This window comes from Kutzneria viridogrisea DSM 43870 (assembly GCF_000525635.1).
In the GTDB taxonomy this organism is placed as follows: Bacteria; Actinomycetota; Actinomycetes; order Mycobacteriales; family Pseudonocardiaceae; genus Kutzneria; species Kutzneria viridogrisea.
Genome location: NZ_CP007155.1, coordinates 227494 through 454853, shown reverse-complemented (window position 1 = coordinate 454853; position 227360 = coordinate 227494). Strand labels below are relative to the sequence as shown.

General features: G+C 71.0%; 219 protein-coding genes, 4 tRNA genes, 1 other RNA gene and 1 pseudogene (2 of these 225 only partly in view). 90 read left to right on the top strand and 135 right to left on the bottom strand.

Features of this window, described 5'->3' with window-relative positions; all coding sequences use genetic code 11:
• Window positions 1–61, top strand: partial view of a hypothetical protein gene (locus tag KALB_RS49010; RefSeq protein ID WP_236650154.1) — the 3' end only. Its footprint begins 107 nt before the window's first position; the window shows 61 of its 168 coding nt (coding positions 108–168); its start codon lies off the left edge, out of view; it ends in the stop codon at window positions 59–61.
• On the opposite strand, the gene KALB_RS02230 is transcribed toward KALB_RS49010, so the two are convergent.
• The 5 genes from KALB_RS02230 to KALB_RS02210 form a co-directional block, all read right to left on the bottom strand.
• On the bottom strand, window positions 45–545 hold the full coding sequence (locus KALB_RS02230; protein ID WP_025354094.1) for a GNAT family N-acetyltransferase: 501 nt from the start codon (window positions 543–545) through the stop codon (window positions 45–47). The genes KALB_RS49010 and KALB_RS02230 overlap by 17 nt on opposite strands.
• A gap of 43 nt (window positions 546–588) precedes the next feature.
• Complete coding sequence (locus KALB_RS02225; protein ID WP_025354093.1) at window positions 589–1851, bottom strand: aspartate kinase; 1263 nt, start codon at window positions 1849–1851, stop codon at window positions 589–591.
• A 1-nt stretch (window position 1852) separates the two neighbouring features.
• Window positions 1853–3199 (bottom strand): aspartate aminotransferase family protein, encoded by a 1347-nt coding sequence (locus tag KALB_RS02220; protein ID WP_025354092.1) that lies wholly within the window; start codon window positions 3197–3199, stop codon window positions 1853–1855.
• Window positions 3199–7068, bottom strand: coding sequence for a Pls/PosA family non-ribosomal peptide synthetase (locus KALB_RS02215; RefSeq protein WP_081789154.1), 3870 nt, complete (start codon window positions 7066–7068; stop codon window positions 3199–3201). The genes KALB_RS02220 and KALB_RS02215 overlap by 1 nt, the downstream gene beginning before the upstream one ends.
• Window positions 7069–7773: 705 nt before the next feature.
• Window positions 7774–7849, bottom strand: a tRNA-Thr gene (locus tag KALB_RS02210).
• 319 nt (window positions 7850–8168) lie between these two features.
• On the opposite strand from KALB_RS02210, the gene KALB_RS02205 reads away from it, so the two are divergent.
• The 5 genes from KALB_RS02205 to KALB_RS02185 all read left to right on the top strand — a co-directional run bounded on the left by KALB_RS02205 (window position 8169) and on the right by KALB_RS02185 (window position 15195).
• Entirely contained in the window at window positions 8169–9569 is a 1401-nt protein-coding gene (locus tag KALB_RS02205) for a threonine/serine exporter family protein (protein ID WP_025354090.1), read from the top strand.
• A gap of 96 nt (window positions 9570–9665) precedes the next feature.
• Window positions 9666–11093 (top strand): alpha,alpha-trehalose-phosphate synthase (UDP-forming), encoded by a 1428-nt coding sequence (locus KALB_RS02200; RefSeq protein ID WP_025354089.1) that lies wholly within the window; start codon window positions 9666–9668, stop codon window positions 11091–11093.
• A 65-nt stretch (window positions 11094–11158) separates the two neighbouring features.
• Window positions 11159–13693, top strand: a complete 2535-nt coding sequence (gene otsB / locus KALB_RS02195; RefSeq protein ID WP_025354088.1) for a trehalose-phosphatase — start codon at window positions 11159–11161, stop codon at window positions 13691–13693.
• Between the two features lie 40 nt (window positions 13694–13733).
• Window positions 13734–14477, top strand: coding sequence for an alpha/beta fold hydrolase (locus tag KALB_RS02190; RefSeq protein ID WP_025354087.1), 744 nt, complete (start codon window positions 13734–13736; stop codon window positions 14475–14477).
• A gap of 19 nt (window positions 14478–14496) precedes the next feature.
• Complete coding sequence (locus KALB_RS02185) at window positions 14497–15195, top strand: hypothetical protein (RefSeq protein WP_148309326.1); 699 nt, start codon at window positions 14497–14499, stop codon at window positions 15193–15195.
• Here the strand turns inward: KALB_RS02185 and radA are convergent.
• Both radA and KALB_RS48410 read right to left on the bottom strand, forming a co-directional pair.
• Window positions 15189–16565 carry a DNA repair protein RadA gene (radA, locus tag KALB_RS02180; protein ID WP_025354085.1) on the bottom strand — a complete coding sequence of 459 codons (1377 nt, stop codon included), beginning with the start codon at window positions 16563–16565 and terminating at the stop codon, window positions 15189–15191. The genes KALB_RS02185 and radA overlap by 7 nt on opposite strands.
• A 52-nt stretch (window positions 16566–16617) precedes the next feature.
• Complete coding sequence (locus KALB_RS48410) at window positions 16618–17289, bottom strand: hypothetical protein (protein ID WP_025354084.1); 672 nt, start codon at window positions 17287–17289, stop codon at window positions 16618–16620.
• A gap of 256 nt (window positions 17290–17545) precedes the next feature.
• Here KALB_RS48410 and KALB_RS02170 point away from each other — a divergent pair, with 256 nt between their 5' ends.
• The 12 genes from KALB_RS02170 (at window position 17546) to KALB_RS02115 (ending at window position 28572) form a co-directional block, all read left to right on the top strand.
• Window positions 17546–18034: a CarD family transcriptional regulator gene (locus KALB_RS02170; RefSeq protein ID WP_025354083.1), complete on the top strand. Its 489-nt coding sequence runs from the start codon at window positions 17546–17548 to the stop codon at window positions 18032–18034.
• Between the two features lie 34 nt (window positions 18035–18068).
• On the top strand, window positions 18069–18755 hold the full coding sequence (ispD, locus tag KALB_RS02165; protein WP_025354082.1) for a 2-C-methyl-D-erythritol 4-phosphate cytidylyltransferase: 687 nt from the start codon (window positions 18069–18071) through the stop codon (window positions 18753–18755).
• Complete coding sequence (ispF, locus tag KALB_RS02160; RefSeq protein WP_025354081.1) at window positions 18752–19228, top strand: 2-C-methyl-D-erythritol 2,4-cyclodiphosphate synthase; 477 nt, start codon at window positions 18752–18754, stop codon at window positions 19226–19228. Before ispD ends, ispF begins: the two co-directional genes overlap by 4 nt.
• A gap of 99 nt (window positions 19229–19327) precedes the next feature.
• A complete protein-coding gene (locus KALB_RS02155; RefSeq protein WP_025354080.1) occupies window positions 19328–20761 on the top strand; it encodes an alpha/beta fold hydrolase in 1434 nt (477 codons plus the stop codon).
• A gap of 33 nt (window positions 20762–20794) precedes the next feature.
• A complete protein-coding gene (locus KALB_RS02150; RefSeq protein WP_025354079.1) occupies window positions 20795–21190 on the top strand; it encodes a PPOX class F420-dependent oxidoreductase in 396 nt (131 codons plus the stop codon).
• A 370-nt stretch (window positions 21191–21560) separates the two neighbouring features.
• Window positions 21561–22850 carry an MFS transporter gene (locus KALB_RS02145; RefSeq protein ID WP_025354078.1) on the top strand — a complete coding sequence of 430 codons (1290 nt, stop codon included), beginning with the start codon at window positions 21561–21563 and terminating at the stop codon, window positions 22848–22850.
• Between the two features lie 9 nt (window positions 22851–22859).
• Window positions 22860–23546, top strand: coding sequence for an HAD family hydrolase (locus tag KALB_RS02140; RefSeq protein ID WP_025354077.1), 687 nt, complete (start codon window positions 22860–22862; stop codon window positions 23544–23546).
• Between the two features lie 76 nt (window positions 23547–23622).
• Window positions 23623–25014 carry a cysteine--tRNA ligase gene (gene cysS, locus KALB_RS02135; RefSeq protein ID WP_025354076.1) on the top strand — a complete coding sequence of 464 codons (1392 nt, stop codon included), beginning with the start codon at window positions 23623–23625 and terminating at the stop codon, window positions 25012–25014.
• Window positions 25014–25982, top strand: coding sequence for a 23S rRNA (guanosine(2251)-2'-O)-methyltransferase RlmB (rlmB, locus tag KALB_RS02130; protein ID WP_025354075.1), 969 nt, complete (start codon window positions 25014–25016; stop codon window positions 25980–25982). The genes cysS and rlmB overlap by 1 nt, the downstream gene beginning before the upstream one ends.
• Window positions 25983–26056: 74 nt before the next feature.
• Window positions 26057–27481, top strand: a complete 1425-nt coding sequence (locus tag KALB_RS02125; protein WP_025354074.1) for an MBOAT family O-acyltransferase — start codon at window positions 26057–26059, stop codon at window positions 27479–27481.
• A 204-nt stretch (window positions 27482–27685) separates the two neighbouring features.
• Window positions 27686–28198, top strand: coding sequence for a hypothetical protein (locus KALB_RS02120; protein ID WP_148309325.1), 513 nt, complete (start codon window positions 27686–27688; stop codon window positions 28196–28198).
• Window positions 28195–28572, top strand: a complete 378-nt coding sequence (locus KALB_RS02115) for an NUDIX hydrolase (RefSeq protein ID WP_030109619.1) — start codon at window positions 28195–28197, stop codon at window positions 28570–28572. Before KALB_RS02120 ends, KALB_RS02115 begins: the two co-directional genes overlap by 4 nt.
• Window positions 28573–28732: 160 nt before the next feature.
• On the opposite strand, the gene KALB_RS02110 is transcribed toward KALB_RS02115, so the two are convergent.
• From KALB_RS02110 to KALB_RS02095, 4 genes are all read right to left on the bottom strand, one after another.
• Complete coding sequence (locus KALB_RS02110) at window positions 28733–29527, bottom strand: class I SAM-dependent methyltransferase (protein WP_025354072.1); 795 nt, start codon at window positions 29525–29527, stop codon at window positions 28733–28735.
• 32 nt (window positions 29528–29559) lie between these two features.
• Window positions 29560–30123, bottom strand: a complete 564-nt coding sequence (locus tag KALB_RS02105; RefSeq protein WP_025354071.1) for a DUF1707 SHOCT-like domain-containing protein — start codon at window positions 30121–30123, stop codon at window positions 29560–29562.
• A 110-nt stretch (window positions 30124–30233) separates the two neighbouring features.
• Window positions 30234–30434 (bottom strand): helix-turn-helix transcriptional regulator, encoded by a 201-nt coding sequence (locus KALB_RS02100; RefSeq protein ID WP_025354070.1) that lies wholly within the window; start codon window positions 30432–30434, stop codon window positions 30234–30236.
• 6 nt (window positions 30435–30440) lie between these two features.
• The gene (locus KALB_RS02095) at window positions 30441–30827 is read right to left on the bottom strand and encodes a hypothetical protein (RefSeq protein ID WP_025354069.1); all 387 of its coding nucleotides are present in this window, start codon (window positions 30825–30827) and stop codon (window positions 30441–30443) included.
• Between the two features lie 58 nt (window positions 30828–30885).
• Between KALB_RS02095 and KALB_RS02090 the strand changes: the two genes are divergently transcribed.
• Window positions 30886–32196: an alpha/beta hydrolase gene (locus KALB_RS02090; RefSeq protein ID WP_025354068.1), complete on the top strand. Its 1311-nt coding sequence runs from the start codon at window positions 30886–30888 to the stop codon at window positions 32194–32196.
• On the opposite strand, the gene KALB_RS02085 is transcribed toward KALB_RS02090, so the two are convergent.
• The 9 genes from KALB_RS02085 to KALB_RS02045 all read right to left on the bottom strand — a co-directional run bounded on the left by KALB_RS02085 (window position 32118) and on the right by KALB_RS02045 (window position 40894).
• Window positions 32118–32999 carry an endonuclease/exonuclease/phosphatase family protein gene (locus KALB_RS02085; RefSeq protein WP_025354067.1) on the bottom strand — a complete coding sequence of 294 codons (882 nt, stop codon included), beginning with the start codon at window positions 32997–32999 and terminating at the stop codon, window positions 32118–32120. The two genes, KALB_RS02090 and KALB_RS02085, sit on opposite strands and share 79 nt — an antisense overlap.
• Before the next feature lie 44 nt (window positions 33000–33043).
• Window positions 33044–33907 carry a metal ABC transporter permease gene (locus tag KALB_RS02080; RefSeq protein WP_025354066.1) on the bottom strand — a complete coding sequence of 288 codons (864 nt, stop codon included), beginning with the start codon at window positions 33905–33907 and terminating at the stop codon, window positions 33044–33046.
• Window positions 33907–34740 (bottom strand): metal ABC transporter ATP-binding protein, encoded by an 834-nt coding sequence (locus KALB_RS02075; protein WP_025354065.1) that lies wholly within the window; start codon window positions 34738–34740, stop codon window positions 33907–33909. Before KALB_RS02075 ends, KALB_RS02080 begins: the two co-directional genes overlap by 1 nt.
• Window positions 34737–35654: a metal ABC transporter solute-binding protein, Zn/Mn family gene (locus KALB_RS02070; protein ID WP_025354064.1), complete on the bottom strand. Its 918-nt coding sequence runs from the start codon at window positions 35652–35654 to the stop codon at window positions 34737–34739. Before KALB_RS02070 ends, KALB_RS02075 begins: the two co-directional genes overlap by 4 nt.
• A 105-nt stretch (window positions 35655–35759) precedes the next feature.
• A complete protein-coding gene (locus KALB_RS02065; protein ID WP_158510700.1) occupies window positions 35760–36302 on the bottom strand; it encodes a VanZ family protein in 543 nt (180 codons plus the stop codon).
• Between the two features lie 326 nt (window positions 36303–36628).
• Window positions 36629–37723 carry an ABC transporter ATP-binding protein gene (locus KALB_RS02060; protein ID WP_025354062.1) on the bottom strand — a complete coding sequence of 365 codons (1095 nt, stop codon included), beginning with the start codon at window positions 37721–37723 and terminating at the stop codon, window positions 36629–36631.
• A 113-nt stretch (window positions 37724–37836) separates the two neighbouring features.
• Window positions 37837–38724: a sugar ABC transporter permease gene (locus KALB_RS02055; RefSeq protein ID WP_148309324.1), complete on the bottom strand. Its 888-nt coding sequence runs from the start codon at window positions 38722–38724 to the stop codon at window positions 37837–37839.
• On the bottom strand, window positions 38721–39638 hold the full coding sequence (locus KALB_RS02050; protein WP_025354060.1) for a carbohydrate ABC transporter permease: 918 nt from the start codon (window positions 39636–39638) through the stop codon (window positions 38721–38723). Before KALB_RS02050 ends, KALB_RS02055 begins: the two co-directional genes overlap by 4 nt.
• Window positions 39638–40894 (bottom strand): extracellular solute-binding protein, encoded by a 1257-nt coding sequence (locus KALB_RS02045; RefSeq protein WP_025354059.1) that lies wholly within the window; start codon window positions 40892–40894, stop codon window positions 39638–39640. Before KALB_RS02045 ends, KALB_RS02050 begins: the two co-directional genes overlap by 1 nt.
• Before the next feature lie 200 nt (window positions 40895–41094).
• On the opposite strand from KALB_RS02045, the gene KALB_RS02040 reads away from it, so the two are divergent.
• Together KALB_RS02040 and KALB_RS02035 are read left to right on the top strand one after the other, a co-directional pair.
• Window positions 41095–42135: a LacI family DNA-binding transcriptional regulator gene (locus KALB_RS02040; protein WP_025354058.1), complete on the top strand. Its 1041-nt coding sequence runs from the start codon at window positions 41095–41097 to the stop codon at window positions 42133–42135.
• A gap of 119 nt (window positions 42136–42254) precedes the next feature.
• Window positions 42255–43355: a LacI family DNA-binding transcriptional regulator gene (locus KALB_RS02035; RefSeq protein ID WP_025354057.1), complete on the top strand. Its 1101-nt coding sequence runs from the start codon at window positions 42255–42257 to the stop codon at window positions 43353–43355.
• Between the two features lie 65 nt (window positions 43356–43420).
• Here the strand turns inward: KALB_RS02035 and KALB_RS02030 are convergent, their stop codons facing one another.
• The 3 genes from KALB_RS02030 to KALB_RS47415 all read right to left on the bottom strand — a co-directional run bounded on the left by KALB_RS02030 (window position 43421) and on the right by KALB_RS47415 (window position 45928).
• A complete protein-coding gene (locus KALB_RS02030; protein WP_025354056.1) occupies window positions 43421–44281 on the bottom strand; it encodes a hypothetical protein in 861 nt (286 codons plus the stop codon).
• Between the two features lie 119 nt (window positions 44282–44400).
• Window positions 44401–45129 carry a hypothetical protein gene (locus KALB_RS02025; protein WP_025354055.1) on the bottom strand — a complete coding sequence of 243 codons (729 nt, stop codon included), beginning with the start codon at window positions 45127–45129 and terminating at the stop codon, window positions 44401–44403.
• A 100-nt stretch (window positions 45130–45229) separates the two neighbouring features.
• On the bottom strand, window positions 45230–45928 hold the full coding sequence (locus KALB_RS47415) for a hypothetical protein (RefSeq protein WP_025354054.1): 699 nt from the start codon (window positions 45926–45928) through the stop codon (window positions 45230–45232).
• Between the two features lie 151 nt (window positions 45929–46079).
• Here KALB_RS47415 and KALB_RS02015 point away from each other — a divergent pair, with 151 nt between their 5' ends.
• The 4 genes from KALB_RS02015 to KALB_RS02000 are packed head-to-tail and all read left to right on the top strand — an operon-like array spanning window position 46080 to window position 48332.
• Window positions 46080–46571: a beta-class carbonic anhydrase gene (locus KALB_RS02015; protein WP_025354053.1), complete on the top strand. Its 492-nt coding sequence runs from the start codon at window positions 46080–46082 to the stop codon at window positions 46569–46571.
• Window positions 46572–46595: 24 nt separating this feature from the next.
• Complete coding sequence (locus KALB_RS02010; protein WP_025354052.1) at window positions 46596–47468, top strand: HhH-GPD family protein; 873 nt, start codon at window positions 46596–46598, stop codon at window positions 47466–47468.
• 45 nt (window positions 47469–47513) lie between these two features.
• Window positions 47514–47771: a hypothetical protein gene (locus KALB_RS02005; RefSeq protein WP_025354051.1), complete on the top strand. Its 258-nt coding sequence runs from the start codon at window positions 47514–47516 to the stop codon at window positions 47769–47771.
• A gap of 33 nt (window positions 47772–47804) precedes the next feature.
• Complete coding sequence (locus KALB_RS02000) at window positions 47805–48332, top strand: 2'-5' RNA ligase family protein (protein ID WP_025354050.1); 528 nt, start codon at window positions 47805–47807, stop codon at window positions 48330–48332.
• A gap of 82 nt (window positions 48333–48414) precedes the next feature.
• Here KALB_RS02000 and KALB_RS01995 read toward each other — a convergent pair whose 3' ends face one another.
• Complete coding sequence (locus tag KALB_RS01995) at window positions 48415–49170, bottom strand: alpha/beta fold hydrolase (protein WP_025354049.1); 756 nt, start codon at window positions 49168–49170, stop codon at window positions 48415–48417.
• Window positions 49171–49203: 33 nt separating this feature from the next.
• Between KALB_RS01995 and KALB_RS01990 the strand changes: the two genes are divergently transcribed.
• On the top strand, window positions 49204–50622 hold the full coding sequence (locus tag KALB_RS01990; protein ID WP_030108454.1) for a M1 family metallopeptidase: 1419 nt from the start codon (window positions 49204–49206) through the stop codon (window positions 50620–50622).
• Between the two features lie 38 nt (window positions 50623–50660).
• Entirely contained in the window at window positions 50661–52085 is a 1425-nt protein-coding gene (locus tag KALB_RS01985) for a M1 family metallopeptidase (protein WP_042220113.1), read from the top strand.
• Between the two features lie 378 nt (window positions 52086–52463).
• On the opposite strand, the gene KALB_RS01980 is transcribed toward KALB_RS01985, so the two are convergent.
• The 3 genes from KALB_RS01980 to KALB_RS01970 all read right to left on the bottom strand — a co-directional run bounded on the left by KALB_RS01980 (window position 52464) and on the right by KALB_RS01970 (window position 57535).
• A complete protein-coding gene (locus KALB_RS01980; protein WP_148309322.1) occupies window positions 52464–53570 on the bottom strand; it encodes a WD40/YVTN/BNR-like repeat-containing protein in 1107 nt (368 codons plus the stop codon).
• A gap of 78 nt (window positions 53571–53648) precedes the next feature.
• Complete coding sequence (locus KALB_RS01975) at window positions 53649–54635, bottom strand: endonuclease/exonuclease/phosphatase family protein (protein ID WP_025354045.1); 987 nt, start codon at window positions 54633–54635, stop codon at window positions 53649–53651.
• A gap of 359 nt (window positions 54636–54994) precedes the next feature.
• Entirely contained in the window at window positions 54995–57535 is a 2541-nt protein-coding gene (locus tag KALB_RS01970; protein WP_025354044.1) for an ATP-dependent Clp protease ATP-binding subunit, read from the bottom strand.
• 298 nt (window positions 57536–57833) lie between these two features.
• On the opposite strand from KALB_RS01970, the gene KALB_RS01965 reads away from it, so the two are divergent.
• Window positions 57834–58637: a (2Fe-2S)-binding protein gene (locus tag KALB_RS01965; RefSeq protein WP_025354043.1), complete on the top strand. Its 804-nt coding sequence runs from the start codon at window positions 57834–57836 to the stop codon at window positions 58635–58637.
• A gap of 36 nt (window positions 58638–58673) precedes the next feature.
• Here the strand turns inward: KALB_RS01965 and KALB_RS01960 are convergent, their stop codons facing one another.
• The gene (locus tag KALB_RS01960) at window positions 58674–59048 is read right to left on the bottom strand and encodes a MarR family winged helix-turn-helix transcriptional regulator (RefSeq protein WP_030109440.1); all 375 of its coding nucleotides are present in this window, start codon (window positions 59046–59048) and stop codon (window positions 58674–58676) included.
• Window positions 59049–59230: 182 nt separating this feature from the next.
• Between KALB_RS01960 and KALB_RS01955 the strand changes: the two genes are divergently transcribed.
• Window positions 59231–60559, top strand: a complete 1329-nt coding sequence (locus KALB_RS01955; RefSeq protein WP_236650153.1) for an MFS transporter — start codon at window positions 59231–59233, stop codon at window positions 60557–60559.
• An 83-nt stretch (window positions 60560–60642) separates the two neighbouring features.
• Here KALB_RS01955 and KALB_RS01950 read toward each other — a convergent pair whose 3' ends face one another.
• The 3 genes from KALB_RS01950 to KALB_RS01940 form a co-directional block, all read right to left on the bottom strand.
• Window positions 60643–61443 (bottom strand): ABC transporter ATP-binding protein, encoded by an 801-nt coding sequence (locus KALB_RS01950; protein ID WP_025354041.1) that lies wholly within the window; start codon window positions 61441–61443, stop codon window positions 60643–60645.
• Entirely contained in the window at window positions 61440–62507 is a 1068-nt protein-coding gene (locus tag KALB_RS01945; protein WP_025354040.1) for a FecCD family ABC transporter permease, read from the bottom strand. Before KALB_RS01945 ends, KALB_RS01950 begins: the two co-directional genes overlap by 4 nt.
• Window positions 62508–62601: 94 nt before the next feature.
• Window positions 62602–63624, bottom strand: a complete 1023-nt coding sequence (locus tag KALB_RS01940; RefSeq protein WP_025354039.1) for a FecCD family ABC transporter permease — start codon at window positions 63622–63624, stop codon at window positions 62602–62604.
• A gap of 76 nt (window positions 63625–63700) precedes the next feature.
• Between KALB_RS01940 and KALB_RS01935 the strand changes: the two genes are divergently transcribed.
• Window positions 63701–64675: an ABC transporter substrate-binding protein gene (locus tag KALB_RS01935; protein ID WP_025354038.1), complete on the top strand. Its 975-nt coding sequence runs from the start codon at window positions 63701–63703 to the stop codon at window positions 64673–64675.
• 51 nt (window positions 64676–64726) lie between these two features.
• Here the strand turns inward: KALB_RS01935 and KALB_RS01930 are convergent, their stop codons facing one another.
• Together KALB_RS01930 and lysS are read right to left on the bottom strand one after the other, a co-directional pair.
• Window positions 64727–65080, bottom strand: coding sequence for a histone-like nucleoid-structuring protein Lsr2 (locus tag KALB_RS01930; RefSeq protein ID WP_025354037.1), 354 nt, complete (start codon window positions 65078–65080; stop codon window positions 64727–64729).
• 127 nt (window positions 65081–65207) lie between these two features.
• The gene (lysS, locus tag KALB_RS01925; RefSeq protein ID WP_236650310.1) at window positions 65208–66632 is read right to left on the bottom strand and encodes a lysine--tRNA ligase; all 1425 of its coding nucleotides are present in this window, start codon (window positions 66630–66632) and stop codon (window positions 65208–65210) included.
• 128 nt (window positions 66633–66760) lie between these two features.
• Between lysS and KALB_RS01920 the strand changes: the two genes are divergently transcribed.
• A complete protein-coding gene (locus tag KALB_RS01920; protein ID WP_025354036.1) occupies window positions 66761–67510 on the top strand; it encodes a class I SAM-dependent methyltransferase in 750 nt (249 codons plus the stop codon).
• 10 nt (window positions 67511–67520) lie between these two features.
• Entirely contained in the window at window positions 67521–68027 is a 507-nt protein-coding gene (locus tag KALB_RS01915) for a 2'-5' RNA ligase family protein (RefSeq protein WP_025354035.1), read from the top strand.
• Here the strand turns inward: KALB_RS01915 and KALB_RS43565 are convergent.
• The 8 genes from KALB_RS43565 to KALB_RS01875 form a co-directional block, all read right to left on the bottom strand.
• Window positions 68014–69147, bottom strand: a complete 1134-nt coding sequence (locus tag KALB_RS43565) for an MAB_1171c family putative transporter (protein ID WP_025354034.1) — start codon at window positions 69145–69147, stop codon at window positions 68014–68016. The two genes, KALB_RS01915 and KALB_RS43565, sit on opposite strands and share 14 nt — an antisense overlap.
• A complete protein-coding gene (locus KALB_RS01905) occupies window positions 69144–69638 on the bottom strand; it encodes a hypothetical protein (protein WP_025354033.1) in 495 nt (164 codons plus the stop codon). Before KALB_RS01905 ends, KALB_RS43565 begins: the two co-directional genes overlap by 4 nt.
• 176 nt (window positions 69639–69814) lie before the next feature.
• Window positions 69815–70240, bottom strand: a complete 426-nt coding sequence (locus KALB_RS01900) for a helix-turn-helix domain-containing protein (RefSeq protein WP_025354032.1) — start codon at window positions 70238–70240, stop codon at window positions 69815–69817.
• 223 nt (window positions 70241–70463) lie between these two features.
• The gene (locus KALB_RS01895; protein WP_025354031.1) at window positions 70464–71237 is read right to left on the bottom strand and encodes a type III pantothenate kinase; all 774 of its coding nucleotides are present in this window, start codon (window positions 71235–71237) and stop codon (window positions 70464–70466) included.
• A 6-nt stretch (window positions 71238–71243) separates the two neighbouring features.
• On the bottom strand, window positions 71244–71711 hold the full coding sequence (gene panD / locus KALB_RS01890; protein ID WP_025354030.1) for an aspartate 1-decarboxylase: 468 nt from the start codon (window positions 71709–71711) through the stop codon (window positions 71244–71246).
• A gap of 12 nt (window positions 71712–71723) precedes the next feature.
• Window positions 71724–72614 (bottom strand): pantoate--beta-alanine ligase, encoded by an 891-nt coding sequence (gene panC, locus KALB_RS01885; protein WP_030109286.1) that lies wholly within the window; start codon window positions 72612–72614, stop codon window positions 71724–71726.
• Window positions 72611–73504, bottom strand: coding sequence for a Rossmann-like and DUF2520 domain-containing protein (locus tag KALB_RS01880; RefSeq protein WP_025354028.1), 894 nt, complete (start codon window positions 73502–73504; stop codon window positions 72611–72613). Before KALB_RS01880 ends, panC begins: the two co-directional genes overlap by 4 nt.
• Before the next feature lie 121 nt (window positions 73505–73625).
• A complete protein-coding gene (locus KALB_RS01875; RefSeq protein ID WP_025354027.1) occupies window positions 73626–74741 on the bottom strand; it encodes a PrsW family intramembrane metalloprotease in 1116 nt (371 codons plus the stop codon).
• A 206-nt stretch (window positions 74742–74947) separates the two neighbouring features.
• Between KALB_RS01875 and KALB_RS01870 the strand changes: the two genes are divergently transcribed.
• Window positions 74948–76090 carry an NADH-quinone oxidoreductase subunit D gene (locus tag KALB_RS01870; RefSeq protein ID WP_025354026.1) on the top strand — a complete coding sequence of 381 codons (1143 nt, stop codon included), beginning with the start codon at window positions 74948–74950 and terminating at the stop codon, window positions 76088–76090.
• A 180-nt stretch (window positions 76091–76270) separates the two neighbouring features.
• On the opposite strand, the gene KALB_RS01865 is transcribed toward KALB_RS01870, so the two are convergent.
• From KALB_RS01865 to ftsH, 6 genes are all read right to left on the bottom strand, one after another.
• The gene (locus tag KALB_RS01865; protein ID WP_025354025.1) at window positions 76271–77893 is read right to left on the bottom strand and encodes a DUF6779 domain-containing protein; all 1623 of its coding nucleotides are present in this window, start codon (window positions 77891–77893) and stop codon (window positions 76271–76273) included.
• 58 nt (window positions 77894–77951) lie between these two features.
• Window positions 77952–78407, bottom strand: a complete 456-nt coding sequence (locus KALB_RS01860) for a DUF3180 domain-containing protein (RefSeq protein WP_030109568.1) — start codon at window positions 78405–78407, stop codon at window positions 77952–77954.
• The gene (gene folK, locus KALB_RS01855; RefSeq protein WP_025354023.1) at window positions 78407–78895 is read right to left on the bottom strand and encodes a 2-amino-4-hydroxy-6-hydroxymethyldihydropteridine diphosphokinase; all 489 of its coding nucleotides are present in this window, start codon (window positions 78893–78895) and stop codon (window positions 78407–78409) included. The genes KALB_RS01860 and folK overlap by 1 nt, the downstream gene beginning before the upstream one ends.
• Window positions 78892–79272, bottom strand: a complete 381-nt coding sequence (gene folB, locus KALB_RS01850) for a dihydroneopterin aldolase (RefSeq protein WP_025354022.1) — start codon at window positions 79270–79272, stop codon at window positions 78892–78894. The genes folK and folB overlap by 4 nt, the downstream gene beginning before the upstream one ends.
• Window positions 79265–80071, bottom strand: a complete 807-nt coding sequence (gene folP, locus KALB_RS01845; RefSeq protein ID WP_025354021.1) for a dihydropteroate synthase — start codon at window positions 80069–80071, stop codon at window positions 79265–79267. Before folP ends, folB begins: the two co-directional genes overlap by 8 nt.
• Window positions 80072–80204: 133 nt before the next feature.
• Window positions 80205–82442 carry an ATP-dependent zinc metalloprotease FtsH gene (gene ftsH, locus KALB_RS01840; RefSeq protein WP_025354020.1) on the bottom strand — a complete coding sequence of 746 codons (2238 nt, stop codon included), beginning with the start codon at window positions 82440–82442 and terminating at the stop codon, window positions 80205–80207.
• 477 nt (window positions 82443–82919) lie between these two features.
• Between ftsH and KALB_RS01835 the strand changes: the two genes are divergently transcribed.
• On the top strand, window positions 82920–84626 hold the full coding sequence (locus KALB_RS01835) for a substrate-binding domain-containing protein (protein WP_025354019.1): 1707 nt from the start codon (window positions 82920–82922) through the stop codon (window positions 84624–84626).
• Here the strand turns inward: KALB_RS01835 and hpt are convergent, their stop codons facing one another.
• From hpt to dacB, 4 genes are all read right to left on the bottom strand, one after another.
• Entirely contained in the window at window positions 84627–85175 is a 549-nt protein-coding gene (gene hpt, locus KALB_RS01830) for a hypoxanthine phosphoribosyltransferase (protein WP_025354018.1), read from the bottom strand.
• A 39-nt stretch (window positions 85176–85214) separates the two neighbouring features.
• Window positions 85215–86180 (bottom strand): tRNA lysidine(34) synthetase TilS, encoded by a 966-nt coding sequence (gene tilS, locus KALB_RS01825; RefSeq protein ID WP_025354017.1) that lies wholly within the window; start codon window positions 86178–86180, stop codon window positions 85215–85217.
• Between the two features lie 254 nt (window positions 86181–86434).
• Window positions 86435–87517 carry a zinc-dependent metalloprotease gene (locus KALB_RS01820; protein ID WP_025354016.1) on the bottom strand — a complete coding sequence of 361 codons (1083 nt, stop codon included), beginning with the start codon at window positions 87515–87517 and terminating at the stop codon, window positions 86435–86437.
• 45 nt (window positions 87518–87562) lie between these two features.
• On the bottom strand, window positions 87563–89329 hold the full coding sequence (dacB, locus tag KALB_RS01815; protein WP_025354015.1) for a D-alanyl-D-alanine carboxypeptidase/D-alanyl-D-alanine endopeptidase: 1767 nt from the start codon (window positions 89327–89329) through the stop codon (window positions 87563–87565).
• Between the two features lie 322 nt (window positions 89330–89651).
• Between dacB and KALB_RS01810 the strand changes: the two genes are divergently transcribed.
• Window positions 89652–90170, top strand: coding sequence for an inorganic diphosphatase (locus tag KALB_RS01810; protein WP_025354014.1), 519 nt, complete (start codon window positions 89652–89654; stop codon window positions 90168–90170).
• A 57-nt stretch (window positions 90171–90227) separates the two neighbouring features.
• On the opposite strand, the gene KALB_RS01805 is transcribed toward KALB_RS01810, so the two are convergent.
• The 3 genes from KALB_RS01805 to KALB_RS47410 form a co-directional block, all read right to left on the bottom strand.
• A complete protein-coding gene (locus tag KALB_RS01805; RefSeq protein WP_025354013.1) occupies window positions 90228–91928 on the bottom strand; it encodes an MDR family MFS transporter in 1701 nt (566 codons plus the stop codon).
• Window positions 91928–92449, bottom strand: a complete 522-nt coding sequence (locus tag KALB_RS01800; RefSeq protein ID WP_025354012.1) for a MarR family winged helix-turn-helix transcriptional regulator — start codon at window positions 92447–92449, stop codon at window positions 91928–91930. The genes KALB_RS01805 and KALB_RS01800 overlap by 1 nt, the downstream gene beginning before the upstream one ends.
• A gap of 103 nt (window positions 92450–92552) precedes the next feature.
• Entirely contained in the window at window positions 92553–93008 is a 456-nt protein-coding gene (locus tag KALB_RS47410; protein WP_025354011.1) for a MarR family winged helix-turn-helix transcriptional regulator, read from the bottom strand.
• An 84-nt stretch (window positions 93009–93092) separates the two neighbouring features.
• Between KALB_RS47410 and KALB_RS01790 the strand changes: the two genes are divergently transcribed.
• Window positions 93093–93488, top strand: coding sequence for a nuclear transport factor 2 family protein (locus KALB_RS01790; RefSeq protein ID WP_025354010.1), 396 nt, complete (start codon window positions 93093–93095; stop codon window positions 93486–93488).
• Window positions 93489–93517: 29 nt separating this feature from the next.
• Entirely contained in the window at window positions 93518–93970 is a 453-nt protein-coding gene (locus tag KALB_RS01785) for a DUF4442 domain-containing protein (RefSeq protein ID WP_025354009.1), read from the top strand.
• A gap of 188 nt (window positions 93971–94158) precedes the next feature.
• Here the strand turns inward: KALB_RS01785 and KALB_RS01780 are convergent, their stop codons facing one another.
• The gene (locus KALB_RS01780; RefSeq protein WP_025354008.1) at window positions 94159–94584 is read right to left on the bottom strand and encodes an uL11 family ribosomal protein; all 426 of its coding nucleotides are present in this window, start codon (window positions 94582–94584) and stop codon (window positions 94159–94161) included.
• Window positions 94585–94707: 123 nt separating this feature from the next.
• Here KALB_RS01780 and KALB_RS01775 point away from each other — a divergent pair, with 123 nt between their 5' ends.
• Window positions 94708–95373 carry a VC0807 family protein gene (locus KALB_RS01775; protein ID WP_025354007.1) on the top strand — a complete coding sequence of 222 codons (666 nt, stop codon included), beginning with the start codon at window positions 94708–94710 and terminating at the stop codon, window positions 95371–95373.
• Between the two features lie 5 nt (window positions 95374–95378).
• Here KALB_RS01775 and KALB_RS01770 read toward each other — a convergent pair whose 3' ends face one another.
• Window positions 95379–96188: a C1 family peptidase gene (locus KALB_RS01770; protein WP_025354006.1), complete on the bottom strand. Its 810-nt coding sequence runs from the start codon at window positions 96186–96188 to the stop codon at window positions 95379–95381.
• Window positions 96189–96360: 172 nt separating this feature from the next.
• On the opposite strand from KALB_RS01770, the gene KALB_RS48405 reads away from it, so the two are divergent.
• Window positions 96361–96897: a hypothetical protein gene (locus KALB_RS48405; protein ID WP_201771878.1), complete on the top strand. Its 537-nt coding sequence runs from the start codon at window positions 96361–96363 to the stop codon at window positions 96895–96897.
• 316 nt (window positions 96898–97213) lie between these two features.
• A complete protein-coding gene (locus tag KALB_RS01760; protein WP_148309321.1) occupies window positions 97214–99346 on the top strand; it encodes an ATP-binding protein in 2133 nt (710 codons plus the stop codon).
• On the opposite strand, the gene KALB_RS43560 is transcribed toward KALB_RS01760, so the two are convergent.
• Window positions 99343–99933 (bottom strand): hypothetical protein, encoded by a 591-nt coding sequence (locus KALB_RS43560; protein WP_025354003.1) that lies wholly within the window; start codon window positions 99931–99933, stop codon window positions 99343–99345. The two genes, KALB_RS01760 and KALB_RS43560, sit on opposite strands and share 4 nt — an antisense overlap.
• Before the next feature lie 143 nt (window positions 99934–100076).
• Here KALB_RS43560 and KALB_RS43555 point away from each other — a divergent pair, with 143 nt between their 5' ends.
• Window positions 100077–100733, top strand: a complete 657-nt coding sequence (locus KALB_RS43555) for an Rv1352/Rv1906c domain-containing protein (protein WP_025354002.1) — start codon at window positions 100077–100079, stop codon at window positions 100731–100733.
• A gap of 359 nt (window positions 100734–101092) precedes the next feature.
• On the opposite strand, the gene KALB_RS01745 is transcribed toward KALB_RS43555, so the two are convergent.
• A tRNA-Thr gene (locus KALB_RS01745) sits at window positions 101093–101169 on the bottom strand.
• Window positions 101170–101284: 115 nt separating this feature from the next.
• On the opposite strand from KALB_RS01745, the gene KALB_RS01740 reads away from it, so the two are divergent.
• Window positions 101285–102892 (top strand): hypothetical protein, encoded by a 1608-nt coding sequence (locus KALB_RS01740; protein ID WP_030111164.1) that lies wholly within the window; start codon window positions 101285–101287, stop codon window positions 102890–102892.
• Between the two features lie 40 nt (window positions 102893–102932).
• Here KALB_RS01740 and KALB_RS01735 read toward each other — a convergent pair whose 3' ends face one another.
• Window positions 102933–104126 (bottom strand): glycoside hydrolase family 88 protein, encoded by a 1194-nt coding sequence (locus tag KALB_RS01735; protein ID WP_025354000.1) that lies wholly within the window; start codon window positions 104124–104126, stop codon window positions 102933–102935.
• Window positions 104126–105691, bottom strand: coding sequence for an L-lactate permease (locus KALB_RS01730; RefSeq protein ID WP_025353999.1), 1566 nt, complete (start codon window positions 105689–105691; stop codon window positions 104126–104128). The genes KALB_RS01735 and KALB_RS01730 overlap by 1 nt, the downstream gene beginning before the upstream one ends.
• A 146-nt stretch (window positions 105692–105837) precedes the next feature.
• Here KALB_RS01730 and kduI point away from each other — a divergent pair, with 146 nt between their 5' ends.
• The 3 genes from kduI to KALB_RS01715 are packed head-to-tail and all read left to right on the top strand — an operon-like array spanning window position 105838 to window position 108121.
• Window positions 105838–106665 carry a 5-dehydro-4-deoxy-D-glucuronate isomerase gene (gene kduI, locus KALB_RS01725; protein ID WP_025353998.1) on the top strand — a complete coding sequence of 276 codons (828 nt, stop codon included), beginning with the start codon at window positions 105838–105840 and terminating at the stop codon, window positions 106663–106665.
• Window positions 106665–107402 carry an SDR family oxidoreductase gene (locus tag KALB_RS01720; protein ID WP_025353997.1) on the top strand — a complete coding sequence of 246 codons (738 nt, stop codon included), beginning with the start codon at window positions 106665–106667 and terminating at the stop codon, window positions 107400–107402. Before kduI ends, KALB_RS01720 begins: the two co-directional genes overlap by 1 nt.
• Entirely contained in the window at window positions 107399–108121 is a 723-nt protein-coding gene (locus KALB_RS01715; protein ID WP_025353996.1) for an IclR family transcriptional regulator, read from the top strand. Before KALB_RS01720 ends, KALB_RS01715 begins: the two co-directional genes overlap by 4 nt.
• 331 nt (window positions 108122–108452) lie before the next feature.
• Here KALB_RS01715 and KALB_RS01710 read toward each other — a convergent pair whose 3' ends face one another.
• The 5 genes from KALB_RS01710 to KALB_RS01690 form a co-directional block, all read right to left on the bottom strand.
• A complete protein-coding gene (locus KALB_RS01710) occupies window positions 108453–109649 on the bottom strand; it encodes a DNA polymerase III subunit delta' (protein ID WP_025353995.1) in 1197 nt (398 codons plus the stop codon).
• Window positions 109633–110901, bottom strand: coding sequence for an MFS transporter (locus tag KALB_RS01705; RefSeq protein WP_025353994.1), 1269 nt, complete (start codon window positions 110899–110901; stop codon window positions 109633–109635). Before KALB_RS01705 ends, KALB_RS01710 begins: the two co-directional genes overlap by 17 nt.
• Before the next feature lies 1 nt (window position 110902).
• On the bottom strand, window positions 110903–111280 hold the full coding sequence (locus tag KALB_RS01700) for a hypothetical protein (RefSeq protein WP_025353993.1): 378 nt from the start codon (window positions 111278–111280) through the stop codon (window positions 110903–110905).
• Window positions 111281–111299: 19 nt separating this feature from the next.
• Window positions 111300–114143, bottom strand: a complete 2844-nt coding sequence (gene topA / locus KALB_RS01695) for a type I DNA topoisomerase (protein ID WP_025353992.1) — start codon at window positions 114141–114143, stop codon at window positions 111300–111302.
• 477 nt (window positions 114144–114620) lie between these two features.
• Window positions 114621–116909, bottom strand: coding sequence for a sodium-translocating pyrophosphatase (locus KALB_RS01690; RefSeq protein WP_025353991.1), 2289 nt, complete (start codon window positions 116907–116909; stop codon window positions 114621–114623).
• Window positions 116910–117114: 205 nt separating this feature from the next.
• Here KALB_RS01690 and KALB_RS01685 point away from each other — a divergent pair, with 205 nt between their 5' ends.
• On the top strand, window positions 117115–119559 hold the full coding sequence (locus KALB_RS01685) for a DEAD/DEAH box helicase (protein WP_081789151.1): 2445 nt from the start codon (window positions 117115–117117) through the stop codon (window positions 119557–119559).
• Here KALB_RS01685 and KALB_RS01680 read toward each other — a convergent pair.
• The 8 genes from KALB_RS01680 to ssd all read right to left on the bottom strand — a co-directional run bounded on the left by KALB_RS01680 (window position 119526) and on the right by ssd (window position 125199).
• The gene (locus KALB_RS01680) at window positions 119526–120161 is read right to left on the bottom strand and encodes a bifunctional DNA primase/polymerase (RefSeq protein ID WP_025353989.1); all 636 of its coding nucleotides are present in this window, start codon (window positions 120159–120161) and stop codon (window positions 119526–119528) included. The genes KALB_RS01685 and KALB_RS01680 overlap by 34 nt on opposite strands.
• A 320-nt stretch (window positions 120162–120481) precedes the next feature.
• The gene (locus KALB_RS01675; RefSeq protein ID WP_025353988.1) at window positions 120482–120868 is read right to left on the bottom strand and encodes an Rv3654c family TadE-like protein; all 387 of its coding nucleotides are present in this window, start codon (window positions 120866–120868) and stop codon (window positions 120482–120484) included.
• Between the two features lie 35 nt (window positions 120869–120903).
• Window positions 120904–121248 carry a TadE family type IV pilus minor pilin gene (locus KALB_RS01670; RefSeq protein ID WP_025353987.1) on the bottom strand — a complete coding sequence of 115 codons (345 nt, stop codon included), beginning with the start codon at window positions 121246–121248 and terminating at the stop codon, window positions 120904–120906.
• On the bottom strand, window positions 121248–121430 hold the full coding sequence (locus tag KALB_RS44760; protein WP_025353986.1) for a DUF4244 domain-containing protein: 183 nt from the start codon (window positions 121428–121430) through the stop codon (window positions 121248–121250). Before KALB_RS44760 ends, KALB_RS01670 begins: the two co-directional genes overlap by 1 nt.
• A 14-nt stretch (window positions 121431–121444) precedes the next feature.
• The gene (locus tag KALB_RS01660) at window positions 121445–122161 is read right to left on the bottom strand and encodes a type II secretion system F family protein (protein ID WP_025353985.1); all 717 of its coding nucleotides are present in this window, start codon (window positions 122159–122161) and stop codon (window positions 121445–121447) included.
• Entirely contained in the window at window positions 122158–122973 is an 816-nt protein-coding gene (locus KALB_RS01655; protein WP_042221523.1) for a type II secretion system F family protein, read from the bottom strand. The genes KALB_RS01660 and KALB_RS01655 overlap by 4 nt, the downstream gene beginning before the upstream one ends.
• Before the next feature lie 2 nt (window positions 122974–122975).
• The gene (locus KALB_RS01650) at window positions 122976–124133 is read right to left on the bottom strand and encodes a TadA family conjugal transfer-associated ATPase (protein WP_025353983.1); all 1158 of its coding nucleotides are present in this window, start codon (window positions 124131–124133) and stop codon (window positions 122976–122978) included.
• On the bottom strand, window positions 124123–125199 hold the full coding sequence (gene ssd, locus KALB_RS01645; RefSeq protein ID WP_025353982.1) for a septum site-determining protein Ssd: 1077 nt from the start codon (window positions 125197–125199) through the stop codon (window positions 124123–124125). The genes KALB_RS01650 and ssd overlap by 11 nt, the downstream gene beginning before the upstream one ends.
• 396 nt (window positions 125200–125595) lie before the next feature.
• Here ssd and KALB_RS01640 point away from each other — a divergent pair, with 396 nt between their 5' ends.
• On the top strand, window positions 125596–126402 hold the full coding sequence (locus KALB_RS01640; protein WP_025353981.1) for an HAD family hydrolase: 807 nt from the start codon (window positions 125596–125598) through the stop codon (window positions 126400–126402).
• A gap of 466 nt (window positions 126403–126868) precedes the next feature.
• Here KALB_RS01640 and KALB_RS01635 read toward each other — a convergent pair whose 3' ends face one another.
• Window positions 126869–127999 carry a S1 family peptidase gene (locus KALB_RS01635; RefSeq protein WP_201771877.1) on the bottom strand — a complete coding sequence of 377 codons (1131 nt, stop codon included), beginning with the start codon at window positions 127997–127999 and terminating at the stop codon, window positions 126869–126871.
• Between the two features lie 153 nt (window positions 128000–128152).
• Here KALB_RS01635 and KALB_RS01630 point away from each other — a divergent pair, with 153 nt between their 5' ends.
• The 5 genes from KALB_RS01630 to KALB_RS01610 all read left to right on the top strand — a co-directional run bounded on the left by KALB_RS01630 (window position 128153) and on the right by KALB_RS01610 (window position 134864).
• Window positions 128153–129928: a glycoside hydrolase family 3 protein gene (locus tag KALB_RS01630; RefSeq protein ID WP_025353979.1), complete on the top strand. Its 1776-nt coding sequence runs from the start codon at window positions 128153–128155 to the stop codon at window positions 129926–129928.
• Window positions 129925–131163 carry an exo-beta-N-acetylmuramidase NamZ family protein gene (locus tag KALB_RS01625; protein WP_025353978.1) on the top strand — a complete coding sequence of 413 codons (1239 nt, stop codon included), beginning with the start codon at window positions 129925–129927 and terminating at the stop codon, window positions 131161–131163. Before KALB_RS01630 ends, KALB_RS01625 begins: the two co-directional genes overlap by 4 nt.
• Window positions 131164–131170: 7 nt before the next feature.
• Window positions 131171–132847: a serine hydrolase domain-containing protein gene (locus tag KALB_RS01620; RefSeq protein WP_025353977.1), complete on the top strand. Its 1677-nt coding sequence runs from the start codon at window positions 131171–131173 to the stop codon at window positions 132845–132847.
• 200 nt (window positions 132848–133047) lie between these two features.
• The gene (locus KALB_RS01615; RefSeq protein ID WP_025353976.1) at window positions 133048–133932 is read left to right on the top strand and encodes a MurR/RpiR family transcriptional regulator; all 885 of its coding nucleotides are present in this window, start codon (window positions 133048–133050) and stop codon (window positions 133930–133932) included.
• Entirely contained in the window at window positions 133932–134864 is a 933-nt protein-coding gene (locus KALB_RS01610; protein ID WP_025353975.1) for an N-acetylmuramic acid 6-phosphate etherase, read from the top strand. Before KALB_RS01615 ends, KALB_RS01610 begins: the two co-directional genes overlap by 1 nt.
• A 140-nt stretch (window positions 134865–135004) precedes the next feature.
• Here the strand turns inward: KALB_RS01610 and KALB_RS01605 are convergent, their stop codons facing one another.
• Window positions 135005–135736, bottom strand: coding sequence for a Fic family protein (locus KALB_RS01605; RefSeq protein ID WP_025353974.1), 732 nt, complete (start codon window positions 135734–135736; stop codon window positions 135005–135007).
• 92 nt (window positions 135737–135828) lie between these two features.
• Here KALB_RS01605 and KALB_RS01600 point away from each other — a divergent pair, with 92 nt between their 5' ends.
• Together KALB_RS01600 and acs are read left to right on the top strand one after the other, a co-directional pair.
• Window positions 135829–136401 carry a GNAT family N-acetyltransferase gene (locus KALB_RS01600; protein WP_025353973.1) on the top strand — a complete coding sequence of 191 codons (573 nt, stop codon included), beginning with the start codon at window positions 135829–135831 and terminating at the stop codon, window positions 136399–136401.
• 165 nt (window positions 136402–136566) lie between these two features.
• Window positions 136567–138537, top strand: a complete 1971-nt coding sequence (gene acs / locus KALB_RS01595) for an acetate--CoA ligase (protein WP_025353972.1) — start codon at window positions 136567–136569, stop codon at window positions 138535–138537.
• A 49-nt stretch (window positions 138538–138586) separates the two neighbouring features.
• On the opposite strand, the gene KALB_RS43550 is transcribed toward acs, so the two are convergent.
• Window positions 138587–139024, bottom strand: coding sequence for a hypothetical protein (locus KALB_RS43550; RefSeq protein ID WP_025353971.1), 438 nt, complete (start codon window positions 139022–139024; stop codon window positions 138587–138589).
• Between the two features lie 134 nt (window positions 139025–139158).
• Between KALB_RS43550 and nhaA the strand changes: the two genes are divergently transcribed.
• From nhaA to KALB_RS01575, 3 genes are read left to right on the top strand one after another with little or no spacing between them, the layout of a single operon-like run.
• Entirely contained in the window at window positions 139159–140349 is a 1191-nt protein-coding gene (gene nhaA / locus KALB_RS01585) for a Na+/H+ antiporter NhaA (RefSeq protein WP_025353970.1), read from the top strand.
• Between the two features lie 14 nt (window positions 140350–140363).
• Complete coding sequence (locus KALB_RS01580; protein ID WP_025353969.1) at window positions 140364–140876, top strand: phage holin family protein; 513 nt, start codon at window positions 140364–140366, stop codon at window positions 140874–140876.
• Between the two features lie 23 nt (window positions 140877–140899).
• Complete coding sequence (locus KALB_RS01575) at window positions 140900–141769, top strand: alpha/beta fold hydrolase (RefSeq protein WP_236650152.1); 870 nt, start codon at window positions 140900–140902, stop codon at window positions 141767–141769.
• On the opposite strand, the gene KALB_RS01570 is transcribed toward KALB_RS01575, so the two are convergent.
• The 4 genes from KALB_RS01570 to nth are packed head-to-tail and all read right to left on the bottom strand — an operon-like array spanning window position 141746 to window position 144964.
• Window positions 141746–142924 carry a MarP family serine protease gene (locus tag KALB_RS01570; RefSeq protein ID WP_025353967.1) on the bottom strand — a complete coding sequence of 393 codons (1179 nt, stop codon included), beginning with the start codon at window positions 142922–142924 and terminating at the stop codon, window positions 141746–141748. The two genes, KALB_RS01575 and KALB_RS01570, sit on opposite strands and share 24 nt — an antisense overlap.
• A complete protein-coding gene (locus KALB_RS01565) occupies window positions 142921–143613 on the bottom strand; it encodes an NUDIX hydrolase (protein ID WP_030109704.1) in 693 nt (230 codons plus the stop codon). The genes KALB_RS01570 and KALB_RS01565 overlap by 4 nt, the downstream gene beginning before the upstream one ends.
• Window positions 143610–144251 (bottom strand): TlpA family protein disulfide reductase, encoded by a 642-nt coding sequence (locus tag KALB_RS01560; protein ID WP_042220105.1) that lies wholly within the window; start codon window positions 144249–144251, stop codon window positions 143610–143612. Before KALB_RS01560 ends, KALB_RS01565 begins: the two co-directional genes overlap by 4 nt.
• Window positions 144248–144964: an endonuclease III gene (gene nth, locus KALB_RS01555; protein ID WP_081789797.1), complete on the bottom strand. Its 717-nt coding sequence runs from the start codon at window positions 144962–144964 to the stop codon at window positions 144248–144250. Before nth ends, KALB_RS01560 begins: the two co-directional genes overlap by 4 nt.
• A gap of 179 nt (window positions 144965–145143) precedes the next feature.
• On the opposite strand from nth, the gene KALB_RS01550 reads away from it, so the two are divergent.
• The 3 genes from KALB_RS01550 (at window position 145144) to KALB_RS01540 (ending at window position 147845) form a co-directional block, all read left to right on the top strand.
• A complete protein-coding gene (locus KALB_RS01550; protein ID WP_025353963.1) occupies window positions 145144–145404 on the top strand; it encodes a hypothetical protein in 261 nt (86 codons plus the stop codon).
• A 63-nt stretch (window positions 145405–145467) separates the two neighbouring features.
• Window positions 145468–146142 carry a Crp/Fnr family transcriptional regulator gene (locus tag KALB_RS01545; RefSeq protein ID WP_025353962.1) on the top strand — a complete coding sequence of 225 codons (675 nt, stop codon included), beginning with the start codon at window positions 145468–145470 and terminating at the stop codon, window positions 146140–146142.
• A gap of 455 nt (window positions 146143–146597) precedes the next feature.
• A complete protein-coding gene (locus KALB_RS01540) occupies window positions 146598–147845 on the top strand; it encodes an MFS transporter (RefSeq protein ID WP_025353961.1) in 1248 nt (415 codons plus the stop codon).
• Here the strand turns inward: KALB_RS01540 and KALB_RS01535 are convergent.
• Window positions 147832–149331, bottom strand: coding sequence for a CehA/McbA family metallohydrolase (locus tag KALB_RS01535; RefSeq protein ID WP_025353960.1), 1500 nt, complete (start codon window positions 149329–149331; stop codon window positions 147832–147834). The two genes, KALB_RS01540 and KALB_RS01535, sit on opposite strands and share 14 nt — an antisense overlap.
• A gap of 444 nt (window positions 149332–149775) precedes the next feature.
• Between KALB_RS01535 and dnaN the strand changes: the two genes are divergently transcribed.
• Entirely contained in the window at window positions 149776–150867 is a 1092-nt protein-coding gene (dnaN, locus tag KALB_RS01530) for a DNA polymerase III subunit beta (protein ID WP_025353959.1), read from the top strand.
• Here the strand turns inward: dnaN and KALB_RS01525 are convergent.
• Genes KALB_RS01525 through KALB_RS01515 form a run of 3 tightly spaced genes read right to left on the bottom strand, consistent with a single transcriptional unit; the run spans window position 150806 to window position 153029 of the window.
• Window positions 150806–151345 carry a GNAT family N-acetyltransferase gene (locus KALB_RS01525; RefSeq protein WP_025353958.1) on the bottom strand — a complete coding sequence of 180 codons (540 nt, stop codon included), beginning with the start codon at window positions 151343–151345 and terminating at the stop codon, window positions 150806–150808. The two genes, dnaN and KALB_RS01525, sit on opposite strands and share 62 nt — an antisense overlap.
• 41 nt (window positions 151346–151386) lie before the next feature.
• On the bottom strand, window positions 151387–152169 hold the full coding sequence (locus KALB_RS01520) for an MBL fold metallo-hydrolase (RefSeq protein ID WP_025353957.1): 783 nt from the start codon (window positions 152167–152169) through the stop codon (window positions 151387–151389).
• The gene (locus KALB_RS01515; protein ID WP_411931183.1) at window positions 152166–153029 is read right to left on the bottom strand and encodes an NUDIX hydrolase; all 864 of its coding nucleotides are present in this window, start codon (window positions 153027–153029) and stop codon (window positions 152166–152168) included. The genes KALB_RS01520 and KALB_RS01515 overlap by 4 nt, the downstream gene beginning before the upstream one ends.
• 31 nt (window positions 153030–153060) lie before the next feature.
• Between KALB_RS01515 and KALB_RS01510 the strand changes: the two genes are divergently transcribed.
• The gene (locus KALB_RS01510; protein ID WP_030109020.1) at window positions 153061–153963 is read left to right on the top strand and encodes a Gfo/Idh/MocA family protein; all 903 of its coding nucleotides are present in this window, start codon (window positions 153061–153063) and stop codon (window positions 153961–153963) included.
• 4 nt (window positions 153964–153967) lie between these two features.
• Here the strand turns inward: KALB_RS01510 and KALB_RS01505 are convergent, their stop codons facing one another.
• The 4 genes from KALB_RS01505 to KALB_RS46235 form a co-directional block, all read right to left on the bottom strand.
• The gene (locus KALB_RS01505) at window positions 153968–155008 is read right to left on the bottom strand and encodes a hypothetical protein (RefSeq protein WP_025353954.1); all 1041 of its coding nucleotides are present in this window, start codon (window positions 155006–155008) and stop codon (window positions 153968–153970) included.
• A gap of 13 nt (window positions 155009–155021) precedes the next feature.
• A complete protein-coding gene (locus KALB_RS01500) occupies window positions 155022–155618 on the bottom strand; it encodes a hypothetical protein (protein ID WP_025353953.1) in 597 nt (198 codons plus the stop codon).
• Window positions 155619–155712: 94 nt separating this feature from the next.
• On the bottom strand, window positions 155713–156168 hold the full coding sequence (locus KALB_RS01495) for a RidA family protein (protein WP_025353952.1): 456 nt from the start codon (window positions 156166–156168) through the stop codon (window positions 155713–155715).
• Window positions 156165–156329, bottom strand: a complete 165-nt coding sequence (locus tag KALB_RS46235; protein ID WP_148309320.1) for a Sp36 family protein — start codon at window positions 156327–156329, stop codon at window positions 156165–156167. The genes KALB_RS01495 and KALB_RS46235 overlap by 4 nt, the downstream gene beginning before the upstream one ends.
• A 56-nt stretch (window positions 156330–156385) precedes the next feature.
• Here KALB_RS46235 and KALB_RS01490 point away from each other — a divergent pair, with 56 nt between their 5' ends.
• From KALB_RS01490 to bagB, 3 genes are read left to right on the top strand one after another with little or no spacing between them, the layout of a single operon-like run.
• Window positions 156386–156637, top strand: coding sequence for a hypothetical protein (locus tag KALB_RS01490; protein ID WP_025353951.1), 252 nt, complete (start codon window positions 156386–156388; stop codon window positions 156635–156637).
• 48 nt (window positions 156638–156685) lie between these two features.
• Window positions 156686–157699: an ATPase BagA gene (gene bagA, locus KALB_RS01485; RefSeq protein WP_025353950.1), complete on the top strand. Its 1014-nt coding sequence runs from the start codon at window positions 156686–156688 to the stop codon at window positions 157697–157699.
• Window positions 157699–158823 (top strand): ATPase BagB, encoded by a 1125-nt coding sequence (gene bagB, locus KALB_RS01480; protein ID WP_025353949.1) that lies wholly within the window; start codon window positions 157699–157701, stop codon window positions 158821–158823. The genes bagA and bagB overlap by 1 nt, the downstream gene beginning before the upstream one ends.
• A gap of 101 nt (window positions 158824–158924) precedes the next feature.
• Here bagB and KALB_RS01475 read toward each other — a convergent pair whose 3' ends face one another.
• Window positions 158925–159227 (bottom strand): WhiB family transcriptional regulator, encoded by a 303-nt coding sequence (locus KALB_RS01475; RefSeq protein WP_025353948.1) that lies wholly within the window; start codon window positions 159225–159227, stop codon window positions 158925–158927.
• Between the two features lie 256 nt (window positions 159228–159483).
• On the opposite strand from KALB_RS01475, the gene KALB_RS01470 reads away from it, so the two are divergent.
• Window positions 159484–161862 (top strand): penicillin-binding protein, encoded by a 2379-nt coding sequence (locus tag KALB_RS01470; RefSeq protein ID WP_025353947.1) that lies wholly within the window; start codon window positions 159484–159486, stop codon window positions 161860–161862.
• A gap of 139 nt (window positions 161863–162001) precedes the next feature.
• Here KALB_RS01470 and KALB_RS01465 read toward each other — a convergent pair whose 3' ends face one another.
• The 4 genes from KALB_RS01465 to KALB_RS01455 form a co-directional block, all read right to left on the bottom strand.
• Window positions 162002–162925 (bottom strand): transposase family protein, encoded by a 924-nt coding sequence (locus KALB_RS01465; protein WP_025353946.1) that lies wholly within the window; start codon window positions 162923–162925, stop codon window positions 162002–162004.
• Between the two features lie 669 nt (window positions 162926–163594).
• Window positions 163595–163927, bottom strand: coding sequence for a hypothetical protein (locus tag KALB_RS46230; protein ID WP_148309319.1), 333 nt, complete (start codon window positions 163925–163927; stop codon window positions 163595–163597).
• A 131-nt stretch (window positions 163928–164058) separates the two neighbouring features.
• Window positions 164059–167709 (bottom strand): SGNH/GDSL hydrolase family protein, encoded by a 3651-nt coding sequence (locus KALB_RS01460; protein WP_158510699.1) that lies wholly within the window; start codon window positions 167707–167709, stop codon window positions 164059–164061.
• A 595-nt stretch (window positions 167710–168304) separates the two neighbouring features.
• Complete coding sequence (locus KALB_RS01455; protein ID WP_025353944.1) at window positions 168305–168775, bottom strand: GatB/YqeY domain-containing protein; 471 nt, start codon at window positions 168773–168775, stop codon at window positions 168305–168307.
• Between the two features lie 80 nt (window positions 168776–168855).
• Here KALB_RS01455 and KALB_RS01450 point away from each other — a divergent pair, with 80 nt between their 5' ends.
• The 5 genes from KALB_RS01450 to KALB_RS44985 all read left to right on the top strand — a co-directional run bounded on the left by KALB_RS01450 (window position 168856) and on the right by KALB_RS44985 (window position 173959).
• Window positions 168856–169818, top strand: a complete 963-nt coding sequence (locus KALB_RS01450) for a metallophosphoesterase (protein WP_025353943.1) — start codon at window positions 168856–168858, stop codon at window positions 169816–169818.
• A gap of 21 nt (window positions 169819–169839) precedes the next feature.
• Window positions 169840–169913, top strand: a tRNA-Pro gene (locus KALB_RS01445).
• A gap of 282 nt (window positions 169914–170195) precedes the next feature.
• Window positions 170196–171662, top strand: coding sequence for a hypothetical protein (locus KALB_RS01440; protein WP_148309317.1), 1467 nt, complete (start codon window positions 170196–170198; stop codon window positions 171660–171662).
• A gap of 31 nt (window positions 171663–171693) precedes the next feature.
• A complete protein-coding gene (locus KALB_RS01435; RefSeq protein ID WP_025353941.1) occupies window positions 171694–173529 on the top strand; it encodes a S9 family peptidase in 1836 nt (611 codons plus the stop codon).
• 49 nt (window positions 173530–173578) lie between these two features.
• On the top strand, window positions 173579–173959 hold the full coding sequence (locus KALB_RS44985; RefSeq protein ID WP_025353940.1) for a helix-turn-helix transcriptional regulator: 381 nt from the start codon (window positions 173579–173581) through the stop codon (window positions 173957–173959).
• 30 nt (window positions 173960–173989) lie between these two features.
• Here the strand turns inward: KALB_RS44985 and KALB_RS01425 are convergent, their stop codons facing one another.
• The 4 genes from KALB_RS01425 to KALB_RS01410 all read right to left on the bottom strand — a co-directional run bounded on the left by KALB_RS01425 (window position 173990) and on the right by KALB_RS01410 (window position 176889).
• Window positions 173990–174472, bottom strand: a complete 483-nt coding sequence (locus KALB_RS01425) for a MarR family winged helix-turn-helix transcriptional regulator (RefSeq protein ID WP_030109517.1) — start codon at window positions 174470–174472, stop codon at window positions 173990–173992.
• Window positions 174473–174512: 40 nt separating this feature from the next.
• Entirely contained in the window at window positions 174513–175604 is a 1092-nt protein-coding gene (locus tag KALB_RS01420; protein ID WP_025353938.1) for an IS630 family transposase, read from the bottom strand.
• Window positions 175605–175815: 211 nt separating this feature from the next.
• Window positions 175816–176238 (bottom strand): organic hydroperoxide resistance protein, encoded by a 423-nt coding sequence (locus KALB_RS01415; RefSeq protein ID WP_030108898.1) that lies wholly within the window; start codon window positions 176236–176238, stop codon window positions 175816–175818.
• Window positions 176239–176337: 99 nt separating this feature from the next.
• Complete coding sequence (locus KALB_RS01410) at window positions 176338–176889, bottom strand: NADPH-dependent FMN reductase (RefSeq protein ID WP_030108897.1); 552 nt, start codon at window positions 176887–176889, stop codon at window positions 176338–176340.
• Window positions 176890–177098: 209 nt separating this feature from the next.
• Between KALB_RS01410 and KALB_RS01405 the strand changes: the two genes are divergently transcribed.
• Window positions 177099–178229, top strand: coding sequence for an alpha/beta hydrolase (locus KALB_RS01405; protein ID WP_025353937.1), 1131 nt, complete (start codon window positions 177099–177101; stop codon window positions 178227–178229).
• 103 nt (window positions 178230–178332) lie between these two features.
• On the opposite strand, the gene KALB_RS01400 is transcribed toward KALB_RS01405, so the two are convergent.
• A complete protein-coding gene (locus tag KALB_RS01400; RefSeq protein WP_025353936.1) occupies window positions 178333–179781 on the bottom strand; it encodes a catalase in 1449 nt (482 codons plus the stop codon).
• A complete protein-coding gene (locus KALB_RS01395) occupies window positions 179778–180254 on the bottom strand; it encodes a Fur family transcriptional regulator (RefSeq protein ID WP_025353935.1) in 477 nt (158 codons plus the stop codon). Before KALB_RS01395 ends, KALB_RS01400 begins: the two co-directional genes overlap by 4 nt.
• A gap of 114 nt (window positions 180255–180368) precedes the next feature.
• Here KALB_RS01395 and KALB_RS49005 point away from each other — a divergent pair.
• Window positions 180369–181493, top strand: a pseudogene (locus KALB_RS49005) (MFS transporter); the annotation flags it as partial.
• Window positions 181494–181532: 39 nt separating this feature from the next.
• On the opposite strand, the gene KALB_RS01380 reads toward KALB_RS49005, so the two are convergent.
• From KALB_RS01380 to KALB_RS01370, 3 genes are all read right to left on the bottom strand, one after another.
• The gene (locus KALB_RS01380) at window positions 181533–182978 is read right to left on the bottom strand and encodes a gluconokinase (protein ID WP_025353932.1); all 1446 of its coding nucleotides are present in this window, start codon (window positions 182976–182978) and stop codon (window positions 181533–181535) included.
• Between the two features lies 1 nt (window position 182979).
• The gene (locus KALB_RS01375; protein ID WP_025353931.1) at window positions 182980–184050 is read right to left on the bottom strand and encodes an aspartate-semialdehyde dehydrogenase; all 1071 of its coding nucleotides are present in this window, start codon (window positions 184048–184050) and stop codon (window positions 182980–182982) included.
• Window positions 184051–184123: 73 nt separating this feature from the next.
• Window positions 184124–185389 (bottom strand): aspartate kinase, encoded by a 1266-nt coding sequence (locus KALB_RS01370; RefSeq protein WP_025353930.1) that lies wholly within the window; start codon window positions 185387–185389, stop codon window positions 184124–184126.
• A 100-nt stretch (window positions 185390–185489) separates the two neighbouring features.
• On the opposite strand from KALB_RS01370, the gene KALB_RS01365 reads away from it, so the two are divergent.
• Entirely contained in the window at window positions 185490–186683 is a 1194-nt protein-coding gene (locus KALB_RS01365) for a glycosyltransferase family protein (RefSeq protein ID WP_236650151.1), read from the top strand.
• 2 nt (window positions 186684–186685) lie between these two features.
• Window positions 186686–187300 (top strand): nitroreductase family protein, encoded by a 615-nt coding sequence (locus tag KALB_RS01360; RefSeq protein WP_025353928.1) that lies wholly within the window; start codon window positions 186686–186688, stop codon window positions 187298–187300.
• Window positions 187301–187304: 4 nt separating this feature from the next.
• On the opposite strand, the gene KALB_RS01355 is transcribed toward KALB_RS01360, so the two are convergent.
• From KALB_RS01355 to KALB_RS01345, 3 genes are all read right to left on the bottom strand, one after another.
• Complete coding sequence (locus KALB_RS01355; protein ID WP_025353927.1) at window positions 187305–187625, bottom strand: hypothetical protein; 321 nt, start codon at window positions 187623–187625, stop codon at window positions 187305–187307.
• 51 nt (window positions 187626–187676) lie between these two features.
• Window positions 187677–187973 carry a hypothetical protein gene (locus KALB_RS01350; RefSeq protein ID WP_025353926.1) on the bottom strand — a complete coding sequence of 99 codons (297 nt, stop codon included), beginning with the start codon at window positions 187971–187973 and terminating at the stop codon, window positions 187677–187679.
• Window positions 187974–188060: 87 nt separating this feature from the next.
• Entirely contained in the window at window positions 188061–188348 is a 288-nt protein-coding gene (locus KALB_RS01345; RefSeq protein ID WP_025353925.1) for a hypothetical protein, read from the bottom strand.
• A gap of 189 nt (window positions 188349–188537) precedes the next feature.
• On the opposite strand from KALB_RS01345, the gene leuA reads away from it, so the two are divergent.
• Entirely contained in the window at window positions 188538–190322 is a 1785-nt protein-coding gene (gene leuA / locus KALB_RS01340) for a 2-isopropylmalate synthase (RefSeq protein ID WP_025353924.1), read from the top strand.
• 189 nt (window positions 190323–190511) lie between these two features.
• Here leuA and KALB_RS01335 read toward each other — a convergent pair whose 3' ends face one another.
• A complete protein-coding gene (locus KALB_RS01335; protein ID WP_025353923.1) occupies window positions 190512–191162 on the bottom strand; it encodes a DedA family protein in 651 nt (216 codons plus the stop codon).
• Between the two features lie 138 nt (window positions 191163–191300).
• On the opposite strand from KALB_RS01335, the gene KALB_RS01330 reads away from it, so the two are divergent.
• A complete protein-coding gene (locus KALB_RS01330) occupies window positions 191301–191906 on the top strand; it encodes a DedA family protein (protein WP_025353922.1) in 606 nt (201 codons plus the stop codon).
• On the opposite strand, the gene KALB_RS01325 is transcribed toward KALB_RS01330, so the two are convergent.
• Window positions 191886–192536: a class II aldolase/adducin family protein gene (locus KALB_RS01325; protein ID WP_025353921.1), complete on the bottom strand. Its 651-nt coding sequence runs from the start codon at window positions 192534–192536 to the stop codon at window positions 191886–191888. The two genes, KALB_RS01330 and KALB_RS01325, sit on opposite strands and share 21 nt — an antisense overlap.
• Window positions 192536–193303 (bottom strand): type I methionyl aminopeptidase, encoded by a 768-nt coding sequence (map, locus tag KALB_RS01320; RefSeq protein WP_025353920.1) that lies wholly within the window; start codon window positions 193301–193303, stop codon window positions 192536–192538. The genes KALB_RS01325 and map overlap by 1 nt, the downstream gene beginning before the upstream one ends.
• A gap of 32 nt (window positions 193304–193335) precedes the next feature.
• Here map and KALB_RS01315 point away from each other — a divergent pair, with 32 nt between their 5' ends.
• Window positions 193336–193581, top strand: a complete 246-nt coding sequence (locus KALB_RS01315; RefSeq protein WP_030107970.1) for a helix-turn-helix domain-containing protein — start codon at window positions 193336–193338, stop codon at window positions 193579–193581.
• Here KALB_RS01315 and KALB_RS01310 read toward each other — a convergent pair.
• Window positions 193578–194408: a helix-turn-helix domain-containing protein gene (locus KALB_RS01310; RefSeq protein ID WP_051912901.1), complete on the bottom strand. Its 831-nt coding sequence runs from the start codon at window positions 194406–194408 to the stop codon at window positions 193578–193580. The genes KALB_RS01315 and KALB_RS01310 overlap by 4 nt on opposite strands.
• Window positions 194409–194540: 132 nt before the next feature.
• Here KALB_RS01310 and KALB_RS01305 point away from each other — a divergent pair, with 132 nt between their 5' ends.
• Together KALB_RS01305 and KALB_RS01300 are read left to right on the top strand one after the other, a co-directional pair.
• Window positions 194541–195119: a bifunctional DNA primase/polymerase gene (locus tag KALB_RS01305; protein ID WP_025353919.1), complete on the top strand. Its 579-nt coding sequence runs from the start codon at window positions 194541–194543 to the stop codon at window positions 195117–195119.
• The gene (locus KALB_RS01300; RefSeq protein ID WP_025353918.1) at window positions 195104–195307 is read left to right on the top strand and encodes a hypothetical protein; all 204 of its coding nucleotides are present in this window, start codon (window positions 195104–195106) and stop codon (window positions 195305–195307) included. Before KALB_RS01305 ends, KALB_RS01300 begins: the two co-directional genes overlap by 16 nt.
• Window positions 195308–195364: 57 nt before the next feature.
• On the opposite strand, the gene KALB_RS01295 is transcribed toward KALB_RS01300, so the two are convergent.
• From KALB_RS01295 to KALB_RS01280, 4 genes are read right to left on the bottom strand one after another with little or no spacing between them, the layout of a single operon-like run.
• Window positions 195365–195814, bottom strand: coding sequence for a hypothetical protein (locus tag KALB_RS01295; protein ID WP_025353917.1), 450 nt, complete (start codon window positions 195812–195814; stop codon window positions 195365–195367).
• A 7-nt stretch (window positions 195815–195821) separates the two neighbouring features.
• On the bottom strand, window positions 195822–197015 hold the full coding sequence (locus KALB_RS01290; RefSeq protein ID WP_025353916.1) for a hypothetical protein: 1194 nt from the start codon (window positions 197013–197015) through the stop codon (window positions 195822–195824).
• Window positions 197015–197767 (bottom strand): WXG100-like domain-containing protein, encoded by a 753-nt coding sequence (locus KALB_RS01285; protein WP_025353915.1) that lies wholly within the window; start codon window positions 197765–197767, stop codon window positions 197015–197017. Before KALB_RS01285 ends, KALB_RS01290 begins: the two co-directional genes overlap by 1 nt.
• Before the next feature lie 6 nt (window positions 197768–197773).
• Window positions 197774–198403, bottom strand: coding sequence for a YbaB/EbfC family nucleoid-associated protein (locus tag KALB_RS01280; RefSeq protein ID WP_081789143.1), 630 nt, complete (start codon window positions 198401–198403; stop codon window positions 197774–197776).
• A gap of 374 nt (window positions 198404–198777) precedes the next feature.
• Between KALB_RS01280 and KALB_RS01275 the strand changes: the two genes are divergently transcribed.
• Genes KALB_RS01275 through KALB_RS01260 form a run of 4 tightly spaced genes read left to right on the top strand, consistent with a single transcriptional unit; the run spans window position 198778 to window position 201789 of the window.
• Window positions 198778–199089 (top strand): hypothetical protein, encoded by a 312-nt coding sequence (locus KALB_RS01275; protein WP_025353913.1) that lies wholly within the window; start codon window positions 198778–198780, stop codon window positions 199087–199089.
• 3 nt (window positions 199090–199092) lie between these two features.
• Entirely contained in the window at window positions 199093–199698 is a 606-nt protein-coding gene (locus KALB_RS01270) for a DUF3558 domain-containing protein (protein ID WP_025353912.1), read from the top strand.
• Between the two features lie 53 nt (window positions 199699–199751).
• Window positions 199752–200996 (top strand): PPE domain-containing protein, encoded by a 1245-nt coding sequence (locus tag KALB_RS49735; protein WP_025353911.1) that lies wholly within the window; start codon window positions 199752–199754, stop codon window positions 200994–200996.
• Window positions 200997–201000: 4 nt separating this feature from the next.
• Window positions 201001–201789, top strand: coding sequence for an ESX secretion-associated protein EspG (locus tag KALB_RS01260; protein WP_025353910.1), 789 nt, complete (start codon window positions 201001–201003; stop codon window positions 201787–201789).
• Here the strand turns inward: KALB_RS01260 and KALB_RS01255 are convergent.
• Genes KALB_RS01255 through KALB_RS01235 form a run of 5 tightly spaced genes read right to left on the bottom strand, consistent with a single transcriptional unit; the run spans window position 201786 to window position 207495 of the window.
• The gene (locus KALB_RS01255) at window positions 201786–202856 is read right to left on the bottom strand and encodes an ABC transporter ATP-binding protein (protein WP_025353909.1); all 1071 of its coding nucleotides are present in this window, start codon (window positions 202854–202856) and stop codon (window positions 201786–201788) included. The two genes, KALB_RS01260 and KALB_RS01255, sit on opposite strands and share 4 nt — an antisense overlap.
• Window positions 202853–203827 carry an ABC transporter ATP-binding protein gene (locus KALB_RS01250; RefSeq protein WP_025353908.1) on the bottom strand — a complete coding sequence of 325 codons (975 nt, stop codon included), beginning with the start codon at window positions 203825–203827 and terminating at the stop codon, window positions 202853–202855. Before KALB_RS01250 ends, KALB_RS01255 begins: the two co-directional genes overlap by 4 nt.
• Before the next feature lie 6 nt (window positions 203828–203833).
• Window positions 203834–204760 carry an ABC transporter permease gene (locus tag KALB_RS01245; RefSeq protein ID WP_025353907.1) on the bottom strand — a complete coding sequence of 309 codons (927 nt, stop codon included), beginning with the start codon at window positions 204758–204760 and terminating at the stop codon, window positions 203834–203836.
• 10 nt (window positions 204761–204770) lie between these two features.
• Window positions 204771–205778, bottom strand: a complete 1008-nt coding sequence (locus KALB_RS01240; RefSeq protein ID WP_025353906.1) for an ABC transporter permease — start codon at window positions 205776–205778, stop codon at window positions 204771–204773.
• A 34-nt stretch (window positions 205779–205812) separates the two neighbouring features.
• Window positions 205813–207495 carry an ABC transporter substrate-binding protein gene (locus KALB_RS01235; protein ID WP_025353905.1) on the bottom strand — a complete coding sequence of 561 codons (1683 nt, stop codon included), beginning with the start codon at window positions 207493–207495 and terminating at the stop codon, window positions 205813–205815.
• Between the two features lie 217 nt (window positions 207496–207712).
• Between KALB_RS01235 and KALB_RS01230 the strand changes: the two genes are divergently transcribed.
• Window positions 207713–210742 (top strand): AfsR/SARP family transcriptional regulator, encoded by a 3030-nt coding sequence (locus KALB_RS01230; RefSeq protein WP_052360421.1) that lies wholly within the window; start codon window positions 207713–207715, stop codon window positions 210740–210742.
• A 131-nt stretch (window positions 210743–210873) separates the two neighbouring features.
• Here the strand turns inward: KALB_RS01230 and KALB_RS01225 are convergent, their stop codons facing one another.
• The 3 genes from KALB_RS01225 to KALB_RS01215 are packed head-to-tail and all read right to left on the bottom strand — an operon-like array spanning window position 210874 to window position 212278.
• The gene (locus KALB_RS01225) at window positions 210874–211335 is read right to left on the bottom strand and encodes a uridine kinase family protein (RefSeq protein WP_338033845.1); all 462 of its coding nucleotides are present in this window, start codon (window positions 211333–211335) and stop codon (window positions 210874–210876) included.
• Between the two features lie 11 nt (window positions 211336–211346).
• Window positions 211347–211943 (bottom strand): recombination mediator RecR, encoded by a 597-nt coding sequence (gene recR / locus KALB_RS01220; protein ID WP_025353902.1) that lies wholly within the window; start codon window positions 211941–211943, stop codon window positions 211347–211349.
• An 8-nt stretch (window positions 211944–211951) separates the two neighbouring features.
• Window positions 211952–212278 carry a YbaB/EbfC family nucleoid-associated protein gene (locus KALB_RS01215; RefSeq protein WP_035970789.1) on the bottom strand — a complete coding sequence of 109 codons (327 nt, stop codon included), beginning with the start codon at window positions 212276–212278 and terminating at the stop codon, window positions 211952–211954.
• 81 nt (window positions 212279–212359) lie between these two features.
• On the opposite strand from KALB_RS01215, the gene KALB_RS01210 reads away from it, so the two are divergent.
• A complete protein-coding gene (locus KALB_RS01210; protein WP_025353900.1) occupies window positions 212360–214129 on the top strand; it encodes a S9 family peptidase in 1770 nt (589 codons plus the stop codon).
• A 73-nt stretch (window positions 214130–214202) separates the two neighbouring features.
• Here the strand turns inward: KALB_RS01210 and KALB_RS01205 are convergent, their stop codons facing one another.
• A complete protein-coding gene (locus tag KALB_RS01205; protein WP_025353899.1) occupies window positions 214203–216275 on the bottom strand; it encodes a DNA polymerase III subunit gamma and tau in 2073 nt (690 codons plus the stop codon).
• Between the two features lie 149 nt (window positions 216276–216424).
• Window positions 216425–216519, bottom strand: an RNA gene (gene ffs / locus KALB_RS44755) — signal recognition particle sRNA small type.
• A gap of 73 nt (window positions 216520–216592) precedes the next feature.
• On the opposite strand from ffs, the gene KALB_RS01200 reads away from it, so the two are divergent.
• Window positions 216593–216853, top strand: a complete 261-nt coding sequence (locus KALB_RS01200; RefSeq protein ID WP_025353898.1) for a DUF8847 domain-containing protein — start codon at window positions 216593–216595, stop codon at window positions 216851–216853.
• A gap of 4 nt (window positions 216854–216857) precedes the next feature.
• Here the strand turns inward: KALB_RS01200 and KALB_RS49730 are convergent, their stop codons facing one another.
• On the bottom strand, window positions 216858–216989 hold the full coding sequence (locus KALB_RS49730) for a hypothetical protein (RefSeq protein ID WP_268872235.1): 132 nt from the start codon (window positions 216987–216989) through the stop codon (window positions 216858–216860).
• A gap of 121 nt (window positions 216990–217110) precedes the next feature.
• Window positions 217111–217311 carry a cold-shock protein gene (locus tag KALB_RS01195; protein WP_025353897.1) on the bottom strand — a complete coding sequence of 67 codons (201 nt, stop codon included), beginning with the start codon at window positions 217309–217311 and terminating at the stop codon, window positions 217111–217113.
• 198 nt (window positions 217312–217509) lie between these two features.
• Between KALB_RS01195 and KALB_RS01190 the strand changes: the two genes are divergently transcribed.
• Both KALB_RS01190 and KALB_RS01185 read left to right on the top strand, forming a co-directional pair.
• A tRNA-Ser gene (locus KALB_RS01190) sits at window positions 217510–217596 on the top strand.
• 416 nt (window positions 217597–218012) lie between these two features.
• Window positions 218013–218315 carry a DUF6191 domain-containing protein gene (locus KALB_RS01185; RefSeq protein ID WP_236650150.1) on the top strand — a complete coding sequence of 101 codons (303 nt, stop codon included), beginning with the start codon at window positions 218013–218015 and terminating at the stop codon, window positions 218313–218315.
• Here the strand turns inward: KALB_RS01185 and KALB_RS01180 are convergent.
• Both KALB_RS01180 and KALB_RS01175 read right to left on the bottom strand, forming a co-directional pair.
• Complete coding sequence (locus KALB_RS01180) at window positions 218312–218743, bottom strand: DoxX family protein (RefSeq protein ID WP_025353895.1); 432 nt, start codon at window positions 218741–218743, stop codon at window positions 218312–218314. The two genes, KALB_RS01185 and KALB_RS01180, sit on opposite strands and share 4 nt — an antisense overlap.
• Window positions 218744–218792: 49 nt before the next feature.
• Window positions 218793–219122: a hypothetical protein gene (locus KALB_RS01175; protein WP_148309315.1), complete on the bottom strand. Its 330-nt coding sequence runs from the start codon at window positions 219120–219122 to the stop codon at window positions 218793–218795.
• A gap of 50 nt (window positions 219123–219172) precedes the next feature.
• On the opposite strand from KALB_RS01175, the gene KALB_RS01170 reads away from it, so the two are divergent.
• Window positions 219173–219478 carry a hypothetical protein gene (locus KALB_RS01170; protein ID WP_148309314.1) on the top strand — a complete coding sequence of 102 codons (306 nt, stop codon included), beginning with the start codon at window positions 219173–219175 and terminating at the stop codon, window positions 219476–219478.
• Here the strand turns inward: KALB_RS01170 and KALB_RS01165 are convergent.
• The 8 genes in view from KALB_RS01165 to KALB_RS01130 are tightly spaced (at most 55 nt apart) and all read right to left on the bottom strand, a layout consistent with a single transcriptional unit that may run on beyond the window.
• Window positions 219468–220886 (bottom strand): aminopeptidase P family protein, encoded by a 1419-nt coding sequence (locus KALB_RS01165; RefSeq protein WP_025353893.1) that lies wholly within the window; start codon window positions 220884–220886, stop codon window positions 219468–219470. The two genes, KALB_RS01170 and KALB_RS01165, sit on opposite strands and share 11 nt — an antisense overlap.
• Window positions 220887–220896: 10 nt before the next feature.
• Window positions 220897–221898 (bottom strand): proline racemase family protein, encoded by a 1002-nt coding sequence (locus KALB_RS01160; RefSeq protein ID WP_025353892.1) that lies wholly within the window; start codon window positions 221896–221898, stop codon window positions 220897–220899.
• Window positions 221898–222791 carry a dihydrodipicolinate synthase family protein gene (locus KALB_RS01155; RefSeq protein ID WP_025353891.1) on the bottom strand — a complete coding sequence of 298 codons (894 nt, stop codon included), beginning with the start codon at window positions 222789–222791 and terminating at the stop codon, window positions 221898–221900. Before KALB_RS01155 ends, KALB_RS01160 begins: the two co-directional genes overlap by 1 nt.
• Window positions 222788–224011, bottom strand: coding sequence for an FAD/NAD(P)-dependent oxidoreductase (locus KALB_RS01150; protein ID WP_025353890.1), 1224 nt, complete (start codon window positions 224009–224011; stop codon window positions 222788–222790). The genes KALB_RS01155 and KALB_RS01150 overlap by 4 nt, the downstream gene beginning before the upstream one ends.
• Entirely contained in the window at window positions 224008–224211 is a 204-nt protein-coding gene (locus KALB_RS01145) for a (2Fe-2S)-binding protein (RefSeq protein ID WP_025353889.1), read from the bottom strand. The genes KALB_RS01150 and KALB_RS01145 overlap by 4 nt, the downstream gene beginning before the upstream one ends.
• Window positions 224208–225359, bottom strand: coding sequence for an NAD(P)/FAD-dependent oxidoreductase (locus KALB_RS01140; RefSeq protein WP_025353888.1), 1152 nt, complete (start codon window positions 225357–225359; stop codon window positions 224208–224210). The genes KALB_RS01145 and KALB_RS01140 overlap by 4 nt, the downstream gene beginning before the upstream one ends.
• A gap of 21 nt (window positions 225360–225380) precedes the next feature.
• On the bottom strand, window positions 225381–225974 hold the full coding sequence (locus KALB_RS01135) for a helix-turn-helix domain-containing protein (protein WP_025353887.1): 594 nt from the start codon (window positions 225972–225974) through the stop codon (window positions 225381–225383).
• A gap of 55 nt (window positions 225975–226029) precedes the next feature.
• A protein-coding gene (locus KALB_RS01130; RefSeq protein ID WP_042220093.1) for a DUF8508 domain-containing protein crosses the window boundary here: on the bottom strand, window positions 226030–227360 show its 3' portion. 1153 nt of this gene lie beyond the right edge of the window; 1331 of the gene's 2484 nt are visible here — the last part of the coding sequence; its start codon lies off the right edge, out of view; the stop codon is at window positions 226030–226032.

Below are 227360 nucleotides of genomic sequence, written 5' to 3'. Positions count from 1 at the left end.
GCTGGGCCACGTGGCCAGGACCCTGCAGGGCGTGGCCGAGCGCATCACCCGGCTGCCCTGAGCTCGAACTCGGCGTGCACGGCACCGCCCTCGGCGCGCAGGCGGGCACCGAGCCCGCTGAGCGCGCCGAGGGCGGCGGCGTTGTCCGCGGTGGTCCGCGCGACCACCCGCCGCACCCCGGCACGCTCGGCCTCCGCGAGCAGGGCCGCCAGCGCGGCGGCGCCCAGGCCCCGGCCCCGTGAGCCCCGGCCGAGCCACATGCCGGTCTCCACCACGCCCGGCTCGTCCAGCCTGCTCATCCGGATCATGCCCACGACCGAGTCCTCGGACAGCACGGCGTACATCTGGGTGCGGTGCACGCCGCCCAGCCCGTCGAAGTGCTTGCGGTGGAAGGCCCGGAACGCCTTGTGCCGCAGCGGCGGCCACCCGGGTCCCGCCGGCACGGCGGGCATCACGTCCTCCGGTTCCGCCTCGGCCACGGCGAGCGCCAGCAGTCGCTCCACGAGGTGGTCGTTGACCGGTTCGAGCCGGACGCGAGGTTGCACGCCCGCAGTGTCACCGACCGGGGCGAGCCCGGTCCACCGGGTTTCAGCGCCCGCTGCCCGCGTACACCACCGCCTGCTCGCTGCCGCCGAGCTGGAAGGCGTCGTGCAGGGCGCGCACCGCGTCGGACACCTGGAAGTCCTTGCACAGCACCGAGATCCGGATCTCCGAGGTGCACATGATCTCGATGTTGATGCCGACCGAGCTCAGCGCCTCGCAGAAGGTGGCCGCCACCCCGGGTTGAGCGCGCATTCCCGCACCAACCAGCGAGACCTTGCCGACGTGCTCCTCGTACAGCACGTCCCGCAGGCTCAGCTCGCCCCGCCTGGCCAGCAGCGCGGCCACCGCGGCCGGACCGTCCTGTTCGGACACCGTGAAGGTCAGGTCGGTGCGGCCGGGCTGGGTGCACACGTTCTGCACCACCACGTCCAGCTCGATCTGCTGGTCGGCGAGTACCCGGAAGACCGCCGAGGCGAAGCCGGGGCGATCGGGCAGGCCCGCCACCACGACCTTCGCCACCGACCTGTCGTGCGCGACACCGGTGATCAACGCCTGTTCCACGGTCTGCTCCTCCACTGAGCCGAACACCGTCGTGCCCGGCTCGCCGCCGTAGGCCGAGCGCACGTGCAGCGGAACCCCGTTGCGCCGCGCGTACTCCACGCAGCGCGACATGAGCACCTTCGCCCCGCTGGCGGCGAGTTCGAGCATCTCCTCGTAGCTGAGCCGGTCCAGCCGCCGCGCGTTGGGCACGATGCGCGGGTCGGCGGTGAGCACCCCGTCCACGTCGGTGTAGATCTCGCAGACATCGGCCTTGAGCGCCGCGGCCAGCGCCACCGCCGTGGCGTCGGAACCACCGCGCCCCAACGTGGTCACGTCCCCGGTGGGCAGGTGCACGCCCTGGAACCCGGCGACGAGCACCACCGCGCCCCTGGCGAGTTCCTCGCGGACCCGCCTCGGCCGGACCTCGGTGATCCGGGCCCGGCCGTGCGCCCCGGTGGTGATCATCCCCGCCTGCTCCCCGGACAGCGAGCACGCCCGCAGGCCCAGGTCCTCCAGTGCCATCGCCAGCAGCGAGTTGGACACCCGCTCCCCGGAGCTGAGCAGCATGTCCAGCTCGCGGGCCAGTGGCTCGGCGGTCACCCGCCCCGCCAGTTCGAGCAGGTCGTCGGTGGTGTCGCCCATGGCCGAGACGACCACCACCACCTCGTGCCCCGCCCGCCGGGTGTCGGCCACCCGCCGGGCCACGGCACGGATCCGGTCCGTGCTGTCCACCGAGGAGCCGCCGTACTTCTGCACGACCAGCGCCATGTCAGCAGCCTTCCTTGATGGCCTCGACCAGGATGGCGCAGGCCTTGTCGACCACCTCGGCGGTGACGTTGAGCGGGGGCAGCAGGCGCACCACGCTGTCCTGCCTGCCCCCCAACTCCACGATCAGCCCGTTGCGCAGCGCACGGGCCTGCACGGCCCTTGCGAACTCCCCCGCGGGCCGCCCGTCCACCGGATCGGCCAGCTCGATGCCCCACATCAGGCCGATCCCGCGCACCTCGCGCACCCACGGGTGCTCGGCCAGCACGCCCAGCCGGGCCGCCACCTGCGAGCCCCGCCGGTCCACGTTGCCCAGCACGTCGTCCCGGCGCACCACGCGGATCGCCTCGACCCCGGCCGCGAAGGCCAGCTGGTTGCCGCGGAACGTGCCCGTGTGCGCCCCAGGCGCCCAGCTGTCCAGCTCACGGTCGTACATGATCATCGCCACCGGGGAGCCGATCCCGCTCAGCGCCTTGGAGGCCACGATGACGTCCGGTTCGATGCCGTAGCGCTGGAAGGCGAACCAGGTGCCGGTGCGGCCGCAGCCGGTCTGCACCTCGTCCACGATCAGCGGGATCTCCAGCAACCGGGTCAGCTCCCGCACCCGGCGCACGAACTCCGGCACCGCCGGGATCACCCCGCCCTCGCCCTGCACCATCTCCATGATCACCGCGGCCGGGCGGGGCAGCCCGCTGTTGCCGTCGGCCAGCGAGCGCTCCAGGAAGGACACGCAGTTGGTCAGGCAGCTGTCCTGGCTCAGCCCCACCGGGCAGCGCGTGCAGTACGAGTACGGGAAGAAGTGGATACCCGGCACCCCGTTGGCGACCGGTTGCTTCTGCGCGACCAGCCCGGTCAGCGCCATGGCGGCGTGCGTGCTGCCGTGGAAGCCGCCCTGGAAGGCGATCACCTCGCCGCGACCGGTGGCCGTCTTGCACAGCTTCACCGCGGCGTCCACGGCGTTGGCCCCGGTCGGCCCGCACAGGTGCACCTTCATCCTGTCCCGCAGCGCGGGGTCGAGCATGGACAGCTGGGCCTGCACGAACTCCTGCTTGGCCGGGGTCGGGAAGTCCAGCGCGTGGGTGAGCCTGCCCAGCTGATCGGTCATGGCCCGGACCAGCTCGGGGTGGTTGTGGCCCAGTGAGAGCACGCCCGCGCCGGCCAGGAAGTCGATGAACACGTTGCCGTCGACGTCGCGCACGAAGCTGCCGGACGCGTCGGCGATGGCGATGGGCAGGTGGCGGGGGTAGGTGCGGGCGTTGGACTCGACCTGGGCCTGTCGGCTGAGGTACTCAGCCGAGCGCGGGCCTGGCAGGTCTCCCTCCACGTCCGGACCAGTCAGCAACGGGGTCATCACGACCTTCTCGGTTCGGTGGTTGTCTGGGTGCGGGCGGGAATGCCGCGCCAGCGGGTGTGTTCGGGCAGGGTTTCGCCCTTCATCACCAGGGACATCGCGTCCAGGCTGGCGCCTTCGCCGACGACCGCGTCGTAGAGCACGACCGAGCGCACGCCGACCGAGGCACCGTCGCCGATGCGGACGCGGGACATCTTCATCACGCGGTCCTCGAACAGGTGGGTCTGCAGGGAGGTGAACTCGCCGACCGCGGTGTCGTCGCCCACCTCGACGAGGTCGAACTCGGTCAGGAAAGTGGTGGACAGCCAGGTGCGGCGGCCGATCTTCGCCCCGAACAGGCGCAGGACCGGTGCTGCGAAAGGAGATCCGGTCAGCATCGCCAGGAAGCCGGGCACGACGAGGTTCTCGTACAGCCCGGTGATCAGCTCGGTGCGGCGGACCCAGATGCTCCACAGGGCCTCGGTCCTCGGCCGGTAGCGGCCGATCACCACCCACTTGAGCAGGGCCACGATCAGGGTGGACGCCAGGCCGATGCCGAGCACCAGCGCGGGGCTGACCGCCGCCACGGCCCACGCGGGCCAGGACCTGGCCAGCTGCACCGCCGTGTAGTAGCCAGCCAGCACGGTCAGGCTGGCGATCGTGCCGGGCAGCGTCACCCGGAAGTACTCGATCAGCAGCCGCGCGACGATCAACCACTTCGTCGGCTGGAAGGTGAGCCGGTCCGGGAAGATCTGGCTCGGTTGCCGGGTGGGCAGGAAGATCGCCGGGGAGCCGAGCCAGGTGGTCTCGGGCTCCACCGGCTTGGCCGGTGCCACGGAGTGCACGCCGAGCAGGCTGTTGTCGCCCAGCTTGGCCGCGCCGGGCACCAGCGCGCCGTTGCCGACGAAGGTGCGCCTGCCCACCTCGGCCGGGGACAGCGCGACGCAGCCGCGGTGGAACACCGCCGGGCCGACCACCGCGATGTCGGCCACGAAGCTGCGCTCGCCGATGATCAGCATGTCCGGGTCCACGAAGTTGACCGTGGCCACCTCGGACCAGCGCCCGGTGCGGGCGCCCAGTGCGCGCAGGAACGGCACCAGGTAGAGCGTGGAGTACAGCGCGTGCGTCACGCTCAGGCTCGTGGCCATCATGCCGTCACTGATCCACTTGCGGACGCCGAACCCGCTGCGCTCCTGGTGGATCCCCGGCCTCGGGCCCGGCATGACCGCGCGCTTGACCAGGACCACCAGCACGCAGGTGGTGAACGGCACCAGCGGGCCGCCGACCAGGGTGAGGATCATGCCGTTGAGCAGCCCGTGGTGGTGGGTGGTCAACGCGACCACGAGCACGGTGGGCACCGCGATCAGCACCGGCATCAGCATGAACAGCACGGCACCGGCCAGGTAGCCGAGCAGCACCAGCACGGGCCAGCGCCGGTCCTGGGCGCTGGCGGCCATGGCCGCCAGCAGCGGGGGCGCCGCGGGTTGGCGTGTCGCTGGCGAGCCCGACCAGTGCTCGCCGTCCGGGATCACCTGGTCCGCCGCGACCAGCGACTGGTCGCCGACCGAGGCGTCCGCGCCGATCTCCGCACCCGGCAGCACCACGCAGTTCGTACCCAGGTAGCTGCCCGTGCCCAGGCGGATCGGCGCCAGCCGCAGCCAGCCCGCCTCCACCTGGTAGGGCTGCACCCGCGCGCCGTAGCCGATGCTCACGCCCGCACCGATGTTCACCAGCGCGGGCAGGCCGACCACCGAGGACATGTGGCAGTCCCGGCCGATCCGCGCACCCATCAGCCGCAGGTAGGGCGCCAGCAGCGGAGATCCGGCCAACAGCGGCAGCGGTGCGATCCCGACAACCTTGCCGTACAACCAGAAGCGCAGGTATGTCAGTCCCCACAACGGGTAGCGGCCCGGTTTGAGCCCGGTCATGAGCAGTCGGCCGCCCACGATCGGCAGCAGCAGGTAGGAGGCCGCGAGCCAGCCGAGCGCGGGCAGGATCGCGCTGTTGTCGTACAGGAAGAGCACAAGAGGCATGCCCAGCAACAGGATCCAGCCGTAGAGCAGCACCAGCTGCGCCGCCCCGCAGAGCGCCACGCGCAGGCTGGAGTGCTTGAGCGCGGGCTCGGCCTCGACCTCCGTGGCGGGCTCGCTGGCCTCGATGAACGCCGCGAGGGCGCGGATCGTGGAGTGCGCGTACAGGTCGCCCATGGCAACACCACGCAGCTCAGGTTCCTTGCGCAGCCTGGACATCAGCTGTGCGGCACTCATGGAATGCCCGCCCAGGTCGCAGAAGAAGTCCTCGTCGATGGAGATGTCCGTGCCGCCCAACACCTCCGACCAGAGCTCCGCCAGCTTGCACTGCACGGGGCCGGTCGGGGGCACCAGTGGTGCGGCACTGCGCCCCAGCGGGGGTGAGCTGGGCGCGGGCAGTGCCGACCGGTCCACCTTGTCCGCCGCCAGCAAGGGGAACTCCGCAAGCACTTCCACGAAGGCAGGGATCATGTACGTGGGCAGCCTGCGCCGCAGCACCGCGAGCAGCCGCTCGCGCAACCGCTCGTCCTGTTCCCCGCGCAGGGTCACGTAGCCGACCAGGTCGGTCACCACCCCGTCGCGTTCCAGGGTGGTCACGACAGCGTTTTCCACCGCGGGCTCCTCCCGCAGCACCTGTTCGATCTCGGCCAGCTCGATCCGGTAGCCGCGCACCTTGACCTGCGTGTCGATCCGGCCCAGGTACTCGATCTCGCCGTCCGGGGTGTACCGCCCGAGGTCCCCGGTCCGGTAGACCCTCGGCGCGTGCTCCCGGTCGGCCAGCACGGGGTTGGGCACGAAGCGCTGCGCGGTGAGCCCGGGCCGGTTCACGTAGCCGATCGCCACGCCCGGTCCGCCCACGCAGATCTCCCCGGGTTGGCCCTCCGGCACCGGCCGCAGCTGCTCGTCCAGCACGTACACCCGGTACGAGGGCAGCGGGGTGCCGATCGTCACCGGCCGGTCCGGGCTCAGCTCCCCGCAGGTCGCGGTCACGGTGGACTCGGTGGGCCCGTAGGCGTTGAGGATGCGTCTGCCGGGTCTCGACCAGCGGCGGACCAGGTCCTGCGGGCAGGCCTCCCCGCTGACCAGCAGGCTGCGCAGGGTGGGCAGCTCGGCGTCGATCGTGGTGAGCAGGGTCGGCACGCAGCACAGGAAGGTGATGTCCTGCTCCGCGAGGAATTCGGACAACCCGGCACCAACCCGGCGGTCGTCGCCCGGCCCGGTCACCAGCGTGGCGCCGGCCAGCCAGGCGGGCCAGATCTCCTCCACGGAGAAGTCGAAGGCGATGGACAAACCCTGGTAGACCCGGTCCTCCGCCCGCACCTGGTAGATCGGGGTCACCACGTCCAGGAAGTTCACGATGCTGGCGTGCGAGACCGCGACGCCCTTCGGTTTTCCCGTGGTACCCGATGTGTAGATGACATAACACAACTGCTCGGGCTCGAGGTATACCTGTGGACGCTCGTCCGACATACCGACGACAGATGTACCGTCTATTTCCAGCAACGGGCAGGGCAGATGGCCCACAGCACCGCTGGTACCGGAAGTCGTGACCAACTGGCACAACCCCGCATCCTGGGCAATGAACTCCAGTCGATCTGCTGGAAAGGACGAGTCCAGCGGAACATATGCCGCACCCGATTTCAGCACACCGAGCAGCGCGATGTAGGTGTCGATCGAGCGTTCCACCAGGATACCGACCGCATCACCCTCGGACACGCCGCGCGAGCGCAGCAGGTGAGCAAGCCGGTTGGCGGCCCGGTCCAGCTCTCGATAGCTCAGTTCAACGTTTCCGCAGGCCACAGCAATGGCCTCCGGATGTCGATCACAGGCCCTTTCGAAGCACTGCGGTAGCGACCGCACGGCTGTCTGCACAGCAACCACGGTTTCCCCTCCACACGAACCACCATTTGGCGGGGCGATCCCACCTTTACGTCACGGCAGAAGAAATGACGGCCGACCGGGCCCCCAGTACTGCCCCCGTCGTACAAGCAACGAAAGATAGGGCCAGTCCAGCTCACGGGACAGGGCCATTACGGTGACGCCAGAACCGGTCAACTGTGAAACCCTCAAGCTCCCCGAACAGGCAATTCGTGGGATGTTTTGGACATAACCAGACCGGGTGACGACAAATTTCGACACACAGAAACGCCTTGCTTTGTCGGCCGGGTTACAAGTTTCACGGTTGACCGCACGGAGTGGCTGATCCGACCGGCCGAAGGTGACCTCACCAGAATGGTATGTGTGAAGGTCACGGTCCGTGCCAGTACACCCCCGAATCAGACGAACGGGATCACCCGATAATCGAGCCATCCTCACTCACCGCACTTATTCGCGAGTCCCGCTCACTGTAGGCCGAGTCCCGCTCACACGGGATCGAGTCCCGCTCAGCGCACAGCCCCGGAATCACCCCGGCCTCGGCACAGCGGGATTCGCACGCCCGAGAGCGGGACTCGGGCGCGGCCGAGCGGGACTCACGGGTGGGTGGAACTGGATCTTGGTCCACTCTGCCGGGTGATGCCGCCGCGGCGCGACACGCGCCACGGCGGCACTACTTCCCGTTCACGGTGGAGCCGGCGGCGGGACTCGAACCCGCAACCCCTCGCTTACAAGGCGAGTGCTCTGCCAATTGAGCTACGCCGGCACGGTCGGCCCTGCGGGCCCGCGGCCGTGCTCTCCGGCCATGCTCATCGTAAAGGCCAACAGCGCGTGCCACCTGCGGCGAATGCTCTGCTCAGGGTAGACAGACGTTCCTCCAAGTGGAGGGATGGTCAGCCTGCCGAGTGGGTGTTGACAGATCAACGAGTGCCGTGACCAGCGGCGAAGCACCGCCCACGATGAGTGTCGCGAGTCATTCGAACGGGGTAACCCGGGTGAGCGTGTCCGACAACACGTACGCGGTCGTGCAACGGTCGGGTGAAGCCACCCGATCTGGCCATTGAGAACAACGAGGAGGTAACCGAGTGCGGCGCAGGACCGGGGCGCGGGGCAGGTTCTGGCGCGATCGGGCCGGATTCCTGCCGAGACAGCCCCTGACCAGCGAGGACAGTCCGGTACTCGGGCCGGAGCTACCCCCTGACTCCACCGTCAACCTGGTGCTGGACCTGGCCCTGCGCATCGGTGAGGTGCAACTGGCCAGCGGGGCGGCCGCCGCCGACGTCACGGCCACCCTGCTCACGGTCACCGAGGCCTGCGGCCTGCCGCACTGCGAGGTGGATGTGATCTTCACCTCGATCTCGGTCTGCTGCCACCGCGGCACCGCCGCCTCACCCGTCACCTCCATGCGCGTCGTGCGGTCACGTGGCCTGGACTACACCCGCCTGGCCGCCGTGGAGCGGCTGGTGCGCGAACTGGGCGCGGGCACGCTGACCCCGGAGTCGGCCGCCACCGAGCTGGACCTGATCACCAAGGCCCCGCACCCCTACCCGCGCTGGGTGGCCACCGCCGCCTGGGCGGGCATGGCGGCCTCCGTGGCGCTGCTGCTGGGCGGGAACGCGGTGCTCGCGCTGTTCGCCGCGCTGGTGACGGCGGTGGTGGACCGGATCGGCCGGCTGCTCAACCGCCGCAAGCTGCCGTTCTTCTACCAGCAGGTGGTCGGCGGGGCGGTGGCCTGCGGGGCGGCGCTGGTGGTGACGGCCTCCGACCTGGTGCCGGTCGGCCAGATGGCGCTGGTGGTCGCCGCGGGCATCGTGGTGCTGCTCTCAGGGCTGTCGGTGGTCAGCTCGGTGCAGGACGCGATCACCGGCTACAACGTGACCGCCTCGGGCCGCGCGATGGAGACCCTGCTGATGACGGCGGGGCTGATCGCCGGGGTGGTGCTGGCCCTGCGCATCGGTGTGCAGCTGGGGGTGAACGCCACGCTGGTGCAGTCCGCCCCGCTGGCGTTCAGCGCGGTGCCGATCCAGGTCGTGACCGGCGCAACCGCTTGCGCCTGCTACGCGCTGGCCAGCTACGCCCAGCCGAGGGCCCTGCCGGTGGCCGGACTGGCCGGTGCGGGCGGGGTGGGCTGCTACGCGGTGTTGCAGGCCAGCGGGATAGACATGATCACGGCCACGGCCCTGGCCGCCGTGCTGATCGGCTTCGGTGGCGCCCTGATGTCGCGCCGGCTGGGCATCGCCCCGCTGATCGTCGTGGTGTCCGGCATGACCCCGCTGCTGCCCGGGCTGACCACGTACCGGGGGCTGTACCAGTTGATCGTGCAGGGGGACATGACCGGGCTGTCCACGCTGGTGGTGGCGCTGGGCATCGGGCTGGCGCTGGCCGCCGGGGTGGTGCTCGGCGAGTTCCTGGCGCAACCTGTCCGCAGTGGGCTGGGCAGACTGGAACGCAGGTTCTCCTGGCAGCGGCGTGACCGGTACCACTAGGGGGTAGCCCCGTCGGCAGGACGCGGCCCCGGCCGGGGCTGGCTAGCCTCGACAGGGCTGCGCCGCGTGTTCCACCGACAAGGAGGCGTTTCCGCCTTGAGCACCACGGGCTCGGACTTCATCGTCGTCGCCAACCGGCTCCCGGTAGACCTGGAACGGCTACCGGACGGCACACAGCGCTGGAAGCACAGCCCTGGTGGCCTGGTGACCGCGCTGGAGCCCTTCCTTCGCTCGCGCAGCGGGGCCTGGGTCGGCTGGCCGGGTGTGGCCGACGCCGACGTGGAGGAGTTCGAGGAGGAGGGCCTGCGGCTGCACCCGGTCGGCCTGTCCTCGGCCGAGGTGCGCGACTACTACGAGGGCTTCTCCAACGGCACGCTGTGGCCGCTGTACCACGACGTGGTGGCGCCGCCGGTGTTCGACCGGTCCTGGTGGGAGAGCTACGTCAAGGTCAACCGGCGGTTCGCCGACGCCTGCGCCTCGATCGCGGCCCCCGGCGCGACCGTGTGGGTGCAGGACTACCAGCTGCAACTGGTGCCCCAGCTGCTCCGCGAGCAGCGGCCCGACCTGCGCATCGGCTTCTTCCTGCACATCCCGTTCCCGCCGGTGGAGCTGTTCATGCAGCTGCCCTGGCGCACGGAGATCATCCGAGGACTGCTCGGCGCCGACCTGGTGGGCTTCCACCGGCCGGGCGGGGCGCAGAACTTCCTCTGGCTGGCACGCAGGCTGGTCGGCCTGGAGCCCAGCCGGGGCGCGGTCGGCGTGCGTACACGTCCGGGTGTCGTCCAGGTGGGTGACCGGACGGTCCGGGTCGGTGCCTTCCCGATCTCCATCGACGCCGCCGGGCTGGACGCGATCGCGCGCAGCAGGGAGACCCAGCAGCGGGCCAAGCAGATCCGCGCCGAGCTGGGCAACCCGAAGAAAATCATGCTCGGGGTGGACCGGCTGGACTACACCAAGGGCATTGACGTGCGGTTGCACGCCCTGCACGAGCTGCTTGCCGAGGACAGGCTCTCCGCCGAGGACGTGGTCATGGTGCAGTTGGCCACCCCAAGCAGGGAGCGGGTCGAGCACTACAAGAAGATGCGCAGCGAGATCGAGCAGGTGGTCGGGAGGATCAACGGAGAGTTCTCCCGGGTGGGTCACCCAGCCGTGCACTACTTGCACCAATCGGTGGATCGCAAGGAGCTCTGCGCGTTCATGAGTGCCGCAGATGTGATGGTTGTGACGCCTGTCCGAGATGGTATGAATTTGGTCTGCAAGGAGTACGTCGCCTGCCGGTACGACCTCGGTGGCGCGCTAGTGCTCAGTGAGTTCGCCGGCGCGGCATCGGAGCTCACCAGCGCGTTCCTGGTCAACCCGCACGACCTTGACGGGGTCAAGAACGCTCTGCACGCAGCCCTCACCGTGGACCCGGCGGAGGGGCGCCGTAGGATGCGCGCGCTGCGCCGTCAGGTCCTGACCCACGACGTCGACCGCTGGGCGCGGTCTTTCCTCGAGGCTCTGGGCACGGCGCCAGCGCACTGATTCAATTCAGAGTCTGGCCCACATCTGCATACCCCGACCATCCCCCGAAAGCCTGAGGAGGAGGCGTGACCGCCGAGGCCCTCCCCGCGGAGCTCCGACGCGCGCTCGTCCAGATCGCGCGCACCCCGCGGCTGCTCGTAGCGTGCGACTACGACGGAACGCTCGCACCGATCGTGCAGGACCCCGAGCAGGCCCGCCCGTCGACAGAGTCGGTCGGCGCGCTGCGCTCACTGGCCGGCCTGCACGAGACGACGGCCGCCGTCATCTCGGGCCGCGCCCTGCGCGACCTGGCAGCTCTGTCCAGACTGCCCGGAGAAGTACACCTGGTCGGCAGCCATGGATCCGAGTTCGACGTCGGGTTCGTGCACGCCATCGACGCTGAGGCGAAGGACCTGCACCGCAGGATCCAGTCCAGCCTGGACGAGCTGGTCACCGGTGCCGAGGGCGTGCACCTGGAGGTCAAGCCCGCCAGCATCGCCGTGCACGTGCGCCGGGCGGCCCCCGAGGTCGGCGAACGCGTGCTGGCCACCGTGCGCACCGGCCCGGCCGCCTGGGACGGCGTGCAGGTGACCGAGGGCAAGGCCGTGATCGAGCTGGCCGTGGTGCAGACCGACAAGGGCCACGCCCTGGACGTGCTGCGCCACCAGGTCGGCGCCACGGCCGCGATCTTCCTCGGTGACGACGTCACCGACGAGAAGGCCTTCGCCCGGCTGACCGGCCCCGACCTGGGCATCCACGTCGGAACCGGCGAGACCCTGGCCGGGTACAAGATCAACGACACCACCGACGTGGCCACGGTGCTGGCGTTCCTGGTCGAGGAGCGGCGCACCTGGCTGTACGGCGAGCAGGCACCGCCCATCGAGCGGCTGTCCATGCTGGCCAACGAGCGCTCGGTGGCGCTGGTGACCCCGGACGCCCGGCTCACCTGGATGTGCCACCCCGAGCCGGACTCGGCCGCGGTGTTCGCCGACCTGCTCGGCGGCCCCGGCGCGGGCATGTTCTCGATCAGGCCCGAGCGCAACGGACTGCCGCTGGGCCAGCGCTACCTGCCGGGCACGATGACCGTGGAGACGCGCTGGTCGCGGCTGCTGGTCACCGACTACCTGGACCACTACGCGGCACCGCACCGCACCGACCTGGTGCGCGTGGTGTCCGGTTCGACCAAGGCCGTGGTGGAGTTCGCGCCGCGCCCGGAGTTCGGGCAGGTCCCGGTGCGCATCGCGGTGGAGGCCGACGGCCTGCGCGTGCTGGGCACCACCGACCCGATCGTGCTGCGTGCCCCCGGGCTGACCTGGCAGATCGCCTCCGACGGCATGCACGAGACGGCCACCGCCGTGATCGAGCCCGGTGAGAACGCGCCCGTGGTGCTGGAACTGCGCTGCGGCACCGACGACCTGTCGGCCAACCCGGTCAGCGAGTCCGAGCGGCGCAACCGCGCGGGCAGCTACTGGTCGGAGTGGCTGTCCGGGCTCAAGCTGCCCGAGCTCGAGCGCGACCTGGTGGCCCGCTCCGCGCTGACCCTGCGCGGGCTGTGCCACTCGGAGACCGGCGCGATCATGGCGGCGGCCACCACCTCGCTGCCCGAGGAGATCGGCGGGGTCCGCAACTGGGACTACCGCTACTGCTGGCTGCGGGACGCGGCGCTGACCGCGCAGGCACTGGTCTCGCTGGGCTCCACCAGCGAGGCCGAGGCCTACCTGAGCTGGGTGCACGGCGTGCTGGCCACGCTGCCCGGCCCGGAGCGGCTGCACCCGCTGTACACGATCCACGGCACCACGCTGGGCCCCGAGGCCGTCATCGACACGCTGCCCGGTTACGCGGGCTCGCGGCCGGTGCGCGTGGGCAACCTGGCAAACCAGCAGGTGCAACTGGACGTGTTCGGGCCGGTGGTGGACCTGGTCGCCAAGCTGACCGAGGTGCGCGGCAAGCTCACCGACGACGACTGGCGCATGGTCTGCGCGATGGCCGAGGCGGTCTCCCGCCGCTGGCACGAGCCCGACCACGGCATCTGGGAGGAGCGGCACGCGCCCCGGCACAACGTCTACTCGAAGGTCATGTGCTGGATGACCATCGACCGGGCGGTGCGGCTGGCCGAGACCTACGGCCGCGAGTTCGACCCGTCCTGGCCCGCCCTGCGCGACACGATCGCCGCCGACGTGGTCAAGAACGGCTGGAACGCCGAGGTGGGCGCGTTCACCACCGCCTACGACGGCACCGACCTGGACGCGGCCTCGCTGCACGTGGGCCTGGCCGGGCTGATCGACCCGACCGACGAGCGGTTCCAGTCCACGGTCACCGCCATCGAGGCGGAGCTGCGCAGCGGTGCCACCGTGTACCGCTACCACCGCGACGACGGCCTGCCCGGGGACGAGGGCGGCTTCCACCTGTGCGCGGCGTGGATGGTCGAGGCGTACCTGCTCTCCGGTAGGCGCACCGAGGCCGAGGAGCTGTTCGCGCAGATCGTGGACTGCGCGGGCCCGACGGGTCTGCTGCCCGAGGAGTACGACCCGGTCGCCGAGCGCTCGCTGGGCAACCACCCGCAGGCGTACTCGCACCTGGGCCTGATTCGCTGCGCCCAGTTGCTCAGCGCCAGCAGGTAGTTCGCGCATCAGAGGGCCACCCGGTCGATAGCCTGACCGGGTGGCCCTCTCGTACGACGTGGCCGGTTCCGGCACGCCCGTGGTCCTGCTGCACTCCACCGCCTGCGACCGGCGCATGTGGGACCCGCAGTGGGCGGCCCTGACCGAGCGGCACCGCGTGCTGCGCCCCGACTTCCGCGGCTACGGGCAGACCCCGCGCGGCACCGGGCCGTACACCGACGCCGAGGACGTGCTCGCGCTGATGGACTCGCTCGCCATCGACTCGGCCGCGCTGGTCGGCGCCTCGTTCGGCGGGCGGATCGCGCAGGTGCTGGCCGCCGACCACCCGGAGCGGGTCAGCAGGCTGGCGCTGCTGTGCGCGGGCACACCCGGCGGGCAGCCCGGCCCGGACATGGACGACTACCTCCAGGCCGAGGCGAGGTTGACCGCCGCCGAGGACGTGCCGGGCATCGCCGAGCTGTTCGCGCGGACCTGGCTCGGCCCCGCAGCAGACGACTCCGCCCGCGAGGCCGTGCGCGCCATGCGCCTGAACTCGGCGCGGATGGCGACCGAGCCCGGTACCTGGGGCACGTCGGCGCTCGTGGACCTCCGGGAGATCACGGCGCCGACCCTGGTGGTGTCGGGGCGGCACGACCTGCCCACCTACCAGCGGATCGCCCGTGAGGTGGCCGACCGGGTGCCGGGGGCACGCCTGCTCGAACTGGACTGGGCGGGCCACCTGCCCAGCCTGGAGCGCCCCGCCGAGATCACGGCCCTGCTGCTGGAGTTCCTCGCGGTACCGTGAGAGCAGGGGGGTGGTCGCGATGCAGCTGCGTGATCCTGAGGTGCGACCGGGGCAGTTCCTGTTGCGGGAGACCCACTCGTGGCAACTGTCCAGCGTCATGTCAGTGGACAGGAACGGCTCGCTGCACGACCCGGGTCTCGTCCGGAAGGTCGAGCACCGGTCGCGGACCTGGATACCCGCAGACTTCGAGCAGGAGTGGGTGCAGCTGCGGATCACCACGGGCGCCTACGAGTGGGTGCGCGGGGACGAGCAACGCGGGCGCGAGTTCGGGCTGGACCCGGTCGTACCGGAGACAGCGGTGCACCGCGCACCGCGTGGGGAGTTCTTCGGCGCCCACCCCGGCGGCTGGATGACCCCCAACCCCGAGTGGCTCGCGGCCCTGCCCGCGGATCGCGAGGAGCTGTACCGCAAGCTGCGCGCGGACACCGCGGGACGCGGCAGGGACCCCGACCTACAGGTCGTGGTGTACGCCACCGCCGCACTGCGCAGCGGCATCGTGCCCGCCCCGGTCCGCAGCACCATCTACCAGGCACTGGCCCTGGTGCCCGGCATGGTGGTCACGGAGACCTCGTTCCGGCTCAGCCGGGCCGGGACCACCACGGAGCTGGAACTGGACCCGGACACCGGGCTGGTCGTGGCCGAACACGACCAGAGCGGTGACCTGCCGAGGACCACCACGACCACCCGGACCTCGGTGGTGGACGAGATCGTCTACTGAGCCACGTCGTAGAGCACCTGCAACGCGGCCCCCAGGTCCGGCACGACCAGGGTGCGGATGCCCTCGGGCAGCGGCCCGGCGTCCGGCGGCACGAGGGCGCGGGTGAAACCCAGCCGGGCCGCCTCGGCCAGCCGCCTGCCCACCCCGGTGACCCGGCGCATCTCCCCCGCCAGCCCGACCTCACCCAGCACCACCACGTCGGCGGGCAGCGCCACCTCCCTGGCCGCCGAGGCCACCGCCAGCGCCACGGCCAGGTCGGCGGCGGGCTCGGTGATCCGCATGCCGCCCACCGCCGCGGTGAACACGTCCTGCTCGCTGAGCTTGACCTTGCCGCGCCGCTCCAGCACGGCCTGGATCATGGCCACCCGGCCGGAGTCCAGGTCGCTGACGGCCCTGCGCGGGGAGGGCAGGTGCGACTTGGCCACCAGGGCCTGCACCTCGGCCAGCAGCGGGCGCTTGCCCTCCATGGCCACGGTGACCGCCGTGCCGGGCACCCCCACGTCCTTGCGGTTGAGGAACAGCCCCGAGGGGTCCGGAACGCCCTCGATGCCGTCGTCGCGCAGCTCGAAGCAGCCCACCTCGTCGGCGGGCCCGTAGCGGTTCTTCACCCCGCGCAGCAGGCGCAGCGTGGAGTGCCGGTCGCCCTCGAACTGGAGCACCACGTCCACCAGGTGCTCCAGCACGCGCGGGCCCGCGATGGAGCCGTCCTTGGTGACGTGGCCGACCAGCACCACCGGCAGCGAGTGCTCCTTGGCCAGCGCGATCAGCGCGGCGGCCACGGCGCGCACCTGGGTGACCCCGCCGACCGTCCCGGTGTCCGAGGTGGACTGCACGGTCTGCACCGAGTCCACGATCATCAGCCCGGGCTTGACCGCCTCCACGTGCCCGAGCACCGCGGACAGGTCGCTCTCGGCGGCCAGGAAGATCTCCTGGTGCAGGTTGCCGGTGCGCTCGGCGCGCAGCCGCACCTGACCGGCCGACTCCTCCCCTGTGACGTACAACACAGGCGAGCTGCCCTGCTCGGCCCAGCGGTGCGCGACCTCCAGCAGCAGGGTCGACTTGCCCACCCCGGGCTCCCCGGCCATCAGCACCACCGCGCCGGGCACGATGCCGCCGCCGAGCACGCGGTCCAGCTCACCGACCCCGGTGGGCTGCGCGCGGGTGGTCTCGACGTCGACCTCGGAGATGCGCCTGGCCGGTGAGCTGGGTGCTCCGGCCGCGACCCTGGCCAGCCCTGGCCTGGCGGCGGCCCGCTCCTCGATCGTGCCCCAGGCCTGGCACTCGGGGCAGCGGCCGAACCACTTCGCCAGCTCGTGCCCGCACTCGGCGCAGCGGTAGCCCGGCTTGGCCGGACGTGCGTTCTTCACCACACCGACCACGGTAGGGCCGGGCACCGACAAGTAGCGGCACGGCCCCCGTGGATCAGCCCTCCTTGCCCTCCGGGCGCGGGTCGGCGCTGGCGCCGATCGGCAGCCGCAGGGTCAGCTCCCCGGACACCGCGAAGGTGAAGCGCACGTCCACGGTCTGGCCGGGGGTGAGCTTGTCCAGCTTGAGCCCGGTGAGCACGATCCGGATCTTGCCGACGGGCAGCTTCGTGGTCGGGGCGCTGCTGCCGGTCGCGCTGGCACCGGTGGTGCTGGTGCCGGTGGTCGTGGTCGCGCTGGGCGAGCCGCTGGCGCTGGTGGGCGTCGCGGCGGAGGAGCTCGGCACGGTGGTCGCCGTCGGTGCCGGGTTGTCGTCCAGGTCCTTGCCCGCGACCACGGAGTTGCGGGCGGCGATGGCGGTGGTGCCGCTGATCGTGGCCGAGGCGAACTGCGGGCTGGTCACGGCCTTGAGCTCGTCGCCGAGCTCACCGGAGTTGGCGATGGTGATGATCAGCGGGGCGTTGTCCCCGCGCGAGTAGTACCGGTTCGCGTTGACCGGGAAGGCCAGCTGGGCGTCGCGCACGGCGAGGGTGCCCACGGTGCCGTTCGCGCCGTTGACCCCGGCCACCTGCGTGGAGGTCTGCGTGATCTGCCCCGCCCCGCAGCCGGTGAGCAGCACGGCCGCGGACACGCCAAGCACGGCGGGCAGCAGGCGCAGCTTCGAGTTCACGGTGGCGATCCCTCCTGGATGACTCCTCTGGCAAGCGGAAGCCTAACCACAGCCCGGAACCGCCCGCGCACGCGGTGGTCCCGAGGTGGCGGCGGACACGTCGTCCACTGTGGACTCCACACCCCCGGCCAGCACGGTCGACGCGGGTTTGTCAACCCCCCGTCCAGCCGCTGACCTGCGGTAACGGATCACCGGCGGCGGATGCGGGGATTGCCGGACGTGTTAAGCTTGGGTCAGCGAAAGGGGCAGAGGACACATGGTTTTCAAGGTCGGAGAGACCGTCGTCTACCCGCACCACGGTGCCGCTCTCATCGAAGCGATTGAGACCCGTCTGATCAGGGGCGAGGAGAAGAAGTACCTCGTCCTGAAGGTCGCCCAGGGTGACCTGACGGTCCGCGTGCCCGCAGACAACGCCGAGATCGTGGGTGTGCGGGACGTCGTGGGCCAGGACGGGCTGAACCGGGTCTTCGAGGTCCTGCGTGCTCCGCACACCGAGGAGCCGACCAACTGGTCCCGGCGGTACAAGGCCAACCTGGAGAAGCTCGCCTCCGGCGATGTGAACAAGGTGGCTGAAGTGGTGCGCGATCTCTGGCGGCGCGAGAAGGACCGCGGGCTGTCCGCCGGTGAGAAGCGAATGCTGGCGAAGGCGCGGCAGATACTGGTCAGCGAGCTGGCGCTGGCCGAGGGTACTGATGAGGACAAGGCCGAGGTCATGCTCGACGAGGTCCTCGCAACCGCCTCCTGATTCACCGAACTGAAGACGCCCCGGAGCCGCAGGTATGAGTGTGGTCGCGCTTGTGCCTGCGGCCGGCCGGGGTGAACGTCTCGGCGCCGAACTGCCCAAGGCGTTGGTGCCTGTCTGCGGTGCGCCCCTGCTCGTGCACGCCGTGCGCGGCCTACTGGCCGCCGGGTGCGTGCAGCACGTCGTGGTGGCCGCTCCGGCCGCCCACCTGGATGTCGTCACCGAAGCGCTGGCCGTGTTCGCCCCGGCGGTGCACGTGGTCCCCGGTGGCGGCGAGCGCTCCGACTCCGTCCGCCTCGCGCTCGACGAGGCGATGACCCGTGTCCCCGACGCGAGCGTCGTGCTGGTGCACGACGCGGCCCGCGCCTTCACCCCGCCCGAGGTCGTGCGCGCCGTGGTGGACGCCGTGCGCGCGGGATCGGCCGCGGTGATCCCCGTGCTGCCGGTGGCCGACACCGTCAAGCAGGTAGACGCGGACGGGCTGGTCGTGGCCACTCCGGACCGGTCGGCGCTGCGGGTGGTGCAGACCCCGCAGGGCTTCGAGCCCGCCCTGTTGCGCAGGGCGCACGAGGGCGCCACCGGGGCCACCGACGACGCCGGGCTGGTCGAGCGGCTGGGCGAGCCGGTGCACACCGTGCCCGGTCACCCGCACGCCATGAAGATCACCACCCCGTTCGACCTCGTCCTCGCCGAAGCCCTCTTCACCAAGGAAGCGCACGAGTGAACTCCCTCCCCCGCGTCGGTGTCGGCAGCGATGTGCACCCGGTTGAGCCGGGCCGTGACTGCTGGATGGCCGGACTGCTCTGGGACGGGGTGGACGGCTGCGCCGGTCACTCCGACGGGGACGTGGCCGCGCACGCGCTGTGCGACGCGCTGCTGTCCGCCGCCGGTCTGGGTGATCTCGGCGCCGTGTTCGGCACCGGGGACCCCCGCTGGTCCGGGGCACACGGGGTGGAACTGCTCGCCGAGGTGCGCCGCCGGGTGTCGGCAGCGGGCTTCGTGGTGGGCAACGCCACGGTGCAGGTGATCGGCAACGCCCCGCGCATCGGCAAGCGCCGCGAGGAGGCCCAGCGCGTGCTGTCCGAGGCGGTGGGCGCCCCCGTCTCGGTGTCCGGCACGACCACCGACGGCCTCGGCCTGACCGGGCGCGGTGAGGGCGTCGCCGCGATCGCCAGCGGCCTGGTCGTACCCGCCTAGGTCTCAGGGCTGATATTCCGGTCATTCCGCAGCAGGACGCTCCCGCTGCCCACCCGTGGGTAGAAATGGGGCCGTCCTCGAGCGGATTCGGAGAATCGCATGCCTGTGCAGTGGATCGTCGGCGGAGTGGTCGCCGCGGTGACAGGGCTGGTCGCGCCTGCTCCCACGGTGACGCCGACGGTGCACTGGGCTCAGTGCACGCGCGATGACGTCGGGTCCGAGGTCGAGTGCGGAACCATCACGGTGCCGATCGACTGGGCGAAACCGAATGGCGACACGATCTCGGTGGCGGTGTACCGGCTCAGGGCCGCCAACAGGTCCTCGGTGAAGGGCACGATCGCCAATTTCGCTGACGGTCCAGGCGCCACCGGCGACATCGCGTTCGCCAGCCTGCGCATGCTCAGCCCGGACTACGACCTGATCGCCGTCGACCCGCGCGGTGTCGGTGGCAGCAGTCCCCTCATGTGCGACATCAAGGACCCGAAGAACTTCAAGCTCCCGCCCGTCCTGCCGCCGACCACCGCCGCGGGCATGGCCGGGCTCGAGGCCGACCAGGCGGCGTTCCGCAAGGCGTGCGGCACCAAGCCCGCCGCGGCCCTGACGCACCTGGACGCCGACAGCGTCGCCAGGGACACCGACTACCTGCGCCAGGCACTCCACCTGCCGAAGATCAACATCTACGGCCACTCGTACGGCACGCTGATCGGCGAGAAGTACCTGGCCCGGTTCGGGCAGCATGTGCGCGCCTCCGTGCTGGAGGGCGTCATGGACCCGGCCAAGGACCGGCGCCGGTTCGTCACCACGGCCGCCGCCGAGAGCGAGGCCGGGTTCACCGCGTTCGACCGCTGGTGCGCCGCGAACACCAGCTGCGCGCTGCACGGCCAGGACGTGGCCGCGGTGCTCAGGAAGGCCCAGGCCAAGGCCGAGGCCGGGCAGATCCCCGGCACGTTCTTCGGGCGCGAGTGGTCCGCCGACGGGGTCGTCCAGGCCGTGCAGCTGAACATGGACAGCCACCGGCTCCCGACCCTGGCCACCCAGCTCGCCCAGCTCGCCGAGGGCCGCAACCCCATCCCCGACCACGGCGGCGGCCCGGGCGACCTGCCGCAGTCGGTCCCCTACACCGACCCGATCGTCTGCCAGGACTTCGCGCTGGCCGTGCCCGGTCCCGCCGAGGCCGCGGGCGACCTGGCCGCTGAACGCCGCGCCGCGCCGATCACCGGCTACAACACCAACTCCAGCCAGTACACCGCGCTCTGCGTGGGCTGGCCAGGCACCGCGCCGGGAGCCGGAACCCCTGCCAGGTCAACGAGTTCGACCCCGGCACTGCTGGTGAGCAACGCCATCGACGTGGCGACGCCCACCGACTGGGCGCACTCGGTGGCGGGTCAGCTCGGGGACAAGGCCGCGCTGGTGGTCGTCGACCAGCTGGGCCACGGCGGGAGCATCTCCGTGCCGGGCTGCGGCCAGGACCTGATCCGCCGCTACCTCGACGACCTCGGGGTGCCCGCGGCGGGCACGCGGTGCGCCAGCTGACCTCCGAGCTCGAACAGTCCTAGGCTGAGGATCATGGCTTCCTCTCTGAACGACGCTGGCCGCGCTCTGGTCGACGGCCCGAACTTCGCCACCATCGCCACCATCAACCCGGACGGCAGCCCGCAGACCTCCGTGGTGTGGGTCGCCCGCGACGGCGCGGACCTGCTCTTCTCCACCGTGGTCGGCCGCAAGAAGGACCGCAACCTGCGCCGCGACCCCCGCGTCAGCGTGAGCATCTTCGACATCGCCCAGCCGTACAGCTACATCGAGGTGCGCGGGGAGGTCACGCTCACCGAGGAGGGCGGGCGCGAACTGATCAACTCCCTGTCGCAGAAGTACACCGGCGCCGACTACACCGCCGACGGCCCCGAGGACGTACGCGTGGTCGTGCGGCTCACCCCGCAGCGCGTGGTGGGCACCGCCGCCTGAGGCCCGCCCGCGGTGTCATGAAGGTGCCCTTCACGGCGCGGTGAGCGTGCCACAGCCGCCGCGAAGGTGGCTTTCACTGCGTTGAACGCAGCGAATGGTCCTTTCGCGGCGCGTCTCGGGCACCTTCGTGATGCGGGTCCGGGCCCGGCGACCGCTCCCGTGACGTCCCGAAGGTGCCCTTCACGGCGTCAGGCGTCTGCAACGGCACCTTCATGACGGCACCGCGAGCCCGGCGCGGCGCCACGCCCCGTGCTGCCACGCCCCACTGGCCCCCGCCGCCATGTCCTGAAGGTGCCCTTCACGGCATTAGGTGTCCTGAACGGCACCTTCATGACGCACCCGGAGTGAGCCGCTGCCCTAGTGTCACGGCATGGCCAGCGCACATGGGTCCGCTCGGATCGCGGTCGCGAGTTTCGTCGGCACCGCCATCGAGTTCTACGACTTCTACATCTACGGCACCGCCGCGGCGCTGGTGCTCAACTCCACGTTCTTCCCGAACCTGAGCCCGCTCAACGGCACGCTGGCCGCGTTCTCCACCTTCGCGGTGGCCTTCCTGGCCCGCCCGCTGGGATCCCTGCTGTTCGGGCACTTCGGCGACCGCGTCGGCCGCAAGTCCATGCTGGTGGCCTCGCTGCTGACGATGGGCCTGTCCACGGTGGCGATCGGCCTGGTCCCCGGTTACGACACGATCGGCGCCGCGGCCCCGATCATCCTGGTGCTGCTGCGCTTCCTACAGGGCCTGGGCCTGGGCGGGGAGTGGGGCGGGGCGGCGCTGCTGGCCGCCGAGAACGCGCCCGAGGGCCGTCGCGGCTGGTTCGGCGCCTTCCCGCAGCTGGGCCCCTCGATCGGGTTCTTCGCCGCGAACGGGATCTTCCTGCTGCTCTCGGCAGCGCTGACCGACGAGGCGTTCCGGGCCTGGGGCTGGCGGGTGCCGTTCCTGGCCTCGGCCCTGCTGGTGCTGGTCGGGCTGGTGGTCCGGCTGAAGATCTCCGAGACCCCGGTGTTCGCCGAGGTACTGCGCCGCCAGGAGCGCAGCTCCCTGCCGCTGGTGGAGATGGTCCGGCGGGCGCCCGCCCGGCTGCTGCTGGGCGGCGGCGTGATCATCACCTGTTACGTCGTGTTCTACGTCACGACCACCTTCGGCCTGTCCTACAGCACGACGGGCCTGGGGCTGTCCCGCGGCGCCGCGCTGGGCCTGCAGGTGCTGGCCATCTGGGCCATGGCGCTGAGCACGGTGCTGTCCTGCCTGGCCGTGGACCGGCTGGGGCGCAAGCCGGTGCTGATCACCGGCTGCGTGTTCACCGGCCTGACGGGGCTGGTGATGTTCCCGCTGATGAACACGGGGTCCACCGCGTTGATCGGCCTGGCCTTCGCGCTGGGCCTCGCCGCGATGGGCTGGGTGTACGGCCCGCTCGGCGCGTACCTGCCGGAGCTGTTCGACACCCGGTACCGGTACTCGGCCTCCTCCTTCGCGTACAACCTCGGCGGGGTGCTGGGCGGCGCGCTGGCGCCGACCGTGGCGGCGGCACTGGCCGGGTCCTCCGGTCCGCTGGCGGTCGGCTACTACGTGGCCGCGTCCGCGGTGGTCAGCCTGGTCTGCGTGCTGCTGCTACCGGAGACTCGTCACGTTCGCTTGGGACAGCAGGTCCAGACCACGTAGGTTGCGGGTGTGGAGCTTGACGGCGTTCTGTTCGATTTCTCCGGCACCCTGTTCCGACTCGAACTCGGCGACACCGCGCTCGACGGCCTGATGGACGACGCCGGCGCCCCGCTGGAGCTGGACGACCAGGTCGAGCTGATGCGCAAGCTGACCGCCCCGGTCGGCATCTCCGAGGGCCTGCCGGAGGAGCTGCACGAGGCGTGGCACCGGCGTGACCTGGACGAGCAGGTGCACCGCACGGTGTACGTGGCCGCACTGCGCGCAGCGGGCATCGAGCGGCCGGGCATGGCCGAGCAGCTCTACGAGCGCATGTGCAGCGCCGACAACTGGGTGCCCTACCCGGACGTGGTGCGGGCGCTGCGCGCGGTGCGGGCGGCCGGGCTGCCGATCGCCGTGGTCAGCAACATCGGCTGGGACATCACCCCGGTGCTGGCCCACTACGGGGTCGCCGAACTGGTGGACGAGATCGTCATGTCCTTCCGCGAGGGCCACGTCAAGCCGGACCCGAAGCTGTTCACGATCGCCTGCGAGCGACTGGGCGTCGAGCCCGAGCGCGCGCTGATGGTCGGCGACAGCGAGGAGGCCGACGGCGGTGCCGCGGTGCTGGGCACGGCGGTGGCGATCGTGGACCCGCTGCCCACCTCGCAGCGGCCCGACTCACTGCTCAAGGCGCTCCAGGCACACGGCATCGGCTGAGGTCACGGTTGGTAGAACACGATGACAACCGAGTGCGGCTGAACCTGCGTCAACCGTCAGCCCGTACCATTCTTGCGTGAGCCTCCACCTCTATGACACGTCTACGCGCAGCACGCGGGAGTTCCACCCCGCGCGTACCGGCACGGCGTCGATCTACGTGTGTGGGGCCACGGTGCAGAGCGTGCCGCACATCGGTCACATCCGGGGTGCGCTGAACTTCGACGTGCTGCGGCGCTGGCTGACCCACCTCGGCAACGACGTGCTGCTCGTGCGCAACGTCACCGACATCGAGGACAAGGTCCTGGCCAAGGCCAAGGCCGCGGGCCGCCCCTGGTGGGAGTGGGCGGCCACGCACGAGCGCGCCTTCGAGACGGCCTACTCCGAGCTGGGCTGCCTGCCGCCCTCCATCGCGCCGCGCGCCACCTCGCACGTCACGCAGATGATCGAGCTGATGCAGCGGCTGATCGACGCGGGCCACGCCTACGCGGCGGGCGGTGACGTCTACTTCTCGGTGGCCTCCTTCCCCGAGTACGGGGCGCTGTCCGGGCAGAAGCTGGACGCCGTGCAGCAGGGCGAGTCCGCGGGCGAGGGCAAGCGCGATCCCCGCGACTTCACGCTGTGGAAGACCGCCAAGCCGGGCGAGCCCTCCTGGTCCACCCCGTGGGGTGCGGGCAGGCCGGGCTGGCACCTGGAGTGCTCCGCGATGGCCACCTTCTACCTGGGGCCGGAGTTCGACATCCACGGCGGCGGCATGGACCTGGTGTTCCCGCACCACGAGAACGAGCAGGCCCAGTCCAGGGCGGCCGGGGACGGGTTCGCGCGGTACTGGATGCACTGGTCCTGGGTGACCATGAGCGGCGAGAAGATGTCCAAGTCCCTGGGCAACGTGGTCGCCATCCCGGAACTGCTGACCCAGGTCCGCCCCGCCGAGCTGCGCTACTACCTGGTCGGCCCGCACTACCGGTCCACGATCGAGTTCTCCAAGACCGCGCTGGACGAGGCCGTCGCCGCCTTCCGGCGCATCGAGTCCTTCCTGCGCCGTGTGGTGCAGCAGACCGGCGGCGTGGAGCCGGGGGCGCCGCACCCGGAGTTCACCGCCGCCATGGACAACGACCTGGCCACCCCGTCCGCGCTGGCGGCCGTGCACAACGCGGTCCGCGAGGGCAACGTCGCACTGGACTCCGGTGACGAGGTGTCGGCCCGCGCCGCGGCGGGTTCGGTACGGGCGATGACGGGGCTGCTGGGCGTGGACCCGCTGGCCCCGAACTGGGCGCAGGTCGCGGGCGCGGACAGCGGGGCGACGCGCGCGCTGGACTCGCTGGTCGGCCACCTGCTGGAGGAGCGCCAGCGGGCCAGGGCCGAGCGCGACTTCGGCACCGCCGACATGTTGCGCGACCGCCTGCTCGCGGCAGGCATCACCGTCGAGGACACTCCCGACGGTCCGACGTGGACGTTGAAGGACAACTGATGGCGGGCAATTCACAGCGCCGCGGCGCGATGCGCAAGGCGGGCACGAAGAAGGGCGCCGTCAAGGGGACCGGGGGCCAGAAGTCCAAGGGCCTGGAGGGCAAGGGGCCCACGCCCAAGGCCACCGCGCGGCCGGGGCACCCCGCAGCGCGCAAGGCCACCGCGGCGGCCAACCGCGCGGAGACCCAGCGCCGCCAGCAGAAGAAGGCGGCCACCGCGCCGGAGACGGTGGCCGGGCGCAACCCGGTGGTGGAGTGCCTGCGGGCCGGGGTGCCCGCCACGGCGCTGTACGTGGCGCTGGGCATCGACACCGACGAGCGGGTGGTCGAGTCGGTGCGGCTGGCCGGTGACCGGGGCATCTCCGTGCTGGAGGTGGCCCGCGGCGAGCTGGACCGGATCACCGGCGGGGCCATGCACCAGGGGCTGGGCCTGCAGGTGCCGCCCTACGAGTACGCGCACCCGGACGAGCTGCTCGACGCCGCCGAGCAGTCCGGGCAGCAGCCGCTGCTGGTGGCCCTGGACGGGGTGACCGACCCGCGCAACCTCGGTGCGGTGATCCGCTCCGCCGCGGCCTTCGGCGCGCAGGGCGTGCTGCTGCCGCAGCGGCGCAGCGCGGGCATGACCGCGGTGGCCTGGCGGACCAGTGCGGGCACCGCGGCCAGGATGCCCATCGCGATCGCGACCAACCTGACGCGCACGCTCAAGGAGTGGGCCGAGCAGGGGCTGATGATCGTCGGCCTGGACGCCGACGCGGACATCGTCGTGGACGACCTGGAGCTGGCCACCGGGCCGCTGATCGTGGTGGTCGGCTCGGAGGGGCGCGGGCTGTCCCGGCTGGTGCGGGAGACCTGCGACCAGACCGTGTCGATCCCGATGTCGGCGGGCGTGGAGTCGCTCAACGCCTCGGTGGCCGCCGGGGTGGTGCTGGCCGAGGTGGCGCGCCGGCGCAGGATCGCCGGTCGCGTCTAGCGGGTTCGGGCCACGCTCACCCGTTCGGCGGGATAGGGTCTCGGCCGACCCAGTCCGTGACCTGAGGCAGAGCCGTGTCCTTCGTCAGCCCGCTGTTCCTGTGGTACTTCGTGCCACTGGTGCTGGCCGCCGTCCTGGTGACCCCGCGTGGCTGGCGCAACGCTGTGGTCGCCGTGGCCAGCCTGGTGTTCTACGTGGCGGGCGCGGGCGAGGGCATCCTGCTGCTGCTGGGGCTGATGGCGCTGAACTTCGGCGCCGCCTTCCTGCTGGAACGCGACCGGCTCGCACCGATCGACCGCAGGGCGGTGCTGGTCGGCACGGTGGGCGTGGACCTGTCCTGCCTGGCGGTGTTCAAGTACGCGGGGTTCGCCAGCGCGCAGGCCAACGCGATCGCGGGCTGGTTCGGCGGGGGCGTCGAGGTCGTGCAGATCGCCCAGGTGATCGGCATCTCCTTCTTCACCTTCCACCACATCTCCTACGTGGTGGACGTCTACCGCGGTGAGCGCACGGCCCTGCGCGACCCGGTGGCCTTCATCGCCTACATCGCGATGTTCCCGCAGCTGGTGGCCGGGCCGATCGTGCGCTACCGGGAGATCGCCGACCAGCTGCCCCAGCGCCGCCTGCACCGGCTGGACGACCTCGCGGCGGGCTTCCCCCGCTTCGCGCTGGGCCTGACCAAGAAGGTGGTCGTCGCGGACTCGCTGGGTCCGCTGGTCAGCGCCGCCTTCGACACGACCTCGCAGAACATGACCTTCGCGATCGCCTGGCTGGGCGCCATCGCGTACACGATGCAGCTGTACTTCGACTTCTCCGGCTACTCGGACATGGCCATCGGGCTCGGTCGCATGCTCGGCTTCCGGCTGCCGGAGAACTTCGCGCGGCCGTACTCCTCGGTGACCGTCACCGAGTTCTGGCGGCGCTGGCACATGTCGCTGTCCCGGTGGTTCCGCGACTACGTCTACATCCCGCTCGGCGGCAACCGGCACGGCATCGGCAAGACGTACCGGAACCTGTTCATCGTGTTCGTGCTGACCGGTTTCTGGCACGGCGCCAACTGGACCTACCTGGTGTGGGGCCTGTTCCACGGCGCGCTGCTGATCGTGGAACGCGGCTTCGAGATCGGCAAGGCCCCCGCGGCGCCCTGGGCGCGGATCGCCCGCAGGGCCGCGACCCTGCTGCTGGTGGTGTTCGGCTGGGTGCTGTTCCGCGCCGCCGACCTCGGTCAGGCCCTGGTGATGATGGGGCACATGCTGATCCCCGACGTGCAGGGCCTCGGCGACGTGGTCGGCGTCGCGCTCACCCACCAGCGCGGGCTGATCCTGCTGCTGGCCCTGTGCATCGTGCTGATGCCCGCCCGGCCGACCGGGCCGTTCCTGGAGTCCAGCCGCAGCAGGTTCGCGTTCGGCCTGCGCACCGCGGTGATCGTGCTCGGGCTGCCCTACGCCGCGATCCTGCTGGCCAGCGGCACGTTCAGCCCCTTCCTGTACTACCAGTTCTGACTCCGGACATAGGGCTGCCCCGGACCAGGGGGGTAGGTGCCGGGGCAGCGTGCGCCTACGTCATCAGGGGGGATGGACGACGTAGACATCACAAGGGTAAGGGACGCGGGCAAGTCGTGTGCAACGAGTGGGTCAACACGCTGGGTCGCGGGCTCCACGAACCGTGTGACACCCGCTCAGGGGACTAGTGCAAGAATTTGTGGGGTGACGGCGTTTGACGGTCAGGCGTGGGTGCACGCCGGGCAGATCTACCTGCAGGACGGCACGCCGGGGCTGCCCGACTGGGACCGCTGCTTCACCGCGAACCCGGTGGGCATCATCGGGGTGTACGGCGGGGACGCCATCCTGCTGACCGGCCTGCACACCGGTCACGTCGGCTTCCGGGTGGTGGTGGCCGAGGCGGACCCCGGCCCCGAACTGGCCGCCTACGAGGACGTGGTGGAGATCGACTTCAGCCCGGCGACGGCCACCGTGGCGCTGGTGGAATGGGCGGGTGAGGACGCGCACCCGCTGGGCGAGCTGCCCGCGGGGCCGGGCAACTACCGGCTGCGCTACCACGCGCGGGGCATGGACGCGGGCCACGAGCTGGACACCGCCGAGGAGCACGACGAGGACCCGGTGGACGACTACCTGTTGCAGGTCTGGCCGGCGCCGCCCTCGGCGCCGGGCATCCTCCAGGTGCGCAGTGAGCAGGCGAGGCGGAGGCTGGAGCGGTGATCGACAAGGTGGCTTGGCTGCGCATCGAGGGCGACCGGGTGCTGTGCGCCCGCAGCCACGGCAAGACGGTGTTCTACCTGCCCGGAGGCAAGCGCGAACCGGGCGAGTCGGATCTGGACACCCTGGTGCGCGAGATCCGCGAGGAGCTGGCGGTGGACATCGCCGCGGAGACCGCGCGGCCGATGGGCGTGTTCACCGCGCAGGCGGACCGCCAGCGGGAGGGCGTGCTGGTGCGGATGTCCTGCTACGCGGCCGAGTACTCCGGTGAGATCGCGGCCAGCAACGAGATCGCCGAGGTCGCGTGGCTGACCTACGCCGACCGCGAGCGGGTGGCTCCGGTGGACAAGCTGATCTTCGACGAGTTCCTGCGCTAGTGCGGTGTCCACAGACCCTCGTCGGGTGATTTCGCGATCCAGGTGGATGGATCGGCGTGCCGCACCCGCGTCTCCATACTGGTTGTATGGGGGCGCGGGGGCGGTGCGGCGAGGCGCCGCCTGGGCGCGGAAGGACCGGCGAGGGTTGCTGGACACCGCGCTAGCTGCGGCCCACGGTGAGCAGGTGCGCGGACGCGCCGAGCACCGAGGGTTCGGTCTCGGTCTGCCGCAATGCCCAGAGCAGCCGCTCGCGCTCCCGCTCCTCGCGCAGCCGCGCGTCCAGTTCCGCGTGCGGGATCAGCCAGCCGGTGCCCTCGATGGCGAAGGTGCTCACCTCGGTCAGGCCCGCCGCGCGTGCCTCCTCGGCGGCTTCGGCCGGGTGGTGGAAGTAGGTCTCGGTGAACCAGTCGAACGGGCTGCCCTCGGGTGGCCGGTGCACGCCGGTGGCCAGATCCCGGCCGACCATCTCGCGAAAGCCGTTGTCCGCCAACAGGCCGCGGTGCAGTCCGTCGTGCAGTGCGGCGAACCGGCTGATCGTGGCGGCGGCCACGTGGCCGCCGGGCCGCACGACCCTGCGCGCCTCGCGCCAGGCCGCGGCCCGGTCCTCGGCGGCGAGCAGGTGGTACAGCGGCCCGCACATCAGCGCGAACCCGTAACTGCCGTCCTCCGCGTCCAGGGCACGGGCATCGCCCAGGGTCGCCCGCACCCCGGGGATCGCCGACGCGGCGCTGACGTGCAGCTCGACCGGGTCCACCAGGTACACCTGGTAGCCGTCCCGGGCCAGCCACCTGGCGTGCGCCCCGGTCGCACCGCCGATGTCCACAACGGACGCAGGCGCCTCGGGCAGGTACCGCCGCACGAGTTCCTCGGTGCGCAGCAGTTCCAGCAAGCCAGCACCGGCGCGCAGCCGCGCGTCCTCCTCGCCGCGCGCGTAGTACTCCTGTAACCCGTCCACGCCCTCGACGGTAGCGGCGCCCGCCAGTGAATTCAGCGGCGCCCGTGCCGGATCTTGATGTTGCCCGCGCTGACCCGGCCGCTCAGGTGCAGCACCGGGTAGCCCGGTGAGCCGGGCTCGGTGCGGTTGCTGAAGTTGCCGCTGCCCACCGACATCTCGCCGACCAGCACGGTCCAGCCGCGCGGCACGATCACCTTGATGTTGCCCCAGCCGCACTGGGCGTCCAGCCAGACCTCGCGCTGCTCGCAGATGGCCTGCATGAAGTCGATCTTGACGTTGCCCATGGAGCAGCGGGCGTTGATGTGGCTGGGCACGATCCACTGGCCGACCTGGCGCATGTCCCCCATGCCCGCGCTCAGCTCCAGCGGCCGCTCCACCGGCCTGGCGGGGGTCACGGGGTGCGCGGTGGGCAGGTCGGCGAGCACCGTGCCGAGCTCGCCCCGGGTGCGCGCCGCCGCCGCGATGGCGCTGCGCTCGCCGAACTCGTCGATGGTGATCATCCCCTGGTCCAGGGCGTCCTGGAGCAGTGCGGCGGCGCGCTCCCGCTCCTGGTTGGACACGCGGACCAGCTCGGGGGACACACCTTCGATGCTCATGGCACAACGGTAGCCAGCGCGCCGCGCGGGCGACACCGGGAAAGTCCCGGACCTCGGTCTCAGGGTAGGTACTCAGGGGCCAGCGGCAGCGCGTCCCACTGCGCCCAGCTTCATACCTCCTCCTCGGGCACGAAGACGTCCTCGATGCGGCAGGTGAACGCCGCCGCGATGCGGAAGGCCAGCGGCAGGCTCGGGTCGTACTTGCCCTTCTCGATGGAGATGACGGTCTGGCGGGACACGCCGAGCCGGGTGGCCAGCTGCTCCTGGGTCAGGCCGTGCTCCACCCGCAGGCGGGCCAGGTTGTTGCGCACCGGCGGCTACCGGTACTTGCGGGAGACCAGCAAGGTGATCACCAGCCAGGAGGCCATGCCGTAGCCCCAGACCCACCACAGGGACAGCGGCGGGAACTGGGCGAACGACTCCAACAGGGCGTAGGTGACCACGCCGAGCATCGTCACCACGAAGGCCACACCCAGCGACTCCAGCTGCACGTGCCGCTCCAGGCCCTCACGGCGACCGCCCCAGCGGATCTGGCTGACAACCGCGTAGCCCACGGCCACCACGGCGGGCAGCGCAACGGCGGCGCCCAGCAGCCCGGACGGCCGCCAGCCCACCAGGCCGAGGCCCAGTCCTATGCCGAGCACGTAGACCACGTAGCCGGACATCGCCCAGACGAAGCCCGTGCTCGCTCTGAACTTCTCCATGGGCACATGTTAAGGGTCCTTGACACCACCATGTCAAGGACCCTTAACATCAGCGGCCATGAAGGCACTGCTCGCCGCGCTCGTACTGACCACGAGCCTGCACCTCACACCATCCACCGTGGACTGGAAACCCTGCGCCGCCGACCCCGCTGCCGAGTGCACAACCGTTGCCGCACAAGGAACAACGCTTGCACTGGCCCGACGCAGGGCAGATCCCGCCCAGCGAGTGGGCACCCTGTTGGTGAACCCCGGCGGACCCGGTCTGTCCGGTGTGGACATGGTGCTCAAGCGCCCGCCGTTCTCGGCGGAGCTACTCGCGAAGTTCGACCTCGTCGGCTTCGACCCGCCCGGTGTCGGCGCGAGCCCTGTCGACTCGTGCGGGTTCGTGGACACGCCCCAGTCCATGCCCACGAGCCCGCAGGAGTTCCAGAACCTGTTGGCGGCCAACAAGAAGGCGGCTGCGGCGTGCACGGCCCACCTGAGTGACACCGACCTGGCCCGTGACGTGGAGGCGATCCGCGTGGCGCTGGGCGGTGAACCGCTCAACTGGTACGGCACCTCGTACGGCACGGAGATCGGCCAACGGTACGCGGAGCTCTACCCCACCAAGATCCGGACAATGGTGCTGGACGCCACGATCGACCACAGCGGCTCGGCGCTCACCCACCTGCTGACGGCCACCGCGAGCGCGGAGGACACGTTCAACCGCTTTGCCTTGTGGTGCACCAAGAACACGGCATGTCCGCTGCACGGCCAGGACGTGGCAGCGGTCTTCGAGGCGGCGCGCGCCAAGCTGGCCGGGGACGAGCTCGCGGCGTTCGACTCGGACACCTACCTGGCGCTCTACGCACCGGCGCAGGGCTGGCCCTGGCTGGGCGCCATGATCGCCGCTGGCCACCCGCCCCGCACGGCGGCGCGACCGGCGAGCGCCAACAACGCCGTGCTGGCCGCGATCTGCCAGGACTGGGACTACTCCGTGCACAGCTTCGCCGAGCTGTCGGCGATCCAGGCGGCTGCCGCGGGGTTGGCGCCACACCTGCGCATCGGCGACGTGGACCGGTACCGGCTCATCGGGTGCCAGGGTTGGCCGGTGGCCGACCCGCCGCACCCGCTGAGGGTGCACGGGGCGCCGCCGGTCCTCGTGGTGAACAGCGAGCACGACCCGATCACGCCGTACGCCGGGGCCGTGCACGTGAGCAGGCAGCTGCCTGGCAGCGCGTTGCTGACCTACCGGGGCGACGGGCACACGACGTACACGCAGTCCAAGTGCGTGCGGGACAACGTGGACCGCTACCTCGTGACGGGTGCGGTACCGGCTCGCGGGGCGAGTTGCCCGGACGTGGTGAACCCGGCGACGGCAGCGCGGTGATCACTGCCGTTGGCCGCCGAGGTGGTCGCGCTGCCGGGCGTCAAGCCCCGGTACAGCACGTGGTCGAGTCGGACCACGGGGAAGGCGGCGGGCCAGGTGAAGCCGAATCCGGAGCGCGCGTCCTGGAAACCTTGGAACAGAGCCATTTCCCGGTCCGTGCTCGCGGTGTTCAGATCACCGAGGACCAGCACCGGACCGGACTGGGCCCGGGCCAGTTCGGCGAGCCTGCGCAGCGAGCGGTCCCGGTCCTCGGTGGCGCCGGGCCGCACCGAGCCCAGGTGCGCGACGAACACCGTGACCGGGCCGTGCGGGGCGTTCACGGTGGCGCGCAAAGCCCGGTACCAGCCCAGATCCAGGTCCAGCCGCGCGGAATCGGTGATCGGGTACCGACTCCACAGCGCCACTGTGCCGACGGCGAAGTGGTGCGGGTAGTCCAAGCCGCACTGTGCCGTGACTTCCTGCGCTGCCAACAGGTCCGCCTCGCTGAGCGCCTGCAACGCCTTGCACTGCGCGGGGTTGTCGGCGTCCAGGTTCTGCGTGGCGACGCGGAGGTCGACCGGCCCTGAGGGCAGCGGCACGAGGTCCCGGCCGAACAACAGCGCGAGCACGACGAGCGGGACCAGCAGTGAGATAGCGCCACGGCCGGACTTCAGCACCAGTGCCAGCACGGCGAGCGGGATCAGCGCGAGGCCGGACCAGGGCAGCAGGGCGTCGACCCAGGTGCCGATCCCGCTGGGGATCAGGCCGTGCCCGAGCAGCAGCGCGGTCAGCGCCAGCGCGCCGACCACAACGGGGATGTGCATGTCCCCCAGCGTGCCGACCGTGGATGAGAGTCCAGTGAGGACGCTCAGGCCACGGCCACCGCGGAGGGCCGTCGGCTGCCGATCCTGCGCTGGCGCACGGCGCCGACGGCACGGCACACCAGGTAGATCAGGAAGGACAGGGCCGTGACGAAGGCGCTGACCGGCTTGCCGGGCTCCAGCGAGAGCACGATCCCGCCCAGCACGGCGACCTCGGCGAAGACCACCGACAGCACCGTGGCCAGCAGCGGGCTCGCGGTGACCCGGCAGGCCGCCGCCGCAGGCGTGATCATCAGTGACAGCACGAGCAGTGAGCCGACCGTCTGCACGCCCAGGGCCGTGACCACACCCACCAGCACGGCGAAAACCGGTGACAGCAGGCGGATCGGCACCCCGCGGGCGGCGGCCACCTCGCCGTCCACGCTGGCGAACAGCAGCGGCCGGTAGATGACCGCCAGCACCACCAGCACCGCGATGGCGGAGGAGGTGAGCAGCACCAGGCTGGTCGAGTCCACGCCGACGATCTGGCCGATCAGCAGGCCGAACTTGTTGGTGGAGTTGCCGCCGTAGAAGGACAGCAGCAGCACGCCGAGGCCGAGCCCGAAGGACAGCACGGCGCCGATCACGGAGTCGTGCTCGGAGGTCTTGCGGGTCAGCAGGCCCAGCACCACGGCGGCGGCGATGGCGCCGACCAGCGAGCCGTAGCCGATGTTGAACCCGGCCAGCAGGGCGGCGGCCCCACCGGTGAAGGCCAGCTCGCTGGTGCCGTGCACGGAGAAGGCCATGTTCCTGGTGACGATCAGCGGGCCGAGCACGCCGGCGACCAGCCCGAGCACGGCCGCCGCGATCAACGCGGTCTGCACGAAGTCGTAGCCGAGCAACTCCAACGTGCCGGAGAGGTACTGCCCCATCACGACCCTTCCGGCAGGTGGTGCGCCGAGTTCTGCGCGCCCACGACGACGATCTGCCCGCGCACCCGCAGCACGTCCACCGGGGTCCGGTAGAGCCTGGTCAGGTTCTCGGAGGTCATCACCTCGTCCGGGCTGCCGATCTGGAACCGGCCGTCCACCAGGTACAGCACCCGGTCCACCAGCGGCAGCACCGGGTTGATCTCGTGCGTCACGAACAGCACGGCCGTGCCCGCACTGCGGCGGCGCGCGTCGATCAGCTCGCTGACCACGCGCTGGTTGGCCAGGTCCAGTGACAGCAGCGGCTCGTCGCACAGCAGCAGCTCGGGGTCGCCGACCAGTGCCTGGGCCACCCGCAGCCGCTGCTGCTCGCCGCCGGAGAGCAGGCCCACCGGCTGGTCGGCGTACTCCGTGGCGCCGACCTCCGCCAGCACCCGGTCGACCCGGCGCCTGCGCTCGGCGCGACCGCGCAGGCCGAGGCCCCAGCGGTGCCCGTCCAGGCCGAGCCCGACCAGGTCGCGGCCGCGCAGCACCAGCTGGGAGTCCAACGCGCGCTGCTGCGGGATGTAGCCGATGCGGTGGTTGGCCTTGCCCGCCGGGTGGCCGACCACCTCGGCGCTGCCCGAGGACAGCTGCTGCTGGCCGAGCAGCACACGCATCAGGCTGGTCTTGCCCGAGCCGTTGGGCCCGAGCACGGCGAGGAACTCGCCCGGTCGGATGTCCAGGTCCAGGCCGTCCCACAGCACGCGCTCGCCGTAGGACAGCCGGGCCGAGCGCAGGCGCAGTGCCGCCTCCCGCCTGCGGGCGGGGGCGGCCAGCACGGTCTTGGACGTCATTGCTTCGCCAGGGCGTTCGATAGGGCGTCGACCTCCTTGGAGATCCACACAACGTAGTCGGTCACCCCGGCGGGCAGCGTCTCGGTCACGTCCACCACCGGCACGCCCGCCGTGGCGGCCTTCGCCTTGAGCTGCTTGGTGACCTCGGTCTCCGCCTGGGCGTTGTTCACCAGCGCGGCGACCTTCTTGCCACTGACCAGTTCGGTGGCCTCGCCCACGGCGGCGACCGGGATGTCGCTGCCCGCCTCGACGGCCTTCTCGAACGCCTCCGGGGTGGCGTTGCGCACCCCTGCCGACGCCAGCAGGTAGTTGGCCACCGGCTCGGTCACCAGCACCTGCCTGCCCGGGTGATCGGTGCCGATCTTGGCGGCGCGCGCGATCAGCTCGTCCAGCTTGGTGTCCAGGGCCTTGGCGTTGGCCTGGAAGGTCGCCTTCTTGTCGGCCTGCACCGCGCCGAGCTGCTCGGCGACCTTGTCGGCCACCTTGCGCACCGTGGGCAGGTCGTAGAAGACGTGCTCGTTGGTGTCCTCGGTCTTGGCCTTGCCGGAGACCTCGAAGGCCACCACCGAGGGGGTCTTCGCCGCCGCCGCGCTGACCGCCTTGGCGAAGAAGTCGTCGTAGCCGACCCCGTTGGACACCAGCAGCGCCGCCTTGCTGATCTTGGCTGTGTCCGCGGGCTTGACCTCGTAGTCGTGCGGGTCCTTGCTCGGGTCGTCGATGATCGAGGTGACCTGCACGGCGTCCCCGCCGACCGCCTTGACCACGCTGCCCCAGACGTTGGTCGAGGCGACGACCTCGATCGCACCGCCTGCCCCGCCGCCCGCGGCCTGGCCGGAGGCGCACCCGGTCAGCGCGAGGGCGATGGTGGCCGCACCTGCGGCGGCCAGCAGGGTCGGACGGGAACGGACGGTCATCGGGGCACCCCTCGACAGCGTGACGATCTAGCAATGGAAACCGTTGTCGAGTTCAGCTTAGGTCAGATCAGTGATCAAAAACCACCGACGGAGTGAAAATCGTTATCACCTAGCCAGGGAATAACTGCTGGTAGCCCGCCGTGCACGGTCCGTGCGGCGGCCACCGAACAGGGCCAGCAGCAGCCAGCCCGCGAGCGCGGCCACGGCGGCACCCACGCTGTTGTTGAGGAAGTCCTGCTTCTCGCAGACGCCGAGCTCGAACACCGCCTGGCTGACCTCGATGGCCGCGCTGACCAGGGCGCAGCCCAGTGCCACCAGGATCGGCCTGCGGGTGGCCAGCACGCCGAAGAAGCCCACCGGCATGAGCATGACGAAGTTGAGCAACTCCCAGCTGCCCTTGAGCGAGAACGAGTTCCGCAGGCACACCGACAGCGGGTTGATCAGGTGCGGGGTCGCGTTGGTGAAGTCACCGCGCACCAGGGTGACCGCCAGCGCCAGGGACAGCCCGCAGGCCGCCAGCACCGCGGGCAGCTTGTTCCAGCCGAACAGCAGGGCCGCCAGCAGCGCCAGGAAACCGAGCACCACACAGCCGACCGCCGTGGCGGCCAGCACGCCGGGCTGCGCCAGGATGACCTTCGTCAGGCCCACTTCCGAGTCGTACGCCATACCCGGTAGACGTCCGCCCCTCGGCCCGGGTTGTGCCGCGCGGCCGAGCCCGGGCCACGCGGACCGCACATGTCATGAAGGTGCCCTTCACGACGTTGGGCGTCCCGAAGGGCACCTTCATGGCATCGCCGCGCGACCAGGCGAGCGGCCCGCCACACACCCCTAACGTCCCAAAGGTGCCCTTCACGACGTTGAACGTCTCAAAGGCCACCTTCATGACGCCGCCACGCGGACCCCACCCCCGAACGCCGTGAAGGTGGCTTTCACTGCGCCCAGCGCAGTGAAAGCCACCTTCACGCCACCAGAACTCAGGCCTCCAGGCGGGCGCCGCTCTCCGGGTGGAACAGGTGGATCTCGCCCGCGTCGCGCAGCGCCACCTTGACGGTCTGGCCGAAGGCGGGCGGGGTGCGGCCGTCCACGCGCACGATGAACCGCTCCGGGGTGCCGCCGATGCGCACCGAGCCGTACACGTAGGCGTCGGCGCCGAGCTCCTCGACCAGCTCGACGGTCAGCTCCATGCCCTGCTCGTCGGCACCGGCCAGCTTCAGCGACTCGGGCCGCACGCCGAAGGTGACCTCGGTCAGCCCGCCCACCTTGTCCAACGAGGCGCGGCTGAGCGGCACGGTCAGGCCGTCGAGCTGGGCGCCCTCGGCGGTGATCGGCACGGTCTTGAGGTTCATGGCGGGCGAGCCGATGAACCCGGCCACGAAGGCGTTGGCGGGCCGGTCGTACAGCTCGCGCGGGGAGGCGCACTGCTGGAGCAGGCCGTCCTTGAGCACGGCGACCCGGTGACCCATGGTCATGGCCTCGACCTGGTCGTGGGTGACGTAGATGGTGGTGGTGCCCAGCCGCTGCTGGAGCGCGGCGATGTTGGCGCGGGTCTCCACACGCAGCTTGGCGTCGAGGTTGGACAGTGGCTCGTCCATCAGGAAGACGCTGGGCTCGCGCACGATGGCGCGCCCCATGGCCACGCGCTGGCGCTGACCGCCGGACAGGGCCTTGGGCTTGCGGTCCAGGTACTTGGTCAGGTCGAGCATCTTGGCCGCCTCGGCGACCTTGTCCTTGATCTCCTGCTTGGGCGTGCCACGCAGCTTCAGGGCGAAACCCATGTTCTCGGCCACGGTCATGTGCGGGTAGAGCGCGTAGGACTGGAACACCATGGCGATGTCGCGGCCCTTGGGCGGCACGTTGGTGACGTCCTTGCCGCCGATCTTGATGGCGCCCTCGTCCACGTCCTCCAGCCCGGCGAGCATGCGCAGGGCGGTGGACTTGCCCGAACCGGAGGGACCGACCAGCACGAGGAACTCGCCGTCGGCGACATCGAGGTTGAGCTGGTCAACCGCGCGCACCGGCGGGTTCCCGGTGTAGATCCGGGAAGCACTGTCGTAGGCGACCTCGGCCATGTGTGGTCCCTTTCACTGTGATGCGTGAAACGCCAAGGTAACCCCTGCAAGCGCTCTCGTCAGTACCTTGCGCAACACAAATTGGTTTAGACCTACGTGGAGTGACCGGGTAGTCACCCCTTGACAGCCCCCGCCGCCAGACCGGCCACCAGGAACCGCTGCACCAGGTAGAAAACGATGACAGCCGGGATGGCGACCAGGATGGACGCGGCCGCGAGATGGCCCCATTCGACCCGGTTCTGTTGCACGAACACCTGGAGCCCGACCGCCAGGGTCTTGGACGTGTCCTCGGCGGAGAGGAAGGCCGAGGCGAAGGCGACCTCGCCCCAAGCGGTCAGGAAGGCGTAGAACGCGGTGACCGCGAGGCCCGGCCGGGCCAGCGGCAGCACGAGCCGCCAGAACACGCCGAACGGGGACAGCCCGTCCACCCGGCCCGACTCGTCGATGTCGGTGGGGATCGTGTCGAAGTAGCCCTTGAGCATGTACGTGCAGAACGGCACGGCGGTCGTGCAGTAGACCAGCACCAGGCCGATGCTCGTGCCCTGCAACCCCAGCGCCAGCAGCACGTTGAACAGCGGCACGATCAGCACCGCGAACGGGAACATCTGCACGACCAGGAAGGACACCAGCAGCGGGCGGCTGCCGGGGAAGCGGAACCGGCTCACCGCGTAGCCGGTGGTGGCCGAGAGGAACACGGCGATCACCGTGGTCAGCAGGGCGATCAGCACCGAGTTGGCGAACCAGTACCCGAAGCTGCCCTCCGCCCCGGACACCACGTCCACGTAGTTGTCCAGGCTGGAGTTGTTGACCAGCTGCGGGCTCGGTTCGATGGCCCGCTCGTCGGGCTTGAACGAGGTCACCAGCACCCAGAACACCGGGAACACCGCGATCACGGAGGCGACCACCAGCGCGGCGTGCAGCCCGAAGCTGGCCGCCCGCGAGCGCTGTCCCCGCTTGGCGGCCACCACCGGCTTCGCGGTGGCCTGCAAGGTCATCGTCATACCAGTTCCCCTTGCCTGCGCAGGGCACGCCGGTAGAAGGAGGCGAACACCAGCAGCACCGACAGGATCAGCACGCCGTAGGTGGAGGCCACCGCGTAGTCCCGCGAGGCCCCGGAGAAGAACCGCTCGAAGGCGTAGGTGACCAGGATCCGGGTGTTGGGGTTCTGCCCGGCCACCAGGTAGATCACCGGGAACATGTTGAAGGTCCAGATCACGCCGAGCAGCACCACCGTGCTGGACACCGAGCGCAGACCCGGCAGGGTCACCTCGCGGAACCGCTGCCAGGGCGTGGCCCCGTCCACCTCGGCGGCCTCGTAGAGGTCGGCCGGGATGGACTGCAACCCGCCCAGCAGGGCCACCATCATGAACGGCACGCCCAGCCACACGTTCACGATGATCACCGCGACCAGGGCCAGGTCGCTCTGGCCCAGCCACACCGGCTGCGGCAGGCCCAGCGAGCCCAGCAGCTGGTTGATGATCCCGTACTGGGAGTTGAACATGTACTTCCAGGCGAAGGCGCTGATGAACGCGGGCACCGCCCAGGGCAGGATCAGCAGCACCCGGTACAGCCCGCGAAACCGCATCGGCCGGTTCAGCAGCAGGGCCAGGCCCAGGCCGGTGCCGTAGGTCAGCACCACGCAGGTCCCGGTCCAGATCACCGTGCGCAGCAGCGTGGCCCAGAACGCGCCGAAGCTGGCGTCCCCGGACAGCACGTTGAGGTAGTTGCGCAGCCCGACGAACTCGTAGCTGGCCTCGCGGTCCAGCACCGGGTTGGCGATCGTGGACTCGTTGATGTCGGTGAAGGTGAAGTAGACGCCCTGGACCAGCGGGTAGAGCACCAGCACGGCGATGACCACCACCACCGGCAGCGCCATCGCGTAGGCGTACCAGTACCGCCCGATCGAGGCGCGCATCAGTTCACCGCGTAGTCGGTGACGACCTGGTCCTTGTAGGTCTTGGCGACCTCGTCCAGCGCGGCCTTGGCGTCCTTCTTGCCCGCGAGCACGTCCGCGTAGCCGATCTTGAGCTGGTCGAACAGCTGCGAGCCCGCGGGCACCCACGGCCGGGAGTGCGCCTGCTTGATCACCGGCGCGAAGGCCGCGACCGTGGCCTGTGCCTTGACCTCGGCGTTGTCGTAGGCCGACTTGCGGGTCGGCAGCAGGCCCAGCTCCTTGGCCACGGTCACCTGCGACTCGGTGCTGCTCATGCACTGCACGAACTTCACCGAGGAGTCCTTGGCCTTGGTGCCCTGGCGGATCGCGTAGTCGTGCCCGCCGACCGGGCCCGAGCCCTTGCCCGCCTGCTCACCCGGCAGCTCGGCAACGCCCAGGTTCGCCTTGTCCTTGAACGCGTCGCCCTTGAGCAGGTCCACCACGGCCCACGGGCCGTCCATGATCATCGCGACCTGGCCGGAGGCGAAGGCCGCCTTCATGTTGTTGTACGAGTTGGCCTGGTCCAGTGCGGTCTGCGCGGCCTTGGCGTCCAGCAGGCCCTTGGCCTCGCCCAGCGCGCGCACGTTGTCCGCCGAGTTCACCACGATCTTCTTGTTCGCCACGTCGAGCAGGTCCCCGCCCGCGGCGTAGATGAAGGGCAGCGCGTAGTACGCGTCGTTGTTGATGAACAAGGTCTTCGGCCCGCCCAGCTTCGCCGCGGCGGCCTTGGCCTCGTCCCAGGTCCTCGGCGGCTGCACACCGGCGTCGGCCAGCAGCTTCTTGTTGTAGAGCAGGCCGAGCGTGTCGGTCACCTGCGGCACCGCGTAGGTCTTGCCCTCGTACTTGGTGGAACCCAGCGGGCTGTCCAGGAAGTCGGCGGTGTCCTTGGCCAGGTCGGTGGCCGACAGGTCCTGGATCAGGCCATTCTTGGCCAGCTGCGCGACCCAGGCCACCTCGGAGCGCAGCACGTCGGGGCCCTGCCCGCCCTGCGCGGCCGTCTTGTAGTTGGCCAGCGCCTGGTCGAAGGACACCTGCTGCACGGTGACCGTGTAGCCGCCCTTCGTGGCACAGTCCTTCGCCAGCTTCTCGAACACCGGGTGTTCGTTGGAGCCGCTGGTGTCCCAGAAGGTCACCTGTCCGCTGTCCTTGCCGGAACCGGCCGAGCCGCCACAGGCGGTGAGCACCAGCGCGCCGGCCACTCCGGCGGCCACGGCTGTCACGAGGGCTGTGCGTCGCATCGTTGCTGTCGTCCCCTCACACTGCAAGGATTTGCGCCAAGGTTGACGCGGATTTCATACCCGTGACCAGTGGCCGGTCAAGAGTGACCTGGTAACCAAGCCGTAACGGAGCAGCCGTTGGGCCGAAACGGGGGTGGAGCATTGCAAAAAATTTCCACCCGGTGCAGGCTGTTGCCCGACGTGCCGCCCGAGGAGGACCCGTGCCCGGACTTGCCGAGATCGCCAGGATCGCGGGGGTCAGCGTGTCGACGGTCAGCCGCGTGCTCAACCGCCGCGCCGGGGTCAACGAGGAGACCCGCCAACGGGTGCTCGCGGTGCTCACCGACCTGCCGTACACCCCGCGCGGGCTCGGCGCCCTGCAACGCACCGGCGTGATCGGGCTGCTCGTGCCGGAGCTGTCCAACCCGGTGTTCCCGGCCTTCGCCGAGGCGCTGGAGACCCGCGCCGCCCGCGCCGGCTACTCCTCGCTGCTGTGCAACACGCGCTCGGCCAACATGTGCGAGGAGGAGTACGTGCGCATGTTGCTGGCCAGGGGCGTGGAGGGCATGGTCTTCGTCTCGCCGGAGATCACCAACGTGGAGGTCCCGGTCGGCGAGGCACCCCGCCCCGGCTACTACACCAAGCTGCTCGACGACGGCGTGGAGATGGTGTTCATCAACGGGGCCACGCCCGCGCTGGACATCTCCGACGTGGCCGTGGACGAGCAGCTCGCGGGCTACCTGGCCACCCGGCACCTGGTGGAGCTGGGCCACCGCAGGATCGGCTTCGTCAGCGGCCCCTCTCGCTCGCTGCCCTCACGGCTCAAGCGCGCGGGCTGGTCGGCAGCGCTGGAGGAGGAGGGCTACGAGAGCGCCGACAGCTTCGTGGCGCACGGCCCGTTCGACCCGGCGGGCGGTGCCGCCGCGCTGGGCCGGCTGCTGGACACGGTGGCGCCGACCGCGGTGATCTGCTCCTCCGACCAGATGGCCATCGGGGCGCTGCGCGAGGCGCACCGGCGCGGTCTGCGGGTGCCCGCCGAGCTGTCCGTGGTGGGCTTCGACGACATCCCGTTCGCCTCCTACTGCTCCCCCGCGCTGACCACGCTCGCCCAGCCGATCGAGCAGATGGCCGCGGCTGCGGTGGACGAGTTGTTGCAGCGGCTGGATCCGGACAGCCCACGAAGGCGAGGCGGGTCCTACAGCCGGGTGTTCCGGCCAAGACTGGTGGTCAGGGAGTCGACAGGGCCTGCCGAGAGGTGCTGACTTGGTCTAGACCTACGACTGAATCGGAAAGATTCCCCTGACGTGCCCCGATGGTGCTTTCAGGGGGACACGCATCACCCTGGCTTCACCTATTGGTTCTGGACCGTTACGGTCACTCCATGGCGCGGTCTATGCATGTGCGACGCCCGGCGACGCTGGCCTCCCTCGCCGCTGAGCTGGGGGTTTCCCGGACCACGGTGTCCAACGCTTACAACCGGCCCGACCAGCTCTCACCAGAGCTGCGAAGGCGGGTGCTGGAGACCGCCCGGAGGCTGGGCTACCCCGGTCCGGACCCGGTGGCCCGGTCACTGCGAACCCGCAAAGCGGGCGCGGTCGGGCTGCTGCTGACCGAGAACCTGTCCTACGCCTTCCGCGACCCGGCGGCCATCGGCTTCCTGGAGGGCGTGGCGCTGGCCTGCGAGGACTCCGGTCAGGGCCTGCTGCTGGTGCCCGCCAGCCCGGAGCGCGAGGACGTGGCCGCCGTGCACCGCGCCGGGGTGGACGGGTTCATCGTCTACTCGGTGCCCGACGACGACCCGCACCTGGCCGCCGTGCTGGAGCGGCCGGTGCCCACCGTGGTCGTGGACCAGCCCGAGCTGGACAACGTGGACCGGGTCGGCATCGACGACCGGGCCGCCGTCACGCAGATCGCGCAGCACCTGATCGAGCTGGGCCACCGGCGGATCGGCGTGGTGTGCATGCGGCTGGCCAGGGACCGCAACGACGGGTTCGTCACCGTGGACCGCCAGCACGCCGCGCACTTCCACGTGCAGCGCGCCCGCCTGGAGGCGCTGGCCACGGCGTTCGCGGCGGCCAACGTGGACTGGACGACCGTGCCCGTGGTGGAGCGGTTCGACCACAACACCGCCTGCGGCTCCTCCGCCGCCGCGCAGCTGCTGGACCGGGACCCGCACCTCACCGCGCTGATCTGCACCTCGGACATCCTCGCGCTCGGCGCGCTGGCCGAGGCCCGCCGCCGCGGCCTGCGCGTGCCCCAGGACCTGACGATCACCGGCTTCGACGGCATCCCCGAGGCCGAGCGGGCCGGGCTGACCACGGTGCGCCAGCCGGTGCTGGAGAAGGGCCGCGCGGCGGGCAAGCTGCTGGTCAACGCCGCCGACCACACCCGCCCGCGCACCGTCACGCTGAGCACCGAGCTGGTCATCGGCACCAGCTCCGCCGCCCCCCGCATGAGCGAGGAGCGCTGGTTCGGCCCGTGACATGTCATGAAAGTGCCGTTCGAGGCACCTGACGCCTCGAACGGCACGCGGCAACGACGTGGGGCTCAGGCGGGGAGCAGGCCGCTGACCGGCAGGCGGGGCGTGTGGCCGAGCTTGCCGAGCAGGGCGTTCGCCACGGCCAGGTCACCGCTGGTCGGCACCAGGCTGCGGCCGTCGGTGTGCGCGGGCAGCGTGTGCACGTGCTCCTCACCGGCGATGCCGAGCAGCTCGGTGACCCCGTGCAGGTGGCTCAGGCCCAGGCCGGGCAGCGAGCGCTGCTGGTCCACGGTGGTCAGCGGCAAGTGGGACAGGTCGGGGTGCACCAGGTGCTGCACGAGCGAGGTGTCCACCGGGCCCGCGGCGGTCAGGTCGGGCAGCGAGCGGCCCGTGTCGCCGACCTGGGGCAGCAGGTCGATCGGCATGTTCGGCACCACGGGCAGGTCCTGGGTGGGCACCCCGCTGATGGCGATCTTGCTCGGGTCCAGCGAGCGCTGACCGCCGGCCAGCTGCCCCAGCGCGGGCTTGGGCAGCTTCTGGTCGTTGAACTGGATGTTGCTCAGCGACAGGCCGTCGGACAGCGTGGGCAGGTCACGCGGCTGGCCCGCGGCGGGCAGGCCGGTCAGCTTGGACAGGTCCCCGCCGTTGAGGTGCAGGTTGCTCAGCGACAGCCCGTCGCCCAGGCCCGGCACCGGCAGGGCGCGCTGGTGCTGGCCGATCGGCATGGTCGGCAGGTGGATGTCGGTGGTGCCGGGCAGCGGCGGCAGGCCCTTCTGCTCGACGATCTTGGCGACCTTGCCCACGGTGGGCAGCAGGCCGGTCGGGTCGCCCAGCGGGGTGCTCGCGGCCGAGGCGGTACCCGCGGCGAGGGTCAGCACACTGCCGGCGAGCAGGGCGGCCGGAATTCCGCGTCGCAACCAGGTACGCATGGAAATATCTCCTTCGGGGATTCCCAGAGCGGGGATGAGCAATTCGGGGCGCAGATCACCCCGAGCGGGAAGGGAATTGTTCGAAACGGACAGCCGCACGCGGCGGCCTGCCGTGGAAATCAGTCGGGCGTGACGCCCGGCTGGCGGCCGGTGGCCGCGGGAACGCGCTGACCGAATGCGCTGACCGGACGGGTGATACCCGCACCGGAAATGACCGACGGCCCCTCGTTGAGGCAGCAGCCGGTGGGACCGCCCTGGCCGTCGTGGCCGCAGGAGCTGCCCGGCAGCGGGACGGTGGGCAACGCGGTGGGACCGTGCCCCGGATCGGGCTGTCCCGGGTGCACGGGCGCTGAGCTGGCGGACTGGCGCTGGTCGACGGCTGCCACCGTCATCGGCGCCGGTCGCGTCGCGGTGGGCGCCACCGCGACGGGTGCGAGCTCGGCGGACCGCTCCGCCCTACTGGGGGACTGCTCGTGCGCCGGTGCGGCCGCCTGGGCGGGGGCGGGCACCGGCCTGTGCTCAACGATTCGGGAGAGCTGCTGGTCGACGGAGACGATCGGACTGACCAGACGGTCCGCGCCGACCTGGATCCCGGGGACGACCGGCGCCGTCGGCAGCACGTGCGTGCCTGCCAGCAGCGGGTGGGCGTCCAGCGCGCTGAGCGCGCCGTCGAGCACTGCCGCGACCGAGCCGGTGGCGGGCTGGTCCGGCACCGGCGCCGCGGACGCGGGCGCCGAGGTCAGTAGCCAGGCCAGCGCGGTTCCCGCGAACGCACCGCCGAGCACGGCGACAGCACGCCACAGCAGAGGCCGGAATCGGCCCGCTCCCGTGTTCGGCTGCCTGTCCATGACCGGTAATGGGTTCCTCTCGAACGGCTGTCCGTACGCTGACACCGTATCCGATCGACCCTCGCAATTCTAAGGCGCAGCCACGACACAATCGGGGGAATCAGGTGAGTTTGAACGGCGTGGGTTCACTGGTCAGCTTACCGAGCTTGCCGACCACCACGTAATCACCGGCAGGCACCCGCGCACCGCTGGGCGCACATTGTGGTGCCGAGGTGAGTCCGGCCCAGGCAATGCTGTAGGTGGCCTGCTCCCCCGGTTGCAGCAGCCGCGACTCGGGCGGTGGCTCGTAGTAGCAGTCGGCGCTGGACCACAGCCGCGTCTTGTTGTCCCCGGTGAGCACCACCAGCTCGCGCAGCTTGCGGCTGAGGTCCCGGTTGCAGGCGAGCTTGCCGCTGTTGGTGATCACCAGCGTGAGCAGCGGGGCCTGGCCGACCCGGTAGCTGGGCTGGGCCACCCGCGCGCTGACCGCGACGGACTCGTCCGGGCACGGGCCGGGCGGCGGCGGGCTGGTCGTGGTCGGCGGGGCGCTGCTGGTGGTCGTCGGCGCCGGGGACGGGGAGGGCGAGGCCGAGGAGGACCCGCCCGCGGGCACGATCGTGCCGCTGGTGGGCGGTGAGGAGGAGCTGGTCGAGGCGGGGCGCTGGTCGGCGACCGCGCGCGGGTCGGCGGGGCTGCCCCCGCTGACCCAGGTGGACACCCCGATCGCGAGCAACACGACCAGCAGCACCGAGCTGCCGAGCGCGATCGCACGGCGGCGGCGGTAGACCGAAGCCGGGAGCGGACCGGTTGGCTCGACCATGCGCCGACCGTAACGCCGGGGTGGCATCCGGCGACGGAGGGCGACGGTCACCCGATCCGGTTGTGTCGCTGCTCAACAACCCCTTTTCACAGCGGCTGCGAACAGGTGAAATCAAGGTGCCCACTGCTGACCTGGGGCCAGAGAGGTGGACATGACCGCAATCGATGAACTGCTCGCGCGCAACACCCAACTCGTCGACCGCACCGCGGGCGACCGGTCCACGGCGGTGCCTTCGCTGCACATCGCCGTGCTGACCTGCATGGACGCCCGGATCCGCGTGTTCGAACTGTTCGGCCTGAAGCAGGGCGAGGCGCACGTGCTGCGCAACGCGGGCGGGGTGGTCACCGACGACGTGATCCGCTCGCTCGCGCTGAGCCAGCGCGCACTGGGCACCCGCGAGGTGCTGCTGGTGCACCACACCCAGTGCGGCCTGTCGATGACCACCGAGGACTCGTTCAAGGACGAGCTGGAGTCGGACACCGGACTGCGGCCGACCTGGTCGGTCGAGGCGTTCCGCGAGGTCAAGGACAGCGTGCGGACCTCGATGAACCGGCTGCGGCACAGCGTGTTCCTGCCGCACAAGGACAACATCCGCGGCTTCGTCTACGACGTGCACACCGGTGCCCTGCACGAGGTGGTCTGAACCCGGCTGGGACAATCGGCGGCGATGCCTGCCGCCGACGTGTTACTGAGCTGGTTCGACCGCACCGCCCGCGACCTGCCGTGGCGGGATCCCGACTGCTCCGGCTGGGGTGTGCTGGTCAGCGAGATCATGCTCCAGCAGACCCCGGTCTCCCGCGTGGAGCCGATCTGGCGGGAGTGGCTGGCCCGCTGGCCGGTGCCCTCCGCGCTGGCCGCTTCCAGCCAGGGCGAGGTCGTCCGGGCCTGGGGCAAGCTCGGCTACCCGAGGCGCGCGCTGCGGCTGCACGAGGCCGCGGGCGTGATCGCCGCCGAGCACGGGGACGTGGTGCCCGCCGACATCGACACCCTGCTCGGCCTGCCCGGCATCGGCGCGTACACGGCCCGTGCCGTGGCCGCCTTCGCCTACGGCCAGCGCTGCCCGGTGGTCGACACCAACGTGCGCCGGGTCGTGGCCAGGGCCGTGCACGGCGCCGGTGACGCCGGGCCGCCCGCCACCACGCGGGACATGGCCGATGTCGCCAAGCTGCTGCCCGAGCAGGACGCGGTCGCCGCCAAGTACTCCGCAGCGCTGATGGAGCTGGGCGCGCTGGTCTGCACCGCGCGCAACCCGCAGTGCGCCGACTGCCCCGTGTACGACACCTGCGCCTGGCAACTGGCCGGGCGGCCCGCCTACACCGGACCGGTCAAGGCGGTGCAGAAGTTCGCCGGTACCGACCGCCAGGTGCGCGGCCGGCTGCTGGACGTGCTGCGCGGCGCCACCGGCCCCGTCACCCGCGGCCAGCTCGACGCCGCCTGGTCGGAGGCGGGTCAACGGGACCGCTGCCTGGACTCGCTGCTGGTGGACGGGCTCGTCGAGCAGACCGACAGCGGGCTGTTCGCCCTACCGGGTGAGCACTGACGCCTCGCGGTGCCGCCCCGGCGGGTACCCCGCACCCTGGTGGGCATGGCGACCTGCGATGTCTGCGGCAACGACTACTGGATGGCCTTCGAGATCCGGACCGTCACCGGCGAGAGCCACTGGTTCGACTCCTTCGAGTGCGCGATGGAGAAGCTCGCGCCCCGCTGCGAGCGGTGCAACTGCCGGATCGTCGGCCACGGGGTCGAGGTGGAGGGCATGTTCTACTGCTGCGCCCACTGCGCGCGGCAGGTGACCGAGCTGGGCAACCAGATCCGCGACGCGGTCGGGGCCCTGCCCGGTTAACACTGCCCGGCTGACCCTGCACAATGCGGGGTCATGGCGCAGGCCCTCCAGTTCTTCTTCGACGGCGAGGCGGACACCGCCGTGCGCTCCCTGTGGCAGCGGCTGGACCGGGCCGGTGTGCCCAGTCTGGCCACCCGCGGCCACCGGCGGCACCGCCCGCAGGTCACCTTCGCCCTCGGCAGCGCCTTCACCCGGCAGACCCGCGCCGAGCTCACCAGCGAACTGGGCCTGCTCGTCCTGCCCTCGGTGTGGCTGCACACCCTCGGCACCTTCCCCACCACCGACAACGGGCTCGTGCTCAGCGCCGTGGTGGACACCGAGCTGCTCGCCGTGCACTCCGCCGTGCACGACGTGCTCGCCAAGAAGGTCAAGCACCCCTCCGCGTACTACATGCCCGGTTCCTGGGTGCCGCACTGCCTGCTCGCCCAGGAGCTCGACACGCCCGCGCTGGCCGCCGGGTTCGCCGCCCTGCACCCGGTGGAACCGATCCGCGCCCGGCTCACCGAGGTCGGCATCACCGACACGGCCACCGGCGAGGTGGACGTGCTGGTGACCCGGTGAGTGCCCAGCGGTGCCGTGAAAGTGGCTTTCACTGCGTCCAGCGCAGTGAAAGCCACTTTCACGGCGGCAAGTCGCCCGCGGCTCAGTCCAGCACCGAGGACAGGAAGGCCTCCACGGCGCCGCGGTAGACCTGCGGGGCGTCCACGTGCACGAGGTGGCCCGCGCCGGGCACGAGCAAGTGCTGGGCCCCGTGCACGCGGCGGGCGATCTCGGCCTGCTGCCCGGCGGGCATGGCGGTGTGCTCGGCCTCGATCACCAGCAGCGGGCAGCGGATGCGTTCCACGAGCGGCCAGTAGTCGCGCTCGCCCCACTGCTCGGCGATGCCGTACAGGTCCGCCAGGTCGGCGATCAGGTGGTAGCCGTCGGCCCGCTCCTCCACGCACTCGACGAAGTAGTCGCCGACCGGCCCGAAGAACTGGCGGACGTGGGCGAGGGACTGGAAGGGCACGGGCCAGGTGGCGAAGTGGTCCCGCCACGGCGCTGCGGTGCGGCCACGCTGATCAGGGGCGATGTCCTCGACCACGACCGCGCGGACCAGCTCCGGTCGGGTGGCGGCGAGCACCATGGCGTGCAGCCCGCCCATGGAGTGGCCGATCACCACGGCGGGTCCCAGCCCGGCGCGCTCGATCGCCTCGGCGGCGTCGGCAGCGAAGTCCTCGGTCTGCCAGCCGCCACCGCGGTGCGGGCTGCGGCCGTGCCCACGTGCGTCGAGACCGGCGACACGCCCGTACGCGGTGAGCCAGCGGGACACCGGCCACCACGTCGTCGCACGGCCCATCAGCCCGTGCAGCAACAGGATTCCCGGCCCGCTGCCGCCGAACTCCACGAGGTCAAACACGCACCACTCATATCACCTGGTAAACCAGGCCGCATGCAGGTTCAACGGGTGGTGGCGGCGCTGGCGGCCCTGGTCGTGTTGTCCGGGTGCGGTCAGCCCCCGGAGTCCAGACCGCCGAGAACGGTCGGCGCGGCGGGCACGGCGAGCAGCGGGGACCCGTACTACCCGGACAGCGGCAACAGCGGCTACCTGGCCACCAAGTACGAGGTGTCGATCAGCTACGACCCGGCCTCGCGCCACCTGGACGGCGACACCGTGGTCACCGCGAAGGCCGTGCAGAACCTGAGCGAGCTGAGCCTGGACCTGGACGGCCTGGACGTGCGCTCGGTGCTGCTGGACGGCAGGAAGGCCGAGTTCGGCCGTTCCGGCGGGCACAAGCTGGTGGTCAAGCCCGCCGAGGCGGTCGCGGAGAACACGACCTTCACGGTGCAGGTCCGCTACGAGGGCACGCCCGCCCCGGTGACCACCGGCAGGAACGTGGAGGGTTGGCAGGTCTCGGCCACCGGCGGGGCGTTCGCGGCGGGCGAGCCGCATTCGGCCTCGACCTGGTTCCCGGTCAACGACACGCCCGCCAACAAGGCGCCGTTCCACCTCGCGGCACGGGTCCCGGACGGCTGGAGCGCGATCTCGGTGGGCCGTGAGGGCAGGACGGAGAGCAAGGACGGCTGGACCACCTACCGCTGGGACGAGGCCACGCCGATCGCGCCGTACCTGACCACCGTGGCCATCGACAAATGGGCGGTCGAGCGCGGGCAACTGGCCGACGGCACACCGGTGGTCAGCGCCTTCGCCCCCGGTGCGGAGGACAAGAAGCCGCTGGCCGCACGGCTGCCGGAGATCCTGGACTTCCTGGCGTCCAAGTTCGGCAAGTACCCGCAGGACGCGGCGGGCGGCATCTTCCTCGCCGACGCGCTGTCCTTCTCGCTGGAGACGCAGACCAGGCCCACCTACGCCAAGTGGACCGACCTCACCACCACCGTGCACGAGAACGCGCACCAGTGGTGGGGCGACTCGGTGTCGGTGGACAAGTGGAAGGACGTCTGCCTCAACGAGTGCTTCGCCAGCTACGCGCAATGGCTCTGGGACGAGGCCAAACAGGGCGTCAACCTGGACCAGCGTTACCGGGACACGGTGCGCAAGCACAGCGGTGACACCAAATTCTGGGGCGGCAAGCTGTACGACATGGGCGCTGGCAACGAGTTCGGCGCGGTCTACGACAAGGGCCCCATGGCGCTGCACGCCCTGCGCAGGCTGATCGGCGAGGACGCGTTCAACGCCGTGCTGAAGGGCTGGCCCGCGCTGCACCGCGAGGGCAACGCCTCCTGGACCCAGTTCGAGGACTATGCCACCAAGACCAGTGGCAGGGACCTGACCGGCTTCTTCGGCGCGTGGTTCCGGGGCACGGTTGTACCGCCGGAGCAGTACCTGCTGCCGGGTTCCCTCCGTTCGTAGCTTGTCGGGCGATGTCGTGCATCGGTAGCAACGTGAGCATGAATCAATGGAGTCGGTCCCTGCTCACGGCCGTGGCCGTGACGACAACCGTCCTGCTCACCGGCGGGGTCGCCGCGGCCAGCCCGCCCAGTGCGGGTACGCCGGGTGCACCTGGTGCGGGTGACCCGTACTACCCGACCGACGGCAACGGCGGCTACGAGGTCAGCGACTACCACGTCTCGATCAGCTATGACCCGGTGAGCCACCACCTGGACGGCGACACCGTGGTCACCGCCGCGGCCACCCAGGACCTGAGCAGCTTCAACCTGGACCTCAACGGGCTCACCGTGCGCTCGGTGACCGTCAACGGCGCACCGGCCGCCTTCACCAGGACCGGCGACCACGAGTTGGTGATCACGCCCAAGCGCATGCTGCGCGAGGGCGCCGAGATCCGCACCGAGGTCCGCTACGACGGGACGCCCGCGCCGATCAAGGATCCCCGGCTGGGCAACAACGGCTGGCAGTTCTCCAGCACCGGTGGCGCCTTCGCCGCTGGCGAGCCGCATTCCGCCTCCACCTGGTACCCGGTGAACGACACGCCGACCAACAAGGCCAGCTTCCACTTGTCCGCCCGGGTGCCCGACGGCTGGAGCGTGATCTCCAACGGGCTGGAGCGCGGGTCGAGCAGCAAGGACGGCTGGACCACCTTCCGCTGGGCGGAGCCGAACCCGATCGCCTCGTACCTGACCACGGTGGCCATCGACAAGTGGACCTTCGAGCGGTCGAAGCTGGCCGACGGCACCCCGCTGGTCAACGCCTACGCACCCGGCGCGGAGAACAAGAAGGAGATCGAGGCGCGGCTGCCGGAGATCCTGGACTTCCTGTCCTCGAAGTTCGGCAGGTACCCGCAGGTGGCCGCGGGCGGCATCTTCCTGGCCGACCACATCGGCTTCTCACTGGAGACCCAGACCAGGCCCACCTACGCGCAGTGGACCGATCTCGACACGATCGTGCACGAGAACGCGCACCAGTGGTGGGGCGACTCGGTGTCGGTGGACAAGTGGAAGGACGTCTGCCTCAACGAGTGCTTCGCCAGCTACGCCACCTGGCTGTGGGACGAGGCCAAGAACAAGGTCAACCTGGACGACCAGTACCGCGAGCGGGTGGCCTCGCTGCGCAACTCCCCGTCGTTCTGGGCGGGCAAGCTCTACGACATGGGGCCTGGCAACGAGTTCACCTCGGTGTACTCGAAGGGCCCGATGGCGCTGCACGCCCTGCGCAGGCAGATCGGTGAGCGCGCGTTCGACACCGTGCTCAAGCGCTGGCAGGTGCAGCACCGCGAGGAGAACGGCTCCTGGACCCAGTTCGAGCAGTTGGTGCAGCGGGTGTCCGGGCAGGACCTGCGCGGCTTCTTCGACGCCTGGTTCCACGGCGCGACGATCCCCGCCGACAGGTACCTGTTCCCCGGGGCGTTGCACGCCTGATCCGGTGAGCGCGGGCGGCCCACCCCTGCGGGGCCGCCCGCACGGCCCCCAGCATGCGCTCGTCCTTGCGCGGCAACCATGTCACGCAGGTGCGACCTTGCCGCGTGCCGGGGCAGCGGTCAGGATTTCCGGCAAACCGTTCTGCCCACAGGCATTCCGGGGTCGGGACCTGGAGCAGTGACGAGCGCATTCCTGGGGGACCAACAGCAGGCACCGCGGCCAAGCGGCTGATCGACGCGACGCGGGCGGACACCGCGGCCCGCCTGGACACGGCCCAGCCAGGTGTTCAAGGACGCGGTGAACCCCATGTGGGACCTCTGCAGGAGCTGACGGTCGACCGGTGGCCGCCCCGGGGTGCGGGACGGCCACCGCCACCGATCAGCGCGACCAGAGGTCGTGGTTGCCCGCGAGCAGGATCCGGCCGTCGGAGAGCCGGGTCGCGGCCAGCGGCACATCGGTGCAGCCGAGGTCGGCGGCGACCCAGCCGCCCGCGCCGTCGCCGGTCCACGCCGTGCCACAGGAGCCGGAACTTCCTGCCACCACGGGGTTTCCGGCTGAATCCGTGGTCAGGGCCGAGAGCTGGGCGGTGCCGAACGCGCTGGCGTCGGCGGCGGCCCACCGGGTGCCGTCGGTGCTGGTGAGCACGGCGGGCGCGCTGCCGGTGCCGATGGCGAGCCAGCCCGCTGCGGTCCTGGCCACCGCGACCACCCTGGACACCGTGACCGTTTCGTCCATTGTGGACTGTTGCCAGGACTGGCCGGAATCCGTCGAGTACCAGAACACCCCGGTGCTGCCCGCGGCGACGATCGTGGTGCCGTCGACGGCGAGCCCGGTGATCGAGGCGGCCGCGGTGTCGGTGGGCAGCGCGACCTGGGTCAGGGTCGTGCCGTTGTCGGTGGAGGTCCACACCGCGGAATGCTGCGTGCCGCTCACCGAGCGGTCACCGGCGATCACCAGCGTCTGCCCGGCGCGGACCACGGCGTTGAAGTCCTCGTGCTGACCGTCCGGCGCGGGGAAGGTGGTCGGCGGGCTCACGACTGCGTTGGCGGACCTGCGGTCCAGGAAGCCCTCGGTGAAGTACCCGTCCCCGGTCAGCCGGTGCGAGCCGACGCCGAGCACGGAGCCATCCTCGAGCACGACCCCGTCCCTGAGGGTGAAGTAGTCGGGGTGCGAGCCGTTGTCGTTGGTGGGCACGGGCGGCTTGGGCGAGAGCGCGAGGCTCGTACAGTCCGGCCCGCCTGCCCAGTAGACCGGGACGGTCCGGTAGCCGTTGTCGTAACCGCCGAGGGCGTCGGCACAGGTGCCGACCGGGATCAGCCGCCGCAGACCCGCGGTGGACGGGATCCAGTTCGTGACCGAAGCGGTCGCCACGGCACCCGGGTGGGCGGTGAACCCGGGGTCCGCGAACGCCTCGGTCTGCGCCGCGACCAGACCGGCCGCGGCGAGCAGCGCCACGAGGGCGCCGCGCACGTGAGTTCTCTTCACGCCCTGAGCGTGCAGGAGAAAACCCTTGTCCGCACTGGGTTTTCCGCAACTCGTGGCCCCTTGAACAGGGCAAATGCCCTAACTGATGACAGCGGCGACGAACTGGCTCAGCACCGCCCTGTGGTCCGTGCCCGGCACCGTGAACGCCTCGAAGGTGTCCACCGGGCAGCGCTTGTCCACCAGCACGTGGTCCAGCGGCAGCAGGGCGGGCGGCCACTGCCGGTTGGCGGGCCAGGTCGGCACGAGCCCGGCGCCCGCCTGGGTCGCGGCGTCCACGTAGTTGCCGGACAGCAGGCGGCGCAGGCCCGCGTGGTCGAGGGTGGCGTTGAAGTCACCGGCCAGCACCCTGGCCACGCCCGACCCGGTGTCGGGCAGCCCGGCCAGTTCACGCTTCCAGGTGTCGGCACTGGGGTTGTCGGTGGGCGGCAGGGTGTGCACGGCCAGCACCTCGACCTTGCGCCCCTGCGGCAGCGACACCGTGGCCGACACCTGCGGGAACGTCGCGGGCAGCGCGGGCGACCCGGCCTCCAGCGGGTAGCGGGAGGCGATGCCCGAGCCCCGCGGGCCGTCCTCGGGCTGGAACGTGCGGTTGGGCAGCTCATCTGCCAGCCCGGCCGCGTCCAGTGCCGTGGCGGCCTGCGGGGTCAGCTCCTGCAAGCTCAGCACGTCGACCTTGTGGTCACGCACCAGGCGCACCACCGACTCGGCATCGGCGCTGCCCTGTGACAGGTCCAGGCTGAGCACCCGCACCGTGGGCCCCACACCCATCGGCCGGGCCGCGGAGAAGGCACGGGGCAGCACCGCGGCGCCCAGGCAGGCCGTGAACGCGAGCAGCACCGCCATCAGCGCCCAGCGGCGCAGCAGCAGGGCGAGCAGGACGAGCAGTGCGCCGCCCGCGGCCACGTACGGCGTGCCCGCGAGCACCACGGTCAGGTAGTAGTCCCCGTCGATGCCCAGCAGCCGGATGCCCACCACGGCGATGACCACGGCGGCGGCCAGCACGAGCAGGAAGGTCATCAGACCGCTGCGGCTGCGCGGCTGGTCGTACTGCGAAGCGGCCCCCATGAGATCCATTGAACACGGTCGCGGGGTGCTCGGGTCGCCCGCTGGACTCGCACACCGCGACTCCCGCTCTCCAGCACGCGAGTCCCGCTTTCCAGCACGCGAGTCCCGCTCTGGTGCTGCTCGGGTTCGCCCGCTGGAAAGACGCGGGCTCTCCCCGAGCGGGCTTGGGCGTTCGCTGGGGACGGCTCTGCCCGCTTCGCTCTTGGCGATCCTCCGGATCGCGGCGTCTTCGCTCTGATCCGGTCTCTTCCCTTGTCCCACGATGATCACTGGAAAGAAGTGATCATCGTGGGCCCGCGGTCCAGAGACGCGGGAAGGGCGGCTCCCGTGATCGGGAACCGCCCTTCCGTCCAGTCAACTCAGGCCGACTGCTCGCCCTCGCCCTCGATCGGGGCGGCCAGGTCCACCGGGGGCGCGTCGGGCACCCGCTGCGGCTTGGCCTCGCCGCGGAACACGAAGTGGGCCCTGTCGTCCGAGCCCTCCCCGTCCCAGCCCTCGACGTCGGTGATCACGATCTGGCCGGGCTGCAGCTCCCCGAACAGGATCTTCTCCGACAGCTGGTCCTCGATCTCGCGCTGGATCGTCCTGCGCAGCGGCCGGGCGCCCAGCACCGGGTCGAACCCGCGCCTGGCCAGCAGCTGCTTGGCCAGCGGGGTGAGCTCCAGCGCCATGTCCTTGTTCTTCAGCTGCGTCTCGACGCGGGCGATCATCAGATCCACCATCTGGATGATCTCGTCCTGGGTGAGCTGGTGGAAGACGATGATGTCGTCGATGCGGTTGAGGAACTCGGGACGGAAGTGCTTCTTGAGCTCGTCGTTGACCTTCTGCTTCATGCGCTCGTAGTTCGAGCCCTGCTCCCCGCCACCGGCGAAGCCCAGGCCGACCGCCTTGGAGATGTCCTGCGTGCCCAGGTTGGAGGTAAAGATGATCACGGTGTTCTTGAAGTCCACCGTGCGGCCCTGACCGTCGGTCAGGCGGCCGTCCTCCAGCACCTGGAGCAGCGTGTTGTACACCTCCTGGTGCGCCTTCTCGATCTCGTCGAAGAGCACCACGGAGAACGGCTTGCGACGCACCTTCTCGGTGAGCTGGCCGCCCTCCTCGTAGCCCACGTAGCCGGGAGGGGCACCGAACAGCCGCGAGGCGGTGTAGCGGTCGTGGAACTCACCCATGTCGATCTGGATGAGCGCGTCGTCCTCGCCGAACAGGAAGTTCGCCAGTGCCTTGGACAGCTCGGTCTTACCGACACCGGAGGGACCGGCGAAGATGAACGAGCCGGAGGGGCGCTTGGGGTCCTTCAGACCGGCACGGGTGCGGCGGATGGCCTTGGAGACGGCCTTGACGGCCTCGACCTGCCCGATGATCCGCTTGTGGACCTCGTCCTCCATGCGGAGCAGGCGGGTGGTCTCCTCCTCGGTGAGCTTGAACACCGGGATGCCGGTCCAGTTGGCCAGCACCTCCGCGATCTGCTCCTCGTCGACCTCGGCGACCACGTCCAGGTCGCCGTCCTTCCACTGCTTCTCCCGCTCGGCCTTCTGGGCCAGCAGCTGCTTCTCCTGGTCGCGCAGCTTGGCGGCCCGCTCGAAGTCCTGCGCGTCTATCGCGGACTCCTTGTCCCGGCGCACGTCGGCGATCTTCTCGTCGAACTCGCGCAGGTCCGGCGGCGCGGTCATCCTGCGGATGCGCATCCGGGCACCGGCCTCGTCGATCAGGTCGATCGCCTTGTCCGGCAGGAAGCGGTCGTTGATGTACCGGTCGGCCAGGGTGGCCGCCTGCACCAGCGCACCGTCGGTGATCGAGACGCGGTGGTGCGCCTCGTACCGGTCGCGCAGACCCTTGAGGATCTCGATGGTGTGCTCCAGCGAGGGCTCACCGACCTGGATCGGCTGGAAGCGGCGCTCCAGCGCGGGGTCCTTCTCGACGTGCTTGCGGTACTCGTCGAGGGTGGTGGCACCGATGGTCTGCAGCTCACCCCGGGCCAGCATGGGCTTGAGGATGCTGGCGGCGTCGATGGCGCCCTCGGCGGCACCGGCCCCGACCAGGGTGTGGATCTCGTCGATGAACAGGATGATGTCGCCGCGGGTGCGGATCTCCTTGAGCACCTTCTTCAGGCGCTCCTCGAAGTCACCGCGGTACCGCGAGCCAGCGACCAGCGAGCCCAGGTCAAGCGTGTAGAGCTGCTTGTCCTTGAGCGTCTCGGGCACCTCACCCTTGACGACCATCTGGGCCAGGCCCTCGACGACGGCGGTCTTGCCGACGCCGGGCTCGCCGATGAGCACCGGGTTGTTCTTGGTGCGCCGCGACAGCACCTGCATGACCCGCTCGATCTCCTTGGCCCGGCCGATGACCGGGTCGAGCTTGCCCTCGCGGGCACTGGCCGTGAGGTTGCGACCGAACTGGTCGAGCACCAGCGAGGACGAGGGGGTGCCCTCGCCGCGGCCACCGGTCTCAGCGGGCTCCTTGCCCTGGTACCCGGAGAGCAGCTGGAGAACCTGCTGGCGGACCCGGTTGAGGTCGGCCCCCAGCTTCACCAGGACCTGGGCCGCGACGCCCTCGCCCTCGCGGATCAGCCCGAGCAGGATGTGCTCGGTGCCGATGTAGTTGTGGCCGAGCTGGAGCGCCTCGCGGAGCGAGAGCTCCAGCACCTTCTTGGCACGCGGGGTGAACGGGATGTGCCCGCTCGGTGCCTGCTGGCCCTGACCGATGATCTCTTCGACCTGCTGGCGCACGCCCTCCAGGGCGATGCCCAGCGACTCAAGCGCCTTGGCGGCGACACCCTCACCCTCGTGGATCAACCCCAGGAGGATGTGCTCGGTGCCGATGTAGTTGTGGTTGAGCATCCTGGCCTCTTCCTGGGCCAGGACGACCACCCGCCTCGCGCGGTCGGTGAACCTCTCGAACATATGCACTCCCTGACAGCTGCGCCGGCGGTCCTCCACCCACCTTGTAGTGCACCTCGGTGGGGTCAGCACCTCACTGACCACTGTAGTGGGCGGACCTGTAGCGCTCAGTGCCGCTTGCAGCTGGAGACCCTGCGGGTGTCCTGACACACGACACAACGTGAGTTCTGCCAGGCAGATTCCCACTGTCCGCTGAGCGCGAACAAGCCACCATTCGTCGAATCCGGACCAGTGGCCGGGTGACGTGTGGACTCCGAAGGTAAGGTTAGGCAAGCCTGAAACCCGGCTCCTGGGGGTGTGGATGACCTCGTTCGCGGAGGTGCGCGGCGCCGTCGCGACCCTGGCCGACTCCCTCAAGCATGTGAGTCCGGTCACCACATGGGCTGAAATCCGGTTCGGACTGCCCGAGTGTCCCCCGGATGAGTGGTGGACCTGCTCGGACCTGCTCGCCGAGCCCGCCCGCTTCGACCACTGGCGGTCCGAGCTGGCCAGGTGGTTGGAGGACCGGTACGGGGACGCGCCCGAGCGGACCACCGCGGGCTACGTGCTGGGCTGGTACCTGCTGGTGCCCGGCTACGCCGCGGGCCTGCTGTTCCACGCGGCCCGGCGGGTGCCCTCGCTGCGGCCCGCCGACCTGGCGTTCCAGCTCGGCGAGGACCGGCCCCACCCGGTGGGCATAGCCCTGCTGAGCAGCGAGTTCGCCTGCCTGCCAGAGGACCCGGGCGCGGATCTGCCCGAGGCCACCGCCGTGCGCGACGAGCAGGCCCTCGCGGAGTTGCTGCGGGCCCGGTTCACCGCGCACGCCAACCAGTTCGTGCAGGCGTTCGGGCCGACCACGCGGTTCGGCAGGCGAACCCTGTGGGCCGCGGCCACCGACGCACTGGACAAGGCGGCCTGGATGGCGGGCAAGGCGCTGGGCGACGAGGCCGCGGGCGTGGCCGACTCGGCGCTGCTGCTCCCGGCGCGGATGGCCCCGTTCACCTCGGGGTCCACGCTGCGCCAGGAGCCCGGCGGCTGGACCCGTGACCGCCAGAGCTGCTGCTTCCACTACGCCATAGCCCCAGGTCAACCCGTGTGCTCGACCTGCCCCCGCGCACCCCGCTGACCCGGCGAGTCCCGCCCAGCCGACCGCGAGTCCCGCTCAGGCCAGCTTCGCGGCGAGCACCGAGCGGTGCGTGGCGATGGCCTCCGCGTGCCGCTTGCGGCCGTCCTCGGTGAGCTCCACGTAGATACCGCGCCGGTCCGTGGCGCACATCGCGCGGCTGACCAGCCCCTCGGCCTCCATGCGGGCGACCACCCGGGACAGCGCGCTCTGGCTCAGGTGCACGCTCGCGCCCAGCTCCTGCATGCGCAGCGCGGGCTTGTCGCAGGGCGACTCGGCGAGGTGGTCCAGCACCTCGAACTCGCTGGCCCCGAGCTCGTGACCGTCTCTGAGCGCCTTGTCCAGCGCACACCACGTGTGGTGGTAGCGGCTCAACAGGTCACGCCAGCCCGCGACGAGCTCATCCTCGGTCACGTCCGCATCCTAGCATGCAGCGTCATAAGTTTCCATCACATTAAATGCTCTTGCATTAGATGCAGTTGCATGTAGATTGTGCACCCGTGACCACAACGGCAACACCTGTCCACGCTCCCGCCGCCACGGAGACGACACGCTGGTCCGCTCGTACCTGGGGGGCTCTGTTCCTGCTCTGCGGAGTGCTCTTCCTCGACGGGCTCGACGTGTCGATGGTCGGCGTCGCACTCCCCTCGATCGGCACCGAACTGGGCATGACCACCTCCTCACTCCAGTGGGTGGTCAGCGGCTACGTGCTCGGCTACGGCGGCTTCCTGCTGCTCGGCGGGCGCACCGCCGACCTGCTCGGCAGGCGCTCCGTACTGCTCGTCGCGCTCGGCGTGTTCGCGTTCGCGTCCCTGCTCGGCGGCATCGTCGACGACCCGGCCCTGCTCATCGCGGCCCGGTTCATCAAGGGCGTCAGCGCGGCCTTCACCGCACCCGCCGGCCTGTCGATCATCACCACGACCTTCGCCGAGGGCCCCGAGCGCAACCGCGCGCTGAGCATCTACACGGCCTTCGGCGCCAGCGGCTTCTCCTCCGGCCTGATCCTCGGCGGGCTGATGACCGAGGTCGGCTGGCGCTGGACCTTCCTGCTGCCCGTGCCGGTGGCCCTGGTCGTGCTGGCCCTGGGCGTCAAGCTGATCCCGAACCACCCGCGCCCCGACGTCGCCCACCGCGGCTACGACGTCGGCGGGGCGGTCACCAGCACCGCGGCCCTGCTGCTGCTGGTCTACACGGTCGTGTCCGCACCGGAGGCGGGCTGGACCTCACCGCGCACCCTGGGCTCGTTCGCGCTGGTGATCGCGCTGGCCGTGGCCTTCGTGCTGGTCGAGCGCAGGGTCGCGCACCCGCTGCTGCGCCTGGGCATCCTGCGCAACCGCAACGTGCTGGCCGCCAACCTGTCCGCGATGGCCGTGTTCGGCTCCTACATCGGCTTCCAGTTCATCGGCACCATGTACCTGCAGTCCCTGCTCGGCTGGTCCCCGCTCGGCATGGCGCTGGCCTTCCTGCCCGCCGGGCTGATCGTGGCCTTCGGCGGGCCGCGCACCGGGGCCCTGGTCAACCGGTTCGGCGCCGGCCGCGTGGTGCTCGCCGGGCTGGTGGCGTTCGTCCTCGGCTACGCCCTGTACCTGCGGATCGGCCTGGTGCCGGACTACCCCGCGGTGATCCTGCCCAGCATGTTGCTGATCGGACTGGGCTTCGCGCTGGCCTTCCCGGCGCTGAACATCCAGGCGACCACGGGCGTGCAAGACGAGGAGCAGGGACTCGCCTCCGGCCTGGTGCAGACCTCGTTCCAGATCGGCGGGGCGATCAACCTGGCGGTGGTGACGGCCGTGATCACGGTCGGGGCGCACGCCACGCCCAGCCAGGTGCTGGCCAGTTACGGCCCCGCGCTCGTGCTGGTGACCGGGGTGGCCCTCGCCGGGCTGCTGATCTCCGTCGCGCTGGGCGCCCTGCGGCGTGCCTGAGCGGGACTCGTCCGCCTGAGGACGGGACTCGCGTGCGGCTGAGCGGGACTCGCCGGGTCTGGAGGGAGGCCGACGAGTCCCGCTCAGGACGTGCGGTGGCGGGAGCCGACCGGGACGACGAGCGGGGTGCCCGCGACCGGGTCGGCGATGACCTTGGCCTCCAGGTCGAACACCTCGCGCAGCAGCGACTCGGTCAGCACCTCCCCCGGCTCGCCCTGGGCGACGACCCTGCCGTCACGCAGGGCCACGAGCCGGTCCGCGTAGCGCGCGGCGAGGTTGAGGTCGTGCAGGACCATCACCACCGTGCGGCCCAGTTCGCTGTGCAGGCGGTGCACCAGGTCGAGCACGTCCACCTGGTGGGCCAGGTCCAGGTAGGTGGTCGGCTCGTCGAGCAGCAACAGTTCGGTGCCCTGGGCCAGCGCCATGGAGATCCACGCGCGCTGGCGCTGGCCGCCGGAGAGCTGGTCCAGGGTGCGCTCGGCGAACTCGCTCATGCCGGTCATGGCCAGCGCCTCGGCCACGGCCTGCTCGTCGTCGGAGGACCACTGCCGGTACCAGGACTGGTGCGGGTGCCTACCCCGTGCGACCAGGTCGGCGACCGTCAGCCCCTCGGGCGCCTGCGGGGTCTGCGGCAGCACGCCGAGGACCTTCGCCACCTCGCGCGTTGGCGTCTTGTCGATGCGCTTGCCGTCCAGCAGCACGTGGCCGCCGCGCGGGGCGAGCAGCCGCCCCATGGCCCGCAGCAGCGTGGACTTGCCGCAGCCGTTGGGGCCGATCACGGCGGTCACCGTGCCGCCGACCACGTCCAGGTCCAGGCCGTCCACGACCAGGGTCTCGCCGTAGCCGAGCCGCAGGGACTCGGCACGCAACCGGGCAGTACTCACGCGCGGACCTCCCGGCGCCGACGGATGATCAGGAACATCAGGTACGGGGCGCCCAGCACCGAGGTGACCACGCCCACCGGCAGCTCGATGCCGCCGAAGCCGACGCGGGCGATCAGGTCGGAGACGCTGACCAGCGTCGCGCCCAGCACCGCCGAGGCCACCAGCGGGGGCTGGGCGGTGCCGGACAGCCGCAGGGCGATCTGCGGGGTGGCCAGCGCCACGAAGTACACCGGGCCCGCGGCGGAGGTGGCCACGGCCGCCAGCACCACGGCGACGAGGATCAGCACCGCCCGAGCGGGCTCCACGCGGGCGCCGAGGTTGCGCACGGTGTCGTCGTCGAACTGGAGGGCGCCGAGCACGTGCCCGCCGATCAGCGCGACCGGCACCAGCACGGCCAGTGCCACCGCCACCGGCACGAGGTCGCCCCAGCCGCGGCCGTTCAGGCTGCCGGTGATCCACACCATGGCCCGGCCCGCCTCGGTGACGTCGCCGAGGGTGAGCAGCCAGTAGGTCAGGTTCATCATCAGGGCCTCGACCCCGATGCCGACCAGCACCAGCCGGTAGCCGTCCACCCCGCGCCGCCAGGCCAGGACGTAGACCAGCAGCGCGGCGATCAGGCCGCCCGCGAGCGCGGCCAGCGGCAGGCCGATCGTGCTGGCCAGGCCGGCGACCCCGCCGTAGCTGCCCGCGAGCACCACCACGCCGACCGCCCCCGCCGAGGCACCCGGCGTGACGCCCAGGATGTCGGGGCTGGCCAGCGGGTTGCGCGAGATGGCCTGGGTGATGGCCCCGGCGAGGCCGAACGCGGCGCCGACCAGCAGCCCGGTCAGCGAGCGCGGCAGCCTCAGGTCGAACACGATGTACTGCTCGGTGGGGTCCCCGCCGCCGACCAGCGTGCGCAGCACGTCGCCGACGGACATCGGGAAGTCGCCGAGCCGGATGTTCAGCGCCATGACCAGCACGAGCAGCGCGGCGGCCAGCAGCGGCACGAGCACCAGCCTCGGCCGGAACACCCAGGAGAAGGGACCGACCCGGACCCCGGGCCGCCCGGCGACCGCGGTCACGCGCCCTCCCCCGCCCCACGCTGAGGTGCCATGAAGGTGCCCTTCAGGACGTTCAACGCCGTGAAGGGCACCTTCATGACATGCCGGACCGCGCTCACAGCCGCGTCAACCTCCTCCGGCGCACGATGGCGATGAACACCGGTGCGCCGATCATGGCCAGGACGATGCCGACCTGGAGTTCGCCGGGCCAGGCGATGACCCGGCCGATGATGTCGCTGACCAGCATCAGCACCATGCCGATCAGCGCCGAGTAGGGCAGCAGCCAGCGGTAGTCGGGGCCGGTGATCGCGCGGGCCACGTGCGGCACGATCAGTCCGACGAACGCGATGGGCCCGCAGGCGGCCACGGCCCCACCGGTGAGCAGCGTGATGGCCGCGATGCCCAGCACGCGGGTGCGCCGCACGTGCTGGCCGATCGACCGGGCCACGTCCTCGCCAAGGGACAGCGCGTTCAGGCCGGGCGCGTTGGCGAAGGCCAGCACGGCGCCGAGCAGCAGGAACGGCAGCACCTGGCCGATGATCACCGAGTCGCGACCGGCCACGGCGCCGACCCGCCAGAACCGGTAGGCGTCCAGGCTCTGCTGGTCCAGCACGACCAGCGCGGAGATCAGGCCCTGCATGAGCGCGGTGACGGCGGCCCCGGCCAGTGCCAGGGTCAGCGGGGTGGGCCCGCCGCGACCGGCCGAGCCGAGCAGGAACACCAGGGCGGTGGTGACCATGGCGCCGAGGAAGGCCAGCCACACGTAGGCGTAGAGGCTGGTCAGCCCGAAGCCGAAGATGCCGACCACCACGGCGAAGGCCGCCCCGGAGGAGACGCCGAGCAGCCCGGGGTCGGCCAGCGGGTTGCGGGTGTGGCCCTGGATGAGTGAGCCCGCGATGCCCAGCGCGGCCCCGACGAGCAGGGCCAGTTCGGTGCGCGGCACGCGCAGCGCCCGCACGATGATGTCGTTCTCGCTGCCGCCCGGGGCCACCAGGCCGTGCCACACCGCGTCCAGCGGGATCGACTTGGACCCGATGGCGATGCTGGCCAGGCTCGCGGCCACGACGCCGAGCAGCAGCAGTACCAGTCCGAGCACGCGACGCCGCCGCCGCTCGGTGAGCGCGGTACTGGCGGTCACACCTTGAATCACCGCTGGTCTCCGCTCCGCCACCGTAGTCTCACTGAGGTAAGCCTAACCGAACGGGGGAAAGACAATGCCGAGACGGGCGGTTACCGCTCTCCTGGCCACGGCAGCACTGCTCGGACTGACCGCCTGCGGGCCGGCGTCCACCAGCACGGCCCCCACCGGGGATGGCACGTTCCCGGTGACCCTGACCGACGCCATGGGCCAGGTCAGCATCCCGAGGCAGCCGACCAGGGTCGCCGCGCTGGACGCCAGCTACGTGGACGCGGCGATCGCGCTGGAGACCCAGGTCGTGGCCTACACGAACTACCGGGGCATCACCGGCGGGCTGCCCGCCTACCTCGGCGCCGAGGCGCGGACCTACGGCGGGGACGCGCAGGCGGTCGGCGAGATCACCAGCCCCAGCCTGGAGAAGATCGCCGCGACCCGGCCCGACCTGATCGTCTCGGCGAAGGTGCGGCACGAGCAGGTCCACCCGCAGCTCAAGGGCATCGCGCCGACCGTGTTCAGCGAGACCACCGGCCCGACCTGGAAGGCCAACATCCGGCTGCTGGGCCGGGCGCTGGGCAAGTCCGAGCTGGCCGAGCGCAAGATCAAGGCGTACGAGGACCGGGCCCGGCGGATCGGTGACGCGGTGCGCGCCAAACTGGGCAAGAACCCGACCGTCTCGGTGGTGCGCTTCGCCGGGGAGCAGACCGTGCGGCTGTACTCGCCGAGTTCGTTCTCCGGCACGGTGCTGACCGACGCAGGGTTCGAGCTCAACGCGACCGCCAGGGCCGTGCCCGCGGGCAAGATCAGCGCGGACCTGAGCCAGGAGCGCATCGCCGACCTGGACGCCGACCGGGTGTTCGTGTCCACCTGGCAGGACGACAAGGGCGATTCGGCGAAACAGAAGGGCGTCTTCGAGGCGAACCCGCTGTGGAGCAGGCTCACCGGCGCCCGTCAGGACGTGGACGACCTGACCTGGATGACCGCGGTCGGTTTGCAGGGTGCCGGGGTGATCCTGGACGAGGTGGCGAAGGCATTCGGCGTGCCCGCCAACTGAGAAACGGGCTGGGGCCGCCAATCGCCGGATTGGCGGCCCCAGCCCGTCAGATCACGCCTGCTGGTGGTAGGCGTCCAGCACGTCGGCCGGGATGCGACCGCGGTCGGACACCTTCCTGCCCTGCTTGCGGGCCCATTCCCGAATGGCCTGGTTCTGCTCGCGGTCGGCCGCGGCGGGACGGGCCTTGACCGCGCCCACGGCGGCGAGCTTGCCCACACCGCGCTTGCGACCGCCGGAACGGCGGGCCGATGCGACGAACTCCGCCAAACCGTCGCGGAGCTTGCTCGCATTGTCCGAGGAGAGGTCGATCTGGTAGTTCACTCCGTCCAGACCGAACTCGAGGGTCTCGCTGGCCTCAGACCCGTCCAGGTCATCGATCAGGGCCACGGTGACTTTCTGTGCCATGCTCGACCTCCTTACACCCAAATGTGCGCCGGTGAATGAGGTCCACAGGCGGCGCCGGGGAAAGCCTACGACCGACAGATTAGCCCATATCTGACGGTGAGCGTCAATGCCGAGTCGCAGGTTACCCTCATTCGGGCCGGACCAGCGGGAAGAGGATCGTCTCCCGGATACCGAGTCCGGTCAGCGCCATCAGCAGGCGGTCGATGCCCATTCCGACCCCGCCGCTCGGTGGCATTCCGTACTCCAGCGAACGCAGAAAGTCCTCATCCACCGGCATGGCCTCAACGTCACCGGCTGCCGCCAGGCGGGACTGTTCGACCAACCGCTGGCGTTCCACGACCGGATCCACCAGCTCCGAGTACCCCGTGCCCAGCTCGAATCCGCGCACGTAGAGATCCCACTTTTCGGCCATGCCGGGCCTGCTGCGGTGCTCCCTGGTCAGCGGGGAGGTCTCCACCGGGAAATCGCGGACGAAAGTGGGCGCGTACAGGTGGTCGCCGATCAGGTGCTCCCACAGCGCCTCGACGAGCTTGCCGTGTCCCAGCTTGGGATCGGTCTCCAGCTCGCGCGAATCGGCGTGCTTGCGCAGCAGTTCCACCGGGGTCTGCGGGGTGATCTCGGTGCCGAGCGCCTCGGACAGCGAGTCGTACATCGACAGCGTGGTCCACTCGCCGGACAGGTCGTACTCGGTGCCGTCGGCCAGGGTCACCACCTGCGTGCCGAACACGGACTCGGCGGCCTCCTGCACCAGCTCCCTGGTCAGCACGGCCATCGAGTCGTAGGTGCCGTACGCCTGGTAGAACTCCAGCATCGCGAACTCCGGGGAGTGCGAGGAGTCGATGCCCTCGTTCCGGAAGTTCCTGTTGATCTCGAAGACCTTCTCGATACCGCCGACCACGCAGCGCTTGAGGTAAAGCTCGGGAGCGATCCTCAGGTAGAGGTCAATGCCCAGGGCGTTGGAGGCGGTGACAAAGGGCCGAGCGGTGGCACCGCCGTGCAACGTTTGCAGCATCGGGGTCTCCACTTCCAGGAAACCCCGCTGGTGGAAGGATTCACGCAGGGACCGCACAACACCGGCCCTGGTTCGGACCGTCTCCATCGCGGCAGGTCGCAGGATCAGGTCCACGTAACGCTGCCGAATCCGCGTTTCCTCGGACAGGTCCTTGTGCGCCACCGGAAGCGGCCGAACGGACTTCGCCGCCATCTGCCACGAGTCGGCCATCACCGAGAGTTCACCGCGGCGCGAGGTGATGACCTCACCGTGCACGAATACGTGGTCACCGAGGTCGACGGTGGCCTTCCAGTCGGAAAGGGACTGTTCACCGACCTCGTTCAGGCTCAGCATCGCCTGCAGTTCGGTTCCGTCGCCCTCACGCAACGTGGCGAAGCACAACTTGCCGGTGTTGCGCAGGAACATCACGCGGCCGGTCACCCCGACAAGATCACCGGTCTTGGTGTCCGGGGGGAGGTCCACATGCGATTCGCGCACTTCGCGCAGGGTGTGCGTCCTGGGCAACTCGACGGGGTAAGGCTCAACGCCCCGTTCCAGCATCCGCTCACGCTTCTCCCTGCGGACTCGGAGCTGCTCAGGAAGGTCGTCAACGGCCGGGATCTGTTCGCTCACGGGTTACCAGGTTACGGACACACCCCCGCCGGGCACGAACCGGATAACGTCGTGGCATGGCAGCGGACGAGTCGATCAGCAGGCGGGCCTCCTCCTTCGGCGCCGAGGCCGCGGCCTACGCAACCCACCGGCCCGACTACCCGGTCGACGCCGTGCGCTGGGTGCTGGACCCGGTCTCGGCCGGGGGCCCGCCGCGCGTGCTCGACCTGGGCGCGGGTACCGGCAAGCTGACCGCGGTCATCGCGGGGACCGGGGCCGGGGTGACGGCCGTGGAGCCGGACGGGGCGATGCGCGCCGAACTGGTCCGCGCGCTGCCCGGGGTGCGGGCGCTGGCCGGGTCGGCCGAGCAGATCCCGCTGGCGGACGGTTCGGTGGACGCCGTGCTGGTGGGGCAGGCCTACCACTGGTTCGACCTGGAGCGCGCGCTGCCGGAGATCGGCCGGGTGCTGCGGCCGGGCGGCGTGCTCGGGCTGCTCTGGAACACCGAGGACCAGGCCGACTGGCTGGCCGGGTTCAAGGCGATCTACCAGCCCGCCGAGGACCGGCTGGCCGCGCGCAAGGGGCTGGAACTGCACCTGGGGCCGTTCGGCGAGCACGAGCAGGAGTGGTTCCGGCACAGCCAGCCGCGCACCGCGGAGTCCATGGTGGAGACCGTGTCCACGTACTCGGCGGTGCTGGTGATGGCCGAGCCGGAGCGGGCGCGGACCCGGGCGGAGCTGCTGGCCTACCTGCGCGCGCGGCCGGAGACCAGCGGGGAGTTCGACCTGCCGCTGCGGACCCTGGCGGTGCGCACGCCGAGGGTGTGAGGATGGCGGCGTGCCGACTCCGGGCCAGACCGCCATCGTGCTCCCCGTCCCCGCCGCCGACCCGATCCTCAACGCCGTGGCGCGCAGCCACCCGCATGCCGTGCGTCCGGGCATCTCCGCGCACGTGTCCCTGCTCTACCCCTGGCTCCCCGTGTCCGAAGTGGACGATGCGGAGGTGAGTGCGCTCGCCGAGGTCGTCGGCGGCACACCGCGCTCGGTGGTGCAGTTCGAGGAGGTGGGCCGCGAGCCGGGCTTCGTGTACCTGTCCTCCCCCGGCCTGACCACGCTGACCGACGCGGTCCGCGCGCGCTGGCCGGGGGTGGCCCCGTACGGCGGGCGGTTCGGCCCGAACCCGGTGGCCCACCTGAGCGTGGCGATGGGCGTCACCGACGAGGAGGCCGAGCAGGTCGCGGCCACGGCGCGCGAGCACCTGCCGCTCAAGGCCACCCTGGACGAGGTCTGGGTGGTGGCGCACGAGGACGGCTGGCGGGTGGCGCACACCTTCACGCTGCGCTGAGCTCCGCCCGCCGCAGCGCCCGCGACACCCGGCACAGCCAGGCCGTCTCGGCGCGCAGGTCGGCCGCCTCGGGCAGGCCCGCCTCCGCCGTGCGCCCGTGCCCGGCCGGACGGTCGCCCCGCGGCTGGTACTCGCGCAGCGCGCGCAGCACCGCCACCGCCTCGGCCACCGGGTCGCCCGCCGGCCGGTCCTGCCCGGCCAGGTCGGCGGCCAGGTTCAGGTAGCCGTCCCGGATCTCGATCACCCGCCGGTACAGCCGGAAGCGCAGGCCCGCCTCCTCCCGCGGGGTGTCCAGCACGATCTCCGGCATGCGGCTCACCATGGCCTGCCACAACGGGTGCAGCTGGCGGTAGGCCAGCCACTGGCGCAGCCCGGTGAGGGCACCGGCGATGCGCGGGCCGAGCGCGGGGATCGCGATGCCGAGGACCAGCAGCAGGGCGGCGATCGCCGGGAAGCCGACCGAGGCCGTGCACCCGACCCCGGCGAACGGGCCGGTGCAGAAACCCTCCGCCGCCTCCCCGGTGAACACCTCGCGCGCGACGCTGAACACCTTGTACGCCAAGTAGAGCAGGCCCACGAACAGGCCGAGCACCATCAGCACCAGCCCCACCCGCAGCGCACCGCGGGCCCGGGTCACCACGCTCAGGCAGGCCCAGGAGATGTCCAGGAACACCAGGCCCAGGTAGAGCGAGTAGGTCAGGCTGTAGACCACCAGCCCCGGCTGGCTGCGGTACAGGCCGGTGAACAGGCCCAGCCCCTGCGGCCCGTGGCTGAGGAAGAACGACACCGCGAGCACGGCGACGGCGACCAGCAGGGGCACGAGTCGCGGCCAGGCCGGGCGCGGCGGCCTGCCCGGCCGGGTGGCCAGCGCGGCGACCAGCAGGGCCATGCCCGCGGCGGCGCAGAGCGTGGCCACGTTGGACAGCAGGCGGCCCAGGCTGGGCCAGAGCTGGCTCTCCAGCAGCTGCACGTCCGGGGCAAGGGTGAGGAAGGCACAGCCCACCGCGGCCATGATGATCGTCAGCGGGCCGCGCACCGGGCGCTGGCGGGTGCGCAGGGCCTGCCAGACCGCGGCCGCGAAGCAGATCAGGGCGACGGCCAAGAACAGCGCGGTGATCACGGCCCGAGGATCTCGGTGAACCGACGCAGCCGGGGGTCGGGCTCCGGTTCGGGTGCGGCACGGGCGGCGCGTTCCAGCACCATCGTGGCGAACAGCTCGGCTTCCTGTTCCTCGGCGCTGGAGTACGCCGTGCGACCGAGCACGCGCCGCAGCAGTTCCGGGGAGAGCGTGGGCATCAGCCGCCGCGCCACCTCCTCGGTGACGGCCGTCGTGCCGCGGTGGTCGAGCACCAGGTGGCCCACCTCGTGCAGCGCGATGTGGTCGGCGTGCAGCGAGGAGGTGTTGGTGGCGTAGTAGATGTACTCGGTGTCCTCGGTGCTGATCAGCGTCCCGCACGGGCTGCCGGGCACGTGCCGGATCGGGATCAGCTCGATGGCGGTGCCGCGCTGGGCGGACAGCTCCGCGATGAAGGCCTCCAGCGTGAACGGGCTGGGCACGCGCAGGCCCGCGATGGCCTCGGTGCACCTGTCCCACGCCGCCGCGCTGGCCACGGTGTCCCCTTCCTGGCTGCGCCACGCAAGCCGGCCGCAGCGCGCTGACCCGGGGTCCATCGCGGGCTCAGGCCGGTGTGGACCGCACGATACCGCCGCCGGCGCGGTGTCCGGTGGCTCTCCTCGGGTGATGCCGTGATCCAGGTGGCGGGTTCGTGCCACCGCCGGACACCGCGCTACGCATCGCCGCGCCCGCCCTTGCGGCGGCGGATCGCCTCGATCATGTCGGTGAGCACGCCCAGGTCCGCCGGGTCCAGCTCGGTGGCCCGCAGGGCGAGCTGGCGCACGCCGTTGTCCCGCAGCGCGGCGGCCAGCTCCAGTTCGGCGCGCATCCGCCCGGCCAGCTCGTCGTCGAAGAAGTAGGCCACCGGCACCGTGAAGAACTCCGCCAGCGCCTCCAGCACGTGCTTGGTCGGGTTGTCCCGCTCCCCGTTGCGCAGCTGGGCCACGTACTGGCGGGAGCACGGCTCGCCGGTGCGCCCGGTGACGAACTCCGCCACCTCGGCGTTGGTGTGCCTGCGGCCGTCGCCCGGCCTGCGCACGCTGTCGAACAGCACGATGAGCCGTTCGGCCAGCGAACCGCCCGTCTGGTCCTGTGTCATCCCACCCCCCACTACGCCGAATGTTAGCTTGGTTGACATTAGTCACGGTGTGCCTATGCTGTGACCAGCCAGCGAGTAATCAATGGTGACATTTCTGGGGCGTCGGAGCCACCGGTCGCCCCGTTGCACGGCTCGACCCTGCGTTGCCGGGCGGGCCCGGCCGTCAACACCGCCGGGCGTTACCGGCTGTCAGCGAGGGGAGTGCAGGGCCGAGCCGTGCGTGTCAGCCCTGGTTCTTCAGGTACACCAGCCGCAGCCCGAGCAGGGTCAGCTCCGGCACGTGGTGGCCGATCGTCTCGGACTCACCCACGATCAGCGGGGCCAGCCCGCCGGTGGCGAGCACCGTCACCGGGCCGGGGTGGGACCGCTGGAGCTCCTCGCTGATCCGGCGGACCAGGCCGTCCACCTGGCCGACAAAGCCGTACATGATCCCGGATTGCAGGCACTCCACAGTGTTCTTGCCGATCACCGTCCTGGGCCGGACCAACTCCACCTTGCGCAACTGGGCGGCGCGGGCGGCCAGCGCGTCCACCGAGATCTCGATGCCGGGGGCGAACACCCCGCCCAGGAACTCCCCGCGCGCGCTGAGCACATCGATGTTGGTGGAGGTGCCGAAGTCCACCACCACGCAGGAGGTCGGGAACAGGTGGTGCGCGGCCATGGTGTTGACCAGCCTGTCCCCGCCGACCTCCTTGGGGTTGTCCACCAGCAGCGGCACCCCCGTGCGCACACCGGGCTGCACCACGATCCTGGGCACCCGCGCGTAGTACCGGTCCAGCATCACCCGCAGCTCGCGCAGCACCGCGGGCACCGTGGACAGGGCCGAGACCCCGGTGACCCGGTCGGCGTGCTCACCGAGCAGGCCGCGCACCGACAGGGACAGCTCGTCGGCGGTCATCCGCGCGTCGGTGCGCATCCGCCAGTCGTGCAGCAGGTGCTCGCCCTCGTACAGCCCGAGCGAGATGTTCGTGTTGCCGATGTCGATGCACAGCAGCACGAGTGGTTACGCCTCCGCCTGGATCAGCGCGTCCAGTCGGGCCGCGTCCGAGGTCTCCGCGTGCGCGGTGACCGCCCCGCTGCTCAGGCCGGAGCCCTCCGGCGCGTGGCCGGGGTCCTCGCCCTGCTCCAGCACCTTGTTCCGGTCGTCCACGAAGATCACCTTCGGCCGGTAGGCGATGGACTCGATCTCGTCCATCACCCCGTAGGAGATCAGGATGACCAGGTCGCCCGGCTGCACCAGGTGCGCCGCGGCCCCGTTGATGCCGATCACCCCGGAGCCCCGCTCACCGGGGATCACGTAGGTCTCCAGCCGGGCCCCGTTGGTGACGTCCACGATGCAGACCTGCTCACCGGGCAGCAGGTCCGCCGCCTGCATCAGGTCCTCGTCCACCGTCACCGAGCCCACGTAGTGCAGGTCGGCCTGCGTCACGGTCGCTCTGTGGATCTTGGACTTCAACATGGTCCGCAACATCGCTGACCCCCTCTAGTGGTTCGCCAGCACAGCACCCAGCTGCACCGGGGCGTTGTCGATGAGCCGGGTGCCGCCGACCTTCGCCGCGACCAGCAGCCGCGCGTCTCCGGTGGCGGGGGCCGGCCCCAGGTCGGGAGCACGCAGCTCCAGGTAGGACAGCTCCACCTCGGGCTGGCTGTCCAGCACCGCGCGGGCCGCGGACAGCGCCGCCTCGGCACCCTCGAACCCCGCGTGCTTGCCCGCGGCCAGCGCCGCCGACAGCGACACGGCAGCCGCCCGCTGGGCTTCGTCCAGGTACGCGTTGCGGGAGGACAGCGCCAGCCCGTCGGACTCGCGGATGGTCGGCACGCCCACCACCCGCACGTCGAAGTCCAGTTCCCGCACCATGCGCCGGATCAGCGTCAGCTGCTGGAAGTCCTTCTCCCCGAAGAAGGCCATGTCCGGCCGCACGATGTTGAACAGCTTGGCCACCACCGTGAGCACGCCCGCGAAGTGGCCGGGCCGGTCCGCGCCCTCCAGCTCGTCACCGAGCGGGCCCGGGTGCACCGTCACGGCGGCGCCCTCCGGGTACAGGTCCTCGACCCCGGGGGTGAACGCCAGCTCCACGCCCTCCTCGCGCAGGGCCGCCAGGTCGGCCTCCAGCGGACGCGGGTAACGCGACAGGTCCTCACCGGCGCCGAACTGGAGGGGGTTCACGAAGATCGAGACCACCACCACCGTGCCGGGCAGCCTGCGGGCCCTGCGGATCAGCTCGCGGTGGCCCTCGTGCAGCGCGCCCATCGTGGGCACCAGCACGACCTGCCTGCCCGCGGTGCGCAGCGCCCTGGTCACCCGGCCCAGCTTGTCCGGTCCACTGTGGACGGTGAGCTGCCCGGGCGCGTAGTCGGTCCGGGTCAGGTTCATGACTTGCTCTCCTCATCAAGCACGGACACCACGTCGGTGAAGGCGTCCGCCCGCAGCAGGCCGACGTCCGCGGCGCGGTGTGCCGTGCGGCGGGCCAGTTCCAGGTAGGACGGCACGACCTCGGGCGCGGTCCGGCGCAGCACCGAGACGTGCGCGCGCAGCGTACCGCTGTCCCCGCGCGACACCGGTCCGGTCAGCGCCCGGTCCCCGTGCCGCAGCGCGTTGTCCAGCGAGGCGGACAGCAGCGGGGCGATGATCCGGTCGGCGTGCGCGATCCCCGCGCCCCGCAACAGGTCCGTGCACTCGTTGACCAAGGTGGCCAGGTGGTTGGCCCCGTGCGTCAGCGCTGCGTGGTAGAGCGCGCGGGCCGCCTCGGGCACGCGCACCGGCTCGGCGCCCATCTCCACCACCAGCGCCTCGCCCACGCTCCACGCCGCCTCCTCGTCCGAGGCCGCGGTGACGCCCACGCAGCAGGCCGCGATGCGGTGCAGGTCCTCGGCCCGGCCGGTGAAGGTCATCGCCGGGTGCAGCGCCAGGGTCAGCGCGCCCACCTCGGCGGCGGGCGCCAGCACGGACACGCCGTGCGCGCCGGAGGTGTGCACCACGATCTGGCCCGGCCGCAGCGAGCCGGTGGCCACCAGGCCGCGCACCAGCCCGGCCAGGGCGTCATCGGGCACGGCCAGCAACACCAGGTCGGCGCGCGCGGCCACCTCGTCCGGGCCGAGCAGCGCGGCCTCGGGCAGCAGTTCCTCCGCACGGCGCAGCGAGTCGCGGGACACCCCGCTGGTGGCCAGCACCGTGTGACCGGCGCGGGTCAGCGCGGCGCCGAGCACGGACCCGACCCGGCCCGCGGAGATGATCCCGACGGAGAGCCGGGCGGGGCGGGTCACAGCACTGTGCCCATCTGCGAACTCCTGTCGTGCAGTTCCAGGCCCGCTGTGGTGCGGGTACCGGACGGCGGGCCGAGAGTAGCCGGGGCCGGAGATCCAGATCCGGTCCAGGTGAGCAGTTTCACGACTCGCCGGTCAGCGCGCCCGGTGCCCGCACCGCCTCCTGCCGCGCGCTGAGCATCGCCGACAACAGGTGCCGCTGGCGCTGCTCCGCGTCCGCCCCGGCCCGGCCGCTCTGCACGGCGTCGCGCAGGAACGCCAGTTCCGTGGCGGCCGTCTGGTAGCTGGCCACCGCGCGGGCCGCCTGCGCACCGGCCCGCCTGCGCACCGCGGAACGCCAGCCGCGCCGCCCGGTGAGGCTGGACAGCAGCGACACCTCGCTGTTGGCGATCCAGCCCGCCTCCGCCATGCCCGGCAGCTGGGCCGCCACCACCCGCTGCTCACGCCGCCGCTGCCAGACCACCAGCGCGATCATCGAGGCCAGGATCGGCAGGATCACCAGGAAGTAGACGGTCAGGAAGGCGGTGGCCCCGCCCAGCGTGGCCGAGGAGTTCCACAGCGAGTGCAGCAGCACGGCGCACACGTAGCCCAGCAGCGGGGCGAAGACCCGGACCTTGCCGCTGGTGCTGCGGGCCGCGATGCCCACCCCGATGCCGGTCATCGCGGTGAACAGCGGGTGGGTGAACGGGGCGAGCACCCCGCGCAGCACGAAGGCGGCGATCACCCCGCCCGTGGCGCCCGCGAAGCCGTACTCGGCGAACACCCGGCCGAAGTAGTAGATGTTCTCGGTGAAGGCGAAGCCCGCCGCGGTGAAGCCCGCGTAGACGATGCCGTCGACCAGGCCGTCGAACTCCTGGCGGCGCCACCACAGCAGCCCGATCAGGAACGCGGCCTTGGCCGCCTCCTCCACGATCGGCGCCGAGATCGTGGCCGCGATCGTGTCCCCGTGCCCGTGGCCCAGCGCCAGGTCGCCCAGGGCCTCCGCGGTGCTGTTGATCAGCAGCGAGCAGGCCGTCGCCCCGCAGGCGCCCCAGGCGAAGCTCAGCCACAGCAGCTTGGCCGGCTCGGGCTCCCAGCGGTCCACCCACAGGAACGCCGCCACCACCGGTCCCACCGGCAGCAGGGCGGCACCCGCGCCGACCAGCACGCCCATCGGCCCCACCTTGGAGGCGCCAAGGCCCAGCATGATCAGCGCGGACAGCCCGAGGGCGATCAGGCCCAGCACCGGGGCGAGCACCGTGAGGCTGCGCGGCGCCCGGGGTGGCGGCGAGAGCGAGGCTGCGGTCACAGCACAGAACGATAGGGCTACAGCCGGCGACCAGCCCGCCATGGTCGGCGGTGAGCGTTCACAACCAGGGGCATGTCATGAAAGTGCCGTTCCTGGCGTTGAACGCCAGGAACGGCACTTTCATGGCACAGGCGGGGGCGTGCGAGCATGAACCGGTGCGGGAGCAGATCACGGTGGGGGTGGGCGCGGGGGCCAGGCACCTGGGTGTGGACCACGTAGTGGACCTGGGACCGCTGCACCCCTCGGCGCACGGCGCGTACCGGCTGCGGCTGACGGTGGAGGACGCCACGGTCAGGGCGGCGGAGCCGCTGGTGGGCCACCTGCACCGCGGGGCGGAGAAGCTGTTCGAGGTCCGCGACTACCGGCAGGTGCTCACCCTGGCGAACCGGCACGACTGGCTGGCCGCGTTCTGCAACGAGCTGACCGTGGCCCTGGCCGTCGAGCTGATGACCGGCATGGACGTGCCACCGCGCGCGCTGTGGCTGCGGACCCTGCTGTGCGAGCTCAACCGCGCGATGGCGCACCTGGTGTTCCTGGCGCCGCTGACCCGGGCGCTCACCGGCGAGCACACGGCGGGTACGACCGCGGCGCTGCGCGCCCGGGAGTCGGTGCAGGCGGTCATGGAGCAGGCCACCGGCGGGCGGATCCACTTCATGGCCAACCGGATCGGCGGGCTGCGCGAGGACGTGCCGGCCGGGTGGACCGGTGCCGTGCGCGACACACTGTCCACTGTGGACTCACTGCTGCCCGCGATCCGGCAGTCCACCGTGCAGGACGAGTCCTTCGTGCGACGGCACAGGGGGATCGGGGTGCTGTCCACGCAGGCGGCGCTGGCGCTGGGCGTCACGGGTCCGACCGGGCGGGCCAGCGGGGTGGACGTGGACCTGCGCCGCGACGAGCAGTCGGCGACCTACCGCGAGCTGGAGGTGCGCCCGGTGCTGCGCACCGCGGGCGACGCGCTGGCCAGGGTGGAGTGCGTGCTCGGCGAGGTCGCCCAGTCCACGAGGCTGGCGGGCCAGTGCCTGGACCGGCTGCCCCCGGGCCCGGTCAACCTGCGGCTGCCCAAGGCGGTGAAGGCCCCGGAGGGCTCGGTCTACACCTGGACGGAGGCCCCGCTGGGCATCTCCGGGGTGCACCTGTCCTCACGCGGCGAGAAGACCCCGTGGCGGCTCAAGCTGCGCACGCCCTCGTTCAACAACGTGCAGGCGCTGACCCGGCTGCTGCCCGGCACCGCCGTCGCCGACCTGCCCACCGTGCTCGGGTCCTTCGCGGTGGTCGTCGGCGACATCGACAAGTAGCGGCGACTAGTAGCGGCCAGTGCGGTGTCCAAGACCGTCGTCGGGTGATGTCGTGATCCAGGTGGATGGATCGGCGTGCCGCCCACGTGTCCTCGTACTGGGTGTACGGGGGGCGCGGGGGCGGTGCGGCGAGGCGCCGCCTGGGCGCGGCAGGACCGACGACGGGCGCCGGACACCGCACTAGTCCTCGGCGCGGCGCCGACGACGGCGGGTGGGCTCCTCGTTGCCCAGCGCGGCCAGCAGCTCGCTGACCGACTTGCCCGCGGCGTGCGCACCGGCATCGGCGGGCGGCGGCGCGGCGGGCGTGCTCGCGGCGGGGGGCGGCGTGCCGCCGTTCGACCCGGTGCCGCCCAGGGTGGGCACCGGCAGCTCCAGCGAGTCCGGCACCCAGTCGCCCAGCTCGGGGTCCCACACCGGGCCGTCCGTCGCCGGGGCAGGGGCCGGGTCCGGCTTGCGCCGACGACCGCCCGTTGCTTCCTTGCTGTCGTCCCAGACCTGCGGCTTGGCCGCGGCGGGGTTGCCGGCGCCGTGCCGCGCGGGCGGTTCCTCGGCGGGCCTGGCCGCCGCGGGCTCGGGGGTCGTGCGACGCGACACGTACTGGGTCGGCTCCGGCTCGGGGCGGCGACGACGGCCGGTGGGCTCCTCGGCCTGGCGCGAGGGCTGCGGCGCGGCGGCGGGCTGGCGCGGCTCGGCGGCCGAGGGCGCGGGCGGCGGGCCAGCCGGGCCGCCCAAGCGCATCGCCACGGTCATCGGCTCCTGCTGACGGGGCGGCTCGGGCTGACGCGGTTCGGGCTGACGCGGTTCGGGGCGCGGCTCGGGCTGACGTGCCTCCGGCTGACGCACCTCGGGCGGGCGCACGCGCATGCCGACCACACCGGGCACGGCGGTCTGCCTCGGCTCCGGCTGGCGGCGCTCGGGCTGGCGCGGCTTGTCCGCCCCGGGCGGCGGGGTCGGCCGGGACACGACCTGGGTCGAGGCGGCGGCGGGCTGCGGCTGGCGCTGCTGCGGGCGGACCGGTTCGCGGCGGCCCTGCGCGGGAGCACGCCCCGCCGGCTCGGCGCCCTGCACACGCATCGGCTGGCGGGCCTGCTCGGGACGGCTGGGCTCGGGACGGCGCGGGGCCTCGGCGCGGGCCTCCTTGCGCACCGGGGCGTCGTGCGGGATGCGCTCGATCAGCTCGGTGGGCGCGGTCAGCTTGGCGTCGATCGTCTCCCGCTGGGTGCTCTCCCGCTTGACGCTCTCCTTGCGGGTACCGACGGTGATGCCCTTGCGGTCCTCCTTGGCCAGGATCCGGTCCTCGCCAACGGCCAGCAGCCGGGACTGGTCGGACAGCGAGCGCATCCTGGTGGACTCGGCGCGCAGCGCGACCCGCTCCACCAGCACCTCGCCGCCGAGCAGCGCCTCCAGGTTCTCGCGCAGGGCACGCAGTTCCGAGCGCAGCGCGTCCAGGTCCTCCCTGGACTCCTCCTCGACCTTGCGGCGGGTGTCCGCCTCGATCTCCAGCTCGTACTCGCGGCGGGCCGCGACCTCGCGCTCCAACTCCAGCTCGTACACGGTCTGCAGGTCGGAGACCTCGTCCTCGCGGGCGGCCGCCTCGCGGCGGTACTTCACGGCGAGGAAGGCGCCGACCAGCGCGGCCCACAGGGCGGCGAGCACACCGAGGCGGAGGAACCTCGCGTCGTTGCTCAGCACGAGCACGGCGGTCGCGGCGATGGCGAGTACGAGTACGGCTACCAGGAGTAGCCGACCGTAACCGCGACCATCACCGTGCTCACCATCGGTCAAGCCGCTGCGGCCGGTCATGACCCCTACGGTACCGGTCAGTTACCCGACTGAGACCTACCCGTCGGCGATTCGGCGTTCACAGCGGGCCTGGCTTGTCACGATCGTGCGGAGGATCCGGGGTGCGGCAGCACTGCTCCAGCCACAACGCGGCGCCCACCAGCATCGCCGAACCGATCAGCCCGATCACCGCGGTGACCGAGTCGTTGGCGGCGGCGGTCACCGTGGCGGCCTGCGGGAGCAGGTAGGCGGCCACCCCGCCCCACACCCCGAACATCAGCGCGCCCACCAGCGAGGACGCCTTGGCCAGCGCGACCGCGCGCGCGGCGGTGAGCGGCTGCACCTTGCCCTCGGCGATGCGCGCGCGCAACTGCCAGGCGAAGATCGCCTCCACCACGGCGAGCACCCCGAAGGTGATCGCGGCCAGCTTGGGCAGGGTGGGCAGCACCGAGTACAGGGAGCGCAGGCCCACCCAGGCCAGCACACCGGCGATGATCGCCACGGCAACCAGATCGCGAATCCTGGTGAACTTCATCACGTCTCCAACCGGAGGTCGTCACGACGGTGCACACCCTCGGTGCCCAGACCCGCCAGCACGGCGCGCACCGGGCCGTGTCCCGGCAACACCGCCTCGGGCTCGACGTCCAGCCAGGGCACCAGGACCGTGGCCCGCTCGTGCGTGCCGGGATGCGGCAACACCAGGTCGGGATGCTCGGAGCGCACGCCGTCCACGGTGACCACGTCCACGTCCAGGGTGCGCGGGCCCCAGCGCAGCACGCGCACCCGGCCCGACTCCTCCTCCAGCCGCTGCCCCCGGCGCAGCCAGCCCCACTCGTCCACGCCCTCGGCCTCGACCACCAGCACGGCGTTGAGGAAGTCGTCCTGGTCGGTCACGCCCCAGGGCGCGGTCTCGTACACCGGGGAGACGGCCACCAGCTCCGCACGGAACCCGTCCACGGCCAGTTGCAGGTTCGCCAGCCGGTCGCCGAGGTTGGACCCCAGCGAGAGCACGGCCCTGGTCACGCGGTCCCCCGCCCGGCACGCCGGGACCGGCGGATCGTCACGGTCACGTCGGCGAAGGTCAGCGGGATCGGCGCGGCGGGCTTGTGCACGGTCACCTCGACCGCGTGCACCCGCCCGTCGGTCATCACCTCGTCGGCGACCTTGCCCGCCACCGTCTCGATCAGGTCGTAGGGCTGTCCGCCCACGATGGCGGCCGTGCGCTCGGCCAGCTCCCCGTAGTGCAGGGTCTGCGCCAGGTCGTCGGTGGCGGCGGCGCGGTCCAGGTCCATCCACACCACCACGTCCACCAGGAAGTCCTGGCCCTCGCGGCGCTCGTGCTCGAACACCCCGTGGTGCCCGCGCACCCGCAGCCCGGTCAGCGTGATCCGGTCAGTCATCGGTACCCCCTCGCCGCCAGGCGGCCACCACGGCAACGGCGTCCAGCGAGCGGTCCACGTCGTGCACCCGCACTCCCCAGGCCCCCGCGGCGGCGGCCAGGGTGGAGATCGCCGCGGTGGCGTCCTCCCTGCCGTCCGGTGGCCGCGGCGTGCCCTCCGGCGAGGCGAGCAGCGCGCCGAGGAAACGTTTGCGCGAGGCCCCGACCAGCAGCGGCAGACCCATGCCCAGCAGCTCGGGCAGGGCGTGCAGCAGGGCCCAGTCGTGCTCGGCCCGCTTGGCGAAGCCCAAGCCCGGGTCCAGCACCAGTGCCTCCGCCTCGACCCCGGCCGCCAGGGCCGCGTCCACCCTGGCCGACAGCTCGGCGCGGACCTCGGCCACCACGTCGGTGTACTCGGCCAGCGCGGTCATGTCCTTGCTGTGCCCACGCCAGTGCATGAGGATCCACGGTGCGCCGGAGGCGGCCACCACCTTGGCCATGTCCGGGTCGGCGAGGCCGCCGGACACGTCGTTGATCACCGTGGCGCCCGCGTCCAGTGCCGCGTCGGCCACCCGCGCCCTGGTCGTGTCCACGCTCACCGGCACGCCCTGTGCCGCCAGCTCGCGGATCACCGGCACCACGCGGGCGACCTCCACCTCGGCCGCCACCCGGTCGGCTCCCGGCCGGGTGGACTCGCCGCCCACGTCCACCAGGTCGGCCCCGCGCCGCCACAGGGCGAGCCCGTGGCGCACGGCGTCGGCCTGGTCGAGGTAGCGACCACCGTCGGAGAAGGAGTCGGGCGTCACGTTCAGCACGCCCATCACGACACACCTGCCCGGTGCGGGCAGCGAGGGGTGTGGCACTGGTGTTCCTCGGCTCAGGCGGACGGAACGGGTCCGCAGGCGGTGAGCTGGTGCTCTCCGTCCACGGACCCGTTCCGGTCAGCTGTGCTGGTCACGACGCGTCGTTCGGGTCTTCCTGCTTCGGCTTGCCCTCCTGGCCGCCGGGCTGGTCACCCTGCTGACCCCAGTTCGGGGTCCACGAGCCGTTGGGCGCCGTCGCCGGGGTCCAGCCGGGCGGGGCACCGTAGTTCGGCGGCCCGGACGGGTTGCTCGGCCTGCCCGCGTAGGGCCCCGAGCCGTACGGGGCGGCGCCGTTGGGTGCCGGGCTGCTCTGCTGGGCCTGCGGCAGTTCCCCGCCGCCGGGCACCGTGGCCACCGGGGTGGGCGCGGGCTCCGGCTCGGAACCGGCCGGGGGCCACGGCTCGCCGCGCTCCTTGGCCAGCTCGCCGGGGGTCTTGACCGGGGGCTTGTCCGAGGGGGTGCGGTTGCCGAAGTCGTTGAACTCGGTGATCCGCGGCCGCTTCTGCACCCTGGCGAAGACCCGCTCCAGGTCCTTCTGGTGCAGGGTCTCCTTGTCCACCAGCTCCAGCACGAGGTCGTCCAGCACGTCGCGGTAGGTGTTGAGCACCTGCCACGCCTCGTTGTGGGCCGCCTCGATGAGCTTGCGGACCTCCTCGTCGATCTCGTGCGCGACTTCCAGGGAGTAGTCCGGCGCGTGCGACATCTGCCTGCCCAGGAAGGGCTCGCCGTCGTGCTGCCCGTACTTGACCGCGCCGAGCCTGGCGCTCATGCCGTAGTCGGCCACCATCGCGCGGGCGATCTTGGTCGCCTGCTCGATGTCGTTGGAGGCACCCGTGGTCGGCTCGTGGAACACCAGCTCCTCGGCCGCACGCCCGCCGAGCGCGAAGACCAGCCTCGCGATCATCTCGGAGCGGGTCATCAGGTCCTTGTCCTCCTCGGGCACGGACAGCGTGTGACCGCCGGTGCGCCCGCGGGCCAGAATGGTGACCTTGTAGACCGGGTCGATGTCGGGCATCGCCCACGCGGCGAGCGCGTGGCCCGCCTCGTGGTAGGCGGTGATCTTCTTCTCCTTCTCGGAGATGATCCGGCTCTTGCGGGCCGGACCGCCGATCACCCGGTCCACCGACTCCTCCAGCGCGGCACCGGTGATGATGGTGCCGTTCTGGCGGGCGGTGAGCAGCGCGGCCTCGTTGATCACGTTGGCCAGGTCGGCACCGGAGAAGCCCACGGTGCGCTTGGCAAGGCCGTCCAGGTCGGCGTCCTGGGCCAGCGGCTTGCCCTTGGAGTGCACCCGCAGGATGGCCTTGCGCCCGCGCAGGTCCGGTGCGGACACCGGGATCTGGCGGTCGAAGCGGCCGGGGCGCAGCAGGGCCGGGTCCAGGATGTCGGGCCGGTTGGTGGCCGCGATCAGGATGATGCCGCCGCGCGAGTCGAAGCCGTCCATCTCGACCAGCAGCTGGTTGAGGGTCTGCTCGCGCTCGTCGTGACCGCCGCCGAGGCCGGCACCGCGGTGGCGGCCGACCGCGTCGATCTCGTCCACGAAGATGATGCACGGGGCGTTCTGCTTGGCCTGCTCGAACAGGTCGCGCACGCGCGAGGCACCGACACCGACGAACATCTCGACGAAGTCCGAGCCGGAGATCGAGTAGAACGGCACGCCGGCCTCCCCGGCCACGGCCCTGGCCAGCAGGGTCTTGCCGGTTCCCGGCGGCCCGTAGAGCAGCACGCCCTTGGGGATCTTGGCGCCCAGTGCCTGGTAGCGGCCGGGATTCTGGAGGAAGTCCTTGATCTCCTCCAGCTCCTCGACGGCCTCGTCGGCACCGGCCACGTCACCGAAGGTGGTCTTGGGCATGTCCTTGGACAACTGCTTGGCCCGGGACTTGCCGAAGTTGAGCACCCGGTTGCCGCCGCCCTGGACGTTGTTCATCATCCACATCAGGACGAGCAGGAGCAGCCCTATCGGCACCAGAATGATCAACATCTGGACGAACGGGTTCTCGTTGTTCACGGCGACGTCGTACTTGCCGACCTTGTTCGCCGGGTCCTGCAGCAGCTTGAAGACGTTGTCCTCGGACTGGCCGCCGGGGATGTACGTCATCACCTGACTGCGCCCGTCGAGCGGGTTGGTCAGGTCAAGACGCAGTCGCTGTTCCTTGTCGTCGAGCTGAGCAGCCTTGACATTGCCCTTCGTCACCTGCTCAAGTGCTTGCGACGTGGGCACGAGGGAATAGCCCCGCGTGCTGTCCGTCAGCAGGTTGTAGCCGATGAGCAGTGCAGCTGCCGCCACGATCCAGATCAGCGGGTTGCGGAGAACGCGCTTACGGTCCATTCACCTACGGCCGTCGGGCGGCCTCGACCCTCCCTGACTTGCACAACGAGCGGTGCCTCTACCGCCCGAGGACGGGACACCCCGGTTCACCTAGCGTACCGCCCGCCGCCGACAAGCCTCGGCCGGAAGTTGACAGGTGTCCTGAGCCCGCTCCACCAGCGGCCAACGGACGAGGTCGGCGCGGTGTTCCCGGCGTGACCCGCGCCACGTTGCGCGAAGCTCCCCGATCGGTGATCGCGGTGAACCGCGCACGCCCCCGGCGCGTACCCACGGGGACCCGTCCGCCAGAGGGCGCAGGTACCCGCCTGGCGAACGGTGCGGTGGTGAACACCCGAACAGCCGTACCGGGTGGGCCAGTGGAGCCAACCGGGGCACCCAGGTGCTCCGAACGGTATCGCCGGGGGCCCGTCCGCCGACGATGCCGGGGAGAGCCGCCGCGCCCGCAGTGGACGCCCAGCCGGAGGTGTTCGCAGACCGATGCCCACTCACCTCGACACCAGCGTCCGCCCCCGGCGCAGCGGTCGGCTGCGCCACTTCCTGCTGCCCACCCTGGTCGCGGCCGTGGCCGTGGCCGGGGTGGTCGTGGCCAACGCCGCGAACTCGGTGCGCTGCTCCGGGCAGGTCCCGTTGCGGGTGGCCGTGGCCCCGGCGGTGCAGCCGGTGGCCCAGGCCGTCGCCGACGGCTTCGAGCAGGAGCAGAACGCCGTCAACGGGCTGTGCGTGCGGGTGAAGGTGGTCGCGGAGGGCTCCGCCGACGTGGTGCAGGCGCTGCCGACCAGGCCGATCGACCCGCCCGCGCTGTGGATCCCGGACTCCTCGCTGTGGGTGTCCACCGCCACCGAGGCCGATCGCAGGGACCAGGCCGGTGCACCCCAGCTCGCCCAGCACGAGTCGCTGGCCTCCTCCCCGCTGGTGGTGGTCGCCTCCCCGCCGCGCGCCGCCCAGCTGGGCCTGCCGCGCTCCCCCGTGAGCTGGCAGCGGTTCACCGACGGCAGCATCCCGGCGGTGATCACCGACCCGCTGGTGAACACCGAGGGCGTGGCGACGCTGGCGGTGGCCCAGAGCATGACCCCGGGCGCCGCGGCGGGCGTGCCCCCGCAGGCACTGATCGCGGTGCTGCTGCGGCTGCGCGGCGGCGCCCTGGACGGGGTGTCCAACGGCTTCGACGCGGTCCGCTCGAACCCGGACGCGGCCCCGGTGTTCACCGCGACGGAGCAGTCGGTGGTCTCGTTCAACGTGGGCGCGGGCGGCACCAAGGCGGTCGCGGTGTACCCGGTGGAGGGCACCGTGCTGTTCGACTACCCGGTGGTGCGGGTGACCACCGGCAGCGAGCCCTCGGGCACCGAGCAGGCGGCCGCGGCCTTCGAGAAGGAGCTGCGCTCGGCACGGGCGATGGGGCTGTTCAGCGCGGCGGGGTTCCGCGACCCGCAGGGCACCGCCTCGGCCACCTGGGGCGGCAAGGACGGGGTCAGCGCGGCCACGCCCACCCTGCGGCCCGCCCCGAACGGCACGCAGGTCAGCGGGGTACTGCGGGCCTGGAACGTGATCCACCTGGACGGCCGGACCCTGGCCGTGGTGGACGTGTCCGGCTCGATGTCGGCCACGCTGCCGGACGGGCGGAGCCGGATCCAGGTGGCCCGGGACGGGGCGCTGGCCGGCATGTCCCTGATGCCGGATTCGACCTACGTGGGGCTGTGGGCGTTCTCGATCCAGCAGGCGCCGCCCAACGACTGGGCCGAACTGGTGCCGCTGGGCCCGCTCGGCGGCAAGGCGGGGCAGATCAGCCAGCGGGTCGCACTGCAACAGGCGGCGGCCAGCCTGCCCGGACGGGTGCGCGGCGGCACCGCGCTGTACGACACCGCCTTCGCGGCCTACGAGACCCTGCGGGACGGCTACGACCCGTCGAAGGTCAACACCGAGGTGCTGATCACCGACGGGCGCAACGAGAAGAACGGCGGGCTGGACCTGGCCGGCCTGCTGCGGACCCTGCGCACGCAGGCCGACCCGAGCCGTCCCGTGCAGATCATCGGGATCGGGCTGGGGCCGGACGCGGACATGGACGCCCTGCAACAGATCGCCACGGCCACCGGCGGCAAGGCGTACCAGGCCGGTGACGCGGCGGCGTTCCGCAGCGTGCTGTTCGACGCGCTCAGCCGCAGGCCGTGCGCGACGAACAACTGCTGATCAGCTCGAGTAGACGGCCGGGTCCAGGGTGCCGATGTAGGGCAGGTCCCGGTAGCGCTCGCCGTAGTCCAGGCCGTAGCCGACGACGAACTCGTTGGGGATGTCGAAGCCCACGTAGCGGACCGGCACCTCGACCTTGACCGCGTCGGGCTTGCGCAGCAGGGCGCAGACCTCCAGCGACTTCGGCTTGCGCGAGGCCAGGTTCTTGAGCAGCCAGGACAGGGTGAGCCCGGAGTCGATGATGTCCTCGACGATCAGGACGTCCCGCCCGGCGATGTCCCGGTCCAGATCCTTGAGGATGCGCACGACCCCGGAGGAGGAGGTCGAGGACCCGTAGGAGCTGACCGCCATGAACTCCAACTGGACCGGAACGGGCAGGGCCCGCGCCAGGTCGGTCATGAACATCACAGCGCCCTTGAGCACGCCGACCAGCAAGAGGTCCGAGCCCGCGTCGCGGTAGTCCTCGGCGACCTGCTTGGCGAGTTCGGCGGTCTTGTCGCTGATCTGCTGCTCGGTGATCAACACGGAGGCGATATCGCCCTCGTACACGGGCAGCTTCCCCTCTTCCGGCCTGGGTGCGGCGCCAGGTCATGACTCCGCTCGGTCTAGCCCCAGCCTGCCATGCGCGCGCCCCGCCACCAAGCCGCCACGGAGCCGCACGCCGCCCTGACCTCGCCAGTTGCCGACCAGCTCGTCGACTTCACGCAACTGGGCGTCGGTGAGGTCGGTCACACCCTGATCCGTCAGCCAGGAGCGCACCGCCCTCCGGCGCAGCGCCGCTGGTTCCGCCGCGAGCACCGCCGCGTCCAGGGTTGCGCCGTTCAACGCACGCCCGAGCAGGTCGGCCGCCAGCGCGTCCAGCGCGTCGTTGTCCTCACGCAACTGCGCCGCCGTGCGCGCCAACGCGTCCGCGACCCCGCCCCGCAGCACGTCCTCCAGCAGCGGCAACGCCTCGTGCCGCAGCCGCACCCTGGTGAAGGCCGGGTCCGTGTTGTGCGGGTCCTGCCAGGGCGTCAGGCCCAGCGCCGCACACGCCCGCACCGTCGTCGCCCTGGAGACCGCCAGCAGCGGACGGGCCCACGGCGGGTCCAGTGGTCGCATGCCCGCGATCGACCTCGGCCCCGAGCCGCGCCCGAGCCCGAGCAGCACCGTTTCCGCCTGGTCGTCACGGGTGTGCCCGAGCAGCACCCAGGTGCCCGGCGTCCGCGCACCCCGCAGCGCCGCGTACCTCGCCCTGCGCGCCGCCGCCTCCACACCGCCCGGGCCGGTCACCTCCGTGGTGAGCACGCGCACCTCGTCCAGCCCCAGCCCGCGCAACTGGTCGGCCGCCCGCCCCGCGACCTGGTCCGACCCCGGTTGCAGCCCGTGGTCCACCACCAGGCCCAGCACCCTCAGGTCCAGCCGCCTCGACACGTGCCGGGCCGCCGCCGCCAGCGCCAGCGAGTCCGCACCCCCGGACACCGCCACCGCCACCTCACCCGTGGCCCCAGCCCCCGTGAGCAGCCTGCGCACCGCCGTCCGCACCTGCGAGACCGCTTCGTCCGGCTGCCCCACGGCACGGCCTTCCTCAGTCCAGCCCCCACCCTCTCCGGGGGGCGACCCCAGTTCAAGTCTATCCGCCGGGCACCCACCAGACCCGCACGGCGGCGCATCTGTGGACAGCTGGGGCGCCTGTGGACAAGTCAGCGCGGCGGGGCGAGTTTGCGCAGTTCAGAGCGTGTCAAGAGTAGGTTGGGCCGTGTCATGAAGGTGCCCTTCGCGACGCCCAACGTCGCGAAGGGCACCTTCATGACACCAGCACCAGCACCTCAGCCCAGCACGCGGCGCAGCCACAGGTCCGGGTCGGCGATCTCGGCGCGGGTCGGCAGGGTCTCGGGGCGGTCCCAGACGTGGTTGAAGCCGGCCATGCCAGCGGCGTCCACGACGTGCCCGGTGAACGCGGCACCCTCGGCGTACTGGCGGACCTTGGCCTCCACACCGAGCACGGCGCGCAGCACGCGGTCGAGCAGGCCACCGCCCTTGCGGCGGGCGGAGAACCGGTTGCGCAGGGTGACCACGGAGGGCACGACGGCGGGGCCGACGGCGTCCATCACGTGGTCGGCGTGCCCCTCCAGCAGTGTGGACAGGGCGATCAGCCGGTCCAGCACGGCGCGCTGCTCGGGCGACTGGATGAGCTCGATCAGGGCGACCGGGCTGGCGTCGGCGGAGCTGATGCCACGCAGCCGGTCCTTGGCGGCGCGCACCATGTCGGGGATCCGGTTGGCGGCGCCGATGGCGCTGTCGTCCACGGCGGAGAGCAGGTTGCCGACCTGCTCGGAGAAGTAGCCGCGCAGCCAGGGCACGGCGGTGAACTGCAAGCGGTGCGTGGACTCGTGCAGGCACACCCACATGCTGAAGTCGGTGGCGGGCACGTCCATGGCGCGCTGCGCGGCGACGATGTTGGGCGCGACCAGCACCAGTCGGCCGCCCTCCCCGCCGAAGGGGTCGTACTGGCCGAGCACGCGAGTGCTCAGGTAGGCGAGCACCATGCCCGCCTGCACCCCGGAGGTGCCGGACACGACGGCGGCCAGCGGGCGGGGCAGGGAGGAGGGCAGGGCGTTCTCGGTGAGCACGGACAGGCCCTCGCAGGCGGCCTGCACCCAGCCGCGCCGGTCGACGACCTGACCGTCCAGCAGGGGCAGGTCCTGGCCCAGTCCGGTGACCTCGCGCACGTGCTGCTCGGCGGCGCGGGAGAGCACCCGGAGCTCGCGCACGGCGGCCTCCGCCTCCTCGCGGGGCACTGAGGGCCCGGAGCGGATCAGGCGTTGCGCCGTGGACGCGGCCACCCCCCAGTCGACGGGGGACGGCGTGCCACCGGAGGGCAGGGCGCTGGCTGCGTTTCCCGTGTTCACCCCATCGACGCTACCGGCAGGTGGCGCCGATGGGCAGAAGCCGCACTAGTGACAGCCGCATCCGCGCAGGGTCGCCGCCAGCACGTCCAGTGCCGCCCGTCCGCTGTCGATGTTCGAGCCGTTGGACATCAGCGCGAACACCAGCACCCTGCCCTCGGTGTCGAGCACGACCCCGGCCAGGGTGTTGACGCCGGACAGGGTGCCGGTCTTGGCCCGCACCAGGCCCTTGCCCGCGACCGAGTTGGCGTCCTTGTAGCGGGACGCCAACGTGCCGGTACCCCCGGCGACGGGCAGGCCGTTGAGCAGCGGGCGCAGCTTGGCGGTGCGCGGGTCCCCGCCGTCCGGACCCGCCGCGACGGTCAGGATGGAACTGAGCAGCTTCGAGGTCACCCGGTCGTTGGTGGACAGCCCGCTGCCGTCGACCATCGTCACGCCGGTCAGGTCGAACTTGTTGTCCCGCAACACCTTCAGCACGGCCTGGCTGCCCGAGGAGAAGGAGGCCGGGTCACCCGCGGAGCGGGCCACCTCACGGCCGACCGCCTCGGCGAGCACGTTGTCGGAGATCTCCAGCAGGTTGTCGACCAGGTCGGTGAGCGGGGCGGAGCTGACCGAGCCGAGCACCGCGGACCCGCTGGGCGCGCTGCCCTTGGCCGACTGGGCCGGGTCGGCGCCCAGCCGCTTGGCGAGCTCCTTCGCGGCGTCCAGGTCGGGGGTGGGGGTGCGCGGCGGGTCCTGCTCGGTGGGCTTGCTGCGGCCACCGTCGAGCATCACCGGGGAGATCGGGGACCACGAGCCCCCGGCGATGTCGTTGCTGTCCCAGCCGGGGGCCATGCCGTCCCCGGTGTACCGGCTGGTGTCGACCAGCACCTTGCGCACGGGTCCGCCCGCGGCCTTGCGCACCTGAGCCACCAGGTCGTCCAGGTGGGCGGCACCGGGGTAGACCGACTCCTTGCCCACGGGCAGTGAGGACAGCGTGGGGTCGCCGCCGCCGACCAGCACCACGGTGCCCGGCTCCGACCCGGCGACCACGGTGGTGGTGAACCGGGTCTGCGGGTCCAGGCTGAGCAGTGCGGCGGAGGTGGTGAGCAGCTTGCCCGCCGAGGCGGGGGTCAGCGGGGTCCCGGAGTTGCTGTCCCACAGGGTGCTGCCGGTGGTGGGGTCGACCACGCTGCCGGTGAGCGTGCCCAGTGCCGGGGACGAGGCCGGACCGGCCAGCGCCGCCTTGACCCCGTCCGAGGTGGGGGCCGTGCCCGTGGTGGCGGGTCGCAGCTGCGGGGTGGGCGCCAATGGGGCGGGCGGCGGGACGGTGGTGGTGCTGGGGCCGCCGAGGCCGAGCGCGGTGAGCACGGTGGGACCGCCGAACACGGCGCCCGCGCCGAGCGCGACCACGGCGACCAGCGCGAACCCGAGCAGCACCAGCTTGCGGCCACCGCGGCGTTGCGCGGGCACCTCGACCTCGGGCTGCTCCTCGTGGTGCTCGTCCTCGGCCGGGGCCTCGCGGGGCGGCGGGGGCAGCTGGGGCGGGGGCTGCGGCACGTTCTCGTCCACCTGCGGGGCACCCGCCGCGGGCCAGGGCCGCGCCGGGCGGGGCACCCGCACACGCACCGTGGGCGGGTCCGTGGCCTCCATCGCGGGCATCTGCACGGTGGGCGGGTCCTGCCGGGCGCGGTCGTTGTTCACCGGCATCTTGGTGGTGTGCTCGCTGGGCAGCCGCAGGGTCGGCGGATCGGCGGGCACGACCACCGCGGGCTGGGTCGGCGGGTCCGCGGGCGGCGGCACCGCGGGGCGGGGCAGCTGCTCGGTGAGGTTCACCGGTTCGGAGGATGCCGGTTCGGCAGTGGGCCATCCGGGTGCCGAGTCGTCCCCGTCGGCGGTCGGCCAGCCCTGATTCTCCCCCTGACCAGCGGGAACGCCCTCGTCAGGTGACGAGGTCGGCCATCCCGACGTCGGCTGGCCTGGTCCGGCCACGAGTTCCTCCTCACAGCGGTCCGCGCCGAACACGGACCAAACTCACACTGCTCAGCGGCCACTTCGATACCGACGCCGCACACCTCGTGGTCCACACTAGTGGCGTAACCGGAGTGTCGAGTTGCGCGCGAGGTGCGCGCACGAAGAGGCGAAACGAGCGAGGACTGTGGAGTTCGACGTCACCATCGAGATCCCCAAGGGCGTGCGCAACAAGTACGAGGTGGACCACAAGACGGGGCGCATCCGCCTGGACCGCACCTTGTTCACCGCCACCCAGTACCCCGCCGACTACGGGTTCGTGGACGACACCCTTGGCGAGGACGGGGACCCGCTGGACGCACTCGTGCTGGTGCAGGAGCCGACCTTCCCGGGCTGCCTGATCCGCGCGCGGGCCATCGGCATGTTCCGCATGACCGACGAGAAGGGCGGCGACGACAAGCTGCTCTGCGTGCCCGCCGAGGACCCCCGGTCGGAGCACCTGCGTGACATCCACCACCTCAACGAGTTCCACAAGCTGGAGATCCAGCACTTCTTCGAGGTGTACAAGGACCTGGAGCCGGGCAAGAGCGTGGAGGGCGCGACCTGGGTCGGCCGCACCGACGCCGAGGCCGAGATCCAGCGCTCCTACAAGCGCTACACCGACGCGGTGGCCAACGGCGAGATGGAGCCGTTCGCCAAGCACTGAGCACGAGCGAAGGGCCCCTGCCGGATTCCGGCAGGGGCCCTCACGTTTCGGGTCAGCTCACTCCATGACGGGCATGAGCGTGCGCTCCTCGGCCTCCTCGTCGGCGGAGCGCTGCATGCCGGACTTGCTCGACAGCGGCACCTCCTTGAGGAACCAGACGAGCACGAACGCCACCGCGGTCACCACGCTGCCGACCACGAACACCAGGTCGATCGCCTGGGAGAAGCCCTCCAGGACCGGACGCGCCAGCCGGGCGTCCAGGTGCTCGATGAACTGGGTGTTCTCCAGGTCGATGCCCGTTCCCCCGCCGCCGTTGAGGCTCTTGAGGAAGCCGGCGTTGGCCGGGTCGGCGAGCACCTTCGGGTCGTGCGTGGCCGCCTGGAACTCCGGGGTCTTCGCCGCGTTGCCGAACGCCGTGCCGATCTTGTCCTGCACCACGCCGAACAGGATCGACAGCGAGATCGCGGTACCGGCCGTGCCGCCCATGGAGCGGAAGAACGTGGCCGAGGCGGTCGCCACGCCCATGTCCCTCGGCGCGACCACGTTCTGGATGGCCAGCACCAGGGTCTGCATGCACAGGCCAAGGCCGAAGCCCATCAGGCCCATGATCAGGCAGCAGACGAGCAGCCCGGTGTCCGGGGTCATCTGGCCGAACAGCAGCAGCGCGACGCCCATCGCCGCGGAGCCCACGATCGGCATGAACTTGTAGCGCCCGGTGCGGGCGATGACCTGGCCGGAGCCCAGCGAGGCGATCGTGATGCCCGCCATCAGCGGCAGGGTCAGCAGGCCCGCCGAGGTCGGCGTCTGGCCCTTCACGATCTGCAGGTACAGCGGCAGGGCCGCCAACCCGCCGAACATGCCCATGCCGACGATGAAGTTGAGCACGTTGGCCAGGCTGAACACCCCGTTGCGGAACATGCGCAGCGGCAGCAGTGCGGCGTCGCCCATCTTGTTCTCCACGAACAGGAAGGCGGCGATGCCCAGGCCACCGATCACGTACATCAGCACCGAGTCCGTCGAACCCCAGCCCCACTCGCGGCCCTGCTCGGCCACGATCAGCAGCGGCACGACACCGATGGTCAGGGTGAGCGCGCCGAAGTAGTCCACGCGCTGCTTGACCGGGGTGTGCGGCAGGTTGAGCACCCTGCTGACCACGGCCAGCGCGATGATGCCGATCGGCAGGTTCACCAGGAACACCCAGCGCCAGCCCTCGAAGCCGAGCAGGTTGTCCAGCCCCGCGAAGAAGCCGCCGACCACCGGTCCGGCCACACTGGACACACCGAACACGGCGAGGAAGTAGCCCTGGTACTTGCCCCGCTCACGCGGTGACACCATGTCGCCGACGATGGCGAAGGCCAGTGACATCAGGCCACCGGCGCCCAGGCCCTGCACCGCGCGGAACGCGGCCAGCTCGTACATCGAGGTGGAGATGCCGGACAGCACCGAGCCGACCAGGAAGATCGAGATCGCGGTGAGGTACATCGGCTTGCGCCCGACGATGTCGGACAGCTTGCCGTACAGCGGCGTGGAGATGGTCGAGGTGATCAGGTAGGCGGTGGTGGCCCACGCCTGGATGGTCTGACCGTGCAGCTGGTCGGCGATGGTGCGCATGGCTGAGGCGACGATGGTCTGATCCAACGCCGCGAGCAGCATGCCCAACATCAGTCCGGAGATCACCGAGATGATCTGCCGGTGCGTGAACCCGCCGACGCCAACGCCGGCCGCCACCGGCGTCGCGTTGCCAGCGGACTGTGACATCACTTCTCCCCTCGCGAGTCCACCTTGCCGGTGAACTCGGCAGTAAAGATTGGTAGGAAGCGCTCGTAGTCGCCGATGAACTGGGCGAACAGCGCGGCGAAGCGGGCACGGTCGGCATCGGGCCAGTAGCCGATCATCTCGGCGATGAGCTGGTTGCGGCGGCTGCGTTTGTCCTCCAGCAGCCGCACCCCCTGCTCGGTGGCCGCGAGCACCGTGGCCCTGCCGTCCTCCGTGTCGACCTTGCGCTCGACCAGGCCCTCCTTGACCAGCTGCGCCACTTGGCGGCTGACCGTGGACGGGTCTGCCCACACGGCCTCGGCCAGTGCGTTCGACCGCAGCGGCCCCTTCGCCACCAGGGTGACCAGGAGCATGAACGCGGACCGGTCCATGCCTCCCTTGCCCGCCTGTGCGGCCACGCAGGCGCTCAGCCGCTGCAGTCGGGCCAGTGCCATGCCGATGTCGTCCGCGGTGCGCAGATCGTCCTCGGTGACGGCGCTGGTCTCCCTGATCGGAGCTACCACCACACCCCCCTGTTGCTTGCGGCATCCAATTAGTTGCCGGATACAAGCATGCACTTCATGGAGGTCTCTTAGCAAACGAAATACTCTGTGACCCCGGTCGCAGTCAGCGCCTGCGCTCCGCCAGCGCCAGTACGAACCGCTGGAAGTGCGCCCCGAACTGGGACAACTCCTCGTCCGACCAGTCCTCGACCATCTCCGCGAACAGCCCCACCCTGGCCCTGCGCATCTTGGCGATGACCCGCTTGCCCGCCGGGGTCAGCTCCACCACGGCCGCCCGCGCGTCCTGCGGATCGATGCCGCGACGCACCAGGTCGAGCCGCTCCAACTGGGTCAGGTGCCGGCTGCCGGTGGTCGGCCCGATGCCCGCGGCCGCCGCGACCTCGGCGACCCGGGCCGAACCGAGGTCGGCGACCACGCTGAGCACCGGGTAGACCGCGTCGTCCAGATCCAGGCCGCCCGCGCGCAGCAGCTCCCCGTAGAGGTGAGCCCGGTTGGCGCGCTGCAACAACGCCGTCGCGGACTGCTCGATGGCCTGGAGCGCCTCGTCCCTGTTCGTCACGTGACCCAGAATACCTGCACCTTGCACGCATCTGTTTTTCGGATTAACGTGCGTGCTGCACGCACTTTTTCGAGGAGGAACCCCATGGACGCCAAGAAGTTCGTCGAGAACGCCATGCAGGACGTGCTGTTCGGCGGCATCGAGGATGTGGAGCAGGCAGTGGACACCTACTTCACCCAGGACTACGTCCAGCACACCGACGGGCACGTGCTCGACAGGGCCGCGTTCGCCGACCACGTGCGGCACCTGCGGGCACGCGGCCTCACCGAGGTCCAGGTGCAGGTGCAGGAGATCGCCGTCGAGGGCTCGACCGTGGCCGACGTGCACACCGTGCGCGGCACCAAGCCCGACGGCACGCCAGTCGAGGTCGAGGTCTACATGTTCACCCAGCTCAGGGATGGCAAGGCCGCCAGTATCCGCGAGCTGAGCAGGCTCATCACGGGCGCAGCGGAGGACAGTGATCTGGGTCACGCGCACTAGCTAAGTTACCGTCGAGTAGCATCGTTGCCATGAGCATCGACTACGCGCTGATCGGCGAGGGCATGAAGCAGGCCGTGCCGTGGGTCGGCACGAACGGGGTCCAGTTCGAGCACGTCAGCGGCGAGAAGGTCGTCGCGGTGCTGCCCGACGCCGCCCCGCAGCACAACCACGTCGGTGGCCCGCACGCCGCGATGATCTTCGGCATCGGCGAGACCGCCTCCGGCGCGGTGGTCATGGCCGCCTTCGCCGAGCAGCTGGGCCGGGCGGTGCCGCTGGTCGCCAACGCCGAGATCCGCTACAAGAAGGTCGCGCTCGGGGACCTGCGCGCCGAGGCGGTGCTGGGCAGGGCCGCCGAGGAGGTCATCGCCGAACTCGACGCGGGCCAGCGCCCCGAGTTCCCGGTGCACGTGACGATCTCCAACGCCGAGGGCGTGACCACCACCGAGCTGACCGTGGTGTGGACCCTGCGCCCCAACCGCTGAGCCGCCACGAAGGTGTCATTCAGCCCGTCCGACCTGGCGAATGACACCTTCATGGGGCCCGGGAACCCCCAGTTTGTCCACACCCGCCGAGTTGTCCACAAGTGGATCTCCAGCAAGATCAACCGGGCGCGAGGGCGGGTAGACTGGAACCGGGGTCGCCCCCCGAGGAGTGGTGGGGGACGCACGGGTTAGTCGGCCACCCGCACTCCCATGGAGCGGGCGGTGCCCGCGATGGTGCGCATGGCGGCGGCCAGGTCGGTGGTGTTCAGGTCGGACAGCTTGCGCTCGGCGATCAGCCGCAGTTGCTCCCGGCTCAGCTCGCCGGCATCGACCTGACCGGGCCGGGCCGATCCCTTGCCACCCAACGCCTTGCGGATCAGGAACGCCGTGGGCGGGGTCTTCAGCCGCAGCGTGAACGAGCGGTCCTCGTACACGGTGACGACCACCGGCACGATGTCCCCGCGCTGCCCGGCGGTGGCCTCGTCGTACCCGCGCTTGACCTCCCGCAGGTTCACGCCGGTCTGCCCCAGCATCTTGCCCAGGTCGGCGACCGGGGCCTCGCCCGCGGTCAGCTCCATGGTGACCTCGAAGGTCCTCTTCTTCTGCACAGCCATGGGCGGCGACGCTAGGGACTGACGCTACGTCAGACTCAAACCCGTTTACCGGTGACACCTGTCATGGCCGACAGCGGACGTACGACATGCCCTTGACGCACAACGGATTCCTAGCGTTGGGGCATGACGACGACCAAGCTCCCCGTCAGCGACCAGACCGAGGAGCGCAGGGCTGCCCTGCGCGGACTGCTGCCGCTGGTGGTCGACATCCTGCTGCCGCTGGGCGCCTACTACCTGCTGAGCAACCTGGGCGTGCCGACGATCTGGGCGCTGGCGCTGAGCGGGCTGATCCCGGCCGGGCGCACGATCTGGAGCTTCCTGCGCAACGGCGCACCGGACCGCCTGGCACTGGTGGTGCTGGTCTTCACGGTGGTCGGCATCCCGATCAGCCTGCTCACCGGCTCACCCCAGTTCATGCTCGCCAAGGAGTCGGTCGGCATCCTGCCCCTCGGGCTGCTGGTAATCGGGGCCGGGCTGCGCGGCAAGCCGATGATGGCGGCCGCGGTGAAGCCGTTCCTCGCGGGCAGCAGCGCGAAGGCCGCCGCCTGGGAGCACCTGCTGGCCACCTCCCCCGAGTTCCGCGGGCACCTCGTCACCGCCAGCACCGTCTGGGGCGTGGGCATGGTGCTGGAGTTCTTCGCCCGCCTCGCGGTGATCTACCTGCTGCCCTTCGACACTGCGGTGTGGGCGACCAACATCCCGCTGATCGCCATGATCGTGCTGTGCAACGTGGCGCAGCGGCCCGCGGTGGCGCGGGCCGCTGCGATGCTGGGACAGCACACCGCGTGACCGGCTCAGCTGACGACGCGGATCGTCCAGAAGTCGTCGGACAGATTCGCGTCGGTCAGGTACGCGTAGGGCATCGTGAAGTGGCCGTGCTGACCCCAGCCGGTGCCCCAGGAGTTGCGCACCAGGAAGCGCTGCTGGGAGTCGTCGTAGCCGACCGCGAGCACGGCGTGCCCGCCGAGCACCGACTCCTTCGCGGCGGGCATCGGCACCACCCCGGTCTTCGCGACCTCGCTGCTCTCGAAGCTTGAGTAGACGGTGAACCCGAACACGAACGGGAACCCGGCCGCCAGGCAACCGCGGAACTGGTCGAGGGTGCGGGGCACCCGCTGGTAGGAGGTGGCCCTGTTCTGCAACGCGTGCTGGTAACAGGAGTCCGAGGGCTTGGTCACCTCCCGTGAACCAGCCGGGAAGTGGCCGCTGGCATCGGCCTGCACGGCCTCGTACGGCCACTCCGATTCGGCGCAAACCCCTTGTTTGGCAACGCTCTTGACCCCGTCACGGATCATCGCCCCGGAGTCGGTGCCCACGGTGCCCTCGATGGCCCGCTCGTTGTAGTAGATGAACAGCCGGGAGGGCATCAGGTCGGGCAGTTGCTGTTTGCGCACCGCGAACTGGAAGGCCCCGCCGATGGCGTTGGCCGTGCAACTGCCGATCGGGCCCTGGTCGTAGCTGTCGGGCAGCACCGAACGCAGGTCCGTGCTGGCGGGCAGGTTGGCCACCGCGGCGTGCGGGGCGGCGTAGACGTGGTCGCGGGCGTCGGGCAGGTCGGGCACCCAGCCATAACGCGCCTTGCTCCTGGGTGTGGGACTGGTCATGTCGGATCCCCTCGTCAACCCGCCGAGACATCGACGGGTGCTTCTGATAAGAGCATCGGCAGCGGGACCTGATACGAAAATGCTCCATTCGAGGGGCAGTAACGACTAGCGAGCTCGGTGCGATGTGTCGTGTACCCGAGGCAGGGCAATCGTCACACAGTGCGAGGCGCGCATGTCCGATCCGCATTTCCCAGGCACGTCTCCCACCGGCTTACCGCAGGCCGCAACCCCGTTGTTCCCTGGACCGGAGGTTTCACCGAAATCCAGTCGCGGAATTCTCACTTTCCTGCTCGGCGCCGCGTCCGGCGCGATTGTCGTCGGGCTGACCTGGGCGGCTTTCGCACTGCTCCCCGGGCTCACCACACCGCCCGCCGACAACTTCAGCCTCAAGGGCTCGCTGACGTTGACCAGTACCAGCCTGAGCGGGGTGAACTCGGGCTCGGAGTGCTACGGGACCGGTGGCTACAACGACATCGGCAAGGGCGCCGCCGTCACCGTCTACGGCGCGAGCGGCCAGGTCCTGGCGGTTGGTTCGCTGGTCAGCGGGCAGCAAGGCACCGGATCCCTCAGCTGCGTCTTCGCCTTCACGGTCCCCGATGTGCCGGTCGGCGAGAAGTTCTACCAGGTCGAGGTGTCGCATCGTGGCAAGGTCACCGTGCAGGCGGACCAGGCCAGGACCACCGGGGTGTTCGTGACACTGGGCAACTAGCCCGATCACCGAGAATCAACAACTCTCCCCTAGTCGACCCATTCCCAGATTGAATTATGCCGGGCAGTTCGCGTTCAACCGTTCGTCGCTGTCCAGCGACCGGTCGCCGCTGCGAGCAGCGAACACGGCGCCATTCCATGATCACCTAGGCATCATGTCCGGCATCGGGCGATCGCCGCCCGAATGCGATCAAGAAGCCGGGCGCGCCCGGGATGTGCCTGTCGCCGTCACCGCATTACGAGGGTGACTCGGGTGGCGACCGGTCCGTGTTTTCCCATGCCTGGATCGGGCAGGACTGGCGTCGGGGGTCGCCGCAGTGGCAGAACAACGGAACGAGACCGGGGGCGGTGTGAACGGGGTGCACGCCCCGGTTACCGGGCCGGTGGTGCAGGCCGGGGTCATCTCCGGCGGGGTGTGCCTGCACCACGACCGGCACCACACCCCCGTGCCCAGGCAGCTGCCCGCCGCGCCGAGGGCCTTCACCGGGCGGCTGGCCGAGCTGTCGGAGCTGACCGGGGCGGTGGACCGTGCCGAGGAGGACGGTTCGCAGGTGATCTCCGCGATCGCCGGCGGCACCGGGGTGGGCAAGACCTGGCTGGCCCTGCACTGGGCGCACGCCCACCGCGACCGGTTCCCGGACGGGCAGCTGTTCGTCGACCTGTGCGGCTTCTCCCCCGGTGGCAGGCCGAAGTCGCCGGGCGAGGTGGTGCGCGGTTTCCTTGACGCGCTGGGGGTTCAGCCCGAACGCGTGCCCGCCGACCCCGACTCGCAGATCGGCCTGTACCGCAGCCTGGTCGCCGAACGGCGAATGCTGGTCCTGTTGGACAACGCGCTGGACGCCACCCAGATCACCCCGCTGTTGCCGGGCAGTGCGGCCTGCACAGTGCTGGTGACCAGCCAGCACCACCTGCCCGCACTGCGCATGCACGGCGCGCACCTGCTGCGCCTGCCGCTGCTGCCCGAGCACGAGGCCCGAGAGCTGCTCGTCGGCCAGCTCGGCGCGGACCGGGTCGACACCGAACCCGAGGCGGTCACCGACCTGCTGCACTACTGCGCCGGTTTGCCGCGCGCGGTGGGCATCGTGGCCGCACGCGCCGCCGACCGCCCGGACCTGCCGCTGGCACTGCTGGCCGAGGAACTGCGCGACGCCTCCGCCCGGCTGGACGCCTTCGACGCCGGGGACATCCCGACGAGCCTGCGCACCGTGTTCTCCTGCTCGTACCACGCGCTCACCCCCGAGGCCGCCGAGGTGTTCCGGCTGCTGGGCCTCGCGCCCGGACCCGACATCGGGTTGGCCGCCGCGGCCTCGCTCGCCGCCCTGTCCACGGCACGCACCCGAGCCCTGCTGCGCACGCTGGAGGTCGCCCACCTGGTGCGCCAGCACCAACCCGGCCGGTACCAGGTGCATGACCTGGTGCGGTTGTTCGCGTGGGAGCAGGCGCAGTTGCCGGAGCACCGGCGGTCCCGTGAGCAGGGCCTGCTCCGCCTGCTGGACTTCTACCTGCACACGGCGCACCAAGCGGACCGGCTGCTGGACCCGGACTGCCAGCGCGTCGTGCTCGAACCGCCCGCCCCGGGCTGTGTGCCGCTGGTGTTCGGGTCACGGCAGGCCGCGCTGGAGTGGTTCGGCCGGGAGCACGCCAACCTGATCGCCGCGCAGCAGATCGCGCACGGCAACGGGCTGCACACCCATGTCTGGCAGATCGCCTGGGCGATGCACGCCTTCCACTGGTGGTGCGGGCACCTGCACGACGACCTCAGCGTGTGGCGGCTCGCCCTCGCCGCCGCCGACCACCTCGGCGAACCGCCCGCGCTGGCCCTGGCCAACCAGATGCTGGCCAACGCGTGCTCCCGGCTGGGCATGCACGAGCACGCGCTGGAACACGTGTCGCAGGCGCTGGCGATCGCCGAATGGCACTGCGATCTCAACTACCGCGCGGCCACGCACCACTGCGCCGCCGGGGTGCTGGCGCGGTGCGGCACCGTGCAGCAGGCACTGGGGCACGCCATGGAATCGCTGCGGCTGTACCGGTCGCTGAGCCACCCCGTGCGCCAGGCCTGGGCACTGGCCATGATCGGTGCCTTCAACTCACAGCTCGGCGCGGACGAAGCTGCGGAGTCGGCCTGCCAGGACGCGCTGGCGCTGTTCTCCGAGCACGGGCACCGCACGGGCGAGGCCGCCACGCTGCACCACCTGGGACGGCACGCCCAACGGCTGGGGCGTCCGCGCATCGCGCTGCACCACTACGAGCGGTCCGCCGAACTGGCCCGGGTACTGGGCACCACCTACGCCCAGGCCGACACGCTGGCCAGCATCGGACGCATCCGCCTGACCTTGGCGGAGCTCGGCCCTGCCCGGTCCGCGCTGGTCGAGGCGATGCGGCTGTACCGGTCGCAGCACCGCACGGCGGAGGCCGACCGTGTGCAGCAACTACTTGCCGGGTTCTAGTTCGTGGCCGCCTTCAGCGTCGCGCTCGCGATGATCCCCGCGCGCACCACGTACGAGCCCTGGAAGTACAGCACCGTGCCGCCGCGCTGCCGTGCCGTCAGGTGCAGGTACACCGTCTCCCCGGACACCGCGGTGATCGTCACCGAGTCCTGGTCCGTGCCGTCGAACCCGGCCGCGAACTGCTCGTAGGACTTGCCCAGGTTGCTGCCGCCCAGGTTCCACGCCGCCCGGTAGTCGCGCTTGTTGATCGCGTCGTAGTAGCGCTGTACCACCTGCCCCGGATCGTTCGACACCGTCGAACTCGTCGTCGTCGGCGGGGTGGTGGTGGTCGTCGTGGTCCTCGTGGTGGGTTCCGTCGTGCTGACGGTGGTTTCGGCGACCACCGGCGACTGCGCCACCGGCGTACCCGATTCCCCGCCGCGCAGCAGCAGGAACGCCGTCACCCCGATCAGGAGCAGCACGACCCCTGCCGCCGCGACCAGGCGCCAGTCCAGTTCTCGTTGCCGGACAACGGGTTGGCCGCACCAGATGCAGAACTGCTGCGTCCTGTCCGCCAGGTCGCGCCCGCAGCGCCTGCACCTGCTCACCCCAACACCTGCTTCCCGCCCCGGATGACCACCCCACTATTCGCCCCAGCCCCGCCTTCCCGTTACCGCGCCCCCGGAATTCGCAAGATGGGAAACGGATGGGACCGCGCCCGCGACTGTCCTGGCATCAGTGAGGAGCAGTCATGATGCAACCTAACCCAGTACCGCTCTACCCCGTCCCGCCGCAGGCAGCGCTACCCCGAAACGGCCTGTGCACCGCCGCGCTCACCACCGGTCTGATCGGCGCCCTGCTCGCGATCGTCCCCCTGCTGATGGTGTGGGCGAGCATCCCGCTCGGCGTGCTCGGCCTGGTGTTCGGCCTGGTCGGGATCGGGCGGGTGCGGCGCGGGCAGGCGGATCGTCTCGGGTTCGCCATCGCGGGACTCGTGCTGGGGGTCCTCGCATTGGTGCTGAGCACCCTGTGGATCGCCGCCTTGGCCGCCAGCACGTCTACCAAGCCCGCAGCCTCGCCCACCACCGCACCGGTCGCCGCGGTCGCACCAGCCACGAGCAGTGCCGCACCCACGACCACTACCGCGACGCCTACTGGCCCAGCGACCAGCTTCGGCCCCGGCGTGCACGTAGTCGGCACGGACATCCTCCCCGGCACGTACCGGACGGCTGGCCCCACGGACGGCGCACTGCCCATCTGCTATTGGGCGCGGGAGAAGGACACCTCGGGCGAATTCAGTTCGATCATCGCCAATGACAACGCGAAGGGGCCCACCACGGTCACCATCGCCGCCACCGACGGCGCCTTCAAGACCTCCGGCTGCCAGCAATGGACCAAGGTCAACTGACCCGAGTCCCATCCCAGGGAAGTGCCGCCACCAGCCCCACCGGGAGGTGCAGGAAGACCGCCCGTCTACAGGGGGCCGTAGCGCTGGCCGCCCGTCCGAGCGGGCAGTAGGCGCTGGACCCCCACGCCCGAAGGGCCGTGGGCACTGACACACACCCAACAGGGGCAGGCGCTAGCCGCCCACCCGAGGGGGCCGTGGGGGCCCCGCCCTCACACGGGGACCTGGAGCGAACTCATCCCCACCCACCCGGGGCCGTGGGGGCAGCGCCCCCACACCGGGGGGCGTGGGGGGTCGTCCCCCCACAACAAACAGCGAAAAACCCCCGTCTGCGCTTTCCGCAGACAGGGGTCCTCCAGGTCTGGAGCCGCCTGTCGGAATCGAACCGACGACCTGCTCATTACGAGTGAGCTGCTCTGGCCGACTGAGCTAAGGCGGCGTTGGTTCCCACTATAGCGGTACGCACCGGGCCGTCACCCCACCGGCCCCCTGGTCGTTAGGAGGTACGTGACGCCGGTCTCAGGCTCACGACCGCCCGGAGGAGGACATCGCTGATGCGCAGACGCCCGCCGACCGCCCTGGCCCTGCCAGCAGCAGCCGCGCTGCTCGCGCTCTGCGCAACGCCTGCTTTCGCGGTGCCGACGACCACGCCGGTGCCCAGCCCCGTGAACCCGGGGCAGCCGCCTGCCTCGGCGGCGCTCGGCCCGCAGCCGCTGGGCCACGCGGTGGGTGACGCGGGTGGCGGTTTGGCGGTGATCCGGCTGCTGCCGAACTCGCAGCCCACCGGCTCGATCCTGCCGGACCTGTCCAAGGATCTGCCCAAGCAGCCGCTGGCCGAGGCGGGTTTCGGCCTGTCCAGCGCGCAGGCCAACACCGAGGCGTACCTGGCCTATGAGCGGGCGATCGCGCAGGCCTCGCCGATGGGTTTCGCGGTGGGCGGCAACGCCCCGCAGACCCCGGGCGCCCTGGCTCAGACGGCGCTGCCGGACAACCCGCAGGCCACCACGGGCGGCTTGAACCCGCCGTCGACCCCGCTGGACGCGCTGCTCAAGGTGGGCCTGCTCAACGGCAGCGTGCACGCCCGCTGGAGCGACACGCTGGGTCCCTGCGTGGACACGATCGCCGACGCGCAGACCTCGCTGGCGAGTCTGTCGGTGCTCAACGCGATCCCTTCGCTGCCGAGCAAGCCGGACCTGACCGGTCTGATCAACCCGAGCTCCAAGCTGGACGCGAACACCGCGGGCGAGGTGGTGAACTCGCTGAAGTCGATGTCCGCGCCGTTGAGCCAGCTGGGCGGGCTGCTCTCCGGCAAGCAGACCGAGGACGGCAAGGGCTCGCTGCTCAGCCTGCCGAACACGCTGAGCTCGCGCTCGGTGGTGAAGCTGGTCGACATCCCGGGTTCGAGGAACAAGGCCGTGCAGTCCACCTCCACCTTGCAGGTGGCCAGCGTGAAGATCCTCGCGGGCACCCCGATGGAGATCGACATCAACGTGGTCAGCCAGCCCACCCTTCAGGTGACCTCGGGCGGTGACGAGAAGAGCTCCTCGGTGGCCTACACGGCGCCGGTGTTGCAGGTGGTGCAGGGCGGCAAGACCCTGGGCACGCTGGACGCGGCCAACCCGAAGCTGGACGTGCCGGTGGGCGTGCCGCTGCCGGGCGCCGACCAGCTCGGCAAGCTGCCGATCATCGGTCAGCTGCTGCCGAACGGCTCGGCCATCCCGGACGGGTTCAAGAAGATCGACATCGGCGTGTTGCGGTTGCAGATCGCCGAGCTGGACAAGAAGTCCCAGGCGCTGACCGGCCAGCCCTTCGCCGGGTACCAGGTCGGGGCCACGGCGCGGCTGCTGGACCTGCAACTGCTGCCCACCGACGCGCTGGGGCTGCCGAACCTGCCCTCCGCGCTGGCCCAGGTGACCCTGGGTGAGCAGGTGGCCCGCGCCGCCGCGCCGACCGGCGGCGTGGAGTGCGGCTCCACTCCCGGCCCCGGCGGCTCGACCACGGCGGCCCCGCCCGCCCCGCAGGGCTCGCCCCCGCTGGCCTACACAAACGCCGCGTACGACACGATCCCGCTGTTCTGGACGGGCACGGCCTTCCTGCTGGCCGGTGTGGTCGTGGTCGCCGCGCTGCCGTACCGCAGGGCCAAGCGGCCCACCAAGCAGTGAGCCGTGGGGCCGCGCCCAGCTCGGCGCGGCCCCGCCCGCCTCACAGGTCGAGTGCCTTCTCGACCTGGTCCGGGCGCAGCACCCGGAGCAGGCCCTCCATCAGGTAGTAGTCCCCGTACGGCAAGGAGATCTCCACGCCGTCCTCGCTGGGGCGGTTGCGCGTGCCGCGGGCCAGCACGGCCTCGGCCCGCGTGGACCGGGTCGTCAGGCAGGTGCGGCACAGGGCGTCCAGGATGCGCAGCGCCGTGGTCCGGTACCGGGCGATCCCGGTGGCCCTGGCCAGGTCGAGCAGCCCGCACGCGGTGATCGCGCCCGCCGAGGAGTCCTTGATGTCGTTGGGCGCCAACGGTGACCGGTAGTCCCAGACCGGTACGCCGTCGGCGTCGAGGTGGTCCAGCGCCCAGTCGGCGACCTCGCGGGCGGTGCTCAGGAACTCGGCGCGACCGGTGCGGTGGTGCATGCGCGTGTAGCCGTAGATCGCCCAGGACTGACCGCGCGACCAGCAGGAGGTCGGGCTGTAGCCCTGCACGGTGTTCTGGCCGATCGGGGCACCGGTGGCCGGGTCGAAGTCGAACACGTGGCAGGTCGACCCGTCGGGGCGCACCAGGTGGGCGGCCGTGTTCTGCGCGTGCGCCACGGCGATGTCCACGTACTTGCGGTCGCCGGTGGCCTGGCTGGCGAAGCAGAGCAGGTCCAGGTTCATCATCGTGTCCACGATGACCCGGCCCGCCCGGTCGTCGGTGCCGAGCTTGCCCCAGGCGCGGATGAACCTGCCCGCCGGGTTGTACCGCTTGATCAGTGAGTCGGCGGCCGTGACCGCGCCGTCGCGCCAGGAGCTGTCCCCGGTGAGCCGCCACGCGGTGACCCAGGACGGGCTGAACAGGAAGCCCAGGTCGTGGTCCCCGGTGTCGGTCCGTCTCGGGGCGAGTCGCAGCGCGGATTCCTGTGCCAGCGCGCGGAACTTGTCCTCACCGCTGTCCAGGTAGGCCATCCACAGCAGACCGGGCCAGAAGCCGCCGACCCAGCCGCCGCCCGCGTCGAAGGTCCACTTCTCGAACTTCGTGCCCTGTGGGAAGGACGTGACCGTGGGTGCGACGGCACGCAGCTTGGCCACGGCGTAGTCCAGCGCCTGCCGGTACGAGGCGGGAGCGGGGGCGGCCGAGGCCAGTCCCGGTGCGGCCAGCGCCGCGGCGGCCGTTCCGGCGAACAGGGTGCGACGGGAGAGCGAGGTCATCAGGGCACCATCCAGCCGAGGATCGGGGTTGACTGCAGGTAGACGAGCACGCACATGACCAGCAACAGCAGCAGGCTCCAGCCGAAGACGCGGCGGAACAGCACGCCCTCGCTGCCGACCAGGCCGACCGCGGCGGTGCCGATGGCCAGGTTCTGCGGCGAGATCATCTTCGCCATGACCCCGCCGGAGCTGTTGGCCGCGCCGAACAGGATCGGGGAGGCGCCCAACTGGTGGGCGGCGGCGAACTGGGAGCCGCCGAGCAGGGTGTTGGAGCCGACGTCGGTACCGGTGATCGTCACGCCGAACCAGCCGACCACCGGGGACAGGAAGGCGAAGAACGCGCCGGTGCCCGCGAGCCAGTAGCCCAGGGTGCCGATCTGGCCCGACAGGTTCATCACGTAGGACAGGGCGAACACGGCGAGGATGGCCAGGATCGCCCAGCCGAACTGCCGCACGGTCCGCCCGTAGATGCGGATCGCGGCGCCGAGCCCGACGCGCAGCACCAGCAGCGAGATCAGCCCGGACAGCAGCAGCAACGTGCCGGTCGCGCCGAAGAAGTTCAGCGTGTAGCTGGTGTCCACCGGCTTGCCGTTCGCCCCGGTGATCGACAGCCCCGGCCAGGCGAACTTCCACACCACGGAGTTGAGGGCCGTCTTCACCGCCGGGATCTGCGCCACCGAGAAGACCACCACGATGATCGCGTACGGGCTGAAGGCCGTGAGCACCTCGCGGTGGCCGAGCCCCGACTTGCTCGCCGAGGGCCGCCAGACCCGGACCAGCAGCAGCACCGCGCCCGCCGAGACGATGGCCGCGATGATGTCGCAGAGCTGGTAGGACACGTAGCTGGAGACCAGGAACTGGGTGAGGCCGAAGCTCAGGCCCGCGGTCAGCGCGGCGGGCCACACCTCGCGCAGGCCGCGGCGCCCGTCGGCGATGAACACCAGCACGAAGGGCACCAGCGCGGCCAGGATCGACACCTGGCGTCCGGCCATCGCGCCGAACTGCTCCACCGGCAGGCCGCTGATCGGGCCGAGGGCGGTGATCGGGTTGCCCAGTCCGCCGAAGGCCACCGGCGCGGTGTCCGCGACCAGGGTCAGCGCGGCGGCCTTGAGCGGGTCGACGCCCAGCGCGATCAGCATGACCGAGCAGATGGCCACCGGTCCGCCGCCGCCCGCGAGGGCCTCCAGCAGTGCACCGAAGGAGAACGCGATGACGATGGCCTGGATGCGCGAGTCCTCGCTGACCGAGCTGAACGCGCGGCGCAGCACCTCGAAGTGCCCGCTGCGCACGGTCAGGTTGTAGATCCAGATCGCGTTGAAGGTGATCCACAGGACCAGCAGCACGCTGTTGGCCATGCCGTACGTGCCCGCGTCCAGCGCGGAGCCCAGCGGCATGCCGAAACCGAGCACGGCGATGGCCAGCGCGATGACCAGTGCGGTCAGCCCGGCCCAGTGCGCCTTCCAGCGCAGGCCGCCGAGCAGCACCAGCACCGCGAACAGCGGGATCAGTGCGAGCAGGGCCGAAGCCGTCAGCGACCCGGCGGGGTCGAGCGACTGTCTGAACAAGGTGGCACCGCCTTTCTCCCGTGCGGGAGCCCTGACCCCGGCCCGGCGGCGGTATCGGTCCGGGGGTTGTTCCATGGAACGGAACGTAGTTCCATGGACGGCGGTCATCGTGTCATTCCGGAACGCCGAGCGCCAGGGGGTTGCCCATGCAGGTCCGGCACCAGACGCACCCGTCGCAGGTCAGCGGCCTCGACACCGCAGCGCTGCGTGATCACTACCTGGTCGAGGACCTGTTCCGCGCCGGGGAGGTGCGCACGGTCTACACCCACGCCGACCGGATCGTGCTCGGCGGCGCCGCCCCGGTGCCCGGCACGCCGCTGCCGCTGGCCGTCGAGGCGGAGCTGCGGTCCACCTCGTTCTGCGAGCGCCGCGAGCTGGCCGTGGTGGCCGTGCGCGGGTCGGGCCGGGTCGTGGTGGACGGCGAGTCGTACGAACTCGGTCTGCGCGACTGCCTGTACGTGGGCCGCGGTGCCGTGGACGTCGTGTTCCACGCCGAGGAGGACCAGACCCACTTCTACCTGTTCTCCACTCCCGCGCACGCCAACTTCCCGACCACGGTGGCCCGGTTCGCCGAGGTGGACGTGGTGCGGCTCGGCGAGCAGTCGACCGCCAACGTGCGGGAGATCCGCAAGTTCGTGCACCTGGACGGCATCGGGTCCAGCCAGCTCGTGCTGGGCATGACCACGTTGGCCGAGGGCAGCGTGTGGAACACCATGCCCCCGCACACCCATGACCGGCGCACTGAGTGCTACCTGTACTTCGACCTGCCCGAACAGCACCGGGTCGTGCACCTGCTGGGCGAGCCGGAGCAGACCCGGCACGTGGTGCTGTCCAACGAGCAGGCGGTGATCTCGCCGAGCTGGTCGATCCACAGCGGGGCGGGCACCCACTCCTACTCGTTCGTCTGGGCGATGGCCGGGGAGAACCAGGCTTATGACGACATGGACCCGGTCGACGTGACGGACCTGCGCTGATGTTCCGCCTCGACGGCCGCACCGCGCTGGTCACCGGCGCCCGTACCGGCATCGGCCGTGCCATCGCGATCGGCCTCGCCCAGGCCGGTGCCGACCTCGTGCTGCTCGGCCACGGCGGGGACTTCTCCGAGGTGGTCCACGCCGTCGGCGGCAGGGCCGAGCTGATCACCGTCGACCTCACCGATCCCGCTGCCGCCGCGCAGGCCGTTGCCGAACTCGCCGCTCGCCGTCAGATCGACGTGCTCGTCAACAACGCCGGGATCATCCACCGCGAACCCGCCGCCCAGGTCGGGCTCGCCGACTGGCAGCGCGTGCTCGCCGTGAACCTGGACTCGGTTTTCGCGCTGTGCCAGGCCGTCGGCGCCCAGATGCTGCCCCGTGGCGCGGGCAAGATCGTGAACATCGCCTCGCTGCTGAGCTTCCAGGGCGGCATCAACGTCAGCGGCTACACCGCGAGCAAGCACGCCGTCACCGGGCTGACCAAGGCGCTGGCCACCGAGTGGGCCCCGCACGGCATCCAGGTCAACGCCATCGCTCCCGGCTACATCCAGACCAACAACACCGCTGCGCTGCAAGCGGATCCGGACCGCGAACCGGCCATCCGCGGGCGGATCCCCGCCGGGCGCTGGGGCAGGCCGGAGGACCTCGTCGGGGCCGCGGTCTTCCTGTGCTCGCCCGCCTCGGACTACGTCAACGGGCATGTGCTCGTGGTCGATGGTGGCTGGATGGCCCGTTGAGCGAGGGGGCCGTCGAGAAGGCGCTCGTGGTACTGGAGGCGCTGGCCGAGCACTCCAGGATCACCGAGCTGGCGCGCGTGACCGGGCTGCCCAAGTCCACCGTGCACCGACTGCTGCGCACCCTCATCGAGCAGGGTTTCGCCGTGGCCACCGGCGAGAGCGACTACCGGATCGGCCCGAAGGTGCTGGTGCTGGCCGGGAACGTGTTGCAGCCCGCCGACTCCGTGGAACGCGCCCGTCCCGTGCTGACCCGCTTGCAGGCCAGCACCGGCTGCGCCGTGCACTTCGCGATGCTGCTCGGCGAGGAACTCGTCTACGTGGACAAGGTCGAGTCCGGCAAGCCGTACCGGATGACCTCCCGGATCGGCGGCACGCTTCCCTTGCACAGCACAGCGATCGGCAAGTCCGTTCTGTCCACACGGGACACATCCACTGTGGACACCACTCGCTGGACCCAGTACACCATCACCGATCCCGACCGGCTGCGCGCCCAACTCGCGCGGGTGCGCAGCTGCGGGTTCGCCGTGGACGACCAGGAGAACGAGCTCGGCGTGCGCTGCGTCGGCGCTGCCGTGCGCAACCACAACGGCATGGTCATCGGCGGCATCAGCGTGTCCACGCTCGCACTCGAGCACACCGTCGCCGAACTCATCGCGCTCGGCCCGCACGTGGTGCGCGCCGCCAACGACATCTCCGCCGCCCTCGGCCACCAGCGCTGACCGCCCCTACCTGGTAACAATCCCCCGCCACTCCCTGGGGGGCGTCCCCGTCACCAGTCTACCGCCCACCCCCGACACCTGATCTTGCTCAAGATCCACATGTGGACAACTCGCCGCCTGTGGACAACGCGTCCGCGAAGATCAACTTCGAGAGGGGTGGGCGCGGTCGTGCAGTGAAAGTGCCCTTCGCTGCGCTGAGCGCAGTGAAAGCCACCTTCGCGGCGGACCCGGCGACCCGGCGAGCCCCACCCACATGTCATGAAGGTGCCGTTCGAGACGCCCAACGTCCCAAGGGGCACCTTCATGACACGCCCGTGCCCGCGCCCCCGGCTCAACCCCGGTGCAGGGCGGTGACCATGGCCTCGATGGCGATGCGCGGTTTCACGTTCTGTTGCAACGCATCCCGGCAGGAGAGCACGGCCTCCAACCGGCGCAGGGTGGATTCCGCGGTCCACGAGGCGGCGGCCGTTGTCGCGTCGGCGGCCCGGTCGGGGTGGTTGAGGGCCACCTCGGCCCCGGACTTGGTGACCAGCACGTCCCGGTAGAAGCCCATCAGGTCGACCAGCGCGAGGTCCAGGGAGTCGCGCTGGGTGCGGGTGGCGCGGGACTTCTGCCTACGCTCCAGCTCCTTGAGCGCACCGGCGGCGCCACGGGTGGCCGAAGCGGTGCCCTTGCCGGTGCCGCCAGCGCCCATCGCGGTCTTGAGCGCCTCGGTCTCGGAGGCGTTGCGCGACTCGTTGGCGGTGACGGCCTCGGCCTCGGCGGCCTTCACCAGCGTGTCGGCGTTGGGGAAGATGTCGCTGAACCGGCGCAGCGCCAAGGGGATCGCGAGCACCGACTCGCGACGCTCGCGGGCGGCCTGGTCGGTGGACAGGCGGCGGGCCCGCCCGATATGGCCGCCGCACACCGAAGCGGCCCACCCGGCGAGCTGGGGCTCGACGCCGTCGCGGCGCTCCAGCACCTCGGCGATGGCGGCGGCTGGCGGGGTGCGCAGCGCGATGGACCGGCACCGGGAGCGGATCGTCACCGACACGTCCTCGGGGTGGTCGGAGGGCGCGCAGAGCAGGAACACCGTGCGGTCCGGCGGCTCCTCCACCGCCTTGAGCAGCGCGTTGGCGGCGCCCTCGGTGAGCCGGTCGGCGTCCTCCACGATCACGATCTGCCAGCGGCCCGTGGTGGGCCTGCGCGCGGCGAGCTGCACCAGGGCGCGCATCTCGGCCACGGAGATCGACAGCCCCTCCGGGACGACCACGCGCACGTCGGCGTGCGTACCGGCGAGCACCGTGCGGCAGGCGGCGCAGTCACCGCAGCCGCGAGGACCGCCGGGCGCCACGCACTGCAACGCGGCGGCGAACGCCTTGGCCGCCGTCGAGCGCCCCGAACCGGGCGGTCCGGTGAACAGCCAGGCGTGCGTCATGGCACCCGGGGTGGTCGGCTTGCCCGCGACCAGGTCAGCGGCGGCCTCGGCAGCCGTGCTGAGCACCTGCACGGCATCAGGCTGCCCGACGACGTCAGCCCACACGGTCATGCGGAGTCACCACCTCGGTCACCAGTCCATCATGCCGGTCCGACATCAGCCGGTACGCCCACACCCCGGCCAACCCGGCGAGCACGCCCGCGACCAGCATCGGGGTGCGGGTGCCCGCGAGGGTCACGGCGGCGGGCACCAGGGTGGTCGCCCCGAACAGCACGATCTTGACCACGGCCTGCACGAACGCGTTGACCCGGCCGCGCACCGAGTCCTCGACCCGCGAGCCGATGATCGTCAGCCCGGTCAGGAAGGCCACCCCGGCACAGGCGCCGACCACACCGACGGCGGCCAGCGCGAACCACAGGTGCGGGGCGGCGGCCACCGCCAGCAGCGCCGTACCCGCGGCGAGGATCGCCACCCCGAACAGCCGGTGGTGCGGCAGCCGCCTGGCGAGTGCCGGAGCGAGCCAGACGCCGAGGGCCAGCCCGCTGAACACGGCGATGACCAGCGTGCCGAACGCGGCCTCACCGCCGTGCAGGCTGTTGGCGTACGGCCGGGCCACGGCGAGGACGGTGCCCGCACCGGCGATGGCGCCGACGATGCCGACGACCAGCCCCTGCACCAACCGGGTCCGCGACATGTAGCGGAGGCCCTCGCGCACCATGCCGGAGGGCTGCCGGGCCGGGGCGGCGAACCGGCCGGACACCTCGGGCAGCCGGGCAAGGATCAGCGCGGAACTGAGGTACAGCAACCCGTTGAGCACGACGAGCACCGAGGCGATGCCGAGCCCGCCGTCGTGCACGCCCAGCACGGGGCCGAGGGCGGACAGCACCGAGAACAGCCCGGCGCCGGTGAGCAGCGCGAGGCCGTAGGTGGTGACGAGGCTGAGCTGGCTCGCGGCCTCCACCTGCTCGGGGCGGTGCAGCACGGTGGGGATCGAGGAGTCCTTGGCGGGGATCCACACCATCGAGCAGGCGCCGATCGCGAAGTTGGCGACGAGCAGCCAAGATGTCGTGCCGACCACGGCCACCGACAGGAACAGCCCACAGCGCACCAGGTCCGCGAGGACCATGACCAGCCTGCGGTCGAACCGGTCGGCGAGCCACCCGGCGAGCGGGGCGAGCAGCAGGCCGGGCAGCAACTGGGTGGCGACCACCCCGCTCAGCGCGAAGCTGCGCAGTTCCGCGCTCGGCGTGAGGGTGGCCAGCAGGGAGGACAGGCCGAGCAGGGACAGCCAGTCGCCGACGCAGCACAGGTACGCGGAGGTCCACAGGCGCCGGAACGCCGGGATCGCCAGGACCTCGCGCACGTCAGCGGACGAGTGTGTAGACGACCGCGAAGAACACGACCACGAAGATCACCAGGGTGACCAGGCAGCCGGCACAGCCCGCACCGCCGGACTTGCTCCCGGCTGGGTTCTGGATCGCGGGCGCGGGCGGGATGGGCGCGGGCTGACTCGGCGGGCGCAGCCGGGCCTTGCGCCGCTGCTCCTGGGCCATGGCGGCGCGGATGGCCTCCTGCACGGCCCGTGCGTCGGGCTGCGGGGCCTGCACCGGGCGGGGCGGAGCCGGTGCAGGCTCCGGTACCCGGGGCAGCGACTCCCCGGTGACCAGTCCGGCCACCGGGTCGGGGAAGGCGGGCAATGGCGGCGGAGCCTCGGTGCCGTCCGGTCCGAACTCGCCAGCCATGGCCCCAGCCTAACCCGCGTCAGCCCTTCGTCTTGGCAGGCGCCTTCTTCGCCGCCGCGGGCTTCTTGGCCGCCGCGGTGGACTTCGCCGCCGCCGTCTTCGCGGTGGCCGACTTGGCCGTGCCGCTCTTGGCCGTGCCACTCTTTGCCGCGGCGGGCTTCTTGGCGGGCGCCTTCTTCTTCGGCGCCGGGCCCTTCGCCCGCTTCTCCGCGAGCAGCTCGGCGGCCCGCTCGTCGGTGAGCTCCTCCACGCTGTCGCTCTTGCGCAGCGAGGCGTTGTACTCCCCGTCGGTCACGTACGGGCCGAACCGGCCGTCCTTGACCACCATCGGCTTGCCGGAGACCGGGTCGTTGCCCATCTCCTTCAGCGGCGGGGCCGCGGCGGCCTGGCGGCCCCGCTTCTTCGGCTCGGCGTAGATCTTCAGCGCCTCTTCGAGGGTGACCGTGAACAGCTGGTCCTCGGTCAGCAGCGAGCGCGAGTCCGTGCCCTTCTTCAGGTACGGCCCGTAACGCCCGTTCTGCGCGGTGATCTCGGCACCGGTCTCCGGGTCCTTGCCGACCACCCTGGGCAGCGAGAGCAGCTTGAGCGCGTCGGCCAGGTCCACGGTGTCCAGGGACATGGACTTGAACAGCGAACCGCTGCGCGGCTTGACCGCCTTCTTGGCGTCGGGCTGCTCGGGCAGCACCTCGGTCACGTACGGCCCGAAGCGGCCCTCCTTGGCCACGATCTCGTGCCCGGTGACCGGGTCGTTGCCCAGCGAGCGCCCCTCGATCGGGGTGGCGAACAGCTTCTCCGCCACCTCCGGGGTCAGCTCGTCCGGCGGCAGCCCGTCGGTCAGGTTCGCGCGCTGGGACTCCCCGTCCACCTCGCGCTCCAGGTACGGCCCGTAGCGGCCGACCCGGACCACCACGGTGTGCCCGCCCTCGTCGGTGAACAGCGGGATCGAGTTGACCTGGCGCGGGTCGATGCCCTCGACGCTGGCGTCGATCAGCTTCTTCAGCCCGCCGCCCCGGCCGACCGAGCCCGACGGGCCGACCTCGCCACCGAAGTAGAACCCGGTCAGCCAGTTGGTGCGGTGCTGGTCGCCTGCGGCGATCCGCTCCAGCTCGTCCTCCATGGCGGCGGTGAAGTCGTAGTCCACCAGCCGCTCGAAGTGCTGCTCCAGCAGGGTGACCACGGCGAAGGCGACCCAGGCGGGCACCAGCGCCGAGCCCTTCTTCCACACGTAGCCGCGGTCCTGGATGGTCTTGATGATCGTGGCGTAGGTGGAGGGGCGGCCGATGCCCAGCTCCTCCATCGTCTTGATCAGGCTCGCGTCGGTGTAGCGCGGCGGCGGGCTGGTGGTGTGCCCGTCGGCGGTCAGCTCGTTCGCGGTCACCGCCTGGTCCTTGACCAGCTGGGGCAGCCTGCGCTCGGCGTCGTCGGCCTCGCCACCGGCCTCGGAGTCGATGGCCTCCACGTACGCCTTGAGGAACCCGGCGAAGGTGATGGTGCGGCCCGATGCGGCGAAGGTGCACTCCTCGCCGGAGGCGGCCCTGCCCGCGATGCGCACGCTCATCGTGGTGCCGCGCGCGTCCTGCATCTGCGAGGCGATGGTCCGCTGCCAGATCAGCTCGTAGAGCCGGAACTCGTCGGCGGCCAGCTCGCCAGCGACCTCGCCGGGGGTGCGGAACACCTCACCGGCGGGGCGGATCGCCTCGTGGGCCTCCTGCGCGTTCTTGACCTTGCGGGCGTACTGGCGGGGCTTGTCGGCCACGTACTGGGCCCCGTAGAGCTGCGTGGCCTGGCTGCGCGCCGCGCTGATCGCCGACTCCGACAGGGTCGTCGAGTCGGTACGCATGTAGGTGATGTAGCCGTTCTCGTACAGCCGCTGCGCCGTGCTCATCGTGCGGTCGGCGGTGAAGCGCAGCTTGCGGCTGGCCTCCTGCTGCAGCGTGGAGGTCATGAACGGCGCGTAGGGCCGCCGCGTGTACGGCTTCTCCTCGACGCTGACCACCGACAGCGCGGCACCGGCCAGCCCGTCCACCAGCTGGCGTGCCTCGGCCTCGTTGAGCACGCGCACGCCGGTCGCCGCCTTGAGCTGCCCGTCGGGGCCGAAGTCGCGGCCCGCGGCCAGACGCACCCCGTCCACCGCGACCATGCGCGCGCCGAACTGCCTCGGCTCGGCGTCCGGGCCCGCGTCCAGCTGCGCGCCGATGTCCCAGTAGGAGGCGGTGACGAAGCGCATCCGCTCGCGCTCGCGCTGCACCACGATCCTGGTCGCCACCGACTGCACGCGGCCAGCCGAGAGCTTCGGCATGACCTTCTTCCACAGCACCGGCGAGACCTCGTAGCCGTACAGCCGGTCCAGGATGCGCCGGGTCTCGTAGGCCTCGACCAGGTCGGTGTCCAGGTCACGCGGGTTGGCCGCCGCCGCGAGGATGGCCGGTTCGGTGATCTCGTGGAAGACCATCCGCCGCACGGGCACCTTGGGCTTGAGCGTCTCCAGCAGGTGCCACGCGATGGCCTCGCCCTCGCGGTCACCGTCTGTCGCGAGGTAGAGCTCGTCTACGTCCTTGAGCAGTTCCTTGAGCTCGGTGACCGTGGCCTTCTTGTCCGGGGTCACGATGTAGACCGGCTCGAAGCCGTGCTCGATGTCCACGGCGAGGTTGGCCCAGGGCTCGCCCTTGTACTTCGCCGGGATCTCCGCCGCCTTGCGCGGCAGGTCGCGGATGTGCCCCTTGGAGGACTCGACGACGAAGTTGCGCCCCAGGTAGGAGGCGATCTTGCGGGCCTTGGCCGGTGACTCGACGATCACCAGTCGGCGGTTGCCGGACCCGTTCGTCCCGGCACCGCTCTTGTTCGCCTTAGTCGACCCTGCCACGCCGTCCCGCTCTCTTCTGCACCGCTACTCCAGCCCGCCACTATGCCCCGTCAGCGGGCGCGGACCACCAGTCCCCTGTCCGACAGAGTGACATAACACAGCATTGCCACCCATCGGGAGTAGACCCCAACACCTGCACGGAGGACAATCCGGATCCGCTCGGACGCACGGCTGGAGCCGCTCCGAACAGGTCCGCCAACCGCTCCTGGCAGGGTCCTCCGGCCAGCCGCGGACCTGGCCCTCAGCGCAGCCCTGGCCCTGCTCCCGCCCTGGTCAGAGCCGTGTTCCGCGCTGGCACACCGGCCTGGACCGCAGAGCGGACCGGCCAGGTCGCCCGAACCCGGCGGCGCGAAGTCTGCCGAAGAAGAGGACACCTGGTCCATGCCGGGAGGGTAGAGCACGCCACCCGTTCCGGCGCGGTACCGACAGGCCGGTGGCCCGCCCCGGCAGCAAGCCGGGACGGGCCACCGGGAGTGCTCAGACCCCTGCGCCGTTGCTGACGGCCTCGTCCGCCGGGGTGTCCGCGATCGCGGTTCCGCGACGCTTGGAGACCACGATGGCCGCACCGATGATCACGACCGCGACCAGGGCGATGGCGATCCGGAACGCGGGGTTCACGCCCTCGGCGTAGAACGCCACGATGGCCGGGGCGATCAGCACCGAGACCAGGTTCATCACCTTGATCAGCGGGTTGATGGCCGGGCCAGCGGTGTCCTTGAACGGGTCACCCACGGTGTCGCCGATGACGGTGGCGGCGTGGGCGTCGGAGCCCTTGCCGCCGTGGTTGCCGTCCTCGACCAGCTTCTTGGCGTTGTCCCAGGCCCCACCGGAGTTGGCCAGGAACACCGCCATCAGCGTGCCGGTGGCGATGGCACCGGCCAGGTAGCCGGCCAGCGGGCCGACCCCGAGGCCGAAGCCGACCGCGATCGGCGCCAGCACCGCGAGCAGGCCGGGGGTGGCCAGCTCGCGCAGCGAGTCGCGGGTGCAGATGTCCACGACCTTGCCGTACTCCGGCTTGACGGAGCCGTCCATGATGCCCGGGTTGTCCCGGAACTGGCGGCGCACCTCGAACACGATGGCACCGGCGGCCCTGGTCACCGCGTTGACGGCGAGCCCGGAGAACATGAACACCACGGCCGCGCCGACCATCAGGCCGACCAGGGTGCTCGGGGTGAACACCGCGAAGGCGGCCTGCACCTGGCTCGCGGCCGCGTCCAGCCCCGCCGCGTTGACGTAGGAGCCGAACAGCGCGGTCGCCGCGAGCACGGCGGTCGCGATGGCGATGCCCTTGGTGATGGCCTTGGTGGTGTTGCCCACCGCGTCCAGCTCGGTGAGGATCTTCGCACCATCGCCCTCGACCTCGCCGGACATCTCCGCGATGCCCTGGGCGTTGTCGCTGACCGGGCCGAAGGTGTCCATCGCGACGATGACGCCCACCGTGGTGAGCAGGCCGGTACCGGCCAGGGCCACCGCGAACAGCGCCACCGCCACGCTGCCGGAGAGCAGGAACGCGCCGTACACGGCGGCACCGATCACCACGGCCGTGTAGACGGCGGACTCGAAGCCCACCGAGATGCCGGACAGGATCACCGTGGCCGCACCGGTCAGCGAGGTCTTGCCGACCTCCTGCACCGGCTTGTTCTCGGTGCCGGTGTAGTAGCCGGTGATCCACAGGATGATCGCGGCCAGCACGATGCCGATGATCACCGCGATCGCGGCGACCAGCGCCGGGTTGCCCGCGGTGTTGGCCAGGCCGCCGTGCAGCTGGCCGAAGGTGCTGGGCAGGTACGCGAAGGCCGCGATGGTGCACAGCACCGCCGAGATGACCGCCGAGATGTAGAAGGAGCGGTTGATCGCGGACAGGCCGTTCTCGCCGGGGCGAGCCTTGGTGATGTAGACGCCGATCACCGCGGTGAGCACGCCGATGGCGGGCACGATCAGCGGGAACAGCAGGCCCTGCGCACCGAACGCGACCGAGCCGAGGATCAGCGCGGCGACCAGGGTCACCGAGTAGGACTCGAACAGGTCGGCGGCCATGCCCGCGCAGTCACCCACGTTGTCGCCCACGTTGTCGGCGATGGTGGCGGCGTTGCGCGGGTCGTCCTCGGGGATGTTCTGCTCGACCTTGCCGACCAGGTCGGCGCCCACGTCGGCGGCCTTGGTGAAGATGCCGCCGCCGACACGCATGAACATGGCCAGCAGGGCGGCACCGAAGCCGAAGCCCTCCAGCACCTTCGGGGCCTGGCCCGCGAAGGACAGCACCACGATCGAGGCACCCAGCAGGCCGAGGCCCACCGTGCTCATGCCCACCACACCGCCGGTGCGGAAAGCTACCCGCATGGCCTTCTCGCGACCGCCCTCACCCTCGTTGGCGGCAGCCGCCACGCGCAGGTTCGCGCGGGTGGACAGCCACATGCCGAGGTAGCCGATCGCGGCCGAGAAGATGGCCCCGACGATGAAGAACACCGAGCGCCCGATGCGCTCGCCCACGGTGTCCGCCGGCAGGAAGAACAGCAGTACGAAGACTATGGCGACAAAAAAGACGAGCGTGCGGAACTGCCGGTTGAGATAGGCCGCCGCGCCCTCCTGAACTGCCTTGGCGATCTCCTGCATCTTCGGAGTGCCCTGGCCGGCGGCCAGAACCTCCTTGAGCAGGACATACCCGACAGCAAGGGCGACGAGGGCGACCACGGCGACCACACCGACGACGGTGTAGTCACCCCCGGAGAGCGTCAGGGGGCCCTCCGCGAGTACTTGCCGGGACATCCGTCCTCCTGGTTACTTCAAGCGCGTTTCAGCGTTCAGCGCCAGGAGCCGGCCCTCGTGCGTCGGCCCCGACGCAGCGTGTGCATCCTCACAGTGGATGCAATGCCGGCGGAGTCTATTGGTCTGGCAAGTCAGCCCGACGATCAGTCCCGATCCGTTTACGGTCCGTTATCAACGGGTGTCGTACGGAATCGATCCAGGTCGGATGGGCTTGTCGCACCTGTGTGCGAAGCTGGCCGTTGTGGTCGGAGCCGATGATCAGTCCCAGCGCGGCCGGGCCCTGCTGGCACGCGTCCTGGCAGGCACCCCGGCAGGCGAATCCCCAGTGACGCATGTCACTGACCAGGAGCGGAGGTCCGGCCAGCACGCCGAGTGGCCGAGCTGGGCCGCCGCCGAACTGGTGGGTGCACTGCGCGATTCGGGGGTGCACCGTCCGTGGACGCACCAGGCGCTGGCCGCCGAGCACGCCTGGCAAGGCCGTCACGTCGTGCTCGCCACCGGAACGGCCTCCGGCAAGTCCCTCGGCTACCAACTGCCAGTGCTCTCCCGGCTGCTCGAGCAACCCCGCGCGACCGCCCTGTACCTCTCCCCAACCAAGGCCCTGGGCGCCGACCAGCTCCGCTCGGTGCGTGCGCTCCAGGCCGAGGGCGTGCGCCCGGCCGCCTTCGACGGGGACACCCCCATGTCCGAGCGGGACTGGGTGCGCTCCCACTCGCGGTGGATCTTCACCAACCCGGACATGCTGCACCGGGGCGTGCTGCCCGCGCACTCGCGCTGGTCCTCGTTCTTCCGGCGGCTGGCCTTCGTGGTCGTCGACGAGTGCCACGCCTACCGCGGCGTGTTCGGCTCGCACGTGGCGCTGCTGCTGCGCCGCCTGCGCCGGATCGCCGCCAAGTACGGCGCCTCACCGGTGTTCGTGCTGGCCTCGGCCACCGTCGCCGACCCGGCGGCCTCCGCGCTGCGGCTGTCCGGGCTGCACTGCGAGGCCGTCACCGAGGACGGTTCACCGCGCGGTGAGCGCACCGTGGCGCTGTGGGAGCCGCCGCTGCTGACCGACCTGGCCGGGGAGAACGGCGCGCCCGTGCGCAGGGCGGCCGGTACCGAGGCGGCCCGGATCCTGGCGGACCTGGTCGTGGAGCAGGCCCGCACCCTGGCCTTCGTGCGCTCACGGCGTGGCGCGGAGCTGACCGCGCTGATGGCCCGGCGCATCCTCGGCGAGCTGGACGAGGACCTGGCCAACCGGGTCGCCGCCTACCGCGCGGGCTTCCTGCCCGAGGAACGCCGTGCGCTGGAACGCGCGCTGTCCCAGGGGGAACTGCTCGGCGTGGCCACCACCAACGCGCTCGAACTCGGTGTGGACATCGCCGGGCTGGACGCCGTGGTGGTCGCGGGCTACCCCGGCACGCTGGCCTCGTTCTGGCAGCAGGCCGGACGCGCCGGGCGGGCCGGTGACGGCTCGCTCGTGGTGTTCGTGGCCCGCGACGACCCGCTGGACACCTACCTGGTGCACCACCCGGCCGCCGTGCTGGACCGCCCCGTCGAGGCCACCGTGCTGGATCCCGCCAACCCGTACGTGCTGGCCCCGCAGCTGGCCTGCGCCGCCGCCGAGCTGCCGCTGACCGAGGACTGCCTCGCCGGGTTCGGTGGTGACGTGGCCAGGTCGGTGCTGGACGAGCTGGTCGCCGACGGGGTGCTGCGCAAGCGGCCCACCGGCTGGTACTGGACCTCGCACGAGCGGCCGCACGCCAGTGTGGACATCCGCGGTTCCGGCGGTGAGCAGATCGCCGTGGTCGAGGGCGACTCCGGCCGCATGCTGGGCACCGTCGACCCCGGATCCGCCTGCTGGTCGGTGCATCCCGGCGCGCTCTACCTGCACCAGGGCAGCTCGTACGTGGTGGACCAGCTCGACCTCGAGGGCGGCCTGGCCCTGGTGCACGCCGAGGACCCGGAGTGGACCACGCAGCCGCGCAACGTCGTGGACATCTCGGTGGTGCGCACGGTGGAGGAGAAGCGCTTCGAGGGCGGGGTGTCGGTGTGCCTGGGCGAGGTGGACGTGACCTCACAGGTCGTCGGCTACCTGCGCAAGCTGCCCTCGGGCCGGGTGCTCGACCAGGTGGCCCTGGACTTGCCGGAGCAGACCCTGCGCACCAGGGCCGTCTGGTACACGGTGAGCGAGGAGTTGTTGTGCGGCAGTGCGCCGGGGGGCGCCGGGCTCGTTCCGGCGCGCGTCCCCGGCGCACTGCATGCTGCCGAACACGCGGCGATCGGCCTGCTACCGCTGTTCGCGACCTGCGATCGATGGGACATCGGGGGCGTGTCGACCGCGCTGCACACGGATACCGGGGAGGCAACGGTGTTCGTGCACGACGGTCATCCCGGGGGAGCCGGCTTCGCCGACCGCGGCTTCGCCGCGTTGGTCCCATGGCTGGTCGCTACTCGGGAGGCGATCTCCTCTTGTGAGTGTTCGGCTGGGTGCCCGTCCTGCGTTCAGTCGCCCAAGTGCGGGAACGGCAACGAACCGCTGGACAAGGGTGGCGCGGTGGCCGTGCTGGACTCCGTGCTCGGGGTTGTCGGGGCCGGACGACAACACGGAGTCCACCACGGCCGGGCGGGCGATCAGAACGAGCGGTCCACGGCGACCAGCTGCTGAGAGGCATCCAGCAGCTCGGCCAGATCCGGTCGGGTGGCCTCGACGATGGCCTCCTGAACGACCTGGGAATCGGGCAGTGCCCAACCGCAGACCTCGGGCTTGACCCTCCAGTGCACGACACCGTGCTGGAAGGGAGTGGGCGGCAACGGGATCCAGCTGTCGCGGCCGTGCAGCAGGACGTCTCCGCGCGCGGCCAGCTCGGATCCCAGTTCCTGACCGGACTGGATGAGGAACAGCCAGTTGCCCGCCGGGGTGGCGGCGATCGGCACCACGACCCCGGTGGTCCTGAGCACACTGGCCACTCGGCGGCCCAGGTCCGCGGACACCTCGATGGCGTCCACGACGTACCCGGTCGCCACCAGGAGGCTGTAGCGCCGTCCGGTCCACCACGCCGCGACCTGCTCCGGCTTGGTTCCGATCCGGTCCGCCCAGTCACGGTGCACGGGCACCGGACCGTCCTCCTGGACACCGTCCCGGCCCGCCCACTGCGAGCCCGCCGGATAGGTACCTGGCAGCACCGGCCAACCGCGCCACGCGAGGCCCATCGCCTCAGCACGCAGCTCGATGCGGAACGCCCCGCGCCAGCTATCCGACCAATCCATGTTCTGTCGCCTCCATGGCCTTGCGGCCTTCTTCAGGAGAGAGCCACCGTTCCCAGTACTGCCAACCTGTCTCTCTCGAACCTGCGAGCGCCTCAAGCGCCCACAACACACTCAACGGCACGAGGGGCACCCCCGGTAACCCGCTGTCGACAACTGGTAGCTGGGGAACGGCGAGTGAAGGGCCGCCGACCGATGGGCCGAACGGCGGCCGACAGCCGAGCGCTCGCCTGGCTCCGCGACGGGCGGCGCCGACACGCCGTGGCGAACGGGTGTGACGCCACTCACCGCGTGTCGCTGACCGCTCATCGCGCCTTCGGCCCTCACCCGCCCTCCGACACTTCAGCCGGACCTGCACGTGCATGTGCACTGGCCGTACCGGTGGCAGCCAGCCAGCCGGGCGGTTGAGCGGTCACCTCGACGGCGGCCTCCCAGCCCCGCAGGCGACAAGCGGTCAGCCGTACCCCGTACCGGTCGGCCACCCACGCCGCCCGGCGACAGGCGGAGTCGGTACCGGCGACGGCCTGCGCCGCGGCGGCCAGCGCGCCCAGGTCGGCGGCTGCGGTGGCGCGATGCCTTGTCAGCACCGCAGCGCCGAGGTGGAGCCCGAGCACCGTGGACAGCACCAGCGCCGTGGCGATCACCGCCGCCAGCACGGTCGCACCGCCCTCGTCCCGGTGACCACTCGTCGCAGCACCGGCGCTCCGCACGGGCCCTGTGCCTAGTGGCTCGCTCGCAGGCTCGCTCATTGCGCAGTCGCACCTGGTTCGAGCACCGCGTGCGCCTGGCCGCGCAGCCGCCAGCCGGGCAGCAGCCCACCCACCGGGCTGGCGGTCACCTCCACGGAGATCTCGTCCCCGTCCACCCGCACCGACAACCGGGCACCGCTGGGGCCGATCGCCCGCACCGCCTGCTCAGCTCTGGCCGGGTCACCGCGGGCGACGAGCCTGGCCGCTTCCCGCGCGGCGTCCGTACAGCGCACCGACCCGGTGACCGCTGCCAACGCAGCCAGGCACACCACCAACAGGAAGAGCAGGGCGCAGACCGCAATGGCCGTCTCCACGGTGACGCCGCCCCCGTCGCCGCGCATCAGATGTTCACCGACAGGGCTCGCTCGACCAGTTCGTGCACTCGTGCGATGACCGAATCGCCGGTGAGCACCGAGTAGAGCACCATCGCGAAGGCCACGACGGCCAAGAGCCCGACGAGGTATTCCACGGTTGCCATCCCGTCCTCGGAACCGAGCGAAAGCCGGCGGCGGATCCTCTCCACAGTTCTGTCCCCTCTCACCAAGTGATCAGCAGTTGGCCCGCGAGCCCGAGCAGCACCGGCAGCACTGCGAGGCAGAAGAAGGCGGGCAGGAAGCACAGCCCCAGCGGTGCGGTGATCAGCACGGCGGCCCGCTGTGCACGGGCCTCGGCGCGGTCGGCTGCCGCTGCCCTGCCCCGCACGGCCAGCCCGCCGGCCACACCAGCCAGCACCGTTCCCGAGCGAGCGCTCCGCCGGGCAGCGCGGGCGAGTTCGGCCGTGCTGGCCTCGGCCAGCGCTGGCGCCCACGCCTGCACGGGGTCGGCGCCCAGTGCGATCAGGTCGGCGGTCCGCAGCAGTGCCGTGGCGCTCGGTTCCGGGGCAACCGGGCTGATCGCACGGATCGCGGTGGCCACCGGCAAGCCGGCGGTGAGGCAGGCCGCCAACAGGTCCCAGGCCGCGGCGAGGGCCAGTGGATCGGTCACCACGCGCTGCGAGGCAGCGAGCCAGGTCCGCAGCCCGAACGCCACCCCACCCGCGACCACCAGGCCGACCACCCAGCTCGCCAGCACCGTGGCAATCGTGCCTGCGGCGAGGGCGCCGAGCCAGGGCAGCCAGGCCGGTGGGGATCGTGGCACCGCAACGGGCTCGGCGTCTCTGCGGACCAGCACCGAGTGGACCCGCTCGCGCGCCCGGGCCGGTCCGGGCAGCAGCACGAGCGCCACGGCGAGCAGGACCAGCGCTGTGGTGGTCATGGCGCCACCGGGTGCTCGGTGAGCTTGGCGCTCCACAGCACACCACCGCAGATGAACAGTGCGCCGAGCACCAGCGCGAACTGCCCGATCGCGGTGTCCGCGAGCACGTGCAGCGGGTGCGCCTCCATGGCCTCGCCGAGCAGCACGCCCACTTCGGGCAGTGTCGCGAGCACGGCCGCGCTGGCCCTGGGCCCGGCCATCCTCGCGTGCACCTGCTTGGTGAACCTGATCCGCTCCTCCAGGTCGCGGCGGACCGCGTCCACCACCTCGGCGAGTGGTAGACCGTGTCGCCCAGACAGCCGCCACGCGTGGCCGAGCCTGGCGAGCACCGTGCGCAGGCTCGGTTCCTCGTGCGCCTTGTCCAGCAGGACCCGATCGACCTCCCCGCCCAGCTTGGCCGCCGAGGCGACAGCGATCATGGCCTTCGCCGCCTGCGGTTCGGCGTCGATGGCGGCCCGCTCGGCGGCGGTGGCCGGGTGTGCGCCGATCTTGAGTTCGGCCACCAGCGCGGTGAGCGCGCCGACCATGCCCTCGGTGAGCTGGGCCCGGCGGCGCACGGCGCGCCGGGAGTGCCAGCGGCGCCAGCAGGTCACGCACAGCACCGCGTTGGCGATGGCGCCGCCCGCACCGAGCACCGACCAGCCGACACAGGCACCCGCCACGGCGAGCACGGCACTGCTGGGCCGGGGCAGCGGGCGGCGGCGCCGTGCACGTGGCACGGTCGGCGCGATCGCGTGCAGTCGATGGCGCCCGTGCTTCGGCGGCCAGACCAGCACAGCCGCTGCCAGCAGCAGCACAGTGACAACGGGCACGATCACCGCCTCCTCTGGCAGGCGAGCAACTCGGTCAGCAGCGGCCAACCCGCCAACTGCTCGCCCTCGCGCCAGGCCGGGCACACCACGACCTCGTCGGCGGGACGGTCGAGCACGCCGATCTCGACGAGCTTGCGCATGCCGTAGCGATCCCGTTTGACGTGCAGGACCAGGTGCACGGCAGCAGCGAGTTGGCTGTGCAACGCGGGACGGCTCATACCGCCCAGTGCCGCGAGAGCCTCCATGCGGGCGGGCACCTCGGCGGGTGAGTTGGCGTGCAAGGTGCCCGCTCCCCCGTCGTGCCCGGTGTTGAGCGCCGCGAGGAGTTCACACGCCTCAGCCCCGCGCACCTCCCCGACCACGATCCGGTCGGGTCGCATCCGCAGCGCCTGCCGGACCAGGTCGCGGACCGTCACCTCACCCGCGCCCTCGACGTTGGGCTGCCTGGCCACCAGTCGCACGGTCTGCGGGTGGTCGGGCCGGAGTTCGCCCGCATCCTCAACGCAGACAACACGTTCCCCTGCTGGCACACAGCCCAGCAGCGCCGCGAGCAGCGTGGTCTTGCCGGACCCGGTCGCCCCGACCACGAGGAAGGCCAGTCGTGCCAACACGATCGCGCGCAGCACGCGTTCGATGTCCGCGGTGAACGTGCCGAGGCGGCGCAGTGCGGTCAGGTCGTGCACGGCGGGGCGCAGCACGCGCAGGGACAGGGCCGTGCCGTCGGCGCAGATCGGGGGCAGCACGGCGTGCATGCGGACCCGGTCCTGCTGCTCGGCGTGCGGCAGCCAGGCGTCCACGTAGGGCTGGCCCTCGTCGAGCCTGCGCCCGGCGGACAGGGCCAGCCGCTGCGCGAGACGGCGCACGGCGTCGTCGTCGGGAAACCGGATCCCGGTCCGGCACAGACCGTGCTCGCCGTCCACCCAGACCTGATCCGGCCCGGTGACCAGCACGTCGCTGGTGAAGGGGTCGCGCAGCAACGGTTCCAGCGGTCCCGCACCGACGAACTCCTGGTGCACCCGCTCGATCGCGCCGAGCACGTCCACGTCGCTGGCGACCCCGCCGACCTCGGCACGCACCGCCTCGGCGACCCTGGCCGGGGTGAGGGCCACGCCACCGGCCGCCAGCCGCAGTCGGACCCGGTCCACGAGGTCATCGGGCATCGGGGACCTCGCACAGGGCCTCGACCACGGCCCGCGCCGCGGCGGCAAGCGGGCCTCGGCCACGGGTGGGCGGGCGCCCGCGTTCCAGGTCGGCGGCGAGACCGGGCTGCGAGCGCATGGCGGTGAGCAGGGGCAGGCCCACCGCTCGTGCGACCTCGTCGGCGCTCAGCCCACCGGGCGCGGGTCCGCGCACCACGACCTGGGCCTGGGTGGCCTCACCGAACAGTTGGCCCGCGACGCGGCGGGCGGCGGCGCAGGCACGGACCTCGGCGGGCACCACCAGCACCGCGAGGTCGGCGTGGTCGAGCACGACCTCGGCGGGCTCGCTGCGATGCCGGGGCAGGTCGCACACCACGAGTTCGCCACCGCGCCGGGCTGAGGTCAGCACGGTGGCCACGGCCTGCGGGTTCAACTCCCCGTTGTCCCGGTCACAGGACAGCACGGTGAGCCTGCCCTGCCCGCGGTCCTGACCGGGCAGGGCGGCCCGCAGCGAGGAGGCGGAGACCCGGCCACCGCCGAGGGCCAGCTCGGGCCAGCGCAGGCCGGCCGCCGACTCCGCGCCCAGCACCAGGTCCAGGCCACCGGCCAGCGGGTCGCAGTCGACGAGCAGGGTGCGTCGCCCGCTGCGCAGTGCGGCCAGCCCCACCGCCGCGGTGAACACGGAGGCACCGGCACCGCCCCGGCCACCGACCACGGCCAGCACCCGGCCGGGTTCCTGACTCGGCCCGTCCACGGCGTCGGCGAAGGCCCCTGCCAGCCAGGACTCGCCTTCCGGCAGGCCGAGGACCCGTTCCGCGCCCACGGCGACCCCGCGCTCGAACAGGGTGGCCGGTGGGGTGCCCGAGGCGATCAGGACCACACCGGAGCGGCGGGGCAGGCCGACCCGCTCGCAGCCCTGTGCGGCCTGGCCGTCCAGCACCACCAGGGGTGCGCGGGCCCAACTGCCGCGGGCCGAGCCCGCGTCGGGGGCGCGTTCCAGGTCGCAGCCCGCCGCGGCGGCCACCTTGAGCAGGTCGCCGAGCAGGTCCTCGTCGCCGACCAGCGCCAGCGGCTTCGCCTGGTTCATCCCGCTTCCCCCGTCCCTGAGGGCGCCTCGGTCGTGCGCCTTGGCACCACCATGGCGGGGCGGGAGTGGGGAGCGGGGGGCTCGGAGATCCAGATGTGGACAACTCTGCGGCTGTGGACAACTGGGGGTCCGCGGGCGGTTGCGGCGCGGGATTGTCGTACCTGTGGGGCACGATGGAGCGGGGCGTCCTCGGGCCTACCGCCTGGTCCCGGATAGAGGACGACCCCCGTCAGGGGGGAGGGACGGGGGTCGCCTACGGTTCAGTCCCGGGGGGTTGGACTGAACGCTCCGGCATGGTGCCGGATGCCCCCATGGTATCCCCTCGACGGCTGAGGGCGCTGCCTTCCGGCGGCCAGGACACGCCGCCAACCGCGTGACGCCACCTATGCTGGCGCGGTGGATCCCAGCACCGGCGCACGGACAGCGGCGTTCTTCGACCTGGACAAGACGGTCATCGCCAAGTCCAGTCTGCTGGCCTTCAGCCGGCCCTTCTTCCAGGAGGGGCTGATCAACCGCAGAGCGGTGCTCAAGAGCGCATACGCCCAGTTCGTGTTCATGCAGGCCGGTGCCGACGCCGACCAGATCGAGCGGATGCGCGCGCACATCACCGCGCTGTGCACCGGCTGGGACGTGGAGCAGGTGCGCTCGATCGTCGAGGAGACCCTGCACGACATCGTGGACCCGCTGGTCTACAAGGAGGCCACCCAACTGATCGCGGACCACCGTGCCGCAGGTCACGACGTGGTGGTCGTCTCAGCCTCCGGGCAGGAGATCGTCGCGCCGATCGCCGAGATGCTGGGTGCCACGCACTGCGTGGCGACCCGGATGGTGGTCGCGGAGGGGCGGTACACCGGCGAGGTGGAGTTCTACTGCTACGCCGGGAACAAGGCGGTGGCGATCCGGGAGCTGGCCGAGACGGAGGGCTACAAGCTGGAGGAGTGCCACGCCTACTCGGACTCGGCGACCGACGAGCCGATGCTGGCCGCGGTGGGGCACCCGACGGCGGTGAACCCGGACCGCGCGCTGCGCAAGGTGGCCGCCCAACAGGGCTGGCCGGTGCTGACCTTCTCCGACCCGGTCTCGCTGCGGGCGCGGATCCCCACGCCCTCGGGCACGGCAGTGGCGGCCACGGCGATCGGTATCGGCGCGGTGGCTGCCGCCGGGCTGGCCTGGTACGGGCTTCGCAGGCGCCGCAAGGCCTAGATCACAAGGCCCCAGCGGGGGAACTACCCGAAGGAGACCCCGGCTGGAACGCACCGCAGACGGCGCCGCGGCGTGTCGGTGCGGGAGCGTCCCCCGCTCGGCGGTAGACGCTCCCGGCCGTCCTCGGGCACCGGGCGTGAGCGGGCGTTTTCCTCACGGACAGCGACTTGAACGGTGCACCCGTCCGTGCCCTTGCTGTGACAGCCATCACGCACTAGAAAGGGAGGTGCGGACTTCTAGTCGGCCAGGGACGGAGCGGAGGAGAAGCCCCGTCCACCCCGGAAGAACTCCGTGCACGGGACATCGGGCACCCACGCACAGCACGCCGCGGGAGGCATGTCGCCTGGGGCTGCGTACCGGGACGCCGGACGCCGAGCACCCTTCGAGTGCGACAACAGTTGCACGCTTGGTACCCCGATCGTTCCGTGCTGATTGACTAGCGGGCCCCGTCTTCGGACGGGGCCCGCTATTCGTTCACGGCCAGTCCCTCGGACAGGACCTGCACGGTGCCGCCCTTGTTGGCGGCGACCACGGTGCAGGCGACCTGCTTGCCGACCAGCTGCGGGGTCACGGTCAGCTCCGCGCCGCGGCCGATCGGCGCGGGGATGGTGAACGGGCCGACGTGGGTCAACGTGGCCCAGCCGTACTCGACGGTGTCGGGGGCGGGGTGCCAGGTGGGGGCCGTGCAGCGCAAGACCTGGCCGACTCGCGGTGTGCTGGAAACGCGCGCGGACCCGACCGGGTAGGGCTCGCGGTCTCGCAGCGGGCCGAGGGCCCAGTGGCGGAAGGCGGTGGCGTCGGCGAACGCCTCCGGTGCGGGCTGGCCGCAGGACTTGCCCGCGGTCTCGCCGCCGAAGCTGAACGCGCCGACCAGTTCGGGCCGCCCGTGCGCGTACTGGACCACGGGGCTGCCGCTGTCCTGGAAGCAGCCGGTGATCAGCCCGGCCGGGTCCTGCGCGCAGGTCACCGAGTGCTCGTCCACGGTGGCGGGCGTGCTCGCCTGGCAGGTGCCGTGCGTGATGGTGGTGAGGTCGCCGCGGTGCAGCACGTCGTTGCGGAAGTCCGGTGCGGGCTTGCCGGTGGTGCCGTGCGCGAACACGGAGACCGCGCTGCCGGGTGCGGGGCGTTCGCGGGCGATCGGCAGCGGCGGGATGTCCAGTACCGGCCGGTCGAGCAGCAGCACGGCGAGGTCGTTGCGCGCGCTGCTCGCGTTGGGGTCGTCCGGGGCGGAGGGCGAGGGCAGGATCTGGTAGCCGGGCAGGGCGGCGGCAGCCCGGATACGCCGCACCTCGCCGGGTTCGCCGGAGAGCACCCGCGCGTTGACGTGCACGTCGAGTTGGCTGGGGTCCAGGTGGTCGATGCAGTGCGCGGCGGTGAGCACCCGGTCGGGCGCGATCAGCGCACCGCCGCAGCCAGCGAGTTGCAGCAGCGGTCCGTCCGCGCGCAGTGCCAGGGTGGCCACCCACGGGGCGGTGTCCGGATCGGTCACGGCGGTGCCACCGGACATCGCCTGGGCGGGCGCGACGGCCGCCAGTCCGGTGCCGAGCAGTGCCGCCGCGAGCACGCCGATCCGCTGTGTCACAGGGGGAATTCGCACCCGGCCGACGCTAGGGACGAGGGGTGTGCGCGCACATCGGACCCGAGGTTGATCAGGCCTGGTCCCAGTGGTTGACCTGCCCACTGTGACGTGAGTAACTTACCGATGTCATTCACCATTCGGTGAGAAGATTTCCACTGCGGGAGGCCCGCCGTGCGCCAGCTGAGACGTCCGCTCATCGCCCTGACGACCGCGCTCGCCACCGTGGCCACGACCGCGGTGACCGCGAACGCGCAGACCGGCACGGAGAATGGCTACGTGACCCAAGCCGTGGTGAACTCCGTGCTGCACAGGATGTCCCTGCCGGAGAAGGTCGGCCAGCTGTTCATGACCTACGGCTACGGACCGGCCGCGAACACGGTGGACCCCCGCAACCAGACCGAGTTCGGCGTGGACACCCCGGCGCAGGTGGTGCAGCGCTACCACCTCGGCGGCTTCATCTACTTCGCGTGGAGCGACAACATCGCCAACCCCGGGCAGATCGCCAAGCTGTCCAACGGCCTGCAACAGGCGGCGCTGACCTCTGGCGCGCACGTGCCGCTGTTGATCTCCACCGACCAGGAGCAGGGGCTGGTCACCCGGATCGGCGCCCCCGCCACGACCTTGCCGGGCAGCATGGCCCTGGGCGCGAGCCGGGACACCGGGGCCGCGAGGCAGGCCGCCGCGATCACCGGGCGCGAGCTGCGCGCCATGGGCGTCAACATGGACAACGCGCCCGACTCGGACGTCAACGTGAACCCGGCCAACCCGATCATCGGGATCCGGTCCTTCGGCTCGGACCCGGAGCTGGTCTCCGACATGGTGTCCGCGCAGGTGCACGGCTACCAGGACAGCGGCCCCGCGTTCAGGACGGTCTCGGCGACCGCCAAGCACTTCCCCGGCCACGGGGACGCGGCCACCGACAGCCACACCGGGCTGCCCGTGATCGACCACGACAAGGCGACCTGGGAGCAGGTGGACGCGCCGCCGTTCCGCGCGGCCATCGCCAGCGGGGTCGACGTGATCATGACCGCGCACATCGTGTTCCCCAAGCTCGACACCTCCGGGGACCCGTCCACCCTGTCCCCCACCGTGCTCACCGGCATGCTGCGCAACGAACTCGGCTACCAGGGCATGGTCATCACCGACTCACTGCAGATGGCGGGCGTGCGCCAGAAGTACTCCGACGCGGAGATCCCGGTGAAGGCCCTGCAGGCAGGCGCGGACATGCTGCTGATGCCGCAGCACGTCGGCACGGCCATCGAGGGCGTGCTCAACGCGGTGCGGACCGGGGAGCTTTCCGAGCAGCGCATCGACCAGAGCGTGCGGCGCATCCTGACCGTGAAGTACCGCCGCGGCGTGCTGTTCCAGCCGTTCACCGACATCAGCGCGGTGGACCGCGTGGTCGGCAGCAAGGACAACAAGGCAGCGGCGCAGCGGATCACCGACAACACCGTGACCGTGCTGCGCAATGACGACAAGCTGCTGCCGCTGAAGTCCAAGCCGAAGTCGGTGCTGGTCACCGGCTGGGGGCAGACCGCGACGGCCACCCTGGCGAACGCGGTCACGGCTCGGGGCAGCAAGGCCACCGCGCTGACCGTGGGCGCCGCACCCACCCCGGCCGCGATCAGCGCCGCCGTGCAGGCCGCGGGCGCCAACGACGCCGTGGTCGTGCTGACCAACGGCGCCTACAAGGACCCGGGCCAGCAGGACCTGGTGCGCCAACTGGTGGCCACGGGCAAGCCGGTGATCGCGGTGTGCGTGGGCAACCCGTACGACCCGGGCTCGGTGCCGCAGGCCAGGACCTGGATCGACACGTACTCGTCCACGGCGGTGTCCATGGAGTCGCTGACCAAGGTGATCTTCGGCGAGCACGGCCCGCGCGGGCTGCTCCCGGTGAGCATTCCCGGCCCGGACGGGTACGCCTACGGCGCCGGGCTGACCTGGTGAGCCTGAGCAGGCGCGGTTTCCTGGCGGCTTCCGCGCTGACGGTGGGTGCCGCGCCCGCCGTCAGCGCGGAGCCCGCCTCGCGACGGCGGATGACCGGCGCCGAGGTGCTCGCGGCGGAGGGCTACCGGCGGCTGCGCGGCCGCAAGGTCGGTGTGCTGACCAACCCCACCGGCGTGCTGGGCGACCTCACGCACCTGGTGGACGACATGGTGGCCCGCGGCGCCAAGCCGGTGGCCGCGTTCGGCCCGGAGCACGGGTTCCGCGGCACTGCGCAGGCTGGCGGGTCGGAGGGCGACTACACCGATCCGCGCACCGGCATCCCGGTGTACGACGCGTACAACGTGACCGCCGACTCGCTGGCCGCGATGTACCGCAAGGCGGGCGTGGACACGGTGCTGTTCGACATCGCCAACGTGGGTGCGCGGTTCTACACCTACACCTGGACGATGTACCTGGCGATGCGCGCGGCGGTGTCCTCGGGCGCGTCCTTCGTGGTGCTGGACCGGCCCAATCCCATTGGCGGACAGGCATTCGGCCCGCAGCTGGACCCGGCGTACGCCACGCTGGTGGGGCTCAAGCCGGTCGTGCAGCAACCCGGCATGACCGTGGGTGAGCTGGCCCGCATGTTCGACGCGGAGTTCCTGCCCGCCGACACCGGCGGCAAGAGGCTGTCCAGCCTGGAGGTCGTGCCGGCGCGGGGCTGGCGCCGCGAGGACCTGTTCGAGGGGCAGTGGATCCCGCCGAGCCCGAACATGCCCACCCTGGACACGGCCCTGCTCTACCCAGGCACCTGCCTGTTCGAGGGCACGCTGCTGTCCGAGGGCCGGGGTACGACCAGGCCGTTCGAGACGATCGGCGCGCCGGGCATCGACTGGCGCTGGGCCGAGCAGCTCAACGCGTTGCGGCTGCCCGGTGTGTCGTTCCGCGAGTGCTACTTCGTGCCGACCTTCAACAAGTTCGCCAACCAGACCTGTGGTGGCGTGCAGGTACACCTGGTCGACCGGGGCCGGGTGGACGCGATCCGCACCGCCGTGGCGATGATCGTGACGGCCAAACGGCTGTACCCGAAGGTGTTCGGCTGGCGCGCGGACAACTGGGTGGACAAGCTGAGCGGAGCGGATCGGCTGCGCCGCATGGTGGACGGCGGCGCCGGAGTGGACGAGGTGGTCGGCGCGTGGCAGCGGGAGCTCGCGGCGTTCCGCCGGGACCGGACGCAGTACCTGCTCTACAGATGAGGTGGACATGCGGATTCGCGCACTCGCCCTGCCTGCCGTGCTGCTCGTGGCGTTCTCGGTGACCGCGAGCGCCTCGACTGTCCAACTGGGACGGTTCGACCGGCCGTACAGCGGCTTCGCCCCCTCCGACACCGTGCTGCACCGCGGTGATCCCGCCTCGGTCGGCCTGGACGGGGCTCCGATCGCGGACTACCTCAAGCAGTTGCGCGGCTGGCAGGACGGCCTGTTCCCCAGTGCCGTGGAACTGATGGCGCACGACGGCACCGTGGTCAGCCGGGACGCCAGCGGCTACGCGGTGAAGTACGCCGACGCCACGACCAAGCTGCCGCAGGACAAGTGGGTGCCCGCGCGCACCGACACCATCTACGACCTGGCCTCGCTGTCCAAGCTGTTCACCTCGATCGTGGCGGTGCAGCAGTTGGAGGCGCACCGCATCGAGCTGACCGCTCCGGTCGCGAGGTACCTGCCGGAGTACGCCGTCAACGGCAAGGGCGAGATCACCATCCAGCAGCTGCTCACGCACACCTCCGGGCTGGCGCCCGATCCCGTGCCGCCGCTGTGGCAGTACCCGGACCTGCCCGCGCGCCGCAAGGCGATCCTGGACAGCAAGCCGCAGAGCCCCGCGGGCACCACCTACGTGTACTCCGACCTGAACATGCTGAGCATGCAACTGGTGCTGGAGAAGGTCACCGGCCAGTCGCTGGACGTGCTGGTGCGCAAGGGCATCACCGAGCCTTTGCACATGGTGGACACCGGCTACAACCCCTCGCCCGACAAGCTGGACCGCATCGCGGCCACGGAGTTCGAGGCGACCCCGTCCCGCGGCATGCTGCGCGGCTCGGTGCACGACGAGAACGCCTGGGCCATGGGCGGGGTCGCCGGGCACGCGGGCGTGTTCTCCACCGTGGACGACCTCGCCGTGCTGTCGCAGGCGATCCTCAACGGCGGCACGTACCGCGGTCAGCGCGTCCTCAGCCAGCACGGGGTGGCGCTGATGGAGACCGACTTCAACCAGCGCTTCCCCGGCGACTCGCACGGGCTGGGCTTCGAGCTGGACCAGATCTGGTACATGGGCGGATTGTCCGGTCCGAACACCTTGGGGCACACCGGGTACACGGGCACCTCGCTGGTGATCGACCCGCGGTCGCGGTCCTTCGCCATCCTGTTGACCAACCGCGTGCACCCGACCAGGAACACGCCGTCGACCAACCCCGCGCGGCGCGGGGTGGCCCAGGCCCTGGCGCAGGCGATGCCGGTGTCCCCGCCCGGCGGCGGCCGGTCCTGGTTCAGCGGCCAGGGCGGCGGGTCGACCAGCACACTGACCACGCCCGCGCTGGACGCCCAGGGCGCCGTGGACCTCGCCTACACCGCGTTCGTCAACACCGAGGCCAGCGACCCGGTGCTCGCGGAGTACAGCTCGGACGGGGGCAGGACCTGGCAGGCGGTGGCGGGCAGCACGCTGTCCGGTCAGGCGAAGCGGTCCTGGCAGCACGTGCACGCCACGATCCCGCAGGCAGGCAAGGGTTTGCTGGTGCGCTGGCGGTACACCACGGACCCGAACTACGAGGGCCGCGGCGTGAACCTGGCGCACCTGCGGATCAGCTCGGGGCACCGGACCTTGCTGGACAGTGATCGCGGGCGCACCGGGCTGGTCGCCTCGGGCTGGCGGGAACTGCCCGCCTAGCACGAACTCGCGGCCGTGGGAGTACACGGTCGTGTCATCTGGCGCGCGGCGGTGCCTCGTTAGGCTTCAGCCGCAGGACAAAAGTGCAGTGTCAGCAGGCTCGTGACCATGCTGGCGTTGACCACGGGGGTTGCTGTTAGTAAGTTTCCCACGTGGCCCCCGCCAAGTCAGTCATTGATACCAGCGAGGCAAGTCCGCTGGTGCGCATCCGCTCGCTGCTGCCCGGCCTCGCCAGGGCCGAGCAGCGGGTGGCCAAGGTCGTGTTGGAGAACCCGGCCGTCGTCTCGCACCGCAGCATCACCGAGGTCGCCGAGGCCGCGGGCACCAGCGAGACCACGGTGACCCGGTTCTGCAAGGCGATCGGCGTCGGCGGCTACCCGGAGCTGCGCATCGCGCTGGCCGCGGACACCGCCCGCACGGCCGCGCGCGTGGACCGCGACCTGGGCAGTGACATCGCGCCCACCGACGGCCTGGCCCAGGTGGTCGGCAAGGTGGCCTTCGCCGACGCGCGGGCCGTCGAGGAGACCGCCGAGCAACTGGACGTGGCCACGCTGGGCAAGGTCGTGGAACTGGTGGCCAGCGCGGGCCGCGTGGACGTGTACGGGGTCGGCGCCAGCGCGTTCGTGGCCGCCGACCTGCAACAGAAGCTGCACCGGATCGGCCGGGTCAGCTTCGCCTGGAGCGACACGCACATCATGCTGACCTCCGCCGCCGTGCTCACCGGGGCCGACGTGGCCTTCGGCATCTCGCACACCGGGGCGACCGCCGACACGGTGGAGGCGCTGCGGGTGGCCCGCGAGCACGGCGCGACCACGGTGGCGCTGACCAACTTCCCGCGCTCGCCGATCTCCGAGGTCGCCGACCACGTGCTGACCACGGCCGCGCGCGAGACCACCTTCCGCTCCGGCGCGATGTCCAGCCGGATCGCCCAGCTGACCGTGATCGACTGCTTGTTCATCGGGGTCGCCCAGTTGCACCTGGACAGTGCGCGCACCGCGCTGGAGGCCACCTACGAGGCCGTGGGCACCCACCGCCTCGGTCCGCGCCCGGACGGGCGCCGGAAGGCACGGGAGACGGGCAAATGATGCTGCCGCAGCCACGTGAGTCGGTAGTCCGCGTCGAGTCGCCCACCGAACAGCGCAACCCGCGAACCGGGGACATCGACACCCTGCCGGTGCTCGAGGCACTGCAGCTGATCAACAACGAGGACAGCACGGTGCCCGCCGCCGTGCGCGAGGTGCTGCCCGAGGTGGCGCGCGCGGTGGAGTTCGGCGTCGAGGCGCTGCGTCGCGGCGGCCGGGTGCACTACGTGGGCGCGGGCACCTCCGGGAGGCTGGCCAGCCAGGACGCCGCCGAACTGGTGCCCACGTTCAACTCGCCGCCGGAGTGGTTCGAGGTGCACCACGCCGGTGGGCAGCGAGCGTTGCGCGCCGCCGTGGAGAACGCCGAGGACGACTTCGACGGTGGCGGCGAGGAAATCCGTGCCAGCGCACGCGCCGGTGACTTCGTGTTCGGGCTGACCGCCTCCGGGCGCACCCCGTTCGTGCTGGGCGCGCTCGCCGCCGGACGGGAGATCGGCGCGCACACCGCGCTGATGTCCGCCAACCCGACCTCCACGGCCGTGGTCGACGTGGACGTGCTGATCGCGGTGGACACCGGGCCGGAGGTCATCGCCGGGTCGACCAGGATGAAGGCGGGCACCGCGCAGAAGCTGGTGCTCAACGCGTTCTCCACCGCCGTGATGATCAAGCTGGGCCGCACCTACTCGAACCTGATGGTCAGCATGAAGGCCACCAACGCCAAGCTGCGCGGGCGCACCCTGCGCATCCTGCGCGAGGCCACCGGGCTGGACGAGGCGGAGTGCTCGGCCGCACTGAGCGAGGCCGACGGCGACCTGCGGGTGGCCCTGGTCCGCCTGCTGTCGGGCATCGATTCCGCCCAGGCGGCCGAGGCCCTCACCGCGACCGGGGGCCACGTGCGCAACGCCCTGCTCGCACTGGGTGCGACCACCGCCTGAAACGGTTTGCACACACCCGGCGAGTTGTCCACAGGCGACCCGCTAACAAGATCAACTGTCGGGGTGCGGCGGTAGACTGGAACCGGGGTCGCCCCCCGAGGAGTGGTGGGGGCTGAGCTGGGTGGGAAACCGAGCCCTGCTCACCCACCCGCCGCGTCCGCGATGCTGGCGGCCTCGCGCGCACCCGCCTGCAAGGACTCGCAGCTGAAGACCAGCCAACGGGCCACGCCCTCGGGCTCGCCGCTGGCGAAGGCGGCCAGCGCGGCGGAGTACTCCCCCGACTTGCGCAGGTAGCTGACCTCGGGGACGGCCAGCCCCTTGGTGTCCAGCCCGGTGCCGATCATCGTCAGCCGGGCGGCGGCCCGCGCCACCACGCCGTTGGCCCGGGCGAACGGGGCGAGGGTGAGCAGCTCACCGTGCACGACGGCGACCAGCACGGGTGCGGGCGCCTTGGTGCCGCCCGCGACCAGTCCGGCGAGCAGTTCGAGGCGGCTCGTGACGCCGGGGGCGACCCGGGGGCGGCCCAGGTCCTCCTCGGCGGTCAGGTCGGCGGCGGCCAGCACGTGCAACCGGGCCAGGGCCTGCAACGGGGCGCGCTGCCAGGTCGGCAGCAGCGGCCCGATCGCCTCGGCCACCCGTAGCGCCCCGGCCAGTACGGGGTCGGTGACCTCCCCGCCCTCGGGGATGTCGGTGTCGCCGCCGTCGATCGCGGCGGAGGCCCTGGCCGCGCGGACCGAGGCCTCGGCGGCCGTGGTGGGCCAGCCCCGCCGGTTGGCCGGGTGCCGGTGCACCTCGGCCACGGCGTCCCTGGCCGCCGCCACCGCATCGGCCACGCCGGGCAGGTCGAGCAGCGGGGTGAGCGGGTCAGTCACGGGACCAGACCCTACCCGCGAGTAAGTGGCCTGCCGAAATCGACGCGAAGTGGGCATGTCCGCGATGCCAATTGCCAACCTAGCGTGCAGGCATGACCTGGCACGACCGCCCCATCCTCGCAGGCGAGCACGTCCGCCTGGAGCCGCTGTCCACCGACCACGCCGAGGGCCTGCTCGAGGCGGGCAAGGACCCGGACATCTGGACCTGGCTCAGCGAGCGCCAGCCCACCTCGGTGGCGGAGATGCGCGCGGTGGTGGAACGGGCGCTCGCGGTGCCCCGCCGTGCGGCCTGGGCCCAGGTGGACCCGCACACCGGGGAGGTCGCGGGCACCACCTCGTACTACGAGATCGACGAGCACAACCGGTCCCTGGCCGTCGGCTACACCTGGATCGGCTCGCGGTGGCACCGCACGGGAGTCAACACCGAGGCCAAACTGATGCTGCTGACCAGGGCCTTCGAGGACCTGGGCGCGGTGCGTGTCGTGTGGCACACGCACCTGAGCAACCTGCGCTCGCAGCGCGCGATCGAGCGGCTGGGCGCCACCAAGGAGGGCGTGCTGCGCAAGCACAAGCGCTTCCACGACGCGTTCCGGGACACGGTGCAGTACTCGATGCTGGACACCGAGTGGCCCCAGGTCCGTGAGCGGCTAACCACGCAGCGTTGATCTTCTCACGTTGACAGGGAATTAGTCCCTTTTGTCCGCAGGCTCGCGGGGGTGCGATTCCGCATGGTCTAGACCTTTCTTGGTGTCGGTGCTGTTGCCGTGACCTCGATCGCACTACGGTCGAACAGTCACAACGCACCTGTACGCCTTCAGGAGGCCAGCACCATGACCGAGTCGTCCGCCCTGGACAACCTGCTGACGGAGAGCAGGACGTTCCCGCCCAGCGGGGAGTTCGCGGCGCAGGCCAACGCCAAGGCCTCGCTGTACGAGGAGGCGGACGCCGATCGCGAGGCGTTCTGGGCCGCGCAGGCCCAGCGCCTGCACTGGCACACCGCGCCCACCCAGGTGCTGGACTGGTCCAACGCCCCGTTCGCGCAGTGGTTCGCCGACGGCAAGCTGAACGTGGCCTACAACTGTGTGGACCGGCACGTGGAGTCCGGGCACGGCGAGCAGGTGGCCATCCACTGGGAGGGCGAGCCGGGCGACACCCGGACGATCACCTACAACGACCTCAAGGCCGAGGTGAGCAAGGCCGCGAACGCGCTGACCGGGCTGGGCCTGGCCGCGGGCGACCGGGTGGCCATCTACATGCCGATGGTGCCCGAGGCGATCTTCTCCATGCTGGCCTGCGCCCGGCTGGGCGTGGTGCACAGCGTGGTGTTCGGCGGCTTCTCGGCGGAGGCCCTGCGTTCGCGCATCGAGGACGCCGCGGCCAAGCTGGTGATCACCACTGACGGCCAGTACCGGCGCGGCAACCCGGTCTCGCTCAAGGCGGCCGTGGACGAGGCCGTGGCCAAGACCCCGACCGTGACCAACGTGCTGGTGGTGCGGCGCACCGGCGGCGAGGTGGACTGGACCGAGGGCAGGGACCTGTGGTGGCACGAGCTGGTGGACGGCCAGTCCGCCGAGCACACCCCGGAGGCCTTCGACGCCGAGCACCCGCTGTTCATCCTCTACACCTCGGGCACCACCGGTAACCCCAAGGGCATCCTGCACACCTCGGGCGGCTACCTGACCCAGGCCAGCTACACCCACCACAACGTGTTCGACCTCAAGCCGGACACCGACGTGTACTGGTGCACGGCCGACATCGGCTGGGTCACCGGGCACAGCTACATCGTGTACGGCCCGCTGTCCAACCGGGTCACCCAGGTCGTCTACGAGGGCACGCCGAACACCCCGCACGAGGGTCGGCACTGGGAGATCATCCAGAAGTACGGGGTGTCGATCTACTACACCGCGCCCACCCTGATCCGCACCTTCATGAAGTGGGGCGCGGACATCCCGGCCCGCTACGACCTGAGCAGCCTGCGCGTGCTGGGCAGCGTCGGCGAGCCGATCAACCCCGAGGCGTGGATGTGGTACCGGGAGCACGTCGGCGCCAACCGGGCCCCGATCGTGGACACCTGGTGGCAGACCGAGACCGGCGCGATCATGATCTCCCCGCTGCCCGGGGTCACCGCGACCAAGCCGGGTTCGGCCATGGGCCCGCTGCCCGGCATCGGGGCCAAGGTCGTCGACGACACCGGTGCGGAGGTCGGCAAGGGCGGTGGCGGCTACCTGGTGCTGGACAAGCCGTGGCCCTCGATGCTGCGCGGGATCTGGGGCGACGAGGCCCGCTTCCGCGAGACCTACTGGTCGCGCTTCACCGAGCAGGGCTACTACTTCGCCGGTGACGGGGCCAAGTACGACAACGACGGGGCCGTGTGGCTGCTCGGCCGGGTGGACGACGTGATGAACGTGTCCGGCCACCGGATCTCCACCACCGAGGTGGAGTCCGCGCTGGTCTCGCACTCGCGGGTGGCCGAGGCCGCGGTGGTCGGCGCCACCGACCCGACCACCGGGCAGGCCATCGTGGCCTTCGTGATCCTGCGCGGGGTGCAGCCCGACGAGGACGCCACCGCGCTGGTCAAGTCCCTGCGCGACCACGTGGCCACCGAGATCGGCCCGATCGCCAAGCCCAGGCAGGTCATGGTCGTGCCGGAGCTGCCGAAGACCCGCTCGGGCAAGATCATGCGCCGTCTGCTGCGGGACGTGGCGGAGAACCGGCAGGTCGGTGACGTCACCACGCTGGCCGACTCCTCGGTGATGGACCTGATCTCCAGCGGCCTCCAGTCGGGCAAGGCCGAGGACTGAGCCGCCGGGCTCGTGCGGGGACCACGCCCCGCACGAGCCCGACCGCGGCCTACGCCCCGCCCTGCTGCTGCGGCGGCTGGGGCTGTCCGTAGTACTGGGCGGGCGGCTGCTGCGGCTGGCCGTAGACCTGCTGCTGCGGATAGGTCTGCTGGGGCGGGTACGGCTGCTGCGGGAACTGCGGGGCGGCGCCGTAGTTCTGGGTCGAGGGCTTGGCCCTGACCGCCGCCGAGATCAACACGCCGCCGGACACCAGGGTCGCGAAGGCTCCGAGGCCGATCAGCCACCAGCCCGAGCTGCTGTTGTTGGACTGTTGTTGCGAGTAGGTCCGGTTGCCGCCCTTCGAGGAGTGGCAGATGTCCCCCGGGTGCATGGTCTGCCCACCACAGGTCACACCGCTGGAGTTCAGCGCGACCACCCCCGCGACGATCATGCCCAGCCCCACGACGAGGCCGAGGACCAGCCGGACAAGCCTGATTCCACCGAGCACTGTGCTCCCCCTCCGAACCGACGTGACCAGCGCCGTACTGCGGTCACCCGTCCGAGTCATTAAAATGACGTCAAGGTGAGCCGGGAAGTCTGGTCGGCATGAGTATGACGTGTTAGCCGACCACTGGAGCTGTTTTGTCGCAACGCCCTGCCGCCCTCAGTGACCTCGCCCGCTACCTCAGAACCGAGACCGCCGGTGGACTGGTGCTGCTCGGTGCCACCGCCATCGCCCTGTTGTGGGCCAACTCACCGCTGTCCGGCAGCTATGCGGCGCTGCGCGACTTCCAGGTCGGCCCCGACCTGCTGCACCTGAACCTGTCGCTGGGCAGCTGGGCCAAGGACGGGCTGCTCGCGCTGTTCTTCTTCGTCGCGGGCCTGGAGCTCAAGCGGGAACTGGTGGTCGGCGAGCTGTCCGACCGCAGGGCCGCGGCGCTGCCGGTGGCCGCCGCGCTGGGCGGCATGATCGTGCCCGCACTGCTGGCCCTGGCCGTCGGCGGCGGCGCGCCCGGCATGGACAAGGCCTGGGCCATCCCGGTGGCCACCGACATCGCCTTCGCGCTGGGCGTGCTGGCGCTGACCGGCTCGGGCATGCCCGCCAGCGCGCGGATCTTCCTGCTCAGCCTGGCCGTGGTCGACGACCTGGGCGCCATTCTGGTGATCGCGCTGGTGTTCTCCAGCTCCTTCGACTTCCTCGCGCTGGCGATCGCCGTGCTGCTGCTGGCGCTGTACTGGTACCTCCAGCACCGCAGGGTCACCAGCGCCTGGATCTACGTGCCGCTCGCGGTCGCGGTGTGGGTCGCGGTGCACACGGCCGGAGTGCACGCCACGATCGCCGGGGTGGCGCTGGGCCTGCTCACCAGGGTCCGCCGCGACCCGTACGAGAAGTGCTCGCCCGCGGTGCGCCTGGAGCACCGGCTGCAACCCTGGTCGGCCGGGCTGGCGGTACCGGTGTTCGCGCTGTTCGCGGCGGGTGTGCCGGTGGGCGGCAACGCGCTGCGCGCCCTGGTCGGCGATCAGCTGGCGATCGCCGTGGTGGTCGGGCTGGTCGTGGGCAAGGCCGTGGGCGTGCTCGGCGCCGCCCTGCTCGCGGTGCGCCTGAAGTGGGCGCAGAAGCCGCGCGACCTGGGCTGGCGGGACATGGCGGCGGTCGCGGTGCTCGGCGGGGTGGGCTTCACGGTGAGCCTGCTGATGGCCGAACTGGGCCTGGAAGGCGAGGCAGAAGACCTGGCCAAGGCAGCCGTCCTGATCGCCTCGGCGATGGCCTCGCTGGTGGGCGCGGCACTGCTGCTGCGCCGGAGTCGGGTGCACCGCACGGCGAACGAGTGAGGGTGCATGGCACGATGACCACCGTGACAGGCCCTGGACACCACGCGAACGGCACCCCTGACGGCGCGCTGCCCCCGGTGCCCTCGATCCCGCTGACCGAGGAAACGGCCAGAGGAGTCGCCGAGGAGCAGTCCGTCGGTGGGCTCGTGCGCGATGCCATGACGCACATCTCCACGCTGCTGCGCGCCGAGATCGAGCTGGCCAAGCTGGAGGTCGTCGCCGAGGCCAAGAAGGGCCTGCGCGGCGGCGTGTACTTCCTGGTCGCGCTGGCGATCCTGCTGTTCAGCCTGTTCTTCCTGTTCATGATGGTGGCCAACTTCTTCTCCGAGGGCTTGGCCGACCTGGGCATGCTGCGCTCGTTCTCGTACCTGCTCGGCTACTTCGTCACCTTCCTGCTGATGCTGGGCGGGGCCGGGCTGGCCGGGCTGATGGGCTACCGCAAGGTGCGCGGCATCAAGGCACCTGAGCGGACCATCGAGTCCATGAAGGACACGGCGGCCGCGCTGCGCCACCCCGGCGAGCGCTGAGCAGAGCCCCCGACCCGTCCTCGGTGCGGTTACCGGGGGCGTGGCGGCACCGGGACGTCTCGGCCAACGGCATCCGGCTGCACCTCGCCGAGAGCGGTACGGGCCCGCTCGTGCTGCTGCTGCACGGCTTCCCCGAGTTCTGGTGGACCTGGCGGCGGCAGCTGACCGCGCTGGCCGAGTCCGGGTACCGGGCGGTGGCGGTGGACCTGCGCGGCTGCGGGGACTCCGACAAGCCACCGCGCGGCTACGACGGCTGGACCCTGGCCGGGGACGTGGCCGGGCTGGTCAAGGCGCTGGGCGCCCGCCGCGCACACCTGGTAGGGCACGGCTGGGGCGGTCTGGTGGCCTGGACCGCCGCCGCACTGCACCCGCGCCTGGTGGCCTCGGTGTCCACGCTGGCCGCACCGCACCCGCTGGAGCTGCGCAGGCGCCCACCCGCACCGCGCCACCTGCTCGCGGCCCAGCTCCCGATCTGGCCCGAGCGCTGGCTGACCGCCGACGGGGCCGCCGCCGTGCAGCGGTTGCTGCTGGCCTGGTCGGCGGTCCCGCCGGCGGCCGAGGTGCTGGCCCGCACCCGGCAGGCCATGTCGGTGCCTGGCGTGGCGCACTGCTCGCTGGAGTACCTGCGGTGGGCGTTCCGCTCGCGGTTGCGCGGGGACGGCAGGCAGTTCGCCCAGGCGATGCGCAGGCGGCTGACGGTGCCCGTGCTGACCGTGGCCGGGCGGCTCGACCCGTGCGTGCGCGTGGCCGCGGTCCAGGGCTCCGCGCGGTGGGTGGACGGCCCGTTCACCCACCACTGCCTGGACGGGGTGGGGCACTTCCCGCACCGGGAGGCGCCCGAGCAGGTCACCGAACTGCTGCTGGCCCAGCTACTCCGCGCAGGACCCGGTTGACACCGCGCGGAACATGTTCGGCGCACCGGCCACCACGTTGGCCACCTGCGCGGCGGTCAGCGCGAACCCGGTCTCCGGATCGTCCACGGCCGCGCCGAACACCACGCCGATCACCCGGCCGTTCGGGTCGATCAGCGGGCCACCGGAGTTGCCGCTCTTGACCGTGGACCGCACGGTGAACACGTCCCTGGTGACCTTACGCGAGCCGTAGATGTCGGGGCCGTTGAGCTCGATGCGCTGCCGGACCCTGGCCGCACGCGCCGTGTACGGGCCGTCCAGCGGGTAGCCGAGCACGATCGCGTCCTGGCCGGAGGTGTACTGGGACTGGTCGAAGCGCAGCGGGGTGGCGTCCAGGCCGGGCACGGACAGCACCGCCACGTCGATCTCCGGGTCGTAGTAGACGACGTGCGCGGTGAGCTGGCCGCGCCCCACCTCCACCGAGGTGTCGTCGGTGCCCGCGACCACGTGCGCGTTGGTCATGACCCGCTCCGGGCCGATCACGAACCCGCTGCCCTCCAGCGCCCGCGAGCAGGACGGGGCCTTGCCGCGCACCTTGAGCACGCTGGGCTGCACCGCACGCACGATCTGGCTGTTCTGCAACGCCGTGTCCGGCGGGTCGACCACGGCGATGGGCGTGCGGGTGAACGGGCCGGTGGCGGTGAGCAGGCCGGTGCTGAGCAGCTTGCTGACGTCGTTGGGCAGTTGCTCGGCCTGTGCGGGCATCAGGTTGTTGACCGTGCCCAGCACCACCGAGCCCCGGATCGCGGCGGCCAGCCCGGGTACCGGCACCGAGGTCAGCGGCAGGGCGAAGACCCAGGCCACCACGAACACCACGGCGCACTGCACCAGTGCGCCCAGCGTGTAGTCCACGCTGGCGAAGGGCCCGAGCCGGATGTGCTGGCGGATGGACCGGCCCAGCCACACGCCGATCGTCTCGCCCAGTGCGACCAGCAGCACCAGCGCGCCCATCCAGACCGCGATCCTGGTGACGTTGCTGTTGAAGTTCTGCATGATCATCGGGGTCACGATCAACCCGATGACGGTTCCGCCGAGCACACCCACGGTGGCGGGCAGGGTGGTGATCAGGCCGTGCCGGGCGCCGGAGATCGCGGCGATCACCGCGAGCAACACCACCACAAGGTCAACCCAGTTCACCGGGGCACCTCCGAGTTCGCCGCCCGCAGGGCCTCGTCCAGATCACGTACGTCCGCCGCGTTCCACGGCTGCTCCCAGCCCGCGAGCGAGAGCAGGCCGCTGAGCAGCCCGGCGGTGAAACCCCACACCAGCATGCCCGGTGCCGAGAAGGCGGGCCCGGTGTAGCCGGAGGGGTGGGTGACCCGGAACCGGTTGGCCGGGTCCACCAGGTGCGCGACCGGCACCCTGGCCACCGCTGAGGTCTCGGCGGCGTCCACCGGGTACACCCGGCTGGGCCGCACCCAGTGCGCCAGCACCGGGGTCACCAGGAAGCCGGAGACCGGCACGTACAGGTCGGGGAACAGCGCGACCGGGCGCACGCCCTCGGGCAGCACCCCGGCCTCCTCCGCCGCCTCGCGCAGCGCCGTGGCCACCGGCCCGTCGTCGCCAGCGTCGGCCGAGCCACCGGGGAAGGCCACCTGGCCCGGGTGCGAGTTGAGCGTGTCGGCCCGGCGTAACAGCAGCACGTCCGGGCCCTCCGCGCCCTCGTCCTCGCCGAACAGCATCAGCACCGAGGCCCGGCGCGGCGTGCCGCTGCTCGGCGGGGAGATCCGGGTGAAGGCGGCGGCGTCCAGCCCCGCTGTGGCCTTGACCAGCCCGGTCAACCACTCGGGCAGGTCGGCGGCGTCCACCAGCGGACCAGGGCTCATCCGGTTGCCACTCCGTTTCCTTGCTGGCGGACCGCCTGGCGGACCTGATCCGGTGTCGTGAACACAGCCGGGCTGAGGACGCGGTGCGCCGCGCCCCCGGCGTCAACTACGTAGCTGATCGGGAAGGCGTTCGGTTTGCCCAGCACTTTGGCCACCGCGCCGCTGGGGTCCCACACCGAGGGCAGGTGCACCCCCAGCCCGGCCAGCATGTCCAGGCCACTGGCCTGGTCGCTGTTCGCGGGCACCTGGACCAGCAGCACCGTGGCCGCACCGGGCTCGGCGGCGTAGTCCTGGAGGGCCTTGAGCTCGTCCCGGCAGGGCAGGCACCAGGGCTCCCAGAAGTTGACCAGCGCGGGCCGTCCGCCGAGCACGGCGCCCAGGTCCACCGCCGAGCCGTCGGCCATGCACTCCACCTTGAGCCCGCTCAGCTTCGCCGCGGCACCGCCGCCGCCCTGCGGGGCGGGGCACTTGGCCAGCGCGGCCTTGGCCCGCAGCGCGGTCAGGTCCGGGGCGGGCGCGGCGGCGGGCTGCGGCTGCGACCTCGGCCAGAACGCGACGGCGGCGGCCACCACCAGCACCAGACCCACCAGCACCCAGCGCAGCCTGGTGCTCAACGATCCGCCCGCGCGCTCGCTCATCCGGTGGCCTGCCCGAACCGCTCCCCCGCCCTGGCCCGCTCGGCCAGTGCCAGCAGGTGCTCGGTCTCCGGGCCCTTCACCAGCCGCTCCGCGACGGCGGGATCGGTGGGGCCCTCGCCGTAGGAGGGACAATCGTACATCAGGAAGCAGGCTCCGCAGGCAGGCTTTCGTGCGTGGCAGACCCGCCTGCCGTGGAAGATCGTCCAGTGCGAGGCCATCGTCCAGTCCCTGGGCTGGACCAGCGCGCCCACCGCGTGCTCCACCTTGACCGGGTCGGTCAGCTCGGTCCAGCCCCAGCGGCGGACCAGCCTGCCGAAGTGCGTGTCCACGGTGATGCCCGGCACGTCGAAGGCCTCGCCGAGCACCACGTTGGCGGTCTTGCGGCCGATGCCGGGCAGCGCGACCAGCTCCTCCAGGGTGCCGGGCACCTGCCCCTCGTGCCGCTCCTCCAGCGCGGCGCCCAGGCCCATGATCGAGCTGGCCTTGTTCCGGAAGAACCCGGTCGGCCGGATCAGCTCCTCCAGCTCGACCCGGTCGGCACCGGCGTAGTCGGCGGCGGTCCGGTACCTGGCGAACAGCGCGGGCGTGACCTCGTTCACCCTCTTGTCGGTGCACTGGGCCGACAGGATGACCGCGACGGTCAGCTCCAGCGGGTCGGTGAAGTCCAGCTCGCAGTGCGCGTCGGGGTAGCCCACGGCCAGCGCGCGCACCATCCTGCGCACCCTGCGGACCAGGCCGAGCTCGGCTCTGGCGGGGCCCTGCTCGGCTCGGGTGCGGGTACGGGTGACCGGTGGCACCACACCAGCGTACGGACCTGATCCGACACCTCCGACACGCCGGGGTGACCCCCCTGTGCACCGCACGGGTGAGGATGAGACAAGATGGAGTCACCATGACTGCCTGGCTTGTGCTTGTCGTACCGCTTCTGATCATGTTCTTCGCGCTCTTCATGGAGCGCGTGGAAGCTCGACTCCGGCATGTGGCAGTGCAGGAGAACGAGGTTGAGGAGTTCTTGGAGCAGGCCCGACCCGATGAGGTCAGGGCCCTCTACGGGCACGGCATCGGCCGGGCCCTGGAGCTGTTCCGCCTGCGCCGTCGTGGAGGACGCGCCGCACGGCTGCGTCCCCGGCGGACCAGGGGCAACGGGTCCTAGACTGCTCGCAAGTGATCGGCGGCACGAGGTAATCGGCCGCCGCGTCTCGACAGGAGGGACGAGGTGGACGAGACCCTGGCCCGCGCGGGCATCTTCCAGGGTGTGGAACAGGCAGCGGCGGAAGCCCTGCTGCACACGCTGGAGGCGATCGACTTCCCGCGCGGACACGTGATCTTCGCGGAGGGTGAGCCGGGCGACCGGCTGTACATCATCCAGTCCGGGAAGGTGAAGATCGGGCGCAAGTCCCCGGACGGCAGGGAGAACCTGCTGTCCATCATGGGGCCGTCCGACATGTTCGGCGAGCTGTCGATCTTCGACCCCGGGCCGAGGACCTCGACGGCGACCACCGTCACCGAGGTCAGGGCCCTGTCCATGGGTCGCCCCGAGCTGCGGGAGTGGATCGCCAAGCGGCCGGAGATCGCCGAGCAACTGCTGCGGGTGCTCGCCCGCAGGCTGCGCCGGACGAACAACATGCTGGCCGACCTGATCTTCACCGACGTGCCCGGCCGGGTGGCCAAGGCGCTGTTGCAGTTCGCGCAGCGCTTCGGCAGCCAGGAGGCGGGCCTGCTGCGGGTCACCCACGACCTGACGCAGGAGGAGATCGCGCAGTACGTGGGCGCCTCGCGGGAGACCGTGAACAAGGCCCTCGCGGACTTCGCGCACCGCGGCTGGCTGCGGCTGGAGGGCAAGAGCGTGCTGATCCTCGACCCCGAGCGGCTGGCCCGCCGGGCTCGCTGACCAGCAGAGCAAGCACGAGGAAGGCCCCGGGCGATGCCCGGGGCCTTCCTCTGTGTCTGGGGCGCGGGGGCGGTGCCCCGCAAAAACATCGAGGGAGTGTGCCCGCACTGTCCGCGGGCACACTCCCTCGACTCACGAGATTCCGGGTGCCGCCCCCGACGCGGCACTCCGGCCTCTCGTGTCCGCGTGAGCCATCCCCCGACGGGCCACGCGCATCCCTACCGGTGACGAGCCCCGAACCCTTCACCGCAGAGGGCCTTGCGCACACAACTGTGTCACGGGGGTGCCCCCGCGATACAACCTCTTTCACCCTCCAGGACTGCGAATTGGCGCCTTGCGTTGCGCTCGTTCACCCACATATCCCAACTTCGTAACCCAAACGAGACTTTTGGGGTGAGTGAGCACACCGCAAATAAACTGGTACCCGCGTACTAGAGTCCGGCATACTGGTACGCATGTCCCACTCCGCCTCGCTGACCGACTACCGGACCGCGCTGACCACTCCCGGCGCCCGGCTGCCGGTGCTCGCCTCCGTGCTGGCGCGGCTGCCCATCGCCATGATCAGCCTGGCGCTGCTGCTGTACGTGCAGCACGCGACCGGCTCCTTCGCCTCGGGCGGGCTGACCGCCGCCGCCGCGCTGGTCGGCGTCGCGATCGGCTCGGTGGTGCAGGGACGGGTCATGGACCGCCTCGGCCCCACCCGGCCGCTGCTCGTGCTGGCCGTGTTCGCGGCCCTGTTCGCCGGTGCCGAGGTGTACGCGATCGAGTCGCACGCCCCGGAGCTCGTGGTGATCGCCCTGGCCCTGGGCATCGGCCTGACCGAACTGACCGTGGGCTCGGCCTCGCGGGCGCTCTGGGTACGGCTGCTGCCGCCCGGCCCCGCCAGGCAGGCCGCCTACGCCTACGAGGCGATCAGCATGGAGGTGTTCTTCATCCTCGGCCCCGGCCTGGCCGGGCTGCTGGCCGCCCTGCCCTGGGCGGGTACCGGTCTGGTCGCGGGCAGCGCCTGCATGATCGTCGGCGCGGTGGCCTTCGCGCTGACCCCCACCGTGCGCGCGTGGCGGCCCACCGGCGAGGAGCTGCGCCCGGCGAGTCTGCTCGGTGCGCTGGTCAGCCCCGGCATGCGCGTGCTCGTGCTGGCGGCACTGGGCTTCGGCATGGTGATCGGCTTCGTGGAGGTGGCGGTGCCCGCCTTCGCGGCGGAGTCCGGCCAGCGCGAGATCGGCGGGGTGATGCTCAGCCTGTGGTCGATCAGCTCGGTGATCTTCGGCGTCTACTACGGTGCCCGGCCCTGGCCGCGCGCCCTGCACCTGCGGCTGCCGGTGCTGCTGACCGGGTTCGCCGTGCTCGTGCTGCTGCTCGCGCTGCCGACCACGCTGTTCTGGCTGGGCGCCGCCCTGCTGGTGGTCGGCACCATGATCACCCCGCAGGCCACGACCCACTCGGTAGCGATCGAGGAGGTCGCGCCCGCGGGCACGGCGACCGAGGCGTTCGGCTGGGTGGTCACGGCGATCACCCTGGGGCTGGCGATCGGCCAGTCGGTCAGCGGTCAGCTGGTCGAACTGGTCGGCCCGCGCTGGTCCTTCGTGGCCGCCTCGGCCGCCGGGCTGGTGATCGCCGCACTGCTGTGGGCCTTCCGCGGCGCCATGCGCAGCAAGCCGCTCACCACGGCCGCCACCGCCGAGCTGGTCACCAGCCGCTGAGCCACACCGGGTTGGTCAGGGCCACCATCGTGTCCGCGGTGGTGGCCGTGGCCACCGGGCGCCGCACCTCCGCGCGGACCCACGCCGACTCGGCGGCCGTCGTCGTCCACCTGGCCACGGCGGTCCCCGAGTCCGGCACCGGCTCGGTGTGCACGACCCCGGCCGGGGTGAGCAGCCGCACCGAGGTGCCAGGCACGCCGCCGACCCGAACCGCCACCTCGACCGCACGGCTCGTGCGCAGCCGCTCGCCGATGCCCGCGTGCCGCCGACCATCGCTCGCGGTCAGCTCCAGCTCCACCCGTGCCGACTCGGCGATCCAGTTCCGGCCCGCCCGCAGGCCCGCGAAGATCGCCGGACCGAGCAGGTCCTCGGCCAGCACCACGTTGTGCGGCAGGCCGACCACCTGCGGCTCGCTGTGCGCGTCGCTGTCGCCGACCGCGGGCACCCAGCGGCCCTCTCGCAACATCGCGTCCCAGGTCTGCACGGTCTTCTCGTCGTCGGCGGTCCACGGGCCGTTCCACACCTCGATGGCGTCCACCAGGTCGTAGCGGAACTCGAAGGAACAGCCCAGGCAGGGCGCGTACGGGTGGGCCGCGACCACCATGCCGCCCACGGAGTGCACCTCGTCCACGAAGCGCCGGAAGTCCCCGGGCTGGTTGTCCCGGTACCGCCAGTCGATCCACCGGCCCACCGGCAGGTTCCAGGCGGGCCAGTGGCCGGAGCGCGTGGTGACCTCCTCGCCGTTGAGGATCAGCAGGTCCTCGGTCGCGTGCAGGCCCCACTGCAGGGACGCGCTGGGCGTGTTGTGCTCCGTGGAGACGATGAAGTCCAGCCCGGCGGCCCGCGCCGCGGCCACCAGCTCCGCGGGCGTGCGCCGACCGTCCGAGTGCTGCGTGTGCAGGTGGCCGTCGCCCCGGTACCAGGCTCGTCCGCGCCGACGTGCGGGCGCACAGGACGGGGCGGGCTTCGGCGGGGTGGGCCTGCCCTGCGGCCCGAACCGCAACGTGATGTCCACCTGGTAGTCCAGCCCCTGCTGGGCCACCGTGTACGGGCCCAGCACCACGTGCCAGGTGCCGGGCCGGATCGGGCCCGCGAGGTAGCCGGGGGTGGCCTCGGTGGCGTTGATCGTGAACCGGTCCCGGAACCCGCCGGACCAGCCGCGGAACCCGCGGTGGTTGCCCAGCTCGTGGCCCTCCGGCCCGAACATGCCGATGTCCAGTGCGTTGCCGACCTGGCCCGCGGGCACCTGCGGCTTGTCGTAGCGGTAGACGACCCCGATCTCGTTGACCCCGCTGGGGACCTCGACCGGCAGGTAGTACCAGTCCGGGGCGCCCGGCTCGAACCGGCCGGTGACGGTCCTGGTCAGCTCGGTGCCGTCCGAGCCGGTGGCGAAGGCGACCGCGGGCAGCATGGCCCCCGCGGCGCCCGCCGCCAGCACGCCACCCGCGCGGAGCAGGGCGCGTCGGTTCACGTGGTGCTCGCACATGCCGCCGACCGTAGGACGCGAAACGTGACCCGAAAACCTCCAACCGGTGAACTCCACACGTCGTGAACCCCCAACCCGCGAGTCCCGCTCTCCCGCGCGCGAGTCCCGCTCTCCCGCGCGCGAGTCCCGTTCTGCTGCACGCGAGTCCCGCTCTCCAGCGCCCGAGTCCCGCCCAGCCGCAGCCGAGTCCCGCTCTCCGGCGCGCGAGTCCCGCTTCCCCTTGCCCGTTGCCGACTCCCGCCCGCCCCCGACCGCGTCTTCGCGCCGGTCTCTGGACCGCGGGCTCAGGATGATCACATCTGTCCAGTGATCATCCTGAGACAAGGGAAGAGACCGGACCTCAGCGAAGACGCCGCGCTCCGGAGGAGCGCCAAGAGCGCAGCGGGCACAGCTTCGGGAATCGCCCACCGGAACTTGTCGGGGGTGATGGCTACCGTCCGAACCATGGACCTCACCGCGACCACGGCCCAGCTGGCCGGTACCGCCTCCGACCTGGTGCGCCTGCTGCCCGCCAAGGTGTACGACCCCGTGCTGGCCGGGGTGCTGATCACCGCCGACCGGGGCGGGCTGCTGCTCACCGGGACCGATCGCGAGCGCGGGGTGCGGCTGCGCTGCCCGGCCGTCACGCACACCGACGGCCAGGTGCTGGTGCCCGCCAAGCCGCTGGCGGAGACCCTGCGCGCGCTGGACTCGGAGCAGGTCAGGCTGGTCGTGGAGGGCTCGCGGCTGGCCATCCGCGTGCCGGGCGCGCGGTTCGCCCTGCCGTTACTGGAGGTCGACCTGCACCCCGGGGTGGCCGAGCCCCCGGCCAGGGTCGGCGAGGTGCCGGGCCGGGAGTTCGCCCGCCTGCTGGCGACCGTGGCCTCGGTGGCCAGCAGGGACGACGCGCTGCCGATGCTCACCGGCGTGCGGCTGCGCAACCTGCCCGGTGGCGTGCTCGGCATGGTGGCCACCGACCGGTACCGCATGGCCGTGGCCGAGCTGCCGTGGGCGGCCGAGGCGGAGGTGGACGCCATGGTGCCCGCAGCGGTGCTGGTGGAGGCCGCCAAGCAGGCGGCGGGCGCGGATCGGGTGAGCCTGCACGTGGACTCCGACCGCGCGGGCCTGGTGTGGCAGGACTCGGCGATCACCACCTCTCTGCTGGCCAGCACCCTGCCCGACGAGGCCAAGGTGATCCCCTCCGCCGTGGAGACCACGGTGGAGCTGGAAGCCGACGCGCTCGCGGGTGCCGTGCGCCGGGTCGGGCTCTACACGGAGGGCCGCCAGGTGGTGCAACTGGACATCGGTGAGGGCGAGATCCGGGTGCACGGGGCTGATCCGCAGGCCGGTGAGGCGGAGGAGCGGGTCAAGGCGGAGGTCACCGGCGGCCGGATGACCCCCGCCTACCAGGTGCGGTACCTGTCCGACGCGCTCAAGGCGTTCGCGGGTGACCGGGTACGCATCGGGGTGCCCAGCGGCCTGCGCGGCACGCTGTTCAGCTCGCTGGACGATCGGCTGCGGTACCTGGTCGTGCCGATCCGGCCGCAGGCGAGGTGATGCCGCTGGACCGGATGAAACGCAGCTCCGTGGTGCCCGGCTCGTCGCGGTACGGCTGGGTCTGACCGGTGGCCCGGAACCCGTTGCGCTCGTAGAGACCACGAGCGGGCAGGTTGTCCGACACCACCCACAGGCCGACCGGCAGCGGCCCGGCCCAGGACAGGACCTCGGCGATCAGCCGGTCGCCGACGCCGCGGCCACGCGCTCGCGGGGCGACCCACATGCTCACCAGCTCCACCGCCTCGGGCTGGGGCCGGTAGCAGCCGATGATGCCCACCGGGTCAGCGCCGAGCCAGGCGATGATCGGCACACCGCGATCGGGCCGCAGCCGCTCGCGCCACTGCCGCTCGTCGTACGCCGACTCGACGGCCAGTGCGGCGCCGAACGCGCGCGGGGCGTCCGCGAGCGCGGCGAGCCGCAGCTCGCGCCAGGTGCGCCACTGCTCGGCGGTGGGTCGGCTCAGGCTGAGCGGGTCCATGCCCTGGCATGGTGCCCGCCCGGTGTGCCGTGGGCGAGCGGTTATCGGCCGGTGCGCAGGTAGTCCAGCTGGGAGCGGACCGACCACTCGGCCGCCCACCACAGGGACTGGTCCACGTCCGCGTAGACCACCTCCACCACCTGGCGGGCGGTGGCCTCGGCGCCGAGCTGGGCCAGTGCGGCCCGGACCTGGTCCAGGCGCTGCTCGCGGTGCGCGAGGTAGCCGCGCGCGATCTCGCCCGCGTCGGGCAGTTCGGGGCCGTGACCGGGTAGCACCGTGGTGCCTGGCGGCAGCTCGGCGAGCCTGCGCAGGGAGCGGAGGTAGTCGCCGAGCGTGGAGACCACGGTGGTGCCCCGGCCGAGGATCGTGTCCCCGGTGAGCACCGAGGGCGGCTCGTCCTGCTCGATGCGCAGGCACAGCGAGTCCTCGGTGTGCCCCGGCGTGGTGAGCACGCGGATCTCCAGCCCGGCAGCGGTGATCACGTCGCCGTCGGCGAGCCCCTCGCTGCCCAGCCGCAGCTCGGGGTCCAGCGCCAGCACGGGCGCGTCCACCAGGGCGGCGAACTGGCGCACGCCGCCGGCGTGGTCGGGGTGCCCGTGGGTCAGCACGATCTTCTCCACCGGCCCGCACGCCGCCACCCTGCGCAGGTGCTGCTCGTCCTCCGGGCCCGGGTCGACCACGACGCAGCCGGTGGCGCCCGGTGCCCGCAGCACCCAGGTGTTGGTGCCGTCGAGGGTCATCTCACCGGGGTTGTCGGCGAGCAGCACCGAGGCGGTGCTGGTCACCGGGCGCAGCACGCCATAGGCGGGGTGCTCGGCTGTCACGGGTGCTCCACGCGGTCGTCGGGACGGGCGTCCAGGTGCGAGGGAGCGCGGTCGTAGTCGGGGTCGCCGGGCAGCACCGCGTGCAACGCGCCGCCGCGCCGGATCACCTTCGGGATGATCTTGTCGGTGGTCCGTTCCGCGCTCATCGCCGCCGCGACGCCGCCGCACTCCACCAACTCGGCCAGGGTCATCCAGGTCGGTGGCAGCAGTCCGCAGCGCCCGGCCTTCCAATCCTCCAGCGCCTCGGCGGGCCGCTGCCAGTGCGCGTGATCGGCCTCACTGGTGTGCCCGTCCGCCTGCTGCCCCTCGGGCAGCACCGCGAGGAAGAACCGGGCGTCGAAGCGCTTGGGCTCCACCTCCGGGGTGACCCAGTTGGCCCAGGGCCGCAGCAGGTCGGCGCGCAGCACCAGCCTGGCCTCGGACAGGAACTGGGCCAGGGACACCTCGCGGTCCACCAGCGCCTGCCGCACGTCCACGTAGCGGCTGGTGTCCGCGACCACCGAGTCGGCGTCCGGCCCGGCGAGCAGCACGCCGGACTCCTCGAAGGTCTCGCGCACGGCGGCGCACACCAGGGCGCGGGCCATGTCCGGGTCGCAGCCGAAGCGGGCGCCCCACCAGGCGGGCTCGGGACCGACCCAGCCCACCGAGGTGTCGGCGTCCCTGCGGTCCACCCCGCCGCCGGGGAACACGGTCATGCCACCGGCGAAGGCCATGCCGACCACGCGGCGCATCAGGAAGACCTCCATGCCGGAGGCCCCCTCGCGGACCAGCGCGACCGTGGCCGCGTCGCGGGGCACGGCTGGCGGGTCCGGCAGCGGGTCGGGCAGGAGACCGGCGGGCAGGGTCAGTTCCTCAGGCAGGTCGGGCACCCGTTGAGCCTAAGGGGGCAGGATGTCCGCCGTGGAGCGACAACTGCGAGTGGGACTGATCGGCGCCGGACCCTGGGCGCACGCCGTGCACGCGCCAGGCCTGACCGACCACCCCGGAACCCTGCTGACCTCGGTGTGGGCCCGCAGGCCCGAGGCCGCCAAGGAGCTGGCCGACCAGCACGGGGTCGCGGTGGCCGCCAGCCCGGAGGCGCTGCTGGACGAGGTGGACGCGGTGGCCTTCGCCGTGCCGCCCTCGGTGCAGGCCCAGTACGCGGTGCAGGCGGCCAGGGCGGGCAAGCACCTGCTGCTGGAGAAGCCCCTGGGCGGTGATGTCGACCAGGCCCGCCGGGTCGCCGAAGCGGTGGGCGAGGCCGGGGTGGCCGCACTGGTGATGCTGACCCTGCACTTCGCGCCGGAGACCACCGACTGGCTCGCCGAACTGGACCGCCTGGGCGGCTGGGCGGGTGGCTCCGCGAAGTGGCTGTCCGGGGCGCTGCTGGGCGGTCCCTACTCGGGGTCGTCCTGGCGGCACGAGCAGGGCGCGCTGGCCGACATCGGGCCGCACGCGCTGGACCTGCTCGACAGCGCGCTGGGCCGGATCACCGAGGTGATCGGCGCGCACCACGGCGGCAGCGACCTGTGGCACCTGCTGCTGGCCCACGAGACCGGTGCCACCAGCACCGCCTCGCTGTCGCTGCGGCTGCCGATGCGGCCCACGGTGGTCGAGTTCACCGTGTACGGCGAGCACGGGCACCGCGCGCTGGGCGGCAAGAACACACCGGCCCAGGAGTGCTACACGGCGCTGCTCGACGACTTCGTCGCCATGGTGCACAGCGGGGTCCGCGAGCACGCCTGCGACGCCCAGCGCGGCCTGCACCTGCAACTGGTGCTGGACCAGGCCCTGCGCAAGATCGGGCAGTCCTAGCCGGTCAGTTGCCGCCCGGTCCGCTGCGGGCCTGCGGGATGTCGTTGGACCAGTCCCCACCCTGCTTGGGCTTCTGCTCGCGCTGTGCCAGCTCCTCGTGGAGCTGGCGCAGCAGGTCCCGCTCCACGTCGCTGAGCTTGTCCTCGGCCACCGGCTGGTAGTCGATCAGCCCCAGTGCCGCGGGGCCAGCGGGCGGGTCGATCACCGGCGGGCGGGTCGGGTCGGCGGGCCGCTCCAGCACCACGGTCTCGGCGACGGGCGGTTCGGGCTCGGGTTCCGGCTCGGCCAGTTCCAGCGCGTGCTCGACGGGCGCGAGCGGCTCGGGTTCGGGCACGAGGTCGATCGGCGCGGACCTGGCCACCGCCGGGGTCGTGCCCGCCGGGGCGGACTGGTGCGCGGACCGGCTGGTCGCGGTGTCCGCGCTGGTGGATAACGGCCCGTCCAGGTTCACCGGGTTGGCCACGGTCGCCGCCGTGACGTGGTAGTCGGAGGCCTCGACACCCGGCCGCAGCACCTCGACCACCGCGCGCAGCCCGGCGGAGTCCAGGGCCTGACCGATCCGGTACGCCGTGGCCGGGGCGTAGCCCTCCGGCCCGATCTCGACCACCACCACCCGCTGCGGCACCGCTCCGGGCGTGGCGCCCGCCGGGGTGATCCGCCACACGCACTGCACGGACCGCAGGCCCAGCAGGAAGCCGGTGACCGGGCGCAGGGCCTCGGCCACACCCGCCGCGGGGTCGGGCTCACTGCTGAACCGGTGCGGCTGGGTGTACCAGGTGTCGCGGACCTTGAGCCGGTCGGCGAGCGCGGGCTCGGACCGGGTCTCCTCCAGCAGTCCGCGCAGGTACTTGTGCTCTTCGGGGTTCACCGGCACACCGCCCGCGATCAGGCAGCCGATCAACAGTTCGGCGGCCCGGTCCAGCTCGGCGATGGCGACCAGTTCCCGCGCCGAGGTCAGCGCGTCGTCGTCCACCCGACCGGCCATCCGCAGCAGGAAGTCGTGCAGCCGGTCGGCCAGGCCCTCACCCGAGGCGAGCTCCGCCATGCCGGGTCTCCTTTCAGCTGTGGACGAGGTCGGCCGCACCGGTGCACAGCAGGTCCGACACGTCGAGCGCGGCCAGGTGGTAAGGCGTCAGATCGAAGCCCTGCGGCAGCACCTCGACGCACGGGTCGTGCTCGCCGAGTGCCCGCAGCATGCGCTGCACCTCACCGGTCAGCCGGTGGTGGTCGGCCGTGGCGCTGGCCAGCACCACCCGCCTGCTCGGCTCGCCGACCGCGTGCCGCCAACTGCACCGCACGTCACCGACGCCCACGCGGTTGCGCAGAGTAGCCCCCAGCACCACGCCGACGGAGTCCCCGGTGACCGCTTGGTCCGGCGACTCCGAGGAGAAGGTGTACCGGTGTGCGGGCACCTCGTCCAGCCCCAGCACGGAACTGGCCAGGCCCGGCGCCGCGCCGATCGCGCGCAACTGGCCGTGTTCCTGCACGGTGAGCCCGATCCGGTCGTGCAGCAGGGCACGGGGCAGCACCCGGCACAGCACGGGCAGCGCCCCGCTGGCCAGCCAGTCGCGGAACCGCCAGAGCTGGTCGTCGGAGAGCCGACCGGCCAGTCTGAGCAGCAGCTCGTGTGCGTTCAGCTCGGCGTCGTCCTGCACGCCAACACCGCCCCTTCAAGCGACGAAGGTGGTACTTCGCGGTCTAGGAGACCAGGAAGGACCACCTTCGCGCCACCCGAACGGGCGATGAGTATCAGGCCACTTCGACGATCAGCTCGACCTCGACCGGGGCGCCCAGCGGCAGCTCGGCGACCCCGACGGCGGAGCGGGCGTGCACCCCCGCGTCCCCGAAGACCTCGCCGAACAGCTCGGAGGCCCCGTTGACCACCGCGGGCTGGCCGGTGAAGCCCTCGGCGGAGGCCACGAAGCCGACGACCTTCACGACCCGCACCACGGAATCGATGCCGACCAGGGCGTGCACGGCGGCCAGCGCGTTGAGCGCGCAGGTGCGGGCGTGCTGCTTGGCCTCGTCGGCGCCGATCTCGCCGCCGACCTTGCCGGTCGCGGCCAGCGCGCCGGACACGAAGGGCAGCTGGCCCGAGGTGTACACCAGCGAGCCGGTGCGCACGGCGGGCACGTAGGCGGCCACCGGGGCGGCCACCGCGGGCAGCTCGATGCCCAGTTCAGCGAGCTTGGCGCTCCAGCTCACACTTCCCCCTTAACCCGCTTGAGGTAGGCGACGTGCTGCTCGCCGGTCGGGTTCGCCAGCACCGTCACCAGCTCCCAGCCGTCCTCGCCCCACTGGTCGAGGATCTGCTTGGTCGCGTGGATCAGCAGCGGGACGGTTGCGTATTCCCACTTCGTGGTCATGCGGGAAGCCTAACGGCGGAGCCTGCCGGGCCCTCCGGCACGCTATTTTCGATCACGTGGATACCTGGAGGATCATCGCGACCTGCCTGCTCGGCCTGGGCGGCATCGTCATGACACTGGTGTTCATGGCGCAGACCCGGGACCGCAGGGGCTCCACGCACTGGGACGTGATCCGGGTCTCACTGATCTCCCTGGGGATCTTCGCCTTCCTGTGCCTGCTCACCGCGACCGTGCTGCCAGCGACCATCGCCTGGGGGCTGGTCGTCGCGATCGCGATCATCATCGTGCTGCTGCACCACGTGAGCTAGTGCCCACACACCAGGGCGGCGGCGCAGGCCCGCGCATAGTCTGAGCAGGTGACCACCCCTGTGGACAGCGCTGTCGGATGGACGGACGAGCTGGCGCGCGCCCGGCTGCACGTGGTCACCGGCAAGGGCGGCACCGGCAAGACCACGGTGGCGGCGGCGCTCGCGCTGGCGCTGGCCACCGGCGGGCGCCGGGTGCTGCTGGTGGAGGTCGAGGAGCGGCAGGGCATCGCGCAGTTGTTCGACCGCGCCCCGCTGCCCTACAGCGAGGAGCGGATCGCCTCCGCGCCTGGCGGCGGCGAGGTGCGCGCGCTGGCGGTGGACGCCGAGGCGGCGCTGCTGGAGTACCTGGCGATGTTCTACAACCTGGGCTTCGCGGGCCGCACGCTCAAGCGCATGGGCGCCGTGGAGTTCGTCACCACCCTGGCACCGGGCCTGCGCGACGTGCTGCAGACCGGCAAGGTCAAGGAGTGCGTCGGCCGCACCGACAGCTCCGGCAGGCACCTGTACGACGCGGTGGTGCTGGACGCGCCGCCGACCGGCCGGGTGGTGAAGTTCCTGGACGTCACCAAGGCCGTGACCGACGTGGCCAAGGTCGGTCCGATCCGCGGGCAGAGCGAGGGCGTGGTGCGGCTGCTGCACTCCGGGGACACGGCGGTGCACCTGGTGACCCTGCTGGAGGAGATGCCGGTGCGGGAGACCATGGACGCGCTGGTCGAGCTGGACGGCGCCGACCTGCGCCCCGGAGCGGTGTTCGTGAACCGGGTGCGCCCGCCCCGGCTGGACGCGGCGGCGGTGGACGCGGCGGCGGTCGGCGAGGTGGACGAGGACCAGGTGCGCGCCGGGCTGCTGGCGGCCGGACTGGACCTGGCCGTGGACGAGCTGGAGGGCCTGGTCGACGAGACCGTGGACCACGCCGTGCGGGTGCGTGCCGAGCAGCGGGCCAGCGCCGAGCTGACCGAGTCGGACCTGCCCGCGGTGCGGCTGCCCGAGCTGGTGGACGGGGTGGACCTGGCCGCGCTGTACGAGCTGGCCGAGAAGCTGGTCGCCCAGGGGGTGCGGTGATGGTGCACCGGCTCGACGTGGACGCGCTGATCGACGACCAGGCCACCAAGGTGGTGGTCTGCTGCGGCTCCGGCGGGGTGGGCAAGACGACCACGGCCGCGGCGCTGGCCGCACGCGCCGCCGAGCGGGGCAGGCGCACGGTGGTGCTGACCATCGACCCCGCGCGGCGGCTGGCCCAGTCGCTGGGCCTGCGCGAGCTGGACAACCACCCGAGGCAGGTGCGGGTCAGCGGCTTCGCCCCCAAGGGCGAGCTGTACGCGATGATGCTGGACATGCGCCGCACCTTCGACGACATGGTGCTGGCGCACGCCGGGCCGGACCGGGCCGAGCAGATCCTGGCCAACCCCTTCTACCAGACCATTTCCTCCTCCTTCTCCGGCACGCAGGAGTACATGGCCATGGAGAAGCTGGGGCAGCTGGCCGCCGAGGGCAGCTGGGACCTGATCGTGGTGGACACCCCGCCGAGCCGCTCGGCCCTGGACTTCCTGGACGCCCCGCAGCGGCTGTCCACGGTGCTCGACGGGCGCATCATCCGGCTGCTCTCGGCGCCGGCCCGGGCCGGGGGGCGCGGCCTGCTCAAGATCGTCGGAGCCGGGTTCGGCCTGTTCACCAAGGCCATCTCGACGATCATCGGCGGGCAGCTGCTCGCCGACGCCTCTGCCTTCGTGCAGGCCTTCGACTCCATGTTCGGCGGCTTCCGGGAACGCGCGCAGAAGACGTACCAGCTGCTGCGCTCGCCCGGCACGGCCTTCCTCGTGGTGGCCGCGCCCGAGCCGGACGCGCTGCGCGAGGCGTCCTACTTCGTGGAACGGCTGGCCGAGGAGACGATGCCGCTGGCCGGGCTGGTGCTCAACCGCACGCACCCGGTGCTGGCCGAGCTGCCCGCCGCGCGGGCCCAGGCCGCCGCCGAGGAGCTCAGCAGTGGTGGTGCGCACCCGCTGGCCGTCGCGGTGCTGCGGCTGCACGCGGACCGGGTGGCCGTGGCGACCAGGGAGAAGCGCCTGCTCGCCAGGTTCACCAAGGCGCACCCCTCGGTGTCCCTGGTGGGCGTGCCCGCGTTGGCCGAGGACGTGCACGACCTGGCCGGGCTGCGTGAGATCGGTCGCAGACTGGCCGGGGAATAACCGGTCCGTCGGCGGTTTTCACGCTATTAACGCGTGAAAACCGCCGGGCGGCCGGTCAATTGTTGATCACTAACTGGGTGTTTGATCAAACAGGTGCCAGGTCAACTCACCTGGTACTCGTCCAGATCGGCGTGTTCGCGTCGAGCCGTGTCCAGCAACTCGTGCCACGAATCGACGTCGGGGCGGCGACGCAGCAGAGCACGACGCTCACGCTCCGTCATTCCACCCCAGACACCGAACTCGATCCGGTTGTCCAGCGCTTCGGCCAGACATTCAGTACGCACCGGGCAGCCAAGGCAGACGATCTTGGCTTTGCGCTGCTCAGCGCCTCGGACGAACAGTTGCTCCGGATCCTCGTCGCGACAGGCCGCACGGATCCGCCAATCCCCCTGAAGGAACTCCATACCCCCGCTCCCCTACGTCTCGCCCAAAACCAGTACCCCCCGGTACTGGGTGCCGTAGGCTGTCCACGGGTGTGGACTGCCGTTCAGCTGTTCTCGTGAGACGTTGACGGACTGTAGAGCCATCCGGTTCCCATGCCAACACCGGGTTACCCTAATGTGAGCTGCGATCACCCGATGTGGTGGCTCTCCGCGCATGATTGGCCACCCGGAAGTGCTCTCACCCGGCCACCACGCGCTCACGCGTAGTGTGGGGCGGGTGCGTGTGGGCAACGGTTTGGTGAAGCTGGTCGGGCTCTGCTTGCTTGCCGGTGTGCTGGTGGCGGGCATGCTGTTCCCGGCGGTGGGCGCGATGGGTGTGGTCTCCAACCGCGCCAGTGACACGGTCGACGCCACCTCGGCGGACCTGGTCACCACCGACCCGCCGCTGGTGTCGGTGGTGACCGACAAGGACAACCAGCCGATCGCCTACCTGTACCAGCAGTACCGGGTGAACACGCCGTCGAGCCAGATCTCCGACGTGATGAAGGCGGCCATCGTCGCCATCGAGGACCACCGCTTCTACGCGCACGCGGGCGTGGACTGGACCGGGACCCTGCGCGCGCTGCTGACCAACCAGGTCAGCGGCAGCACCCAGGGCGCGTCCACACTCACCCAGCAGTACGTGAAGAACTACCAGGTGCTGGTCGCCGGCCGGAACGACAAGCTCGCGCAGGACCAGGCCCAGGCGCAGACCATCGCCCGCAAGCTCAAGGAGGCGCGGGTCGCCCTGCAACTGGAGAAGAAGCTGTCCAAGGACGAGATCCTCGCCAGGTACCTCAACCTGGTGACCTTCTCCGGCAAGGTGGACGGGGTCGGCACCGCGGCCAGGGTGTTCTTCAACACCACCCCGGACAAGCTGACCATCCCGCAGGCCGCGCTGCTGGCCGGGGTGGTGAACAACCCGGTGAGCTTCAACCCGTGGGAGCACCCGGTGAAGGCCAAGCAGCGCCGCGACCAGGTGATCGACGCCATGGTCAGCACCGGCAAGATCCCCAAGGACACCGGCGAGGCGGAGAAGAAGACTGATCTGGGCGTGGTGCCCGACCCGCAGGTGCCCGGCACCGGCTGCGTGGGCATCGACCCGCAGAACGGGTTCTTCTGCGACTACGTGCAGACCTACCTCAAGCAGGCCGGGTTCTCCACCGACCAGCTGCAGACCGGCGGCTACACCATCCACACCACCCTGGACCAGAACCTGGCCAAGATCGCCAAGGCTTCGGTCGAGAAGAACGTGCCGAAGAACACCAACGGCATCGCCAACACCTTCGCGGTGGTCGAGCCGGGCCAGCAGGACCACAAGGTGCTGGCGCTGGTGGCCAACCGGGACTACGGGGTGAAGGCCGCCGACGGGCAGACCCTGAGCAACCTGCCCGCCTCGGTCAGCGACCCGTTCGGCGCGGGCTCGATCTACAAGGTGATCACCAGTACCGCGGCTATGGAACACGGCAAGGCCGGGGTCAACACGCCGCTGAGCAACCCGTCCTCGGCGCGGTTCCCGGTGCCCCAGCTGGACCCGAACTCGCACGCACCGGACTACTCGGTGAACAACCTGGGTACCAGCTACCCGAACCCGATCTCCCTTCAGCAAGGCCTGGCCACTTCGCCGAACGTGGCGTTCGTCGGCCTGCAGTTGGAGACCGGTATGTCCAACGTGCTGACCATGGCCTCACGGCTGGGCATGCGCGAGTCGATGAAGACCAACCTGTACGGGGTCACCCCAGATCCCAACGGGAGCGGCAAGGAAGCCACGCAGTCCCAGACGCAGTTCTTCCAGGACAAGCCATCGTTCACCCTGGGCGACAGCCCGCTGAGCCCGATGGAGCTGGCCAACCTCGGCGCCACGCTGATGAGCGGCGGCGTGTGGTGCCCGCCCAACCCGATCCAGGAAGTGCTGGACCACAACGGGAAGTCGGTGCAGGTGCCGCGCCAGCCCTGCGAGCAGGCGGTCAGCGGCCCCGTCGCCAACACGATGCTCACCGCGATGAGCAAGGACGACACCGGCGGCGGCACCACCGCGGGCACGGCGAAGAAGTTCAACTGGACCAGGCCGCTCGCGGGTAAGACCGGTACTGACGAGAGCAACCGGTCGGTCGGTTTCCTCGGGGTGATGCCGGGCTACGCGGTGTCCTCGCTGGTGTTCGCCGACGGCTCCAAGCCCGCTGGCATCTGCGCGACCACACCACCCCGCCTCGCCACGTCGGGCGGCGGCTGCAACGGGTTCGGTGGCACCGTGGCGGCGCCGCCGTTCTTCGACACCTTCACCCAGTACCTCAACGGGAAGCCCAACGAGAACCTGCCCGCACCGGATCCCGACTACCTGGACAAGCGGGACCACGGGCCGATCATCCCCTGGGTCGTCGGCATGAACCTCAACGACGGCACCAACACCATCAAGCAGGCCGGGTACGCCGCCGTCAACTCCACCGAGGTGAACTCCACGCAGCCCAAGGGAACCGTGATCGGGCAGACCCCCGCCGGGCTGGAGTCCAAGAGCGCACCCATCACGCTCTACGTCAGCACCGGCTTCATGCCGCAGGCTGCGGGCGCCACCTCACCGGCGCCACCGACCACCAGCAGCGCTCAGCCGGGGGGCTGACGCCCCGGCACATCAGAACAACGAGCGGGCCGGAAGTCTTCTTCCGGCCCGCTCTTCACGCGCTGCGAGATGTCAGCTCACTAACGACCTCGTGCATGGTTGGGAGATGCCAAGCGGTGACCTGGACGACCCTCTCAGGTCACCGCGACGCGACGCGGGCGCGGTCGCTGTGTTGATGGTCGGACAAGAGTCCGGCGACGGCTCGGACGGTGTGGTTGAAGGTGTCGCGGCGAACAAGGTGGCGGGCCAGCGATCGCCAGTTCTTCAGGTGGCCGATGCCGTGCTCCACGCGGATCCGTTGTGAAGAGTGGGCTTTTCGTTGCGCCGAATAATGTTTCTCGTACCAGGCTGGCGGGTTGCGGCGAAACTTGCGGTGTGGCGGTGTCACGATCGCACCGCGGGTCTGCGCACCGAGGCCCTGATATCCGGCGTCGGCCAGGATCTGGACACCGCGAGCGCCGAGCATCAGGTCGGGTAACCCGCTGTCGCGGGCTTGGGTGATGTCGGCGACCGAGCCGGGCACGGTGGCGCCGCAGAACAACACCCTGCCGTCGAGGTCGGTGACGATCATGGTCTTGATGGCGTTCCGCCTGCTCTTGCCCGAGACGAACCGGTCACGGTCGACCGTGTTCACCGCCGGACGCCGCACCCGCACCTCCGTGGCATCCAGAATCGCGCCCGAACCGGTAGCGCCCAGGTGGTCGACGACCTCCGCCAAGGTCCGCAGCCGCTGGCCATCTGCGACCCGGCACCCGCGCTCGGCCAAAATCGGACGAACCTCGTTGATCGCCCGCGTGATCGTGGACCGATCCACCCCGAACCACGCGGCCAGCACGTCGTGGGTGACACCATGACGAAGGTGCACCAGCGTGGCCAGCAGACGGTCGATGAACACCAACCGGTACCTCGCCCCAGCACCCACCGCGCGCACCCGCGGCCGAGCCGCACGTCGCGAATCCTGCCGGGCCAGCCACACCGGGCCGACCTCGGACACCAACTCGACGATCACCTGGGCCGACAGACCCGTTACCCGACGATTCGACACCACCGCCACACGCCCCACACCAAGATCATCTCAGCACGGCATCTCCCAACCATGCACGAGGTCGTTAGGCACCGCAGTACGGAACTCCGCGGCCAGCCCATTCGTCTCGCGATCCAGTGGCGAGGTAGTAGTCGGGAAACCAATCGCGACTACCGTCCTCATGCACTCCGGTCGTGAACCAGTAGCTGTCACCGTGAACGTCTCCACCTGGGGCCCAGCAGTAGAGTAACATCTCCTCATCATTCTTGACACAGGAAGCACACTTGACAGGAAAATTCGTCCCCGGGTTGGTGTAGGTGTCCAACCCATCGAGCCCAGGTGGAACGAGCGCATGAGTGCACCACTTGACCGATGGCGTCCAGTTGCACGAGTGTATGTCACCGGCGTAGGGACCTGCATACGCCAGCGAGCCAGTACCCATCAGGGCAAAAATTGACAGGGCGGCAGTGGCAAAGACGCCAGCCAAACGCCGCCTCGGCCTCAATTTCGAAAATCCTGTAGACACAGCGAATCACCTTCCACCTATCTTATCAACCACTCAGGAACTCTGAATTTCAACAGAAGAGGCAAGCCCCTACTGCGGCAGGTACCACACACTACTCCTATCAAAAGAATCGAAACCTAAACAAGGCGCATTACTTCACGGGCCGCAGTTCCTTACCTCGTCGACCGAAGGCACCGCCAGGGCTAGCTTGCAAGCGAGATGTTCTTCTTCACATCAACGCCGCGCACAGTTGCCGGCAAGCCCTCAGGACACTTCAGATCAGCCATATCAATCTGGCCAGAAATACCGACCATTCCGGAATAATGGACGCAGAGCCTCACTGCGACCTGCTTGTAGTCCCCACCGCCACCCGCCTCACCGCTACCCACGATGGCAAAATCGGCAAAAAATCTGGACGAAGAATCAGAACCACTATTCAGCAGCGTCGTGGAGGCAATCGTTTCGTCACCAACGATCTCCTTCAGCGTATCGGCAAGCGGCTTCTTCTGCAGGTCCTGACGCAGTTTGTCCCGCACCTCTCCCGCATACTTTCGCACACCGGCGGCGGCTGCGGACAGTGCTCGCGATTCGCTTGACTCAGCCCAGTCCCCGCAGCTCGTCACCGCAAGCACAAGTACACACACGAGCACTGCCCGCATCTTCATGATCAGATACCCATCTGCCTCAGGGTCGAAGTTGCCACTCCAGCGTAGATCGCCGCGCCCCCCACTGTGGGATGCAGGGTCTGGGCAGATTTAACACCTGTTTCGTCGCCACGCGTGAGCGTCACCACTATCCCATGAATTTCGGCCGGATCACCGCACGCAGCCTTCCCCGCAAATGCGCCACGCGGGTCGGAGAATGCCACATCAATCCCCCTGGAGTGCGCAGTCGACGCAGCCTTCGAGATCACCTCGTTCATGAGGTCCGCCATCTGATTGAGCCAGGGCGCCTCAGCGGTGCCAATGAGTGGGATGCACGAGCCGTAGCGCTCGAGCAGTCGCGGATACCCCATTACAAGGATCTTCGCATGCGGAGCGGCATTTTTAACAGCCTCTATGAGGCCTTCCACGGCAGGCCCAACTACGTTGTTCAATCGATCAGGAAGGGAAACCTTCATCGGCTGAGGGTCACCTTCAAGGTTTCCATCCTGACACACTTCAACAAGATCAAAGACACATTTCGTCATCACATCGGTGAACCGCGCGTCATTACCGCCCACAGAGAACGTCACCAAGGTGGTATTCTGATCCAAGTAACCTTGGTCTAACTGCGATCCTTCGCTGTACTGACCGGCGGTCAGCATCGTTCCCGTGGTAGCCCCACTGCACGCGGACATATGGTAATCGAGTGAGGAGTCGAACTCATCAGCTCGAAGACCAATTGACGTAGCAGGGTTGTCCTTCAGCGTGGCGCCTCGAGACCACGAATAGCGTGAACGGTGACAGGCGTCCCTGAATCGTGGATCGTCGCCGTCAGAACTCATACGCCCATCATGGTCACTGGAGCGGTAGTAATCCCAGGCCCCGTCGACCGGATCGTTGCTGGCCCCTTCGCCAGAGGCATACGAGTCACCAAGGGCCACGACCTGGTTGGCTGGCTTGCCAGGTAGTGGCTGGAATGCCACTGCATCCCAGACCACACCAAGCTCACCCTCAGGCCAGTTGGTTCCCAGCATTGCGTGGCTCAGGTTGTCCAATGAGACGCTGGGGGTGGTGCCGTTGAAGTTGAAAGCCCCCAACGACTCCCAGTGCCCAGGTGCCGGCTTCCGCTTATCGTCGAGGTAGTTGCCCTCGACGACCGACCGAGCCGGCGACGAACTGTCACTGCCGTGCACCGTGTAGAAGGCCTGCGGGGTCATCGCGCCGTGATCTGGGATGTAGACGAGCACCCTGGCCCAGTTGAGCTGCCTGTTCAGCGTCCAAGTCCCGGTCACCGCATGTTTGGCGTTGTCACTGTTGTTGCGCCACGTGTGGGCGGTCCACATGTGCCCGCCGAAACCGGAGTCCAGCTGATGGAAGTCGATCTTCGACGGGTACTGACCCGAGGCATCGGAAGCGAAGGCGAAGGACAGACTGCCTTGGCTGGTGAAATTCTTGGCGCAGCCCGACTGCGTCCGCACGTCAGCACTGACGTCGTCGATGACGAGAGCGCCTGACGGCAGACCAGCCGTGGAGCAGTCGGCGTTGTACAGCCGATAGGCAGTGGGTTCAGCGGTACCGGGCTGGAATCGGACGTTCTCGGTACCGAAACCCTTGTTCTGCCAGGAGACCGCGCTGTGCCAGTAGCAGGCGAGGTCGTCGCGCTGACAGTGACTTCCCGGGTCACCAGGGTACTGAGACGGCATGTGAATCTTGCTCATATCACAGTTGTTGTCCGCAGTGCAGAACGTACCCGCAGCGGGGACAATCGGCAGCCCTGCGGGGAAGTTGGCCTTGACGAAGGTCTGCGCGTAGGTCCCCGACCGCCAGTCGTAGCGGGTCAACGAGTGGCTGGCCCACCCCATGATCCGCTCCGGGTAGGACCAACTCCCCGGGTGCTTGGCGTCGATGCAGTTGCCCTTGGGGTCCTTCCCGTTGTCGTCACAAGGCGTTGTATTCTCACCGAACACGTCGCGGTCCTGGGTGAAGTCCTCGTTCACGACGTTGTTGCTCCAGCCGAGACCAAAGGCGTCAGGCTTGCTGTAAGGGTCGTTCGGGTCGTTGGCAGCGTGCCAACCACCGTTGTAGGCCCACAGCGCGAACCACCAGTTCTCGATCACACTCGGGTCGGCGTTGTTCGCGACGACTCCCAGAGCCTTCATCTGGTTCCACTTGTCCTGCAAGATCTCAAGTCCTGCTGCCACGTTGGCCGCGTAGTCGACCGTCAGGGCGACCTGCTGCTGGTAGCTGTAGACGTTCTGCCCCACCTGCATCCCCGTGGTCACCTGAGTCGCACCGTAGCCGCAGTCAGCGTTGTTGAAGTCGACGCGGTCCACGCCGACTCCGCGCCCGTAGAAACCCCCCTGCTCGAAGTTGCCGCTCTCGCCGTCAACGGCCTTGGGACTGGCCTGCCACAGGTTCGATTCCTGAGCCATGATGCCAAGCAGGACCTGAGCTGGGACCTGACCGCCGCCAGTCAACGGGTGCGGTGGGAACATGCCTTGCGGCGTGTAGGCCGGGAGGTTGGACCCGTTGTAGCCAGCGGGGCGTTGCACGTTCAACGCTCCCTTCACCGCGAGGTCGGCTGCCCACTCAGCCATGTCAGGGGTTTCCTGCAAGGACTGGATCTTCGGGTCGTTCCTGGGGATAGCGCACTTGCGGTTCGGATCGGTGGTGTCGTGCGAAGGATCGCCAGCAGCACGGTCCAAGCTCCGGCCCACCCCTCCAGGCAGAGCTGGCGAGGGCGCAAGTCCTTGTGCTACGTGCTTCGGATTGGGCGTGGCGATGAACTCAGGCTTCGCGCCAGTGGCGGTCGCAATGGTCCTGATCCTGATCGGCAGGACTACACCTGGCTGTGCACCAGAAGGCTTCCCTGCGGCATTATACTGGTTAGTCGTTGCGGTAACCGCAAGCTGCCCTTGAGTTGACATCTCGGAGTCGGCTGGCGCGTTCACTGTCGCCCAACCTGCTGGCAACGCGTCCGAGCGCAAGTCATGGCCCGCGTTCGGACCAACCGCGTAGACACGGCCACCACCTGAGTGCAGCCGCACTGTCTTCTCGGGTACAGACCCCAGCACGTGGTCAACCGTCCCGATGATGCGGTGCAGGTCAGCCTTGCCGTCGTGCTGCACCTCGAAGGCGACGCCGCCACCACTGTCGACACCAAGCCGGAACGGAGTCGCCTTCTCCACCGCGAGGTTCGTGAGCGAACCGTTCTTGCCGACCGCCACCAAATTGTTCCCCTTGGCTGCCACCAGACCTGAGTTGGTCGGCACCGCAGAGGTGACCTGTCCAACGACCTCCACCTTGTCCATCACAGCCCCGGCTGCGGTATCGACTGTCAGCAGCCGCGACACATACTTGCCCGCTACGGTTTCTGCTTGCGTGAACACAGCTTGCTCACCAGAGCCGCACCCCGGGTTGTAGTAGGCGAGCGAGACGGTGTCGGCAAGTTTGATCACCGTACCTGAATCGAGATCAACAATCGCGGCAAGCGCACCCCTGCCGAAGGTATTGACGTGGTTGACTGCCTGTCGCGGCGAGTAGGCAACTACGGCCCGTCTTCCTGAACCAGTGAGACATGCCTGTCCGATCCACTGGTCGACCTCCGTGCCAGGCTCAGCGAGAGTGGCGGCAGTGCGCCAGGTGTAGCCGTCCTTGGCATCGGCCACCAGCACGTGCAATCCAGTCGCGTCGCCCTGGGTGGTCACAGCACGGTCCCGAGAGGACTGCCACCCGTTGGTCAACACCCGATCTCTTTGGTCTGCCGGAATTGTCGAACGCTGGTCGGACACAACGGGTGATTGCGTGCTCGATGGCGGCAGTATGGGAACGGCGTGTGCGATCGCGCTAGTCATCACGAGCGGCAGACTCACGGCGACTGCAGATATGAGATATCGACTGAACTGCAAGTTTCCCCCTTGATACCACCGCTTCTGTTGACACAGCAGGAAGTTCGGCCGATTGCGTATACCGCACGCAAGAACTAGGCCGAGGATCCGTCGAGCACAGCGAGGCACCGCATAGAGATCGAGTCAAGAACAGAAAGAAGCCCGAATGATCAATAAGTGAACTGTGCAACGGAAACGACACGACGCACGAGAACTAACATGATCATCCCCCGATGGTCCGAGCGGGATCCGAAGTCCCAACGACCTCAGTCAAGTGCAGCGGACGTGCCCGAACAACCCGCCATTCGGGTTAACGATACGAAATCGGCCGCACACGCAGAGTAGCGCGCACGGCCGAAGCCGGAAGAAAAGCGACAGGTCCTCAGTTCATCAGTTTCGACTTCACCAGACCCGCCACCCGGCCGCCCTCGGCCCGGCCCGCGACCTTGGCGTTGGCCAGCTTCATGACCTGGCCCATCTGCTTGGGCCCGGGCTTGTCGCCCAGCTCGGCCTGCACCTCGGCGACGGCCTGGTCGACCAGCGCGGCCAGCTCGGCTTCGTCCAGCTGGGTCGGCAGGTACTCCTTGAGCACCTCCGCCTCGGCCACCTCGGCCTCGGCCTGCTCCTTGCGGCCCGCGTTGGCGAACGCCTCGGCGGCCTCGTTGCGCTTCTTGACCTCGCGGGCGAGCACCTTGAGCACCTCGTCGTCGGACAGCTCGCGCGCGACGCTGCCCGCCACCTCCTCGGTGGTCAGCGCGGCCAGCGCCATCCGCAGGGTGGCCAGCCGGGTGGCCTCCTTGGCCTTCATCGCCGCCGTCAGGTCAGCCCTCAGTCGTGCCTTCAACTCCGCCATGGCGCAAGACGCTACCGCCTCGGCGGCCGCCGACCCGATCGAGTAAACGCCCCACCGGCCGCGCCCGTACCCTGGAGGGTGTGAAGACCTTCGGTCGGGTGGTCCTGGGAACGGCTGCGCTGGGCGCGGCCACGATCGGCTACGCCTCGCTCATCGAGCGAACACGGTGGACACTGCGCGAGGCCACCGTCCCGGTGCTGGCCGAGGGTTCGGCCCCACTGCGCGTGCTGCACATCTCAGACCTGCACATGATGCCGGGTCAGCGGTCCAAGCAGCGCTGGGTGGCGGAGCTCGCGCGGCTGCAGCCGGACCTGGTGGTCAACACCGGGGACAACCTGGCGCACCGGCTCGCCGTGCCCGCCGTGGTGCGCGCGCTCGGCCCGCTGCTGGAGCTGCCCGGCCTGTTCGTGTTCGGCAGCAACGACTACTACGCGCCCAAGCCGAAGAACCCGGCCCGCTACCTGATGCCGAAGAAGCGCAAGAAGCGCATCCACGGCGTGCCGCTGCCCTGGCGGGACCTGCGTGCCGCCTTCGTGGAGCACGGCTGGGTGGACCTGACCCACGTGCGCGAGTCGATCACCGTCGGGGGCCGGACCATCGTGGTGTCCGGGGTGGACGACCCGCATCTCAAGCGGGACCGCTACGAGGAGATCGCCGGACAGCCCGACCCAACCGCGAACCTGCGGCTGGGGCTGACCCACTCCCCGGAGCCCCGCGTGCTGGACCTGTTCGCGGCCGACGGCTACGACCTGGTGATGGCCGGGCACACGCACGGCGGACAGCTCCGGCTGCCCGGCTACGGCGCGATCGTCACCAACTGCGAACTCGACCGGGCCCGGGCCCGCGGGGTCTCCCGCTGGGGCACGCACACCTGGCTGCACGTCTCCGCCGGGCTGGGCACCTCGCCCTACACCCCGGTGCGCTTCGCCTGCCCGCCGGAGGCGAGCCTGCTCACCCTGGTGCCGCGCAGCAACTCCGCAGGTCAGAAGGGTTCCGGCAGCGCTAGGGAGACCCGATTCGGAGCTGGCGCGGACATCGGCTAGACTTCTCCTCGTTCGTCCAGCCGGGGTGTGGCGCAGTTTGGTAGCGCGCTTCGTTCGGGACGAAGAGGTCGCAGGTTCAAATCCTGTCACCCCGACGGAAAAAGCGGGTCAGCTCATGCTGGCCCGCTTTTTCGTTGTCCCGAGCAGGTCCCCGCCCACCGCGAGGAATCGCCGCCGGACCTGTTCGCGCAGGGTGACCCGGACAACGCCCGCAGGCTGCTCGCCGTGATGCACGCGGTCGGCGACTACTGGCGAGTGCAAACCAGTTGAAGCCGTTCGTCAGGACGAAGTTGCTGCGCAGGGCGGATCACGCGATGGGGCGGTACCGGTCGATGCAGTTCCGGGTGGGAAATCCGGATCCGACGGGGGTTGAGCTGATGACTATCCGAGTTCTTGGCGCGCTGGCGGCTGTCGTGGTGACGGCGGGCTGGCTGGCGGTACCGGCCGGGGCGACGAGGAGCACGGTGCCGTGCGACGCGCAGGGCCTGGCGAGAGCACTGGGTGGGGCGAGCAGCGGGGCGAGCATCACGCTGGCGCCGCACTGCACGTACCGGCTGACCGAGGCGTTGCCGGTGATCGGGGTGAACCTGACGATCAACGGCAACGGGGCGACGATCAGCCGGGTGGCCAAGGCGCCGGCGTTCCGGGTGCTGCACGTGGGTCAGGTCGTGGCGACCATCACCGACCTGGAGGTCAGCGGGGGTCTCGCGGAGCCGGGCGGCAGCGGCGGGGGCATCCTGAACGACGGGGTGCTGACCTTGGACCACGTGGTGGTCACCGGCAACCGGGCCGGGGACGGCCTCGCGGGCGGCTACGGCAACGGCGGGTCGGGCGGCGGCGTGTTCAGCAGCGCGCGGACCACTCTGACCATGACCAACAGCACGGTGTCGGGCAACGCGGCGGGCGCGGGTGGCGCCGACGGCACGGGGCAGACGGCGCCCGGGGCGGGCGGCAGGGGTGGCGGCATCGGGCTGGAGCTGGCCACGTTGACGCTGACCGGCAGCCGGGTGACGGGCAACAGGGCGGGCGCGGGTGGCGCGGGACGGCCGGGTCCGGACGCCAGCCACGGCGGGGGCAACGGGGCCTCCGGCGGGGACGGCGGCGGCATCAGCCTGCTCGGCAAGGGCTCGGTGAGCGTGCGGGACAGCTCCGTGTGCGAGAACACGGCGGGCGCTGGCGGCAAGGGCGGGGACACAGCGGGCGGTGGAGCGGGCTGGGGCGGGGTGGCGGGCAGCGGGGGCGGCCTGAGCCTGGGCTTCAACTCGACGAACGTGGTCGAGCGCAGCACGGTGTGCCGCAACACGGCCGGGCGTGGCGGGGACGCCGGTGCGGGCACGCCGGGCATGCGCATCGCGGCGGCCGGGGGCTTCGCGGGCGGGCTGAACCTGATGCCGGGGTCCACACTGGCCGTGCGGGACAGCGCGCTGACCGGCAACGCCACCGGGGAGGCGGGCAAGGGTGACCCTGCGGAGTACACCAACTCCGGCGGGGCGGTGCTGAGCAGCGGGGACCTGACGATCACCGGCGGCTCGATCACCGGCAACCACAGCCACTACGGCGGCGGGGCGATCGAACAGCAGTCCCCGCGCAGGTCCACCGCGGCCTTCCACATCGACGGGCTGCGGATCAGCGGCAACACGGCGGGCGGCCCGGGTGGCGGCATCGACCTCTCGCAGGCCACCAACACCGTGAACACCCTGCGGGACAGCGAGGTCACCGGCAACACGGCGGCCAGCGGCGGCGGGCTGGAACTGGCGGCGTCCAACACCGTGGACCTCACTGGTTCCACGATCAGGGGCAACCACCCGGACGACTGCGCGCCGACAACCTGCGTAAGCGCGTGACGGCTGTACAGACGTCAGGCAGGATCAGCGTGTGACGACCACACACCCCGCAGCGCAGGTGCCCGACCGGCTCTTCGACGACCCGGAGGCCGAGCGCCGCTGGCGCGCCAGGTTCACCGCACACCGGGTGTCGCTGCCCGACTGGGCGCTGGAGGCGCCGGACCGCTGCCTGTACGTGTCCAACGCCAGCGGGGTGTGGGAGATCTACGCCTGGGACCGGTCCACCGACACGCACCGCCAGGTCACCGACCGGCCCAACGGGACCTCGCACGCCACGGTGAGCCCGGACGGCGAGCAGATCTGGTGGTTCAACGACACCGACGGGGACGAGTTCGGCAGCTGGGTGGTGGAGCCCTACGGCGGCCTGCCTTCGGGCTCCACCGCCCAGCCCGCGGTGCCGGGCGTGCACGACGGTTACCCGGCCGGGCTGCAACTGGGCCTGAAGGTGACGGCCGTGGGCGCGTCCACCGACGACGGCACGACGATATGGGTCACCCGGGGCGGTCCGGCCGAGGTGGTCTACACCAGCGAGCACGACGGCGGGGTGTCGGCCCTGTCCCGGGACGAGACCCTGCTGGCGATCTCGCACTCCGAGCACGGGGACTCCCGGCACCCCGCGTTGCGCGTGATCACGGTGGACGGGGCGGAGACCGTCGCGGAGAAGTGGGACGGCGAGGGCAAGGGCCTGGACGCCATCGCGTTCTGCCCGGTGGCCGGGGACTCCCGGCTGCTGGTCTCGCACGAGCGCCGGGGCCGCGAGGAGCTGCTGATCTGGGACGTGCGCGCGGACACCGAGACCGAGCTGGTGATCGACCTGCCCGGCGAGGTCTCCGCCGACTGGTACACCGACGGCCGTGCGCTGTTGATCGCGCACACCCACCAGTCGCGCAACACCTTGCACCGCTACGACCTCGACACCCACACTCTGTCCACTTTGCACACTCCTAACGGGACGATCGGCTCGGCGGGCACGCGGCCGGACGGCACCGTGGAGTACTCCTGGTCCAACGCGTCGCGCCCCTCGGTGGTGCGCGCGCTGTTCACCGACGGCACGGACCGCGTGCTGCTGGAGCCGCCAGGCGAGAAGGCCCCGCACTCCGAGCCGCTGACCGACGCCTTCGTGCCGACCACCGGCGGCGAGGTGCACGCGCTGGTGGCCCGGCCCGCCGACGCGCCGGAGGGCCCGCTGCCCACGGTGTTCGCCATCCACGGCGGCCCGCACGCCGCCGACGAGGACCGGTTCTCGGCCTACCGCGCGGTGTGGCTGGACGCCGGTTTCGCCGTGGTGCACGTGAACTACCGCGGCTCCACCGGCTACGGCTCGGTGTGGCGCGACGCCATCGAGGGCAGGCCCGGGCTGACCGAGCTGGAGGACATCGCGGCGGTGCAGGACTGGGCGGTCGCCAGCGGACTGGCCGACCCGGCCCGATGCGTGATCAACGGGGCCTCCTGGGGCGGCTACCTGAGCCTGCTCGCGCTGGGCGTGCAGCCCGAGCGCTGGGCGGCCGGGGTGGCCGGGGTGCCGGTCGCCGACTACGTGGCCGCCTACGAGGACGAGATGGAACCGCTGCGCGCCTTCGACCGGGCGCTGTTCGGCGGCTCCCCGCAGGACCTGCCCGAGCTGTACGAGCAGTGCTCACCCCTGACCTACGTGGACCAGGTCAGGGCACCGCTGATCGTGCTGGCCGGGGAGAACGACCCGCGCTGCCCGATCAGGCAGATCGACAACTACCTGGACCGGCTGGCCGAGCGCGGTGCCCCGTACGAGGTGTACCGCTACGAGGCTGGTCACGGCTCCCTGGTGGTCGCCGAGACCATCAAGCAGACCGCGATCGAGGTGGACTTCACACGCCGGGTGCTCGGCTGAGTGTGAAATACGGAGGCAACTGTCAGACCTTGGCCGTAACGTGCTGTGCGTGGATCGAACGGATCGGTTACACGCGCTCGTGGAGCAGTTGAGGGAGTCGACGCCGGTCCCGTGCAGTGCCCGGTCGCTGGCCAAGCGGTACGGCGTCTCGGTGCGCACGGTGCTGCGCGACATCAGCATGTTGCAACAGGCGGGGGTGCCCATCTCCGCATCGATCGGCAGGCAGGGCGGGTACGTGCTGGAACAGGCCCGGGCCCTGCCGCCGATCACGGTGACCCAGGGGGAGGCGATCGCCGTGGTCGTGGCGCTGCGCGCGCTGCGCGACGAGAGACTCGACGGCGCGGCCCGTGCCGCGCTGGACAAGGTGCTCGCGGTGATGCCGCGCACCGACGTGGAACAGGCGGTGGCCGCGGGTCGCAGAGCCAGCTAGTGCGGTGTCCAGCAGCCCGCTGACACCGCACTAGCCGATCGCGGCCAGCAGGCGCCGCAGCAGGTCGGCCAGCTGCTCGCGGTCGGCCTCGGAGAACTCGGCGAGCGCCTCGCGCTGCACGTCGAGCCCCTTCACCACGGCTTCGTCCACAATGGACAGACCGCGTTCGGTCAGCGTCACCAGCTGCCCGCGCCGGTCGGCCGGGTCGGGTGAGCGGCTGACCAGGCCCGCGCGCTCCAGCTTGTCCAGGCGACCGGTCATGCCGCCGGTGGTCAGCATCAGCGTGGCCGAGAGGCGGCCGGGGGTCAGCCGGTACGGGTCCCCGGAGCGGCGCAACGTGGCCAGCACGTCGAACTCGCCTCGGCCGATGCCGAACTCGGCGTAGGCCTGCTCGGCGCGCTCCCCGCCCAGCTTGGCGATGCGGAAGACGCGGCCGAACACGGCCATCGGCAGCGTGGCCAGTTCGGGGCGCTCGACGGCCCACTGGGCGATGATCCGGTCCACGTCGTCCATGGCCGGATCATCGCACGGGGGTGAGTAGCTTGCGGGCAAGCTAGTGTCCTGCGCCGGAAATCCGCCTACAAAATCGGGCGAGTGACTCGAGGATCTCTTCGGCGGTCTTGGTCCAGATGAACGGCCGTGGATGGGTGTTCCAGTCAGCGATCCAGACGCGGATGTCCTTCTCCAGCGCTTGGACGCTGCGGTGGGTACCTCGGGTGATCTTCTGGTCGCTGAGAAAGCCGAACCAGCGTTCGACCTGGTTGATCCACGATGATCCGGTCGGGGTGAAGTGCATGCGGAACCTGGGGTGCTTGGCCAGCCAGGCCTTGATCGCCGGGGTCTTGTGAGTGCCGTAGTTGTCACAGACCAGGTGGACGGCCAGCTCCGCCGGGACCGTCTTGTCGATCGTGATGAGGAACTTCTTGAACTCGGCGGCCCGGTGCTGACGATGCAACTCGGCGATCACCGTGCCATCGGCGACGTCGAACGCGGCGAACAGGCTGGTGATGCCATTGCGGGCGTAGTCATGTGTGCGCCGCTCAGGCATACCCGGCATCATCGGCAGCACCGGCTGGGAGCGGTCCAGTGCCTGGATCTGACTCTTCTCGTCCACGCACAGCACCACCGCCCGCTCGGGCGGATTGTGGTACAGGCCAACGACATCGACGACCTTCTCCACGAACAATGGATCGGTCGAGAGCTTGAAGGTCTCGGCACGGTGGGGTTTGAGCCCGAAATCGCGCCAGATCCGGCCGATGGTCGACTTGCTCAGCCCGGACTTCTCCGCCATCGACGCCCGAGACCAGTGTGTGGCGTTGCGCGGGGTCTCCTCCAGAGTCGCCACGATCACCTCTTCGACCTGGTCCACCGTGATCGACGGCGGACGGCCCGGCCGTTCCTCATCGACCAGGCCCTCCAGCCGATGCTGGAGAAATCGCCTGCGCCACTTGGTCACCGTCGACGGGTGAACCCGAAGATCCTCGGCGATCTGCTTGCCTGGCAGGCCGTCCGCGCACGCCAGCACAATCCTGCACCGCTGTGCCAGCACCTGCGACGACTTCGCCCGCCGCGCCCACCGTTCCAGCGTTACCCGCTCCTGCTCGGTCAACGTCACCTCAGCAGGAGGACGTCCAATCCGCGCCATCAACCCAGACTAGACTTATGTGGCGGATTTCCGGCGCACGACACTAGTGCGGTGTCCAGCAACCCTCGCCGGTCCTTCCGCGCCCAGGCGGCGCCTCGCCGCACCGCCCCCGCGCCCCCATACAACCAGTATGAAGACGCGGGGCCGGCACGCCGATCCATCCACCTGGACCGCGAAATCACCCGACGAGGGTCTTGGACACCGCACTACCTCACACAGTGGCCTCCAGGGCGACCTCGATGTTGCCGCGGGTGGCGTTGGAGTACGGGCAGATCTGGTGCGCACCGGCAACCAGCTGGTCGGCCTGGCCCTGCTCCAGGCCCGGCAGGTGTGCGGACAGCGCCACCGACAGCTGGAAGCCACCGCCGTCCACTGAGTGCAGGTTGACCTTGGCGTTGATCGAGGTCTCGCCCAGCTTCACCGACTGCTGGCGGGCCACCACCTGCAACGCGCTGTGGAAACAGGCCGCGTAGCCCGCCGCGAACAGCTGCTCGGGGTTGGTCTTGTCGCCGCCGGGGCCGCCCAGCTCCTTCGGCACGGCCAGGACCTCGTCGATGACCCCGTCGGAGGAGCGGACCTCCCCGTTGCGGCCTTCCCCGACGGCTACGGCCTCCGCGGTGTACAGCACTGACATGGCGTTGCTCCTCTTCGAGCGAGTACGGGGTGCAGGCCCCAGCCTGCTGCCCCGTGCAACGCCACGCACCTCGAGATCCACTCCCGCTGGTGACAGACCTCACCGGGTGGCGAACTCGACCACCTGCCTGCCGATCGTGCGCAGCGACTCGGCGACCTGCTCCTCGCTGCACCCGCCCTCGGCGTCGAAGCGCACCTGCACGGTGTTGATCGCCGAGCCCAGAGGGGTCGGCCAGCCGCGCAGCGCGTGCACGATGGCCCGCAGCGCGCTCAGCGTGGTCACGCTGGCCTGCCAGCCCGCGGCCGTGGTCGCGCAGCCAACGGCCCTGCCGTCCAGGTAGGGCCGCACGTCGGTGCGCAGGTCCTCCACGTAGTCCAGGGCGTTCTTCACCAGCCCGGACAGGGAGCCGTGGTAGCCCGGCGACACGAGCACCACCCCGTCGGCCTCGCGCAGCAGGTCCACCAGCCGCTTGGCCGCCTCCGGCCGCTCGGACTCGGACGGGTCGTAGAAGGGCAGCACCAGGTCGGCGCCGGTCAGCGCGGTGACCGTGGCCCCGGCTTCCCGCGCACCCGAGAGCGCCACCTTCAGCGCGAGCTCGGACTGCGAGCCGGGCCGCAGCGACCCGCCGATGCCAACCACCCTGACCGTCATGACAGGCGATCCTCCCACCTCGTCCGCCGCTGTCGAGGGCGAACCGCGTGCTGTGCCCGGTAACCAGGCCGTACTGCCCGCGGGAACTGGTCCGATCGGGGCAGGGCCAGGCTACGACCTCGACCTAACTGGAGGTCAACTCCAGCCTCGCCACGGGCATTACAGCGGGGTAACCTACCGACGGTAGGTCGGGCGAGCGGAGGTCGCGGATGGCTGGGCTGGGCGATTCGATCCCGATGCGGTGGCAGGCGAAGGTCGTGCGGGGGCTGTTCGCCCTGCCGCGGCCGGTGCGCAGACTGCTCGCGGGCAAGCCGGTCTGGCTGGACGGCCAGCAGCTCGACCTCGACGCCCAGTTGCTGCTCAAGTTGCAGAAGCTCAGCGGCACCGAGCTGCTCAACAGCACCTCGGCCGCGCGGGCCCGCGCCTCGCTGGACGCCAGCCGAGAACTGGTCTCCGGCGAGCCGATCCAGCCCGTGGACGCCCGTGACCTGCTGATCCCCAGCCCCGAAGGTGACATCCGCGCCCGGTTGTACCGGCCCGCCCGGCTGCCGGAGGGCTCGCCGCTGCTGATCTACTTCCACGGCGGCGGCTTCGCCATCGGCAGCGTGGACAGCCACGACAACCTGTGCCGCTTCCTGGCCAAGCACTCCGGGGTCCGGGTGCTCTCGGTGGACTACCGGCTCGCGCCCGAGGCCCCGTTCCCGGCTGCCGTCGAGGACTGCCTGACCGCGTTCAAGTGGGCCGTTGCCGAGGCCGACTCGCTGGGCATCGACCCGAAGATGATCGCGCTCGGCGGGGACAGCGCGGGCGGCAACCTGGCCATCGTCACCGCACAGCAGGCCACCAGCGGGGCCCGGCCGATCTTCGTGCTGGCCTTCTACCCCACCGTGGACGCCACCGCGGACACGGCCTCGCGCAAGCTGTTCGGCGAGGGCTTCTTCCTCACCGGCAAGGCGATGGACTGGTTCATGGAGCAGTACGCGCCGGACCCGGACACCCGCACCGACCCGCGCATGTCCCCGCTGCTGGCCGGGGACCTCAGCGGGCTGCCGCCGATGTACCTGGCCACCGCCGGGTTCGACCCGCTGCGTGACGAGGGCGAGCAGTTCGCCCAGCGCGTGGCCGAGGCGGGCGTGCCGGTGGTGCTGCGCCGTCACGAGGGGCTGATCCACGGCTACGCCAGCATGACCGGGATCGGCCAGGGCTTCCGCGACGCCGTGTTCGAGGCCGCGGGCGCGCTGCGTACCGGGCTGGCGATCGGCCGCAACGGCCGTCCGCGCCGCAAGAGCGTGGACCCGGCCGAACTGCACGACTACCCGGTGGGCAACTGGCTGACCTGACCTGCCCTCAGGTTGTACCGGAACGTCCGACACGCAGTACCGGAAGCGCCGACACGCGGGGAAACCGTGCGTGTCGGCGCTTCCTGTGGTGGGAGCGCTCAGATCAGCTCGGGTTGACCTTGTCGGCGATGCGGTCGCCCAGGTCCTTGTCCACGTTGCGCCAGTACTCCAGCGCGCGCTCCAACACGGGCTTGCTCACCCCGTTGGACAGGTGCCCGGCCACGTTGCCGACCAGGCGGGTGCGCTGGTCATCGTTGAGCACCGAGCGCACGAGGGTGCCCGGCTGGCCGAAGTCGTCGTCCTCGGAGTGCAGGGCGTAGGCCGTGCGCAGCACCTCACCGGTCGCGCCGTAGGCGGACGCGGTCTCGCCCGCGAGCTCGGCGTCGGCGTGCGGGCCGCCGTAGGAGTTCGGCGCGTACACCGGGTCCGCCGGGTTGCTGTACCGCATCGCGCCGTCCTTGGCGTAGGAGTTCACGGGCGACTTGGGGGCGTTGACCGGCAGCTGGGCGTAGTTCGGGCCGATCCGGTAGCGGTGCGCGTCCGGGTAGGCGAACAGCCTGCCCAGCAGCATCTTGTCCGGGGACGGGCCGATGCCGGGCACCAGGTTCGCGGGCTCGAACGCGGACTGCTCGATCTGCGCGAAGTAGTTGTCCGGGTTGCGGTCCAGCCGCAGCGTGCCGACCTTGATCAGCGGGTAGTCCCCGTGCGGCCACACCTTGGTCAGGTCGAACGGGTTGAACCGGTAGTCCGCCGCGTCGTCGTGCGGCATGACCTGCACGTACAGCGTCCAGCTCGGGTGGTCGCCCTTCTTGATGCTGCTGTACAGGTCGCGGATGTGGTGGTCCCCGTCCTCACCGGCGAGCCGGTCGGCGTCGGCCTGGGTGAGGAAGTCGATGCCCTGGTCGGTCTTGAAGTGGTACTTGACCCAGAACTTCTCCCCGCCCGCGTTCTGCCACAGGTAGGTGTGCGAGCCGTAGCCGTTCATGTGGCGCCAGCTGCTCGGGATGCCCCGGTCGCCCATCAGCCAGGTCACCTGGTGCGCCGTCTCCGGGCGCAGGGTCCAGAAGTCCCACTGCATGTCGTGGTCGCGCAGGTGGTTGTCGGCGCGGCGCTTCTGCGAGCGGATGAAGTCCGGGAACTTGATCGGGTCGCGGATGAAGAACACCGGGGTGTTGTTGCCGACGAGGTCGTAGTTGCCCTGCGTGGTGTAGAACTTCAGCGCGAAACCGCGCGGGTCGCGCCAGGTGTCCGGGGAGCCGAGCTCACCGGCGACCGTGGAGAACCGCAGCAGGGTCTCGGTCCTGGTGCCCGGCTGGAACACCGCGGCCTTGGTGAACCCGCTGACGTCCTCGGTCACCTCGAAGGTGCCGAACGCGCCACCCCCCTTGGCGTGCACCACCCGCTCGGGCACGCGCTCGCGGTTGAACTGCGCGTTCTTCTCGATCAGGTAGTGGTCCTGGAGCAGGATCGGTCCGTTGGGCCCCAACGTCAACGAGTCGTTGTCGCTGGCGACCGGGATGCCCACGTTGTTGGTGGTGTACCGCTGGGTCACGCTCTTCCCTCCTCGTGGTGGTGGGCTGCCGTGGTGGGGGAGGCCACCAGGCAGTCGGGGCACAGCCCCCAGAAGACGACTTCGGCCTCGTCGACCGCGAAACCCTTGCCATCAGAGGGTTCCAGGCACGGCGCCGCGCCCACGGCGCAGTCGACGTCCTCGGTGCGACCGCAACGGCGGCACACGAGGTGGTGGTGGTTGTCACCGGTGCGCGTCTCGAACCGGGCCGGGTGCCCGGCGGGCTCGATCCTGCGCACCAGCTCCGCCCGCGCGCAGGCGCCGAGCACGTCGTACACCGCCTGCGTGGACACCGAGCCGAGTTGGCCGCGCACCCCGGTGGCCACCTGGTCGGCCGTGGCGTGCGGGTGCTCCGCCAGCCATTCGAGCACCGCCAGCCGTGGTGCGGTCACCCGCAGCCCCGCCTGCCTGAGGCGCTGCCGCAGCGTGTCCGGTACCGAAGCGTCGGGTGTCATGGCCCCACCAGCACACCACGTAATCTGGAATGAGTCAAGAAAACGATCGGGTCCGATTTGTCCCCCGATGGAAATGGGTTGCGTGACCGAGGGTGCTCGCGGTCACATCACCGGGTGGCCCTAGCGTCCTACCTCCAGGTGGTCAAACAGCCCGGCGTCCGCACCCTCATCTGCGTGACGTTCCTGGCGCGCGTACCCGTCGCGGGCGCGGGCGTGGCGCTCACCCTGCACGTGGTGCTCGGGCTGGGCATGGGCTACGCCGCGGCCGGGCTGGTCGGCGCCGCCTCCACGATCGGCATGGCCATCGGCGGCCCGCTGCTGGGCAGGCTGGTGGACCGGCGCGGGCTGCGCGCGATGCTGCTGCTCACCACGGTCGCCGAGGTCCTGTTCTGGGGCACCGCCCCGTGGCTGCCCTACCCGGCGCTGGTCGTGCTCTCCCTGGTGCTGGGCGTGTTGACCCTGCCGGTGATGTCGGTGTCCAGGCAGGCCACCGCCGCACTGGTGCCCCCGGCCCAGCACCACACGGCGTTCTCGCTGGACTCGGTCTTCACCGAGGCGGCGTTCATGGTCGGCCCGGCGATCTCGGTGCTGATCGCGACCAGCCTGTCCACGGTGACGGCGCTGCTGACGATCGGCAGCACCATCGTGCTCAGCGGGGTGCTGCTCTACCTGGTCAACCCGCCGGTGCGCGGCGAGGACGCGGCGCGGTCCGAGCCCGTGCCCAGGCGCAGCTGGCTGCGCGGCCCGATGATCGCGGTGCTGGTGATCACCTCGGCGGTGGTGATGGTCATGGCCGGGACCGAGGTCGCGATCGTGTCGGTGCTCAACACCACGGGCGAGGTCTCCTGGTCCGGGCTGGTGATCGCGCTGTGGTGCCTGGCCTCCATCATCGGCGGCCTGGTGCACGGTGCCCGGCGCACCCCGCTGCACCCGGTGCTGCTGATCGGGCTGATCGGGCTGTTCACCGTGCCGGTCGGCCTCGCGGGCAACTGGTGGGCGCTGGCGCTGCTGATGATCCCCAGCGGCTTGCTCTGCGCGCCGACGGTCGCCGCCACCTCGGGCCTGGTCGTGCGGCTGAGCCCGGAGTCCGCGCGGGGTGAGGCCATGGGCATCTACCAGTCCGCGCTGACGATCGGCGTGGCCGTGGGCTCACCGCTGGTCGGCGCCGTGGTGGACCGCAGCACCCCCGCGTGGGGCTTCGTCACGATCGGGATCGCCGGGCTGCTGGCCGCCAGCCTGGCCCTGCTGCTGGGCGGGCGGGTGCTCGGCGGCGCGCGGTCAGAGGTCCAGGTCGCGCACGGCGGCGTGGATGCGCTCCAGGGCGGGCCTGGCCTTGGCCATGCGCCTGCTGGCGAACTCGTCGGGGGCGGCGGTGTGGTCGGGGGTGATCAACTCGGCGGCGGCGCGCAGGGAGGGCAGCTCGCCGAGCGCACGCCAGCCGAGCAGGCAGGCCCCCACCCCTGAGCCCTCCGAGCCCTCGACGAACTCCAGCTCGTGGCCGAGGGCGGCAGCGACCACCTTTGTCCACAGTGGACCCTTGAACGCCCCGCCGGTGACCCGCACGGTGTCCACGGCCGCACCGGTGTCCAGGACGGCGTCGCGCACCAGCGCCAACTGCTGGGCCACGCCCTCCACCATCGCGCGGGTGATCGCCGCACGGCCGTGCTCGCGGCGCAGCCCCAGCAGCACCGCGCGCGGGTCCGGGTCCCACCAGGGCGCGCGCTCCCCCAGCAGGTACGGCAGGGCGACCAGGCCGCCCGCGCCGGAGGGCTCCTGTTCGGCCTCGGCCAGCAGGTCGGCCACCGGCACGTCGAAGGTCTCGGCCGCCCACTGCGCGACGACCCCGCCGTTGCTCACGGCCCCGCCGAGCACCCACAGGCCCTCGGCCAGCGCGTAGCAGAAGACCCTTGCCCTGTCGTCGACCCCGGGGTGCTCGCGGATCACCCGCAGCGCCCCGCTGGTGCCCAGCGAGAGCGCCGCCATGCCAGGCAGCACAGCGCCGACACCCAGGTTCGCCAGCGGCCCGTCCCCGCCGCCCGCCACCACGGGCAGGCCGCTGGGCAGACCGTCCACGGGCATGGTCAGCGACAGGACCTCTGTCGGCGCGACGAGTTCCGGCAGCCGGTCGGCGGTGAGCCCGGTCAGCCGCAGCGAAGGTTCGTGCCAGTCAAGGGTTTCCGAGTTCATCAGCCCGGTGCCCGAGGCGTTGGAGTGCTCGGTGAGCAGCCGTCCGGTGACCTTGCTGAGCACGAAGTCCTTGAGCCCGGCCCACTTCGCTGCACCGCGGTGCAGGTCCGGCTCGTGCTCGGCGAACCAGACCAGCTTCGCCAGCGGGAAGGACGGGTGCACCGGCGTGCCGGTGGCGGCGTGCAGTTCGCGCCCGTGGTCGGCGCGCAGCCGCTTCGCCACGGCAACGGCCCGGTTGTCGGCCCAGCTCAGCGCCGGGGTGAGCGGCTCGCCCTCGGCGTCCAGCGCCAGCAGGGTGTGCATGGCGGAGCTGAACGACAGCCCGCGCACCGGTTCCTCGACGCGGGCCACGCACTCGGTGAGCGCTTTCCTCGCTGCGGCAAGCACTTCGTGCGGGTCCTGCACCGCCGTGCCCCGCTCGTCGGTGCGCAGCGGGTAACCCTGTTCGGCGACGGCGACGACCCGCCCGTCCGAGCGGGTCGCCACCACCTTGGTCGCCGTGGTGCCCAGGTCGACACCGAGTACGACTCCGGACACGTCAGGAGAACTCGGGCGCCAGCGCCTCGGCGATCTCGTAGGTGTTGAGCGCGGCCCCCTTGCGCAGGTTGTCACCGCACACGAAGAAGTCCAGCGTGTTGGGGAAGTCCAGGGCCTGGCGCACCCGTCCGACGTAGGTCGGGTCACCGCCCACCACGTCCGCCGGGGTCGGGAACACGCCCGCGGCCGGGTCGTCCACCAGCACCACCGAGGGCTGGGCCGCGAACACCTTGTGCGCCTGCTCCACGGTGACCTCGCGCTCGAACACCGCGTGCACCGCCAGGGAGTGCGTGGTCACGACCGGCACCCGCACGCAGGTCGCGGAGACCTTCAGCCCCGGGATGCCCAGGATCTTGCGGGACTCGTTGCGGACCTTGAGCTCCTCGGAGCTCCAGCCGTCCTGCTTGAGCGAACCCGCCCAGGGCACCACGTTCAGCACCAGCGGGGCGGGGAACGGCGAGTCCTCCTGGGACAGTCCGGCCTCGGTCAGCGCCGCGCGCACATCGCCCGCGGTGACGCCGACCTGCTTGCCCGCCACGGCGGACAGCTCGGCGTAGAGCCGCTCCACACCGGCCACGCCCGCACCCGACACGGCCTGGTAGGAGGCCACGACGAGCTCGGTGAGCCCGAACTCGCGGTGCAGCGCGCCCACCGCCGCCATCATCGACAGCGTGGTGCAGTTCGGGTTGGCGATGATGCCGCGCGGGCGCTGGCGCACCTTGTCGGCGTTGACCTCGGGCACCACCAGGGGCACCTCGGGGTCCATCCGGAAGGCACCGGAGTTGTCCACGGCCACCGCACCGCGCTCGGCCGCGATCGGCGCCCACTGCGCGGAGATCTCGTCCGGCACGTCGAACATGGCCACGTGCACGCCGTCGAACACCTCGGGCGCCAGCGCGAGCACGGTGAGCTCCTCGCCGCGCACGGTGATCTTCTTGCCCGCCGAGCGCGCCGAGGCGATCAGCCGGATCTCCCCCCACGGCACGGATTCCCTGCCGTTGAGGATGTCGATCATGACGGTGCCGACCGCTCCGGTGGCACCGACCAAAGCCAGTACAGGTCCGTTGCTCATCGCCGCACCTCGCTGACGCTCGGCGCAGCGCTTCGCGCCGGCACCGCGTTGGATGATTCGCTCGCAAGCTCGCTCATCGCCCACTCCCCGCATAGACGACGGCCTCTTCGTCGCCGCCGAGCTCGAAGGCATCGTGCAGCGCGCGCACCGCGTCGTCCAGCTGCGTGTCCCGACAGATGACAGAGATGCGGATCTCCGAGGTGGAGATGATCTCGATGTTGACCCCCGCGCGGGACAGCGCCTCACAGAAGGTGGCGGTGACGCCGGGGTGCGAGCGCATGCCCGCGCCGATCAGCGAGACCTTGCCCACGTGGTCGTCGTAGAGCACCTGGGCGAAGCCGATCTCCGGCTTGGCCTTCTCCAGCGCGGCAACGGCCTTGGGCCCGTCGGACTTGGGCAGCGTGAACGTGATGTCGGTGCGGCCGGTGGCCACCTGCGACACGTTCTGCACCACCATGTCGATGTCCAGCTCGGCGTCCGCGACGACCCGGAAGATCTTCGCCGCAACGCCCGGGTGGTCCGGCACCGCCGTGACGGTGACCTTGGCCTCCGACCGGTCGTGCGCGACGCCGGTGATGATCGCCTGCTCCACGGGAAGGTCCTCCATCGACCCGGTCACCAGGGTGCCCGGCTTGTTGTTGAACGAGGAGCGCACGCGGACCGCCACCCCGTAGCGGCGGGCGTACTCCACACAGCGCAGGTGCAGCACCTTCGCGCCGCACGCCGCCATCTCCAGCATCTCCTCGTAGGTGATCTGACCGATGTGCCGCGCGTCGCGCACCACCCTGGGGTCGGCGCTGAACACGCCGTCCACGTCGGTGTAGATCTCGCAGACGTCGGCCTTGAGCGCCGCGGCCAGCGCGACCGCCGTGGTGTCCGTGCCACCACGGCCGATCGTGGTGATCTCCTTGCTGTCCTGGCTCACCCCCTGGAACCCGGCCACGATCGCGATCGCCCCGTCGTTGACCGCGTCCTGGATGCGGCCCGGGGTGACGTCGATGATGCGCGCGTTGCCGTGCACCGCCGTGGTGATCACACCGGCCTGCGAGCCGGTGTAGGACCGGGCCTCCAGTCCCAAGGCGTGGATGGCCATGGCCAGCAGGGACATCGAGATCCGCTCACCCGCGGTGAGCAGCATGTCCATCTCGCGGGCGGGCGGTACCGGGGCGACCTGGCCCGCCAGGTCCAGCAGCTCGTCGGTGGTGTCGCCCATCGCCGAGACCGCGACCACGACGTCGTAACCCGCCCGGCGGGTGGCCACGATGCGCTCGGCCACTCGTTTGATCCGGTCGGCACTTTCGAGGGACGAACCGCCGTACTTCTGGACGACGAGTGCCACTGACCGAACCTCCTCGTGACCGGGCTCAAGCATGTCCAGGGCAGCCTACCTGCGATGCGAGCTCCCATCACCCGTCGGTGACCGGCGCTACCCTCGCGGGGTGTCCGCCACTGAGATGACGCGACCGCCGGTGGTGGGGGCCACCCGGCCGGTGTCCGAGACCGCCACCTGGCGCCAGGTGCTGCGGTTGACCGCGCCCGCACTGGTCTTCCTGTCGGTGCGCGGGGTCGGCCTGCTGGTGCTGGCGTGGATGGCGGAGCGCAACCACCGGACCGTCACGGCGGCTCTCACATCCTGGGACGGGCACTGGTACCTCGGGCTGGCCTCGGGCGGCTACGACGGGGCACCCGCCGACCTCGTGGACGCGCACGGGCGGCACAACCCGGACAACCTGCTGGCGTTCTTCCCCGGCTACCCCACCGTGGTAAGGCTTTTCGCAAACCTGCCCGGACTGTCCCTCGTGGACGCCGCGTTCCTCGTCACCGTGCTGTCCGGGCTGGTCTGCTCCTACGGCCTGCTCCGGCTGGGCACGCGGGTCACCGGCGGTTCGCGGCGGGCCGGGCTGCTGCTGGTGGCCCTGTTCGCGGCCTCGCCGATGGCCGTCACCCTGTCGATGACCTACTCCGAGGCCATGTTCTGCGCACTGGCCGCGTGGGCGCTGGTCGGCGTGCTGGAGCGGAACTGGCCCCTGGCCGGGCTGTGCTGCGCCGCGGCGGGGCTCGTCCGGCCGACCGCGGGGGCCCTCGTGCTGGCCGTGGGCCTGGCCGCGCTGGTCGCCATCCTGCGCCGTCAGGACGGCTGGCGCCCCTGGCTCGGTGGGCTGCTCGCCCCGCTCGGCCTGGTCGGCTACCTGCTGTGGGTCGCCTCGCGCACCGGTCGGCTGGACGGCTGGTTCGAGGTGCAGCGGCAGGGCTGGGGCTCGGTGTTCGACGGCGGCGGGGCCACGATCCGCTTCGCGCTGGACGCGCTGGCCTCCGGCCGGTCGGTGCTGGAAGTGATCACCGTTGGCTTGGTCGTGCTGGCGATCGCACTGGTGGTGGTGTGCCTGCGCCGGGGCGTGCAGTGGCCGCTGGTGGTGTACGCGGTGGGCGTGCTCGCGATGGACCTGGGCGCCAACGGGCTGATGAACTCCAAGGCCCGGCTCATGGTGCCCGCCTTCACCCTGCTGCTGCCGATCGTGGTGGGCCTCGCCAAGCGCAGGCCCGGCACCGTACTGCTGACCGTGGCGAGCGCGGCGGTGGCCTCGGCGTGGTTCGGCGCGTACTCGCTGACCGCCTGGCCCTACGCTATCTGAGCGTGACAGATCTCTCCTGGACCGAAGTCGACAAGCGGGCCGTCGCCAGTGCGGACCTGCACCCCCTGATCAGCGAGCGGTGGAGCCCCCGCGCGCTGGACCCCGCGGCCGAGATCGAGGAGCCGCAGCTGCGCGCCCTGCTGGAGGCCGCCCGCTGGGCCCCGTCCTGTGCGAACCTCCAGCCCTCCCGGTTCCTGGTGGGGCGGCGCGGGGACAGCACCTTCCAGCGGATCTTCGACACGCTGCGGCCCGGCAACCAGACCTGGGCGGGCGAGGCCTCGGTGCTGCTGGTCGGCGTGGTGATGACCGTGGACGACACGGGCCGCCCGATGCCCGCCGCCGAGTACGGGCTTGGCCTGGCCGTGCAGAACCTGGTCGTGCAGGCACTGGCCGACGGCTGGGTCGCGCACCAGATGGCCGGGTTCGACCCCGACGCGGTGCGGGCCGCGTTCGGGCTGCCCGAGCAGGCCCAGCCGCTGGTGGCCGTCGCGATCGGGGCGCTGGGCTCGCTGGACCAGCTCAGCGAGCAGCTGCGGGAACGCGAGATCGCACCACGTGAGCGCAAGCCGCTGGCCGAGATCGCCTTCGCCGGATCCTGGGGTACGCCCGCGCTGTAGCGGCTCAGCCCAGCCGGCGCACCAGCTTCACCACGATCGAGGTCACGACCAGCCAGAACACCGCGGCGAGCCCGTAGTTGGCGAGCACGCGCAGCTTGGCGTCGGCGGGGGTGAACAGGTCGCGGAAGGCCAGCGCCAGCGGGTCGGCCCAGGACCGGACGAAGGTGGTGATCGGGTTGTCCGGGTTGGCGCCGAACACCGTGAGCAGGACGTGCGCGGTGAGCAGCACGGCGGCGAGTGTGCCGATCCAGCGCAGTACACCCGCCAGGACGCCGACGACCTTGCCGCGCACCTGTCCTGCGGTGCGTTCCGAGTGCTGGGCCATGCGCGGCAGTCTGGCACGCTGACCTGCGCGGACGCTACCCGCGAGTAGCGATCATCCCGCGCGGTACAGCAATCGAGCGATCAGACCCGTCACGACCAGCCAGAACACCGCCGCGAGCCCGTAGTTGAGGAGCACGCTGAAGGCGTGGTTGCCGGTGTCGAACAGGTTGATGAACCACAGCGCGACCGTGTCGGCCCAGCGGCCAACGGTGGCCGCGATCTGGTTGTCGGGATTGGCCCCGAGCAGCAGGAACAGGATGCGGGCGACCAGGATGAGCGCCAGCACGGTGCCGATCATGCGCACCACGGTGGCGGCCGTGGATCGGCCGCCGCGAACGTGAGTGGCCATGTCGAACCCACCTCGCTCAGGTCAGATCCACCCGATCGGGTGGAGTTGAGCGAGGTGTACCCACCGTACGTGGCCGCTACACCGGGGTCAGCGCAGGATCCTGGCCACGATGCGGGTCACCAGCAGCCAGAAGGCAGCCGCGAGCAGGTAGTTCAGCGCCACGTTGCCCGGCGCGTCCACCGGCTTGAAGACGTTGCCCCACCACAGCACGAGCAGGTTCGCCCACTTCTCCACGATCGTGAAGAAGACGTTGCCGGTGTTCGCCTTCGTCAGCACCAGCAGCACGTGCACGACCATCACCAGGGCCGTCAGCACGCCGAACAGGTTGATGACGGTCGACAGGACGCCGCCGGATTTCTTGCCCCCAGAGCCCATGCACCCAGCTAACCACGATCCACCATGTGGACTTCGGTTTCACTATCCGGCTGGTTGTGGTTAGGCTCGCCCCGTGGGTTCCACCCTCCTGCTTCGCTGCCGTGACGGGGTCTGACCAGACCGGCCCCCCGTCGCGGAGTTGAGCGCTGCCGCCGGTCGATTGTCACCCGGTACGCAGGAGCAACCCCGATGACCAGCGAGTTCAGCACCACCACCAGCCGCATCCGCAAGCCCTCCCGGCCCGCTTCGCCCGGGCAGCCCGTGTGGAATCCCCAGCTGGGCAGCGCCATGCCGGTGCACCGCTACCGCCCGTTCCACGAGCTGGTGGAACCGGTCTCCGTAGCCGACCGCACCTGGCCCGACAAGCGCATCGAGCGCGCCCCGCTGTGGTGTGCCGTGGACCTGCGGGACGGCAACCAGGCGCTGATCGACCCGATGTCCCCTGCCCGAAAGCGCAAGATGTTCGACCTGCTCGTGCGCATGGGCTTCAAGGAGATCGAGGTCGGCTTCCCCGCCGCCAGCCAGACCGACTTCGACTTCGTGCGCGAGATCATCACCGACGGTGCGATCCCGGACGACGTGACGATCCAGGTGCTGAGCCAGTGCCGCCCCGAGCTGATCGAGCGGACCTTCGAGTCCCTGCGCGGGGCCGCCAAGGCGATCGTGCACATCTACAACTCCACCTCGATCCTGCAGCGGCGCGTGGTGTTCCGCGAGGAGCGCGAGGGCATCAAGAAGATCGCCACCTCGGCCGCCGAGCTGGTCGTCGAGCTGGCCGCCAAGCAGCCGGACACCGAGTTCCGCTTCCAGTACTCGCCGGAGTCCTACACCGGCACCGAGCTGTCCTACGCGGTGGAGGTCTGCAACGCCGTCACCGCGATCTGGCAGCCCACCCCGGACAAGCCGGTGATCATCAATCTGCCCGCCACGGTGGAGATGGCCACGCCCAACGTGTACGCCGACTCCATCGAGTGGATGAGCCGGAACCTGGAGCGCCGGGACTCGGTGATCCTGTCCCTGCACCCGCACAACGACCGCGGCACCGGGGTGGCCGCCGCCGAGCTGGGCTACCAGGCCGGCGCGGACCGGATCGAGGGCTGCCTGTTCGGCAACGGGGAGCGCACCGGCAACGTGTGCCTGGTGACCCTGGCGATGAACCTGTTCAGCCAGGGCGTGGACCCGCAACTGGACTTCTCCGACATCGACGAGGTCCGCCGCACGGTGGAGTACTGCAACCAGCTGCCCGTGCCCGAGCGGCACCCGTACGGCGGTGACCTGGTGTACACGGCGTTCTCCGGCAGCCACCAGGACGCGATCAACAAGGGCCTGGACGCGCTGAAGTCCGAGGCCGACCGGGCAGGGCACCCGGTGGAGGACCACCCGTGGGAGGTGCCGTACCTGCCGATCGACCCGAAGGACGTGGGCCGCAGCTACGAGGCCGTGATCCGGGTCAACTCGCAGTCCGGCAAGGGCGGGGTCGCCTACGTGATGAAGACCGAGCACCAGCTGGACCTGCCGCGCCGCCTGCAGATCGAGTTCTCCAAGGTGGTGCAGGAGGTCACCGACTCGGAGGGCGGGGAGGTCAGCCCGCGCCAGATGTGGGACGCCTTCGCCGGGGAGTACCTGGGCCGGGTCAGCCCGCTGGAGCTGGAGCGCTACCGCATCCAGGACGACGGGGACGGCCACGACCGGATCACCGCGGTGGTCCGCGTCGAGGGCGAGGAGCACGAGATCACCGGCGTGGGCAACGGCCCGCTGGCCGCGTTCGTGGACGCGCTGGCCGGGGTCGGCTTCGACGTGCGGGTCATGGACTACGTGGAGCACGCGCTGACCGCGGGCGACGACGCGCGCGCCGCCTCCTACGTGGAGTGCGCCACCGGGGACCGGATCCTGTGGGGCGTGGCCGTGGACAGCTCGATCGTCACCGCCTCGCTGCGCGCCGTGGTCTCCGCCGTGAACCGCGCAGCCCGCTGACCTGCTGAAACACCTGTGGGCCCCGGCATAATGCCGGGGCCCACAGTGATGTCTCGTTCCGCTGCCCTACCTACATCCCCCGCCGCTCCCTGGGGGGCGCTCCCAAGCCAAGTCTACCGCCGCCGCCCCGCCGCGAGCCCGCAAATCGGCTCCCTGTGGACAACAGCGGTGCCTGTGGACAACTCACGATCAGTGCTTGTCAGCGGCCTCGATCGCGGTGTCCTCGGTGCTAACGTGCGCCTTGCCGGCCCTGTGCTTGATGAACAGCGAGACGCCGATGCCGAACAGCAGCGCCACACCGAGCCCGATCCACGCGAACTGGGACAGGAAGTGCGAGGCCGCCTCACCCAGGTAGTGGATCGCGGCGGTGGTGCCACCGGCCCAGCAGATGCCGCCCAGCGCGTTGGCGGTGAGGAACTTCGCGTACGGCATCTTCAGCGCACCGGCGAGCGGGCCCGCGAAGATGCGCAGCAGGGCGATGAACCGGCCGAAGAAGACCGCCCACATGCCCCACCGCTCGAACGCGCGTTCCGCTGTGGCCAGGTGGTTGGGGCCGAAGTGCTTGGGGAACTTCTTGCCCAGCCAGACGAACAGCGGTTTGCCGAACTTGCGGCCGATGGAGTAGCCGATGGAGTCACCGACGATGGCACCGGTCATCGCGGCGACCGCGATCCACTCCCACTGCACGGCCGAACTCGGGTGCAGGGTCAGCAGCGTGGCGCTGACCAGGGCGATCTCGCCAGGGAGCGGGATGCCGAGGCTCTCCAACCCGATGATCAGCCCGATCGTGAGGTACACCGCTAGCGGTGGGATCGCCGCGATCCACTGGTCGATGTGCAAGGCCCCGAATCCTTCCATTGACTATCCCTTGTGCCCAGTGTGCCCGAAAGCGGCCACCAGCTGTCCCCGTCCTGTCGAGTTGCTGAGGGGTCCCTGAGATGTCGCCCCTTCGGCCGAATCCGGATGTTCACTGGAGGCATGAGCGTTCCGGACACGGTGGCAGCGGCGTTGGGACTGGTGTTCCTGGTCGCGCTCGTCCCGTTCGCCCCGACCGAGCCGGTGCTCATCTCCTGCGGCGTGCTCGCCGCATCGGGCAAGTTGCCACTGCCCGCTGTCGTCCTGGTGGCGTCGGTGGCCTGCGTGCTCTCCGACCTGATCAACTACAGCGTGGGCCGCAAGCTCGGCCTGCCCGCGATGAACCGGTTCCGCCGCCGCTCCGCGGGCGCCGCGGTGCTGGACTGGACCACGGCCAGGCTGGCCAGCACCGGCGAACCCATCCTGATCGCGGCCAGGTGGTTGCCCGCGGGCGGCACCATCGGCGCCGTGCTCTGCGGCTCGCTGCGCTTCCCGCTGCGCCGGTTCCTGACCGCCTCCGCCATCGGCTGCACGCTCTGGTGCCTGTACGCCACGGCGCTGGGCTACATCGGTGGCACGCTGACCGACGACAACCTGGTGCTCGCCCTGCTCGTGTCGCTGGGTGTGGGTGCGCTGATCAGCGTGCCGACCGGGATGGCGCTGCGGCGCGCTCAGCAGCACGCACCCGAGCCCGACCCACAGCCCGCCCTACAGCTGGTCGGGAGCTGACTGCCCGTACGTGGCGAAACTGTCCGCCGCGATGCTGATCTGCTCCAGCGTGAGCAGCGCTGCCGGCTGCCCGGTGCCCAGCACGCGCAGGGCCACCTCGCTGATCCACTCCAGGTGACCCGCTCGCTGGTACGCCTGCTCGAGATCGGCCCCGACCGTCACCGCGCCGTGGTTGGCGAGCAGGCAAGCCGCTCGATCCCCCAGGGCCGTGACCAGGTTGGCGGCCAGTTCGTCAGTGCCGAAGGGCGCGTAGGGCGCCACGAGTACCCGCCCGCCGAGCAGCGCGATGTAGTAGTGCACGGCGGGCAGTTCCCGCACCACGCAGGACAGCGCCGCCGCCGCGGGCGAATGCGTGTGCACGATCGCCGACGCCGCCGTGGCGCGGTAGACCGCCAGGTGCATCGGCAGCTCGCTGGTCGGCCGCAGCGGGGCCTCAACCGGTGTGCCGTCCAGGTCGTGCACCCCCACCAGGTCAGGGGTCAGCGCGTGGTAGTCCAGCCCGCTGGGCGTCACCGCGACCAGATCGCCGACCCGCACACTGAAGTTGCCCGCCGTGCCCACGACCAGCCGCTCGTCCACGGCCCGCCGACAGGTGCGGACCAGCTCGGCACGTGCCCGTTCGAGCAGCATCACAGGGCCGTCAGCACGAGCGGACCGTCCTCGGTGATCGCGATGGTGTGCTCCACGTGCGTGGCCCGGCTGCCGTCCGCGGTGCGCAGGGTCCAGCCGTCCCGGTCCGTGCGGTACTCGTCGCGCCCGCCCGCGGTGAACATCGGCTCGATGGCGATCACCAGCCCGGGGTGCAGCCGCATGCCCTTGCCAGCGCTTCCCTCGTTGGGCACGTGCGGCTGTTCGTGCATCCTGCGGCCGACCCCGTGCCCGCCGTGCTCGGCGAGGATCCCGTAACCGGCGGAGCGCGCGACGGGGCCGATCGCGTTGCCGATGTCGCCCAGCGTCGCGCCGGGGCGGCACACCTCGATCGCCGCGTCCAGCGCGCCGCGGGTGGTCTCGATCAGGCGCAGGTCCTCCTCGCGCGGGGTGCCGACCACGAAGCTGACCGCCGCGTCCCCGTGCCAGCCGTCCAGGTGCGCGCCGAAGTCGATGCTGACCAGGTCACCGTCGCGCAGCCGGTAGTCGGTGGGGATGCCGTGCACGATCGCGTCGTTCACGCTGGCGCAGATGACCGCGGGGTAGGGCGTCGGCGCGAAGGCGGGCAGGTAGTTCAGGAACGAGGAGCCCGCGCCGGACTCCTCGAGCACCCGTGCGGCGACCGCGTCCAGCTCGGTCAGCGACACACCCACCCCGGCGTGCTCCTGGACCGCCGCCAGGGCGGTCGCGACGATCTTGCCCGCGGCGCGCATGGCGCCGAGGTCCTCAGGCGTCTTCAGTTCGATCACACCAATAACTATACCGGTATTACTATGGGCTCGTGGTCCGAGTGCCGTTGACCGAGTCCGAGCGAGCCCGCGGCGAGCTCCTGGGCAGGCTGCTGCGCGAGGCCAGGGCCGACCGCACCATGGTGGAGGTGGCCGCGAAGGCGGGCATCTCGGTGGAGACCCTGCGCAAGATCGAGACCGGCCGGGTGCCCACCCCGGCGTTCTTCACCGTGGCCGCCGTGGCCGACGTGGTCGGCATCTCCCTGGACGCGTTGCGCGGAGCACTGCTCGTGGCCTAGGCGGCGATGAGCCGGTCGAGCAGGGCCAGGGACCGCTCGGCGTCCAGCGCGGCCTCGGTCAGCCTGCGGAAGGCCAACCCGTGGGCGTCGACCTCGGCAGGCGAGTCCGCGTAGGTGGCGCCGGTGAGGTTCTCGACGTGAACGGTGCTGAACTCGGGCACGGCCAGCCGGATCAGGGTGAACGGGACCCCCAGGCCGGAGTGCTCACCGCGGTCGAGCGGGATGACCTGGAAGGTGACGTTCGGCAGGTCGGCGAGACCGCGCAGGTGGGTCAGCTGAGCGCGGTGCACCAGCGGGCCGCCCACCGGCCGCAGCAGCGCGGGCTCGGCGGTGACCAGGTGCAGCCGTGGCGCGCCGGGTGAGCTCAACACCTCTTGCGCCGCAACCCTTTCCCGCGCGGTGCGGCCCACTTCCGACGGCGGGGTGCTCAGCGAGGTCGCGAGCAGGCTGTACGCGTAGTCCTCGGTCTGCGCCAGGTTGGGCACCACCGACTCCGTGTAGCAGCGGATCTCCGCCGACTCGGTGACGAAGGCGCGGAACGTGCTCACCGGCGAGTGCGCGCGGGCGTCCGGCCGCTGCCGCGCCAGCTCGCCGAAGACCCGCAGCCGGGCCGCGTCCCGCTCCTCGACCCGGTAGATCCGCAGCAGGTCAGCCAGTTCCGACTCGGGCAGCTTGACCGCGCCCGCCTCGATCTTGGCGATCTTGACCCCGCTGTACCAGCCGAGCGTCTTGGTGGTCTGGGTCGGCGAGAGCCCAGCCCGTTCCCGGCAGCTGCGCAGGACAACACCGAGCAGTTCGCGGTAAGCCGTCACGGCGGCCTGCCCCATGCGAGTACCTCCGTTGGCAGTGGTGGCAGCGCTCCATCCTGCCGGGCGGAGCGGGATGCCAGCGCACTCCCACCCGATCGTGGGACACCTAGCGGGTAGCCTACCGGTTATCCATCTAGCTAGCGTGGCCTCATGCCCGAACACGAGTCGGCGCAGAAGCGCCGAGCACACGACGCGGCCTGCGACTACGCCCACCTGGCCGGCTGGCGGCTGGTCCCCGGCGCGACCTGGGACGGCGCCAGGTACACCAGGGGGCACGCCGCACTGCCCGCGACCGAACTGGAACCGCTGTTCTCCAAGCCCACCAACAACTTCCGGCGGGTCAACGCCTGGTGGAACGTCGCCCCCTACGCGGTACTCGCCCCGACCGGCGAGCAGTTCGACGTCATCTCGGCACCACTGGTGCTGGGCGTGGCGGCGACCAGGACCGGACCGTTGCTGCGCAGCATCGCGCCGGTTTCCCTGTCCCCCGAACGAATGCGCTTCCTGGTGACCCCGGGCGTGCCACTGCACCCCGAGTTGCCGGGCGTCGAGCTGATCAGCACCGGATCCTTCACCCCGTTGCCGCCCACCAGAGTTCCCGGCGGCGCGCTCACCTGGTGGATCAGTCCGAAGTGGACGGATTGGCGGCCAGGAGACCCGCTCGCCGTGCAGGCTGCGCTGTGGGAGGCCGCCCAGTCATGGGGAGCACTACAGTGCTCGCCCTCCTGATCGCGCTCGGCCTCATCCTCGTGCTCTCCGCGGGAGTCGTTCTCAGACACCGCTTCTTCGGCTCGCGGCCACAGCACGCCGATGCCGGTGAGGGCGCGCTGAACGTGTCCGACCTGCGCGTGCGCCTCGCCTTCGAGGCCGGTCAGCGCTCCGCCGCCACAGGTCGGCACCACCTCAGCGAACGTTAGGCCACACAACACCTTTCGTGGCCAACAAGAGCGGCAACGCCCCGTACCCGGGTCATATCAGTCAACCGACCCGTTGCTGCTGGGCTCGGAGCTCACCTCGCCCTCGGTCTCGGGCCAGATCTGCGTGACCACCTCGTGCAGGTTCTGCACCTCGTTGCGCGGAGCCACACCCACTGCGACGAACTTCTCCTGAATTTCCAGGCCGATCTCGCGTGCCCGGAACTCATTGCCGCCGAGGTAGTAGAGCGCCAGCTTGTCGCCGAGATCGGACGTCACCTTGAACGGCTCGCCCTTGTAGTCGCAATACCACGCCCGGCGGTACACGCCCTCCACCTCGCTGAGCGGCGTGTGCCTGATGTACGAACCGGGCACGTCCACCTCGAAACCCTCAACAGGCGGATTGGGGCCGTCCCAGTACAGGTCCACGCAATCAGGTTCCGAGGTCAGCGCGGCCTCGTACCGCTGACCGCCCATGACCGCGAAGTAGTCCTCATCGAGCTCAGCCATCAGTCGTTCACACCCTCACCCATCCGTGCCGCTTGGAGTAGCGAGCGACCAGGCGTTCGTTGCCGTGCTTGTCGATCTCGTGGATCGTGTCACCGTTGCGGAGTGGGGAGTCCTGGCGGTCCCATTCCGGGACGAGGTGGTCGTTCGAGCCGGTGTACCCGTTGCCGGTGAAGGGTTCGCCCCACACGTTCTTGCCGCCGATGTTGTCGGCGCCCTTCTGGTTCGGCCCACCGAACGGGATCGGGTAGTCCTTCGGGTCACCCACCTCGCTGCGCAGGACGTGCACCGACTCCATGTCCTTCGAGAAGGGGGTGCCCTTGAAGTCGAGCCGCAGACCGTCGTGGAACTCCGCGGGCGTGCTCATCTGCCGCGCGTCGGACATGCGGGCGAAGCAACCGCGAGCCCGGTTGGCGTCGAAGTGCTCGTTGCGCGTGTTCGACAGGTAGTCGTGGGCGGCCTGGGGGTTCAACACCTTCTGGACCGGAGTGTTGCGCTCGAGCGGGATGTCCTCGCGGATCCTGCGGAACTTCATCGCCTCTTCGTGCGAGACGTTCGCAGTGCCTCCGGGCTGGTTCATCCGGTGCCGCATCGAGTCGAACTCGGCCTGCGAAACACCGTGCCGCTTGAGGATGTCCGGCAGTTCCTCGGCGGCCGACCTGCCCTCGCGGAGATCTCCGCTCATGCGGGTTCGCTCGCCACCCCCACCGGGCAGCTTGTCCACCTTGTGGTTCTTGGCGCCGCTGGGCGCCGTCGAACCGGACTCGTGGTGGTCGCCACCGCCGCCTGGGAGCTTGTCCACGGTGCGGCCCTTGCCGCCACCGCCGGACTTGGCGGAGGCGGTGTGGGTGCCGCCCTTGGCACCGAGCTTGACCGTCTTGTCGTGCGGCTGGTGCTTGTTGAGCAGGGAGGCGCCGTTGTGGTCGGCCTCCTCGTGCAGGTCCGCGGTGGTGCCCAGGTGCTTGCCCGCGGTCTCGACGACACGACCGCCCTCGCCGAACACCTTGCCGGTGATCTGTAGTCCCTTGCCGAACGCCTTGGTGATCACGGCGCCGAAGCCCGAGGAGTCCCGGCTGGCGTGGGCGACCAGGTTCTGCCCAGCCGAGTTCAGCTTCTCCCCGCCTGCGGCCAGTTTGCCGCCGAAGTCGGTCAGCTTGTTCCCGGACTTGCGCATGTGCCCGGGGTTGGTGTGGATCTTGCTCATCATTCGTCGCCGGTCGGGATGCCCTGCCCCGTGGCGGCACCCTTGAGCGAACCGACCGGGTCGTTGACCACGCTGTTGGCCATGCCCTCCAGCTGGTTCTCCGAGTCCTCGACGCCCTGCTTGAAGCCTTCGGTCCCGGCGTCGGCGACCGCGCCGAGGTCCACACCGCTGCGCGTGCCCAGCGCGTTGCCGAGCAGCTGACCGGCGAGTTCACCAGCCGCGCTCTCCAGCGCCGCGAAGATCGGCCCCTCGACCGCCTGTAGCAGCTGCTGCTCGACGGTCTGGATCGCGGTCTGCTCGAGCTCCTTGACGATGGTCCTGGTGAGGGCGGTCTGCGCCGCCGCCAGCGCCTCGGACGCACCGAAAGTGAACGCGGCGGCGGCCTGGTCGGCGATGATCTCGGCGGCGAGCACGACCAGCTGCACGATGGCGGCCAGCTTCATCGCCTCGATCACGACCGCGGCGATGTCCAGTCCGGTGCCGAGCAGGTCGAGTCCCTGGCCGAGCTGCTCCAGGTGACCGTCAGCGATCTTCTTCCACAGGGCCTCGAACAGCTCGAGCGACTCTGCGGAGTTGACGCCCAACATCTCCTCGATGTCGGACTTCGCGTCCCCGTTGTGCCCCTTGAGCTCCTCGGCCAGCGAACGCAGTTCCTCGGCCGCCGACTTGAGCTCGTCCTCGTCGATGTTGGGCCAGGTGACGCCGATCAGGTCGAGGACCCAGGTCACCTCACCAGGGAGAACCACACCCATCAGTTGTCACCAGGGCCTTTCGTTGAGCACGGAGCCGTCGCCGTCCTCGTCGTCCGGGTGGTCCTGGCGCACCGGACGCGCGGGCGGCGGACTCGCCGGGCCGCGGGAGGCTGGCGGGGCGGAGGGGTAGCTCTGCTGCTGCGGTGCCTGCTGCTGCGGCGGCGCGGACTGCGCCTGACGCCACGGGTCGGCCTGGTCGCCGGGGTCGGCAGCGGTGCGCGGCACGGCCGGGATCGTCAGCTTGTCCGCGTCGATGCCGGTGCCCCTGCCCGCGGCCGCCAGCACCTCCTCGCTGCCCGCGCGCACCGGGGCCAGGGACTCGGCCGCCTTGGCGCGCGCCTGGGTCGCCGCGGTCTGGATGGTGGCCACCACGGTCTGCGAGAGCTTGTCCGGTGTGGACCGTTCGAAGGCCGAGGGCGAGAACGTCAACGAGGTCACCACACCCGTCGCGTCCACCACCACGCGCACGCTGCCGTCACGGGAGGTCGCCTCCCCCGTCGCGGCCAGCGCCTGCTCCTGCGCCTGCTTCACGGCCGCCATCTGCGCGCGCAATCCCTCGATCGCCCCCGTGGCCTGGCGCCGCAACTCCGCGACCTGCGCCTGCCGCTGCTCTGGGCTCAAATCCGGCTCAGTCATGCCATCCCCTCACGTCGGGCAGTACGACGCCGCCCAGGTCCTGATGGTTCCCGTTGCTTCAACGTGTCATCTTGGAGCCCGGTCCCCGGCCGTACCAGTCGGGGTGAGCACCTCGGTGCTGGATCTTCCGCCCCAAGGCGCGCCGCCTCTGAGCGGGCCCACAGTAGCGATTTCAGCCGGTGGATTTCGCCAATCCATTCACATCGCAAGCTTTACTCTGCGTGACATCGACTTCACCCATGCGCGCAAGGGTGCTGATCGATTCAGTGGTCCGATCGGTGGGTAGCGGCGTGAGACCGCGCCACTTCCCCCACGGGCGAGCCCCCACCTGGATACACTCCCCCAGGGCCAGCAGTCGCAGGTAGGGGTGAGCCATGGCATCGATTGACGTGGGCGGCGGCTACAGCATCGACTTCGACGACGCCGACAAGTTCCGCAAGGCGCTCGAAGATCAGTTGCACGCGCTGCAGAGCACCATGAACAACACCGCTGCCGACCTGATGGGCGTCGGCCCCGGACACGATGACTACAGCAAAGCCTTCGGCGCGATGGGGACCCAGCTAGTCCAGGCACACCGAGAGTGGAACACTGCGAAGCAGAAAGAACTCTCGAACCTCATCGACAGTCTCAAGGCAGCAGTCGACAAGTACAAGCAAACCGAGCACGACAACACCATAAAGGGCTGACACGTGCGAATCTCGCGACTCACGATCGTCTGCATCGGCCTCACTGCCGTCGCGTTGACCGGGTGTTCCACCCAGCAGCCGGGAACCCCCGACGGCAAGCCGACCACAGGGTCCACCACCGCGACCAGTGGCAGCACCTCGGTGACCAACCCCCTGAACACCAGCAAGATCCTGGACTCGCCCTGCGAAGGGCTGACCGATGCCCAACTGGCTCCCTACCAGGGCGCGGTCGGGTCGAAACAGAAGGGCAGTGGCGCGAACAGCCGGGTCACGTGCACGTGGTTCGCTGCCGACGTCAAGAAGCCCGCGATCTTCCTGAACATCTTCCCGAAGCTCGGGGGGCAGGCGGGAATGGAGAACGCGGGCAAGTCATTCCCGTACTTCAAGAAGGCCGATCCAATTCAGGGCTATTTCACGACCCACCTGTCCCAGGGCGCGGACGGCCCGCAGACTGGTGACTGCCAGACGGACATCGCAGCCAACGATCAGGTGGTTCTCGAGGTACGCGGCCAGACGACGACCGCGACGGACCCGAACTACACGGACATGTGCAAGGCGACGGACGCGCTGATGACGGCGCTGATCGGGAACCTCAAGAACGGGGGCTGACGAAGATGGCCGGTGTTCACTACTCGCCAATGTGCGGAATACCCGCGGGAAGCGTGTACGACCAGTTCCACGGGGACGGGGTTCCCGGCGCGGGCAAGGTCACCGAGCAGGCCGGCATCTTCGGCAAGTTGGCGGGCGAGTACAGCCAGCACCAGCAGGCGTTCACGACGGCGCTGGCGGGGATCAGGTCCTCGTACAGCGGCAGCGCGGCGGGCCAGATGCAGAGCGCGTTCGAGCCGCTGGTGAAGTCGATGGGCGACGGGCACGACATGTGCACGCAGTCGGCGCAGATGCTCAACACGCAGGCGGCGCACTTCACCAGCGCGCAGTCGAAGATCGTCAAGGAGGTGGAGGTCCGCCCCGAGCCCTGGTACGAGCCGGTGGCGTTCTGGAACACCGACCACGACGACGACGTGGAGAAGAACAACCAGATCAAGGCGGCCAACAACAAGGCGCTGCTGGACTACGGCAACTCGACCGGCGCGAACGCGGGCAGCCCACCGCAGTTCGCGAACACCGACCAGTACTCGGCGGGCCCCATCACGGTGGACGGGGGCGGCGGCCCGGTCGACCCGCACTACAAGGGTGGCGGGAATCCCAACGGCGGCACCCTCGGTGGCGGGGGCTACGGCACGGGCGGCGGCTCGCACAGCGCGGGCTCGCAGGGCCAGGGCAGCACCATCCCGGGCGGTCTGCCGGGTGGGGTGCCGGGTGGAATGCCGGTCGGGGAGGCGGGTAACGGCTTGCAGACGGTGCCGCCGTGGGACAACAGCACGGGCACGCAGGGCGCGGGCGGCTACCCGGGCGGCACAGGTGGATCGGGCTACCCGGGGGGAACGGGCGGCTACCCGGGCGGCGGCTACGGCGATCCGTCGGCGGCGGGCATGGGTGGTTTCGGCCCGGCGGGCGGCTTCGGCGGCGCAGGCGGCTACGGCGCTGGCGGCGGCGCGGGCGGAGCGGGCGGTGCCGGCGGCGGGCGGTTCGGCGGCGCGGGCGGCTACGGCGCGGGCGGTGGCGCGGGCGGCAGTGGCGCCGGGGGCACGAAGGGCGCGGGCGGCATGGCCGGTGCGGGTGCCGCGGCGGAGGCCGAGGCGGCGCGCGGCGGCATGGGCGCGGGCGCACGGGGCGCGGCCGGTGCGGCGGGTGCTCCGGGCATGGGCGCGGGCGCGCAGGGCCGGGGTGGCAAGAAGCAGGACGACGGGGAGCACAAGTCGGCTGCCTACCTGGTGAACGAGGACAACGCGAACGACATCGTCGGTGATCTGCCGCCGACGGTTCCGCCGGTGATCGGGGGCTGAAGCGGTGCTGCGTGGGCCGGTCTCACTGTCCAGGAACGCCTGGGAGGCGGTGCGCAACCGCTACGGGGTGGCGGAGCAGCACCGGATGCTGTCCTTCTCCCCGGACCCGGTGTCGGCGGAGGAGTTCCCCGCGTGGGAGCGCCGCGCCTTCGAGGAGCTCAACCGCACGGGGCTGGCCAACGGCACCACCGTGCACCAGGACCTGTTGGACAGCATGCAACTGCTGGCGATGCCGCCGGTGGAGGTGCACGGCAGGGTCGGCTACCACAACCGCAACGCGATCGGTTTTGTCGCGGCGGGTGAGGCGAACGGCGGGGTGCTGGCGGTGCTCGACGAGCAGGCGCTGCACCTGCGCCCGATCGGGCCGGACAAGCTGGTGGAGGCGGCGGTGGGCCTGCTGCCGCCGGCACCGCCCGGCCGGGGCCAGTCCCTGTCGATGCCGGTGGCGGACGCGGACCGGGTGGCCGGTGGTGGCCAGCAGGCGAGTGCGGGCAACGAGGAGCAGGGCTGGCTGCAGTCCAGCAGCGGCGACTCGGACACCACGGGCCGGGCGCTGCAACGGTTGCTCACCGAGCCCAGGCTGGGCGGCGGTCGCTTCTACGCGGCCCTGCGCGATGCCACGGGTCGTCGGCGGCGCTCCGCGGAACCGTTGACGTACATGGATTTGGAGTCGGGGCGCTGGCTGGTGCGCAAGAAGCCCAACGCCTCCGGTGAGCTGTGGATGGTGATCCAGCCCGCGTCCCCGGAGGTGCTCGCCGGTGGTGTCGGCGAGCTCCTCCGGGAACTGCACTAGCCCGCGTCGGGCGCGATCAGCACCTCGTCGGGGTGGACCAGCACCGGCTCCACCTCGTGCGGGCGGATCTTGCCGTCGCGGATCTCCTCCGCGAAGTGGCAGGCGACTCGATGCCCGCCAAGGATCTCCCGCAGCACCGGGCGTTCGGTGTCGCAGCGCTCCGCCTGGCGCCACGGGCAGCGGGTGTGGAACCGGCAGCCCGTTGGCGGGGCGGCCGGTGAGGGCAGGTCGCCGGTGAGCAGAATGCGCTCGCGGCGGTCCTCCACCAGCGGGTCGGGCACGGGCACCGCGGACAACAGTGCCTTGGTGTACGGGTGCAGCGGTTCGGCGTAGAGCTCGTCGGACCCGGCCTCCTCGACCAGCCCGCCCAGGTACATCACGCCGACCCGGTCGGAGATGTGCCGCACCACGGCCAGGTCGTGCGCGATCACCAGGTAGGTCAGGCCGAACTGCTCCTGGAGGTCCTCCAGCAGGTTGACCACCTGTGCCTGCACCGAGACGTCCAGCGCGGACACCGGCTCGTCGGCGATGATCAGGTCGGGCTTGACGGCCAGCGCCCTGGCGATGCCGATGCGCTGGCGCTGTCCGCCGGAGAACTCGTGCGGGTACTTGCGCAGCGCGGTGGAGGGCAGTCCCACCGCGGAGAGCAGTTCCCGCAACTGCTTGCCGGTCTCCTCACGGCCCTTGTCGAGCTCGTGTGCGCGCATGCCCTCGACGAGGATGGACTCCACGGACTGGCGCGGGTCCAAAGAGGACAGCGGGTCCTGGAACACCATCTGCATCCTGCGCCGCATGCGGCGCAGGTTCTCGCCCCGCAGCGCGGACAGGTCGGTTCCGTCGAACACGACCCGGCCGCCGGTGGGCTCGACCAGCCGCAGCATTCCCCTGCCCAGCGTGGACTTCCCGCAGCCGGACTCGCCGACCAGCCCGTAGGTCTCGCCGCGCTGGATGGTCAGGCTGACCCCGTCCACCGCGTACACGTAGCCGATCGTGCGGTCCAGCACCACCCCACGCTTGATCGGGAAGTGCACCTTCACGTCCTCGACGGACACCAGCGGCTCGCTCATGCGGTCACCTCCACCGGGTTGTGGCAGCGCAGCAGCCGGTTGGCCAGGGACTCCTGCTCGGGAGTGACCTGGGTGCAGGTGTCCAGCGCGTTCGGGCAGCGCGGGGCGAAGGCGCAGGCCCCGTCCCACGGGATGTTGTCGGCCACGGATCCCTTGATGGGCACCAGTTTCTCCCCGCGCGGTGCGTCCAGGCGCGGGATGGAGGCGAGCAGGCCGTGGGTGTACGGGTGGCGCGGCTCGGCGAACAGCTCGTGCCGGGCCGCCCGCTCGACCACCCGGCCGCCGTAGAGCACGTTCACCTCGTCGCACAGCCCGGCGACCACACCGAGGTCGTGCGTGATCATGATCAGCGCGGTGCCCGTGTCGGTGACCAGTTCCTTGAGCAGAGCCAGGATCTGCGCCTGGATGGTCACGTCCAGCGCGGTGGTCGGCTCGTCGGCGATCAGCAGCCGGGGACGGCAGGCCAGCGCCATGGCGATCAGCGCGCGCTGGCGCATGCCGCCGGAGAGCTGGTGCGGGTACTCCGACAGCCGCCGCCCTGGGTCCGGGATGCCGACCTTGTCCAGCAGTTCGGTGGCCTCCACCATGGCGGCCTTGCGGGCCATGCCCCGGTGGCGCTCCAGCACCTCGGTGACCTGCAAGCCGATGGACACCACCGGGTTCAGCGAGGACAGCGGGTCCTGGAACACCATGCCCAGGTCACGGCCGCGGCGGTCGCGCATCTGGGACTGGGACAGGCTCAGCAGCTCGGTGTCCTCGAACCGGACCGAGCCGGTGACCTGGTTCCCCTTGCGGGGCAACAGGCCCATGATGGCCAGCGAGGTGACCGACTTGCCGCAGCCGGACTCGCCGACCAGCCCGATCGTCTGACCGGGGTCCACGTCGAAGCTCACCCCGTCCACCGCGGTGAAGGGCTCCTCGCCCCTGCGGCGGAACTGCACGGTGAGGTCACGGACTTCCAGCAGTGCCACTGGGACTCACCGCCTGTTCTTCGGGTCGAGTGCGTCCCGCAGCGACTCACCGCACAGGGTGAAGCCGAGCGCGACGACGATGATGCAGCAGGCTGGCCAGAAGGACAGCTCGGGATGACTGTCGAGCAGGCCCTGGGAGCGGCCGAGCATGGAGCCCCACTCGGGCACCGAGTCGTCCGGGTTACCCAGGCCCAGGAAGGACAGCGCGGCCGCGTCGATGATCGAGGTGGCCAGCACGATGGTGGCCTGCACGATCACCGGGGACAGCGAGTTGGGCAGCATGTGCCGGAACACGATGGCCCCCGGCTTGACGCCCAGTGCCCGTGCGGCCAGCACGTGGTCGCTGGCGCGCTGGGCGAGCATGGAACCGCGCAGCAGCCGGGCGAACACCGGGATCTGCACGATCGCCACCGCCACGATCACCGTGTACTGGTTGGGGTGCACGAACAGCGCCGCGATGGACACGGCCAGCAGGATGCTGGGGATGGACAGCATGACGTCCACGATCCGCATCACCACGGTGTCCACCCAGCCGGAGAGCGCACCGGCCAGCGTGCCGAGCACGAGACCGCCCGCCAGGCCGAACAGGGTGGCCAGCACACCGACCATCAGCGTCTGCTGGGAGCCGATGAGCAGCCGGGAGAGGAAGTCGCGGCCCTGGTCGTCCCCGCCGAGCGGGTAACCGGGCTGCGGGTCGGGAATCTTGTTCTGTGCCTTGGAGACCTGGTCCAGCAGCAGGGTCGCGCTGGGGTCGTGCGGGGCGAGCAGCGGGGACAGCAGTGCGATCAGCACGAACGCCACGATGATCGCGGCGCCGACCAGGAAGACCGGGCTGCGCCGCAGCCGCCGCCACGCGCTGGCGACCAGGCTGACGCCCGCGTCGCCGTTCTCGGCGAGCTTGTCGATGCGCGCCTTGCGGGAGGTGATGGTCATTGTCAGCCCCTCACTTGGCCCGCACGCGCGGGTCGATCAGCGCGTACGAGAGGTCGACGAGGAGGTTGACCAGCACGTACACGATGGCGGCCACCAGGACGAGCATCTCCAGCATCGGGTAGTCGTGCTGGCGGAAGCCGGTGGCCAGCGCGTCGCCGACCCCGGGGAAGTTGAACACGCCCTCGGTCAGCACGGCACCGGCCAGCAGCGCACCGGTCTGCAGGCCGATGGTGGTCACCACCGGCAGCATCGCGTTGCGCAGCACGTGCCTGGCGCGGATCACCCGCGTGGTCAGGCCCTTGGACTCCGCGGTGCGCACGTAGTCCTCGTCCTGCACGTCGAGCACGGCGGCCCGGGTGATCCGGAAGATCACCGCGAACGGGATGGTGGCCAGCGCGATCGAGGGCAGGATCAGGTGCTTGAGCGCGTTGAGTGAGGCGTCCCACTCCTGGGTCAGCAGGCCGTCGAGCACGAAGAAGCCGGTGACCCTGGTGGCGTCGATGGCGTCCTGGCGGCCCAGGCTGGGCAGGATGCCCAGCTTCACCGCGAAGATGTACTTGAGCAGGAAGGCAAGGAAGAACACCGGCACGGCCACGCCGATCAGCGAGGCGCCGATGCTCAGGTTGTCGAACCAGCCGCCGCGCCTGCGGGCGGCCAGGTAGCCCAGCGGGATGCCGAACACGATCGCCAGGATGATCGCGCAGACGCTGAGCTCGATGGTGGCGGGGAAGCGGGTCAGGAACACGTCGACCACGCTGGCGCCGGGTTGAACGCCCAGCGACACGCCGAAGTCGCCGGACAGCGCGCGCAGCAGGAACTTCCAGTACTGCACGAAGATCGGTTGGTCCAGACCGAGCTGGATGGTCAGGGCCCTGGTGGACTCCGGGGTCGCGCGCTCGCCCAGGAGGGCCGAGACCGGCCCTCCTGGCAACGAGTGCAACCACGCGAAGATCAGCAGCGAGAGCACGAGCACGACCAGCACGAGCTGGCCGAGCCGGCGCACGGTGTATCGGAGCACGTGGTGGGTATCCGTTCGGGACTAGACGGCCGGGTCAGCCGAGGCTGACCGACGCGTAGGACTCCTCGCTGGAGGTCATCGGGCTGGGCACGAAACCAGTGATGCCCTTCTTGAACACGATGGCGGGCGGGGAGTGCGACAGCGGCACACCGGGCAGGTAGTCCGACATCAGCTTCTTGTTGATGTCCTGGTAGTCGGCGGTGCGCTTGGCCGTGTCCGGCTCGGCGTCGGCGGCCTTGAGCGAGTCCACCAGCTGCTGGCCCCACGGCGAGTTGCCGATGCCGAACCGGTTGGTGGTGGAGGCGAAGAACGTGCCGGTCCAGTTGGCCGGTGCCGGAATGTCACCGGTCCAGCCGAGCAGGAACAGGTCGGCCTTGCCCTGGTCCACGTCGGTCAGGTAACCGCCGTTCCACGGCTTGGTGATGGCGTTGACCGTGATGCCCGCGGCCTTCAGGTCGTTGGCGATAGCCGTGTAGATGTTCTGCGGGTTGGGCATGTACGGCCGGGTGACCTCGCTGGGCCAGTAGAAGTTGACCGAGAGCTTGCTCGCGCCCGCCTCGTTCAGCAGCTGCTTGGCCCTGGCCAGGTCGTAGTTGTACGCCTGCACGTCCTTGGCGTAGCCGTCCACGTTCTCCGGCTGGAACTGGGTGGCCACCTTGGCGCCCGCGGGCAGCTGGGTCTTCACCAGCTGGTCGCGGTTGATCGCGTAGGCGAGGGCCTGGCGGACCTTCAGGTCCCGCAGCGAGGCGTTGTTCTTCTGCCCGACGCCCAGGTAGAGCACGTTGAACACGGGACGCTTGAGCACCTGGTAGCCCGCGGTCTCCAGTGCCGACCAGTCGGCGGGGCTGGGCAGGTTGTAGCCGTCGATGCCGCCGGACTGCAGCTCCTGCTTGCGGACGGTCTCGTCCCCGATCACCTTGAAGATGATCTTGTCCAGCTTGGCCTTCTCGCCCCAGTAGTCCTCGTTGCGGACCAGCTCGATGGTCTTGTTCGCCACGTCGTTCTTGGCCAGCTTGAACGGACCCGTGCCCACGGGGGCGTTCGAGTAATCCGGGAAGGTGAACGAGTCGCCCTGCTGCTTGACCTCGTTGGCCTTGCCCTTGTCCATCGCGGTGGGGCTCTGGATGGCGAAGGGCGCCTCCGCGAGCAGGTCCAGGAACTGCGAGGAGGTCTTGGTCACCGAGACCACGGCGGTGGAGGTGTCCTTGGCCTGGCAGCCCTTGTACAGCGAGGGGTCCTTGCCGTCGGCGAAGCCGCCGACGTTGTCCACCCAGTACTGGGACACGGCCTCGCTCTGGCCGGCGCCGGTCTGGTTGTACCAACGGGTGAAGTTCTTGCACACCGCGTCGGCGTCGAAGGTGGTGCCGTCGGTGAACTTCACGCCCGCGCGCAGGTGGAAGGTGTAGCTCAGGCCGTCGGCCGCGGTCTCGTAGCTGCTGGCCAGGTCACCGGTCAGCTCGGTGGTGCCGGGCTTGAACGTGACGAGGTTGTTGAAGATCTGGTGCGTGACGGTGAAGGTGGCCCCTTCGTTGGCGTAGAAGGGGTCGAACAGCTTGGGCTGCCCCTCCAGGCCGAAGTTCAGCGTGCCCCCGGTCTTTCCCCCGCCACCCTGATCTCCGCGCTGCGACTGGGCGCAGCCGGTCAACGCCACCGCACTCACGGTCACCATGCCGACTGCCACGAGCCATCGCCGGTGCACCGTCCGTGTCTGTCTCATCACTCGCCCCTCATGGCCATGTCCGAATTCACAGGGTGTGTTCGCCGACACTAGACCGTTCCGGTTGTTCCGCCAGTGGCAACGAGCATCACGATCCGGCTACACAGCGCGGGCAGCGCACCGTGCCCAGTTGACGCGTCCGAACGCCAAACGTCCCAAAGACCCGCTGGTCGCGTGCAGAATCTACGGGGAGGGGCCGGACAGGAAGGGGTGCTCCGTGGCCGTGCAGTTCCGCATCCTGGGGCCGCTCGAGGTCGTTGTGGACGGTCGGGTGGTCCCAGTCGGGGCGGCCAAGCACCGCACCCTGCTCGCGTGCCTGCTGCTGCGCGCGAACCGGGTCGTGTCGGTGGAGGAGCTGGTGGACCGGGTCTGGGACGGCGACACCCCGAACCGGGCGCGGGCCACCCTGCAGACCTACGTGATGCGGCTGCGCCAGGTGCTCGGCGACCCCTCGGTGATCCGCACGGCCTCCGACGGCTACCAGGTGTGCGTCGAGTCCGCTCAACTGGACCTGCTGCGCTTCGGCGAGCTGGCGGCCGACGCGCAGTCGCTGCTGGCCACCGGAGAGCTGTCCGGCGCCTCCGAGCTGTACGTGCAGGCGCTGGGGCTGTGGCGTGGGCAGCCGCTGGCCGACGTGCCCTCCCCCGTGCTGCACCGCGAGGAGATCCAGCGCCTGGTGGAGCAGCGGCTGCGGGTGATGGAACAGCGCATCGAGGTGGACCTGGGACTGGGCAGGCACTCCGACCTCATCCCGACCCTGCGCTCGGTGACCACCGAGTACCCGTTCCAGGAGCGGTTCTGGGCCCAGCTGATGGTGGCCCTGCACCGCAGCGGCCGGCAGGCCGAGGCGCTGGAGGCGTACCGCACGGTCTCCCGGCTGCTCGCCGAGGAGCTGGGGGTGGGCCCTGGCGAACGTTTGCGCGCACTGCACCAGGCCGTGCTGCGCGACGACCCGGGCCTGGCCGCGCCGGAGCGGGCGCCCCGCCCGCAGGTGCGGGCCGTGCCCTCCCAGTTGCCGCGCGACCTGGTGGACTTCGTGGGCCGCGGCGAGGTGGCGCGGCGGGTCGCCGACCGGCTGCTGGCCGACGACTCGCACACGGCCGTGCCGCTGGTGACCCTGTCCGGGCCGCCCGGCATCGGCAAGACCGCGCTGGCCATCCACGTCGCGCACCAGGTCAGCGACCGCTTCCCCGGCGGGCAGCTGTACGTGAACCTGCGCGGCTACGCGCCCTGCCCGCCGATGAGCACGGTGGACGCGCTGACCCGGTTCCTGCGGGCGCTGGGCGTGCCACCCTCGCAGATCCCGCTGGACGTCGAGGAGCAGATCACCCTGTACCGCTCGTGCATGGCGGGCCGCCGGGTGCTGGTGGTGCTGGACAACGCCGCCGCGGCGGAACAGGTGCGCCCGCTGCTGCCCGGCAGCCCCGGCTGCGCGGTGCTGGTGACCAGCCGGGACACCCTGCTCGGGCTGACCGCGTTGCAGGGCGCGCGCCCGGTGGGCATCGACGCGCTGGCCGAGCAGGACGCGCTGCGGCTGCTCACCGAGATGCTCGGCGCCGAGGCGATCGCCGCCGAGCCGGAGGCCGTGGCCGACCTGGTGCGGCTGTGCGCGTACCTGCCGCTGGCGCTGCGCATCGCCGCCGCCAACGTGGCGGGCAGGCAGGGCGTGGCCGACTACGTGGCGGAGCTGCGCTCGGGCAACCGGCTCGGCGCACTGGCCGTGGACGGGGACGAGGAGGCGGCCGTGCACGCCGCGTTCGACCTGTCCTACCACGCGCTCAAGCCCGCGGCCCGGCAGCTGTTCCGCCTGCTGGGCATCGTGCCCGGCCACGACTTCACAGCGGAGGCCGCCGCCGCGCTGGCCGGGCTGCGGGTGGGCGAGGCGCAGCGGCTGCTGGACCGGCTCACCGCGGCGAACCTGGTGCAGCACCACGTGCCCGGCCGGTACCAGTTCCACGACCTGCTGCGGCTGTACGCGGCGCAGCGCGCCGAGGTGGAGGAGACCCCGCAGGCCCGCTCAGCGGCGCTCACCGAACTGTTCGCCTACTACCTGCACACCTCGGCCGCGGCGGCGCACGCGCTGTCCCCCGACGACCTGCGGCTGCCGGTCCCCGGCGCGGGGGTGCAGGTGCACGTGCCCGCCTTCACCGACCGGGCGGCGGCGCTGGCCTGGCTCAGCGCGGAGCGTGCCAACCTGACCGCCGCGGTGGAGCGGGCCGCCGACACCAGCCCGCTGGCCACGTCCTGGCGGCTGGCCGACGCGCTGCACAGCTACTTCCGGTTCCACCGCCACAACGCCGACGGGCTGTCCACGGCGCGCATCGGGCTGCGCGCGGCCAGGCAGGCCGACGACCGGCTGGCCGAGGCCGCCATGCGGCACGCGCTGGGCACGATGAACTGGGACCTCAGCCGGTACGACGAGGCCGTGGAGCACCTGACCGTGGCGCTGGAGCGCTACCGCGAGGTCGGCTCCGAACTGGGCACCGCCACCGCGCTGAACAGCCTGGGCGGGGTGTACGGGGAGCTCGGGGACCTGGTGCGGGCCGCCGAGTGCTTCACCGAGGCCCTGGCGCTGACCAGCGAGGCCGACTCGCCAAGCGGGCACGCCACGACCCTGTTCAAGCTGGGCACGCTGCGCCAGGAACTGGGTGAGACGGCGGAGTCCATCGAGCTGCTGGAGCGCGCGCTGGCCACGTTCCGCAGGCTGGGGCTGCGCTACAACGAGGCGGCCTGCCTGAACAACCTGGGCATGGGCTACCGGGAGCTGGGCATGGTCGACGCGGCCCTGGACAGCCTGAACCGGGCGCTGGCCCTGCGCACCGAACTGGGTTCCCCGGACGGCCGGTGCAGCCTGATGGACACGCTGTCCATGGTGTACCTGGACCGCGGGGAGCTGGACGAGTCCCGCGAGCACGCGTTGCACGCGATCGAACTGGCCCGCGAGGCCGGGTCGCGGCGGACCGAGGCCAACGCGCTGGACACCTTGGGGCGGGTGGAGAACCGGCGCGGGGAGCACCAGACGGCGATGCGCCACCACCTGGAGTCCCTGCGCATCGCCAGGGAGATCGGCAACCGGCACGGGGAGGCCCAGGCGCTGATCGGGCTGGCCGACACGCACCGCGAGCTGGGCGACCGCCCGCGCGCGGTGGAGCTGGCCGAGCAGGCGCTGGCCGTGTACGGGGACGAGGCCAACCCGAGCGCCCGCGCACGGGCCCAACGTGCCCTGGAGCTAGCCCGCGAGAACTAGTGCGGTGTCCAGCAACCCTCGCCGGTCCTTCCGCGCCCAGGCGGCGCCTCGCCGCACCGCCCCCGCGCCCCCATACAACCAGTATGAAGACGCGGGGCCGGCACGCCGATCCATCCACCTGGATCGCGAAATCACCCGACGAGGGTCTGTGGACACCACACTAGGTCGGCCCGCTCGCGGGTCCGGTCCACGGCGAACCAGCCGCGCTCGAACTCCTTCCAGCGCACCAGGTTCGCGCGGGAGGCCTCGCCGTCGCGGCGCACGGCCCGCTCCAGGCTGTCCGGCGCGTCCACCCACACCAACTGGGACAGCCAACGGCTCGCGGCCCTGCGCCCCGAGGACACGCCCTCCACCACGAGGGTGTCCGTCGGTTCGACGAGCACTTCCGCGCCGAGCACGGGGACGCCGCCGCTCCAGTCCATGCGCCGGTAGCGGCCCGGTTCCCCGCGCAGCAGCGGTTCGATCACGCCGTGCACCAGGCGCGGCCACCAGGCCACCGGGTCCTCCCAGGTGGCGAAGTGGTCGGTCGGCACCACCGGCAGGCCGAGCGTCGCGGCGTAGCTGGACTTGCCCGCGCCGGACGGCCCGTCCACGGCGATGATCCTCACACGGTCCTGCGGCCGGACAGCGCCCGCCCGAGGGTGAGCTCGTCGGCGAACTCCAGGTCCCCGCCCATCGGCAGGCCGGAGGCGAGCCGGGTCACCGTGAGCCCGGGGAAGTCGCGCAGCATGCGCACCAGGTAGGTGGCCGTGGCCTCGCCCTCGGTGTTCGGGTCGGTGGCGAGGATGATCTCCTTGATGTCGTCGCTGCCGATCCGGCCCAGCAGTTCGCGGATGCGCAGCTGGTCGGGACCGATGCCGGACAGCGGGTCCAGCGCGCCGCCCAGCACGTGGTAGCGCCCCTTGAACTCGCGGGTCTTCTCCACCGCGACCACGTCCTTGGGCTCCTCGACCACGCAGACCACGGTCGGGTCGCGGCGGGCGTCCCGGCAGATCCGGCAGGTCTGCTCCTCGGAGACGTTGCCGCAGACCTGGCAGAACACCACGCCCTCCTTGACCTTCTGCAACACCTCCTGCAACCGCGAGATGTCCGCGGGCTCGGCGGCGAGCAGGTGGAAGGCGATGCGCTGGGCGCTCTTGGGACCCACGCCGGGCAGCCTGCCCAGCTCGTCGATCAGGTCCTGTACGGGTCCCTCGTACACGCGGGCACCTAGAAGCCGGGCAGGCTCAGCCCGCCCAGGTCCAGGCCGCCGCCGAGGCCACCGGCCAGCGGGCCCATCTTCTGCGCGGCCAGCTGCTGGGCGTTGTTGTTGGCGTCGCGCACCGCGGCCACCACCAGGTCGGCCAGGGTCTCGGTGTCCTCCGGGTCCACGACCTTCGGGTCGATGTCCAGGGACTTCAGCTCGCCCGCTCCGGACACGGTCGCGGTCACCAGGCCGCCGCCCGCCGTGCCGGTCACCTCGGCGTCGGCCAGCTCCTGCTGGGCGGTCATCAGCTGCTGCTGCATCTGCTGTGCCTGCTGGAGGATCTGCTGCATGTTGGGCTGGCCGGGTTGCACGGAGAGTCCTCTCGTCGGGTGGCTCACCTGCAAGGGTAGCGAGTGTGCCAGTGTGGACGCATGGGGCTGGACGTCAGGCGAGGGCTCGCACTGCACACCTGGAAGGCGTTCGACGTCGACGACGAGGGGCGGGTGCTGGCCGGGTCCGACGAGACCGGCTCGGTGCAGCTCGTCGAACTCGCGCCGGACGGGGCCTCGACCCCGCTGACCGCGCTGCGCGGGGGCTGCTCCGGCAGCTACCTCAGCGGCGAGCGCGCGGTGGTCGTGGAGCACGCCGAGGGCGGCAACGAGCGGGGCCAGTTGTCCTTGCTGCGCCTGGGGTCCGAGGGCTACGAGCCGCTGGCGCACGACCCGCGCCACGTGCACCGGCTGGTGGCCGCGCTGCCCGGCCGTGTGGTGTACCTGACCAACCGGCGCAACGGCGTGGACTTCGACGTGGTCATCCGCAACGTGTTCAGCGGGGAGGAGGAGACCGTCTACGACCAGGGCGGCATGACCTCGGCCGCCACCGCCTCCCCGGACAGCCGCTACGTGGCGGTGGTCGTGCCGACCGACCTGCCGATGTCCAGCCGGCTCGTGTTGGTGGACACCATGCCGGAGACCGAGGCCGAGCACGTGCTGGCGCTGACCGGCGCGCAGGAGCACGCCGTGCACTCCCACCCGCACTGGCTGGCCGACTCCAGCGGGCTGGTGGTCACCACCAACCGCGGCCGGGACCTCACCGGCATCGCCCGCTATGACCTGGCCACCGAGCAGTGGAGCTGGCTGGTCGCCTCCGAGCAGCACGACCTCACCGGCTGGCTGTCCCCCGACGGCCGTACGCTGCTGGTGCTCACCAACGCCGACGGCGCCGCCTGGCTGACCCTGCACGACAGCACCACCGGCGAGCAGCTGCGCGAGATCCCGCTGCCCGCCGCGGGCTGGGTCGCCTACCCGCTGCCCGAACCGGTGTGGTCGCCCAACTCGCGCTTCCTCGCCCTGTCGTTCAGCTCCCCCGCGACACCCGGTGACGTGCTGCTGGTGGACGTGGAGTCCGGGGCGGTCAAGGCCCTCACCGACTCGCGGGCCCAGTTCGACCAGCAGGTGCCCGCGGAGCCGACCCTGCACCGCGTGGCCGACCGGATCCCGTGCTTCCGCTACGGGGACGGCGAGTCCGCGGTGCTGTTCCTGCACGGCGGTCCCGAGGGCCAGTCCGTGCAGCGGTTCGACCCGCTCGTGCAGGGGCTCGTCGCCGCCGGGCACACCGTGCTGGTGCCCAACATCCGAGGATCTGTCGGTTACGGCAAGCGGTACTACTCCGCCGACGACGTGGACAAGCGGCTGGAGTCCATCGAGGACCTGACCACCCTGCACGACTGGCTCACCGAACAGGGCACGCCCGCCGACAAGATCGCGCTGTGGGGCCGGTCCTACGGCGGCTACCTGGTGCTCGCCGGGCTCGCGTTCCAGCCCGACCGCTGGGCCGCGGGCGTGGACATCGTGGGCATCTCCTCGCTGGTGACCTTCCTGCGCAACACCTCCGGCTACCGGCGTGCCGCGCGCGAACGCGAGTACGGATCGCTGGAGCGCGACCTGGAGTTCCTGGAGCGCGCCTCGCCGCTGAACAGCGTGGACGCGATCCGTGCCCCGCTGTTCGTGGTGCACGGGGCGAACGACCCGCGCGTGCCGGTGGCCGAGGCCGAGCAGCTCGCGCAAGCCGTGCGCCGCAACGGGATCGAGTGCGAACTGCGGGTGTACGCCGACGAGGGCCACCAGTTGGCCAACGAGGACAACAAGTTGGACGCCTACCCGGCCGCGATCGAGTTCCTGGACCGGGTGCTGCGCGGCTAGGGGCGCGGCGGGCCCGCGTCTTCGCGCCGGTCTCGGGACCGGATCAAGGGCGCAGCGAGCGCGGCGGGTCCGGCTAGGGGCCGACCTTCCTCTCGATCGGCTTGGCGCCCAGCTCGTCCGCGAGCAGCTTGAGCAGGGTCTCGTGCGGGTCGGGGCGGTCCAGCGCCGCACCGGGCTCGGCGACCATGGCCGCCTCGGCCATCATCTCGTCCTCGCTGTCCGGCTCCGGGTCCGGCTCCGGGGGCAGCGGGATGTCCTCGATGTCCTCCGGGGGCTCCGGCGGGGGCGGCACCTCGTCCACCACGGGCGCTGCGGGCGCCACGGGCCGGGTCGGCGCCGCAGCTGGCGGCGGGGTCGGCGGGCGGCTGGCCTGGCTGGGCCGGGTCGGCGCCGGTGGCCGCTGCTTGACTGGGGCCGCCATGGCGCCCGGGCCGCCCGCGGGTTCACCGTGCACGCACTGGACCTGCCACTGGCCCCCGAGCACCGTGGACAGCGCCGCGGCGATGCCGTCCAGGTTGCGCTGGTCGGCGAGGCGACGCGCCAGCGGGGCCGCGGTGTGCGCCAGCACCACCGAGTTGCCGTCCACCGACTGCACGGTGGCGTTCATCAGCATGGCCTGCAGGCTCTTGCTCTGCACTGCCGCGAGCAGCTGCGCCCACTGCCTGCGCAGGCCCACCGCGTCCAGACCACCAGGTGCCGCAACGGGGTCCGCCTGGGCCACGGGTGCGGGCTCGGGCTGGGACGCCGGTCGCGGCGCCTCCGCCACGGGCTGCGGTGCCTGCGCGGGCTCGGGCCGTCGCACGACCGGCTCCGGGCGGGCGGCCGGTGCCGGGGTCGGCGGCGCGGCGGGCGCCTGGGCCACCGGTGCGGGGGCCTGCTCGACCGGTGCCGGGTCGGCGGCGCGCTGGGAGGGCCGCTGGAACTGGCGACCAGCCGGTGCGGCGGCCACCGACTCGACAGGTGCGCCGCCCATCGCCGGGGCCGCGCCAGCCGGGCGCTTCTCCAGCTGTTCGAGCCGTTGCAGCAGCGCGGCATCGGAGCTCTGCGCCGCGGGCAGCAGCATGCGCGCGCAGAGCAGTTCCAGCAGCAGCCTCGGCGCGGTCGCACCCCGCATCTCGGCCAGGCCCGTGTGCAGGATCTCGGCGTACCGGGACAGCGTGGCCGCGCCCAGCTGCTGCACCTGCGCCTGCATGGCGGCCAGCTCGTCCTGGGGCGCGTTGACCAGCCCGCGGTCGGCCGCGTCGGGCACCGCGGAGAGCAGCACCAGGTCGCGCAGGCGTTCCAGCAGGTCGGCGGCGAAGCGGCGCGGGTCGTGCCCGGCCTCCACCACCCTGTCCACCGTGGCGAACACCGCCGAGCCGTCGGCGGCGGCCAGCCCGCCGACCATGTCGTCGATCAGCGCCACGTCGGTGACGCCCAGCAGGGAGATGGCCCGCTCGTAGGTGACGCCCTCCGGCCCCGCACCGGCCAGCAGCTGGTCCAGCACCGAGAGCGTGTCCCGGGCGGAGCCGCCACCCGCCTTGATCACCAGCGGGTACACGGCGGGCTCGACCTTGACGTCCTCGTCCCCGCAGATCTTCTCCAGCAGCCCGCGCAGGGTGCCCGGCGGGATGAGCCGGAACGGGTAGTGGTGCGTGCGCGAACGGATGGTCGGCAGCACCTTGTCGGGCTCGGTCGTGGCGAAGACGAAGATCAGGTGCTCCGGCGGCTCCTCCACGATCTTCAGCAGGGCGTTGAAGCCCTGCGTGGTGACCATGTGCGCCTCGTCGATGATGAACACCCGGTAGCGCGATTCCGCCGGGGCGTAGAAGGCACGGTCGCGCAGCTCGCGGGCGTCGTCCACACCGCCGTGGCTGGCCGCGTCGAGCTCGACCACGTCCACCGTGCCCGAGCCCTCCGGCGCGAGCCCCCGGCAGGAGTTGCACTCCCCGCAGGGGTCGGGGGTCGGGCCCTGCACGCAGTTCAGCGAGCGGGCCAGGATGCGCGCGCTGGAGGTCTTGCCGCAGCCACGCGGACCGGAGAACAGGTAGGCGTGGTTGACCCGGCCGGCTGAGAGCGCCACCCGCAGCGGGTCGGTGACGTGCTCCTGCCCGACGACCTCACCGAAGGTCGACGGCCGGTACTTGCGGTAGAGGGCGAGCGCCACGCCCGTGACCCTACCGCCCACCCCTGACATCGAAGGAGAGACCGCCCACCCGCCGCAAGGCGACCGTGGGGGTCTGGGGGCTCGGCCCCCAGAAACAAACCTGGAGTGATCCCCGGGAGCCGCCAGGCGACCGGGGATCACTCCAGAACGGAAGGGGACCCCGTGCACCCGTCAGAGCCCGCTTATCCTTGCTGCCTTCCGGCCCTGGGGAGGTTCGCGAGATGGACGCCGCACGAGGTCCACGATCAGTGTAGCGCGTCGCCCAACCCGGTGTTCCGGCGGGCGGTCATCGGCGAACGGGAGCATGATGCGGCGCCATGGCGGAGAACACGCGCACGGAAATAGACATCGAGCTGTTCGGTGGGCCCGAGGACGGGCGCACGATCAAGGTGCCCGCGCAGAACGACGGGGTTCCGGTGCTGCCCCGCTGGGAGTTCCCGCAACTGCCCAAGGAGCGCGACCGGCAGAAACTCAAGCAGGCGCTGGCCGCCTCGCCGGTGGTGGTCTACGAGCGGCCCGCGGAGCCGACGCACGGACGTTGGAAGTACGTGTACGCCGGGACCCGCGCGCGCTCCTAGCCCGCTAGTCGCGGAACGATCCGTCGGCCCTGCGCTGGTGCTTCGCCATCACGTGCGAGCACTGCGGACAGGTCCGCCGGAACAGCTTGAACAGCCACACCCACCAGACGAACAACACTGTGCGGAAGACCTTCACGACGAAGGACCTTGTGCACGCCGTGCAGTCCCTGCACCCAGCCACCCGTACCCCCTCTTTCGCGGCGACCCCTCCACCTTGCCACGGATCACCGCGGCGGCGCCGGGATCGCGCGGGAGGCTCAGATCACGCGGATCCGGTCCGCCTGCGGACCCTTGGGGCCCTGCACGACCTCGAACTCCACGCGCTGGTTCTCCTCCAACGAGCGGTAGCCGGTGGCCTGGATGGCGGAGAAGTGGGCGAACACGTCGGGCCCGTTGTCCTGCTGGATGAAGCCGAAGCCCTTCTCGGCGTTGAACCACTTCACGGTGCCCTGTGCCATGTCCACTCCTCGCGCCACGAACTGCGTTGCCGCCGAGTATCGAACAGCGGACCGGCAAGATCGAGACCCTTCACCGGGACACCCGCAGGATCACGCAAACGGCCCAGCGGGTTGCACACACGGTCACCAGTCGGCCCGCACACCGCCGCTCACCAGCCGTTTTGGCTGGTCAAGGTGGGCTCCGGTAAGCTCATCGACGGAGGATTCGCCTAGTGGCCTAGGGCGCACGATTGGAAATCGTGTTGGGGATTAAACCCCTCACGGGTTCAAATCCCGTATCCTCCGCTCGCGAGTGGGCGAGGCGTGTCTGCGGAGAGCGCAGACGCGCCTCGCTCGTCGCGTTTCTGGGGCTCTCGCCCCAGGCCCCAGGCCAGGAGGGCTTCGCCCCCTGGACCCCCACCTGCGGGGAGCGCGGCACACCGTGCGCCCGGGCTGAACCAGGCAGGCTCCGCCCCCTTGGGCCCCACCACGGAGAGCGCAGACGCCCCTCGCTCGCCACGCTTCCGGGCTCTCGCCCCAGGCCCCAGGCCAGCAGGGCTTCGCCCCCTGGACCCCCACCCACGGAGCGCGGCACACCATGCGCCCGGGCTAAACCAGGCAGGCTCCGCCCCCTTGGGCCCCCACCTGAGGGCAGTAGCGCCTGGCCCGCCGGGTAGGAACTCCACCGGCGCACGGGGCGTTCGTGGTGTGTGGAGACCCTGTTGGCGTGGAGCATCCCGGGCGGTGTGCTGGCGGTCGTGGCAGTGGCGGTGTACGAGCTGTTGCGGCAGGGACGGCGCAAGCGCAAGGGCGCCCCGATAGCGGCGACATACCTCAACGAGGTCACGGCGATGTTCTACGGCACGAAGCGGGTGGAACTGGACCACCAGCAGTCGATGTCGATGATGTGCGACGAGGAGGCCCAGGGCGCCCCGCCGCGCAACGGGGTCGACCTGGACGGCGGGGTTGCGGTGCTGCGGCCGGACAACCCGCGTTCCCGACCGCAGCACGGGCTGAGCCGCTAGGCCCGCAGCTGGTCCAGGCCGTAGCGACCTGACCCTGTGCAGGCCCACCAGGCGAGCAGGCCCAGCAGCAGCCATTCGGGCGCGTAGAACAGGTTGCTCAGGAAGTGCCAGGGGTCCGGGTACTTGCTCAGCAGCGGCGGCGCGATGGTGGTGACCAGCGCGCCGAGCATGATGACGGCCAGCACCAGCGCGAACAGCCGGGTGCCGAGGCCGAGGACCAGCGCGAGGCCGCCGAGCAGTTCGAGCACGGCGACCACCGGGGCGGTCACGCCGGGCAGCGGGATGCCCGACTCACCGAAGGTGGCGGCGAACGCGCCGAGGTCGGCGAGCTTGCCCACGGCTCCGCTGAGGAACATGAAGCCGACGGTGACGCGCAGGACCAGCTTGGGCGCCCAGTCCAGGGCGCGCAGGGACGAGACAAGGTGCACGGGGTACTCCGAGGTGTAGGTCGACCGGGAACGGGGTTCGCCGGACGGCCTATATGCGGAGCACCGAGATCAAGGCGGGCTGCGCCACGTGCACGGGTGGGCGCACCGGGGGTGGCGGCAGCTCCGGCTGGCGTCGGACCTCGTGCCGCACAAGGGATGCGACCTGCGCCGCAGGTGCGGGCGGATCCACGCGGAACTCGGCCCGCTCAGCACGGGGCGCGCAGCCCGGCGTGGCCACCGCGAGCTGGGCGACGGCCAGTACGCGGGCGCCCGAGGCGGTGCCGCCGCTGTGCGGGCAGGGCGTGGGACCGGCCCAGACCAGGGCCCCACAGAGCAGCACGGCGAACACGACGAGTGCTCGTGCCCGCCAGTCCGCCACGAGTCGATGATAGGCGCCGACTGTCGGTGCCCCGTGCGATCCTGGAGCACGTGACCGATCCGCTGAGCGTGCTGCTGTCCTCGACCGCCGCCCACGCCCGGCAGCGCTTCGAGCGGCGCAACGGGCGGTTGGGCAGCTCGACCACGGTGCACGCGGTGCACTCCCAGCAGTGGATCGGCGGGGTGCTGATCCCGGCGCCCGCCTGCCACGTGGGCACCGGGACCTGGGACTTCACCCGGTTCGAGCCGACGAACGACCCGGTGACCTGCGGCCGCTGCCTGCGCTCCGGTCAGGTGCGCGAGTCAGCGGCCGCGGTGTCCTCCGATCAGCTGGCCCTGGACCTGATCAGCCCCTGAGGCAGCCGGCCACCCACTGCTCGATCCCGTCGGCGGTGATCGGCAGTGCGTCGGACAGCACCCGGTTGCCGGTCTCGGTGACCACCAGGTCGTCCTCGATGCGCACGCCGATGCCGCGCAGCTCCGGCGGCACGGTCAGGTCGTTGGGGTGGAAGTACAGCCCGGGCTCCACGGTCAGCGCCATGCCGACCTCCAGGTTGCCGTCGTGGTAGTGCTCGGCCCGCGCCCTGGCGCAGTCGTGCACGTCCAGGCCGAGGAAGTGGCCGACCCCGCAGACGATGTAGCGCCGGTGGTGCTGGCCGTCCGGGTCCAGTGCCTGGTCCACCGAGACGGGCAGCAGGCCCCAGTCGTGCAGGCCCTCGGCGAGCACGCGCATGGCGGTGGCCTGGAAGGTGCGGTACGCCGCCCCCGGCTTGACCTCGGCCATGGCGGCCACGTGCGAGGCCAGCACCAGGTCGTACACCTGGCGCTGCGGCTCGCTGAACTTGCCGCCCACCGGGAAGGTCCTGGTCACGTCGGCGGTGTAGAGGGTGTTGACCTCCACCCCGGCGTCCATCAGCAGCAGCTGCTCGGGCGTGACCTCCCCGTCGCAGCGCACCCAGTGCAGCACCGGGGCGTGCGGGCCGGCGGCGATGATCGTGCTGTAGCCCGGGGCGTTGCCGCTGGTGCGCGCCCTGCGGTCGAAGGTGCCCTGCAACCAGCGCTCACCGCCGCCCTTGATCGCCATGGGCAGCTCGCCCGCGACCTCGGCGAAGCCGAGCACGGTGGCGTCCACGGCGGCCTGGAGCTGGCCGACCTCCCAGTCGTCCTTGATCCGGCGCAGCTCGGACAGGGTGCTACGCAGACCGGTGCTGTTGCCCAGGCCCAGCGCGTCCAGCATCGGTTCCACCCCGGCGGTGACGTGCACCGGCGGGTGCTGGCCGCGCAGCACGGAGGCCAGGTCCTCCACCGGTCGGCACGGCAGGCCCAGGGCCTCGCCCCACTCGGGCAGGCCGGGCACCGGGCCGATCCACAGCTCCCCGTCGCGGGCGCTGCCGAAGAACTCCGGGTCGCCGGGCCGCGCCGGGGGCCGCAGCAGCAGCACCGAGTCGTGCCCACCCGCGGTGGGCTGCATGACCAGCACGGCGCCCTCGGCGTGGCAGCCGGTCAGCCAGGAGAAGTCGCTGTCCGGGCGGAAGTCGTAGTCGGTGTCGTTGGCGCGCACCGGGGCGCGGCCCGCGGCCACGACGATGCGCTGGCCGGGGAACTCCGCGCTGAGCTTGGCCCGGTGGGCCGCCGCTGCCTCGCGGGCGCCCGGGGTCAGCCGCACCTCGCGGGCGGCCTCGCCCCAGCCGTCCCCCACCGAGGCCCGGAATCCGCTGGCCTCGACCAGCTTGCTCGGGTCCCGCCTCGCCGGCCGGTCGGTCATCGCACGCTCCTCACAGGATGAACCCGTTCGGGAACGGGTCTGTCGGATCCACCAGGTACTGTGCCATGCCGGTCAGCCAGGCGCGCCCGGCGATAGTCGGGATCACGCCTTGTCGATCCCCCAACGACACGCTGTCCACCAACCGGCCGGTGAACCGCGTGCCGAGCAGCGATTCGTTCACGAAGTCCTGCCCCAGCGGCAGTTCGTTGCGCGCGTGCAACTGAGCCATGCGCGCACACGTGCCCGTGCCGCAGGGCGAGCGGTCGAACCAGCCGGGGTGGATCACCATGGCGTTGCGGGAATCACTGCCGTGCAGGCCCGGCGCGACGAGCTGCACGTGCTTGCAGCCCGCGATGCCCGGATCGGTCACGTGCACCGGTCGGCGCACCGCGTTGATCGTGTCCATGATGGACAGTCCAGCGGCCAGCATGCGGTCGCTGTGCGCGCGGTCGAACGGGATGCCCAGCTGCCCGGCGTCCAGGATCGCGTAGAAGTTGCCGCCGTAGGCCATGTCGTAGTGGACCTCGCCGAGGCCGGGGACCTCCACCACGGCGTCCAGCTCGTGCGCGTACGCGGGTACGAGCTGGATCCGCACGGACTCGGCGTGCCCGTCGCGCACCGAGACCTCGGCCACGACCAGGCCCGCGGGTGTGTCCAGGCGCACGGTCGTCACCGGCTCGACCACCTCCACCATGCCGGTCTCGACCAGCACGGTGGCCACGCCGATCGTGCCGTGCCCGCACATCGGCAGGCAGCCGGACACCTCGATGTAGAGCACACCCCAGTCGGCGTCCGGATGCAGCGGCGGTTGCAGGATCGCCCCGCTCATCGCGGCGTGCCCGCGCGGCTCGTTCACGAGCAGCTGCCGAATGTGGTCCATGTGCCGCACGAAGTACTCGCGGCGCTGCGCCATGGTGGCACCGGGGATCGGCCCGACGCCGCCGGTGATGACCCGCGTGGGCATGCCCTCGGTGTGCGAGTCGACCGCGCTGAAACAGCGGGAGGCACGCATCAGATGCCCGCACGCGCGAGGTCGGCGTCCAGTCGGGCCAGGTGCTCCTGGGTCAGCGGCCCGCGCGGCGGGCGGCACGGCCCGCCGTAGCGGCCGACCCGGTCCATGGCGTACTTGATGGCCTGTACGAACTCGGTGCGCGAGTCCCAGCGGAACGCGGCGATCAGCGGCTCGTACAGCTTGCGGGCCTCGTCGAGCTTTCCGTTGCGGGCCAAGGTGAACAGCTCCACCGACTCGGCGGGGAACACGTTGGGGAAGCCAGCGAACCAGCCGGTGGCACCCATCAGCACGCTCTCCAACAGCACGTCGTCGGCCCCGGAGATCACCGCGAGTCCGGGTGCCTGCTCGCGGATCTCCAGCACGCGCCGCACGTCCCCGGAGAACTCCTTGACCGCGGTCACGTTGTCGAGCTGCGCGATCTCCGCCAGCAGTTCGGGCGTCAGGTCGACCTTGGTGTCGATGGGGTTGTTGTAGACCATCACCGGCAGCCCCACGCTGGCCACCGCCTCGAAGTGGGCGACCACCTCGGCGTGGTTGGCCCGGTACATCGTGGGCGGCAGGCAGAGCAGCCCGTCGGCCCCGTCCTCGGCGGCCTGCTCGGCCCAGCGCAGCGCCTGGTGCGAGCCGGGCGCGTGCACGCCGACGACCACGAGCCCGTCCTCGCCAACGGCCTCGACCGCGGTGCGGGCCACCGCCCTGCGCTCCTCGTCGGTGAGTGAGGAGTACTCACCCAGCGAGCCGTTCGGCCCGACGCCCTGGCAGCCGTTGTCGATCAGCCAGCGGCAGTGCTCGGCGTAGCGCTCCAGGTCCACGCGCAGCCCGGCGGGCGCGCTGGGGTCCTCGGCGTACGGCAGCGCCGTGGCGACGACAACTCCGGCGAAGTCCTGGGTCATGACAACTCCTCTGGCGTAGCGGCGAGTTCACCGAGGCTGAGCGGGGTGGCGATGGGGCGGCGGGCGAACGCCTCGGCGTCCAGACCCTCGACCAGGTCGGCGGCGTTGCGGCCGCACATGCGGCCCTGGCAGCGGCCGAGCCCGAGGCGGCTGACCAGCTTGAGCGAGCGCACACCGCGGGCGGCCCGCTGCTCGGCGGCGTGCTGGAGCGAGTCGTAGCTGACCCGTTCGCAGCGGCAGATCACCGTGTCCGGGGTGAGCCAGCCGCGCCACCCGGGTTTCACCGGGTACACGCGGGCCAGCGCCTCGGCGAACCGGCGGTCCACGCGGCCCGGCAACGGCGATCCCGCCGCCGCCGACCCGGCCAGCACGCCTTCCTGCGCGGCGAGTTCCGCACCGCCGATGCCGGTGAGCTCCCCGGCGGCGTAGACCCAGGGCACCGAGGTGCGCTGCTCGGCGTCCACGGCGACAAAACCGTTGTGCAGACGGCATCCCGCGGCGACAGCCAGTTCCAGTTGCGGCACGAAGCCGTAGCCCACGCAGACCGCGTCGGCGGCCACCCGCCAGGTCCGCAGCACGTTCCAGTGCTCGTCCAGCCGGGCCAGGGTCACCTCGCTGCCGTGCGCGGCGACCACGGCGGTGCGCTGCCGGTAGTAGCGGGCAACTCGGCTGTACGAAGCCAGTTCCAGGACCTTCCGGTGCCCGGCGAGCAGGGCCGCCGGCTCGCGCAGCCAGTTCCGGCTCGGCGCGTTCGCCTCGAACACCCCGAGGAGCTCGGCGCCGACCTCGAGCAGGGACTTGGCCACCGGCAACAGGAACGGGCCGGTCCCGGCGACCACGACCCGCTTGCCCACGGCGATGCCCTGCCCCTTCGCCAGGGCCTGCGCGGCGCCAGCGGTGTAGACGTTGGGCAGGTCCCAGCCCGGGAAGGGCAGCGCCCGGTCGTAGGCCCCGGTGGCCAGCACCAGGGCGGAGGCCGTGACCACGCGATTTCCCGTGAGGTGCAGGCGATTGCCCTCGACGGCCCACACCGTGGTGTTGGGCAGGTGGTGCACGCGCGGGTGCTGGACCCGTAGCTCCGGTTGCCGGAAGGACTGGCGCCGGTACTGGCCGCCGATGCGTGGCGCGGAGTCGACCAGCAGCACCTCGGCGCCCGCCCGCGCGGCGGACACGGCGGCGCTGACCCCGGCCGGTCCCGCGCCGACCACGACCACGGTCATCGCGTGCGCACCTCGTCCCCGTCGACCAGAACCCGTTGGCAGGAGCGGACATCCCGCTCTCCGTTGACCTCGACCAGGCAGTTGAAGCACACGCCGATGCCGCAGAACACGCCCGCGTCCCGACCAGCGAGCATGAGCACGGCGGCGGCGGTCCGCCCCGGCTCGGCGGTCATCGGCGTGCCGTCCACGGTGACGTTCACGCGGCCACCCCCGGCCGGTCGACGCGGAACGGGATCGGGTCCACGTGCGGCGGCCGGCCGGTGGCCAACTCCGCGAGCAGGCGCCCGGTGGCGGCGGCCAGCCCGATGCCCGCGCCCTCGTGGCCGGTGGCGTGCCACAGCCCTGGCACACGCGGGTCGGGGCCGATCACCGGCAGGTGGTCCGGGGTGTACGGGCGGAAACCGCCGTAGGCCCGCATCACGGGAACCCCGTGCAGGAACGGGAAAAGCGCGATGGCCTTGCGCGCCAGCTCGCGCAGGACGTGCACCTGGAGGCTGTCGTCGAACCCGATGCGCTGGCGGCTGGAGCCGATCAGCACGGTGCCGCCCGGCGTGGACTCGACCACGGTGGAGGTCTGGAGGTCGGCGTCCCCGCTGGCGACCGCTCCCACGTAGTCCGCGTCGTACACCTTGTGCCGCACCACTTCCGGCAGCGGAGCCGTCACCAGCACCACGCCACGGCGCGGCAGCACGGTGATCGGCGCACCGCAGCGCGCGGCGAACTCGCCCGCCCAGGGCCCGCAGGCGTTGACCACCAGCTCGCACGGGATCGGTCCCCGGTCGGTGAGCAGCTCACCGGGCCGCAGCCCGGTGGCCGTCACACCGGGCAGGAGCTGGCCACCGCGCTGCTCGACGGCGGCGAGCAGCGTGGTGGCCAGCAGCACGGGCTGCACCTGGGCGTCGTCCGGGTAGTGCACGGCGGCGGCGACACGGTCGGTGAGCAGCGGTTCGAGTTCGCGGGCCCGCTCGGGGCTGATCCGGTCGGCGCGCACCCCGGCGGCGCGCTGCTCGGCGGCGAACTCCAGCAGTGGCCCCGCGGACTCCTCCGCCGTGGCCACGACCAGCCCGCCCTTGGGCTGCCACTCCACCTCGGACAGTCTGGGGCCCAGTTCCTCGGCCAGCCCGGCGAGCAGGTCGGGCAGCCACCGCCGGGAGGCCTGGGCCAGCGCGAGCTCGGGTCCGGGTTCCTTGTCGGAGACCAGCACGTTGCCCTCGCCGCTGGCGGTGGTGGCCGAGGCGAGCGGCCCGCGGTCGAGCACGGTGACCCGCAGTCCCGCCGCGCTCAGCGCCTCGGCACAGGCGGCGCCGATGACCCCGGCACCCACGACCACCGCGTCCACCCGCTCCACCTCCGTTCAATAAAATGAACGCTACGGCGCGAGGTGGTGCGCGTCAAGTGTCGGCGGGCCGGAGTCGACCGGGTACTGGAGCAGCAACACCGAGGTCACCGGGCCGTCCACGGTCTCGTAGATGTGCGGGCGGTTGGCCGGGAAGCTGACGTAGTCCCCGGGGCCCAGCTCGTAGGGGTCCTCCGGCGGGCCGACCCGCAACCGGCCCTCGGTCACGACCACGTGCTCCACGCCGGGATGACCTTCGGAGTGCTGGCGCTGCCCGGGCCGTACGCGCTGGTCGTAGACCTCGAACACGGTCTCGGTGACGTCCAGCCTGCGCAGCATGCGCAGGTCCACGGCGTTGCTGCTGAGCACCTCGATGCCCGCCGAACGCACCAGCACCACGTCCGGGTCGGCGCGGTGGGTGAGCAGGGTGGACACCGGTACGGTCAGCGCGTTCGACAAACTGAACACAGTGTCGATGGTGGGGTTGCCCGCACCGGACTCCAGCTGGGACAGCGTGCCCTTGGCGATGTTGGAGCGCCTGGCCAGCTCGGACAGCGACAACCCGCGCTGCTCGCGCAGGACCTTCAGGTTGGCGGCCAGCACCTGGCCCGCCCTCTGTTCCACCACGGCCCCAGCGTGCCACGTGGGGGCCCCGGCTGTGGGCCCCCACGTGGGGCTGCTGTTACGGGGCGGGCGGTGCGAAGCAGTGCACCAGGTCGAGCAGGTTGTCCAGCCAGCCGATGCTGGTGCTCGGCCGCAGCCGCACCACCTGGGGGTCGTGGTCGCTGGCCTGGTCGTAGAACTCGGAGTTCACGTGCACCACGTCGTAGCCCACGCCCCGCGGGCCGGTGCTGGTCAGGATGTGGTCCAGCACCTCGGAGTTGCCCTGGTAGACGTAGCTGTAGCGCTGCGCCGCGGGCAGTTCGGCCACCAGGTCCCGCAGCTTGCCGCCCGCGGTGAGGGTGGCCAGCGAGGAGGAGAACTGGAAGTCGTTGAAGTCGCCCGGGATCACCACGTTGGCCCTCTCGTCCACCTTCAGGATCTGGTCCACGAAGGCGCGCAGCGCGGCGGTCTGCTGCCCGCGCTGCACCTCGGAGCCGCGGGTCGGCGGCTGGTAGCGGCCCACGTCCGGCTGGTCACCCAGCTTGGACACCAGGTGGTTGGCGATCACGAACACCGTGCGGCCCTGGAAGGAGAACTCGCCGACCAGCGGCTTGCGGCTGGCGTTCCACGCCGGGTTCGCCGGGTCCACGCGGCCCGGGGAGACCGACAGCTGCGGGCGGCCGTTCTTGGTGAGCACCCGCGTGGCAGTGGTCGCGTCCCCACCGGGCCGGTCCACGAAGGAGACCCGCTTGGGGTTGAACAGGAACGCGATGCGGATGTTGCCGCCGGGCTGGCCGCCGTCCGCGTCGTTGACCGGGTCGATCTCCCGCCACTGGTACTGCGGACCGCCCGCGGCCACCACGGCGTCGGTGAACTTCTTCAGCGTCTGGTCGGCCGCCACGGTGCCGTCGTCGGCCGCGCCGGAGTTGTCCTGGATCTCCTCCAGGGACACCACGTCCGGGGTCGCCAGGTTGTGCACCAGGTTGGTGGCCAGCCGGTCGTACTTGGCCTGCGCGTCGCCGGGCGCCAGGTTCTCCACGTTGTAGGTGGCCACCGCCAGCTCGTCCACCGTCTGCCGCTTGGTGGTCTCCGCCTGGAGGTTGCCCGGAGCCAGCGTGCCCAGGGTGGTCGCCTGCAGCGCGTAGCCGCCGAACTGGGTGTAGTCCAGCGGGCCCTCGGTGCTGCCGGTCAGCTTGTCGCCGACGTTGGCCTTGGGGAAGGGCACCTGCGCGAACGGGATCAGCGACTGGACCTCCAGCCGACCGCTGTTCGGGTCCTGGTAGCCCAGGTACACCGTGCCGCCGCGCTCGCTCGGGTTCTGCGCGGGCTTGCTCGTCACGTAGAGCTCGTTGTACTTGTCGGTGGCGCCGACCACGCGCGCGTCGGTGACCTGCACGCGCATGCCCTCGC

Coding starts and splice junctions, on each gene's coding strand:
- KALB_RS02225 (WP_025354093.1), bottom strand. CDS start 1,851: ATGGCGCTGGTCGTGCAGAAGTACGGCGGCTCCTCGGTGGACAGCACG.
- KALB_RS02220 (WP_025354092.1), bottom strand. CDS start 3,199: ATGACCCCGTTGCTGACTGGTCCGGACGTGGAGGGAGACCTGCCAGGC.
- KALB_RS02185 (WP_148309326.1), top strand. CDS start 14,497: ATGCAGCTGCGTGATCCTGAGGTGCGACCGGGGCAGTTCCTGTTGCGG.
- KALB_RS02170 (WP_025354083.1), top strand. CDS start 17,546: ATGGTTTTCAAGGTCGGAGAGACCGTCGTCTACCCGCACCACGGTGCC.
- ispD (WP_025354082.1), top strand. CDS start 18,069: ATGAGTGTGGTCGCGCTTGTGCCTGCGGCCGGCCGGGGTGAACGTCTC.
- KALB_RS02155 (WP_025354080.1), top strand. CDS start 19,328: ATGCCTGTGCAGTGGATCGTCGGCGGAGTGGTCGCCGCGGTGACAGGG.
- KALB_RS02150 (WP_025354079.1), top strand. CDS start 20,795: ATGGCTTCCTCTCTGAACGACGCTGGCCGCGCTCTGGTCGACGGCCCG.
- KALB_RS02145 (WP_025354078.1), top strand. CDS start 21,561: ATGGCCAGCGCACATGGGTCCGCTCGGATCGCGGTCGCGAGTTTCGTC.
- rlmB (WP_025354075.1), top strand. CDS start 25,014: ATGGCGGGCAATTCACAGCGCCGCGGCGCGATGCGCAAGGCGGGCACG.
- KALB_RS02105 (WP_025354071.1), bottom strand. CDS start 30,123: ATGAGCATCGAAGGTGTGTCCCCCGAGCTGGTCCGCGTGTCCAACCAG.
- KALB_RS02095 (WP_025354069.1), bottom strand. CDS start 30,827: ATGGAGAAGTTCAGAGCGAGCACGGGCTTCGTCTGGGCGATGTCCGGC.
- KALB_RS02090 (WP_025354068.1), top strand. CDS start 30,886: ATGAAGGCACTGCTCGCCGCGCTCGTACTGACCACGAGCCTGCACCTC.
- KALB_RS02085 (WP_025354067.1), bottom strand. CDS start 32,999: ATGCACATCCCCGTTGTGGTCGGCGCGCTGGCGCTGACCGCGCTGCTG.
- KALB_RS02080 (WP_025354066.1), bottom strand. CDS start 33,907: ATGGGGCAGTACCTCTCCGGCACGTTGGAGTTGCTCGGCTACGACTTC.
- KALB_RS02075 (WP_025354065.1), bottom strand. CDS start 34,740: ATGACGTCCAAGACCGTGCTGGCCGCCCCCGCCCGCAGGCGGGAGGCG.
- KALB_RS02070 (WP_025354064.1), bottom strand. CDS start 35,654: ATGACCGTCCGTTCCCGTCCGACCCTGCTGGCCGCCGCAGGTGCGGCC.
- KALB_RS02060 (WP_025354062.1), bottom strand. CDS start 37,723: ATGGCCGAGGTCGCCTACGACAGTGCTTCCCGGATCTACACCGGGAAC.
- KALB_RS02055 (WP_148309324.1), bottom strand. CDS start 38,724: ATGACGATGACCTTGCAGGCCACCGCGAAGCCGGTGGTGGCCGCCAAG.
- KALB_RS02050 (WP_025354060.1), bottom strand. CDS start 39,638: ATGCGCGCCTCGATCGGGCGGTACTGGTACGCCTACGCGATGGCGCTG.
- KALB_RS02045 (WP_025354059.1), bottom strand. CDS start 40,894: ATGCGACGCACAGCCCTCGTGACAGCCGTGGCCGCCGGAGTGGCCGGC.
- KALB_RS02035 (WP_025354057.1), top strand. CDS start 42,255: ATGGCGCGGTCTATGCATGTGCGACGCCCGGCGACGCTGGCCTCCCTC.
- KALB_RS02030 (WP_025354056.1), bottom strand. CDS start 44,281: ATGCGTACCTGGTTGCGACGCGGAATTCCGGCCGCCCTGCTCGCCGGC.
- KALB_RS02025 (WP_025354055.1), bottom strand. CDS start 45,129: ATGGACAGGCAGCCGAACACGGGAGCGGGCCGATTCCGGCCTCTGCTG.
- KALB_RS47415 (WP_025354054.1), bottom strand. CDS start 45,928: ATGGTCGAGCCAACCGGTCCGCTCCCGGCTTCGGTCTACCGCCGCCGC.
- KALB_RS02015 (WP_025354053.1), top strand. CDS start 46,080: ATGACCGCAATCGATGAACTGCTCGCGCGCAACACCCAACTCGTCGAC.
- KALB_RS02010 (WP_025354052.1), top strand. CDS start 46,596: ATGCCTGCCGCCGACGTGTTACTGAGCTGGTTCGACCGCACCGCCCGC.
- KALB_RS02005 (WP_025354051.1), top strand. CDS start 47,514: ATGGCGACCTGCGATGTCTGCGGCAACGACTACTGGATGGCCTTCGAG.
- KALB_RS02000 (WP_025354050.1), top strand. CDS start 47,805: ATGGCGCAGGCCCTCCAGTTCTTCTTCGACGGCGAGGCGGACACCGCC.
- KALB_RS01990 (WP_030108454.1), top strand. CDS start 49,204: ATGCAGGTTCAACGGGTGGTGGCGGCGCTGGCGGCCCTGGTCGTGTTG.
- KALB_RS01985 (WP_042220113.1), top strand. CDS start 50,661: ATGAATCAATGGAGTCGGTCCCTGCTCACGGCCGTGGCCGTGACGACA.
- KALB_RS01975 (WP_025354045.1), bottom strand. CDS start 54,635: ATGGGGGCCGCTTCGCAGTACGACCAGCCGCGCAGCCGCAGCGGTCTG.
- KALB_RS01970 (WP_025354044.1), bottom strand. CDS start 57,535: ATGTTCGAGAGGTTCACCGACCGCGCGAGGCGGGTGGTCGTCCTGGCC.
- KALB_RS01965 (WP_025354043.1), top strand. CDS start 57,834: ATGACCTCGTTCGCGGAGGTGCGCGGCGCCGTCGCGACCCTGGCCGAC.
- KALB_RS01935 (WP_025354038.1), top strand. CDS start 63,701: ATGCCGAGACGGGCGGTTACCGCTCTCCTGGCCACGGCAGCACTGCTC.
- KALB_RS01930 (WP_025354037.1), bottom strand. CDS start 65,080: ATGGCACAGAAAGTCACCGTGGCCCTGATCGATGACCTGGACGGGTCT.
- lysS (WP_236650310.1), bottom strand. CDS start 66,632: ATGCTGGAACGGGGCGTTGAGCCTTACCCCGTCGAGTTGCCCAGGACG.
- KALB_RS01920 (WP_025354036.1), top strand. CDS start 66,761: ATGGCAGCGGACGAGTCGATCAGCAGGCGGGCCTCCTCCTTCGGCGCC.
- KALB_RS01900 (WP_025354032.1), bottom strand. CDS start 70,240: ATGACACAGGACCAGACGGGCGGTTCGCTGGCCGAACGGCTCATCGTG.
- panD (WP_025354030.1), bottom strand. CDS start 71,711: ATGTTGCGGACCATGTTGAAGTCCAAGATCCACAGAGCGACCGTGACG.
- panC (WP_030109286.1), bottom strand. CDS start 72,614: ATGAACCTGACCCGGACCGACTACGCGCCCGGGCAGCTCACCGTCCAC.
- KALB_RS01865 (WP_025354025.1), bottom strand. CDS start 77,893: ATGACCGGCCGCAGCGGCTTGACCGATGGTGAGCACGGTGATGGTCGC.
- KALB_RS01860 (WP_030109568.1), bottom strand. CDS start 78,407: ATGAAGTTCACCAGGATTCGCGATCTGGTTGCCGTGGCGATCATCGCC.
- folB (WP_025354022.1), bottom strand. CDS start 79,272: ATGACTGACCGGATCACGCTGACCGGGCTGCGGGTGCGCGGGCACCAC.
- folP (WP_025354021.1), bottom strand. CDS start 80,071: ATGGGCGTGCTGAACGTGACGCCCGACTCCTTCTCCGACGGTGGTCGC.
- ftsH (WP_025354020.1), bottom strand. CDS start 82,442: ATGGACCGTAAGCGCGTTCTCCGCAACCCGCTGATCTGGATCGTGGCG.
- KALB_RS01835 (WP_025354019.1), top strand. CDS start 82,920: ATGCCCACTCACCTCGACACCAGCGTCCGCCCCCGGCGCAGCGGTCGG.
- KALB_RS01805 (WP_025354013.1), bottom strand. CDS start 91,928: ATGTCACAGTCCGCTGGCAACGCGACGCCGGTGGCGGCCGGCGTTGGC.
- KALB_RS01790 (WP_025354010.1), top strand. CDS start 93,093: ATGGACGCCAAGAAGTTCGTCGAGAACGCCATGCAGGACGTGCTGTTC.
- KALB_RS01785 (WP_025354009.1), top strand. CDS start 93,518: ATGAGCATCGACTACGCGCTGATCGGCGAGGGCATGAAGCAGGCCGTG.
- KALB_RS01780 (WP_025354008.1), bottom strand. CDS start 94,584: ATGGCTGTGCAGAAGAAGAGGACCTTCGAGGTCACCATGGAGCTGACC.
- KALB_RS01775 (WP_025354007.1), top strand. CDS start 94,708: ATGACGACGACCAAGCTCCCCGTCAGCGACCAGACCGAGGAGCGCAGG.
- KALB_RS01770 (WP_025354006.1), bottom strand. CDS start 96,188: ATGACCAGTCCCACACCCAGGAGCAAGGCGCGTTATGGCTGGGTGCCC.
- KALB_RS48405 (WP_201771878.1), top strand. CDS start 96,361: ATGTCCGATCCGCATTTCCCAGGCACGTCTCCCACCGGCTTACCGCAG.
- KALB_RS43555 (WP_025354002.1), top strand. CDS start 100,077: ATGATGCAACCTAACCCAGTACCGCTCTACCCCGTCCCGCCGCAGGCA.
- KALB_RS01740 (WP_030111164.1), top strand. CDS start 101,285: ATGCGCAGACGCCCGCCGACCGCCCTGGCCCTGCCAGCAGCAGCCGCG.
- KALB_RS01735 (WP_025354000.1), bottom strand. CDS start 104,126: ATGACCTCGCTCTCCCGTCGCACCCTGTTCGCCGGAACGGCCGCCGCG.
- kduI (WP_025353998.1), top strand. CDS start 105,838: ATGCAGGTCCGGCACCAGACGCACCCGTCGCAGGTCAGCGGCCTCGAC.
- KALB_RS01720 (WP_025353997.1), top strand. CDS start 106,665: ATGTTCCGCCTCGACGGCCGCACCGCGCTGGTCACCGGCGCCCGTACC.
- KALB_RS01710 (WP_025353995.1), bottom strand. CDS start 109,649: ATGACCGTGTGGGCTGACGTCGTCGGGCAGCCTGATGCCGTGCAGGTG.
- KALB_RS01700 (WP_025353993.1), bottom strand. CDS start 111,280: ATGGCTGGCGAGTTCGGACCGGACGGCACCGAGGCTCCGCCGCCATTG.
- KALB_RS01690 (WP_025353991.1), bottom strand. CDS start 116,909: ATGTCCCGGCAAGTACTCGCGGAGGGCCCCCTGACGCTCTCCGGGGGT.
- KALB_RS01685 (WP_081789151.1), top strand. CDS start 117,115: ATGGGCTTGTCGCACCTGTGTGCGAAGCTGGCCGTTGTGGTCGGAGCC.
- KALB_RS01680 (WP_025353989.1), bottom strand. CDS start 120,161: ATGGATTGGTCGGATAGCTGGCGCGGGGCGTTCCGCATCGAGCTGCGT.
- KALB_RS01670 (WP_025353987.1), bottom strand. CDS start 121,248: ATGCGCGGCGACGGGGGCGGCGTCACCGTGGAGACGGCCATTGCGGTC.
- KALB_RS01660 (WP_025353985.1), bottom strand. CDS start 122,161: ATGACCACCACAGCGCTGGTCCTGCTCGCCGTGGCGCTCGTGCTGCTG.
- KALB_RS01650 (WP_025353983.1), bottom strand. CDS start 124,133: ATGCCCGATGACCTCGTGGACCGGGTCCGACTGCGGCTGGCGGCCGGT.
- ssd (WP_025353982.1), bottom strand. CDS start 125,199: ATGAACCAGGCGAAGCCGCTGGCGCTGGTCGGCGACGAGGACCTGCTC.
- KALB_RS01620 (WP_025353977.1), top strand. CDS start 131,171: ATGCGGATTCGCGCACTCGCCCTGCCTGCCGTGCTGCTCGTGGCGTTC.
- KALB_RS01610 (WP_025353975.1), top strand. CDS start 133,932: ATGCTGCCGCAGCCACGTGAGTCGGTAGTCCGCGTCGAGTCGCCCACC.
- KALB_RS01600 (WP_025353973.1), top strand. CDS start 135,829: ATGACCTGGCACGACCGCCCCATCCTCGCAGGCGAGCACGTCCGCCTG.
- acs (WP_025353972.1), top strand. CDS start 136,567: ATGACCGAGTCGTCCGCCCTGGACAACCTGCTGACGGAGAGCAGGACG.
- KALB_RS01580 (WP_025353969.1), top strand. CDS start 140,364: ATGACCACCGTGACAGGCCCTGGACACCACGCGAACGGCACCCCTGAC.
- KALB_RS01565 (WP_030109704.1), bottom strand. CDS start 143,613: ATGAGCCCTGGTCCGCTGGTGGACGCCGCCGACCTGCCCGAGTGGTTG.
- KALB_RS01560 (WP_042220105.1), bottom strand. CDS start 144,251: ATGAGCGAGCGCGCGGGCGGATCGTTGAGCACCAGGCTGCGCTGGGTG.
- nth (WP_081789797.1), bottom strand. CDS start 144,964: ATGGTGCGCGCGCTGGCCGTGGGCTACCCCGACGCGCACTGCGAGCTG.
- KALB_RS01550 (WP_025353963.1), top strand. CDS start 145,144: ATGACTGCCTGGCTTGTGCTTGTCGTACCGCTTCTGATCATGTTCTTC.
- KALB_RS01540 (WP_025353961.1), top strand. CDS start 146,598: ATGTCCCACTCCGCCTCGCTGACCGACTACCGGACCGCGCTGACCACT.
- KALB_RS01535 (WP_025353960.1), bottom strand. CDS start 149,331: ATGTGCGAGCACCACGTGAACCGACGCGCCCTGCTCCGCGCGGGTGGC.
- dnaN (WP_025353959.1), top strand. CDS start 149,776: ATGGACCTCACCGCGACCACGGCCCAGCTGGCCGGTACCGCCTCCGAC.
- KALB_RS01525 (WP_025353958.1), bottom strand. CDS start 151,345: ATGGACCCGCTCAGCCTGAGCCGACCCACCGCCGAGCAGTGGCGCACC.
- KALB_RS01510 (WP_030109020.1), top strand. CDS start 153,061: ATGTCCGCCGTGGAGCGACAACTGCGAGTGGGACTGATCGGCGCCGGA.
- KALB_RS01505 (WP_025353954.1), bottom strand. CDS start 155,008: ATGGCGGAGCTCGCCTCGGGTGAGGGCCTGGCCGACCGGCTGCACGAC.
- KALB_RS46235 (WP_148309320.1), bottom strand. CDS start 156,329: ATGACCACGAAGTGGGAATACGCAACCGTCCCGCTGCTGATCCACGCG.
- bagB (WP_025353949.1), top strand. CDS start 157,699: ATGGTGCACCGGCTCGACGTGGACGCGCTGATCGACGACCAGGCCACC.
- KALB_RS01475 (WP_025353948.1), bottom strand. CDS start 159,227: ATGGAGTTCCTTCAGGGGGATTGGCGGATCCGTGCGGCCTGTCGCGAC.
- KALB_RS01455 (WP_025353944.1), bottom strand. CDS start 168,775: ATGGCGGAGTTGAAGGCACGACTGAGGGCTGACCTGACGGCGGCGATG.
- KALB_RS01440 (WP_148309317.1), top strand. CDS start 170,196: ATGACTATCCGAGTTCTTGGCGCGCTGGCGGCTGTCGTGGTGACGGCG.
- KALB_RS01425 (WP_030109517.1), bottom strand. CDS start 174,472: ATGGACGACGTGGACCGGATCATCGCCCAGTGGGCCGTCGAGCGCCCC.
- KALB_RS01420 (WP_025353938.1), bottom strand. CDS start 175,604: ATGGCGCGGATTGGACGTCCTCCTGCTGAGGTGACGTTGACCGAGCAG.
- KALB_RS01415 (WP_030108898.1), bottom strand. CDS start 176,238: ATGTCAGTGCTGTACACCGCGGAGGCCGTAGCCGTCGGGGAAGGCCGC.
- KALB_RS01410 (WP_030108897.1), bottom strand. CDS start 176,889: ATGACGGTCAGGGTGGTTGGCATCGGCGGGTCGCTGCGGCCCGGCTCG.
- KALB_RS01405 (WP_025353937.1), top strand. CDS start 177,099: ATGGCTGGGCTGGGCGATTCGATCCCGATGCGGTGGCAGGCGAAGGTC.
- KALB_RS01395 (WP_025353935.1), bottom strand. CDS start 180,254: ATGACACCCGACGCTTCGGTACCGGACACGCTGCGGCAGCGCCTCAGG.
- KALB_RS01375 (WP_025353931.1), bottom strand. CDS start 184,050: ATGAGCAACGGACCTGTACTGGCTTTGGTCGGTGCCACCGGAGCGGTC.
- KALB_RS01355 (WP_025353927.1), bottom strand. CDS start 187,625: ATGGCCCAGCACTCGGAACGCACCGCAGGACAGGTGCGCGGCAAGGTC.
- KALB_RS01350 (WP_025353926.1), bottom strand. CDS start 187,973: ATGGCCACTCACGTTCGCGGCGGCCGATCCACGGCCGCCACCGTGGTG.
- KALB_RS01345 (WP_025353925.1), bottom strand. CDS start 188,348: ATGGGCTCTGGGGGCAAGAAATCCGGCGGCGTCCTGTCGACCGTCATC.
- leuA (WP_025353924.1), top strand. CDS start 188,538: ATGACCAGCGAGTTCAGCACCACCACCAGCCGCATCCGCAAGCCCTCC.
- KALB_RS01330 (WP_025353922.1), top strand. CDS start 191,301: ATGAGCGTTCCGGACACGGTGGCAGCGGCGTTGGGACTGGTGTTCCTG.
- KALB_RS01325 (WP_025353921.1), bottom strand. CDS start 192,536: ATGCTGCTCGAACGGGCACGTGCCGAGCTGGTCCGCACCTGTCGGCGG.
- KALB_RS01310 (WP_051912901.1), bottom strand. CDS start 194,408: ATGGGGCAGGCCGCCGTGACGGCTTACCGCGAACTGCTCGGTGTTGTC.
- KALB_RS01305 (WP_025353919.1), top strand. CDS start 194,541: ATGCCCGAACACGAGTCGGCGCAGAAGCGCCGAGCACACGACGCGGCC.
- KALB_RS01295 (WP_025353917.1), bottom strand. CDS start 195,814: ATGGCTGAGCTCGATGAGGACTACTTCGCGGTCATGGGCGGTCAGCGG.
- KALB_RS01290 (WP_025353916.1), bottom strand. CDS start 197,015: ATGAGCAAGATCCACACCAACCCCGGGCACATGCGCAAGTCCGGGAAC.
- KALB_RS01285 (WP_025353915.1), bottom strand. CDS start 197,767: ATGGGTGTGGTTCTCCCTGGTGAGGTGACCTGGGTCCTCGACCTGATC.
- KALB_RS01280 (WP_081789143.1), bottom strand. CDS start 198,403: ATGACTGAGCCGGATTTGAGCCCAGAGCAGCGGCAGGCGCAGGTCGCG.
- KALB_RS01275 (WP_025353913.1), top strand. CDS start 198,778: ATGGCATCGATTGACGTGGGCGGCGGCTACAGCATCGACTTCGACGAC.
- KALB_RS01255 (WP_025353909.1), bottom strand. CDS start 202,856: ATGAGCGAGCCGCTGGTGTCCGTCGAGGACGTGAAGGTGCACTTCCCG.
- KALB_RS01245 (WP_025353907.1), bottom strand. CDS start 204,760: ATGACCATCACCTCCCGCAAGGCGCGCATCGACAAGCTCGCCGAGAAC.
- KALB_RS01235 (WP_025353905.1), bottom strand. CDS start 207,495: ATGAGACAGACACGGACGGTGCACCGGCGATGGCTCGTGGCAGTCGGC.
- KALB_RS01215 (WP_035970789.1), bottom strand. CDS start 212,278: ATGCAGCAGATCCTCCAGCAGGCACAGCAGATGCAGCAGCAGCTGATG.
- KALB_RS01210 (WP_025353900.1), top strand. CDS start 212,360: ATGGGGCTGGACGTCAGGCGAGGGCTCGCACTGCACACCTGGAAGGCG.
- KALB_RS01200 (WP_025353898.1), top strand. CDS start 216,593: ATGGCGGAGAACACGCGCACGGAAATAGACATCGAGCTGTTCGGTGGG.
- KALB_RS01195 (WP_025353897.1), bottom strand. CDS start 217,311: ATGGCACAGGGCACCGTGAAGTGGTTCAACGCCGAGAAGGGCTTCGGC.
- KALB_RS01165 (WP_025353893.1), bottom strand. CDS start 220,886: ATGACCGACCGGCCGGCGAGGCGGGACCCGAGCAAGCTGGTCGAGGCC.
- KALB_RS01160 (WP_025353892.1), bottom strand. CDS start 221,898: ATGCGTGCCTCCCGCTGTTTCAGCGCGGTCGACTCGCACACCGAGGGC.
- KALB_RS01155 (WP_025353891.1), bottom strand. CDS start 222,791: ATGACCCAGGACTTCGCCGGAGTTGTCGTCGCCACGGCGCTGCCGTAC.
- KALB_RS01150 (WP_025353890.1), bottom strand. CDS start 224,011: ATGACCGTGGTCGTGGTCGGCGCGGGACCGGCCGGGGTCAGCGCCGCC.